153 protein-coding genes, 1 tRNA gene, 1 pseudogene, 1 riboswitch and 5 other annotated features are annotated in these 172,873 nt (G+C 41.1%); of the genes and pseudogenes, 51 read left to right on the top strand and 104 right to left on the bottom strand.

Annotated features, from left to right (window positions below; genetic code table 11):
• Both ACTU7M_RS08445 and brnQ read right to left on the bottom strand, forming a co-directional pair.
• Positions 1 to 795 (bottom strand): transposase (locus ACTU7M_RS08445; protein WP_443473949.1); only part of this gene is annotated, 795 nt, incomplete at its 3' end.
• A 475-nt stretch (positions 796 to 1,270) separates the two neighbouring features.
• Positions 1,271 to 2,611 carry a branched-chain amino acid transport system II carrier protein gene (gene brnQ, locus ACTU7M_RS08440; RefSeq protein ID WP_443473948.1) on the bottom strand — a complete coding sequence of 447 codons (1,341 nt, stop codon included), beginning with the start codon at positions 2,609 to 2,611 and terminating at the stop codon, positions 1,271 to 1,273.
• Between the two features lie 105 nt (positions 2,612 to 2,716).
• Between brnQ and ACTU7M_RS08435 the strand changes: the two genes are divergently transcribed.
• Positions 2,717 to 3,691 (top strand): hypothetical protein, encoded by a 975-nt coding sequence (locus ACTU7M_RS08435; RefSeq protein ID WP_443473947.1) that lies wholly within the window; start codon positions 2,717 to 2,719, stop codon positions 3,689 to 3,691.
• A gap of 83 nt (positions 3,692 to 3,774) precedes the next feature.
• Positions 3,775 to 5,400: an ABC-F family ATP-binding cassette domain-containing protein gene (locus ACTU7M_RS08430; RefSeq protein WP_443473946.1), complete on the top strand. Its 1,626-nt coding sequence runs from the start codon at positions 3,775 to 3,777 to the stop codon at positions 5,398 to 5,400.
• 46 nt (positions 5,401 to 5,446) lie between these two features.
• Here ACTU7M_RS08430 and ACTU7M_RS08425 read toward each other — a convergent pair whose 3' ends face one another.
• Together ACTU7M_RS08425 and ACTU7M_RS08420 are read right to left on the bottom strand one after the other, a co-directional pair.
• Positions 5,447 to 6,436 (bottom strand): acyl-[acyl-carrier-protein] thioesterase, encoded by a 990-nt coding sequence (locus ACTU7M_RS08425; protein WP_443473945.1) that lies wholly within the window; start codon positions 6,434 to 6,436, stop codon positions 5,447 to 5,449.
• Between the two features lie 23 nt (positions 6,437 to 6,459).
• Positions 6,460 to 7,248 (bottom strand): SDR family oxidoreductase, encoded by a 789-nt coding sequence (locus ACTU7M_RS08420; protein ID WP_443473944.1) that lies wholly within the window; start codon positions 7,246 to 7,248, stop codon positions 6,460 to 6,462.
• An 83-nt stretch (positions 7,249 to 7,331) separates the two neighbouring features.
• Between ACTU7M_RS08420 and ACTU7M_RS08415 the strand changes: the two genes are divergently transcribed.
• Positions 7,332 to 8,465 (top strand): exonuclease SbcCD subunit D, encoded by a 1,134-nt coding sequence (locus tag ACTU7M_RS08415; RefSeq protein ID WP_443473943.1) that lies wholly within the window; start codon positions 7,332 to 7,334, stop codon positions 8,463 to 8,465.
• Entirely contained in the window at positions 8,462 to 11,521 is a 3,060-nt protein-coding gene (locus ACTU7M_RS08410; protein WP_443473942.1) for an SbcC/MukB-like Walker B domain-containing protein, read from the top strand. Before ACTU7M_RS08415 ends, ACTU7M_RS08410 begins: the two co-directional genes overlap by 4 nt.
• Before the next feature lie 320 nt (positions 11,522 to 11,841).
• On the opposite strand, the gene ACTU7M_RS08405 is transcribed toward ACTU7M_RS08410, so the two are convergent.
• The 13 genes from ACTU7M_RS08405 to ACTU7M_RS08345 all read right to left on the bottom strand — a co-directional run bounded on the left by ACTU7M_RS08405 (position 11,842) and on the right by ACTU7M_RS08345 (position 25,306).
• Complete coding sequence (locus tag ACTU7M_RS08405; protein ID WP_443473941.1) at positions 11,842 to 12,252, bottom strand: universal stress protein; 411 nt, start codon at positions 12,250 to 12,252, stop codon at positions 11,842 to 11,844.
• A gap of 83 nt (positions 12,253 to 12,335) precedes the next feature.
• Positions 12,336 to 13,466, bottom strand: a complete 1,131-nt coding sequence (locus tag ACTU7M_RS08400) for a PfkB family carbohydrate kinase (protein WP_443473940.1) — start codon at positions 13,464 to 13,466, stop codon at positions 12,336 to 12,338.
• Positions 13,467 to 13,537: 71 nt separating this feature from the next.
• Positions 13,538 to 14,029 (bottom strand): hypothetical protein, encoded by a 492-nt coding sequence (locus ACTU7M_RS08395; protein ID WP_443473939.1) that lies wholly within the window; start codon positions 14,027 to 14,029, stop codon positions 13,538 to 13,540.
• Between the two features lie 487 nt (positions 14,030 to 14,516).
• Positions 14,517 to 15,710, bottom strand: coding sequence for a CapA family protein (locus ACTU7M_RS08390; protein WP_443473938.1), 1,194 nt, complete (start codon positions 15,708 to 15,710; stop codon positions 14,517 to 14,519).
• A gap of 108 nt (positions 15,711 to 15,818) precedes the next feature.
• A complete protein-coding gene (locus ACTU7M_RS08385; RefSeq protein WP_443473952.1) occupies positions 15,819 to 16,787 on the bottom strand; it encodes an ABC transporter substrate binding protein in 969 nt (322 codons plus the stop codon).
• A 361-nt stretch (positions 16,788 to 17,148) separates the two neighbouring features.
• Complete coding sequence (locus tag ACTU7M_RS08380) at positions 17,149 to 18,135, bottom strand: ABC transporter substrate binding protein (RefSeq protein ID WP_443473937.1); 987 nt, start codon at positions 18,133 to 18,135, stop codon at positions 17,149 to 17,151.
• 394 nt (positions 18,136 to 18,529) lie between these two features.
• Positions 18,530 to 19,114 carry an SOS response-associated peptidase gene (locus ACTU7M_RS08375; protein ID WP_443473936.1) on the bottom strand — a complete coding sequence of 195 codons (585 nt, stop codon included), beginning with the start codon at positions 19,112 to 19,114 and terminating at the stop codon, positions 18,530 to 18,532.
• A gap of 11 nt (positions 19,115 to 19,125) precedes the next feature.
• Positions 19,126 to 19,644, bottom strand: a complete 519-nt coding sequence (locus tag ACTU7M_RS08370) for a biotin transporter BioY (RefSeq protein WP_443473935.1) — start codon at positions 19,642 to 19,644, stop codon at positions 19,126 to 19,128.
• Positions 19,641 to 20,612 carry a biotin--[acetyl-CoA-carboxylase] ligase gene (locus ACTU7M_RS08365; protein ID WP_443473934.1) on the bottom strand — a complete coding sequence of 324 codons (972 nt, stop codon included), beginning with the start codon at positions 20,610 to 20,612 and terminating at the stop codon, positions 19,641 to 19,643. The genes ACTU7M_RS08370 and ACTU7M_RS08365 overlap by 4 nt, the downstream gene beginning before the upstream one ends.
• Positions 20,613 to 20,971: 359 nt before the next feature.
• Complete coding sequence (locus ACTU7M_RS08360) at positions 20,972 to 21,760, bottom strand: 3D domain-containing protein (protein ID WP_443473933.1); 789 nt, start codon at positions 21,758 to 21,760, stop codon at positions 20,972 to 20,974.
• 408 nt (positions 21,761 to 22,168) lie between these two features.
• Complete coding sequence (locus tag ACTU7M_RS08355) at positions 22,169 to 22,378, bottom strand: heavy-metal-associated domain-containing protein (protein WP_443473932.1); 210 nt, start codon at positions 22,376 to 22,378, stop codon at positions 22,169 to 22,171.
• 16 nt (positions 22,379 to 22,394) lie between these two features.
• On the bottom strand, positions 22,395 to 24,848 hold the full coding sequence (locus tag ACTU7M_RS08350; protein ID WP_443473931.1) for a heavy metal translocating P-type ATPase: 2,454 nt from the start codon (positions 24,846 to 24,848) through the stop codon (positions 22,395 to 22,397).
• Positions 24,845 to 25,306, bottom strand: a complete 462-nt coding sequence (locus ACTU7M_RS08345; RefSeq protein WP_443473930.1) for a CopY/TcrY family copper transport repressor — start codon at positions 25,304 to 25,306, stop codon at positions 24,845 to 24,847. The genes ACTU7M_RS08350 and ACTU7M_RS08345 overlap by 4 nt, the downstream gene beginning before the upstream one ends.
• 186 nt (positions 25,307 to 25,492) lie before the next feature.
• Between ACTU7M_RS08345 and ACTU7M_RS08340 the strand changes: the two genes are divergently transcribed.
• A complete protein-coding gene (locus ACTU7M_RS08340) occupies positions 25,493 to 26,068 on the top strand; it encodes an NADPH-dependent F420 reductase (RefSeq protein ID WP_443473929.1) in 576 nt (191 codons plus the stop codon).
• Positions 26,069 to 26,561: 493 nt separating this feature from the next.
• Here the strand turns inward: ACTU7M_RS08340 and ACTU7M_RS08335 are convergent, their stop codons facing one another.
• The 3 genes from ACTU7M_RS08335 to ACTU7M_RS08325 all read right to left on the bottom strand — a co-directional run bounded on the left by ACTU7M_RS08335 (position 26,562) and on the right by ACTU7M_RS08325 (position 28,483).
• A complete protein-coding gene (locus ACTU7M_RS08335; protein WP_443473928.1) occupies positions 26,562 to 27,359 on the bottom strand; it encodes a Cof-type HAD-IIB family hydrolase in 798 nt (265 codons plus the stop codon).
• A gap of 81 nt (positions 27,360 to 27,440) precedes the next feature.
• Complete coding sequence (locus ACTU7M_RS08330; RefSeq protein WP_443473927.1) at positions 27,441 to 27,698, bottom strand: YkvA family protein; 258 nt, start codon at positions 27,696 to 27,698, stop codon at positions 27,441 to 27,443.
• 125 nt (positions 27,699 to 27,823) lie between these two features.
• Positions 27,824 to 28,483, bottom strand: a complete 660-nt coding sequence (locus ACTU7M_RS08325) for a deoxynucleoside kinase (protein ID WP_443473926.1) — start codon at positions 28,481 to 28,483, stop codon at positions 27,824 to 27,826.
• Between the two features lie 157 nt (positions 28,484 to 28,640).
• On the opposite strand from ACTU7M_RS08325, the gene ACTU7M_RS08320 reads away from it, so the two are divergent.
• Positions 28,641 to 29,378, top strand: coding sequence for a nuclease-related domain-containing protein (locus ACTU7M_RS08320; protein WP_443473925.1), 738 nt, complete (start codon positions 28,641 to 28,643; stop codon positions 29,376 to 29,378).
• A 306-nt stretch (positions 29,379 to 29,684) separates the two neighbouring features.
• On the opposite strand, the gene ACTU7M_RS08315 is transcribed toward ACTU7M_RS08320, so the two are convergent.
• Genes ACTU7M_RS08315 through ACTU7M_RS08305 form a run of 3 tightly spaced genes read right to left on the bottom strand, consistent with a single transcriptional unit; the run spans position 29,685 to position 34,417 of the window.
• Positions 29,685 to 31,493, bottom strand: coding sequence for an ABC transporter substrate-binding protein (locus ACTU7M_RS08315; RefSeq protein WP_443473924.1), 1,809 nt, complete (start codon positions 31,491 to 31,493; stop codon positions 29,685 to 29,687).
• A 30-nt stretch (positions 31,494 to 31,523) separates the two neighbouring features.
• Positions 31,524 to 32,990, bottom strand: a complete 1,467-nt coding sequence (locus tag ACTU7M_RS08310; protein ID WP_443473923.1) for an ABC transporter permease — start codon at positions 32,988 to 32,990, stop codon at positions 31,524 to 31,526.
• A 5-nt stretch (positions 32,991 to 32,995) separates the two neighbouring features.
• Positions 32,996 to 34,417, bottom strand: coding sequence for an ABC transporter permease (locus ACTU7M_RS08305; protein ID WP_443473922.1), 1,422 nt, complete (start codon positions 34,415 to 34,417; stop codon positions 32,996 to 32,998).
• A gap of 68 nt (positions 34,418 to 34,485) precedes the next feature.
• Positions 34,486 to 34,731 (bottom strand) — a binding site (T-box leader).
• A 167-nt stretch (positions 34,732 to 34,898) separates the two neighbouring features.
• Here ACTU7M_RS08305 and ACTU7M_RS08300 point away from each other — a divergent pair.
• The 3 genes and pseudogenes from ACTU7M_RS08300 to ACTU7M_RS08290 all read left to right on the top strand — a co-directional run.
• Positions 34,899 to 35,708, top strand: a pseudogene (locus tag ACTU7M_RS08300) (ATP-binding cassette domain-containing protein); the annotation flags it as partial.
• 18 nt (positions 35,709 to 35,726) lie between these two features.
• A complete protein-coding gene (locus ACTU7M_RS08295; RefSeq protein WP_443473951.1) occupies positions 35,727 to 36,623 on the top strand; it encodes an ABC transporter ATP-binding protein in 897 nt (298 codons plus the stop codon).
• A gap of 14 nt (positions 36,624 to 36,637) precedes the next feature.
• Positions 36,638 to 37,600 (top strand): aromatic acid exporter family protein, encoded by a 963-nt coding sequence (locus ACTU7M_RS08290; RefSeq protein ID WP_443473921.1) that lies wholly within the window; start codon positions 36,638 to 36,640, stop codon positions 37,598 to 37,600.
• Positions 37,601 to 37,637: 37 nt separating this feature from the next.
• Here ACTU7M_RS08290 and ACTU7M_RS08285 read toward each other — a convergent pair whose 3' ends face one another.
• A complete protein-coding gene (locus ACTU7M_RS08285) occupies positions 37,638 to 38,552 on the bottom strand; it encodes an EamA family transporter (RefSeq protein WP_443473920.1) in 915 nt (304 codons plus the stop codon).
• 195 nt (positions 38,553 to 38,747) lie between these two features.
• Between ACTU7M_RS08285 and ACTU7M_RS08280 the strand changes: the two genes are divergently transcribed.
• From ACTU7M_RS08280 to ACTU7M_RS08265, 4 genes are all read left to right on the top strand, one after another.
• On the top strand, positions 38,748 to 39,353 hold the full coding sequence (locus tag ACTU7M_RS08280) for a 50S ribosomal protein L25 (RefSeq protein ID WP_443473919.1): 606 nt from the start codon (positions 38,748 to 38,750) through the stop codon (positions 39,351 to 39,353).
• Between the two features lie 119 nt (positions 39,354 to 39,472).
• A complete protein-coding gene (gene thrC, locus ACTU7M_RS08275; RefSeq protein ID WP_443473918.1) occupies positions 39,473 to 40,945 on the top strand; it encodes a threonine synthase in 1,473 nt (490 codons plus the stop codon).
• Between the two features lie 68 nt (positions 40,946 to 41,013).
• On the top strand, positions 41,014 to 42,408 hold the full coding sequence (locus ACTU7M_RS08270; RefSeq protein WP_443473917.1) for an L-cystine transporter: 1,395 nt from the start codon (positions 41,014 to 41,016) through the stop codon (positions 42,406 to 42,408).
• A 97-nt stretch (positions 42,409 to 42,505) separates the two neighbouring features.
• The gene (locus ACTU7M_RS08265) at positions 42,506 to 43,816 is read left to right on the top strand and encodes a hydroxymethylglutaryl-CoA reductase, degradative (protein WP_443473916.1); all 1,311 of its coding nucleotides are present in this window, start codon (positions 42,506 to 42,508) and stop codon (positions 43,814 to 43,816) included.
• A 124-nt stretch (positions 43,817 to 43,940) separates the two neighbouring features.
• On the opposite strand, the gene ACTU7M_RS08260 is transcribed toward ACTU7M_RS08265, so the two are convergent.
• Entirely contained in the window at positions 43,941 to 44,486 is a 546-nt protein-coding gene (locus ACTU7M_RS08260; RefSeq protein WP_443473915.1) for an NADPH-dependent FMN reductase, read from the bottom strand.
• A 90-nt stretch (positions 44,487 to 44,576) separates the two neighbouring features.
• Entirely contained in the window at positions 44,577 to 45,743 is a 1,167-nt protein-coding gene (locus tag ACTU7M_RS08255) for a hydroxymethylglutaryl-CoA synthase (RefSeq protein WP_443473914.1), read from the bottom strand.
• Positions 45,744 to 45,897: 154 nt separating this feature from the next.
• Between ACTU7M_RS08255 and ACTU7M_RS08250 the strand changes: the two genes are divergently transcribed.
• Positions 45,898 to 46,338: a YaiI/YqxD family protein gene (locus ACTU7M_RS08250; protein WP_443473950.1), complete on the top strand. Its 441-nt coding sequence runs from the start codon at positions 45,898 to 45,900 to the stop codon at positions 46,336 to 46,338.
• On the opposite strand, the gene ACTU7M_RS08245 is transcribed toward ACTU7M_RS08250, so the two are convergent.
• Together ACTU7M_RS08245 and ACTU7M_RS08240 are read right to left on the bottom strand one after the other, a co-directional pair.
• Positions 46,315 to 46,791 (bottom strand): hypothetical protein, encoded by a 477-nt coding sequence (locus tag ACTU7M_RS08245; protein ID WP_443473913.1) that lies wholly within the window; start codon positions 46,789 to 46,791, stop codon positions 46,315 to 46,317. The genes ACTU7M_RS08250 and ACTU7M_RS08245 overlap by 24 nt on opposite strands.
• 260 nt (positions 46,792 to 47,051) lie before the next feature.
• Positions 47,052 to 48,437, bottom strand: a complete 1,386-nt coding sequence (locus tag ACTU7M_RS08240; RefSeq protein ID WP_443473912.1) for a uracil-xanthine permease family protein — start codon at positions 48,435 to 48,437, stop codon at positions 47,052 to 47,054.
• A gap of 223 nt (positions 48,438 to 48,660) precedes the next feature.
• Between ACTU7M_RS08240 and ACTU7M_RS08235 the strand changes: the two genes are divergently transcribed.
• The gene (locus ACTU7M_RS08235) at positions 48,661 to 49,212 is read left to right on the top strand and encodes a TIGR01440 family protein (RefSeq protein WP_443473911.1); all 552 of its coding nucleotides are present in this window, start codon (positions 48,661 to 48,663) and stop codon (positions 49,210 to 49,212) included.
• Positions 49,213 to 49,271: 59 nt separating this feature from the next.
• Here the strand turns inward: ACTU7M_RS08235 and ACTU7M_RS08230 are convergent, their stop codons facing one another.
• From ACTU7M_RS08230 to ACTU7M_RS08185, 10 genes are all read right to left on the bottom strand, one after another.
• Positions 49,272 to 49,994, bottom strand: coding sequence for an amino acid ABC transporter ATP-binding protein (locus tag ACTU7M_RS08230; protein WP_443473910.1), 723 nt, complete (start codon positions 49,992 to 49,994; stop codon positions 49,272 to 49,274).
• Positions 49,987 to 50,637 carry an amino acid ABC transporter permease gene (locus tag ACTU7M_RS08225; RefSeq protein WP_443473909.1) on the bottom strand — a complete coding sequence of 217 codons (651 nt, stop codon included), beginning with the start codon at positions 50,635 to 50,637 and terminating at the stop codon, positions 49,987 to 49,989. Before ACTU7M_RS08225 ends, ACTU7M_RS08230 begins: the two co-directional genes overlap by 8 nt.
• Before the next feature lie 57 nt (positions 50,638 to 50,694).
• Positions 50,695 to 50,920, bottom strand: a binding site (T-box leader).
• A 40-nt stretch (positions 50,921 to 50,960) separates the two neighbouring features.
• On the bottom strand, positions 50,961 to 52,325 hold the full coding sequence (locus tag ACTU7M_RS08220; RefSeq protein ID WP_443473908.1) for a cyclic 2,3-diphosphoglycerate synthase: 1,365 nt from the start codon (positions 52,323 to 52,325) through the stop codon (positions 50,961 to 50,963).
• Between the two features lie 12 nt (positions 52,326 to 52,337).
• The gene (locus tag ACTU7M_RS08215; RefSeq protein ID WP_443473907.1) at positions 52,338 to 53,186 is read right to left on the bottom strand and encodes a transporter substrate-binding domain-containing protein; all 849 of its coding nucleotides are present in this window, start codon (positions 53,184 to 53,186) and stop codon (positions 52,338 to 52,340) included.
• 151 nt (positions 53,187 to 53,337) lie between these two features.
• Positions 53,338 to 53,566, bottom strand: a binding site (T-box leader).
• Positions 53,567 to 53,645: 79 nt separating this feature from the next.
• Positions 53,646 to 55,460 carry an oligoendopeptidase F gene (gene pepF, locus ACTU7M_RS08210; RefSeq protein WP_443473906.1) on the bottom strand — a complete coding sequence of 605 codons (1,815 nt, stop codon included), beginning with the start codon at positions 55,458 to 55,460 and terminating at the stop codon, positions 53,646 to 53,648.
• Between the two features lie 14 nt (positions 55,461 to 55,474).
• Complete coding sequence (locus ACTU7M_RS08205) at positions 55,475 to 56,386, bottom strand: ketopantoate reductase family protein (protein ID WP_443473905.1); 912 nt, start codon at positions 56,384 to 56,386, stop codon at positions 55,475 to 55,477.
• A 47-nt stretch (positions 56,387 to 56,433) separates the two neighbouring features.
• Entirely contained in the window at positions 56,434 to 57,357 is a 924-nt protein-coding gene (locus ACTU7M_RS08200; protein ID WP_443473904.1) for an AEC family transporter, read from the bottom strand.
• On the bottom strand, positions 57,358 to 58,215 hold the full coding sequence (locus ACTU7M_RS08195) for a pyridoxamine kinase (protein ID WP_443473903.1): 858 nt from the start codon (positions 58,213 to 58,215) through the stop codon (positions 57,358 to 57,360). It lies immediately after the preceding gene.
• Between the two features lie 429 nt (positions 58,216 to 58,644).
• Positions 58,645 to 59,181 (bottom strand): SOUL family heme-binding protein, encoded by a 537-nt coding sequence (locus tag ACTU7M_RS08190; protein WP_443473902.1) that lies wholly within the window; start codon positions 59,179 to 59,181, stop codon positions 58,645 to 58,647.
• A 28-nt stretch (positions 59,182 to 59,209) separates the two neighbouring features.
• The gene (locus ACTU7M_RS08185) at positions 59,210 to 59,959 is read right to left on the bottom strand and encodes a hypothetical protein (protein ID WP_443473901.1); all 750 of its coding nucleotides are present in this window, start codon (positions 59,957 to 59,959) and stop codon (positions 59,210 to 59,212) included.
• Positions 59,960 to 60,053: 94 nt separating this feature from the next.
• Here ACTU7M_RS08185 and ACTU7M_RS08180 point away from each other — a divergent pair, with 94 nt between their 5' ends.
• Positions 60,054 to 60,539: an ECF transporter S component gene (locus ACTU7M_RS08180; protein WP_443473900.1), complete on the top strand. Its 486-nt coding sequence runs from the start codon at positions 60,054 to 60,056 to the stop codon at positions 60,537 to 60,539.
• Positions 60,540 to 60,585: 46 nt separating this feature from the next.
• On the opposite strand, the gene ACTU7M_RS08175 is transcribed toward ACTU7M_RS08180, so the two are convergent.
• The 5 genes from ACTU7M_RS08175 to ACTU7M_RS08155 form a co-directional block, all read right to left on the bottom strand.
• Complete coding sequence (locus ACTU7M_RS08175; RefSeq protein WP_443473899.1) at positions 60,586 to 61,284, bottom strand: hypothetical protein; 699 nt, start codon at positions 61,282 to 61,284, stop codon at positions 60,586 to 60,588.
• Between the two features lie 19 nt (positions 61,285 to 61,303).
• Positions 61,304 to 61,894 carry a hypothetical protein gene (locus ACTU7M_RS08170; protein WP_443473898.1) on the bottom strand — a complete coding sequence of 197 codons (591 nt, stop codon included), beginning with the start codon at positions 61,892 to 61,894 and terminating at the stop codon, positions 61,304 to 61,306.
• Positions 61,895 to 62,124: 230 nt separating this feature from the next.
• Positions 62,125 to 63,471: a magnesium transporter gene (mgtE, locus tag ACTU7M_RS08165; RefSeq protein ID WP_443473897.1), complete on the bottom strand. Its 1,347-nt coding sequence runs from the start codon at positions 63,469 to 63,471 to the stop codon at positions 62,125 to 62,127.
• 33 nt (positions 63,472 to 63,504) lie between these two features.
• A complete protein-coding gene (locus ACTU7M_RS08160; protein WP_443473896.1) occupies positions 63,505 to 64,626 on the bottom strand; it encodes an RtcB family protein in 1,122 nt (373 codons plus the stop codon).
• 21 nt (positions 64,627 to 64,647) lie between these two features.
• Positions 64,648 to 65,466, bottom strand: coding sequence for a MurR/RpiR family transcriptional regulator (locus ACTU7M_RS08155; protein ID WP_443473895.1), 819 nt, complete (start codon positions 65,464 to 65,466; stop codon positions 64,648 to 64,650).
• A gap of 145 nt (positions 65,467 to 65,611) precedes the next feature.
• On the opposite strand from ACTU7M_RS08155, the gene ACTU7M_RS08150 reads away from it, so the two are divergent.
• Together ACTU7M_RS08150 and ACTU7M_RS08145 are read left to right on the top strand one after the other, a co-directional pair.
• Positions 65,612 to 66,301, top strand: coding sequence for an N-acetylmannosamine-6-phosphate 2-epimerase (locus tag ACTU7M_RS08150; protein ID WP_443473894.1), 690 nt, complete (start codon positions 65,612 to 65,614; stop codon positions 66,299 to 66,301).
• A 12-nt stretch (positions 66,302 to 66,313) separates the two neighbouring features.
• Positions 66,314 to 67,822, top strand: a complete 1,509-nt coding sequence (locus ACTU7M_RS08145) for a PTS transporter subunit EIIC (RefSeq protein WP_443473893.1) — start codon at positions 66,314 to 66,316, stop codon at positions 67,820 to 67,822.
• Between the two features lie 241 nt (positions 67,823 to 68,063).
• On the opposite strand, the gene ACTU7M_RS08140 is transcribed toward ACTU7M_RS08145, so the two are convergent.
• From ACTU7M_RS08140 to ACTU7M_RS08125, 4 genes are all read right to left on the bottom strand, one after another.
• Complete coding sequence (locus ACTU7M_RS08140) at positions 68,064 to 68,519, bottom strand: DUF305 domain-containing protein (protein WP_443473892.1); 456 nt, start codon at positions 68,517 to 68,519, stop codon at positions 68,064 to 68,066.
• 65 nt (positions 68,520 to 68,584) lie between these two features.
• A complete protein-coding gene (locus tag ACTU7M_RS08135) occupies positions 68,585 to 69,778 on the bottom strand; it encodes a MalY/PatB family protein (protein WP_443473891.1) in 1,194 nt (397 codons plus the stop codon).
• Between the two features lie 167 nt (positions 69,779 to 69,945).
• Positions 69,946 to 71,841: a beta-N-acetylhexosaminidase gene (locus ACTU7M_RS08130; protein ID WP_443473890.1), complete on the bottom strand. Its 1,896-nt coding sequence runs from the start codon at positions 71,839 to 71,841 to the stop codon at positions 69,946 to 69,948.
• Between the two features lie 179 nt (positions 71,842 to 72,020).
• A complete protein-coding gene (locus tag ACTU7M_RS08125; protein WP_443473889.1) occupies positions 72,021 to 72,653 on the bottom strand; it encodes a copper homeostasis protein CutC in 633 nt (210 codons plus the stop codon).
• A gap of 108 nt (positions 72,654 to 72,761) precedes the next feature.
• Positions 72,762 to 72,994, top strand: a binding site (T-box leader).
• Between the two features lie 100 nt (positions 72,995 to 73,094).
• On the opposite strand from ACTU7M_RS08125, the gene ACTU7M_RS08120 reads away from it, so the two are divergent.
• The 3 genes from ACTU7M_RS08120 to ACTU7M_RS08110 all read left to right on the top strand — a co-directional run bounded on the left by ACTU7M_RS08120 (position 73,095) and on the right by ACTU7M_RS08110 (position 76,379).
• Positions 73,095 to 73,928 (top strand): MetQ/NlpA family ABC transporter substrate-binding protein, encoded by an 834-nt coding sequence (locus ACTU7M_RS08120; RefSeq protein ID WP_443473888.1) that lies wholly within the window; start codon positions 73,095 to 73,097, stop codon positions 73,926 to 73,928.
• A 211-nt stretch (positions 73,929 to 74,139) separates the two neighbouring features.
• Positions 74,140 to 74,883, top strand: coding sequence for an SDR family NAD(P)-dependent oxidoreductase (locus ACTU7M_RS08115; protein ID WP_443473887.1), 744 nt, complete (start codon positions 74,140 to 74,142; stop codon positions 74,881 to 74,883).
• A 368-nt stretch (positions 74,884 to 75,251) separates the two neighbouring features.
• Positions 75,252 to 76,379, top strand: coding sequence for a cation diffusion facilitator family transporter (locus ACTU7M_RS08110; RefSeq protein WP_443473886.1), 1,128 nt, complete (start codon positions 75,252 to 75,254; stop codon positions 76,377 to 76,379).
• Positions 76,380 to 76,622: 243 nt separating this feature from the next.
• Here ACTU7M_RS08110 and ACTU7M_RS08105 read toward each other — a convergent pair whose 3' ends face one another.
• Positions 76,623 to 78,692 (bottom strand): heavy metal translocating P-type ATPase, encoded by a 2,070-nt coding sequence (locus ACTU7M_RS08105; protein ID WP_443473885.1) that lies wholly within the window; start codon positions 78,690 to 78,692, stop codon positions 76,623 to 76,625.
• A 154-nt stretch (positions 78,693 to 78,846) separates the two neighbouring features.
• A complete protein-coding gene (locus tag ACTU7M_RS08100) occupies positions 78,847 to 79,023 on the bottom strand; it encodes a tautomerase family protein (protein WP_443473884.1) in 177 nt (58 codons plus the stop codon).
• A 148-nt stretch (positions 79,024 to 79,171) separates the two neighbouring features.
• Between ACTU7M_RS08100 and ACTU7M_RS08095 the strand changes: the two genes are divergently transcribed.
• Positions 79,172 to 80,149 carry a tocopherol cyclase family protein gene (locus tag ACTU7M_RS08095; RefSeq protein WP_443473883.1) on the top strand — a complete coding sequence of 326 codons (978 nt, stop codon included), beginning with the start codon at positions 79,172 to 79,174 and terminating at the stop codon, positions 80,147 to 80,149.
• A 49-nt stretch (positions 80,150 to 80,198) separates the two neighbouring features.
• Here ACTU7M_RS08095 and nrdF read toward each other — a convergent pair whose 3' ends face one another.
• From nrdF to ACTU7M_RS08065, 6 genes are all read right to left on the bottom strand, one after another.
• Positions 80,199 to 81,149, bottom strand: a complete 951-nt coding sequence (gene nrdF / locus ACTU7M_RS08090) for a class 1b ribonucleoside-diphosphate reductase subunit beta (RefSeq protein ID WP_443473882.1) — start codon at positions 81,147 to 81,149, stop codon at positions 80,199 to 80,201.
• 11 nt (positions 81,150 to 81,160) lie between these two features.
• Positions 81,161 to 83,686, bottom strand: coding sequence for a class 1b ribonucleoside-diphosphate reductase subunit alpha (nrdE, locus tag ACTU7M_RS08085; RefSeq protein ID WP_443473881.1), 2,526 nt, complete (start codon positions 83,684 to 83,686; stop codon positions 81,161 to 81,163).
• 1 nt (position 83,687) lies between these two features.
• The gene (locus tag ACTU7M_RS08080; protein WP_443473880.1) at positions 83,688 to 83,921 is read right to left on the bottom strand and encodes a glutaredoxin domain-containing protein; all 234 of its coding nucleotides are present in this window, start codon (positions 83,919 to 83,921) and stop codon (positions 83,688 to 83,690) included.
• A 122-nt stretch (positions 83,922 to 84,043) separates the two neighbouring features.
• A riboswitch (cobalamin riboswitch) is annotated at positions 84,044 to 84,237 on the bottom strand.
• Positions 84,238 to 84,327: 90 nt separating this feature from the next.
• Complete coding sequence (locus tag ACTU7M_RS08075) at positions 84,328 to 85,629, bottom strand: DUF2254 domain-containing protein (RefSeq protein ID WP_443473879.1); 1,302 nt, start codon at positions 85,627 to 85,629, stop codon at positions 84,328 to 84,330.
• Positions 85,630 to 85,763: 134 nt separating this feature from the next.
• A complete protein-coding gene (locus tag ACTU7M_RS08070; RefSeq protein ID WP_443473878.1) occupies positions 85,764 to 86,699 on the bottom strand; it encodes a 2-keto-3-deoxygluconate permease in 936 nt (311 codons plus the stop codon).
• A gap of 295 nt (positions 86,700 to 86,994) precedes the next feature.
• Positions 86,995 to 88,968 carry a methyl-accepting chemotaxis protein gene (locus ACTU7M_RS08065; RefSeq protein ID WP_443473877.1) on the bottom strand — a complete coding sequence of 658 codons (1,974 nt, stop codon included), beginning with the start codon at positions 88,966 to 88,968 and terminating at the stop codon, positions 86,995 to 86,997.
• A 363-nt stretch (positions 88,969 to 89,331) separates the two neighbouring features.
• Positions 89,332 to 89,377: a sequence feature (sodium ion sensor (DUF1646 type); this cis-regulatory element may regulate processes involved in with the transportation of sodium ions), on the top strand.
• 40 nt (positions 89,378 to 89,417) lie between these two features.
• Between ACTU7M_RS08065 and ACTU7M_RS08060 the strand changes: the two genes are divergently transcribed.
• The 3 genes from ACTU7M_RS08060 (at position 89,418) to ACTU7M_RS08050 (ending at position 91,418) form a co-directional block, all read left to right on the top strand.
• Positions 89,418 to 90,419, top strand: a complete 1,002-nt coding sequence (locus ACTU7M_RS08060; RefSeq protein WP_443473876.1) for a sodium:calcium antiporter — start codon at positions 89,418 to 89,420, stop codon at positions 90,417 to 90,419.
• Between the two features lie 100 nt (positions 90,420 to 90,519).
• Complete coding sequence (locus ACTU7M_RS08055) at positions 90,520 to 90,969, top strand: LytTR family DNA-binding domain-containing protein (protein WP_443473875.1); 450 nt, start codon at positions 90,520 to 90,522, stop codon at positions 90,967 to 90,969.
• Between the two features lie 2 nt (positions 90,970 to 90,971).
• Positions 90,972 to 91,418: a hypothetical protein gene (locus tag ACTU7M_RS08050; RefSeq protein WP_443473874.1), complete on the top strand. Its 447-nt coding sequence runs from the start codon at positions 90,972 to 90,974 to the stop codon at positions 91,416 to 91,418.
• A 70-nt stretch (positions 91,419 to 91,488) separates the two neighbouring features.
• On the opposite strand, the gene ACTU7M_RS08045 is transcribed toward ACTU7M_RS08050, so the two are convergent.
• The 9 genes from ACTU7M_RS08045 to ACTU7M_RS08005 all read right to left on the bottom strand — a co-directional run bounded on the left by ACTU7M_RS08045 (position 91,489) and on the right by ACTU7M_RS08005 (position 101,778).
• Positions 91,489 to 92,361 (bottom strand): aldo/keto reductase, encoded by an 873-nt coding sequence (locus ACTU7M_RS08045; RefSeq protein ID WP_443473873.1) that lies wholly within the window; start codon positions 92,359 to 92,361, stop codon positions 91,489 to 91,491.
• A 283-nt stretch (positions 92,362 to 92,644) separates the two neighbouring features.
• A complete protein-coding gene (locus ACTU7M_RS08040; protein WP_443473872.1) occupies positions 92,645 to 93,070 on the bottom strand; it encodes a hypothetical protein in 426 nt (141 codons plus the stop codon).
• A gap of 316 nt (positions 93,071 to 93,386) precedes the next feature.
• On the bottom strand, positions 93,387 to 94,253 hold the full coding sequence (locus ACTU7M_RS08035; protein ID WP_443473871.1) for an AraC family transcriptional regulator: 867 nt from the start codon (positions 94,251 to 94,253) through the stop codon (positions 93,387 to 93,389).
• Positions 94,254 to 94,320: 67 nt separating this feature from the next.
• Positions 94,321 to 95,223 carry an amidohydrolase family protein gene (locus ACTU7M_RS08030; RefSeq protein ID WP_443473870.1) on the bottom strand — a complete coding sequence of 301 codons (903 nt, stop codon included), beginning with the start codon at positions 95,221 to 95,223 and terminating at the stop codon, positions 94,321 to 94,323.
• Positions 95,224 to 95,240: 17 nt separating this feature from the next.
• A complete protein-coding gene (locus tag ACTU7M_RS08025; protein WP_443473869.1) occupies positions 95,241 to 96,650 on the bottom strand; it encodes an MFS transporter in 1,410 nt (469 codons plus the stop codon).
• Positions 96,651 to 97,304: 654 nt separating this feature from the next.
• A complete protein-coding gene (locus ACTU7M_RS08020; protein WP_443473868.1) occupies positions 97,305 to 98,198 on the bottom strand; it encodes a hypothetical protein in 894 nt (297 codons plus the stop codon).
• 25 nt (positions 98,199 to 98,223) lie between these two features.
• The gene (locus ACTU7M_RS08015; RefSeq protein WP_443473867.1) at positions 98,224 to 100,386 is read right to left on the bottom strand and encodes an ATP-dependent helicase; all 2,163 of its coding nucleotides are present in this window, start codon (positions 100,384 to 100,386) and stop codon (positions 98,224 to 98,226) included.
• A gap of 172 nt (positions 100,387 to 100,558) precedes the next feature.
• Positions 100,559 to 100,876: a hypothetical protein gene (locus tag ACTU7M_RS08010; protein ID WP_443473866.1), complete on the bottom strand. Its 318-nt coding sequence runs from the start codon at positions 100,874 to 100,876 to the stop codon at positions 100,559 to 100,561.
• 173 nt (positions 100,877 to 101,049) lie between these two features.
• Complete coding sequence (locus tag ACTU7M_RS08005; protein ID WP_443473865.1) at positions 101,050 to 101,778, bottom strand: VIT1/CCC1 transporter family protein; 729 nt, start codon at positions 101,776 to 101,778, stop codon at positions 101,050 to 101,052.
• A 426-nt stretch (positions 101,779 to 102,204) separates the two neighbouring features.
• Between ACTU7M_RS08005 and ACTU7M_RS08000 the strand changes: the two genes are divergently transcribed.
• From ACTU7M_RS08000 to ACTU7M_RS07990, 3 genes are all read left to right on the top strand, one after another.
• Positions 102,205 to 102,687 carry an SRPBCC family protein gene (locus tag ACTU7M_RS08000; protein WP_443473864.1) on the top strand — a complete coding sequence of 161 codons (483 nt, stop codon included), beginning with the start codon at positions 102,205 to 102,207 and terminating at the stop codon, positions 102,685 to 102,687.
• A gap of 269 nt (positions 102,688 to 102,956) precedes the next feature.
• The gene (locus tag ACTU7M_RS07995; protein WP_443473863.1) at positions 102,957 to 103,154 is read left to right on the top strand and encodes a helix-turn-helix transcriptional regulator; all 198 of its coding nucleotides are present in this window, start codon (positions 102,957 to 102,959) and stop codon (positions 103,152 to 103,154) included.
• A gap of 2 nt (positions 103,155 to 103,156) precedes the next feature.
• On the top strand, positions 103,157 to 103,591 hold the full coding sequence (locus ACTU7M_RS07990) for a hypothetical protein (RefSeq protein ID WP_443473862.1): 435 nt from the start codon (positions 103,157 to 103,159) through the stop codon (positions 103,589 to 103,591).
• 49 nt (positions 103,592 to 103,640) lie between these two features.
• On the opposite strand, the gene ACTU7M_RS07985 is transcribed toward ACTU7M_RS07990, so the two are convergent.
• Positions 103,641 to 104,855 carry an L-lactate MFS transporter gene (locus tag ACTU7M_RS07985; RefSeq protein ID WP_443473861.1) on the bottom strand — a complete coding sequence of 405 codons (1,215 nt, stop codon included), beginning with the start codon at positions 104,853 to 104,855 and terminating at the stop codon, positions 103,641 to 103,643.
• A gap of 434 nt (positions 104,856 to 105,289) precedes the next feature.
• On the bottom strand, positions 105,290 to 107,083 hold the full coding sequence (locus tag ACTU7M_RS07980; RefSeq protein WP_443473860.1) for a SulP family inorganic anion transporter: 1,794 nt from the start codon (positions 107,081 to 107,083) through the stop codon (positions 105,290 to 105,292).
• Positions 107,084 to 107,286: 203 nt separating this feature from the next.
• Between ACTU7M_RS07980 and ACTU7M_RS07975 the strand changes: the two genes are divergently transcribed.
• The 4 genes from ACTU7M_RS07975 to ACTU7M_RS07960 are packed head-to-tail and all read left to right on the top strand — an operon-like array spanning position 107,287 to position 111,150.
• A complete protein-coding gene (locus ACTU7M_RS07975) occupies positions 107,287 to 108,942 on the top strand; it encodes a sulfatase family protein (RefSeq protein ID WP_443473859.1) in 1,656 nt (551 codons plus the stop codon).
• Between the two features lie 13 nt (positions 108,943 to 108,955).
• Entirely contained in the window at positions 108,956 to 109,840 is an 885-nt protein-coding gene (locus ACTU7M_RS07970) for a formylglycine-generating enzyme family protein (RefSeq protein WP_443473858.1), read from the top strand.
• Positions 109,833 to 110,252: a YidH family protein gene (locus tag ACTU7M_RS07965; RefSeq protein ID WP_443473857.1), complete on the top strand. Its 420-nt coding sequence runs from the start codon at positions 109,833 to 109,835 to the stop codon at positions 110,250 to 110,252. The genes ACTU7M_RS07970 and ACTU7M_RS07965 overlap by 8 nt, the downstream gene beginning before the upstream one ends.
• Positions 110,253 to 110,271: 19 nt before the next feature.
• On the top strand, positions 110,272 to 111,150 hold the full coding sequence (locus ACTU7M_RS07960) for a bile acid:sodium symporter family protein (RefSeq protein ID WP_443473856.1): 879 nt from the start codon (positions 110,272 to 110,274) through the stop codon (positions 111,148 to 111,150).
• A 45-nt stretch (positions 111,151 to 111,195) separates the two neighbouring features.
• Here the strand turns inward: ACTU7M_RS07960 and ACTU7M_RS07955 are convergent, their stop codons facing one another.
• From ACTU7M_RS07955 to garR, 9 genes are all read right to left on the bottom strand, one after another.
• The gene (locus ACTU7M_RS07955) at positions 111,196 to 112,755 is read right to left on the bottom strand and encodes a helix-turn-helix domain-containing protein (RefSeq protein ID WP_443473855.1); all 1,560 of its coding nucleotides are present in this window, start codon (positions 112,753 to 112,755) and stop codon (positions 111,196 to 111,198) included.
• 77 nt (positions 112,756 to 112,832) lie between these two features.
• Positions 112,833 to 113,621 carry a carbohydrate deacetylase gene (locus tag ACTU7M_RS07950; protein ID WP_443473854.1) on the bottom strand — a complete coding sequence of 263 codons (789 nt, stop codon included), beginning with the start codon at positions 113,619 to 113,621 and terminating at the stop codon, positions 112,833 to 112,835.
• 64 nt (positions 113,622 to 113,685) lie between these two features.
• Complete coding sequence (locus ACTU7M_RS07945) at positions 113,686 to 115,062, bottom strand: class-II fumarase/aspartase family protein (RefSeq protein ID WP_443473853.1); 1,377 nt, start codon at positions 115,060 to 115,062, stop codon at positions 113,686 to 113,688.
• Positions 115,063 to 115,092: 30 nt separating this feature from the next.
• Positions 115,093 to 116,661 (bottom strand): PTS transporter subunit EIIC, encoded by a 1,569-nt coding sequence (locus tag ACTU7M_RS07940; protein WP_443473852.1) that lies wholly within the window; start codon positions 116,659 to 116,661, stop codon positions 115,093 to 115,095.
• A gap of 318 nt (positions 116,662 to 116,979) precedes the next feature.
• Complete coding sequence (locus tag ACTU7M_RS07935; protein ID WP_443473851.1) at positions 116,980 to 118,404, bottom strand: GntP family permease; 1,425 nt, start codon at positions 118,402 to 118,404, stop codon at positions 116,980 to 116,982.
• A 297-nt stretch (positions 118,405 to 118,701) separates the two neighbouring features.
• Entirely contained in the window at positions 118,702 to 119,868 is a 1,167-nt protein-coding gene (locus ACTU7M_RS07930; RefSeq protein ID WP_443473850.1) for a glycerate kinase, read from the bottom strand.
• A gap of 36 nt (positions 119,869 to 119,904) precedes the next feature.
• Entirely contained in the window at positions 119,905 to 120,807 is a 903-nt protein-coding gene (locus ACTU7M_RS07925) for a dihydrodipicolinate synthase family protein (protein WP_443473849.1), read from the bottom strand.
• Between the two features lie 83 nt (positions 120,808 to 120,890).
• Complete coding sequence (locus ACTU7M_RS07920) at positions 120,891 to 122,243, bottom strand: enolase C-terminal domain-like protein (protein WP_443473848.1); 1,353 nt, start codon at positions 122,241 to 122,243, stop codon at positions 120,891 to 120,893.
• Between the two features lie 68 nt (positions 122,244 to 122,311).
• A complete protein-coding gene (gene garR, locus ACTU7M_RS07915; protein WP_443473847.1) occupies positions 122,312 to 123,220 on the bottom strand; it encodes a 2-hydroxy-3-oxopropionate reductase in 909 nt (302 codons plus the stop codon).
• A 162-nt stretch (positions 123,221 to 123,382) separates the two neighbouring features.
• Between garR and ACTU7M_RS07910 the strand changes: the two genes are divergently transcribed.
• On the top strand, positions 123,383 to 124,516 hold the full coding sequence (locus ACTU7M_RS07910; protein ID WP_443473846.1) for a CdaR family transcriptional regulator: 1,134 nt from the start codon (positions 123,383 to 123,385) through the stop codon (positions 124,514 to 124,516).
• Between the two features lie 209 nt (positions 124,517 to 124,725).
• Here ACTU7M_RS07910 and ACTU7M_RS07905 read toward each other — a convergent pair whose 3' ends face one another.
• A complete protein-coding gene (locus ACTU7M_RS07905) occupies positions 124,726 to 126,051 on the bottom strand; it encodes a GntP family permease (RefSeq protein WP_443473845.1) in 1,326 nt (441 codons plus the stop codon).
• A gap of 173 nt (positions 126,052 to 126,224) precedes the next feature.
• Here ACTU7M_RS07905 and ACTU7M_RS07900 point away from each other — a divergent pair, with 173 nt between their 5' ends.
• On the top strand, positions 126,225 to 126,878 hold the full coding sequence (locus ACTU7M_RS07900; RefSeq protein ID WP_443473844.1) for a YczE/YyaS/YitT family protein: 654 nt from the start codon (positions 126,225 to 126,227) through the stop codon (positions 126,876 to 126,878).
• Positions 126,879 to 126,941: 63 nt separating this feature from the next.
• On the opposite strand, the gene helD is transcribed toward ACTU7M_RS07900, so the two are convergent.
• The 11 genes from helD to ACTU7M_RS07845 form a co-directional block, all read right to left on the bottom strand.
• The gene (helD, locus tag ACTU7M_RS07895; protein ID WP_443473843.1) at positions 126,942 to 129,194 is read right to left on the bottom strand and encodes an RNA polymerase recycling motor HelD; all 2,253 of its coding nucleotides are present in this window, start codon (positions 129,192 to 129,194) and stop codon (positions 126,942 to 126,944) included.
• 161 nt (positions 129,195 to 129,355) lie between these two features.
• Positions 129,356 to 129,967: a sugar O-acetyltransferase gene (locus tag ACTU7M_RS07890; RefSeq protein WP_443473842.1), complete on the bottom strand. Its 612-nt coding sequence runs from the start codon at positions 129,965 to 129,967 to the stop codon at positions 129,356 to 129,358.
• Positions 129,967 to 130,734 (bottom strand): SDR family NAD(P)-dependent oxidoreductase, encoded by a 768-nt coding sequence (locus ACTU7M_RS07885; protein ID WP_443473841.1) that lies wholly within the window; start codon positions 130,732 to 130,734, stop codon positions 129,967 to 129,969. Before ACTU7M_RS07885 ends, ACTU7M_RS07890 begins: the two co-directional genes overlap by 1 nt.
• Before the next feature lie 124 nt (positions 130,735 to 130,858).
• On the bottom strand, positions 130,859 to 131,791 hold the full coding sequence (locus tag ACTU7M_RS07880) for a ring-cleaving dioxygenase (RefSeq protein ID WP_443473840.1): 933 nt from the start codon (positions 131,789 to 131,791) through the stop codon (positions 130,859 to 130,861).
• Positions 131,792 to 131,952: 161 nt separating this feature from the next.
• A complete protein-coding gene (locus tag ACTU7M_RS07875; RefSeq protein ID WP_443473839.1) occupies positions 131,953 to 132,591 on the bottom strand; it encodes a hypothetical protein in 639 nt (212 codons plus the stop codon).
• A gap of 81 nt (positions 132,592 to 132,672) precedes the next feature.
• Positions 132,673 to 133,338: a DUF6320 domain-containing protein gene (locus ACTU7M_RS07870; RefSeq protein ID WP_443473838.1), complete on the bottom strand. Its 666-nt coding sequence runs from the start codon at positions 133,336 to 133,338 to the stop codon at positions 132,673 to 132,675.
• Positions 133,335 to 134,711, bottom strand: coding sequence for an alcohol acetyltransferase (locus ACTU7M_RS07865; protein ID WP_443473837.1), 1,377 nt, complete (start codon positions 134,709 to 134,711; stop codon positions 133,335 to 133,337). Before ACTU7M_RS07865 ends, ACTU7M_RS07870 begins: the two co-directional genes overlap by 4 nt.
• Positions 134,683 to 135,651, bottom strand: a complete 969-nt coding sequence (locus ACTU7M_RS07860; protein WP_443473836.1) for an alpha/beta hydrolase — start codon at positions 135,649 to 135,651, stop codon at positions 134,683 to 134,685. Before ACTU7M_RS07860 ends, ACTU7M_RS07865 begins: the two co-directional genes overlap by 29 nt.
• Positions 135,652 to 135,785: 134 nt before the next feature.
• Complete coding sequence (locus ACTU7M_RS07855) at positions 135,786 to 137,309, bottom strand: pyruvate kinase (protein WP_443473835.1); 1,524 nt, start codon at positions 137,307 to 137,309, stop codon at positions 135,786 to 135,788.
• 137 nt (positions 137,310 to 137,446) lie between these two features.
• Positions 137,447 to 140,698 carry a DEAD/DEAH box helicase gene (locus tag ACTU7M_RS07850; RefSeq protein WP_443473834.1) on the bottom strand — a complete coding sequence of 1,084 codons (3,252 nt, stop codon included), beginning with the start codon at positions 140,696 to 140,698 and terminating at the stop codon, positions 137,447 to 137,449.
• Positions 140,699 to 141,197: 499 nt separating this feature from the next.
• On the bottom strand, positions 141,198 to 141,704 hold the full coding sequence (locus tag ACTU7M_RS07845; protein WP_443473833.1) for a GNAT family N-acetyltransferase: 507 nt from the start codon (positions 141,702 to 141,704) through the stop codon (positions 141,198 to 141,200).
• A 466-nt stretch (positions 141,705 to 142,170) separates the two neighbouring features.
• On the opposite strand from ACTU7M_RS07845, the gene ACTU7M_RS07840 reads away from it, so the two are divergent.
• The 3 genes from ACTU7M_RS07840 (at position 142,171) to ACTU7M_RS07830 (ending at position 145,194) form a co-directional block, all read left to right on the top strand.
• Positions 142,171 to 143,139 (top strand): bile acid:sodium symporter family protein, encoded by a 969-nt coding sequence (locus ACTU7M_RS07840; RefSeq protein ID WP_443473832.1) that lies wholly within the window; start codon positions 142,171 to 142,173, stop codon positions 143,137 to 143,139.
• Between the two features lie 31 nt (positions 143,140 to 143,170).
• On the top strand, positions 143,171 to 144,259 hold the full coding sequence (locus ACTU7M_RS07835) for an iron-containing alcohol dehydrogenase family protein (RefSeq protein ID WP_443473831.1): 1,089 nt from the start codon (positions 143,171 to 143,173) through the stop codon (positions 144,257 to 144,259).
• Positions 144,260 to 144,342: 83 nt separating this feature from the next.
• Complete coding sequence (locus ACTU7M_RS07830) at positions 144,343 to 145,194, top strand: aldo/keto reductase (RefSeq protein WP_443473830.1); 852 nt, start codon at positions 144,343 to 144,345, stop codon at positions 145,192 to 145,194.
• Positions 145,195 to 145,232: 38 nt separating this feature from the next.
• On the opposite strand, the gene ACTU7M_RS07825 is transcribed toward ACTU7M_RS07830, so the two are convergent.
• Both ACTU7M_RS07825 and ACTU7M_RS07820 read right to left on the bottom strand, forming a co-directional pair.
• Positions 145,233 to 145,664 carry a GatB/YqeY domain-containing protein gene (locus ACTU7M_RS07825; RefSeq protein ID WP_443473829.1) on the bottom strand — a complete coding sequence of 144 codons (432 nt, stop codon included), beginning with the start codon at positions 145,662 to 145,664 and terminating at the stop codon, positions 145,233 to 145,235.
• A 75-nt stretch (positions 145,665 to 145,739) separates the two neighbouring features.
• The gene (locus ACTU7M_RS07820) at positions 145,740 to 146,396 is read right to left on the bottom strand and encodes an NADPH-dependent FMN reductase (protein WP_443473828.1); all 657 of its coding nucleotides are present in this window, start codon (positions 146,394 to 146,396) and stop codon (positions 145,740 to 145,742) included.
• A 160-nt stretch (positions 146,397 to 146,556) separates the two neighbouring features.
• On the opposite strand from ACTU7M_RS07820, the gene ACTU7M_RS07815 reads away from it, so the two are divergent.
• Positions 146,557 to 147,510, top strand: a complete 954-nt coding sequence (locus tag ACTU7M_RS07815) for a lactate/malate family dehydrogenase (protein WP_443473827.1) — start codon at positions 146,557 to 146,559, stop codon at positions 147,508 to 147,510.
• A 70-nt stretch (positions 147,511 to 147,580) separates the two neighbouring features.
• Here the strand turns inward: ACTU7M_RS07815 and ACTU7M_RS07810 are convergent, their stop codons facing one another.
• Genes ACTU7M_RS07810 through ACTU7M_RS07800 form a run of 3 tightly spaced genes read right to left on the bottom strand, consistent with a single transcriptional unit; the run spans position 147,581 to position 150,636 of the window.
• Complete coding sequence (locus tag ACTU7M_RS07810) at positions 147,581 to 148,813, bottom strand: ABC transporter permease (protein ID WP_443473826.1); 1,233 nt, start codon at positions 148,811 to 148,813, stop codon at positions 147,581 to 147,583.
• On the bottom strand, positions 148,810 to 149,514 hold the full coding sequence (locus tag ACTU7M_RS07805; protein ID WP_443473825.1) for an ABC transporter ATP-binding protein: 705 nt from the start codon (positions 149,512 to 149,514) through the stop codon (positions 148,810 to 148,812). The genes ACTU7M_RS07810 and ACTU7M_RS07805 overlap by 4 nt, the downstream gene beginning before the upstream one ends.
• A 3-nt stretch (positions 149,515 to 149,517) precedes the next feature.
• On the bottom strand, positions 149,518 to 150,636 hold the full coding sequence (locus tag ACTU7M_RS07800; RefSeq protein ID WP_443473824.1) for an efflux RND transporter periplasmic adaptor subunit: 1,119 nt from the start codon (positions 150,634 to 150,636) through the stop codon (positions 149,518 to 149,520).
• A 118-nt stretch (positions 150,637 to 150,754) separates the two neighbouring features.
• On the opposite strand from ACTU7M_RS07800, the gene ACTU7M_RS07795 reads away from it, so the two are divergent.
• Positions 150,755 to 152,203, top strand: coding sequence for an amidase (locus ACTU7M_RS07795; RefSeq protein WP_443473823.1), 1,449 nt, complete (start codon positions 150,755 to 150,757; stop codon positions 152,201 to 152,203).
• A 36-nt stretch (positions 152,204 to 152,239) separates the two neighbouring features.
• On the opposite strand, the gene ACTU7M_RS07790 is transcribed toward ACTU7M_RS07795, so the two are convergent.
• From ACTU7M_RS07790 to ACTU7M_RS07775, 4 genes are all read right to left on the bottom strand, one after another.
• Entirely contained in the window at positions 152,240 to 152,665 is a 426-nt protein-coding gene (locus tag ACTU7M_RS07790) for a hypothetical protein (RefSeq protein ID WP_443473822.1), read from the bottom strand.
• 98 nt (positions 152,666 to 152,763) lie between these two features.
• Entirely contained in the window at positions 152,764 to 153,249 is a 486-nt protein-coding gene (locus ACTU7M_RS07785; protein WP_443473821.1) for an AI-2E family transporter, read from the bottom strand.
• Positions 153,250 to 153,492: 243 nt separating this feature from the next.
• Positions 153,493 to 154,848 (bottom strand): APC family permease, encoded by a 1,356-nt coding sequence (locus ACTU7M_RS07780; protein ID WP_443473820.1) that lies wholly within the window; start codon positions 154,846 to 154,848, stop codon positions 153,493 to 153,495.
• A 130-nt stretch (positions 154,849 to 154,978) separates the two neighbouring features.
• A complete protein-coding gene (locus tag ACTU7M_RS07775; protein ID WP_443473819.1) occupies positions 154,979 to 155,800 on the bottom strand; it encodes a carbohydrate deacetylase in 822 nt (273 codons plus the stop codon).
• A gap of 121 nt (positions 155,801 to 155,921) precedes the next feature.
• Between ACTU7M_RS07775 and ACTU7M_RS07770 the strand changes: the two genes are divergently transcribed.
• Together ACTU7M_RS07770 and ACTU7M_RS07765 are read left to right on the top strand one after the other, a co-directional pair.
• Positions 155,922 to 156,167, top strand: a complete 246-nt coding sequence (locus ACTU7M_RS07770) for a hypothetical protein (protein ID WP_443473818.1) — start codon at positions 155,922 to 155,924, stop codon at positions 156,165 to 156,167.
• Positions 156,168 to 156,185: 18 nt separating this feature from the next.
• The gene (locus ACTU7M_RS07765) at positions 156,186 to 156,878 is read left to right on the top strand and encodes a DUF554 domain-containing protein (protein WP_443473817.1); all 693 of its coding nucleotides are present in this window, start codon (positions 156,186 to 156,188) and stop codon (positions 156,876 to 156,878) included.
• Positions 156,879 to 157,057: 179 nt separating this feature from the next.
• On the opposite strand, the gene ACTU7M_RS07760 is transcribed toward ACTU7M_RS07765, so the two are convergent.
• Complete coding sequence (locus tag ACTU7M_RS07760) at positions 157,058 to 157,768, bottom strand: class I SAM-dependent methyltransferase (RefSeq protein ID WP_443473816.1); 711 nt, start codon at positions 157,766 to 157,768, stop codon at positions 157,058 to 157,060.
• 89 nt (positions 157,769 to 157,857) lie between these two features.
• Here ACTU7M_RS07760 and ACTU7M_RS07755 point away from each other — a divergent pair, with 89 nt between their 5' ends.
• Complete coding sequence (locus ACTU7M_RS07755) at positions 157,858 to 158,493, top strand: DsbA family oxidoreductase (protein WP_443473815.1); 636 nt, start codon at positions 157,858 to 157,860, stop codon at positions 158,491 to 158,493.
• A gap of 45 nt (positions 158,494 to 158,538) precedes the next feature.
• On the top strand, positions 158,539 to 159,024 hold the full coding sequence (locus ACTU7M_RS07750) for a hypothetical protein (RefSeq protein ID WP_443473814.1): 486 nt from the start codon (positions 158,539 to 158,541) through the stop codon (positions 159,022 to 159,024).
• Positions 159,025 to 159,067: 43 nt separating this feature from the next.
• Here ACTU7M_RS07750 and ald read toward each other — a convergent pair whose 3' ends face one another.
• The 3 genes from ald to ACTU7M_RS07735 all read right to left on the bottom strand — a co-directional run bounded on the left by ald (position 159,068) and on the right by ACTU7M_RS07735 (position 163,402).
• Entirely contained in the window at positions 159,068 to 160,180 is a 1,113-nt protein-coding gene (gene ald / locus ACTU7M_RS07745) for an alanine dehydrogenase (protein ID WP_443473813.1), read from the bottom strand.
• A 233-nt stretch (positions 160,181 to 160,413) separates the two neighbouring features.
• Positions 160,414 to 162,321 carry a hypothetical protein gene (locus ACTU7M_RS07740; protein WP_443473812.1) on the bottom strand — a complete coding sequence of 636 codons (1,908 nt, stop codon included), beginning with the start codon at positions 162,319 to 162,321 and terminating at the stop codon, positions 160,414 to 160,416.
• Positions 162,322 to 162,334: 13 nt separating this feature from the next.
• The gene (locus tag ACTU7M_RS07735; protein WP_443473811.1) at positions 162,335 to 163,402 is read right to left on the bottom strand and encodes an NAD/NADP octopine/nopaline dehydrogenase family protein; all 1,068 of its coding nucleotides are present in this window, start codon (positions 163,400 to 163,402) and stop codon (positions 162,335 to 162,337) included.
• A 125-nt stretch (positions 163,403 to 163,527) separates the two neighbouring features.
• Between ACTU7M_RS07735 and ACTU7M_RS07730 the strand changes: the two genes are divergently transcribed.
• The gene (locus ACTU7M_RS07730) at positions 163,528 to 164,070 is read left to right on the top strand and encodes a DUF924 family protein (RefSeq protein ID WP_443473810.1); all 543 of its coding nucleotides are present in this window, start codon (positions 163,528 to 163,530) and stop codon (positions 164,068 to 164,070) included.
• 210 nt (positions 164,071 to 164,280) lie between these two features.
• Here ACTU7M_RS07730 and ACTU7M_RS07725 read toward each other — a convergent pair whose 3' ends face one another.
• From ACTU7M_RS07725 to ACTU7M_RS07715, 3 genes are all read right to left on the bottom strand, one after another.
• A complete protein-coding gene (locus tag ACTU7M_RS07725; RefSeq protein ID WP_443473809.1) occupies positions 164,281 to 164,904 on the bottom strand; it encodes a PepSY domain-containing protein in 624 nt (207 codons plus the stop codon).
• Positions 164,905 to 164,935: 31 nt separating this feature from the next.
• Entirely contained in the window at positions 164,936 to 165,106 is a 171-nt protein-coding gene (locus tag ACTU7M_RS07720; protein WP_443473808.1) for a hypothetical protein, read from the bottom strand.
• 90 nt (positions 165,107 to 165,196) lie between these two features.
• Positions 165,197 to 166,153: a Gfo/Idh/MocA family protein gene (locus ACTU7M_RS07715; RefSeq protein ID WP_443473807.1), complete on the bottom strand. Its 957-nt coding sequence runs from the start codon at positions 166,151 to 166,153 to the stop codon at positions 165,197 to 165,199.
• A 108-nt stretch (positions 166,154 to 166,261) separates the two neighbouring features.
• Here ACTU7M_RS07715 and ACTU7M_RS07710 point away from each other — a divergent pair, with 108 nt between their 5' ends.
• The 7 genes from ACTU7M_RS07710 (at position 166,262) to ACTU7M_RS07680 (ending at position 170,954) form a co-directional block, all read left to right on the top strand.
• Positions 166,262 to 166,720 carry a flavodoxin gene (locus ACTU7M_RS07710; RefSeq protein WP_443473806.1) on the top strand — a complete coding sequence of 153 codons (459 nt, stop codon included), beginning with the start codon at positions 166,262 to 166,264 and terminating at the stop codon, positions 166,718 to 166,720.
• A gap of 33 nt (positions 166,721 to 166,753) precedes the next feature.
• Complete coding sequence (locus ACTU7M_RS07705; protein WP_443473805.1) at positions 166,754 to 167,641, top strand: hypothetical protein; 888 nt, start codon at positions 166,754 to 166,756, stop codon at positions 167,639 to 167,641.
• Between the two features lie 14 nt (positions 167,642 to 167,655).
• Complete coding sequence (locus tag ACTU7M_RS07700) at positions 167,656 to 168,195, top strand: GNAT family N-acetyltransferase (protein ID WP_443473804.1); 540 nt, start codon at positions 167,656 to 167,658, stop codon at positions 168,193 to 168,195.
• A gap of 178 nt (positions 168,196 to 168,373) precedes the next feature.
• Positions 168,374 to 169,618 carry an aminopeptidase gene (locus tag ACTU7M_RS07695; protein ID WP_443473803.1) on the top strand — a complete coding sequence of 415 codons (1,245 nt, stop codon included), beginning with the start codon at positions 168,374 to 168,376 and terminating at the stop codon, positions 169,616 to 169,618.
• A 125-nt stretch (positions 169,619 to 169,743) separates the two neighbouring features.
• A complete protein-coding gene (locus ACTU7M_RS07690; protein WP_443473802.1) occupies positions 169,744 to 170,001 on the top strand; it encodes a hypothetical protein in 258 nt (85 codons plus the stop codon).
• Between the two features lie 68 nt (positions 170,002 to 170,069).
• Positions 170,070 to 170,142: transfer RNA gene (locus ACTU7M_RS07685), tRNA-Arg, on the top strand.
• A gap of 110 nt (positions 170,143 to 170,252) precedes the next feature.
• On the top strand, positions 170,253 to 170,954 hold the full coding sequence (locus tag ACTU7M_RS07680; RefSeq protein ID WP_443473801.1) for an MBL fold metallo-hydrolase: 702 nt from the start codon (positions 170,253 to 170,255) through the stop codon (positions 170,952 to 170,954).
• Positions 170,955 to 171,490: 536 nt separating this feature from the next.
• Here ACTU7M_RS07680 and nagA read toward each other — a convergent pair.
• The gene (gene nagA, locus ACTU7M_RS07675; protein WP_443473800.1) at positions 171,491 to 172,636 is read right to left on the bottom strand and encodes an N-acetylglucosamine-6-phosphate deacetylase; all 1,146 of its coding nucleotides are present in this window, start codon (positions 172,634 to 172,636) and stop codon (positions 171,491 to 171,493) included.
• Positions 172,637 to 172,873: the final 237 nt, after the last annotated feature.

Here is a 172,873-nt window from a genome sequence, read left to right as displayed (position 1 = left end):
AAAGTTTTTGGTTGTCTTATGCAGGGCATCCTGCAGCTGGCGGGCGCTCTTGGTGCGGACGAAGTTTTTGGCTTTTTGGTATTTCTTCCACTGGCGCGAGCCTTTCTTGCACTTCGACTGCAGCCGTTGCAGTTGAGCCAGCTTCTTGTTGCGCAATTGGTGGATACTGCGTGCCTTGCGTCCGCTAATCAGGACGGAAGAACCGCCTTCCGCAAAGGAAGCAATACTGTGGATTTCGCCCAAGTCAACAGAAGCCGCCTGTTGTTGCCCCAAGGGCGGATTTTCTATCCCATCGTCGTAAGTAACGGACAAATAATAATGGATGTCGTGGCATAGCTCCACTTCCTTGATGGTTTCGACAGGAATGCCGTCTAATCCGGATACCCGCAATTTCAGTGGTGGTTGTCTTTTGCCGTTGCGGATGCCCAATGAGAGGGTGACGACATTACCTTCTATGGAAAAAGCCTGTCCGACCCATTTGGTGTTGAAGAAAAACTTTTCCTTGTAGGGGTAACGGACATCCTTGCGCCCTGCGGTTTTGGCTTCCTTCGCCGCCAGACGGGCGTTCAGGTATTTGTGGGCGACGGCTTGGATGCTTTGACTATGCAATGCGACCGTTTGCTTGGTTTCGCTTTGCAGTTGCGTCTTGCCTATCCACTTGCCGGTGGCAAGATGATGTGCCTTGGACTTCCGCAAGCACAGGTTCCACACTTCAGCGGAAGCTTTGTTGCAGGTATCCAATGCCGGTTTCAGCTTCGCTTGATTTCGAATCATCAATCGTTTTCCGTGGTACATAACCTTTCCTCCTTCCTTGATTATAAGGATATTATATAACATGCCTTCGTCTTAAGTCGATTTTTATTGACGTAAATAGGAACTATCGTTCCCCATTGGGGAACCGAAATTCATCTCCCGCTTTCACTGGTGCCATGCACCGAAACGTTTAGAAGCGGGAGACTTCTTTCGGAAGCCGTTAAAAAAAGAGGTTCTTGGTTATCTGGTGTTGGTGAAGGAAATGCCCTTCGGCCTGCGGGTTTGCTTGTGTACTGCCGTGGGACCGCCCTGAGCCTGTAGTCTCCGGGCTTGCAAGCCTCAAAGGGACCGTAGACGCTGAAGCATCAACGGTCCCTACTTTCGCATTGCATCCTTGACACGGCCACAAGCAACCCCACCGTCCTTCGGGATTTCCGAGAAGAATACCTACCCACACCATAAATAATAGAACCAAAAAAGAGACAAAAGCTGTTTATGATAGCTTTTGTCTCTTTTCTTATTTAGTTCTTCTAGAAAGTATTAACCCAATAACAAAACCAATAAATGATGGGATCAGCCAGCTCATTCCGTAATTAAATAACGGAACCGTAGCTTTCGCCCAAATAGATACTTGCTCCAGAATGAGCCCGCTTCTCCACTCTTCTGGCAAGGCTTGGATAAAATCAAGCAAGGCAAATGGGAGGGTAAAAATCGTGGTCATTCTGTAAACAATATCCTTATCCTTAAATAGCGGACTCAGTATCGCTGTAAAGATAAGCGTAATCGCTAATGGATACAGGAACATCAATACAGGAATAGACAAAGTGATGATTTGTTGCAATCCCAGGTTTGCTACTCCAAATGAAATACCTGTAAAAAGATATACAAATTGGTTGTAAGTTAACTTATTAGGGAACAAGGTCACGAACATCTCACTGATGGCAGTCAGTAACCCTACTGCTGTTTTGAAACAAGCAACGGTAATAATAACGGCAAGAACCACTGCTCCAAAAGCTCCGAAATAATGATCAGAAACGATTGCTAAAGCAGCTCCCCCGTTGGCACTAAGACCAAAAATACCTTGACTTGTTGCTCCGACATAAACCAGACTTGCATAAATGATGGCCATCAATGTTGTACTGAACAATCCAGCAATCACGGTGTCTCTTGCTATTGCGGATGGTTTTGTTACCCCTAAACTTTTGATGGTACTGATAACAATAATACCAAATGCTAAAGCTGCCAAAGCATCCATCGTGTTATACCCTTCTAGAAACCCACGAAAAAATGCTCCTGCTTGGTAAGTCTCCTGAACAGGAATCGTCCCTACCTCTCCCATAGGTTTTAAAACGGAAAAGATGACTAGTCCTGTTAATGAGACCAAGAATATCGGATTTAATACTTTACCTACCCACGTTAAAATTCCTGAAGGTCGTAATGTAAACCACAAGGAAAAACCGAAGAATAAAGCTGAAAAAATAAGAAGTGCCAGTTGCAAAATCCCTTTATCTAAATATGGTGCAAATGCTGCTTCGAATGATACAGTCGCAGTTCTGGGAATCGCAAAGAATGGCCCAATCGTCAAGTACAAAGCGATGGTATAGAATAATCCATAACCAGGTGAAATCTTGCTGGCTAATTCGTACAAACTGTCCTTGCGTGCTAGCCCCATTGCCACGATGCCAAGGAATGGTAGCCCCACAGCCGTGATGATGAATCCCAATGTTGCTTCCAGCATATTCGATCCGGCTAGTTGTCCCATTTGGACAGGGAATATTAAGTTCCCAGCTCCAAAGAATAATCCGAACAACATCGAACCGATAAACAGGTAATCTTTGAACGTTAATTTTTTGTCCATGAAATTCTCCATTCCTAATAATTTTTGTCTATTCTATCATGAATTGATGTGAACCTCCATATGGTATAATCATATTGCGAGATTTTTTCCGAAAGGAGGATGTTTATGGATAAAGCAGACATATTATTAACTAATTTAACGATAAAGGGAAACTTTTATGATATTTCGTTATATAGTGGTTTTTTATATTTATGGAAGGATAGATCAAATGTTTCTATTTATCATTGGCGAAAATGGATTGAACACTTAGGCCTTCAGGATTTGCCTATTTACCAAGAACCAATTGTAAATCAGTCACTTTTTCTGGACGAAGCGGATCTACAACCTTTTTTGTTCAAAGCACTACATTTTGATCGGCCTATTCGGGGGAATTATATTTATCGCCATCGTCTCTATTTTATAGATGAAACAGGATTTTATGTCCGGTACCCCGAAAAAGCAAATACATCTGAAACACTATTGATGAAAGGTGATTTCCATAGTCTAGATATTAGTTCATCCAACCGGATAATTTTGGTATCAGAAACGGATGGTATTTTCGAATGGCATATGGAAACAATCATTCCCTGGGATGATACACCAACTGCTTCAATCGTTTTGCGAGGTAATGATATCCTTCAGTTAGATGAAAATGATGAGCCTATCCAGCTAATGGTCTTTGGCATGAAAAAGAGAGAGCCCTATCTTATTGAAAAGATAGCGAAAAATAAGTTACAAATAAACACAACATATTATAAAACATCATTAAACTTCGATAGTGATGCAGAAGCCGTTCAGGCCATCAGTCTCTTCCACTTTTTACCTGATGTCGATAGAACCACAACCCAGATAATTGGTGATCCAATTAAGATAAGAATGATTCCTCATCCTAACTTAGCCAGTGAAACACTTGATGACCAGTATCTTTCGCTCTCTGAAAACAGTAAGGGTTTAACGATGCGATTGGGAAATGATACTTATTTTTCTTATGATGAGTACCTTTCATATCGCCTGTATCCCAAATCACTTGATTATCAGAATCATCTTCATCTCATTTCGGATGAGCAAATAAGTTTATTTATGTTTAATAAACTGCTTTAATCATGGTTCGAAATGCTTTCAATTTGAAAAGATTGTGTTAGAATGTGAAAGGACAATATTAAATGAATTGAGGAATGCCAAGAATGATTACTGTATCAAACGTCAGTTTACAATTTTCTGATCGTAAACTTTTTGACAATGTAAATATTAAATTCACTCCCGGCAACTGCTATGGTGTAATTGGAGCAAATGGTGCTGGAAAATCCACTTTCTTAAAGATTCTTTCTGGTGAAATTCAACCTTCAACCGGTGACGTTATTCTAGATCCAAATGAACGTTTATCTGTTTTGAATCAAGATCACTTTGGTTTTGAAGACAAACAAGTACTCGACACCGTTATCATGGGTAATAAACGCCTTTATGCAGTACGTCAAGAAAAAGACGCTATTTATATGAAGGAAGAATTTACTGATGAAGATGGCATTCGTGCTGGTGAACTTGAAGGTGAATTTGCGGAACTAAATGGTTGGGAAGCTGAAGCAGATGCTGCGAGCTTGTTGCAAGGTTTAGGAATTTCCGAAGATTTGCATTACAAAAATATGAGCGAACTGATTGAACCACAAAAAGTTAAGGTTCTTTTAGCACAAGCTTTGTTCGGTCAACCAGACGTTTTACTTCTGGATGAGCCTACTAACGGTTTGGATAAGCAATCAATTGATTGGTTATCTGAGTTTTTAATTAACTTCCCTAACACTGTTATTGTTGTATCCCATGACCGTCACTTCTTGAATACGGTTTGTACACATATGGCAGACGTTGACTTCGGTAAAATCCAACTTTATGTTGGTAACTACGACTTCTGGTTGCAGTCCAGTCAATTAGCTTCTAAACTGGCAGCAGACCAAAACTCTAAAAAAGAAGAAAAAATCAAGGAATTACAAGATTTTATCGCCCGCTTTAGTGCGAATGCTTCTAAATCGAAACAAGCAACGTCCCGTAAGAAAATGTTGGATAAAATTACCTTGGATGATATTCAACCATCTTCACGTAAATATCCATTCGTTGGTTTCTCACCGGAACGTGAAATTGGAAATGATTTATTGATTGTTGATGGTCTATCTAAGTCTATCGATGGTGTGAAAGTATTGGATAACATTAGTTTCACATTGAACCGTGAAGATAAAGTGGCTATTACAAGTCGTCGTGATATTGCAACAACTACCCTATTCCGTATTTTGATGGGTGAAATGGAACCAGATGCTGGTACTTTCAAATGGGGTGTTACAACTTCACGTAGCTACTTGCCTAAAGACCACTCAAGCGAGTTCCCAAATCCAGACATCAACATTCTGGAATGGTTACGTCAATTTGCTGGTCCAGAAGAAGACGATAATACTTTCTTGCGTAGTTTCTTGGGTCGTATGCTCTTTACTGGTGACGACGTTATGAAGAAAGTATCTGTATTATCCGGGGGCGAAAAAGTCCGGGTTATCCTTTCTAAAATGATGTTCTCCAAAGCAAACGTTCTAATTTTGGATGATCCAACAAACCATTTGGACTTGGAATCAATCACTGCTTTGAACGATGGTATGATTGCATTTAAAGGCGCTTTGTTGTTCTCATCTCATGACCACGAGTTTATCAATACAACTGCAAACCGCATTATTGAAGTAAGTGCCAATGGTGTTGTTGACCGCTTGGATACAACTTACGAAGAATTCTTGGAAGATAAAGACGTACAAGCACGTGTAGCAGCACTGTACGAATAAAATAAAAAACAGGAAACGGGATAATTTTATCCCGTTTCCTGTTTTTTTATTTCTCATCTTCAAAAAACATAAACCCCAGTCCATGATTAACTATCGAGAGCGAGTTTACTTCTTTTTTAGAAAATTCCTTCTCAGAGATATTGAAATGTGTGATGTCATCATCAATAAGTGTTGGAATGAGTTGTTTAAATTCATCGTTATCAACAGTATAGACTTCTATAAATGTATCTTCATAGCCCAGGTCAATTTCGATTTTTTCATCAGTTATTTTTTTCACCTGATCCATAATACGATGTTCCCAGGTAATGTTAGCGATACAAGCTCTGCCACCACCGTTTTCGATAATGTGGGCGGTCTTAAGTTGCCCATCTCCCATTTTTTCAACAGAAACATGACTTTCGATAATACTACCGAAACCTACTTCTTTTTCATACTTTATGGTTACTGCCTTGATTTTGTAGGCTTCCAATATCTTAACATCCACGGAATTGATGATCCAATCGAAATATTTCGCGTTATTAACGTGCATATTTCCGTCAATATCCAAATAGCGTACCCGATACGGCATACTCGTAGCTGTTTCAGGATTCACAGGTTGAATCTTGGGAGCACGTACCATGGTCCGGATTTCTTCTGCCTGATAAGGCGCCACCAACTTCTTGTCAACCTGTGTAAGTTTACGCGTCGCCATATCCATGACACTAAAAGTTGTAATAGCTTCCACCAGTAAATTATCCTCTTTATCAAAAGCCCTGAAAGCACGATAAGTAAAGAAACGATTGAAACTTAAAGCTTCTGTTTCCAATATGATTTCTTCCCTACGTTTGGGCATGCGATTCACATTAATATCGTATTGTATAATAATCCAGGCTAGTCCTTGCTCTGTCATTTGCTCTTCGGTATTTCCAAGCGCATGACTTTGCAAACCTGATGTTTCTACCATCGCATTAATTAAAGCGGGTAAAGTCATATCCCGCATATTGTCACACTCATAAGTAGCAACCACATGCTTATTCCGAAATTTTAATCCACTCATATTTTTTCCCTTCGCCTCTTCTGTTAACTGATTACTTTTGCCATTCCGCCATCAACGAGGATGGTTGAACCGGTTATATATGTATTGGCATCGGATAACAAAAATGCCACTGCTTTTCCAAATTCCTGTGGCCGACCCATTCTGCCCAAGGGAATTTTAGCAGCTGTTTCTTTTTCGATATCTTCTACGGATACGCCCTGTTTTTCAGCATTGTTTTTATTTAGCTGTGCAATTCGACCAGTACCAATTGTACCAGGTGCCGCAACATTGACTAATATATTATCGGGACCGAGTTCCTCAGCGAGGGATTTTGACAGCCCCACAATTCCATTCCGGAATGTATTGGAAAGAATTAAATTCTTCATCGGCGTTTTTACTGATATGGAAGCGACATTCACAATTCGCCCACCCTCTTTACGTAAATCAGGCAAAACTTCGCGAATAATTCGGATATAGCTTAACAAGTTTAATTCAAAAGCTCGTTGCCAGGCTTCATCCTCGAAGTCATCAAAAACGCCACTTGGTGGTCCACCGGCATTGTTTAATAAAATATTAATCGTACCCAAACGTTTTTGAGTTTCTGCGACTAGTGCTTTTATTTCTTCTGGCTTGGTAATATCACATGGAAAATAAGTTACCCGGCCTTCACCCAACAACTCTAATTCTTCTTGGACCTCACGTAACGCGTCCTCACTACGACTCGTCAACATAACATTTGCACCCTCTTTGACGAGTTCAGTAGCAACAGCCTTTCCTAATCCTTGGCTAGATGCAATAATAAGTGCATTTTTTCCTTTTAAACCTAAATCCATTAAAAACCCTCCTTTTACGAACAAACGTTTGTTATAATGAATGAAAAGTTCTAATCTTATTTTAGCATAAAGGAGTGATGATAGTGAGACTATTACACACGGCAGATTGGCATTTAGGGAAAATAGTCAATGAATTCTCAATGATTGAAGATCAACGCTATTTATTAAACCAGCTCATCGATCAAGTAAAGAAGCAAAATGTGGATGTTGTGATCATGGCTGGAGATCTTTATGATCGCTCACTTCCACCCAAGGAAGCAGTGTCTTTGGCAGACGAAGTATTAACCCGCATGGTAAATGAAATTGGCGTTCCTGTGCTGGCCATTTCAGGCAATCATGACAGCAGCGAACGCTTGGAGTACGGTTCGCGCTTATTCACCCAAAACAACCTGTTTATCGAAGGAACATTAAAAGATGTTACGCGTAAAGTGACGATTGATAACGTAAATTTCTACCTTGTGCCTTTTGCAGATCCAGCCTTCGTACGTGAGAAGATGCAACAACCCAATATTCGAACCATGGAAGATGTCGCAACATATCAGATTGAAGCTATTAAAGCTGGTTGGGACCCTTCTGAAATCAATGTTTTAGTGGCCCATGGATACGTTATAAATGGAACCGCTGAATCAGTTGAATCTTCCGATTCCGAACGTCCTCTTAGCATTGGAACCGCTGAATATGTTCCTGTAGGGATATTGGATGGATTCGATTACGTTGCCTTGGGGCATCTGCATAAACCCCAAAAAGTTAAAGATGATCATATCCGTTACAGTGGTTCATTGTTAAAATATTCTAAATCGGAAGCTAATCATAAAAAACAGGTCTCACTCGTTGAATTGGAAAAAGATAAAGTCTCGCTAACACCGATTTACTTAAAACCCTTACGTGATATGAAAATATTACGCGGTTCATTTGATGAACTACTCGCGCAACGCTCCGATGATTATATTTTCTTTGAACTTATGGATGATGACATCATTTTTGACCCCATGAATCAATTGCGGAAAAAATTTCCCAATGCGATGGGACTGGAATATATTAATCGGCAAACAATTACGGTTTCTGATATTGCTCTTACGCGTTCAGACTTGAAAACAAAAAAACTTCCGGATTTATTTACAGATTTCTATGAGAATTTTACGAATACCACTTTACCAATGGATTTACGGTCATTTATCGAACGAGAATTCCATGAAGCGGAAAGGAGCACCCCATGAGACCCATTAAATTAGAAATGAATGCTTTTGGCCCTTATAAAGACCATACCGTACTTGATTTCACGCAATTAAATAATCAAACTTTATTTTTGATCAGTGGACCTACAGGGGCTGGAAAAACAACCATTTTTGATGCGATTGCTTATGCCCTCTATGACGATGCCAGCGGTGAGAGCCGCAATAAAGACGCATTTAAGTCAGATTTCGCGACAGATGAAAATTTATGTTTTGTTGCCTTTACATTTGAAGTGAATGGGAAAGAATATTTCATCAAACGTAAGCCCGCTCAAAAAGGTCCGGGAAAACGAGAACCAATCGACCATAAGTCGTCGGTCGAATTTCATCACGATGGAAATGTTACAACCAAAATTACCGACGCAAACAAGGAAATTACGGATTTATTGTCATTGACCTATGAACAATTTAAGCAAATCGTGATGTTGCCACAGGGAGAATTCAAACATTTGCTGGAGTCGGACAGTAAAGATAAAGAAGCCATATTCAGAAACATTTTTGGTACCCAGGTAATATTGCGGTTTCAGGATAACTTAAAAGCCCAAGTATCCCAGTTGACTAAAGAGGTTAATAATAATCGGACTGAGTTAAAGGCCTCTTTCAGCTATTTGGCTACTTTAAATGATGAAATATTGCAAGCTCACCAAGACGAAGAAGATACCGAAGCTGTTCTCCAGCGATTGAATGAACTAAAGCATGAATATAACGTGATGGCTCAAGAGACCACAAACAACCAAAAAGAAAAAAACAAGACTATGAAGGAATTGGAGAATCAACAAGCGCAGTACCAAAAATTACACGAACTCATCGGTAAAAGAGACCTGTTGGCAAAAGACAAAGACTACTTTGATAAATTGGAACAAGACATTCAGAAATTTGAGAATGCCCAGATTTGTGTCGATGCCAAAAAAAGTCTTCAGAAAGAAGTCAAGGCGCAAGCTGATTTAGAATTGTCTCTTCAAAAAACAATGGATAACTTGGTACTTCAACAGACTGATGTTGACAAGCTAAAAGATGAGTTTTTGGAATTGGAGCTTTCTTACCATAATATTACAAAATGGCGCCAAGAATTGGATGCGTTGAATAAGCAGATTGAGATATTTGCGACGGTTGATAAATTAAAAAACGCTATTAAAAAACTTGATGATGCACAACGTAAAGCCACTGAAGAATTGGTGGTACTAGGCGAAGAATCGCAAAAATTGCTGGAAGAACATTCCAAGATAACCACTCAATTAGAAGAAAGCCGAGTCGCACAAGCTGAATGGGCAAACTTAAAAGACGATGCACACAAACTCAACCAAGAAGAAAGCGCCCTGAATGCCAAGCTAGTCAATGTGGAAACCATGCAGAAGCTTATCGATTCTCACCAAGCAGCATTGGATTTAATGATTCAAGCACAGGCTCGTTCAGAAGCCAAGAGCCATCAATTGATCCAATCTCGTCGATTGTTTAATCAAAATATGGCGGGTCTCCTCGCTACCAACTTATCAACGGGAGAAAGTTGTCCCGTTTGCGGTTCAATCGAACATCCTTCTCTCGCTGTTAAAATTGAGAATGCACCAACTGAAGAAGATTTAGAAGCTATTCAAAAGGAAAGCGCCCAAGCTGATAAAGACTTTACGCAAGCTTCTGAACAAGTGCGTCACTTCAACAATCAAATTGTTGGATATGAATCTCAGACTGGCATTAATCGTGATGAGTTAGCTTTTCAGTATGATGTATTAGCGAAAAAAGTGGCTGATACTTCAGCGGCTATGGTTGAACTTCAAAATCAGCTGGTTATTCTCCAAAAAGTAGCGAATGAACAGGATAGTAAAAATAAAGAATTAGTGACTATTCAAGAGTCACAAAAAACACTCTACTTGAACCAAAAGGAATTAGAAACACTTTCCTTAACCCGAACAGAACAAATTCAAGAGCACGAAAATGAATTAGGGGATTTAGCTCAAAGCGTTCAGGGATTGGATTCATCTCGAATAAAAGAAGAAGCGGAAAATTTATCTGGAAAAATAGCCAGTATTGAAAAACTATATCCTCTCAAGAAGCAGGAAATGACCGATGTGGAGAAAGATATCGCAATCCTTGGCAACACAAAAGATTCTATCCAGAAACAAATAGATGTGGCTTATTCACGCATTTCCGAAGCCAAGGCTCATTATGAAGCAAAACTACTGGCAACAAAACTAGAGGATGATTTTGAAAACACATTAATGCCGGATTCTGAAGTGGAACCTACTAAAATCAAGTTAGTAGCATATCAAGATGATGTCACGGTAACCAATCGTAACCTGGACGATCAAGAAAAAATAGTCGCAAAGTTCTCTGAAAAACATGATATTCCAACGATTCAGGCTTTACTTGATGGGCTGCATAATGAACTTGAACAAATGGAGGCAATAAGTAAACAGCTTTCTAACAACCTTCAGGTTATTGAACAAGGCACAAAAAATATTTCTCTTATATACGACAAGGGAAAAGAAGCCCTCGCAAAATATGGTTCCGTGAAACGTCTGTCAGATATTGCGAATGGCCAATCAAGCGAAACAGGTCGTCTCTCTTTTGAACGTTATGTTCTGGCAATTTATTACGAGGAAATAGTTCTTGCGGCAAATAAACGCTTAATCCAAATGACGGATAACCGCTATTTACTGCAACGATCACAAAGAGAAGTAAAAGGTACTGGTGCCAAGGGACTGGAACTGGATGTCTTTGATCATTTCACAGGTCAAATAAGAAGCGTCAAAACGCTGTCCGGTGGTGAAAGTTTTAAAGCATCGTTGGCTCTGGCCTTGGGATTGAGCGATGTCATGCAGCAACAAAGCGGTGGTATTCAAATCGATACGCTATTTATAGATGAAGGATTTGGAACTCTGGATTCGGAGTCCTTGGAACAAGCGATTCAGACGCTTTCCGAACTAAATGCCAACGGCCGTATGGTAGGAATTATTTCCCATGTCGAAGAATTAAAAACCAGGATACCTGCCCATATCAAGGTGACCCATTCCGCTTCCGGAAGCCATGCCGAGATTGTCGTTTAATTATCGGTTCTTGGTTATCAGATGTTGGTGAAGAAAATGCCCTTCGGCCTGCGGGTTTGCTTGTGTACTGCCGTGGGACCGCCCTGAGCCTGTAGTCTCCGGGCTTGCAAGCCTCAAAGGGACCGTAGATGCTGAAGCATCAACGGTCCCTACTTTCGCATTGCATCCTTGACACGGCCACAAGCAACCCCACCGTCCTTCGGGATTTCCGAGAAGAATACCTACCAACACCATTTATTATAGAGCCTAATTATATCGATAAAAAAAGCCAACCTAGAACCGAAAATAAACGTTCAGGGTTGGCTTTATTTTGTTTGGTATTAGCGAGCTATCAAAACATCACAACGAGCATGTTTGGTAACATAACTTGTAATTGATCCAAGTACCACTTTCGCGATATTTCCTTTTCCGGTTGCGCCCATTACGATTAGGTCGATATCCCAATCTTTTACGAGCTCCTCAGCAATTAACTTTTTAGCATTACCAAATTTCACAATTTTCTCAAGGTGTTGATCCTCACGTTTTGCATAAGTCTCCAACGCTTTGAAAAAGCCTTCACGATCACGGTCTATTTGCTCGGCTTCTTTTGCGTCATCTGCCTTATCAACAACGGTAACCAAGTGTAATTTCGCATTGTTACGCTTCGCAATATGAACAGCTTTCTTAAAAGCTTGAATAGATGATTCCGAACCATCAACAGGTACCATGATATTTTCATAAGTTTGTTTCATGACTTGACCATCTCCTTCCAAACACGGCTGAAACCGCTTCCTACAATTCTATTGTACAAGATTTATGTTAAAAGGGAAAGATATTATGATTCTAGTTTTTTGAATTCAATTTCACCGAACGCTTTGATATCTTTTTCCAACGTGGATTGCGTTAAATCTTCACGAACTTTCTTAAGGGAAGTAGCGGTCATGGCAGCATTCACTATTCCAGTCGTCAGAACATCCACCAAGTTTTTGGTGTGTAGATAACGATAGACAATTCCAGATATCAAAGCCTCATGTGTTCCCCAAACATAGCTTTGGGAATCCTTGTTTTGTAAATCAAAGCGGATTAACCCATGCTTTTCACTCCCATAATCAATACTGCGACTGCGATCTGAAATGATGACATGCTCCGCTCCCATATCCAAAAAGCGATGGATGGCATCCACTACTTGTGCATCTGTAGAGACTTTCATATCAAAAAATATTTCTGCATCTTCTCGACTTACCACCAGTAAATGAACACCTCTGAGGTCATCAGGAATGTTATATGTCTTTAGTACTGACGCTGTCACTAAAGATAACGGCGTTTTATTTTTCAAAGCAAAATCAATCACCGCTTCAGTGGTATTCTTGGGTAAGTTGGTATCTATAATAATTGCCTTCGCTTGTTTCAATAATGAAAGGCGCTTAACAAACCAATTTGGCGTCATTTTATCATAAATATCCATTTCGGAAAGAGCCAATGCCAATTCCCCATCTCCGTTGACAACTTCGGTGTATGCTCCCGTTGCCTGCCCAGGAATTGTATCTATCTCGTTTACTTTTACAAAAGTACGCATGGAGTCTTTAATAGCTTCTGCTTCGCGATCATCCCCGACCAAACTCAATAACACTACATCCTGTTGCAGTCGGCCCAAATTTTCGGCGATACTCAAAGCTACCCCACCACAAGTCGTTTCTGATGTCACATTCTTTGATGTTCGCTTGATTAATTCGTCTTTAATGAAAAACCTTCTATCAACGGCAGCTGCCCCAATACAGACTATGGGACGGGTTTCATTGACTACATACGCTTTTCCAAGTAGATAACCTCTTTTGACCAATCCTGAAATAATATTTGCAACAGCTGGACGTGATAAGCCAATCTTATCCGCAAGAGCCTGTTGGGAAATGAACGGATCTTCCTTAATATATGTAAAGACTTTGGATTCTTTCTCATTTAGTGCCATCTGACATACCCCTTCTCAACAAACGTAATGGACCTTGATAATTATCCATTTCCACTTCATACATCATTCAATTATTTGTTGTTTGCTTTTTCTGTATAATAACGAGCTTTTTCTATCATTTTCTCAAATTTGCTTTGTTTTTCCCACAATTTATAAATTTTTGCCGCTTCCAAATAAGCCACAGCAAGCCCTTCGAAATCGTCTGGCGCTTGTTCTTTCCGGTAACTAATTTCTTCCATGCTCAGTACCTCAGCTGCTTCATATTCCCCTGATTCACGCATAATAACTACCAATTGGTGATGCATTTCCAACTCATGAGGAATATTTTGCGCTTTTCGAGCGTTCATGCGTCCTTCTTCAAAGCAACCTCTTGCGCCATCATAGTTCCCTTGTTTCGCATAGTTAATCCCTAAACCATAAACAATCATTTGATAAAGGTTATTTTCTTTATCATCCAAGAGATACAAGGCTTCAAGAAATAATATCTCCGCAGATTGGAACTCTCCTGCTTCATGCTTGGATAGCGCCTGATATGCTAATGCTTGTATTTGGTCAGTTTTCATTTTCTCACCCGTTTCTGGTTCTCTTTACAATTATTTTACATGATTCCATTTTTTTAGTAAACAAAACCTGTAATCAATTGTTTAAGAAACAAGCATTTGTTTTTCAGTTTGCTATTTCCACCATATTTCCGAAGAAAGTTTATAACCCATGTAACAGACAAGTGGCATGGCATAACAAAAAAACCAAAGAAATCGGCATCAAAAGTTGGAAGCAATAATTGGAAGTTGTAGAGTTACATTTGGTAGGTTTGGTGAGAGAAAATTTTTTCGAGGAAGTGGAAAATAAAAAAACGTGGAAAAATCTCCTTACTTAACGCTATTATATCGGTAATGAGCGTTTATCGCAACAATAATGCAAACATTAGTTGACCATTATTCCATTTTCCAAATAAACACAAAAAGCGTGCATAAACCTCTTCATCGAAAAGGTGTCTGCACGCTTATCTATTATAAAACATTAGTTTTTATGAGATATAAATATTCAGTTTTACTGCAATAAATATTCATCCGGAATGACTGCATCCACTTGTGCCTTATAATTAGCTGGTGATACTAGAACACCATCTTCATTCAGGCCATGTTCAGAACCAAGTTCATCGGTATAGTCATCTAAATAGTAAATCTTAAATTTACGTTTCAAGCGTCCATTATCATTATAATGGTATGTAAAATGAGAAACGGTCGGGCGGAAAACGACATTTTCAATCTGGGTTTTTTCTTCCGTTACAACAAAATCGAAGGAAACCATGCCACCAAGTGTATTAATATCATCTAAGGCATGAGCTAATAAATTCCCTAATGACCATACGACCAAAGTCTCATTACCACCTTCCCCTTCTAACCATTCGATAGGTTGAATAACATGGGGATGCGTTCCGATAACAACATCTACGCCTAAGTCGGCAAATAACTGACCATAATAACGTTGGAACTCATTCACTTCATTTGTATTTTCGTCGCCCCAGTGTGCAGAAACGATGACAACATCGCTCAATTCCTGTGCCTTGGCAACATCATTGCGAATTTTTTCTTCATCGAAATAATTAACGCGCCAGTTTGTATCAGGCTCGATACCATTTGTTCCATACGTGTAGGCTAGAAATGAAAAAGTAACCCCATCACGTTCGATGGTTGGAATTTCATGGCTCTCTTCTTCGGTTTCAAAAACGCCTGTATACAATACCTCATCAAACTGATTCCAAAAATTAAGAGCATAAGTAGCACCATCCGCGCCAAAGTCCAATGTGTGGTTGGTAGCGCCATTGATTAAATCAAAGCCCAAATCGACCATATTATCACCTAATTGCTCAGGTGTATTAAATGAAGGATAGCCAGCGTAAGGATAATCAGGTCCCGCAAATATTGTTTCTTGATTTAGAAACGCCAAGTCAGCATTTGCTACATCGTCAGCAATGTTATCGTACATATGGGAGAAATCATAAGATCCATCCGGTGTTTCAGCAGCCCAGATGACATTGTCATGAATTAAATTGTCCCCAACGCCAATAAAAGAAATTCTTTTTTCTTCTGGCTCTGCCACACTTTCTTCTACAACGGGTTCTGTTTGCATACTTGATTCTTGAGAGCCTTCAACTGTTTCTGTTGAACCTTCGGAATCTGTCGATGCTGAAGTACATCCCCACAAAGCCAATACAGATACTAAGCTAAGCCACTTTTTCATTTTTTTCCTCCCATTTTTTTCATTACACTATTATCGTCCTATCTAGCAAAAATAACACGAAAAGAGAATACGCACAACCCCCTTTTAAAAGGGGATTGTGCGCAATCTCTATTTTGGAACGACGATTGTTGCAGGGTCAATACCGATTGCCTCTGCCATTTCTTCATTAATTATCAATTTCAGATTATCTGAAGATTCCACTGCCATTGTAGCAGGTTCTGCGTCATTTTCGATAATTTCAAGTGCCATTTCTCCTGTTTGACGCCCTAGTTCATAATAGTCAATTCCATAAGTAGCTAAACCACTGACTGTATCATTTTCAGAGAATGCTGTAACCACAGGAAGTTTATTGGCTTTTGCAACATCCGCTACAGTTGCCATCGTACTTGCCAATGTGTTATCGGTCGGCACATAGACCCCATCAACATCCCCTGCCAGTGATTCCATTGCTTGTTGCACTTCATTGGTTGAAGAAACAGTTTTCAAAACAACCTCGGAACCAGCTGCTTCAACAAACGCTGTTGCTTGGTCTCCTTGAATAACGGAGTTTGGTTCACTCGAGTTGTAGATGATGCCTACTTTTCCACCTTCAGGGATTAAAGAAAGCAACAACTCAATTTGTTCTTCTATTGGACCTGCATCTGTTGTTCCCGTTAAATTACCACCTGGTGCTTCCAAACTGGTGACTAAGTCCGCATCTACAGGATCCGTAATAGCTGTGAAAAGAATCGGTGTTTCTTGATCCATGTTTGCCAAAGAAACCGCTGCTGGCGTTGCAATCGCCAAAATTAAATCACTATCTCCGGATAAACGTTCTGACATCGTTTGTAGATTTGATTGATCCCCTTGCGCATTTTGATAGTCAACAGAAATATTTTCTCCATCCACATACCCTGCTTCTTCCAACGTATCCAAAAACCCTTCGCGAGAGGCATTCAGCGATTCATGATCCATCAATTGCAGAATACCGATATTGATTGTTTCCTCGCTCGCCGTCTCACCATTTCCACATGCAGCCATCAATAGTCCTGCTCCAATGGTTAAGCCTAGTTTAGTCATCCAATTTTTCATTTTTATTTCCTCCTATTTATTATGTGCGGTTCAAAAAAACATACAAAAAACCCATCCAGATAACGAATAATCTGAATGGGTCTACATACAAAATGTAAAAGAAATTAATTCCTTTTGCAATCACCACTCAGATTTTCATCTATGGGCAGTTGCTCATGCGAACTAACTTTAGCCTCATAGATACAAACAACGTTTGTGTGTTTGTATCCATCAGTGATGTCTACAAACACTATCTAAAGAAGCTAAAGAAAAAGTTAGTATGCAAAAGAATTGATTTCTGTAGTGTCATTTTGTATTCCCTCACGATTCATTTATTTAATAAGTGTATGTTACACGGTTTTAGATTAAAAGTCAATGAGATTTTTAATTATTCTGGAAGCGTGATGGTTTCTGGATCAATACCCAACGATTCCGCAACTTCTTCATTAACAACCAAATTCAATGCTTTGGATGATTGGACTGGCATTGTTGCTGGATCAGCCCCATCTTCGATAATTTCCAATGCCATCTCGCCCGTTTGACGACCTAATTCGTAGTAGTCAATCCCATAAGTTGCCAATCCACCTGCTTCTACTTGGTCAGCAGATGCTGCCACAACTGGTAATTGATTCGCTTCAGCAACTTGTTTTACAGTCCCCATTGTACTTGCCAAGGTATTGTCAGTTGGAATATAAATACCTTGAACATCACCTGCTAATGACTCCATAGCCTGTTGCACTTCATTTGTGGATGAAACTGTCTTCAAAACCACTTCCATCCCAGCCGCCTCTAACAACTCAGTGGCTTCATCTCCTTGAATGACCGAGTTTGGTTCACTCGAGTTGTAGATAATCCCGATGTGGGTCGCATCTTTGGCCACAGACAATAATAAATCAACTTGTTCTTTGATTGGACCAGCATCCGTGGTTCCCGATAAGTTTCCACCCGGAGCATCCAAACTCGCCACCAAATCCGCATCCACAGGATCAGTTATTGCAGTAAAAAGAATTGGCGTTTCCTGGTCGACGTTCGCTAACGACACTGCGGCTGGGGTTGCGATAGCTAAAATCAAATCGTTATTACCTGATAATCGCTCAGACATCGTTTGTAAATTAGACTGGTCCAATTGCGCATTCTGGTAATCAACGTTTAAATTTTCGCCTTCCACATACCCTGCTTCTTCCAACACATCCAAGAATCCTTCACGTGAGGCATTTAACGACTCGTGGTCCATCAGTTGCAAAATGCCTAAATTCACTTCCTCCTCGGAATTGTTATTTGAAGATCCCGTTCCAGTCTCACCTTCAGCACAACCCACCAATGTTAGAGCCGTTGCTACCGATAAACTTGCTTTGATTAACCAACTTTTATTCATTTTTACTTCCTCCTGTTGTCGTGTTATTTACACATTTGACAAAAATAAAACCCCATCCAGATAGTAATAATCTGAATGGGGTATAAAAATCATACTGTAAAAAAGAAATGCATCCTTTTTTGCAATCACCACTCAGATTTTCATCTATGTGGCAGTTGCTTACGCAAACTAACTTTAGCCTCCATAGATACAAACATTGTTTGTTATGTCTGTATCCACCGGTAATGGGTACAAACATTATCTAAAGTAGCTAAAGTAATAGTTAGATTGGTTTAGGCATGCATTTTTGTTTGTCATTGTGAAAACCTCACTGTTTTGTTTTTTGATGATGCCTGAATCATAGCTCACTTTTTATGAGAAGTCAATTACAAAGTTAAAATTAAATGAGATTCGTTTAATCGATAATAACTTCCAGTTTAAGCTGAGACTCTGTTGTCAAAAGTGATTTTACTTCTGATGATGGAACATCATGATTTAAATACAACGCTTCATTTTCCGGTTTTAGGATAACCGGCATACGATCATGAATCTTAGAAAAAGAAGGTGTTGCATCGGTTGTAAGGATGGAAAAAGTCTCAAGCACAGAACCATCAGATTGCGGATATGACTTGCGAATGCCTGCTAACGAAAAGATTGGTAATCCTTTGATCGAGATACGGCGTTTGATTTTTGTATCGTCCTTTTTTTCCCATTCAAAAAAAGCAGTAGCTGGAACTAGGCAACGGGCACTCGTAAAAGATTCACGAAAAGTAGGTTTTTGCAGTATAGTTTCCTGGCGAGCGTTAATGAGCGGTCTTTTGGCGAATGTTTCTGTAAAACCCCATTTCAACTGGACTATCCTTTGTCCTGGTATTACAACCGGACAAATATTTGTCGGAAATATTTCCTCGCGGGCTGTGAAATCATCTTTTGATTCTGTCACTTGGTATCTTTCCCATAAATCTTTTCTAGTGGCATCCAGTTCATATCTTCCACACATCATATACCCTCCTAAGGATAAGTAGCTAAGGTTTTTGAGACGCTTTTGACGACCACAACAGCAAGCAAGGCTTTTAGTGCATCACCCGGCAGAAACATAATGATACCGGAATAAAGCACTTCCGTTGTGCTGAGGTTTAATTCCATCACACCATTTAAAATAAAGGCCATGTACGGTGTGCCAATAAAGTAGCTGACAATTGTTCCAACAGTCACTAATAGTGTATCACTTTGTATCTTCTTGTTCACTTTTAACCACGCAATCAAGGTCGCAACAACAATAAAAGCAACTAAAAAACCGAAGCTCGGACCCAAAACGATTTGCGGACCTCGCACTAACAGGGTCAGAATAAGATTTAACAACTGAGTATAGAATGCCAGTTTCGGCGTGAACAATAATCCCGTAAGTAATACAAATAGTGTTTGTAAGGTAATCGCCACCGGACCTAGTGGAATAGAGATAAAACTGCTGACTAAAGTTAAAGCAGCCATGATACTGATTCTGGTCATTTCACGTGTGGTAAGCGTCATGATTCGTTCCTCCAGTTTATACTTATTTCCCCATATGATATTTTTGTGATGGTATTATCAGTCAGTTGGATTTCCAGAGCACCTGTATCGTCTATGCCTATGGCCAAGCCTGAGTATGTTTCATTATTTTTTACGAACGAAACATTTCTGCCTAAAACAAAACAGCGTTCGCGGTACTCATCCAAGTATTCACGCGTTCCCATCGTTTCATAGATGCGGAAAAAGTGATTAATAATACTGGCAGCTAAATGATTACGGCTGACCGGGCTCTCTTTTTTGAACAAGGACCCCACTATTTGTTGTAGTTCAGCCGGTAGGTTCTCATCTTCCAATACATTCAGACCGATACCCAAAATGATTGATTGGATGGTTTGGGTCTCCAGACTCAAAGTCCCTTCAGTCAGAATACCGCAAATCTTTTTGCCATCGATAAAGATGTCGTTGACCCATTTAATTCGTGGTTTTAAGTCTGTCAGTTCTTCAATTGCTTGGCAAACAGCCACTGCTGCCGCCGTAGTTACGAGGGTTGCGTCATTTTGCGGATTTAAATCGTGCAATGTCAGACTCATATAGATGCCATTCCGGGACGGTGAATAAAATGTCCGCCCAAGTCTTCCCCGCCCTTTTTCTTGGGACTCTGCCAAAATCAGGATATCTTCATGCGGATTGTCGTTTAAGCGACGTTTGGCTTCGGCATTGGTAGAATCAATTGTTTGGTACGTTTCAACAATCAGCTTTCGATCCAATAATGGTTTGATTGCTGCAGTGTTCAGTGAATCGGAAGGATTAATCAATTTATAGCCAGCATTTGTAGTTGAACTAATAAGATACCCATCTGCTTTAAGGGTATTAATGGCTTTCCAGACTGCTGTACGACTCACGCCTAATTCATCCGCAATCTTTTGACCGGATATTTTATCTACTCTTCTTTGTTCTAAAATAGCTAATACTTCATCTTTCGTAGACATCTCATCACCTGTTTCTTTACTTTGTGGTATTAACCATACAAAATTAACCGTTTCATGTCAACTTGTTTTTTTATGGGTTGACAATCGACTTTGTCGTTGTGCGTATATGTGACAAACTGATTTGTTGAAGCTATTAAACCATTTGGGACTTAATTTTTAACTAAAATGGTTTAATTATGGAGAATTAAACCATTTCGTTTTATTTTTTTGCTTCAAATGGTTTAATTAACCGTTATTAGACCATTTCAATCTGAATTTTTGGGCCAAATGGTTTAATAAAGCCAAATTGGCATTTTATTTAATATCTTCAACGCAAAACAAAAAAACCGGAAGCTCTCGCTTCCGGAATAAATGTGGGATTATGATGCTGGAATAACTGTAATTGTCATTCCTTGGCGACCAAATGCCAATGCTGCATTCAAGTCTGTGATATGTACGTCGATACGGTTTCCGATGATAGCTGAACCTGTATCTCCTGCTATAAATGTACCGTAACCAGGTACGATAATTGTAGATCCTAGAGGAATGACACTTGGGTCAACCGCGACAACGTTAGGGTTTTGACGTAGGTTAATTCCTGTATATGTAAAATCACTTAATGACGGTTGGTTTGTTGAGTAAGCTGTTGCTTCTACTGTAATTTGGTAGCCAGCAGTTGATGCTTCTTGAGCTGGAGCTACTTCTTCTACAGGAGCTACTTCTTCCACTGGAGCTGTTTCCACTACTGGAGCTGTTTCTTCTACAACTTCTTCGTAATGCTCAACTGGTGTTTCAACTTCTACAACTTCTTCTTCAGAACTTACATCGTAAGATTTTTGTTCTGTACCTTCACCAACTGTTACAACTTTATTGTCAGCTGATAAACGAATAGAATTTCCAACGATAATCATGTCTGCATTAGAAATATTGTTAACTTCTACTAATTTGTCTAATGAAATTTCTGTTGCTTGTGCGATCACTGATAATGTATCGCCCCATACAAAAGTATATTTACTTCCGTTTTCGTTTTCTTGGATATCTTCTTTAATTTCGCTTGCTGTACGCGCGCTCCATTCTGCTGCACTTGCTTCCGTTGGGCTAGCAAAAGCCAAGATTCCTGAAAATGCGATTGATGCACCTGCTACAAATAATTTGTTTTTAAAGTTCATATTATATTTTCTTTCCTTTCTTTTCTTGCTTGTATCTTCCGCAAGAGTCCAGTAGATTCTGACCGAGTGACTTTAGTGGGTCTTTTCTTCTAAGCCTCGTAATACTAACATGAAAAAAAAGGGTTGTGCGGAATAACATCGTTTTGTTAATACCCCTTAACACTTCTGTATTAAAAGTAAGCATTAATTACAAACAAAAGGCAATTGTGACGAATGTTACAACAAACAATTGTTTTTTGTAATATTATGATAAGGCTTTTTTAAGTGTAAAAGGACGAAAATAGTGCAATATACACCTTCACCAAATAAACATTTGTTAATAACCCGTCAATTGTATAGCTAATACGATACCCTTCTAATGTTTCAGGCACAAAAAAACTGCTGACACATGGTCAGCAGCAAGCAATATTATTGAATTTCGGCGACTGTGAATTTAGTTTCGGACAAAGCTTTTGTGTACTCTTCCTTTGAAATTTCACGTTCTGTTTCCACATTGGCCATTTTAGCTTCGAGGTCCACGATAACCCGGTCCACTCCTTCTAATGCTGTAAAGAGGCGACTAACCGTTTTGGAGCAACCTTCACATTTCATTCCTTCTATTAACACTGTTTGTTTCATATATTTTCCTCCCCTTTTATCTATTTGATGGTTTAAATCTCTTTAATCTTAACGCATTTAACAAAACGGATACAGAACTAAAGCTCATCGCTGCACCTGCAATCATCGGATTCAATAACGGACCACCAAATAAATGGAGAATTCCCATTGCTACTGGAATACCCAAGATATTATAGGCAAAAGCCCAAAACAGGTTTTCTCTTATATTGGTAATGGTTGCTTTACTCAGCTCAATGGCCGTTGGCACATCCATTAAATCGCTATGCATCAATACGATATCCGCCGATTCAATTGCCACGTCAGTCCCTGTTCCAATTGCGATTCCAATATCTGCTTGTGCCAGTGCCGGCGCGTCATTAATACCGTCCCCAACCATCGCTACCTTTTTGCCTTCTTTTTGTAACAATTCAACTTGACTCGCTTTGTCTTCCGGCAGCACATCACTTAGTACGCGATCGATGCCGACTTGACGAGCAATCGCTTCAGCAGTCCGTTTGTTGTCGCCAGTCATCATGACAACACCGATACCCATTTTCTGGAGTTTGCGAATGGCTGCTTCACTGCTCGCTTTTAGCGTATCTGCAACTGCAACAATCCCTACCAAACGGTTATCCATCGCAATATACATCGGTGTTTTACCTTCTTCAGCCAAACGATTTGAATTTTCTTCAAGTTCAGAAAGATTAATATGATGAGTCATCATAAGTTTTTTATTTCCAAGCAGTAAAGCTTTCTCTTCAATTGCCACACTTATACCGTGTCCCGGTAAAGCTTCAAAATTGGTGGCCTTCAATAAAACCATCCCTTTTTCTTCAGCCGCTGTTACTATTGCTTCACCCAAAGGATGTTCAGACCCTTTTTCAGCAGATGCCGCCAAAAGAAGCAATTCGTTTTCTTCTATCCCATTTACAAGAATATCTGTTACTTTCGGTTTCCCTTCAGTTATCGTCCCAGTTTTATCAAATACGACCGTTTGGATGCTATGGGTCGTTTCAAGTGCAGCACCACTCTTTATCAAAACGCCATTTTCAGCACCTTTACCTGTTCCTACCATAATAGCAGTTGGTGTGGCCAACCCCAAAGCACAAGGACAGGCAATAACAAGCACTGATATAGTAATCGTTAAGGCGAACACCCATGACTCTTGTCCCAGGAAATACCAGGCCAATCCGGAAAGAACCGCTAAAACAATAACAATCGGAACAAAGATTCCAGAAATTTTATCCGCTAATTTGGCAATTGGGGCTTTCGAACCTTGCGCGTCTTCGACTAACTTAATGATTTGCGCCAAGGCGGTATCTTTCCCGACTCTTGTAGCGCGATATTGGATTGTCCCATTCTTGTTAATACTCGCTCCAATGACAGAATCCCCTGGTTTCTTCTCAACAGGCATACTTTCTCCCGTCAACATTGCTTCATCTATGGCAGTTAAGCCTTCGATCACAACCCCGTCAACAGGTAATTTTTCACCAGGTCGTACGACGATTACATCATCAACTTGAACGGCCTCAACTGGAATTTCGATTTCTTTATCATTACGAAGGACGTGCGCTGTCTTGGGTGCAAGCCCCATCAACTTTTTAATCGCTTCTGACGTTTTACCTTTCGATACTGCTTCAAAATATTTTCCCAATGTAATTAAAGTTAAAATGACTGCAGCTGATTCGTAATAGAGTTCCATGGCAAAACTTGTTTCGCCCATAAATATTTTAAATGTTCCATAAAGGCTATAAATAAAAGCCGCACTCGTTCCTAACGCAACCAAGGAATCCATGTTGGGATGTCCTTTAGCAAGGGCTCGGAAACCACCCGTAAAGAATTTTTCCCCCAGCACCATTACCGGGATGGTTAGAACCAATTGTGTGATAGCAAAATTTGAAGCGTTATGCATGGGATCAATTAGAGACGGAAGGGGCATCCCTACCATATGTCCCATCGAAACATATAACAAAGGAATTGTGAATACCGCCGAAATCCAAAATCTCCGCCACATTTCTTTAATATGCGCTTCTTTCTTTTCGCGGTCCAGATCTACTGATTCATTGGATGTCACTTGTTCGGTCGCTTCGTAACCAGACTCCGCAACTGCTTTCGTGATATCGGATATACTGATTGATGCAGGATCATAATTAACGACCATTTTTTCGGTAGCTAAGTTCACCGAAGCATTGCCTTCACCTACTAATTTTAAAGTCGCATTTTCCACCGTTTGTGCGCAACTAGCGCAAGACATCCCTTCAATAGCAAAGGTCATTGTTTGCAGGGGTTTTAACACTTTATATCCCGCATCCGCAATAGCTTGTTCTATTTTAGAAATTTCAAAATTGCTATCTGTGTCGAAATCAAGCTTTTCCGTGGCTAGATTGACGGAAGCATTTTTGACACCAGCCACTTTACTTGCGGCTTTTTCTACAGTTTGGGCGCAGCTCGCACAAGACATCCCTTCTACTGATAATGATTCATGTTTCATATAACATGCCCCTCCTCGTGGTTATGGTGACAGTTACACTGCCCTTTTAAGCACTGACAATGAATGACATCGACTGCGTCATTTACTTTAGCTGCAAGTGCTTCTTCTAATAATTTTATGTCATTTTTACTTAATAAAGAATTTGTGATTAATTCAGCGATGGTGCTTCCGACCTTTGTTGCACAGACATGGTCAAGCACTGTATTCGTTAGTTCACGCACGCTGTCTTCTTCGGAAATCACTGCAGAGTACAAAAATCTTTTGCCATCAGCTACTGTCGAAACAAATCCTTTATCTACCAAACGCCCGATTAAAGTTTTAATCGTCGCTGCTTTCCAATCCATCTTTTCACTTAAAACTTGCGTTATTTCCCGACTGGTCACTGGTTGATTGGTCCAAACGACGCGCATGATTTCCCATTCAGCATCGGATATTTTAGGTGTTGGTGCTGTTTGCATATTAAGCATCCTTTCCTTTTTATGTTTACATGTGTAAACTTGTTTATACCCAATAGTTTACACTTGTAATCGAACGGTGTCAAGCAAAGGAATATAAAGTTTGTAATTTTTGACTTTTTTATCGACTAATCCTATACTTCAATTGTATTGGTTGCGTTTACAATAAAGAGAAAGGAATGGTTGAAGATGTCCAAAATCAGTATATTTGGTAGTGGAAATATGGGTTCCGCTTTGAAAGCTCGGTTTGAAGACGCTGGTAATTCGGTAGAATTTATTGGGCGTGAGGATGAAGTGAAACCGCTTGGAGATATTGTTGTTTTTGCAGTACCTTACCCTTCTGTAAAAGATATCATCAAAAAATACAAAGCAGAGTTAACAGGAAAAATCATTGTAGACATCACTAACCCTTTGGACTTTAATACGTTTGATGATTTAGTTGTGCCTGCAGATAGTTCAGCCACAGCTGAAATCGCAAAAGAACTGCCTGATTCTCATCTATTGAAAGCTTTTAATACCACGTTTGCGGCTGTATTAGCAAATAAGACCGTGGGCGATAACGTTAAACCGAGAGTACTGGTAGCAGGCGATAGTGAATCCGCCAAAGAAAAATTAATCGATGCAGTAGAGGGTTCAGGCTTAGATATCCTGGATGCCGGCAAATTAAAACGTGCTCGTGAACTGGAGGCAGTCGGCTTACTTAACATCTCGCTAGCGGCTGCAGAAAAAATCAGCTGGTCACAAGGATTCCACTTATACAAATAAAATAAACTGAGCAAGGCACCTAGCCTTACTCAGTTTATTTTTTATGAATTGGTTCAGAAGTTAATAAACACTTATTAGATTCTTCCTTATAATTGCCCCATATTTCTACTTGCCATAGCCCAGTGTTCACTTGAACAGGACAGACTAACCTACCTTTTGTTAAAGGAAGGTCTAAATAAATACTCCCATTATGGTATATCTTGACCCTTGCCGGTTCAGCATGGGCTTCAGTCAAAGCACGCGTAGCAGCGCCAATATAGGATGCTGCTGAATCATAGATTGGATCATTGGCATTTTTTATTTTTGCTATAATAAGATTTCTTTCCTTTCTTTAATATCAATTTCAATATATAACTTGCAATTTACTGCCTCCATTTTAAACGTTTGATTCAATTGGAGGTCTTTAACGATAATCAATTAACTTATACACGTTATCATCAAAAATTAAATTTGTCAACCAAACAAAAACCAGCCATAATGGGCTGGTTTTTGTTTATTCTGCCAACAAGGCTTCAATAGTGTCCAACAAACTTGTTGAGTCATTGTCCCCTATCTCATATGTAGCCACCGCTTTAACAGAGGGCTCCGCATTTCCCACAGCATAACTGTGAGTGACTTGTTTAAGCATCTCAATATCGTTGGGGCTGTCTCCGAAGGCGGCACACTCATCCACAGTAATGCCCCATTTTTCTTGCAACATTTTCATGCCCAGGCCTTTATTGATATCAGGTAAAAGAATATCCACAAATCCAAAACCACTACCCACAACAGATAGGTGACCGCCTATTTTTTCTTCTAAATATTCCAGGACGTCCGGCACTTCGGTAACCTGGAATACGGTGGTAAAACTCAAGATTTCATCTTCAATTTCATGTAAGTCCTTCACTTCTTCTATGTTTAAATAATACTCCTTGAAGATATCAGCGTATTTTTGATCTGCTCCTTTAGGCAAATAACTCCCTTTTACCCCACACAAAAGAAATGGGACATTACTATATGATTGGAGCGCACTAATTCCTTTTTGGACCATTTCTTCTTCCATTACTGCCGAAAGCAGAACCTCATCACCATGAACGACATAGGCACCGTTTTCTGCTACAAAAGTTATCCGGTCTTCTAGATTTTTAAAATAGTATTTGAGCTTAGGTAATTGATTTCCACTTGCACATACAAATCGAATCCCTTTTTCATCCATGCGATCCAATAATTTTTCAAAACGCGGACGGTCATACGTTTTCTCTGAATTCAAGAATGTTCCATCCATATCCACTGCGATCAGTTTAATTGCCATACATGCACCTCTCAATTATGATGCTTCTATTTTAACAATTAACTGCCCAAATAACCATTTTTACAAAAAAAGAACATGCAGTTATTTTGCATGTTCTTTGTTATCTTCGCTAGACATTAATTTTTCTGCAATCATCAATAGAATAGGGATGAGCACATCATCCGCGTATCCCGCCATTGGAATGACATCCGGAATAAAGTCAACAGGACTCACTATATAGAGGATAATCCCCAGAACCATCAATTTCCTGCGTCGTTTTACTTTCGTGTCGAACAAGGAAGTGACGAGTGATTTCACTTTGGTAACAGGGGTACGTGTCTTTTTCGCTCTCATTTGCATCAGGCATCTTCCTTTCCGTTCAATTCTTTGATGCATAGTCATTATAGTAGAAATTGTTTTTCGATAAATCAGTCTTAAGGATGAAAAATGCCTGATTCGATTTGGCAATCGAATCAGGCATTAAACTAAATTTTAACCGCGTACTCAGAACGTGCTTCTATCAGGGCGTTTTGGATTACTTCCATCACGCGCTCTGCGTCCTCTTGGGAGTTCAGAATATCGTAATCAGCAATGCTTATTTTAATTTTCGCACTGTGATTATAATTTTCAAACCACGCCTCATAATTATCAAACAACAAACGATAATAGGCTAATAAATCTGGATTGTCCTTGATTTGTTCGAAATCGCGTCCACGCTCTTGGATACGTTCCAAAATCATTTCAAAGGGTCCATCTAAATAAATTAATAAGTCCGGAGCTTTTTTCGGAATTCCTTGTAGTTCTTCCATCATATTTTCTAGCAAATCGTTATAGATATCCATTTCTTCTATAGAAATGTTACCTTGCAGGTGGTTTACATGGGTGAATAATGCATCTTCATAAATGGAGCGATCCAACACGTTGTTATCGTCCACCAATGCATCTTTAATACTTCTAAAACGTGCATTTAAGAAGTAAATTTGTAGGCTGAATGCCCATTTTTTTGGATCATCATAAAATTTATCAAGGATGGGATTGTAGTCAACACTTTCGTAGAAAGCTTGCGTTCCCAACTTGTTAGAAATCATTTTTGTATAGGTAGATTTTCCTGCACCAATCATCCCCGCTAAAACTAACACACTCATCATATCCCTTCCTTTTTGTCTTAATTCATCAAGGAATTACAACATGTTGCATCATACCATAAAACCTACCACAATATGTAGCCACAATAATATTTTATTTTAAAAAAAGCTTTTAAGCATTTTTTGCTTATATATGTAGGAGGTGTTAGTAAATATGATGAAGAAATCAGAAACATTGTTGCTGTTGGAATCATTGGCGGCGAGGATGGCAACAAATACTGAACTACAAAAACAGCTTTCCATCAATATGAAAGGATATTTAGGAGAAATTAATTATCGAACCTTATTGTCAGGTTTTTTTACCCTTTCAGATTTATATCTTGAACCAAAAAACGGTCAAAGGTTCCAAGTCGACCATTTAGTATGTGTTGCTGGATTCATCTTCATTTACGAAGTTAAGAATTATAGCTTTGAATGGGAATACAATGAAGAATATTTTTCCAGAAGTGAAAAACTTGAAATCCCAAATCCCCTGATTCAATTAACCAGAACTAAGCATAATTTTAAACAGCTATTGAAAGAAATGGGCTTTGGCCACATACCTGTTAAAGCAGCTGTTGTTTTTGTTCATTCAGAATTCACCCTGTTCAACGCTCCACGAGGGAAAGCTCTTATATTACCTACACAGATTCCTGAGCACATTGAATATATAAAACAATTCCCCAAGCCAACAACAGAAATTATTGATGCCGCTGAGGTTATCCAAAAGTTGGCTTTGAAACCTGAAGTATTCAGGAAAAACATTCCTGATTATGAATATCATGATTTAAAGAAAGGTCTTCGTTGTGTCCAATGTGGGTCTCTTGATTTAATTGTCAATTCTAAAAAATACAGTTGTTCCGATTGCTTGGCTTCAGAAAAAGTCTCACTCACCATCCAAATCGCAGCCGAATAGCTTTGTAGATTGTTTCCCGATATAAAATTAACAAGTAAGATTTTACAGGGTTTTTGTGGGGCATCGGTCAGCCAACAACACTGTTCCAGGGTCTTGAAGGAAAATTTTAAGGTTATCAATAAAAAAAGAGGAGCCTATTACATATAATCAAGGATTTAAAATGACTAACATCGCAATTTTCTTCAGTAAGTCACTTTAAAATTATTTAAAGTGAATTGCTCCATCATTTTTGGTAGTAAGTCACTTTGTTTAAATTAAAAATGACTTAGTCAGCTTAAAAACCGACTAAGTCATTTTAAATTCAGGTTATTCTGCTAGATAAGCTTCGTAGAATTCTTCTACTTTAGCTGGATCAGCCACTAACTCATTTCCAGTATCCACTAATGGAGAAACTGTTGAGTATGCTGGTAGTTTTTTACCGTCGTAAGCAGAGTTGATTTCTTCTTGGTTAATTGAGAACAATACTGCTTTACGCAAGTTTTCGCTTTCGGAAACTTCTCGTCCAGATGTGTTGAACAGCATGTAAGCTACACCGTTACTTGGCATGCTTTGCAATGCTAGAGACTCATCTTCTTCAACGATTTCATATTTAGTTTCGTTCAATCCATATAGCAAGTGGATTTCGCCTGCACGTAGAGCGGACAAAGCACTGTCAGCATCTGCTATGAAACGAACGGTAACGTTTTTGATTTGAGCAGTTTCTTCTGTTTCTGGGCGGTAGCCAGGGTTTGCTTGGAAAGTTGCTTCGTAATCGTCTTTTGAAGTCATGATGTAAGGGCCGCTTGTATACAAGTGATTATCGCCATTGATAACTGCACGTTGGTCACCATATGCAATATCAGTTGCCGGGTCGAACGACGCAATATCGTAAGTGTTGACACTTTCAACTTGTTGTTTTGAAACAATACCAGCTGATTGGTGGGCCAAGTAGTTCAGTACTTGCGGGAAAGCCTCAGTTGTCGTTAATTTAACAACTTGATATGAACCTTCATCATTGTTAACTTCTTCTGCCGCTTCAACTGTATCAGAGATCGGCGCATCCAATCCTTCTTCCAATGCATCCAAAACATTTCCTGAACCATCAGATAACTGAACGTCTTCCAATTCAGTAACATCAGATACTAATTCTACCGTATCGATATGTTCGTGCAGAGAATAAGTACGGTGATCTGGAACAGAGTTTGCATCTTTAGCGCGTTCCAATGAGAAAATAACATCTTCACCACTTACCATCAAACCAGTATCAACCGCTTCTCCATTTTCAACAGCCGCAAAGTTGATATCATCACGTAATACGAAATAAAATTCAGAATTACCTTCAGCGATAACGTGATTATATGAAAGTGAACCATCAGAAACGACTTTGTCGTCGTCAGTCAAGTTAACCAAACGCACATACATGTTTGTATTTAATTGGTTGATGGAACCGTCATTTCCTTTGATTGGATCTAGGGAAGTAAGATCGCCCATTGTTTGTGTCAGCATCAATGTGTCTGTTTCATTTTTCGCTTCATCCACGAAAGAAACAGGTTCCCAAGCGAATGCACGTGATTTCGAAAGACGGATAGAGTCACCGTTTAATACTTCTTTGTTATAAGCCTGTGCTTTTAAGGATGTGTAAAGTGGTGCAATATATGCTTTTTCAGTAACCAAAACATCTTCCAACTCTTTATAGGTTGCTTGGTATTCTTCCGGTGTTTCTACAGCAGCTTGATTGATTAAAGCATCCACTTCTGGATCAGACATGATACTGTAATCACCATCAGTGATGAACAATGAACGCACTGCGTAGTCTGGGTTACCTGTAACAGTCGTCCAGCTTGAAATGGCTAGGTCATAGTTACCAGCTTCTTTTTGAGCCGAGAAGCTTGCGTAGTCCGGTTGTGTGTTTAATTTTACGTCAAAACCATTTTTCATTAATTGGTCACGAACGATATTCATGTCCGTTTCGTTTGCACTCGAACCCAAAATTTCAATGGTTGTTTTCTCTGTGGTTTGCGAAACATTCGATTCAGCATTTGACCCTGTATTGGCATCATTTTCTGTTTGCACGGAGCAAGCAGCCAATACCAGTGCAGCGGATGTAGCCAAGAACGGTAATAATTTTTTCTTCATTATATGTAAACCTCCAATTATATTTTTTCTTTAATTTAATTTCGGATCGGTCGCATCACGCAATCCGTCACCCAAAAAGTTGAATGATAAAACTAATAAAATAATCGCCAACCCTGGATAAATAGCCAGGTATGGGTTGGTTTCTAAATATTGACTACCGATTCTGAGGATATTTCCCCATTCCGGTACGTGGGCTTCAACACCCAAGCCCAGGTAGCTCAAACTACTTGTTGAAATAACCGCCGTACCGATTGTCAATGTGGAACGGACAATCATCGGCGCCATTGCATTAGGGATGATATGTTTCAAAATCAACGTTTTATTATCTTGTCCCAATGCCCGCGCTGCCTCTACGTATTCATAGTTGGCCACTTGCATCACGTTGGCGCGCATCGTCCGTGCGTATGATGGAATTGATCCTAGACTTAAAGCGATAATCAAGTTCGTTGTGGAAGCACCAAAAGATGCCACAATCGTAATTGCCAATAGCATACCTGGAATTGCGTATAAAACATCCAGCAAGCGCATAATCACATTATCGGTCGTATTTCCATAAAATCCAGAAATAGCACCTAACGTCCCACCAACGAAAAACGGTAAGAGCGTTGATAACAAGCCAACCGATAAAGATATTTGTGAACCAAAGATGATTCGTGAGAAAACATCGCGACCGTAATTGTCTGTTCCAAATGGATAAGCCAATGACGGGGGTTGCAAAATATTACCGTAGTTATTTTGAACGGCAAACGATTCGCTGAAGGAATAGTTACTGGTCAGAGCAATCGAAATCAAGAAAGTGATGAATGATAATCCCAGTAATGCAGCCTGGTTACGGGTCAGTTTCTCCCGGACGCTCGTTTGCCTTCTCTCACCTGCTAAATCTTGATTGGTTTTATACATCGAAACAGCCACTAAAATGGCCATTACATTTCCAACCAAAGCGGTGAGCCCTAGCAAACCCAACACAGCAATTTTCACATTCCTATTCCAACCATACCACTTTTGCCCCATCACCACGATTAAAATGTGGAATAGCAATATTGCAAGCAATAGGTATAAAGTCGGTAAAAAAGTATTGGAAACAAAGGGTTTGAATAAATTCAGGGCCGTGAGGGCAATGAGCATCACATCAACCAAAACCATATATATGGAATAAAGAAAACCGACATTCGGATTTTTCTTCAAAGCGACCATGCCTGATAAATAAGTGAAGATATTTCCAGCGAATAGCCCTACCACCAAAACGATAGTCATTATTTTGAAAGCCAGAGGTTGGTTGTCCGCATCAATACGCGTCTGTTTGATTCTACCTAACATCAGGGAATGAATTACACTTAAGGCAGCATGGACCATCCCTAAAATAAACAGCGGCACCTTTAAGGTAAAAGGATTTAAATCAACACTCAATATCAGAAATAAAACCGTCATTCCCCAACTCAAACCGCTGTTAAATTGAAAATAACGTAACATCTGTCTGCCGCGATAACTTTTCATCATGGTTATCACCCCCTACCTTTCTGGATTCGGGAACGAATACGTGGATCCAGGAAACTATACAAAACATCGATGAACATATTTACGACTGACAAGATGATGGCGATATAAATGACGCCACCCATCACACTCGGAATATCCGGAATAAATTGCTTATCAACAATGTAACTTCCGATTCCGTTAATGTTAAACACTTTTTCCGTTACAGAGGATCCACCCAACATGCCCCCGAATTGCAGACCTACAACCGTTACGATCGGAATCAAGGCATTTGGAACAGCGTGGCGCAGAATGACACGCGTATGCGATAATCCTTTGGCACGCGCGGTTAATATATAGTCTTCATTGATGACTTCCAGCGTGGATGAACGTGTCATCCGTGCTACCGATGCCATCAAGCCGGTCCCCAGAACAACGGCCGGCATCAAAAGCGACCAAGTGTTGCTTGTACTATATGTAGCGGGTAACCAACCGAGGTTAATCGAAAAGTTCAAAATAAAAATCAAGCCTTGCCAGAAACTCGGGATTGAAATACCGATCAAAGCAACCAACATGAACAAATTATCGAAGGTTGAGTTTGCTTTGACTGCCGCATAAATGCCGGCTGGTAAAGCAATGGATAATGACAATGTCAAAGCCATGAGTGTTAATTGCAAGGTAACCGGGAAGCGTCGCATAATGGTGGATACCACTTGCTCGTTTCCTTGGTAGGCATTGCCTAAGTCAAAAGTGAAAATACCTTTGATGGTCCTGCCTAACTGAACCAAGTAGGGATCATTCAAACCATGAAGTTGGCGGAAAGCTTCGTACTGCTCTTGGGTCGCCTGATCACCCAGAATATTTACTGCCGGGTCTGATGGCGAAAAATACAACAGTGTGAAGACAATCACCGTTACGCCAACGATAACAAATAACATCATCACCAAACGATTCACGATATAGTTTAAGGTTGGCAAGGAAACCACCAACAGATAGAAATACATCGGCCATCCCAAAATAAAGGATAAAATAAACCCTGGCCACGAATCAAGTATATCAAGCGTTGTCTTCAGATAACTTTGTGGGTTTATAATTTTTTCAGTGTAATAAGTCTCTTTCATCCGGGTAATTTCTTTGCCGGATTCCAGTTGGAAAATCTTTTCCACATCAGCCTTCACCTGTGCAGCTGATTTTTGGATATTTAAATAGCTATTTTTATTTTTTTCTTGCTTTTCAAGCTTGTTTCTTAGTGCCTCTGCTTGACCACTTTTTAAGAATTCCGCTTGCCAATCGGGTTCATTAACGTGTTTGCCCCCTAAAAAATGCTTAGCCGCGACAACAATATGAAATAAAATCCCAAAAAATATTAATCCAAAACGCCAACTTTTTTTACGGTAGGCCCGCTCATAATAATAGTGAATGGATTTTAATAAACGAGCATCTTCTGCCACAATCGTTTCCTCCCTTTTCCATAAAAATAAAAAATGCCCTCAAATAACCGGCTAAACAAGCCTGGCTATTTAAGGGCAAAAATAAATTTGCGGTTCCACCTTAACGAGACACCCTGCAGATGGGGTATCATTCTCAATCAGTACACTAAAAAAGGATACTGCTTTGCTATAACGGGCAAACCCGTTATGGGCTGATAAACACTCACCCATACGACTCCAAGATGCACTTCCAAATATTGTCCTAGTTCCCCTCACACCAAACGGGACTCGCTTTGCTATTACGCCACTTGTACTTTTCTTTTCATAGTCATTCAATATTAAAATATTCAAATCTGTAATGAATAATATATCAGAGGGGTTTTTTTTCGTCAAGCATTTTAACTTACTTTTTTTCAGTCCAATAATAATAAAGACTTTCATTTTTTTCAAAGTCGTGCTATTTTTTGATAAGCTAAACAGATAACCAAGAAAGGACAAAATCATGACCAATATATTATCCGTAAATAATTTATCCGTTTCCTTCACAACGGGTTCCACAGTCCAGAAAGTCGTCTCTAATGTCTCTTTTGACGTTGCAGCCGGTGAAACAATTGGACTTGTGGGCGAATCCGGCAGTGGGAAAAGTGTGACAGCCCGCTCAATCATGCAACTTCTGGCACCAAATGCCCATTTACACCCTGAATCCAGCATCGTGTACATGGGGAAAGAATTAATGAATTATTCAGAGAAAGAAATGCAACGTATCCGAGGCAATGACATCGGGATGATTTTTCAGGACCCGATGACTTCCTTGAACCCAACCATGACCATGGGTAAACAAATCACGGAATCTTTACGTTTTCATGAGAAATTGAGTGCTAAAGACGCAGAAAAACGGGCTAAAGAAATCATGGCAGATGTCGGTATCAATAACGTTGACTATCGTTATACACAATACGCTCATGAATTTTCAGGTGGCATGCGTCAGCGGATGATGATTGCCATGGCTTTAGCATGTAATCCATCCCTGATTATCGCTGACGAACCGACTACTGCTCTGGATGTAACAATCCAAGCCCAAATATTACAATTATTAAAAGATTTACAAAAAAGATATGGAATGGCCATCATTTTAATTACGCACGATTTTGGCGTAGTAGCGAATATGTGTGATAATGTCGTCGTGATGAAGGATGGTAAAGTAGTCGAAAAAGGCTCAACTCTTTCCGTTTTTCGAAACCCGCAAAACACGTACACAAAAAAATTATTGGCTGCTATTCCAAACCTGCATAAAGAAAAATCAGTACAGCAACGTAAAAAATTGGCAGAAATCCACGCTGGCAAACGCGAACCAATTTTGGAAATCAGCCAACTAACGAAAGCTTTCCCTTACGGACGCAATCAGCAAGTCACTGCCGTCGACCATTTGGATTTCACTATTTTTCGCGGTGAGACACTCGGTTTAGTGGGTGAATCTGGTTCTGGAAAATCAACAACGGGCCGAACTATCTTGCGTTTACATGAACCTGATTCTGGCGAGACTATCTTTGAAGGGTTTAACATTAACCACCTTAAATCTAACGAACTAAAAGCCATGCGCAAACACATGCAAATGATTTTCCAGGATCCTTATGCTTCCCTGAATCCCCGGATGAAAATCCAGGACATCATTGGTGAGGCACTTGATATTCATGGTCTGGTAAAAACAAAAGAGGAGCGTAAAAATCGTATCCTTGCATTGTTGGAGTTAGTTGGATTAAATGCCTCTTTTGCGGAACGTTATCCGCATGAGTTTTCCGGTGGCCAACGTCAACGGATTGGAATTGCGCGGGCTTTAGCTGTTGATCCAACTTTTATTGTTTTGGATGAACCTCTATCTGCCCTGGATGCTTCCATTCAAGCGCAAATTGTGGAATTATTGGAAGAACTACAAGAAAAACTTGGTTTGACCTATCTATTCATTGCCCATGATTTGGCAATGGTTAAACAAATTTCCGATCGCGTGGCAGTGATGTACAACGGTAAAATTGTAGAGCTTGCTGACGCTGAAGAATTATTCGCTAATCCGGTTCACCCCTATACCAAAAAGTTATTATCAGCAATCCCCATTCCTGACCCAACTTATGAAGCGAACCGCGAAGCTGTGGTTAAGGTTGAAAGCGAACTGAAAGAATATCAAGGGGAGTCTTTCAAGGAAGTTTCCCCACATCACTGGGTATATTGCTAAAAAGGAGCGGTTAAATGTCTCTGACGTTACGAACTATTAAAATTAGCCTCGCGGCTTTTATTGCCATTTTGGTGGCAAATTTTGTGGGATTATCTTATTCTGTCTCCGCTGGAATCATTGCGATTCTGAGTGTCCTGGATACAAATAAATCTTCTTGGCTAACAGCTATACAGCGTGTTATTTCAACTGTTTTAGCACTGGGAACGGCAGGAGTTTTATTTCATTTCCTGGGATTCGAAACACATGTATTTGCTATTTACCTTTTAGTTTACGTTCCACTTGCGTATAAATTGGGCGTCGAGTCTGGTGTTGCCCCCTGTTCAGTTTTAGTTACCCATCTCTTGCTGGAAGAAAGTGTCGCTTGGAGTTGGATCAGCAACGAATTATTTTTGATGTTGATTGGGGCAGGTATCGCCATTTTAGTAAACTTGTACATGCCGTCGAATGAGGGAAACATTTTAGCATTGATGAATGCTTCTGATAAAAAAATGAAAGATATTTTAGTCGACATGTCGGATGCTTTACTGCGTAACAGTACAATGACCCCCACAGAACTAGATGATTTGGAAACTATGTTGGATCAAGCTTCAGATTTGGTGTTAGCAGAGTCTGAAAATCGTCCGTGGAAAGAATCCCATTACTATCTGAATTATTTCGAGATGCGCAAAAATCAAAATCGTGTATTACGTTATATCCAGCAAAATATCTCCCTCTGTACAATACCGGTTAAAGAAGGAAAAATATTGTCCGGTCTCTTGTATTTGACCGCTGACCAGTTACACGAATTTAATACCGGTGAATACTTACTGGAAGATATCAGATTATTACTAGAAGAATTTCGCAATAGTGAATTGCCACAATCACGGTCAGAGTTTGAGAATCGTGCTTTGCTATTTCAAATCTTAAATGACTTTACCCGCTTTATTCAGATAAAAAAATCATTTTATGATGAATACGGATTGAATACAAAAAAATAGAGAGCAGCGTCTGAAATGGCGCTACTCTCTATTTTTATTATTCAATACTTAAAAAGATAATTCCAATGATAATTGCCGTAATAGCCAGGTATTGCTTGGTTGTTAATTTTTCTTTCAAGAAAATGCGGGACAATATTACTGAGACCACAGAATACGCAGAAATCATGGGTGCTACAACCACTGCATTTGAGCTAATGGCATACACATAGAAGAATTGACCGAGTGTTTCGAAAACAGCCGCCAAACCACGATCTTTTTGATCCTTGAATTTAAATGACTGTTTCTTGATCATCACGACATATACAAAAGCAATAACAGCAACCAATAGCCATGTAAATTCATATGACAAGTTGGCTTGCATTTCCAATGTACCGTCATCCACTGGTGCATAAAAATCAAAGAACCAAGCGTCGGCGAAAGTTCCTAGTGAATCCAAAAGTGCATATAATAGCGGGAATATTAATGCCAAAGCACCATATTTATATTTACGATCGACCACTTCTTTATTTTCCAATCGCTCTTTTTCAGCTAATTGATGTTCGAAAACACCCAACAAAATAACGCCTACCGTGATCAAGGCTACTGCCCAGAATTGAATCGACGTCATTGTTTGTCCAAGGAAAATAAACGTCAACAATCCGGCAATGGCACCAGACGAATTTTGCACAGGTGATGAAATGGATAATTCCAAAAAGCGCAATCCGGCATAACCAACTGCCATGGAAACAATATAAAAGAATGAGACCGGTAAGTATTTAATTAAATAACTTGGATCGTATTGAATACCCTCAACCAGGAGTACATAGACGGCATGCAGTCCCATAACTAGACCGACCATGATAACCGTTTTTAGGTAACTGTATTTATCAGCTGGATCGGCACCTTTCTTATAAAATAAATCAGCTGTCCCCCATGCAACAGTGGCAACTATAGCGGGAATGAACCACCACATTCCTATCAACTCCTTTGAATTTTATTTTTAATACTGTATGAGTATACTAAAGGTAGGCCCTAAAGGACAACCATAAATTTCATTTTATGTATGCAAGCGTTTTAAGCATATCATTGGCTATTTTTTAAAATAGGTGTTACACTATTTGTATATTATGCGCATTAAATTAATAGCGCGTTATGGAGGGAAATATTTATGAAACTAAAAGCTCAAAAAAGAGAAAGACTAGGTACGTCTGCTTCTAAACAAGCTAGAAACGACAATAAAGTACCTGCTATCATTTATGGAACAGACGTGGAAACTACTCCTGTCTTGATTGACCGCAAGGAATTCGATGATGTGTTGCGCCAACTTGGACGTAACGCTGTTTTCAACATTGAATTAGATGGAAAGGAAAGACAAGTATTGATCAAACACGTTGATCACTCTGCTCTAAAACCAGAAATTTATAACGTGGAATTAAATGCACTTAAAAAAGGTCAAAAAGTTACTGTCCCAGTTACCATCATTCTGGAAGGTCTTGATGATGTTAAGGAAGGTGTCGTAACCCAAACCTTGAACGAGGTTGAAGTGGAAACTGACCCAGCCAACATTCCATCAGAAATCACGGTGGACGTAAGTGAATTGGTTATTGGAGATACAGTTCATGCATCTGAACTATCGGTTCCAAAAAACGTTACTGTATTGGCTGAACCAGAGGAAACAGTAGTGGTTGTTTCAGCACCGCGTGTTGAAGAAGAGACAGCTGAAGGAGACGCTGAAGCAGCAGAACCAGAAGTAATTGGTGAAAAAGAAGAATAATGTCAAAAAGCCTCGAGATTTTTCGAGGCTTTTTATTATGTCCAAAATTCATTGAGTTTTAGACATGATTGTGTCATACTTTTATTAGAAAATCCTCATTTGAAAAAGGAGTATCAATTATGGCATTAACTTATCACAGTACACGCGACAAACGCCTAACAGCTACCGCTTCACAAGCTATATTAACTGGAATTGCACCAGATGGCGGATTGTATGTTCCAGCTTACATCCCTAAACTGTCTTCAAATCTAAACGAGTTAGCTGAAAAGTCTTATGAAGAAATCGCCTTAGTAGTTTTAAAAGCTTTCCTCAGTGATTTTACCGAATCTGAGCTAAAAGAATGCATCACCGTTTATCGTGAAAAATTTGCATCGGATGTTATCACGCCGCTTGTCGAAGTAGGCAATAAACAGTATTTGGAACTTTTCCACGGGCCGACGATTGCTTTTAAAGATGTTGCACTGTCTATTCTACCTAAATTCATGACAATAGCTGCCAAAAAAAATAACAACGACAAAGAAATAGTCATATTGACCGCCACGAGTGGTGATACGGGAAAAGCAGCTTTGGTCGGATTCGAGGATGTTCCCGGGACAAGAATTATCGTTTTTTATCCTAAAAACGGTGTCAGCGAGTTCCAGGAACGCCAAATGCTGACTCAAACAGGGGAAAACGTTTCTGTTATAGCCATCGAGGGGAACTTTGACGATGCTCAAAGCCAGGTTAAGGCCTTGTTCGCTGACCAAGGGCTTCGCTCTAAGTTGGCAGATCATAACCTGCAATTTTCTTCGGCGAATTCCATCAACATTGGCCGCCTAGTCCCACAAATCGTGTACTATGTGCATGCTTATGCTCAGTTGCTGAAATCCGGTAAACTTAAAGTTGGGGAAGAAATGAATGTTTGTGTCCCGACTGGTAACTTTGGGAATATTTTAGCGGGTTACTATGCGAAACAGATGGGATTACCTATTGCGAATTTGATTGTGGCGTCAAATGAGAATAATGTCTTAACCGATTTCTTCAAATCTGGCTCATATGATCGCAACCGTGATTTTATTCTTACCACTTCCCCTTCCATGGATATATTGGTTTCCAGTAATTTGGAACGGTTGTTATACCACCTTACAAATGAGGACGCAGGTTTGATAAAGGAATACATGACTTCTTTATCTACAGAAGGACAGTATCAAGTGACTGCTGAGATGATGAGTAAAGCAACTGATTTTAAAGCGGGCTTTGCCACTGAAGAAAATGTACAAACACAAATTAAGGCTGTTTATGATGAATCAGGTTATACGATTGATCCACATACTGCAGTTGCCGCTTATGTAGCTGATCAGTTTCAGGATGACAAACCAATGGTGATTGCATCCACTGCCAGTCCTTATAAATTCCCAGAAGCGGTTCTAAAAGCTTTGGATCCAGAATTTAACATCACCAACTTGGAATCCGCATTAAACAAATTGCATGAATGTGCCAAGCAGCCATTCCCCCCTGCAATCCAAGAAGCGCTTCATGGGGAAATTCTGCATCATACCGTTGTGCCAGTGCAAGCCATGAAGCAAGCGGTAATTAATGAACTCGGGCTCTAAAGTCTGAATATTCGAATATCCATATTTATTCCTCTATAATGGGCTTAGAAACCCAAGGAGGAATTGATATGGATATTTTTATTTTGTTGGCCTTGTTGCTTATTTTTTCTGTTCTACTATTCATTCTTTATCGCATGGCTGCTAAGCATGTAAAATTCACGACCCGTGTTTTTACTGCCTTGATTATAGGTCTTGTTTTTGGAACGATCGTGCAGCTTAGTTTCGGTTCCGACAGCCAAACGACAACCACTTTCATTGATTGGATCAATATCGTTGGTTCAGGCTACGTAAGTTTATTACGGATGTTAATAATGCCGTTGATTTTTGTATCAATTGTCGGTGCCTTTACTAAAATTGAACAAACAAAAAATCTCGGTAAAATCAGTGGCTCGGTATTGTTTACTTTACTGGCTACGACAGCTGTTGCCGCATTCATCGGTTGGGCTTTTGTCCTGATTTTTAATCTGGACGGTGCGCAATTTACTCAAGGGGCGGCAGAAGCTGCTAGGATCGAGGCTTTGGCTGAACGCCAAACACAAGTGGAAGGATTAACCATTCCAGGACAAATTCTATCGTTTATTCCAACCAATATTTTTGAAGATTTCGCTGGCTTACGAGACACATCCACGATAGCCGTGGTGATTATTTCCTCGTTTACAGGTTTAGCGTATATGGGGATTAAACGTAAAGAACCTGAACATGCCGCTACTTTTAGAAAAGGTTTGGACGCTTTACACGCTATCGTTATGCGTATTGTAACATTGGTGTTGCGACTAACTCCCTTTGGTATCCTGGCGTTAACTACACGGATGATGGCGACCTCGAGTTTCCAGGCGATTATCAATTTGGGTATTTTTGTCCTTGCTTCTTATGCCGCCCTCATTGTGGTTCTGCTTGTTCATTCCGCTATTTTGATAAGTCAAAAAGTGAGTCCGATAGCTTATTTCAAAAAGGCCTTTCCAGTTTTGAGTTTTGCTTTTACGGCACGATCCAGCGCGGGGGCATTACCCCTTAATATTAAAACGCAAACGGAAGCCATGGGCGTCGATGATGCTTCAGCAAACTTCTCGGCTAGTTTTGGCGTTTCAATTGGTCAAAATGGCTGTGCGGGTGTTTACCCCGCTATGTTAGCAACCATCGTAGCTCCGACAGTAGGCATTGATGTGACAAGTATCGGTTTTATTCTAATTTTAATGCTTGTAGTCACAATCAGTTCTTTCGGTGTAGCGGGTGTCGGTGGTGGTGCAACGTTCGCTGCCCTTATTGTCTTGAGTACACTAAACTTACCGATTGCGATTGTAGGTTTGGTTATTTCGGTTGAACCTATTATCGATATGATGCGGACAATGATAAATGTGAACGATTCTATGGTTGCGGGTATTGTATCGTCCAATGTAATCGGAGATTACGATAGCTCTATCTTAATGAATCCCGAAGCGACAGTGGAAAGAGAAAGTCTATAATAGATTTAAGCCAGTCCTTGCGGCTGGCTTTTTGTTTGTTTATTGCATATATAAATTCTGGTATGATGATAGTGACTTATAACTGAGGAGAATGATGATGAGAGAAAAAGATATCCGTTACCTAGAAAAATTTTATCAAAAAAATAAAACGGGACGCTTGGAAGCTTTAATTCAATCAGGGTTCCTGGACGAAGAAAAAGCGGCTGCTTTCAATGATGATTTGGCTTTAGCTCCGGAAATCGCCGACAGCATGATCGAAAACCAACTTGCAACATACCAACTACCTTTTGGACTTGCATTAAATTTTTTAGTTGATGATGTTGCATACGTTGTTCCCATGGCCGTCGAAGAGCCTTCTGTTTTAGCAGCGGCAAGCTCTGCGGCGAAGCTATTTGCTGCTCATGGGGGCTTTCAAACAGCAGTTACTCCCCGAACGATGATCGGGCAAGTTATCTTAACGGAAATTCCTGATTGTCGAAAAGCGATTGCGGTGTTGGAAGACGAGGAAATCGAAATTATTCAGACCGCTAACCAAGCCCACCCTTCCATTGTCAAACGTGGGGGCGGCGCGGATGCGATTGGCGTGAGACATATTGAAGCGGACGTAGCATCAGGCTCCCCTGAATTCTTAATCCTACATCTTTATATTGAAACATTGGAGGCGATGGGTGCCAATATTATTAACACGATGATGGAAGCCAGCATTCCTTTGGTTGAAGAATTATCGGGTGGGAAGGCCTTAATGGGAATCCTTTCCAATTATGCGACTGAATGCTTGGCAACCGCGACTTGCCGCATTCCTGCTGATGCATTGGCAAAGGGAAACTGGAGTGGCGAAGAAGTTCGAGATCGCATCATATTGGCTTCTCAAGCGGCAACAGTCGACCCTTATCGGGCAGTGACACACAATAAAGGGATTATGAACGGAATCGACGCTGTGGTGTTGGCGACGGGGAATGATTGGCGTGCCATTGAAGCGGGTGCGCATGCTTATGCTGCTCGAAGTGGCCAGTATCGTAGTTTATCCAAGTGGACAAAAGGTGATAATGGCGATTTAGTGGGTGAGCTTACCCTACCTCTGCCAATAGGAACGGTCGGAGGATCCATTTCATTCCACCCAGGAGCAAAAATGGCGCACGAATTAATGGGACATCCGGATGCAGAAACACTGGAATCGATCATTGTCTCAGCTGGTTTGGCACAAAACTTTTCTGCCATGCGGGCACTAGTCACTGAAGGCATTCAACGCGGACATATGGGGCTCCATTCCCGTTCGCTTGCAATCAGCGCTGGGGCGATCGGCGAAGAAATCGCCATTGTCTCTGAACAATTGAAACAAGTAAAAAATATGAATTTGGCAACCGCACAAGAGATTCTGGAAAAACACCGGAACAGTCGAACCCTTTAACAAAAGAAAGGGAGTGTGACAAAAAGTGGTTCGGGGCTGCCTTTTGTCGCACGTTTAGAATACAGATATTCGTATACAGGAAGGAGGGTGAGACTTTTGTCTCACCCTCCTTCTTTTAATTAGTTTATTGGAATTTTTTTGCAAATTCAGCGAACGTTTCTGCAACTTCTTTCAAGAATGCAGCTGTGTCTTCGTTAGCAACTTCACCGCTTTCCCCTAACAATTCGCCAGCATTACCTATATAAACTTCTGGTTGTTGAAGTGTTGGCATATCCAGGAAAGTCAATGCTTGGCGTAACGCATGGTTTGCCAAAGATGCTGCTAGACCGGATATTGATTGCGAAGCAACCAAAGCTGGTTTGCCAGCCCATACATTTTGTCCCCACGGACGAGATGCAACATCCAGGGCGTTTTTCAAGGCTGCGGGAATACTACGATTATGTTCTGGAGTTGCAAAAATGATTGCATCTTGTGCAGCCACTGATTCACGGAATTTCGTATAGACTTCTGGAGAATCAGCATCATAATCTTGATTATAAAGTGGTAAATTATCAATTTCGAGATACGTTACCTCTGCATCCTCAGGTAGTCCTGCCACAATACCATTTGCTAATGTTTTTGAGAAAGAATTTTCACGAATTGATCCAACTACTACACCATATTTAGTCATCAAAAAACTCCCTTTCTAATGTCGTAATATTGCCTTACATCTATAACATTAACATTTCGAATTAGAAATAACAAGCATGATGATTTGCGATTAGCCAATACCGTAAAAACGTTTATGCTCTTTCACAGCTACTAAACGAACTGGTGAAGCATCTTCTTCAGCTGGTATTGTTAATTCACTGCCGTCTTGCGGTAGCACTTTAGAAAAAATATCCTCGTATTGGGATACTGATATTTGTTTGCGGTTTGCAAATAATTCTTTGATTTTAGTTGTTGGTAAATTTTTTAGATAACCATCTACTAAAGTACCACTAAAAAATTCCCCAACCGCACCTGAACCATAACTAAACAAACCAATCCGATCCCCAGCTTCTAATGCTTCACTTGCTGTCAAAAGCGAAAGTAAGCTTAGGTACAAGGAACCTGTATAAATATTTCCGACGTTGCGGTTTAGCACTGTACTTGCTTGATAGTGATTCATTAACGCTTGTTGCTTTTCATAATCAGTTTCTGTTAATACCTGGCTCAATGCTTTTTTACCCATCTTTGTATAAGGCAAGTGAAAACACAGTGCTTCAAATTCCGATAGCGTACGACCGGTTTTCTCTTTATAAGCTTTCCAGACTTCAGCGAAGAAGGCAACGTATTGTTCATTTGAATACTGTCCATCCACCATTGCATATTCTGAATAACTCGGACGCCAGAAATCCATAATATCGCGGGAATAGAAAGTAGCATCAGCTTCCAATGTTAAAATACGTGGGTTTGCAGTGATAAACATTGCAATAGCCCCACCACCTTGGGTAACTTCTCCACCAGTCGCCAAACCATAGCGCGCAACATCAGAGCCAATGACCAGGGCTGCACGATCTGGGTGAAGTGTTACATAATCTTTTGCCATCTGTAGTCCAGCAGTTGCGCCGTAGCAGGCTTGCTTGATTTCAAAAGAACGGGCATGTGGTTGAATTCCCAATAATTCGTGCACATAAACAGCCGCTGATTTAGACGCATCAAAGCCACTCTCTGTTCCAACAATAACCAAATCAATTTTATTCCGATCCGTATCATCGATAACTTGTAATGCTGCATTCACTGCCATCGATACGATATCTTGGCTCAGAGGTGTAACAGCCATCTGTTCCTGACCGATTCCAACTGTGTATTTGCCTGGATCATCACCACGCTCATTTGCTAATTCAACCATGTCTACATAATAAGGGGGTGCATAAAATCCTATTTTATCTATACCTATATTCATACATTTTCCTCTTTCTATAAGTATTTATTATCATGTTAAAGTGTTTTGGAGTATAAAACAAGCAACTTTACCGATATTTATACAATTTTCAATGTTTGCTATTTTAGATTTTGTTATCCATGTTAAAATAATGGATACGAAAGGAATGATTATTATTAAAATTGTTATCGATAGTGACGCAAGTCCAGTGAAAGATATCGTTATAGAAGAAGCTGGAAAACGCGATTTGATTGTTGTTCTGGTAGCGAGTTATGCCCACTTTTCCAATAAAGTGAATCCTTCACACGTTGAAACAGTTTACGTCGATTCTGCAAAAGAAGCTGCAGATTATCGAATCATGCAGCTTCTTAATAAAGATGATATCTTAATTACCCAGGATTACGGACTGGCTTCCTTAGCATTAGGTAAAAAAGCTATCGTCCTTCATCATAAAGGGTTCCAATTCGATAAAAATAATATTGTTGGTTTACTGGAATCTCGCTATTTAAGTGCACAAATACGAAAAAGCGGGAAGCGTACAAAAGGCCCAAAACCTTTTACTCAGGAAGACGCACAAAAATTCAGGTCACTATTAATTCATACGCTTGCTCAATAATGCCTCAAATTCTTTTTTGCGTTCTGCGAACAATTCCTGATTAAAATCATAGGTTTCAGCTTCTGAGACAGCCTTTAAGCGTTCCATTTTCATGGTCCATCCGGCCAAATCTTGCGCCAAGTTTTCAAAATTATAAGGAAGAAATTCTTGGAAATGAACGATTGTTTTGTCCGGGTCTACTTCCTTGAGATTAAAACTTACCCGTCCTGTAGCCCATTCATAACTGAGAATGGCTTCTTCTACATACTCCAGAAGCGGCATTTCTTCGTAAAAATCGCCTTGTACAAAGGATAGTTTCCCATCCTCTGGTAAATTTTCCGCCTGCATTTCTGGAAACCACTGGATAAGACCTTCTGTAGTAGCCAGTAATTGCCAAACGTTGGATTTTGCTACGTTAATTTCAGTATCAATTATTAATTGTGCTTCTTTACCATTTTCAAATCTATATAACATGACTATTCCTTCTTTCAGCTTTCGTAGGAAAAGAATACCATATATGGAAGGAAACTTCCTTTTAAAAGTATGCGACAAAAAGAGGGTGAGACTTTTGTCTCACCCTCCTTCCTGTATACGAATATCTGTATTCTAAACGTGCGACAAAAGGCAGCCCCGACGCCACTTCACGAATAATGCTCAGATGGCCTGCGACCATCTTGCGCTTATTCGCTCCAGTGATTCGGGGCTAAACGCCTTTTGTCCCACTCCTCTTTAGATTAAGCTGCAGTTTCTGCAACTTCTACTTCTTTTTCTTTCAGGATAATATTCAATAGCAAAGCTACGATTGTCCCAGCAGAAATCCCCGATGAGAATAAACCACTCAAGAAACCTGGTAACCCGGCCGTTACTTCTGGTCGGAAGGAGACACCTAGTCCAACAGCAATTGCCCCTGCACAAATCAGCATATTACGATTATCAAATTTGACACGAGATAGTGATTGAATCCCAGCTGCTGCAACGTTACCAAACATCAGTAATCCAGCTCCACCTAAAACAGGCATCGGCATGATTGAAACCAACGTTGCAAATTTAGGGAATAAACTCATTAAAATCATGATAAAGCCAGCTGCAATCGCAACTTTACGAGAAGCATTTTTTGTCATTGGAATCAAACCAGCATTTTGGCTGAAAGTTGCTGTTGGGCCTGAACCAAAGACAGGTCCGATCCATGAACCCACTGCATCGGCACGAACACCTGCAGCGATATCTTCATCTTTTAATTCTGTCTTAGTTACTTGACCAAGCGTTTGCATAACGCCAACTGTTTCAATAATTGTTACAAGATAGCCTGTCAAGAAAGGCAATGCGTATTCTAATTTGAATGAAATACCATATTTGAAAATCTGTGGCAATGCGAACCAACTTGCATCACTGACTTGTTGGAAATCAACCATCCCTAGCGGAATACAAATGATGTAACCAATAGCTGCCCCTAACAATACAGCTAGCGGTGCGAATTTTTTACCTGCATAGTGATTGATCAAAACGATAATCAAGAAAACAATAGCTGTAATTGCAAGGTTCATTGGTGCACCGTATGTTGCAGAGCCAACACCGCCTGCTGCCCACTCCATCGCTACTGACATCAACGTCATCCCCATCAAAGTGATAACGGATCCTGTTACAACAGGTGGAAAGAATTTCATTAATGGTTTAATGAAGTAACTCATGCCTAGTTCAAGTAGAGATGCCAACATTGTTCCGCCAAAGTAAGCAGCGATACCGCCTGTTGCAATAACAGAAGCAGCAGGACCAACAAATGCAAAGTCGGTACCCATGATTGTGGGCAGTCCAGCACCTACCCGGAACGCTTTAGGTCCAAATCCTTTTGATTGGATAATCGATACAATCCCTGAAACCAATAAAGCGGCACTTACAAGGTAAGCTGTATCGGTAATACCAAATCCGGCCATTCCAGCAATAATTAAAGGTACCGCTACTAATCCACCAAATGATGTAATGACATTTTGAAAACCAAGAACGGTTGTCGTCAAGAAATCGGGAGTGTCGTCCACCCCATAAATTAAATCTGTATTTTCTGTATTTTCAACTGTCGCTTTCTTATTAAGCATTACAGCTGGCTTCGTCAATTTCGTTTCCATAATTTCCTCCTAAATACGAACATTATTAATTATCAAGCCATCTTTATTTGTTATTATTAAGAATATCGTTATTATAGACACTAATAAAGGAATTGTAAATAGTATAAAACCGAACATTGCGGTTTTTTTATTAGATTTTACTCATAAAGGGGTTCCAAAATCTGAACAATGACAAATAGGTAATTTTGTAAGATAATGGTTACGAGGAATGGAGGAATGAAAGATGTTAGAAGAAATTAGACTTCAAGTTGAAACAGCTTTGCGTGAATTAATTGCGGTGGCTAAACTTGAAGATGGTGATATCGTCGTGATTGGATGTTCTTCCAGCGAAGTGAACAGTGCTAAAATTGGCACTGCATCCAGTGAAGAAACCGGTAAAGTTATTTTTGAAACCGCACAAAAAGTTTTACGTGAGAATCAGTTGCATCTTGCAGCCCAATGTTGTGAGCATTTGAACCGTTCATTAGTCATTGAAAAATCCCTGGCGAAAGAAAATCGTTATCCAATTGTGAATGCAGTTCCACATCTACATGCTGGTGGTAGCTTTGCTACAGCAGCGTATTACGGTATGGAAAATGCCGTTTTAGTTGAGGAAATTGAAGCCAAAGCAGGCCTCGACATCGGTCAAACTTTTATTGGTATGCACATGGTACCCGTAGTCGTACCCGTTCGCCTATCTATAAAAAACATCGGTGGCGCTATTCTTGCCGCTGCCCGCACCCGTCCGAAATCAATCGGCGGTGAGCGCGCACACTATGATGAAAAATTAAGCTAAAAAGAACCCCCAAATGAATCACGGAGTGATCATTCGGGGGTTCTTTTATTTGAAGTATTCTATAATACTTTCGACAAGAAGTTTTGTGTCCGTTCGTTTTGCGGATGATCAAAAATTTCTTCGGGTGTTCCTTTTTCAACAACCATACCGTCATCCATAAAAATAACCCGGTCCCCTACTTCACGGGCAAAGCCCATTTCGTGCGTAACTACAATCATGGTCATGCCGTTGTTTGCTAATTTCTTCATTACCTGCAATACTTCGCCAACCATTTCCGGGTCCAAAGCTGAAGTCGGTTCATCAAACAACATCATGCTTGGTTGCATTGCCAAAGCACGCGCAATTGCAATCCGTTGTTGTTGCCCACCTGAAAGAGACTTAGGATAAACAGCTGCTTTCTCAGCCAAGCCCATACTTTCCAACAATTCCATTGCAATTTCTTTCGCTTCAGTGACACTCTTTTTGTTGATTTCTCTTGGTCCGATCGTAATGTTCTCTAAAACCGTTAGATGAGGAAACAAATTAAAACTTTGGAATACCATCCCCATTTTGGTGCGAATGGCATCAATGTTTACTTTTGGTTGATTGATAATGGTTTCCTCAAAAACGATGTCTCCCGAAGTAGGTGTTTCAAGCAAGTTTAAACATCTTAATAAAGTACTCTTACCGGATCCTGAAGGTCCAATAATAACGACTACTTCGCCCTCTTTGACCTCTTCGTTTATACCTTTTAATACTTCTTTATCACCAAACGATTTAGTTAAGTTAACAGTCTTAATCACTTTGTTTTAACCTTCTTTCATAGATTTCAAGTAGTTTTGTAAAGATACTTGTCAATACAAAATAGAATACAGCTGCAATCAAGTATGGGGTAAATGGCATGAAAGTTGCACCTGCCACCACTTTCGATTTGAACATCAAGTCCTGCATGCCGATAACGGAAACGATGGAAGATTCTTTCATCAATGTAATAAATTCATTACCCAAGGCAGGTAATATATTTTTTAGTGCTTGCGGGTAGATAATTTTACTCATGGCCAAGTTTTGATTCATTCCTATGGAACGCGCAGCTTCCATTTGTCCTTTGTCAACGGCTTGAATACCGGCACGGATAATTTCAGCAATATAAGCCGCTGAGTTTAATGAAATCGTAATGACGCCGGACGCGAAGTCAGGTAAATCAATATTTAAAGTGTAGAGTCCGTAGTAAATAATGAATAATTGCACCATTAAGGGTGTACCACGTATCACTTGAATATAGGCATTTGCTGGTTTGCTCAATAACTTTTTAGGAGACATTTTTGCTAAAGCCAAGCCGGTTCCAAGTAACACCCCTAAAATAACCGAGAAAAATGATAGCGCAATTGTGTAACCAGCACCCTGGAAATATAAGGGCAAATATGTTTGTAGAAATTCGATAGACATAATCCGTTCATAGCTCCTTTTCTAAAAAAATAAATAAAAAAACCGTCCCTTGCATTTGCAAGAGACGGGTCAAAGTTCTTTAATCCGCGGTACCACTCTAGTTAATATACACTTGGTATACCCACCTCATTGACATAACGCTTGTTCTGCGGAAGAAGCTACTCAAGGTTCACCTCTTCATCGATAAAGTGCGCTTCAACCAGATCTTTCTATGAGGCTTACACCTTCTCCTCACTCGCTTTTAGAAAAAATTCTAATTTACTCTCTTTATCATTGATTTTTTGATATTTAATTTTGTATTACTTGAGTATTCTATTTATGTTTTAATTATTTGTCAATGCTTTATTTCCACTTAACTTATGAGCCACAATGAAATCTTCCAAAACAGCATCCAAATCTGGTGTTGTTACTTCTTCCAAATCATAATGAACACGTGTGCATGGTTTATTTATCGAGATGATACGAGACAAATCGATTGGGGTACCGATAATAACAGCATCACAATCAGTATTGTTGATGGTAGTTTCCAAGTCTTTTAACTGCTCATCACCATATCCCATTGCTGGCAGGATATTCTTAACATGTGGATACTTTTCAAAAGTCTCAACAATTTTACCAACGGCAAACGGATGTGGATCAACGATTTCAGCTGCACCATAACGTTCTGCTGCGACTGATCCTGCACCGATTAACATTTCACCGTGCGTTAAGGTTGGACCATCTTCCACTACCAGTACTTTTTTACCTTTGATTAAATCTGGATTTTCAACTGTTATAGTCGAATCAGCTTTAATGATTGTTGCCGTCGGATTAACGGCTTGAACGTTGTGCTCTACGGTTGCGATGGCATCTTGGGTGGCACTATCCACTTTGTTGATGATGGCAACATCAGCAGTACGTAAAGCAATCTCACCCGGATAATATTTTAATTCATGTCCAGGACGATGTGGGTCTAAAACTGTAATGCTTAAATCAGGCTCATAGAATGAAAAGTCATTATTTCCACCATCCCACAAAATAACATCACAGCCATTTGGATCCTTTTCCGCAGCAGCCAGAATATCAGCATAATCTACTCCTGCGTAAATAACATTTCCACGTGCTACGTGTGGCTCATACTCTTCCATTTCTTCAATGGTACAATGATGTTTTTGTAAATCATCAACCGATGCAAAACGTTGCACACGTTGTGCGTTAAGGTCTCCATAAGGCATCGGATGACGAATCGCAATCACGTTCAAGCCTTTGTTCATCAGTGTTTCGATTACTTTACGGGAAGTTTGACTCTTTCCTGCTCCAGTACGTACCGCAGTTACAGAGATAACCGGTTTATTACTTTTTAGTTGTGTTTTAGTCGGTCCAAGCAAGGAGAAATCTGCACCAGCAGCATTTACTATAGCCCCAACGCCCATTACGGTTTCATAATGGACATCGCTATAAGAGAAAACACACTCTTCAACTTGCAACGCTTTAATCAACTGTGGTAATTGTTCTTGTGAATAAATTGGAATTCCGGCTGGATATAATTCACCCGCAAGTTCAGCTGGGTATTGACGCCCGTCGATATCCGGGATTTGCGTTGCTGTAAAAGCTACCACGTTGTAGTTTTCATTACCGCGATAGTAAGTATTGAAGTTATGGAAATCACGGCCAGCTGCACCGATTATAATGATATTTTTTTTAGTCATGCTATTTTCCCCCTATTCAGCAGATACTTTCTCTTCCATCAATTTTGTATTTTTGTTGTAAAATTCTTCTTTTTTACCGGACTCTTCAAGTTCTGTAAGGATTTCATTGATTTTTTCGACTAACTCTTCATTTCCTTTTTGAACGGCAATTGCAGAAGCATTAGGTGTACTTTCGATTGGTGCTGTTGCGATTGCCAAGTCTGGATTTTGTTTCACATATTGTTCAGCAACTGCATCGACCATCAAAATGCCATCTACTTTTCCAGTTTTCAAAGATAGAATCGCTGTTCCCCATTGACCAACTGATTGTAAGTAATTATCAGGATATGTTTCTTTGATGAAATCTTCTTGGACTGTTGCTTTTTGAGTCGCCCATTTCATATCTTCAATACCTTCAAGCGTTGAATATTTTTCAGCGTCTTCTGCCTTGATTAAAACGACATCCGTTTCTTCGATGTAGATATCTGAGAAATCAACACTTTCTGATCTTTCAGGTGTAGGGTTCATACCCGCCATAATGATATCAGCTTTTCCGGTTGATACCGCTGGAATCAGGCCATCAAAGTCCATGTCCGTAATCTTTAATTCTACGCCAAGTTCATCAGCAATATATTCTGCGATATCAACATCGAAACCAACGATTGTATCTGTTCCGCCTTCAATCAAGTGCCACTCGTATGGCGGCCAGTCAGCTGAAGTTACCATGTGAAGAACGCCAGCTTCTTGAATTTGGGCAATTTTATCGCCTGTAGCACTTGATGCTTGCGAACTCTCGCTCGTTTCTGCTGTATCTGCTCCACATGCCGCTAAAATTGCTACACTCATAATTCCTACAAAACCTTTAATTAAATTCTTTTTCATTTTTATTTCCTCCTGGGGTATGTTTGTGTGTTTTTTATTTTCTCGATAAAATTATTAATTACTTCAATAAGCTACTTCGTCGCTTCATCATCATGGTTCATTTCCCCTTTGTCAGAAATTATATGCACAAAAAAACCGTCCCCTGCTATTTGCAAGAGACGGGTTCATATATTGGTTGAATCCGCGGTACCACTCTAGTTGACATGCTCATGGCATATCCACCTCATTGTAATAACGCATGATCTGCGGAAGAAGCTACTTAGGTTCACCTCTTCATCGATAAAGTGCGTTTCAATTGGTTTTTTATTGACAGGCTTCCACTCTACCCTGACTCGCTGAAATAAAACAATCCAATTTACTCTCTTTATCATTGATTTTTTCTTTATTAAGTTTTTGGTGTTGAATGTATATTATTAGATTCAAATGAGATTGTCAACATTATTTTTTTATTTTTTTAAATTATTTTATTTCTTTGGTCAATTCAATCATACGATTCACCGAACGGTCCAGGTAAGCTATTGTATCTTTCAATGGTTTATCTGTTGTGATATCTACTCCAGCAATTGCTGCAGCATCAACGGGAATATAGGTGTCCCCTGTTTTCAAAAATTCCAACCAACGGTCAACTGCTGGTTGGCCTTCTTCTTTAACCTTCAAGAATGCCTGTGTTGCAATTGTTAGACCCGCTGAGTAAGTGTATGGATATAATCCCATATAATAATGCGGTTGGCGCATCCAAGTTAGTTCTGCTCCAGCATTTATCTCAACAGCATCTCCCCAGAATTGTTCCAGTACACTGCGTTTCAACTCACTTAATTTTTGTGCATCGAAGCCCATACCGGCGTCAATTAATTTATATACTTCACGTTGATAGGCTGCTTCCAACAAGTGCGTCACAAAGTTATGGAAGTATGTATCAGACATCATTTTTGTCAAAGCAAAACGTTCCATCCGCGCATCATCGGTATTACGGGTCAAGGAATCTGTCAGTAATAATTCGTTGAAAGTGGATGGACCTTCAATCAAGTATAGAGAGGGACTATCCCCTACTACCGCGTTATTTTCAGATGCCATGATACCTTGGCCAGCATGACCAAATTCATGAATCAGGGTGTAGACATTACTTAAATGATTCGTCCACGACATCAAAATGTATGGATGTGCTTTATTCGCAGAAACGGTTGTACAAAATCCACCTGTTGATTTACCGGTGTTTTGAGCAAAATCAACCCAACGTTCTGGATATGCCTTCATAATCATCTCTGTATACTCTTTACCTAAAATGGAAATGGATTCTTCAACCATTTTTTTAGAATCTTCAATTGTCACTTTTGGTGAGTATTCAGGGTCCAAATCAATTTTCAAATCAGCATAAGTTACTTTATCCAGACCTTGGACTTCTTTCAAATGCGTAATATACTTGCGCATAACCGGTGCTAAATCGGACATAATAACGTCGATTTGGCGGTTATACAAAGATTGATCCACTTCTTGATCATATAAAAGATAATCAAAAATCGAATCGAATCCACGCATCGTGGCCAACGTTTTTTCCGTTTGTAGTTTTGTATAATACGTTTGGGCGATAACATTTTCATATTTTTTCAAAACTTTTGAGAAAGCATCGAATGCGGCACGACGAATCTTTGTATCAGTATGATACATGTAAAAATCTTCATACAAAACAAAACTCAATGGGTATTCTTCTCCATCAACAGTAAATGTACCGAAGTCCATATCTGCCAGTTTCGCTTGGTCGTAGATGCCTTCCGGTGCGGATAAGGTCGCAGAAAGTTGTGCCAACGCTTTTTCAACTTCTGGGTTTAATTGGATATGTTTATTTGCTTTTGTATGACGAACGAAAGAGGCATAACGTGGTTCTTTCATTGCAACGGCATCCAAAGTCACCTCTTCAACTTGTGTCAATTCAGAATCGTAGAACGACAGGGCTGCCGAAACATCTGCCATCACATTGTCAAATTGGCGTGAAATCTGCGTGTTGTCCGCATTGGTTAAATCAGTTGCTGCCGGTAGTGAAGCGTAGTGATATAAAACAGAAATTTGCGTCATGATGGCTTCATAAGCTTGAATCGATTCAATGATTGTGGATTCATCAGCCAATTTACCTGCATATGTTTCCGCAAAGGTAGCGACATCTGCTTGCATTGTTTTCAAAGCTGTATCGTATTCTTCGCGGGATGCAAATAAGACATCCAAATCCCAAGTTAATTCTACAGGTACTTCTGAGCGGTGCTTAAGTTCTTGTTTCTCCATGTGATAATCTCCTTCTAGTAAGTGGCTTCTATTTCTTTAACTTTATCGTATAGATAACGGTTTGTCGGTGTTTCAATATGATGGCGTGCACCTTTTTCCAATACAGTTCCGGCAAAAAGATCGACCTCCGAATAACGTCTAGCCAATCCGTCCTGACGCATGGATGGCATGTTGTTAGAGGATAAAGGATCAATCAGTGCCAAGTTATCTTTTAAATCCTGTTCGGTAAGTTGAACACCTTCTGCTTGGGCAACAGGAAGGACTTCCTTCATAGCCGCAATCATTAAGTCACGTTCTGGTCCGTCTTTTTTTACAGTCCCGTAAGTTCCTTCAGTGACCATCAAAACCTGGTTCACTCCCACATTCAGCATAAATTTTTTCCAGATGCGGTATTCAATATCTGCTTCAACAGTGTAGGGAAAGGCTGTTTGATCAAAAAATGCTGTCAAAGCATCCAAGCGGGCTTGTTTTTCTGGACTATCAGCCCCAATGCGTAATTCACCCATAAGTTTATAACGAAGTTCATTCCCTTCACGGACAGCATCCATACTTTGCGCCACACAGTGAATAATCTTGTCGTTACCAAAAGCCTTCGCTAATTCTTCTTCACTGGCAATCCCATTCAAGACAGAAATCAAAATGGTGTTGGAACCTACTTGGTTGCGTGCGGTTTCAATTCCACTTTCCAGACTGGTACCTTTGACTGCAAAAATGACCAGGTCAGCGGGTTCTCCTTCTAACGCTTCGTCAACGTAATTGAAGTCACAACGCTTACCATTCGAAAAAATGCCAGCTTTTTCATAGCGTTCTTTTCTTTCCTTGTTTACAACAACCCGAACATTCTCCATTCCAATTTTCTCAGTGAAATGATCGGCATACATAATACCCAGTGCTCCCAAACCTATAATAGCGACATTCTTTATCATAAGATTCCTCCTTCTGTTGTAAGATATCTGTCCATTTTATCATAGTGCTAGCCAAATAAAAGACTCAATAAAGGAATTGTCAGTACAGATAAAACCGTTGATATAAAAACATAACGCGTCGCCAAAGACGTGTTACCACCGTACAAAGTCGATAACGTAACAGCCATAGCGGGTCCCGGCATGCCGGCGATAATGATTAACACGCCCAGTATAAAAGTATTTGATATTACATTACGTAATACAAACCACATCAGAGCAGGAATGAGTAACATTCTTAAAATTGAAAAAAGATACAGACGTAGGTCCTTCATTGCAGACCAGATATCAATGCGTACCATTGACATCCCGATGATAAACATGGCCAGCGGCGATGTAATATTGCCCAGACTCGCGGCCGTTTTCATAATCAAGGAGGGCACGGGAATTTCAAATAAAAATATTAAAAGTGCAAAGATGGCTGATAAAATAGCTGGATTTAACAATAATTTCCTCAAATCAATCGCATGCGTTCTTTTTCCCTTGGAGATAAAATAAACACCCAAGGAATACACCAAAATGTTATTGGGAATATTAAAAATCGCTGCATAAAATAACCCACCCGATCCAAAAATTGCTTGAACGACAGGCAGACCCATAAAGCCGTTATTCGCAAAAACGGTAACGAATTGCAGCACCCCTACTTCATCCGGTTTTGCTCGGAAAAGTTTCGGTAAGCCCAGAGCCAAGAAAGCAAAGAACGCATATGAAGCACTAGAAACCACCAAGACCCAGATACTATCCATTTTGGACCCCGTAATTCCGGCTCCATCTGCGGATGAGAGTATCAAAGCTGGAACCGATACATAATTGATGAACGTTGCAAAATTCATTTCTGCGTGCTCATCCAGCAGTTTCATTCTCGCAACGATGTAACCCAGTAACATGATGAGCATCAATAAAAGCAATTGTTCAATAACAATAAGAGGATTCACTTAATTGCTCCCTTCGTGAACGTGGTGCATCAGAAATGGTAGATCCGTTTCAAATTGAACCCCAAATTTAGGGTCCACTCCACTGGTGATGGTACGCTCGATGACACGATTCACATATTTAACTGCCAGTTCAATTGCCTCTTCCAATGGTTTTTGCTGGAATAATAATCCTGCTACTGTACTGGAAAACAAATCCCCCGTTCCATCAAAATGACCTGGGTGCCACGTATCAAAACTATAAGCATATTTTTTGGAAATCGCATGATAGCTAGCCGCTCCCAAAACTTCCTCATCGTAACGAACCCCGGTTAAGATGGCTGTTTGATTGTTTAATCCGGTCAATTCAGCCAACGTTTCTTCGATGAAAGTTTGCGTGAAGGGGCCTTTTTTATAGGGCTTATCCAACAATAAACTTGCTTCCGTCATATTAGGGATAATCACAGATACTTCCTGACATAACTCACGCATTTCTGCAACATAAGCACTGTCAAATCCGGTATACAAAAAACCGTGATCCCCCATCACCGGATCTAAAATCGCAATACCTTGCGGTTTCATAAAATCATGAATAATGCGTTTCACCAAATCGATTTGTTCTTTTGAACCGAGGTAACCTATCAAAACACCATCGTATTTGATTCCCAACGATTGCCAATGATTTAGAATTTTCTTTATTTCCTGGGTTAAATCCAAATAAGTAAAACCTGAAAAACCGACACCCGTGTGAGTACTTAATAAGGCAGTCGGCAGTATATTTACAGCGTTATTCAAACAGCTTAAAACGGGCACAGCAACATTGGCTGAAATCCGGCAGCTGGCGGATATATCCTGAATTACTAAAATGCGTGGTTGGTGCATAGCCGCATCCGCCTCCTTTTTTTAAATTTCTTAATTATTGTACCAAAAGAAAGTCACCCATGGGCGAATATTATCTGTACCATCTCAAATAAAAAAATCGTAATGAAATAATCAAAATTCTGATTGTTTCATTGCGATTTTTATTTTGGACTGAATTTTGGTAAAAATATTCCGCTTTTCTTCTAGCCTCAAAGGCTATTTTTGTAAGATTCATGCTCAGGAGTATCAATATGAACGGCTTGCTTGGCTCTGATATGGGCGCTAACCGAAATAGGTTTCTACGTCATTTTTTCGTTGTACCTAGATTTCTTTACCCCAATCGCTTTCGAGGTTTTCTTTTACATGCTGATTGAAATCCATGTACTTGGGCACACCGTCTCGGCGCAGGAGGCCGCTAAAATTCTCGTTCTGCCATTTTTCTAAATCCGTTTATCTTAACGAGGTGGCGTCTTCTGATGAGGCATTGGCTATGCGGACCATGATTTCATTGTGGCGCAACAGCGGCAATGTGAACGGGGCATTGAAAGTGGCCACCATATAGTTGGATACTGGCTTGTAGTGTTTGGCATCCAGCCATTGGGAAAGTTTCTTGTTCATTTCTTGCTCCTTGCTATCATTCGAAGTCCCGCCGTACTGGATGACGGCGAAGAGTCCGCTGTCGAATTTCTTGACGGACAGCCATGGACTGGTGGGCTCGGGTATATTTTCCCAATGCTCTTTCGGGACCACGAATGCCATCTTCATCTGCTCGCCCGCCAGTTCTTGAATCACCGGGACGGTCATGCTGATTTTCTTTTGCTGCTTGTTTCCTTTTGATATATAGCGAAACAAGGTACCGAAGCCGCTATTGATGTCCGGATCATCCTGGTTGTCGTATTCCACGATATAAAAATCCTTATACTTCCTCAGTTCAAACGGTTCTTCCGACACTACTACCTCGTACTCCGGACGTTCATATTTGGACATTTTTCCCATCCCCTAGATAATCCATTTTCTATTCTTCGGATTCGCTTCCGAAATCTTCCATACCTATTTCCTTATAGCCTTCCGGCAATTCAAACATTTCCGCTGGTGGATTATTCGAAATTTCAGTAACCTCCATGGTTGTCACGGAAATACCGTCATCAAAAACCATTTTCTTCAATTCCGACCCGGAAAAATAGTAGGTAAATAGTTGGTCGTCCCTGCGATAAGTTTCAAAGTCGAGATTCCCTTCTCGACCGGATTCCAAAAATTCAGTATCTTCCAAGTCGATAGGATTCCAATTTTCTTCTTCCTCTACCACGATGCCAAGTTTCGAGACCATGATTTGTTTGGCCACTTCATCTATCATATATAAATTGCCGTCTTTCATTATGGTATGGGAGGTCACATTATCGGTAACTGTAATAAATGCCGCCTTATCATTGTCCACTGCTACTTTAGTTTGATAATCTGACGGGTCCGGTTCAACGCTATCTTCTACATGAACATCATAGGCGATAAAATATTTATCTCCTCTAATACTTTCAGAAAATTGTGTCAACAGTGGCCCGAATTCTCCAGCTCCGACAGGTTGTGAGGAAGATGCCATTTCACTGCTTTCTGAGCCACTTTCACTTTCAACAATACTGGATACTTCGGATTCCATTTGGCTACTTTCGCTCACACTGGACTCCCCATTAGTACCAGTGTCATTACCACCACACGCCACCAAGGTCAGAAAAGTACTCGCCAACAACAACGATTTGAATGTTTTATCCATCGTTATCCCTCCTAATTCACTCATCTTAATTATAAAAGTATTACTAGCCATTATCCATCGATAAGGTATAATGTGTTAAAAAAGGAGGGTTCGGATGAAAAGAAACAATACGCATCAAATGGTCATGTTTGCAATGTTTGCTTCTTTAACAACCGTCATGACACTTTTATTTCGGATACCAATCCCAAATGCACAAGGATATTTAAATATAGGGGATGCGGTTTTATTATTAGCGGCACTTATAATGGGTCCAGCAGCCGGATTTTGGGTTGGAGCGATTGGATCGGCTTTAGCTGACATGATTGCTGGCTATGCCATGTATATGCCTTTTACCTTTCTCGTAAAGGGATTGGAAGGCTTTTTCGCTGGTGTTATTTATAAAAAAACAGGTAATACCATTTTAGCAGTCTTCATTCCTGCCCTTTGGATGGCGACAGGCTACTTCTTTACTGACTGGCTCCTCTATGGAACAGCGGCGGCAGTGGCAGCTGTTTTAATGAATATCCTCCAAGGGATCGTGGGGGCTGTAATCGCCCTTATTCTCTTCAAGATTCTCAACCCTATTTTTTCTAAAAGATAAAAAACGTTTCCCCTCTACACGAGCGGGAAACGTTTTTTTAACTTATTTAAGTCAGATTGCTCTTGCTCTTACTCTTACGTTTCAAGTAAAAATACCCAAGCAAAACGATGAACAAGGACCCAAGCGAATCCACAATCAAATCTTGCATTGTATCCTTTAAAGCGACACGGCCCAACAATACGGTACCCTCATAGGTTTTATATTTTTGCATATTACCGTCCATAATACCATCACCCAGAAATTCAATAATTTCCCAAATCGCACCAACCATCACCGCAAAACAAAAAGCAAAAAACGAAACAAAACTGGGACTCAAACGTAAATTTAATTTCTCAATCCCGGTCAATAGATTGACTAATAAAAACCCAGTAGCGCCTAGCATACCGGCACTGAGAAAATGCAGAAGTGTATCCCAAAATGGGAAAATATAATAGAAATTCTGGATTTCCCCTAAGTAAATGGCCGCAAACAAAAAGATGATATAAATAATTTCAATAATATTAGGGATGTAAATATCAAATTTGTCCTGAAGTTTGATGGGCAGAAATATCATCACCCCTCCGATTATACTCTGGAGAGCCATCACCACGTAATCGCTCTTCATGCGAACGCCTTCATGTTCAGAAGAACCACTTGGCGCCTGAAAAAACATGTAAATGGCATAAAAAGTTGAGGCGATTAGGAAGAAAAGAACAATCGTGAGGAGGACATTTTTTCCTTTATCCGATTTTCTATCAGTTTTCATGGTCTATCTTCCTTTCCGGTTAGATGTTATTGCTATTTTGAGTTTTAAGGTTGCGGTGTAAGTAGAAATAGCCAATCAAAACGGCCACCAAGGCCCCCATCGTATTCACCAAGAGGTCACCCATTGTGTCAAATAATACGTTCCTTCCGGCCAACACTTCATGTTCATACGAAATATATTTTTGCATATTGGTTTTGAGGATACCATCTGAGGTATATTCATATATTTCCCATATTGTACTAGCAGTCATGGCGAAGCAAAAAGAAAAAAACGAAACGATTCCAGGACTTATCTGAACGTGTTTCTTATCCATGCCAGTCCAAATATCAACCAAAAAAAATCCAATAGTGCCGAGCATTCCCGCACTGAAAAAATGGAGAATCCTGTCCCAAATCGGTACACGATAATAAAAATTACTGACCTCACCTAAAAAAATAGATAAAAACAAGAAGATTAGATACATGATTTGAATGATATTTGGAATTTGCACTTGGAATCTATTTTCAATCTTTCTTGGCAAAAACACCAATATAGAAGCGACCCCGCACTGCAAACTCAACAGAAAATAGTCACTCTTCACACGTTCACCGTCATTTTCTACCCCAACCACGGTCGGGGCTTGAATAAACATATAAACGGTATAAAATATCGAAACAAGCAAGGTGACGAGAACAATAATAAGAATAATTTTTTTCCTTTTTCCCCACTTCCGTTCACTTTTCATGGCTTTCCCCTCGCATGAAATCTCTTATCTCTATGTTAATAATAACCCATTTTGAGCAATACAACCAAATAAAAGAATTCATTCGTGTACGTATTCCAACGAATAGAAAAGTCTTTTTATAAAACAGTCAAAAACTGCGTTGCAATGGAAAAATAAATTAACAAGCCTATTGCATCATTGATGGTCGTTATGAACGGGCCTGATGCAATGGCTGGATCAATTCTGAATTTATCGATTAACACCGGAATAAGAACACCGACAACGTTTGATATACCCAGTGCCAACAATAGTGAGATTCCAATAATGATAGCTAGTGCAATATTTCCATAGAAAATCGCCACAATCAACCCAAGGACTGATCCTGCCCCCAAACCAAGTATCAGACCGACCAATAATTCTTGTCCAACTGTTTTCCAAAATGCTCCTTTGAGCAGATTCCTGCCCGAGGATAGTTTACGGATTGAAACTGCTAAAGATTGGGTTCCGACATTCCCGGCTGAGTTCATGATAATCGGGATAAAAGCTGCCAACAATACAACTTCATTGAGCGTTTCTTCAAAGGAATTGATCAAGGTCGCACTAAACATTCCCATAAATATCAGAATGATGATCCACGGCATCCTTACTCGGGCGATTTCCCATGCCTTTCCTTCGTTAAAATCTTTCTTTGATGATCTCGTGATGGCCGCAAATGTTTCAAAATCTTCAATGACCTCTTCCGTCATGACATCCATCACATCGTCGACCGTAATTATCCCCACCATTTTACCTGTGGCATCCAAGACAGGAACGGCAACTAAATCATATTCCTGCAGTAATTTACCAGCTGCCTCTTGTGCGGTGTCCGTGTGGACGGCCGCGACATTTTTCACCATAATTTCTGCCAATTGCCTCTCCTCAGGTTCAATGATCAAGTCGCGCAAAGAGACTACCCCACGCAAAATCCCATTCCCGTCCAAAACATAGACATAGTAAACCATCTCCACTTTTTGGGCAGATGACCGGAAGCGCTCTGCCACTTGCTTTACCGTTTCGTTCGGTGAAGCAACCACGTAACTCTTGTTCATGATGGAACCAGCCGTTTTTGGTCCGAACTCCAACATTTCTTCTATATGTTTACGTTCGGTTGCATCGACCAGGGAAAGTAGTTCATCGATTTGTCCCGGTTCTAAATAAGACAAAAATTTGATGATATTGTCACTTTCCATCTGCATAAGTAGGCCCGCAATTGCGCGCGTAGAAAAAGCCGCATACACTTCCTTTTGGTTGCGTGGAGTCATCCATTCAAGTATATCTGCAAATTCATCCGGATTCAGGAACGCCGCAATTTCTTGCTTGTTTGTGGGGAAAAGAAGATGGAAGAGTTCCTCTTGGTCTCGAATATGAAGCTTCAAAAAGTATTTCCGGAATGTTTTACGGTCTTTATTTTTAACAGCTTGAAAAATAATTTCGTGCGTTCTCATTATGCTCACTCTTCCCTTCGTACCTGTGTCCCATTAAGCCTTGAAGTTGTAGACAGGTTTCAAGATAGCCTTGACCATGACGGTGGCTGCCGTTTTCGCCAAAATTTCCGCCATCGGTTTGTAAGCATCAGGCATCTCGTCCAAAGTAGCTTTACGAACAGAAGTCGTATAGATACCCTTCATTGCTTGTTGAAAAGCGTTCAGATGTAGCGTTTTACGGGCTTGTGTGCGCGACAGTAAACGTCCTGCACCGTGAGGAGCAGAATAGTTCCAGTCCGGGTTCCCTCTTCCAACAGCCAGAACACTGCCATCGCGCATGTTGATCGGGATAATCACTTCTTCACCTTTTTGGGCGGAAATAGCACCTTTGCGGATAATGCGATTGGCGATATCGACGTAATTATGCACCACATCAAACGTCCGGACGGGCTCCCAATCCATGGCGGTGGTGATTTCCTGCATCATCGCTTTTCGGTTTAGGTGAGCATAATGGTGAGCAATGCCCATATCATTTAAATAAGCCTGCATCTCTTCATTTTCAAGATAAGCAAAATCCATGTCAAAATCTGCATTTTTCTGATTCCAATACGAAACGGCACGCTGCTGGTGGTAGTTGGCAACTTCTTGTCCCAGTGAACGTGATCCCGAATGGATGACCAAATAATAGGAACCCTTTTCATCTTGGTTGACTTCTATAAAGTGATTCCCACCGCCCAATGTCCCAATCGAGCGTTGGACCCGGTCTATGTCAGAGAGCTTAACTGTCAAGGCTTCTAGATTTGCTTCATTCAGAAAAAAATGGGACTTCTGACGGATACCCGTTCCACTGGGAATAACCTTTCTAATGGCATTATCCAAGGCTTTGAAATCATTCTTTCCCAGGCCGATGTCGCCTAATTCCGCAACAAGCATCCCACATCCGATATCCACACCTACTACATTGGGCACAATTTTGTCCGTGAACGTCATGGTGGTCCCAACGACTGCCCCTTTTCCAATATGGGTATCAGGCATAATCCGGATTTGACTGCCTTCGGAATAAGGGTGATCCACCAGTCGTTGAATTTGTCCAATCGTCTCGTCGTCAATGTTCTTGGTGAACACTTTCGCCTGTGAGTACTTCCCGCTTACAAGCATTTCTTCTGGTTGGTTCATGATTCGCCCTCCATTCAAAACTTAATCCAGTATTTTGTCGATGATGGAACGCAAGACCTTTTCTCGCAATTCCACGGTTTTGATTTGATTCTTGATTTCATAACCACGAACCAGCGTCTCGGAAATATACATTTGTGATATTTTTCCTGCCAATGCCCCACCGTCAAAAAATTCCTCATTTGCCGTTTGAAGGACAATGTCGCCAAGTTCTGCAATTGGGGATGATTTAAAGTTGGTGATGGCAATAATCGGTGTTTGGTTTTCTTTGGCAATCAGTAGTGAATCATGGATATCTTTGGTCCTGCCACTCAACGAGAAACAAATAACCAAATCTTTTGGTCCCAATAGTGATAACGCTTGAGCCTGGAAATGAGGATCAGAAGTCTGATTTGCATGTACACCCACTCGCAGAAGCATTTGTTCCAAAGCTGCAGCCGCCAGCCCACTCGAACCTACGCCGATGATGTAGATATAGTTCGCTTTGGAAATAGCTTCTACCGCCTTAAGAAGTGTAACGGAATCAAGCAATTTCCGCGTTGATTCCAGGACTTTAACCTGGTTCTCCAAAATGCGGTCATAGTATTTATAGTCAATGTCTTCGTCGTACTGGCTAGTGAATTCTTTTTTGGCGATGGCAATTTTCAAGTCAGAAAAACCGCTGTAGCCTAATTTTTGGCAAAATCTTATCAAGGTAGCGTCCCCGACTTTTACTTCTTCTGTTATATCTTTCATTGTTCGATAGACAGCCTGCCCCTTGATTGCAAGTAAATAATCCGCAATCCTTTTTTCGGATTTCGTCAATGTATGGTATTTTTCTTGGATTTGATGCGCGAGTCCCATAATGTCATTCCTTTTCATGTTTATGAATGTATTATACATGAACATTTGCGGTTTCAAATTAACTATTTACTTACTTGGAAGCGTGTGCTATATTGCATTCACGGAGATATACTCCGGAATAAATTAATTAACGGAGGAATAATCCATGGATAAACAAGCCTTCATTGACCAAGTTCGCGGTGGTATCATCGTATCTTGTCAAGCACAACCAGGAGAACCTTTATATACCGAAGAAGGAGGAATCATGCCTTACTTGGCGCTAGCGGCGGAGCAAGCGGGAGCTGTGGGAATTCGCGCAGAATCAGTGAGAGACATCAAACAAATCAAGGAAAAAGTAAATCTACCTATCATCGGAATCATTAAACGGGACTACCCTCCTCAAGCCCCATTCATCACAGCAACCATGAAAGAAGTGGATGAGCTTGTAGAAACAGGCGTCGAAGTGATTGCCTTGGATTGCACGCTAAGAGAACGTTTTGACGGTAAAACAATCAATGCATTTATTAAAGAAATAAAAGAAAAATATCCGAACCAATTATTCATGGCCGATATTTCTACCTTTGAAGAAGGAATGAATGCCTTTAATGAAGGAATCGACTTTATAGGAACGACTCTTAGTGGCTACACCGAAGAAAGTGTCAAACAAGACGGTCCAGACACTGCGTTGATGAAAAAATTAGTCGCAGCCGGAGCTGATGTAATTGCTGAAGGTAAAATCCATACACCCGAACAAGCCAAACAAATACAGGAAATTGGAGTTGTCGGAATCGTTGTGGGTGGAGCTATCACCAGGCCAAAAGAAATAGCCAAACGTTTTGTTGACAGCTTGAAATAAGGAGTGAAAAATATGTTCAAAAAATTCTCACAAATCGGGAGAGCTATGATGCTCCCCATCGCCATATTACCGGCTGCCGGACTCTTGCTTGGTCTCGGCGGTGCCTTGACCAACCCAAGCACCTTGGCTGCCTATCCATTCCTTGATATTGCTTGGCTACAAACCATTTTAAGTATCATGAGTTTTGCTGGGAATGCTGTCTTTGCGAACTTACCGCTCATCTTTACTATTGGTATCGCTGTTGGCCTTGCCAATGGGGATAAAGGGACTGCCGGTCTAGCTGGTGGTGTTGGTTATGTCGTATTTGCTGCAACCATCAGTGGCTTTTTACAATTATTCTCAGCTGAAGGTGCAACGATTGACACTGGGGTCGTTGGTTCAATAGCAGTCGGTAGTACAGTTGCCATTTTACATAACCGTTATCGGAAAATTCAATTACCGCAATTTTTGGGCTTCTTCGGTGGTTCACGTTTCATTCCAATCGTTGGTTCATTCGCAGCCATTATCCTTGCAACTATTTTTTATTTAATCTGGCCCCCTATCCAGGGAGCATTGACATCCGCTGGTGAAGCCATCGCACAAATGGGAAGTATCGGGACATTCTTGTACGGGTTCTTGTTGCGTTTGACCGGAGCTGTTGGACTACACCATACGATTTATCCATTGTTTTGGTATACATCTTTAGGTGGGACTGAAGTAGTAGCGGGTCAATCTATTGCCGGGGCACAAAATATTTTCTTTGCGCAGTTAGCTGATCCCAACCACACCGGACTATTTACTTACGGAACACGCTTCTTTGCAGGACGTTTCGCAACCATGATGTTTGGTTTGCCAGCTGCCACTATGGCAATGTATCACTCGATTCCAAAACAGAATCGTAAAGAAAATGGTGGTTTGTACTTCAGTAGTGCCCTTACATCATTCTTGACGGGTATTACAGAACCAATTGAATACATGTTCTTGTTTGTGGCACCTTGGTTATATGTCGTTCATGCTTTTCTTGACGGTGTTTCCTTCTTCGTGGCCGACCTACTCAGCATCCGGATCGGAAATACGTTCTCAGGTGGTTTCATCGACTTCTTCCTGTTCGGTCCACTGCAAGGTAACAACAAAACGAATTGGCTTTGGGTTATCCCGGTCGGCATTGTTTGGGCATTGATTTACTACTTCGTGTTCCGTTTCTTAATTACGAAATTCAAAGTGATGGTACCAGGTATGGAAGAAACTGACGTTGATCCAAGCGTCCCAGTTGCTACTACCGGAAAGGCCTCAACCTTGAATGACGAAGCACATATCATCATTGATGCTTTGGGAGACGAAGCTAACATCGAATCAGTTACGGCTTGCGCAACAAGGTTGCGGATTTCCGTTAAGGATGGTTCGATTGTGGACCAAGCTGCTATCAAAAATCTCGGGGCAACCGCTGTCTTCGAGGTACAAGGCGGTATCCAAGCCGTATTCGGCGGTAAAGCGGATTTATTATCACAAGAAATCAATCAGATTATGGGAAATGAAGACTAAAAAAATGACCAAAGGAACGGTAATCGTTCTTTTGGTCATTTTTATTTTGTGGGCTTTTGTGGATATTATTGCCACAAATCCGATAATATGTCTTGGAAGGTTCTAATTACAACGATTATAAGCGGTGCTCAATGTCTGGATCTTATGGGCCGTCTTTCAATGTCGAAGCGTTAAAACTGATTTTCATTAGGGTTACTGATGATTACCAACCTTACAAAAATCCACTCATATCTGTTTTTTACTATTGCTTCTCATTCTCCAGCTCTTCAATTAAACGTTCCATTTCCGCGATTTCTTCTTCTTGTGCCTTGATGATTTCTTCTGCCAATTGCTTGACTCTTTTGTCTTCAATCGTTGCTCTTTCACTGGTCAATATGGCAGTGGAATGGTGAGGTATCATTGCCTGCATCCAATCAATCTGATCGACTGTTTTTTGACTGCGTACCAACCACAAGGAGACACCGAAAACCAGGACACTGACAGTGAGGATCGCCATATTCATTTTCTTATTGTCATACATTTTCCACATGAATCCCAGCATCACAATTGCCATGACAGACCCCATAATCAAGGCCATAAAAAGACGGGTTTCGCTGATCAAAACATGAGCCCATTCATAAACATTCAAATACATGAGGAAGTACATGATGATGGTGGATGTCAGGATCATTATTCCAAAACGAACATATTTTTTCATGAAAATTCCTCCTTCTGTTAACTTCATTTTAAGAAGAAAGGATACGAAGGTCAAAAATTTAGTCCTTATTTCAAAGAATCAAGGTTCTTCAATGCTACTAATAATCGTTCCAGATTTTCTGCCAGAGCCGTTGTCGGCAAAGCCAAGTTGATGCGTTCGAAACCATTGCCTTCTGCTCCAAAAATATAACCTTCATCCGTGAAGAACTGGGCCTCCTGGTGCAGGAATGTTTCCAACTCTTCAGTTGTCATCCCCAATCCACGAAAATCCAGCCACTGGACGTAGGTACCTTCCAATTTGGTCACGGTAACTTTAGGATAATGTTCAGCAAAAAATTGCTCAACAAGCTGGGCATTGTGGTGAATAACCTGAATCAATTCATCCAGCCACTCCCGAGATTTTGTATAAGCCAACTCGCAAGCTTTGTAACCCAGAATCCCCACCATGTCAATGCGCACTTCAGCCATCGCCTGGCGAAATTGTTCCCGTAACGCGGGGTCCGCGATAATGATATTGGAGAGCATCATCCCCGCTAGGTTGAATGTTTTTGATGGTGCGGTACAAGTGATCAACCGCTCTTTCAATCTGTCATCAACGGTTGCCAAAACGGTGTGTGTGTAACCAGGCATTACAAAATCGTACCAGATTTCATCACTGATGACATAAAGATTGTGTTCGATGGCAATTTCCGCTATCTTTTCGAGTTCTTCACGGCGCCATACGCGCCCCACTGGATTGTGCGGACTGCAAAAAAGCAGAATTTTATTTTTGGGGTCTGCGGCAGCTTCCTCAAAAGCTTCAAAATCGATCTCATAGGTACCATTTTTGTGAATGAGCGGGACATTGACCTCTGTCCGGTGGTTATCCGCAATTGCTTGGCCAAACGGGTGATAGACCGGTCTAAAGATTATGACGCCGTCATCTTCTTCACTAAAAGTCCGGATTGCCCCATAAAACGCCGTCACGACACCGGGCGTATTCACAAGCCATTCAGGTTGGATTTCCCAATCGTGGCGATCCTTTTGCCATTGTATAACCGCATCCAGGAAAGATGGATATGGAATTGTATACCCCAAAACCGCTTCATCCAGGTACCTCTTTAAGCCCTCCGTAATTTCTGGAGCAGTTTGAAATTCCATGTCCGCAACAGACATCGGTAAAACGCCCGTTTCTACGTTCGGATTCCACTTATACATTTCTTCCCATTTGGCCGAACCTGTACTTTTCCTGTCAACGCGTTTCGTAAAATCATATTTCATCACCTTCGCCTCCTTATTTTCTATTATAGTATATCAATGCCAATGACTAAAAACAGACTTTATGAATTTACTCATAGATTAAAGTGAAGCGAATAAACGAGATTGGGAATAATTCCCAATCTCGTTTACGGTTATGTCTTTGAACCAGACATAACATTTTTCTCTTTTTAAACGCCGGAAAGTTTTCCCGCAGTCACCATATCTTTGTATAACCCACGTCCCAATGTTCCTTCCCCTAAATCATAAGGGCTCGAGAATGGCAGTTTTTCTTCCATTAATTCCGGAATCTCTTCGAGGGTCCCATCCAAATAGGCAGACAAGCGGTCAATTGTTGTCGCAAAGCGCATGAAAATACCGCCATAACGGATATCCAACACTTCCCAGCCAAATGGTTTATTGTAGCGCATCCAGATTCTTTGATGTGTTAAACGCAAATCGTTTATGCTTTTTTTCAATTCTTTGGCTTTATCCAATTCTTTTTCCAAAGCCATTTTATCATCGGCATCGTAGGCCTGTTTCACCAACACACCAAAATCGGCTTTTGTACTCATCACTATCGCCAGTCGGTGATAGAAAGCAAAGATATCCGTAAACTCGCGGGAAACATCCGTAGCTAACGGTGCCAATTTTTCAGCCACTGTTTTATAGTGGGCGCTCAATCCCAATCCTTCCGTGTCCTTGTCGAACAAACCCAGTAAAGGATCGTTCCATAAAAGTACCTTCGAAGTTGCGGAAGTGTTCAAGTTATTTTTCATAACCCCCGGCGTTTCGTCCAGAGCGTTCAATGTGTAAAATTCTGTCATTGTATAGCCCGTGTTATGTAAAAATTCTTCCTCCAGGCGTGCTTCGTCGTAATGATCATGATAAGACATTTCCGCGTATAATTGCATTCCCGGCAAAGCAGAAAGAATAGGTGTTTCGCCACCGTCGTCCCCCCACATCGTGGCAAAGACTTCCTTTATGCCATTGCGTTTACAACTCGCCAAGCCGGATTTAGTTGTTTCAAACGTCTTGCCGTAATTCGGAGCAATCCCGTTCCAGGTCCAAATCCCACCAGCAAAGATGACTTTTTGTTTCATGGCGATATGTTTTTCTAGCAAGATGTCATACGTATTTTGATCTTCATGGTAATAATCCCATAAAACCATGTCCACTTGTGGGATTTCGTCAATCACTTCATTCGGTATTTCGCTATTCAAGTCATAGTAATCCCCTGTTTTAGACCCGAAACGATAATACATGTCGCTCCACATCATCGGTTCCAAGTCATGTTTTTCCGTAATAGCCACGACCTCCTTCAAATGATCGTTCATGATCGAGAAATTGTCGCGAATACCATGACGTGCTTTATACGCGCCTGAACCCAATCCAAACGCCTCGTCCATCCCGATATGAATGCGGTTGGAACGGAAAGGGGCCGAAGCGGTGCGAATCAAATTTTCTAAGAATTCGTATGTTTTTGGTTCCCCCACCAATACGACATCGGACGTATCCCGAATCGCGTTGGCATATTCATATTTCAAGGCCAAGTACAAATGCCCAAGAGTCTGGATACACGGCACCATTTCAATCCCCAAAGCGAACGCATAGTCATCCAATTCCTTCAATTCTTTCTGCGTATAACGACCACGTAGGTAACCGAAATAAGGGTATTCTTTCACTTCATATGTATCTTCCGTGTAAAGCATGGCCAAATTTAGACCCATTTTCGCCATGTGCAACAAGAATTCCTTCATCGTGGATACATTCATGACTGCATTCCGTGAAGCATCAATCATGACACCTGTTTTTTCGAATTGAACTTTTTCTTCTTTTTCAAAGGGTTTGGATTTTTTATATTCCATTATCCATAAATTCAGCAAGCGGAAAAAACTATTTGTACTGGTGTAAGTGATAGTACCTTTCTCACCGTCATAACCATATGTTTGATTTTGACAGGCTATATTTTTTTCTATCATAACTGGAATTCCTTCACTGCTAACCTCAATATCCAAAATAGAAGACACCAAATTTAAACCGCTTTCAATTTCGCTCTTATCGCCTAATATCCTAATTTTTAACATGTAGTTCCTCCTAAGTCTATTTATTGTTTCTAGCATAAAACACTTTGCAAGCATTTACAATCGTGCGTACTCCTATCTTTAAGAATATTGTAGAACATATTAACTTATTTCATTTGTAGAAAAATCGTCCGTTATATGCGCAATAAAAAGAACCCATTATGGGTTCTCCTAAACTTGAGTTAGACAATTCGCGTCCCATGCACCTCGTTAAATTCAAGTACTTTTTCAAGATCCGTCAGGTTGTCTTTCGTAATGCCACCGCCCGGCATAATAGTCATTTCCGGACTGATTTCCGTGAGTTCAGCGATGTGTGCGGCATTCTTGAAAATCGTGTTCTCAGTCGGGCCACCGTGAGTCAAGATTCGTGTAAAACCAATCTCTTGTAGCCAAAGCAGCGCCTCTCTTTGTTTTTCTTCCGGAATTACATCAAAGGCCATATGGAAAACCAGTTCCACATCATTTTTTCTTGCCGTTTCTGCAATTTCTTCCAAAAATGGTTTGTCCAATTCATTTTCCGCAGTTAGTGCACCTACAGCAATTCCATGACAACGCAAAGTACAGATTTCTTCCAAGTCACGCATCATCATCGTTTTTTCCATGAGGGAATAAACAAAGTCACCACCCCGGGGCCTAAGCATTACGATAACGGATACATTTTTTTCGTAGCAGTATTCTGTCGTGATTTTAATAACACCAACACTCGGTGTCGTCCCACCCACAGCCAAGTTATCACACAATTCTATGCGTTTGGCACCACGTTCGATAACTGCAGGAACATTGGTAAAATTTTCTACACAAGCTTCTTTTAACATAATCATCACCTCGCTTTAACTATACCCTTTTACATAATCCAGGTCCATTCTCTCATTGACTTTTAATTTTATTTTTGTTAGATTTTAATTAACTTGAAAAAACAACCTATAAAGACAATGAAAAGAAAAGTACAAATAATCGGAAATCACAGAAAGTCCCCATTGTTGAGAAGGGATATTAGCCATTGTTTGGAAGTGCATCTTGGAGTTGCGCAATTGAGCCGATGAGGTTAGGTTGCGTCGGCCGTCCCCGTTATACAGACACAGTATAGACCGTTTTTCCGGTGTACTGGATAAGAAAAAATTAAGGTGGAACCGTGAAAAGATATTTCGCCCTTAAATCTGTGGCAGTGTGCCCAGATTTAAGGGCTTTTTATTTAGGAGGTGATAACTAAGGTTGTTTAGGTTGGTAAATAAAATTATTAGGAGGTTACTTTAAAAATGAAAAAACGGATTTTAAGTTTGATGGTCTTACTGGCTGCAGGGATTTCTTTGACGGCATGTGGTAATAGCGATGCAGCTGGAAATGCTGAGGAAAAAACAACCATCAAAGTTGGAACCTCACCTGGCCCCTACAGTGAATTATTTTTAGAAGGGATCGCTCCTATACTTGAAGAAGAAGGCTATACAATTGAAGTCACCGATTTTACAGATTTACGATCTGCAGATATGGCTTTACATGAAGGAGCGGTTGATATCAATGTTGATCAACATTTAGCATATATGAACAATTTCAATGCCGAATCTGATGCCCACTTGACCCCTATTACGCCAATTCCGACTGTGCCGACAGGCATGTATTCAGAGAATAAAGATTCCGTTGACGAGGTTGCCAATGGTGACAAAATAGCCATCCCGGATGATGCTTCCAACGCTGCACGTGCCCTCTTGCTTTTGGAAAAAGCGGGTTGGATTAAGTTGGATGAAGAGGTTGAACCGATGCAATCAACACCAACTGATATTATTGATAATCCTCATAAACTAGAAATCATTGAGATGGGCTCTGCCCAAATTCCACGTTCATTAGCCGATGTTGCCTATGGAGTCATACCGGGTAGTATGTTGTATGCTGCAGGGATGAGTTCAAATGATAGCTTATTAAATGAGGATATTCTACCAGATTTAATTCTCCACGCTGTAGTTAATGAAGGACAAGAAGATACCGCTTGGACACAGGCCGTCGTGGATGCATACAAATCAGAGGATTTTAAAGATTATATGGCAGATGTAAATTTTGACAACTATTGGTTCATCCCGGAGGAATTGAAACAATAGGTAAGCCACTACGAAATTCAGAGTTTTTTTATAATATCCCCCAGTACTACCCGGATGAGGCGGAGAACTCAGCGAAATAGTTAAAATTACTTCATAAATGTGAGGAGTGATTTGATGAGTTCACCCCGTTGACAAAAAGTAAGCCAGGTGCTAAACTAAGTACAATATAAACATTTCGAATTAGAGATATTATAAATAGGAGGAATTTGAAATGGGTAAATTAGAAGGTAAAGTAGCAATCATCACTGGAGCAGCACAAGGTATGGGAGCGATGCATGCTCGAAAATTCGTTGAGGAAGGCGCAAAAGTTGCAATTACCGATTTGAACATCGAGGGTGCGCAACAATTAGCCAATGAACTGGGCGAAAATGCTATTGCTTTAAAATTGGATGTTTCCAGTGAAGAAAACTGGATTGAAGTGGTTGCAAAAACGGAGGAAGCTTTCGGAAATATCAATGTTCTGGTCAACAATGCCGGAATCGGAATTTTCAAAACGTTGGAAGAATTGACTGTCAAGGACTTTGAATTGACGTTTAAAGTTGACGAACTGGGTGTTTTCCTAGGCATGCAAAAAACAGTACCTTCCATGAAGAAAGCCGGCGTTGGATCCATCGTCAATATCTCCTCTGTTGACGGTTTGGTGAGTGCCCCTACTGCGATTGCGTACAGTGCTTCCAAACATGCTGTAACCGGCATGACTAAAGGAGCAGCAGCCGAACTGGGCCAATTCAACATTCGCGTCAACTCGGTTCATCCTGGCATTATCAAGACACCGATGGCTGCCCAATCAGATGTGGATGAATATCTAAAACAATTGGAAAAAGATATTCCTTTACGTAGAAGAGCCGAAGTTGAAGAAGTATCAAACTTGGTTATTTATCTGGCTTCCGATGATTCCAGCTATTCAACCGGTTCGCAATTCGTGGTCGATGGCGGGATGATTTCTGACCTATAATAGTGGCGTTTTAAAAAACTCATAAACGAGAAAGCAATCAGGGATGGTAATTTTCCCCTGATTGCTTTTTGTGTTACCGATAATTCATGTCCTCTAACGCTAAACAGACTCTAATAACACTTTCGTGGATGCCTACAAATGATGTAAATTTTGACAACTACTGGTTCGTCCCGGTGGAATTAAAATAATAGATAAGGCAGTGCGGGTTTTGAAGGGTTGTTTTCCTCCGGAACTCGCGCTCTTACTTTTTATGCCTTCATATATTAATATGTGGCTTGCGTTCATTTAGTTTACAGTAATACCAGTTTATGCTAGAATACGTATGAATATAAAATCATATGTATGAAGGAAGGAAGGTGCCTGATCTCATGAACGAATACCATGTACGTGGCTTCCATTGCCAGGAGTGTGCAGAAGATTTAGAAACACGGCTGAATAAAAAACCTGAATTCAGTGGCATAGTTATTGATTATAAACATCGGAATATAAGCATCCCCGAGAAAATCGATATGTCCAAAATGAAACGCGTACTAGCATTTGAAAAAATCGTACTTGAACCCGCAGAGCATGAACATGAACGTCATGAAAACCATCATCATCACGGTCATGATCATAACCATGCACACGAAATCGACTTTTCATCCGGCGAGGTCGCTGCTCGAAATATGAAACTTGTTTTCATCATCAATATCATTTTCTCGTTGTTGGAATTTATTTTTGGCGCCCTCTTTAATAGTGCAGCGATTTTATCAGACGCTGTCCATGATTTGGGAGATGCTGTTTCTGTCGGTTTGGCTTGGCTTTTCCAAAAAATTTCCACCCGGGAAGCAAATACAAAATACAGTTTTGGCCATCAACGTTTTTCCTTGTTGGGCGCCCTGATTACGGGTGGTATCCTTTTATTCGGAGCAGCGATTTTAATTATTAATACGCTCCCGCGTCTGCTTAATCCCCAACCCATCAACTACAATGGCATGTTCTGGCTGGCTATTTTCGCGATTGCCGCAAATGGTTACTCAGCGTGGTTAATGAGTCGAGGCTCTTCCGCAAATGAATCCATGTTGAATTTACATCTCCTGGAAGATGTATTAGGCTGGGTAGCGGTATTGATTGTCAGTCTTATCGTAAGATTCACAGATTGGTATATCCTGGATCCAATTTTATCCCTCGCAATCGCTGGTTTTATTTTTTATAATGCATGGCCGATGTTCAAAAAAACAGTGGAAATCTTCCTGGAAGCTGTCCCTACTGGAGTGGAATTGAAAAAAATCGAAAATGAAATTCTAAATCTAGCGGGTGTCTACAGTATTTCCCACCTGCACATCTGGTCCATCGATGGAGAAGAACATGCAATGGCGGTTACTTTAAGCACGGAAATATTGAACCACGAAGAACAAGAAGAACTGAAAGAAGAAATTCGCCAAATTGTTGCACCGCAAAATATTACTCATTCAACGATTGAACTGATGGCAGACCCAGATAGTTTACTCAGATAAACAGTAAGGAAATGAAAATTCCAGTCCCACTAAAAAAGCCGACTCACTTTGCGCGAGTCGGCTTTATAACAACTAATAGCTCACTCAGCGAGATTTTTTCCCGTGAGTGAGCTATTTTTTTGAAAAAGGCTCACTCACTGGGAAATTTTAATCTGAGTGAGCTAAATCCTGGAAAAAAGCTCACTCGCAAAGCTGAGTGTGTATATTTCTTACTGCCTGGGCTAATTATTTCCCAAGTCTTTTTCATCTTTTGTCATCCAAACGCAAGAACATGGCATTAACCGCCACAATTACGGTAGACAACGACATCAAAATCGCCCCTACTGCTGGGGAAAGCGTGAATCCAATGGGTGCCAATAGCCCCGCCGCCAAGGGAATGGCGATAAAGTTGTATCCTGCTCCCCATAGCAAGTTCTCGTTCATTTTACGCGTTGTCTTTTTAGCTAGTTCGATAAATGACGCAATATCTCCTGGGTCAGATTGGGTCAAAACGACATCTGCTGAATCCAGGGCAACCTGTGTGCCAGCACCAACAGCAATGCCGACATCTGCCAGAGCTAACGATGGTGCATCATTGACACCATCCCCAACCATGATGACTGTCTTGCCCTCTTTTTTTAATTTTTCCACCAAATTGTACTTGTCTTGAGGCGATTGATTTGCCAGATAATCGATTCCCAATGCCTCTGCGGTACCTTGCGCTGCTTGTTCATTATCACCTGTTGCCATAATGGGTTGGATACCCTGCGATTTCAAAGTCATGATTAAGTCCTTGCTTGATTCCTTCAATGCATCGCCTAAAGCAACCAATCCAATAGCTTCACCATCCTCAATCAACACACTTATGGTAGCTCCTTTTGTAAACTCAATTGTGATATTTTTTCCATAGGATTTTTGACTGAACAACTGGTAATGATGACCGTTCACATGGCCTTCTACTCCAGCACCGGAAACGACTTCAATATGATCAAATTTGACAGCTTCAACCCCATTTTCATCAGCATACCTTACAATCGATTGGGCAATCGGATGACTAGAGCCACCTTCGATTCCTGCCATCAAAGCAATCACTTGATTTTTGTTATGACCATTTTCTAAAAGTTGGACATCCATTACCTTGAATTCTCCAGTCGTTAACGTCCCCGTCTTATCCAATACCATCACGTCCGCTTTGTTCGCCAGTTCCAGAGCTTCACGGTCCTTAACCAACAAACCGCGACTTGCGCCCAAACTCGTACTGCGAGCCACAACAAGAGGAATCGCTAACCCTAAAGCATGCGGACACGCAATAACCAAGGTCGTAACCGTAAATAAAACCGCGGCTTCAACATCAGCAACAAAAAGCCAAATTAAGAAAGCAATAGCTGCCACAACGACCGCAATATAAAATAACCAACCTGCAACTTTGTTAGCCATATTTTCCGCACGTGAAGGTTGATTCTGCGCTTGAGAGATTAATGTTTGAACTTGAGAAATGAAAGATTGGTCCCCTGTTTCAGTAACTTCGAGGAACAAAATTCCTTCTCCATTCGTCGAACCACCAATAACTTCATCACCAACATGCTTCGTTATCGGTTTCGATTCACCCGTCAGTAATGCTTCATTAACCCGTGACTCTCCACGAATTATTTTGCCATCAGCAGGAATATTTTCACCGGCTTGCACACGAACCAAATCACCTATTTTTATTTCCGCTACTGGCCGTGTTTCAATCGTATCGTCACCCTTTACAATATGCGCGTCTTTGGGTAAGAGTTCAGCTAATGCTTTTTGAGCATCCCCGGCCTCTCCGACTGCCTTCATTTCAATCCAATGCCCCAAAAGCATGATGAGAATTAGGGAGGCAAATTCGAAGAAGAAATCCATGATATGTTCTCCTGTCATGTAACTTGCAACGACCGCATACACACTATACAAATATGAGACTGTTATACCTAGAGTAATCAAAGCCATCATTCCTGGAGATTTCTGCCGAAATTCATGTTTGGCTCCCTGATAAAATGGTTTTCCCCCATAAATAAACAATATTGTCGAGAGGATTGTTACCAAGATATCCGAATAAGGGAAGGTAAATTGAAATGGCAATCTAACCCCCATCATCGGTGAAAGAATCAAAATGATAACTCCCAAAGGTAAAGACCTAAAGAATATCTCCTTAAAGTTCCCATGATGGTGATGACTATGGTCATCATGATTCATGGAATGGTGGTCGTGACTTTCGGTATGATCGTGACCGTGGTCTTCATGATGGTGTTCATGGTTGTGGTTTTGCTCGTCGTGATCGTGATGTTGGTGGTGGTTATGATTATCCATGTCTTTTCTCCTTCCGTTTACAGTTGTAAACAATCATTGGATTTATTTTAACACAAGGTTCTTCCTGATGGATATGAATTCTCCACACCTCCATTATATAAAAAAGAAATACCAACCGTGAGCGATTCACTCCGGCTGGTATCTTTTCTTGTTGTTAATCTTTCTTTTCTCCACTATAAAAATCTTCTGGGGCCATATCCTCATAAATGACACGCACTGATTCAGGTACTGCAAAATTTAATTCATCCATTTTTTCAATGATTGCTTTTGCAAGTTCTGCTTTTTGCTCAGGCGTGCGTCCTTCTTTTAGTTGGATCCGTACAAATGGCATATCGTTTGCCTCCATTCAAATTTAAGATACTCTTGACGTGATTATATCATAGAACCAAATTTCCAATCCATACAAATAGCAACCGTTTGACATCATTATAGTGCTCAGGCATAGTTAAGTAAATAACGTTGGTAGGAGAGTGATTATTGTGGGAAAAGCGTGGACAAATCCAAATCTCTTTCAAGGAAAGCGTAGAAAAAAGAATTACTTTGAGGGTTGGTATTATAAACAAGTTAGTACAGATGGCAAAACGGCCATTAGTTTCATCCCTGGTATTAGTTTGAATGAAAAAGACCCCCATTGTTTCGTGCAATACATTTTAGTCCAGGAAGGTGTAGAGAGTACTGCTACAGGTTACGTTCGCTTCCCTACGGCTTCTTTTATTTGGAATGACGATCCTTTCGCCGTTAAAATTGAAGATAATTTTTTCTCCGAGAGTTTACTTTCAGTGCATCTTGAAACGGAGTCAGACCATATAGAAGGAAATTTGAAAATCGGACCTTTCAGCCCGATTCATTCATCCATTTCGCAGCCTAGTATTATGGGGCCTTATGCTTATGTTCCAAAGATGGAATGCTACCACGGTATCACAAGTATGAATCACGTCTTGGAAGGTTCCCTCCTTATTAATGGTAAATCGGTGGATTTTACGGGTGGTAAAGGTTACATCGAAAAAGACTGGGGAACGAAATTCCCTAAAAATTACGTTTGGCTACAAAGCAATCATTTTGATGAAGATGAAACCAGTCTTTTCTTTTCTATGGCACATGTTCCTTTCTATTTCCGGGACTTGTTGGGTTTCATTTCAAATATCCAGGTAAATGGTAAAGAATACCGTTTTGCCACCTACAATAATAGTAAAATCAAACTATCTTTACCTTCATCTAAAGAGGTGTTGGTAACAATGGAAAACAATCAAGCGAAAGTAAAGATTTACGGAAAAACTGAACATCAAGGCGTTTTGTTAGCCCCTGTTTTAACGGGAATGGATAAAAGCATTAAAGAAGGTGTCTCAGGAACCATTGAGATGGAGCTTTGGGACAAAACGGATGGTTTTCATTATCAGGGAACGGGAACCATGGCGGGAATTGAGATGGTGGATGCTCATGAGTTGGAGACCAAGTGAAAAACGCCATAGCGGGACTTAACCTCCGCTATGGCGTTTTTATTCTTACCTAAAAATCATAATCATCATCTTCCATGGCTTCAACATTCCCCATCAAATAACCAGATCCGACTTGCGAGAAAAAATCATGGTTCGCCGTATCAGTCGAGAGGCCATTCATGACAATCGGATTGACATCTTCTGCATTTGCATCCGTGAAAAATGGTTCAAATCCCAGGTTTTGTAACGCTTTGTTCGCATTATACTTAACGAATGTCTTCACCTCGTTCGTCCAACCGATTTGATCATAAACTTCCTGCGTATAAGCCAATTCATTTTCCATTAAATCGTAAAGCAGTTCATACATCCAATCACGAATTTCAGCTTGTTCACTTTCATTTAACTGGTTGTATCCCAGTTGGAATTTGTAACCAAGATAAGTGCCATGAACAGATTCATCGCGGATAATCAGCTTGATTATTTCCGCTACGTTTGGAAGTAGGTTATTTCCCAGGTACCACAACGGTGTATAAAAACCACTGTAAAACAAGAATGATTCCAAAAACACACTCGCAATTTTTTTCTGCAAGGCTGAACCTGTTTGGTAAATCTCATTAATACGCTTCGCTTTGTATTGCAGAGTCTGATTTGAATTGGTCCATTCGAAAATTTCTTCGATTTTGCGGTTATTATTCAAAGAGATAAAAATTGTACTGTAACTTTTCGCATGGACGGACTCCATAAACAAGATATTATTCAAGACAGCTTCCTCATGCTGGGTTCGGACATCTTCCCGCATGACATTAGCTCCTTCTTCCGATTGCAAGGTATCCAGTAACGTTAGACCGCCAAAGGCTTTATTGACAACTTCGCGCTCTTCTTCCGTCAAACTTCTCCAATCATCCAAATCATTTGAGACCGGAATGCGGGTATCCAGCCAAAACTGGGAAGTCAGTTTTTCCCATGTATGTTTATCCAGTTCGTCTTCTAGTTTATTCCAGTCAATTGCTAAATAATTCATGCCTATTCCCCCTATACCATGCAGCTTTCACAAGAATTTGCACCAATAATATCTCCATCATCCGTATATGTTCGAACGTAGTATAACGATTTAATTCCCTTGCTAAACGCATAATTGCGAAGGCGATTTAAGTCTCGGGTGGTCATGGCAGTCGTTTTACCAACTTTCCATTCGTATAAGCCTTCCGGAATTTGCGAGCGCATGAATAATGTTAAACTCATACCTTGATCAATATGTGGCTGTGCAGCGGCATATACATCAATTATTTTACGTTGATCCATGTCAAAAGCTGATGTGTAATAAGGCATCGTTTCATTGGATAAATAAGGAGCTGGATAGAAAATGGCACCCACTGTTTTTTCTTGACGATGCTCGATTCGTTGCGTAATAGGATGTAAAGAAGCACTTGTTTCATTGATATATGAGATAGATCCATTCGGTGCGATTGCCAGGCGATTACGATGGTAAAGGCCATATTTCTGGACATTTTCTTTCAGCTTTTCCCAATCCGAAACAGTTGGAATTGCGACATTTTTGAAGATAGCCGCCACCTTATCTGATAGAAACTGGAATTCTCCTTTCAAATAAGGCTCAAAATAGCTACCATCTGCATATTTTGATTTTTCAAAATTATGAAAAGCCCTCTTTTTTTCCATGGCTATTTTGTTACTTGCTACCAATGAATAATAATTCAATGACCGGAAATAGGCATCTGTAAACTCAAGGGACTCCGGTGAACCATATGTCATTTGGTTGAGTGCAAATGCAGTATGCAATCCCATCGCGCCTAAGCCGATAGTGTGATATAGCGCATTTCCTTTTTTAATTGTGGGTACTTCATTGATATCCGTTTGCTCAGTAACAGTTGTTAACGCACGTACGGCTACTTCGATAGATTTGCCAAAATCCGGTGATTCAAGGATATTCGGGATATTTGTCGAACCCAGATTACAGCTGATATCCGTCCCTGTGATTTGATAGGATAAGTCATCATTTAAGATTGAGGGTTCTTGCGGTTGGAAAATTTCACTGCACAAGTTACTCATTATTATTTTTCCATCAACGGGATTTGCCTTGTTGACAGTATCAATATTGATAATATATGGATAGCCCGATTCCTGTTGGAGACGGGAAATTTCTTGTTCCAAATCCCGTGCATTAATTTTGTACTTACGGATTTCATCATTAGCAATCATTTCATCGTATTTTTCAGTTATGTTGATATAAGAAAACGGCACACCATATTCTCTCTCCACATCATAAGGACTGAATAAATACATGGGACGATTTGTTTTTAATAATTCATAATATTTATCAGGAACCACTAAGCCTAGTGACAATGTTTTTACCCGAATTTTTTCGTCTGCGTTTTCTTTTTTGGTAGATAAGAAGGCATAGATATCGGGGTGGAAAACATTCAAATAAACGGCCCCAGCCCCATTCCTTTGCCCGAGCTGATTACTATAGCTGAAGCTGTCTTCCAATAATTTCATCACTGGGACAACACCAGAGGAGGCATTTTCTATTTTTTTGATCGGTGCCCCTGCTTCACGTAAATTTGATAAATTGACGCCCACACCGCCACCTTTTCTGGATAGCTGCAATGCTGAGTTTATGCCGCGACCAATCGAAAGCATCGAATCATCCAAATCAACCAAAAAACATGATACTAGTTCTCCACGACGTTTTTTCCCCGCATTCAAGAACGTCGGTGTTGCGGGTTGGTAACGTTGCGTGATCATTTCTTCTGCTAAACCCCAAGCCAACCTCTCATCACCGTTGGCCAAGAATAAAGCATTAAATGCAATACGGTCTTCATATCGTTCCAAGTATTTAGTACCATCATTCGTTTTCAGGGCATATTGGGTATAGAACTTATAGGCTCCCATGAAGCTCTTGAAACGGAATTTATGGGCATACAGTTTTTGAAAAAGCTCTTTTATGTAGGACATTTCATACTTGTTCAGGATTGTCTCGTCTATATAGTCTTCACGAACCAAATAGGCGAGCTTTTCTTCTAAAGTGTGAAAAAATACCGTATTCATATTTATTTCTTCCAGGAAATAAACGCGTGCGGCCTCTTTGTCTTTCTGTAATGGAATCATCCCATCAACCGGGATATTTACTTCATTATTTAAATTAAAATAACTAACACGTTTCGTTTGTTTACCCAACTCATCCAACTCTCTTTCCAATTTCTGAATGTCTAAATCGTTACCCTGAAATTCAAATTCATGTAACACGGGAATGCCGTATTCCGCTTCAATCTCATGGACAGTGAAGCAAAACAAGGATCCGAAATTCCGGTTTCCACCACCGAAAGTACCTATACACAAGCGTTTATTTTGTCCCGTTTCCAAAAAATCTTTTACTGGTTCAGTGACTTCAGAAACGTATGTGGGAACAATTAAAATAAACGGTTCATCCATTTCAACAAACGGATTCGTTACGGTTATCTCAAGCCCATTGAAATTTGGAATTTTTTCGACGAATCGCCGAGTTTGACCCGTAACGGTGAAATAAGCTATTTTTGCCATCTTAATTTACCAAGGCATCCAGTAGTTGCGGTTGGAAACCATTAAAAGGCGGCTCACCTTCTATTTGAATAACAGGGAGGCTTTGGAAGCCAAGCGCTTTTACCTCTTCCACCCATACAGGATTTTCAGATATATTTTTTTCGAAATAGGATACGTTGCGTTTATCTAAATATTTCTTGGTGAACATACATTGGCCACACCCGACCTTACTGTATATGGTTATTTTTTTTGACATGTCGCTCTCTCCTTTTTTGTTTTTTGGGTACAAAAAAACCGCCCATTTAGAATGAACGGTAAAAAACGATAGAAACCCCTATTGAGAGAGCCCACCGTTTCATCTTTTTCATCCCCGAAAAATAGAAACAACAATCATTGGCAGGTCTCCTGGCTCATGTTTCATCCTACTTTAGCCCTTCCCATATTTCTTATTCAAAAGAAGATACAGTGGTTTGCTATTTCGTCCACATTAACAGTTGCGGGGGCAGCTCCAGTTTTTAACTGGATTCCCTATTATGGCATCAGCTGATGCCACCAAAAATTGCGGTACTATATTTTGTGCTATTTATTTGTTTTGTAGTTCTAACATACTACATATTGAATAATACCATAGAGCCCACAACTAGGCTAGACAAAAGTGCGCATTATTCCTTCATTGCCATTATCTCTTCATAGCGTTCGGTTAGTCTACGCTGATCCATTTCTTCCGGGAAATTCGGGGTCGTTAATTGGTAAACGTGGGTGCTATAGGATTTAATAAACGATAATTTTTCTGGGTGAGCCGCATACGCCACCGTTAATAACGAATCAAATAAAGCGCTGGCTCCCGAGATATCCTGCTTCATGTAATGAATCAATTGCCAATAACTTTCATAAAGATCCTTGGCAAAATTATTGAAGTCATAAAAGACAACACCGGTATAGTCTTCATTATCTTCGTGCTCACCCAAAAGTACGAACCTTCCTGGCAATGCAGCCATCTTCCCGTCCAATAATGCTTTATACTGCAGTATATGAATGGCGCTGTTAGGATCGTTTATACCCGGAGATACTGCTCGCAGTGCAACTTCCACCAGCTTAGTCCGGGCAAATATAGGATCATACATCGTAGATGGGGCTATTTCAAATACAAGAGCGCGATTGAAAGGCTCTGCGATTTTCTCAATCGCGTCTATTTTCTTATTCGTATATAAAATCCCTAAAGGTTTATTGCGTGCTACGAAATCACCTATTCTAACGTATAAAACCAAGCTACCTTCCCATTCCTGGGCTAGCGTGACCATCCGATCGAAGTTGATGTATTCCACATAACCATCTTGAGTAGCTTGAATCGTGTAAACATGAAGACGGTCGAATTCCGGTAGATGTTGAACTGTTGGTTTTTCAGAAAAAAATGCCACTGCCTTGTCAAACGATTCATCTGCTTCGTGATACAAGCGATCCACTAGCTGTTCCATGCGAACGAACATAGCGACTGAATAGACAAAACGCACAAAAAATAGAACGCTGAAAAGCGCATAAATCAAGGCTACCGTGGCTGATAACACCAAATACTCATGTTCTGAATTACGCATAAAGAATAAGGAAGACAAACAGTAAATAAACCCACCCAGGAACACCCCTAGCGCTTGCATAGGTGCCTTATGCAGCAAAAAATTCTCCACTGTTCTCGGACTGAAATTGGATGAATAAAACGATATCACTGCCAACATTGTCCCAAAAGTGAATGTGGCAACTGAAAAGAGTGACCCTGCCAAGAGCGAAAGAATATCCTTTGCCAAGTTGACACTCGTCAAGAAAACAGGAGATATTAGTTCAACTGTCGGGATCAACCGTGTATCCAGCGCTATGATGACTAGTGCCAGCATGAACGCTATCAGGACATTACCGCCTAAGGTTACCCAAATACGCTTTTCTTCATATACTAATTTTAAAGCATCCAGCATATGTGTTTCCCCCTTTTTAAACCTGTTTTCTATATTGTAGCATTTAAATAATGGGACTCCTTTGAAACAAACAAATCCATATATAAAACCGTTCATTGGATTATGAACGGTTTTATATATCATCAGTAATGACTCTACTTCACGTAGGCATTTTTATATAAACTTTTTACAAAAAAGGAAGTCGTTACACTTGTTAAAACTGTCGCTGTTAAAAGTTGGCCAGTCGCACTTGAAACGTACTGTTGAAGCTCAGGATGTGCTACTGCCAATATCCCCAATGTTGATACAGAAATCCCTGCAATTGAAAGCATTGAAACTGCGCCAATGCCATCTTGTTTTAATACTTTTTTGTCAATCAAAAATATAGGACTCATCGCGATATAATAGATGATTACAAGTAGCAAACCCTGCAAGCCTGATTTTGCCACTTCAACAAGATCAATACCTTGTCCGATATTCCAACCGAGAATCGGTAACAAGACACCTGAACCCGGAGCAAATAGTTGTGCAAATTTTACATCTAAATTTCCGATTAACATACCAAGGCCTATTGGGACCAATGTGGAAATAATAGGCATCCAGTCCATTTCAGCTCCAGCCGCCGATGTAATACTGTAAACAATTACTGGTATGATAGGCAGACTGAACACACCAATCAAGCCAAAAGCTGCCGTATCATCATCTGTCCCGTACTCTTTAATTAGTGAGAGATAAATAGCTGGATTCAAACTGCTTATTCCTACTACAAGTGCCATGGTACTAATACCAAAAATTCCTTCTTGCCCAAATAATTGAATAGCTGCCAAGCCAAAACCGACACTCAAAATGAATTTTACTACTAATAAAATACCTTGTCTTTTTAAAACGCGCACGAGTCTTTTTAAGTCAATGGTTGTTCCAGAAAAGAAACATAACACGCCCAAAATAAAGTTCATGCTATCACCAGAAAAAGTCGCTTCAGTTAAACCACCGATCCGAACCAAATCCGGCCATATCGTATAAAATAAAGCACTTAGAAATAATGGCACTAAAAACAAGCCCGCAGGCACTTTCGTAATCTTATCGTACATCGTATGTCTCCTTTTTTTAAACTAATCATCTAAAAAAGTCTATCATATTAGGAGAGTTTTTTAAAGGATTACTTGGAAATGCTAATTCTATATTGCACTTATTGCGCGACTTTTAAATGAAATAATCTTTCCAGAAAAAGGTTAATTAGTCAGTGATACCATCATTTTTTTACTTTATGTATTATAAAGAACAGTGACGGTTCCTTGCAATAAGCATTCACGAAAAGTATGTATATTTAAAAAAACTCTCCCTTTTTAATCGGGAGAGTTACAAAGGATAGTCAAATTTACCCTTTTAATATTTAAATTTTTGCATGCCAAGGGTTAGTTCCTCAGCAAGATGAGCCAAACTGTCACTCGCTTCTGAAATCTGACTCATAGCATTGACTTGTTCATCTACTGTAGCAGATGCTTCTTCTGTACTGGCGGCGTTTTCTTCTGAAATAGCAGCCAGTTGCTCCATAGTATGAATAATTAAATTTTTCTTCTCATCCATAATCGAGCTTGTCACATCCAATTGTTCCATTGCCTTGCCAACCTCATCTAAGGTATGTGCTATTCCGTAAAAATTATTATGCGTTTCGGATAAACTATATAGCTGCAGGTCATTCATGTCCTTCATAACAGCTAATGAATCCTTTGCCGCTTGCGTTTTATAATTTAGTGCATCAATCGTCCCTTTTATTTGATCGGCAAATTCATTTGACTGACTCGCTAATTTTTTAATTTCATCTGCTACTACTGCGAATCCTCTACCCGCTTCACCTGATCGAGCAGCTTCAATCGATGCATTAAGAGCGAGTAAGTTGGTTTGATCCGCAATGGACTTAATCATCGTACTCACTGAACCTATTTGCTCGACACTAGCATTTGTTTCCCCAATAACTTCTCCAACTTCTAACTGGGCTTTACTAGCATCTTTTGTTTTTTCTTGCAAATCTCTAAGCTTCTCCAAGCCTTCCTCTTTGAGCCTGTTAACTTGCACAGAGTAAGTGCTCAATTTTTCAATTATCAGTTTTTCTTGATTAATTAGATTTCCTAATTCCTCTACTTTTAGTGTTCCTGAAGAGGTTTCGGTTGCTTGCTCTGTAGCGCCATGCGCGATTTCAGTAATCACAGCATTCACTTCTATAGCCGATACTGTTGCTTCTTTACTCGTGGCTGTCAATTCTTCAGATGAAGCAGAAACTGTTTCTGCATGTTCCGAAATTTGACGGATAAGTTGAACAAGTTGTTTTTTCATTTGTAGTGTTGCATTCGCCAATTGTCCAATTTCGGAATTGTTTTGTAAGAGTTTTTCATCGTTCTCAAGCTTCTTACTGGTCAAATCATAATTTGCTATCTCGGTAATTTCATTGGACATCATCTTAATCGGTTTTACAAGGTTTCGCAAGAAATACCCAACGATCGTCACTATGGTTGCAACAAAAAGTAATGCAATTAAGCTATTTACCAAGATGAGTTGCTGAATTTGCGCATTCACATCTTTTAGGTCATAGCTAACTTTAAAGGCACCTATAATTGTTGCACCCGTTGGATCTTTAATTGGCAACAATTCATAATATTCATTCTTCGTCTTTTCTTTTAAATTTTTGCCAGTCAAAGTCTGACTTATATTTTCCTGCAAGTTTGAATCTGATTTCAGACTGCTTTCGTCCGTTGTATAAAGCAGTCCTTCTGCTGTATAAATATCAACATTTGTATCGGTTAAATTGGTATAATTTTCAAAAAATGCATCAGTGTAACCTGTTTGGATTGTACCAATCACTTCTTGACCTACGTCAATGGGAGCAAAAGCGCGTATTGCTATTCCTGACTTTCCGGTCTCTGTTCCCATTAAGTGGTTACCTTGCAAGGCAGATGCTATTGATGGATTACCTGACTTAGAGTCACCAAATTCTTCCGGATTGTGCGCACGATATAATACAGTTCCGTCAGCATCGCCAATTTCCAATACCGAAAGACCCGTTTTTTCATTAAAAGTTTCATAATAAGGCTGAATAATGGCTGACATTTCCGTATAATTCTTTTTTTCTAATGCTTGCTTTAATCGTTCATTCCCGGACAATCCTGTTGCCAATGCGCCTGCAAATTCTTCTTGTCTACTCATTAATGCCTCTAGTGTTGCAACTGATGTTTCCAACTCTTCTTCGGCCATTCTTTTATCCGTCCGGATTGTATCAATCGTGATAAAACCCAAACCACAAACCACAACTAGCAGTAAAATGCTAAATGCAGCTAATAATTTTGATGTAATTCCTTTAAACATGAACTTCCCCCTAATGCTGACTGTATTGATATATCATTCCAATCGATGACTTTCTTTATATCGGCACTATTCGTCTTTTTTAAAGGGAGATCATGTTGAATTAAATAAATTTTCAAAAAAATGCCTGCCATAAAGGCAGACATCACCATGCTATTTCAAATTATCTATTGCCGCTTGTTCAATACTTAAAGCTTCGCGGTAAATTTACAAAACTTCTTCCATATTAGGAACTTAAATTTACATCAAGTTCCGGCGGTGGAAGGATAAAAGAATTTACTACCCAAAACAACCGCCTCGATAGCTATTGAGGTGGGTTTACATCTTTTTTTGGTATAATAATTTCAAAGAGAATAGTATTAATGCGGTTGAGCGTATGCTTTCAAGGATTTTTCTTCCGGGGTGGGAAGAATTTCTTGAGCATATGCTTTTTATTTATGAGGAGGATTCTTATGGAAACTTTTATATCAAACCAAAGCTGGCCGATTCTGGCCCTCGTGTTCCTCATGTCACTCATCATCTTATCCAAGGCCACAGATACACTGATCGACCACGCTGTTTCCCTTTCCCGGGAATTCGGTATATCCGAATTGATAATTGGAGCGACCATTGTTTCAGTGGGGACGACATTGCCGGAGCTATCCACCGCTATCGCGGCCATTATGCAGGATGCCACTGATTTTGTCTTGGGGAACGCCATCGGTTCGGTTATCACAAACATGACTCTTGTTTTGGGTGTTGGTTCAATTGCTGGTGCCATTCCCGTGATGCGGACAACAGCAAGTAGACTGCCTTTTTTGATTGGTTCGCTGTTGCTCATGGTTTTTGGCAGTGTACGGACATTTGGAGCGGAAATATTTTCTTCCACTGGTAGGATCCATCCGGTTGTGGGTATACTCCTCCTTCTTTCCTTGCCTGTCTATCTACTCACGGCATTCCGGGAACCATCCAAAGAAATACATCCGGAAGCGGACGAAGAACCTCATAAAAAGGGAAATTTGATTAAAGAAACAGGCATCATCTTTTTGAGCGCTGTGGCCGTGGCCTTAAGTGCCAGTGCCTTAGTCACCACCGTTGAGGCCGCAGCTGTGCGCCTGGGAGTTTCAGATGCCATTATTGCCGGGACCATTGTTGCCTTGGGTACAAGTTTGCCCGAGTTGACTACCACTTACGCATCCGCCCGAAAAGGCTTTGGCGGCTTGGCTATCGGGAATATTTTAGGGGCAAGCATCCTCAACATCCTTTTGGTGCTGGGTGTCTCCATCTCTTTGGTTCCCGGAGGCTTGGGAGTTGCTCCGATTTTTTACCAGATTCATTTTCCAATAGTTTTGCTTGTAGTTGGCATGGTCAGCTATTTCATTTTCAACACCAAAAAACTTGAAATCAGCAAAATGGAAGGCGCAGTCCTCTTGGCGATATATGCCGTTTATCTACTCTTGAATATTTTTTTGTAACTAACCCACCAGTATCTGCAACATAGTCAAAATCGATTGAACGGGAAGATAATTTAAATTACACTCTACGTGTGAGGTGTTACCAGGAAGGGAGGTTGTCATGAGAATCAGGATTGAAAAGATGGATGCGGGGGAGAACGAGGTGATTCTGCACATTCGCGAGTTGGATGCCGAAATGCAGGCCACACTCGATTTCCTTCAAGCATCCTCCAGCCAGATTTTTGCCCGAAAGGAAAAAGAAACGGTCCTTATTTCGCCCCACGCTATATATTTCGTGGAGGCCGTCGACAACCGCGTCTTCCTTTACACAAAAGCGGATGTCCTGGAAGTGACAGAGTCCTTGATGAAGCTTGAGGAAAATTATCAGCATGCAGGTTTCGTCCGGATTGGCAAGTCACAGCTGGTCAATTTGCACCATATTCAAAAGCTGCGCAGCCTATTGAACAGTCGTATCGAAATCACTCTGGAAAACGGAGAAAAAATGATTGTTTCCCGGCACTATGCTCCGGCATTCAAACAACGATTGGGTATGGAACTTAAGGAGGGTTAACAATGGAACAAACTAATTGGCAAAAATTTTATTTATTCATGTACGAGGCCAAGTCTGCCGCCGGTATTTATTTTGTGGCATTTGTCTTTTTTTATCTGTTTTATGGCATTCTTGAACCAAATCAAGCGAGCTCCCTCGATTTTTGGACTGCTATCCAAATTTTCGCGGCGTGTTTGTTGATTGGACTTGGTCAAAGCTTCCTCTTGACCAACAACGTGACCAATTCCCGAATTACCATTTGGGGGTGCTGGTCACTGTCCGTTACCATTCTCTTTTCGGAACTGTTCCAGTGGTTCCAAAGCTATCCTTATTGGTACCGCTATGTATTCTATGCCGCCATCGCCCTTTCCTTGTTTTTCTATTGGCTGGCCCTGGTTTGGGATCTGCAACGGGAAACGAAAACACTGAACCGGGCATTAGAGGATTACCAACAAAAAAATAAAAAATAACAAACACCACCCTCAAAGCACCTGTTCAGTCGCTTTGAGGTGGTGTTTTAGTTGAAATTCTTATAACTTATCAGTCTTTGTAGAAAGTCTTGAATACAGGCATCTCATGATCCTTCCCATAGTGTTCAATCAGGGGAAGGCCGTTCAAGATTTCCATGTCTTCCGCAGAAATCGTGAAATCGATCGCGGCATTGGCTTTCATATGGTCCTTCTTGGTGGATTTCGGTAAGGCAACCGTACCCAGTTGCAAGACATAACGGATGCTCAGTTGCGCAGGAGAAACCGCGTATTTCTCAGCCATTTCCTTCACCTTCGGATGGTCAAGGATAGCACCATGCGCAATCGGGGAATAGGCTTCCACCACGATACCTTGTTCCTCACAGTACTTCATGACGTCGTTGGGGACGTTCGTGATATGAACGAGAATCTGATTCACCATTGGTTTGATTTCACCATTTTCGATAAGGTTCTCCAGATCGATTTGTTCAAAGTTCGAAACGCCAATGGCCCGTATTTTCTTTGCTTTATAAGCTTCTTCCAGAGCACGCCAAGCTTCGAGATTCCCTTCGAAATAATGGTTGCTCTCATCACGAAATTCAGCCCAGGGTTGCGGGCTATGAATAATCATCAAATCAATATAGTCCATGTCCAATCGGGCCAGCGATTTATCAATCGCTTTGACCGCTTCCCCGTAATCTTTGATGTTGCCACTGAGCTTGGTCGTCACGAAAATATCTTTGCGGTCTACCCCAGAAGCTTTGATACCGCGGCCGACCCCTTCTTCATTGCGATAAGATTGGGCGGTGTCGATATGGCGGTACCCCACATCCAGAGCATCTTTCACCACTTGATCAACAACTTCGTCATCAATCATCCATACGCCCGCACCCAGCTTGGGGATTTTTACCCCATTTGATAAGATATACGTTTCATCTAAAATCATGTCTATTTTTCCTTCTTTCTGTTTTTATTTTTCCAAAATTTAAAGCGCCTCCATTTTCTTGCTAACTTCATTTTCCACTTCCAGGTAATGCCGAGTCAAGTTATATCCCTCGATGGGTAGGACAGCAATCAGTGCTCGATGAAGGTCTGGAAAGTGATTTGAGGTAAGGTTTCGACAACCCAAGAAACAGAATCAATTTTGTTTACATTACTTATTACATACACTTACTGAAATTCAAAAAAGTCCATCCCGTCGACTTCTTATCAACGGGATGGGTTTTGGATTATGCTTCAATCGGGTTCAGTTCGCAGTATTTTTTGATACCCACATTGGCTGCGCGCGACAACAGGACGGTAACACCCCAAGCAATGGCCGCAGCAAATCCTGGTCCAATCACTGGAGACAAGGCTGCAGCAATCGCAGCCATCACGATATCTTTGGCTCCACCTTTTTTGTTGATGAAATCATCGATATCCTTGCGGGCATCTTCGTAGTCTGGATGACCGCACAGGAACAAGTCGAATTCCTTTTTTATCTTATCCATTACGTTCCACTCGGTTTGGACCATCATCCTCGGTTCCAGTGCTCGGAACAGGTCCTCTTCGGATTTCTCGAATGCATGGCGAACAGTTTGTTGATCTTCCTCAGGTAGCATCGATAGCCAGTCTTCAGCGGTCGTCTCATCTATAAACGTTTGCAACGATCTCATACTCATCTATCTCCTTCCGGAATGTATTTGGAACTCTTTTCATAGTCATTTTACCATGGTGCTTGAATGTTACCAAAGGTTAACCAAGTATGGTCAGAAATCAGAGAACAATAAATCCTTTTTGGTACATTCTAGACAAATGATGGGGGCATTCTCATATCGCAATACTAAAGAAGGCATCGTCTGTGTCCGTAAGTGACTGGGTGGTAAAGCCCATTTTGTCCAACATTTCTCGCCCGCCTCGATTACCTTATTACAGTTATTGCAATGGAATTTTTTATCCTGTTCACTATACATGGTATTATTTCCTTTCACTTCAATTTGATTGTCTTATTTCTTTATAATACTTAGTGGGAGCTACCCCATAGCGTTTCTTAAAGGCTTTATAAAAGTTACTGTAGTCTTTGAAGCCATTTTCCCGATAAACTTTACTGGCAGGCTTATGAGCAAGGATATCATTTTTGGCTGCCTCCAACCGCAGCTGGATTACATATTGGTAGAAGGATACTCCTATCTGTTCCTTGAATAAATGAGAAAGTGTAGAAGAACCAATGAAAAACTTCTGCGCTGTATCCTCTAGTGTCAACTCATTAAAATAATTGGCATCAAGATAGTTTTTGATGTTCAGCATTAAAACTTCATTTGGTTTACTATCTACTTCCTTATTGGTCAAATAATACACTGTTCGGGAAAGAAGGATTATCAAATTAACGGTTGATGTGTATGCAGCAAATTGATGGCAATACTTGTCGTTGTGGAACTCCTTGTCAATCATTTGAAAAGCACTCAATATGCCATGCCATGTTGGTAAGGGAGTGTGAAAAATATATTGTTTATTATCTAAAGCATACCGGAATGGATAGGCAATCTTTTCTTCCATTTCAGCTAGATTTTGAAGGAACGGCAGCGTGATAAAAATTGCATACCCTGTGTAGGGTGTTGGGCTGGCATCAAGAATGGACTGATGCGGCACATTCGGTGGGATGATAACAAAATCACCTTTTTTAAACTCATATTCTTTTCCATCTATGTAGTACAAAGTCTTACCTGAAACAAAAAAGTAAAGTTCATAATAATCATGGGTATGAAGACGATTAATCAGTGGCGTATTATTGTTTATATAAACCATCTCGAAAAGGTCTTTATAGTTAAACTTATTGAAAATAGAATAGTTTCCAGCCATTTTTTCCTTCCTCCAAAAAATAACGATACAGAAGACAAACTGTCTTTTGTACCGTTATCTTATCATATTATGCAAAAGTTACTTTCTCTTTAATTGGTAGTTTCAACAAATTAATTGCATTGTAGCGCACTATTTTAGCGTAAGCTGTTTGAGATAGTTTCCCAGTATTTACAGCATTGTCCAACCAATCTCCTAGCGGGAAATACATATCGACACTAACCATATCCGTTGCGAACATCAAACGATCCTGAAATTCCTCCAAGAATCGATAGCCGAACTCGGGATCACGCATAATTGCATTTCCTGCGCTATTAGCGGAGAGGTCGGCATATAAGTTAGGGTAGTTACGGAACAATTCAACTAAACGTCCACCCTCTTTCACCAAGCCTTCTGGATAATTATTTCTTGATTCGATGTCATACGCCATATCCCCACCAATTTCATACCAGAATGGTTGAGAATGTCCAATTACTTTCAAATTTGGGAACTTTGCCAAAACGCCTTCGAGTAACGGTAACCCGCCATGATCAGCGACACCATAATTGTACCCTTGTTCAGGTGAAATATGGAAAAGAATTGGCATATCCAGTTCTGAACAAGCTTCAAATAAGGGTTCAAACTTTGAATCATCTAGCCAATAATTTTCTGAATACTCTCCTACCCCTACCGCACCTAATTCCTGATAATGACGCAGGCGTTGCTTTAATGTTTCTGGCTGGTGGACATCCACATAACAAAGGAACGAGAAGGTTTCAGGGTATTTTTTTGCTAAAGCAATATTATCGATATTCGCCCCAAATCCCATACCAGTGGTCGAATACTGTTCAGAACCGGACATCAAAACCCCATGCTCTATCCCATTGTCTTCCATATACTTCTTCATGGCTGCGCCATCCGCAATTTTCATGCCCTGGAATTCAAGTTCCTGACCGTCATAAGCAACGTGTAAATGTATATCTATCTTTTTCAAAAAAATCCATCTCCTTATTATTCAGCAACAGGAACATTAACCATTTCAATTTCAACAGCCATATCTTCATCGTCGCGTCTTTCTTTCAATGTAGCCGCAATATGCTTCACATCTTTATCTTTCAGATTGTAGATTACTCCTACTCCAATCAATTCCATGATTCCACCAATTGCCATAATCAATCCTAAAATCATGTAGATGTTTTTACCAACACCCATTGCTTGTGTTGATAGAGAAGAATCATAACCAGCAAAAACGAGTGCGTAAGAACCGATAGTACCACCTAAAGCACTACCTAGCTTACGTGAGAAGGCATAAACGGAAAATAAGGAAGCATCATTTCTTTCACCAAACTTGTATTCATGGTAGTCGATACAGTCATTGACCATTGCCCATACGAGCATGAAGAATCCAACTGTCCCAACGCATGAAAGATAATACAATCCAATGTAAATATAAGGATTTTGTATGTTACCTATTAACATTGCTGCATAGGCAACGAGAGAAACAATGATAGCGCCTGATAATGTAATACGTTTTCCAAATCGAGCAACTAATTTTGGAACAAAAGGATACATAACCAACACCAAAATCAAACTACTGAATCCTAATGTAGCGGTTAATTTCGGAGCTTTGAAATACTCGATGAATAAATATGCATTTAACTGTGCGAAGCCCATACCCAAGAAAAGGTTTCCAATTGTTGCGAACATCACACCTAATAGAGGGCGATTTTGTGAAACTTGTTTAATGAGGCGTTTGTATTCAAATTTTGGTTTTTCTTCTTGTGTTCTTGTATCTTTGATTCGTTCGGTGGTGAAGCTTACTAAAATAAAGTAAGATATTGCAATAGCTGCAATAGAAAGCGTTGCTAATTTCATAAATGCAGAAGGAATATATTCACCGTTATCATTGAAAAGGATAAGTGGTGCGATCGTCATCAGGATTGGACCACTTATTTGTGCCCCTAATGAACGAGCTTGAGAAAGTTTTGATCTTTCAAGTGGATCCGAAGTAATAACCGACGACATAGCCCCGTAAGGAACGGAAGTTAATGTATAAGCCATCTCATGCAATACGTAGAAAACGGTCACCCAAATATATTTAAACATCATGGACTGACTGCTGATATCTAAAAACATGAATGCTAAAGATAAAGATAATGGGATTAATCCAAGCATTACATAAGGTTTGAATTTATTGCCACTTTTACCTATTTTCCAACGGTCAGGAAAAGAACCAATAATTGGATCATTAATGGCATCCCAGAACTTTGTGAATAAGAACATGGAACCCATAAATGCTGGACTGATTCCTAAAACATACGTACAGAAAACCATTACATAACCAATCATAACTGTATCGACTGTGCCCGCAACATCCCCGAATGCATAGCCGATTTGGTCTTTAACACCAAATTTTCTCATTTCTCTTTCTCCTCTGCTTCTTCGTGCATTTTTTTGATTACACAAATCGCGTTTTTGTGTAATCTTTCACATCAATGATAGCGGTTAACCTCTTATGCTACTCATTTTATTGAATCCGCTATCAAAATAGAATTGCAAAAAATCTGAGGGACTATGCAAAACCTGTTGGTAATTTCTGGTGATTCTCCCAGAATTTGCCTGTTTCTGGAATAACGTGAAAACTGAATGGATTCTTGAGCTGGTTCCAACCCAAGATTCCGAGTAGTAATTTCAATTAATTATTCCCACTCGTGATAATTTTTTATTTGAGCTAGATTTTTTTCGAAAAACTCTTACTCATTATTTCCGAGTTGGTATTGTTAAATTTTAAAGTGTTAGTGTATTTCTATATACGACAAAAAAGCCCACGAAAATTAATCTTCTGACAATTTTCACAGACTTCTAGATAATTAAAAATTATTGATTCGTGCGGTAAACGCAGAAGATCATGAATCGCCTTCGGGACGTTCAATTATTCCCAAATATTCAATCGTGACCTATTTTTTTCCTTCAAAACGTCAAGCTGTCTTTCACTCAACCCTACCCGTTTACCGCTCTCTTCACCAAGGAAGAGAATGTTGCCACCTACTTTAATACATTCAAAAATCCCTTTATTCATGATCCATTGACATTCTGCTTTTCAATCAGTTTAGCCACATCCTGGTCATTTCCGGTGCTAATTGAAACGCGAACGGGATTTTTGGCGATATCCGTCGTGTATTCCAACATAGTTTGCCCTGCTGGCACAACACCTTGTTGCCAGTGAGAAGGCACTTGATAAAGGTTGATGCTTCCGTCACCGTTGCTACTGTAGATGACGCTGCCATCAGCCATTATTTTTCCCGTTAACACCACCACATTTTCGGGATAGGTCGCACTATCTGCCGGCTCATACGCGTTGATGGGTTCACCTTTCGAAATATAGGTCACATTCAGTTCTTCCACATCGACATTCCCGATCACTTCCAGCCAGACCCGGGCATATTCAATTTCCTGAACTGAGTAACTGGAAAGCAAATCTTCATCCGCAGCCGAATTTTCATTTTCTACCGGCTTTAGATCTTCTTTACTGACCGTCACCATATCGGTATTACGGATCGTGCGTTTCGAAATAGGTTTTTCCGGATACGGGGTGTCGACCTCGTAAAACGTGATGGTCGTAAATTCCTCCTCTTTTATAAACGCCACCGGGTTTCTTCCCCCATAACCAATATTTTTGAAAGAAAGAACAATCGTATTGCCCGTATTCTCGATCAACTCCCAAGATTCACGTTCGTAAAACTCGCCGTCCAACTCGATGCTCGCCAAGTCTTCACCCAGGTCCTGGATAATGGCTTCCTCGTAGAAGACGACTGCTTCTTCCATCGATGTCCAGATAGGGGCTGCTTCGGACGTAACTTCGCTAGATAGCGTAGTTTCAGAACTGGTTGGCGGTTCTGTGACTTCGGAGTTGTTACACGCTACGAGAAACATTCCGGCTACAACTGCTAGTAATGCTTTGTTTTTCATAGTTACTCCTTTCTGAAAAAAACAATCAACCACTATATTTTACCAATCGCTTAAAATCAAAACTAATCGGTTTCAACATCTCTACCCCTTCAAACTGAATCGCATACGTCCGGTTATAGGGATCTACTTCTTTAACGATTCCTTTACCAAATACGGGGTGTTCGACGGCTTCATCCACTTGAAAACCATCTGCGGGTGCTTCCCCTAGAACGGTGGAATTAGTTAAAGTGATATACTCCTTACTCTCCTGAATAAACTCTTCCTCAATTACACCGATTCGGTCGAATAAACTTTCCTTTATCTCAAAAATGAACCGCGATGGAATCTTGTTTTTTCCATTCTGGCCAATGCCTTCCGATTCAGTCATATAGAATTCTTTCATCGCACGCGTGATTGCCACGTACATCAACCGACGCTCCTCCTCCAAGGCTCGCTTCTTCCCTTGTTCTAGGGACCGAGCGTTCGGTAAAATTCCATCATTGAAACTAATCAAGAAAACATAGGAAAACTCCAAACCTTTAGCTGTATGAATGGTCATCATTTTGACACTTTGGTGGTTTGGTTCTTTCTCATAATCGGTATAGAGCGCAATACTTTGCAGGTAATCATGTAAGCTTGCTTCCTCTTCGTTGGCTCGCTCGTAAGCAACAACTGAATTCATGAGCTCGGTCAGGTTATCTAAGCGCTCCTGATCCCCGTCCTGGCGTAACGCCGCCATGTATCCCGATTTCTCCAATACTTCCGTCAACAAATCAGAAACGGTATAGTTTATGTAGTGGTCTTGATAATCCAAAATCAATTCGATAAATTTCCGGGCACGATCCGAAAGAAATTCCTGTCCCTGATATTGTTCCACCACTTCCAGATAGGATAGTCCCGATTCACTCGCTACCTTGCGTACCACTTCCAATTTGCGAGGTCCCATTCCTCTTCTGGGGTTATTTATGACACGAAGAAAGGATAAATCGTCCCCAACCGCAATCAAACGCAAATACGCCAGGGCATCCTTTACTTCTCTACGTTGAAAAAACTTGAAACCTCCGTAAATAGTGTAGTCAATTCCTTCGTTAATCAATCCTTGTTCAATATAGCGAGATAAAAAATTAGCCCGATATAAAATGGCGATTTCATTAAGATTGACGCCCTCTTTTTCTAAATAACGTATACGCTCAATAATCCACTTCACTTCTTCGGATTCGTTTTTTCCGTGGAAATGCACGACTTTTACCCCGGAAGGATTACGGGTAAACATGTCCTTGTCCACGCGCAACTTATTTTGCTTGATTAATGCATTCCCCAAGTTGAGTATTTCCGGTGTTGATCGGTAATTTTCGTTCAGGATTATCGTTTTACAGGTTGGGTAATGCAAATTGAAATCAACAAAGTATTCCGGTCTTGCCCCACGCCACTCGTAAATTGTTTGGTCGGGATCCCCTACCACAAAGAGATTCTTGTTTCGTTTCGATACCAAATCAACAATCGCGATTTGTTTGGCGCTGCTATCCTGGAATTCATCGACCTGAATATAGTGCAGTTTCTTCTGCCACTTTTCCAGCACTTCCTCATAGTCCTGGAATAAAACCAAGGTAAAATTAATCAAATCATCGAAATCCAGCCCGAAAATTTTCTTTTGCTTCAACAAATACTTCTTGATGACTTGTTGTTCCACTGTATCAGTTTCCTCAAAGACAATCTTATTTTCTACATCAGCCAACATATAGACATAATCGAGCTCTTCTTTGAATTTCGCGATTTTCAACAATAAACTCCGGAAGGTCCTGTTCTCTAACCGCATTCCTAGTTCTTCATATATTTCACGCAATATAGCTTTTTGATCCTCTTCATCCAGAATAATAAATTGGCGGGGAAACTGGAAGCGGTGGATATCCTCTCGTAACACCCGCACACAAAAACCGTGATAAGTTACAATCAACCCATTGTCATATCCTGAACCAAGCAAGGCAGTCACGCGCCGCTTCATTTCTCCTGCAGCTTTATTGGTGAAGGTCACGCATAATATATGGTCCGGATCAATTCCGAGATACTCCACTATGTAGGCATAACGATGTGCGAGCGCCCTGGTCTTTCCTGACCCGGCCCCCGCTACCACGCGTACATATCCTTCAGTTGTTTTCACTGCTTCAAGTTGTTTGTCGTTTAAACCTGTTAGAATATTATCCTCTGCCATTATCTTCACTCTTTCCGTAAAAGATGAAATAAATACAGTACGAACTTATATTCTTATTTTAACAGAAAGATCACTATTTATACTATGAATCCTCGTATAAAATCCAATTTCGTTTTCAAAAAAATTAGCCAAAGCACTCCTTCGTGACGAAAGATTGTTTTGGCTGTACTTGTTATGCATTAAATACATCAGTTATAAGTGCGAATCCTTTTCCTATTAACCCAGTCAAATTCACTATAAAGTGGTTTATCATCAGTTTGAAATCTTCCGGATTTTGAATGAAATAATAAACCAACCCAACTACAAAGACATAGCGGAGTGATTTTTTGATTAATTTTTCCGTCTTTCTACGAGTCTTTCGCACTGGCTTGCTTGTCCAAACTTTTTTACCTGTTTGGTATTGCACTGGCGTGATTCCCACCCAGCCTAATACAAAAGGAAGTGCAACATTCCAGTATTTTCTATATAAACGCCTTAATTTTCTTTTCACAACAACGGCCCTTCCTACTTCACATCAATGATTTCGTAAAATTTTTGTTTTATATACTTCTCACTCTTTAAGTGATATTTTCATTATACCTCTTTACGAACGTGCGTTCAACACAGCATGAAAATACTACATAAATGAGTACTTTTTACCCCATCACAAGGACCGTTATGTTTTTAAATTCCTCCCAATATAAAACCAATCAAGTAAGCAGCAACTGCTGCTAGACCACCTATGCCCAACATCTCCAGTCCGGATTTTATCCAGTTTGAATGCGTGATACGGGACTTCAACGCTCCTAGAAGAAACAGCGTCATCCCTGTTAAAACCGAAGCAATTGTAAAAGCATTATCATGTATAAATGGCAGGAACATGGAGAAAACATAGGTTAAAAGTGGGATCATTCCAAAAATAAAGAAGGAAGAGAAAGTGACAATAGCATTTTTCAGTGGACCTTCCAGGACCTCGCTATTGCCCTGTTCCCATATAATTTTTTGATCAATAAAAGGCGTTTCATATTTAGCCAGCGTATAGGCAATGGTCTGAGCATCTTCCTTCGAGAGTCCTTTATTTTCATAAGACACTATGAGACTCTCTACTTCATTATCAAAGTTATCGACCAGTTCGCGCCTCTTTTGTTGTTTAAGTCCCATATTATACTCATTCTCTGACTTGCTGGAAAGATAGTCGCCTACAGCCATTGAGAATCCATCGGCTAGCAAGTTAGAAAAACCGAGAATGATCACCACTCGAACAGCCAGAGATGCGCCTGCTACACCAGACACCACCGCAAATGTCGTAACAATCCCGTCCAAACCACCATAAACGATACTCTTGATGTATTTTCCACCTTTAAATTTTTCTTGTCCGTCCTTGGCCTTGGCTTTAATCAATGGATTTTTCATAGCTCATTCATTCTCCTTTATATATCGAGTCTCTATCTCTTTAACTTCTCATTCTCACCTTAACTCTATTATGGATTTTCCTAACCGTAATCTCTACTGATAGCCCTCAGGAAATTTACCTTTTAGGTAGCATAATCACCTCATATCACAAGGTGGAAAAGAATAAATCAGCCGATCAGACACTCAATCAATTTCTTTGACACAGTTCCAGGTTTGCAAAAAGTTATGTCCAATATCCGTCAGAATCGGACATAACTTTCACGCTGCACATTAGTTATGTCCCATTCAAACTAAAAACGGACATAACTTGGGTGGCATTCGAAAGGTACGACCGTTTTTTAAGTTGCCACAACGGCACGTTATCGCAAGTTATTATATAATGAAATCAGAAGGAAACGTCATCTCAAATAGAAAAGAGGAAACATGATGGCTGATTATGGAACTCTACACGAATCAAAGGGTCGGTATTTGTTAAGGTTCGAGCGTTTTTTTCCCTATTGCCCCGAGGAAGTTTTTATGGTCTTGACGAATCCTGATGATTTTAAGGAATGGTATCCCTGTGCTACGGGTGAGATGGAACTCAAGGTGGGTGGCGTTATCCGTTTTGATGACGAGGAAGGAACAGTATCTGAAGCAATTATAACGGAACTGGATGCTCCCCATACTTTTTCATTTCAAGAAGGCGATGAGCTCATCCACATCACGTTGAAAAATCATGACAAAGGCTGTCACATGATTTTTACGCATACCTTTGATGATTTATCTTGGGCTGTAAATACTGCTACCGGATGGCATGGCTGTCTGGAGGTGCTGGAACAAATCGTGAATGGTGAACCAATCAGTTGGCAAAATGACGTAGACAGATTGATGGGAATCTATAGTGAGTCATTTGATAAGACATTTAGATAGCTATTATAAAAACGATTACTCAAACAAAAAAAGAAGTTTGAGTAATCGGTTTTTTTGATAAGTGATTACTCAGACATCAAAATGGCTGTTGAGTAATCATTTTTTTTGAAAAGCGATTACTCAGACGAAAAATATGGTTTGAGTGATCACTTCAGAGTTTCGTCTTATTCCAATCGGGCCAGTTGTTTCAGTTATTATTTACTGTACGTAGCGATGTCTGGTATACTTTACATAAAGTAAGATATATTTTACAAAAAGAGGTTGCAATGATGACTAAAAATATACGTCTAAAGATGGCACGAATGGAAAAAGATATGTCTCAACAAGCACTTGCAGATGCAACGGATGTAACGCGTCAAACAATCAGTGCGATTGAACGCGGTGATTATAATCCGACAATCAATCTCTGCATCAAAATTTGCAAGGCTCTTGGAGTGACACTGAACGATTTATTTTGGGAGGGTTAAAAATGAACAGTTATGATGAATACCAACGCTTTATCCGGTACCGTACTGGCTATCACAGTTTTTTCTTAGTGGTACTCCTTTTACTGGTGAATCACTTTGTAACGGGTGTCAAGGATTTCCAATGGGCTGAAGACGGTTCAGTAGAACTTCTCTTTATCATATTGATTCCTGGAACATTCATGAATATCGTCAGTACTTGGCAAGGGGCTTATTTCAATCGCAGAGAAAAACCGTTGCGTAGCAACCTAGTCGTCCTAGCTATGGGTGTGATGTATGTTTGGCTTGCTCTATACTCAGGTTCAATACGTGACAGAGGTTTGGTGATTGACGGAAAACTCACTTTAGCGGCATCTCAGCTCATGTTGGGTCTGACATGGGTTTCAATCCCCATCACCTATATTGTTCGAAAATTATGGGACAAACGCATAGCTGATTGAATCCCTTTAAATAGCAAAAAAGCACTCAACCGAGTGCTTTTTTATAACGCTATTTTGCTTCGCTTACGACATCCGTTTTGATAGCTGCTTTGTTATTAACACGTTTCATATACCACAACGTCAATACCATCCCTACAACTGCCATCACAATTGAAATAATAAAAGCTAGCGAGTAAGAACCTGTTGCTTCACGCATCGTTGAAGCAATTGATGGTCCGAATACGGCCGCGATACCATAAGCGGTAAACATCCAACCGTAGTTTGAAGCGGATTTTGAAGCACCCCAGTTTTCTGCGGTAATTCCTGGGAATGATCCTAGGAAACCACCAAAGGAAAGTGCAATCCCAACCAAGCCGATGATGCCGGCTACAGCGCCTAATGTTTGGGTTAGATTCAAGAGGAGTAATCCTGCAGCAGACACGATAAACATTAATGCGACTGTTTTATAGCGTCCGACTTTATCCGATACGGATCCCCATAAGATGCGACCCATTGTATTCGCCAGGCCTACAATCATCACGATAGCAGCTCCGGCTCCTAGATTATAAGTCGCTGCAATATTGGCTGCGTGACCAATGATCATCATACCGCTTGTTGCCGCAAATGTGTAAATGACCCATAAGATCCAGAAATTTGGCTCGCGCAGCATTTGTTTGTAGTCTTTATCCGTATTTACCGTCGTCACTGCTTTTTCTTGGACAGGTGGATTTTCCATGATAAATGATGAAGCACAGATGACCACCAACAAAATCGCACCTAATACACGGAAAGTTTGGTTGATACCAATGCTACCAATCATGCTTGTAGCGATTGGTGCCAAGATGATTGCACCTGATCCAAAACCAGCTGCCGTAAGTCCTCCTGCCAATCCTTTTTTATCCGGGAACCATTTAACAGTAAGTGCCGTAGCTGTTCCGTACCCCGCTCCAATTCCTAAACCTAAAATAATTCCGTAAGTCAGGTACAGCATGATAATACTGTTGGCATAACTAGTCAAGAACATACCAAGACCGAATAAGATACCCGATACAAGAACGACTTTCTTCCCACCATATTTATCCACGATTGGACCGCAGATAATCATCGCAACGGGAACCATGGCAAAAGAAATACTGAAGGCCAGGGACGTTTCACTCAGTGACCAATCGGTATTTTGTTCTAATAATGCTGTTTGGAACACGGACCACGCATATCCAGCCCCCAAAGCCAAATTTGTTATAATTGCTGCAATCAATATAAGCCAGCGATTTTTCTGTTGTTTCATTTTACTCCTCCTTATTGTAATTCCGAACCTTCTCCTATTAAGCGGTTTCAGTAACAGTTTAGATGGTTTTGAGCAAAGTTACTACCAACAGAATATTATGACGACTATAATATGAAGTTATGGATTTGGTTTATTTGGTTATAAATTGGTTGACAAAAAGCTCACTCAAACGGGAAATTCGTTCTGAGTGAGCTTTTTTTCGAAATAGTGATTACTCAAAGGCAAAATACAACGGTGAGTAATCGGTTTTGGTTGAAGAATGATTACTCAGATAAAATATCCCCTTTGAGTAATCACCCCTATTTAAAATATTTTAACCATGAACAGAATAATCGTCTCCCAAACTACATTCTCCGGAGTTCTTGAAGAAGTAATTACAAAAAAACAGCACCCTGACAGTTTTACCTCTGCTCTGGGTGCTGTTCTCATTGCGTTTATCCTTCAATCCGCGGGGACTGTTTGTCCTTAATCCATTGATTGGCATGAAGGACAGCGTTGCTGGTCGCTTCTCCCAGCACGTTTGTTTCAGGGAAAAATTCTGCTTCTTCGTGTTCTAGCAACTTCCCACTTCTTCGTAGATATTTCAACTGATCCTGATCTAATCCGGATATATAAAGTTTTCCCCCGGCTCGTTTCAAATCTTCCGCATAGTTATCCAGGATGTCAATAAGCGTTGCCCCCATCTGAGACTGACTGCGCATCCGAATCAAGACAACTGGATTTTGAGCTGCATCAATGCGGGGTAATAACTCTTTGAATGTCTGGGCACCAGCGAAAAATAGATTCCCTTCAACCGCCAGAGTAGTTATCTTATTACTCGGTAATGTTTCCGGCACTTCCTTCACAACAATTTTGTCCCCTTCTCTCTCGTGAAGGGTGACACTGATATCTTGGGCAGAACTTACAAAATAGAACAAGATTGTCAGAACGATACCGACGGAGACAGCTATAGGAATTGAAAAAATCAAAACACATAATAGCGTGACCGTAAAACCTAGAACAGCTGACCAACCACTTTTCAAAATAGAGACAGAATCTTTCACATTAACGGCACCAAAACCAGCTACCATAATAAGCGAAGTCAAAGCCGGCATGGGAACTTTTTCGACCACAACAGGAAAGACAAGAACAATGGCCAACATCCACAATCCTGCCAAAATTCCAGCTAATCGGGACTGTGCACCTAAAGTCATGTTTAAGGCTGTTGAACCAATGGATCCCCCCACTGGGATACCTGAAAACAAGCCAGCTCCGATATTGGCTGCGCCTTGAGCGATCATATCCCGGGATGGATCCACGGGACTGCCATCCGGATTCTCGGCCATTTGGCTTACCCCCATCCCTTGAACAGCAGTCACTGCCGCCAACCCAATAGCTGAAAAAATAAGTTGGGGTGAAAGAACAGTCAGGCTAGGGAGCGAAAATTCTGGCAGCCCTCTTGGTATGGCACTGATGTCCTGAACGGTTTGAACCGAATCCAACCCCGCCACTAAAACAACGATTGTCCCAACAGCGAGAGCCAAGGCCGATGCAAATAACTTCGCAGGGGTACGGCGTAAATATAGCATAGTAATCAATGTCACTATGGAAATCAATACTGCCCACCAGTCCCATTTCCCCATATTCATAAATGTTTCAACAAAGCCCATCACACTATTGTTTGCCTCAGGAGCGTATCCAACCAAGCCCGAAAATTGGCCTAAAATAAGTAACAGACCAACCCCGTACATGAATCCCCTCATCACAGGATAAGAAATATATTTCATCAGTCTACCAAATCGCAACAATCCAAAAATCAATAGCGCGATTCCGGAAATAAAAACAAAGGTGAAAAGGCCAGGCAAGCGCTGTTCTTCAGGTAACGCCATGATGGCTTGGCCTGCAAAAACAGAAGCCGCAACCGTGGTGGATACCAACATGACTTGCGAACTAGATAGAAGACTCCCAATTGTGGGGCCTAAAATAGAGGCATATAACCCATGAATGGGATTAACCCCGACCATCATCGCCGTCGCTAGGCCATCTGGAACATTAGACACCCCATTAACCAGGCTGGACATGATATCAGCACCTAATCCCTTTCTCTTCCCTTCTTTGTCCTTGCTGGCGGATTCGTGGACATCGCGCATGCCCGTTCCCTTTAAGTAAGCATCGGCCACGTTAATGCCATCTGGGTTATCCGCATGCTGGAAAACACGTTCTTCTGTTGGTGTTTCGTTTCTCTTCATGAATTCCCCTCACTTTTTATTTATTTCTCCTTAAACATTATCACAGAAGGTATATTGAATGCTTGTTTGATGGTTCTTTCACATACATCAATTTTTTTTAAGTAACCCTTCTGACGGGACATGAAAATGCAATTATGCTAACCTAAAATTATAACAGCACCACTACTTATGAATAAACACATTATTTACAGGAGGTATTTTACATGGTGAAAAGAAAACCCAATATCGTATTAATGTTCGCAGACGACTTAGGCTATGGGGACGTATCGAGTTTTAACCCTAATTCAAAAATCCAGACTAAAAATATAGACGCCTTAGCGGCTGCCGGCATGCGTTTCAAGGATTCACACGCCACCAGTGCGCTCTGTACCCCTTCACGTTATGGCTTATTAACTGGTCGCTACAATTGGCGGTCGCGTTTGAAGAGTTTCGTTGTCCGGGGCGATTCCGAAACGTTAATCGAAAAAAACCGGCAAACACTCGCTCATATGCTGAAAGACAATGGTTATCGTACCGCCGCGGTCGGGAAATGGCATTTGGGGATGGACTGGGAACTAAAAAAAGAAAATGATTTGGACCGCTTTTCTCTGGATCAAGAAGAGTTCCAGAAACTTGATGACCAATTCGGACGAAATGGTAACTTTGACCAGAGCTTGCAGACAGCAAAAATTGAAGGCTTGGATATTGATTACACTAAACCAATTAAGTATGGACCGAATGATTTTGGTTTCGATTACTTCTTTGGAACTTCTGCTTCACTAGACCAACCGCCATATGTTTATATCGAAAATAACCGCTTCATGGCTGAACCGACTATTCTCTATGGTTTACCGAACGTGGCACGCCACAATGATTCCCAACAAGAAGCGTGGCAAATGGGGCCGGCTGATCCGAAATTTAATGTGGAGCAGGTTCCAGTGGATATGCAGAATAAAGTATTGGGGCTATTGGATGACATGGGTGACCGGGAACAGCCTTTCTTCTTGTACTATCCCACTCATCTAGTGCACGGTCCACTTATTCCTACTGAGGAATTTAGAGGGAAATCCGGTTTGGGTCTTTACGGGGATTTTGTCTTGCAATTAGATGCTTATGTAGGGCAAATTACAGCTAAATTAAAAGAAAAAGGCATTTTTGAGGATACTATTTTCATCTTTACGAGCGACAATGGCGCCTCTGCCGTGGCCGGGTTCGATGATTTATTAGAACAAGGCCATAACCCCAGCCATATTTTCAGAGGGAAAAAGGCAGACGTATGGGAAGGCGGTCACCGTGAACCAACCATCATTTCTTATCCACGCATCATCGATCCTGGAACAAGTACTTCCCAAATGGTGAGTCACTCGGATTGGTACCGTACGATTGCAGATATTTTAGATGTCACTGTTCCCGACGATGCTGCGGAAGATTCCGTTTCTGCTATACGATTATGGCAAGGAATCGACAAGCCTCTGCGTGAAGATATTGTTCATTCAACCGGTAACGGTGGCTTCTCTATCCGTCGTGGCTTCTGGAAGCTGAACTTGGTAAGTAATGGGGGTGGTTTTGCTGCCTTGAACGACAAAAACTTCCAACCGCAGGAATTATTCGACTTACGAGATGATATCAGTGAAACCACGAACGTTATTGATAAACATCCAGATATCGTAAAAGAGCTAACTGAAATACTGGCTGAACATGTTAAAAATGGTCGTTCCACTGAAGGAAAACCACAAAAAAACGAACCAAACAATCCAACTGGTGAATGGCCACAATTGGAATGGATGGAAGATTACGAAACGTATATCCAAACGTTTAAAAAAACACCTTCACCTAAAGAAGAGCACGGAGGAAAAGATAAAAAAATTGACAAGAAATGAAGATGGAAACACCATGATATTTATTGAAGGAAACACATTTTTGATGGGAACTGATTCTGACGTTGGATTTGTTGATGATTTGGAAGGCCCGGCAACAAAAGTAAAAGTGCAGAGCTTTTACATCGATCGTTACACCGTTACAAATCAAGCGTTCCTACAGTTTTTTTTGGAAACAGGTTATGTCACCGATGCCGAAAGATACGGTTCCTCTCACGTTTTTAAATTGTTATTGAACGAAGCTGAACGTGAGATTTACCCTACTTTATCCCAAACAACGTGGTGGCATGAAGTACCTGGTGCAAGCTGGCGGAAACCCGAAGGCAAAGACTCTTCCATTAAGGTCCGGATGGATCACCCTGTCGTTCATGTTTCCCGTAATGATGCTTTGGCCTATTGTCTCTGGGCGGGTAAAAGATTGCCAACCGAAGCAGAGTGGGAATATGCTGCAAGAGGTGGATTGATCGGTAAGCAATTTCCTTGGGGAGATGACTTACACCAAGACAGTAAACATCACGCAAATGTCTGGCAAGGTTCCTTCCCTACTATGAATACACTGGAAGATGGGTACCTAGGCACTGCTCCCGTAGACAGTTATGAACCAAACGGCTACGGTCTTTACCAAACCTCCGGAAATGTTTGGGAGTGGTGCTTAAACCCGGGGATAATCCCCTTGGCAACTTTCCAGCAAAAAAATGCGGATCAATTCCTCGTGGAAAATAGTCATTACAGCGATGAGATTTACGCGTTGCGAGGTGGTTCATTCCTATGCCACTGTTCCTACTGCCAAAGATACCGTGTAGCTGGTCGCAATTCCAATACAGCTCTTTCTTCATCAAGTAACGTCGGATTTCGTTGTGTAAAAGATGTCGAAACGAAGAAGGTGAAAATGAGTGAGTGACAATGTCCAAAAAAGTAGTGATGAATTAGCTCAACATCGTACCGAATTAGCCAAACTTCGGAGTGAATTGGCTCAAAATCGGACTCTGCAAGCAGCGGAACGAACCTATGCAGCTTGGATCCGGACCGGTTTCACGATTGCCGGAGCGGGATGGACACTGGGACAAGCCTTGCATAATACCGAAAACCGTAATACTGCTTTGCTTATTGGCGGTGCCATGATTCTGTTGGGGTTATTGTGTTTTGTCTATGCATGGATAAGTTATAAAGCCGTTTTTGATTACGTCAAACACACATTCTTGGATAGTGATAAGGAAATTTATCCAACCAAAATGAACCTCATCACTGTCTCGGTTCTGTCGGGGATGTTGCTTGTTATATTTGTCCTAGCTTTTAGTATGCTTTTATTCTAAATAATGAAAGAGGGATTGGATGACTGAAGCCTTGAATTTTATTGGATCGGTTGGAAACTTCTTCCTTCCTATCTTTGTTTTTTTAACCATGTTCAACGTTGGCTTGACACGGACCTTGGATGATTTTAAGGAGCACCTATCGGAGTGGCGTTTTTACTTGCGTATGTTATTCGTGAATTTCTTGCTTGCACCCCTTATGATGTTGTTGCTGCTTCAAGTGTTCACTATTTCTGAGCCACTGGAGGCAGGCTTAATCATCTTCAGCATGGCCGCTGGTGCACCCTTCGTGATTAAGTTGACTCAGTTTTCGGAGCATGATATCGCCTTAGGTGCTACACTATTGGTTGTCTTGGTGCTCGCCACCAGTTTATTTGTTCCGTTTGCCCTTCCGCTTGCGCTACCAGGGGTTTCAATTAATGCATTGGAAATATTCTTTTCCCTAGTTCGGCAGCTCATTTTACCCATTATACTAGGGCTCTTGGCAAATCGTTTCGTTCCCGGTATCACCAAAAAAATTCAACCTTGGGTCGGCAAGCTTGGAACAATCACGCTTTGGATAGTCGTCTTTGGCATTCTAATCGGTGAATTAGAAGGTATTTTCAATATTTTCGGCGAAGGAGCAATCTTGCTAAGTGTCATTTTTATCTTGAGTGTCGCAGTTCTTGGCTATTATATTGCAGGTAAAAATGGGCATGACCACCTACAAGATTTAGGTGCTCTAGGAACAGGACAACGAAACACCGCTGCCTGCATGATTATTGCTGCCAATAACTTTAGTGATACCCCAGAAGTCTTGTTGATTATTACAATCGCAAACACACTAGGAATCATCATGTTGGTTGCGATTGCGAAATATCTGAGTAGAGATAACGAGCCCCAAACAAAGAGCGTTACCTAATACAAAAAGGAGAGCTGGTAGAAACCAGTCCTCCTTTTTGTGATTCTATATAAAATGACTTGAATAATTTTGAAGTAAATAACGTGTTTTTTCCTCCAAGGTAATAAAAGCATCCAATTCCCTGGCTAAGTCCAACGCTTTAATTTTACTGTTATGGCTACTCACGTATCCTGCATTCTTTAATTCCCACAATGTTTCATCCTTCAGATAGAACGGTAATTTACGGCTGGCATGCCCAAGCTCTTGGAGCAGCAAACTAACGCGGTAAGAGAAAGTTATTATCTCATCGAATTTCAACTCGTTAAGTTGATGGAGTTCATTGATGGTGAAGTATCCGACCAATTCAACATCAAAATGACCTTTAAGAGACTCGATGAAATATTCTATTTTTTCACTCGCATAATTTGAAATAATAACGATTCGTTTTGTTTTTGTGCCATGAACATGGTTCCTTAACAAGTAACGCTGGAGGATTAAACAAATATCGGTGTATTGATAATCTTGTAAATGAATCATCAACTCATCCTTAATCAGTGGCGCCATTTTCCTCACTATTTGATAAAGATTATGAAATTGCTTTTGAGTATCATGTAGATGTTCATCATAGAAACCATAACCAAGCCTATTTTTGATAAAGCTCTTATAAAGGTACGCATAAAGCATGCGATACGGTCCATAGCGGGAATAAAATGCTGTCTTCGTGCTAAACTCGACTGAATCGATAAACGCAAGAGTAAGTTTATCAATACGAGCATCAAATGGAAAATTCAGTGGTGTTTTATAATTTAGTGACATAACCAGATAATCAAAGTGGGCATTCTCTTCATCACTTGAGAACAATTGGTGGGTAGTCGCTTCAGGAAGTCCCGCTCGATCAAATGTAATCGTCTTCCCCTGAGTAACACGCAACCTACTAATGGCATAATAAAGATAAATTAATTTTTTGGATGGGTAATCCACTGAACGATGCTCATCATGGAAGACATGCGAGCGAATTTTTTCTTTCGTCTCCTCAAAATAGGAGCGAGTGGAAGTAACAAACAGGTCAGCCAATAACCTTTGAATGGGCGTATTGGCTTGCCTATTCTTAAAACGATCATTTTCGTCTAATCCTACAATTGATAATAATTGCATAGCGATTCTAATCCGCAAGAGGCGTTCTTCGCCTTGAATCGTGTTCCCTTTCCGCGGAAGGTAGATGATTTCCATGCCTTCTTGTTTAAGTTTTTGTTGCAACGTTTTCCGGTCATTTTTTCTAGTGGTTTCACTAAGCCCCAGTTTTACATAGAGCTTGGAAAGATTGGTAAATCCATTAAAAAATGCTTCCATAATAATTAGTTGATGACGTTCTTCAGGCGTTGTACTGTATTCATTCAACGAAATCGCACATAATGCGAGATAATCATGGTAATGAATCCGGCTTATTATGAGATTATCATCCAATAAAAACCACTTACCTTGAGGTAAATAATCATTCAAATGATAGAGGGCTCTTTTTATGGTTGATTCACTTTTCCCAAAGAAAGAAGCGCATTTCTGCAAAGAAACACGCTCATTATTATGAATATAGTTAGTTAGCTGTAATTCAAATTGATTAATCGCCATTTGCCTTACCTCCTCTTTACCGCATGGAATCGTTTTACAAAAAATAACATGACGGCACAACAGGTGTCAAATACGCTTTAAATCTGATTGTAATTTATGCGTTCATAGCCATATTCATGTAAAAGTTGACGAAAATCTTCGTCTCTCAATACCATCATCTCTTTCATCCGGGCGAGATTGAAAGAAGAGCCGTACCACACTACTTCATCCAGGTATCCAGGGTGACAACTCGCCTCTACAAGGTCGTATTGCTGATGGTGTTTCGCATCCTCATGAAAGCGGGAAAATAGTATTGTTTTTTCTATAGGATATTCATCAGCCATACTCTTCATTTCTGGAAAGTTAAATATATTCCAAAAGGCATCGGTTGGATATAACTGTGGATTTTCAGATAAACTCTTTGCGTCCAGACAGTTTCGTAAAGGTAGACTATATTTTTTACTTAATCGCTCTGCTACTTCGCGATGATTTGAAAATGCATGGGTATAGTGATGGGAATCAATATGGGTTAAATCTATACCCAAGGATAGAAGGCGTTCGATTTGCGCTTGCCATTCTTGGTAAAGTTGTTCCAAATCGATTTTATTTTCAGTGCCATTATAAAAAGACAAGCGATGAAATATCCCTGTTTGATCGACTAATGTATCGACATCTTCCCTAATTGGCTTACCTGCTGTTAAGGAAAGATGAATACCAATACCCAATTCGGGATTATCTTTGCTTAATTTTGCCGCATGCACCAATCCCGGCATATTTGCCATCATGGTTGTGGATGTCACAACGCCTTCACGATGGGCGTCTACTATCCCATAATTTATCGCATTTGAATAACCATAGTCATCGGCGTTGATGATTAGTTTTGTCATATGTTTACTCCTCCCCTATTTGTAAAAAGCGAGTCGGATTTGAATCCCGAACTCGCTTTTATTTTTAGTTTGAATATTTCAATTTTAATGCTTCAGCTTTTTCGATTGCTTTGTGCGCCATCTGGGAAGCAAGTTCTGGTGCTAACCCAATATAATTACTCGGGTTAATCATCTCTTTTAACTCATCGGAAGTAAAGTTATCGGATAAAACATCATTTTTTGAAAGGTTTGTATAGAAATCTTCCCCATAAGCAGCGGTACGAATCGCCACATCATAAACTAAACTATGGGCTTGATCTTTACCAAGCTTTTCAGCAATTTTCATCATCACATATTCACTGTTATCAAGACCTTTATTAATATTTACATTCTCAAGCATACGCTCTTTGCGGACAGTTAAGGTACGCGTTAATTCTTCAGCTCGCAACAAGAGTTCAGTTGTGAGTTCCAACGCTTCTTCCATAATGCCATCAAACAGCATGTATTGTGAGCTATCCCCTTCGTAAGGACGAACGGCAGAATAAAGACCTACACTTGATAGTGAATAAAGTTTTTGTGAATTTGCGATTATCCCTTTAGCCAGCTTTGGATTTATCTTATGTGGCATCGTGCTACTGCCTATTGTTCCTTCTTTAAATCCTTCTGCAACTTCCGCAATTTCTTCTAAAGAGGTTTGATAAACTTCCTCGGCCATCTTATGGCAAACACTCGCCAACAGCTGTAAAGCCATGATATATTCCAATTTATGACTGTTGATATTGCGACTTGGGACAGCCATTGAAGTCATACCCAGTTGCTCTGCTACGTGATTTTGGACACGGGGTCCAACTTCCGGCATCGAACTGAATGTTCCAACCGCACCGCCCATCATAACTTGGAAGACACGTTTCTCTAACTCTTGCAAACGTTCAACCGAATCAAGCAGCTCACTAATCCAAACAGAAACTTTATAACCATATGTGATAGGTGTCGCATGGCGCCCATGCGTCCGCCCTGCCATTACCGTATTTTTGTTATCTTCTGCTAACTTGGCCAAGTTTTCTAAAATCTCACTGGCTAGACCTAAAAATTTTTCGTGTACTTGCTTCATTATATAGAGTTGTGATGTTTGTTGGACATTCTGAGTGGTAATCCCATAATGCACATACTTCCCACTTTCAGGGGGGCATGCTTTTACGAGTACTTTTAGAAAAGGTACGAAACCATGTCCAACTTTCTCATAAATTCTACCCATTTCTTCAAAATCCAGATTTTCAATTTTTGCGCTTGCAGCTATTTCATCCGCTGCTGATTGAGGTATAAATTTTTCTTTCGCTTGAGCTTTTGCCAACGCAGTTTCGACTGCTAACCACGCATTGTACTTCGCTTCTTCTGTAAAGAGCGCTTTGATCCCACGATCTGGGATTGACCTACTTTTTGAATCATAAAATGCACGCATCATTTCCATCCTCTCATACTGGACACTTCAGTTTTATGCCAGTCCGCCTTTTTGTATATACTCATCCACTTCATTTCGAACAAATTCCACGTGCGGTCCAAATACAACATGGATATGGTTTTTCTTAGGGAAGAAAATGCCGCTCGAACCTGATTTTTTCAAGGCTTCTGCATCAACCTTGCTTTGGTCTTTCAAATCAATACGCAAACGTGACACACAGTTATCCACATTCAAGATATTTTGGCTACCGCCTAATGCTGTAACGACGACACCCGCAATTTCATCATATTTTTTCTCATTTAATAGGGTCGCATCACGGTTTTCATCTTCCCGACCAGGTGTTTTAATATTGAACTTCTGGATTACAAAGCGGAATAAGAAGTAAAAAGTAATAAAGTTTACTGCTCCCCAAAGTACCAAGTTAATCCAGTTGGTGTTCTCATAGAGTAAACCGAAAATACCAAAGTCGAAAATCGTTCCACGAATGTAGCCGATAGACACATTCAGGAATGCTAACGGAATCGTCATAAGTCCACAAACCACAATGTACATGATATAGAGGACCGGTGAAATAAACATGAACGAAAACTCAATCGGTTCAGTGATATTACCAAGGAATGCTGTTAGTACGATTGTCAGGATAATTCCCTTGGCGATTGTTTTATTATCTTTATAAGCAGTATGATACATCGCTAAACCAATAGCCGGGATACGGAATAATGTATTCAACATTTGCCCTGCTGCAAGATACGGTGTCAACGCCGGCATTAAACGATTCCAGCTTTCATGAGACGGTCCTAAATCAAAGAGGATATGGTTAACGGTGTTTAGTATCCCCGTAAATGTTTCACCATCAATCATGTATACCCCGCCAGCTTCGGTAAAGCGGACCATGGATGCCAAAACATGGTGCAAACCTAACGGAATTAAAGCCCGGTTCAAGAACCAATAAAGGCCAGGTCCAAACACACGGTTCATGAGTAGCGGAGAAATAGCCATCAAAATACTGCTGAATCCACCCCAAACAATCGGAATAAGTAGCGCAATAGGAATCATGAACAAGAATGTTAAAATCAATACTGATTTTTTTCCACCAAAGAACGCAAAAGCTAGCGGTAGCTGTAATTTGTAAAAACGATCGGCTACTTTTGCCGCTAACAAACCAGAGATAATCCCACCCGCTACATCAATATTCAATGTTTGTATCCCCAGTACAGTAGCCTGGCCGGCTGGTCCCATTACTTCTGGATCCGCTAGGTTCCCACTGACATTCAGGTAAACGTTCATAACCATCAACATCGTTAAATAACCGATAATTGCAGAAAAAACGGCGATTCCTTTTTCTTTTTTGGACATCCCGTATGCAACACCCATCGCGAAAAGAACGGGAATATTAGTAAAAATCACACCAGAAATCTGCTGCACACTTTTCAGAGCGATTTGTAGCGTTTCGTTACCTAAAAATGGAAACTGGTTAATCATGTACGTTTGCGTAAAAGCCCCCATCAAACCCATTAACATCCCTACCGGTGCCATAATCCCGATTGGCAAGAGCAGAGAACGACCAAAAACTTGAATCTCATCTTTCGCTTTCTCCCACATATTTTTTACACTCCTTTTGTTTTCAATTCATATACATCTTAAGGGGAACCACCAAGGTGCACAAGGTCATTATGATAGCGTATTCAAGTTTAAAATGTGCCCCTTTTAGAATGTAGTCAAAAAATAAGAACAAAAAACGGGTCTGGGAAATAACTCCCAGACCCTTATCTATTTACGAATACTTTATCGCAAACGTGCTCAAAAAGGCAGCCCCGACGCCACTTCACGAATAATGCTCAGATGGTCTGCGACCATCCTGTGCTTATTCGTTCCAGTGGTTCGGGGCTAAACGCCTTTTTGAGCACTCTCGTTTTTTTATTATGCGTTTACTGTAACCTCTTTTTTGCTACCTAGGAACAGGCTAGCAATGATTAGAACACCGACAACTGTCATACCAATAAGCATCGAAGTTTGGAAACCATCGCTCAAGGTACCGATTGTTGCAATAACCAAAGATGCAATAAATGGTGTGATTGCACTAATCCAGAAGACATGTTTATAAGCTTGTTTATGTGTTAAGTGTGCTGTGTTTAATTGGTTTACGATTGAACCGCCATGTGGCATTGAATCAAGTCCATAACAGGAAACAGCTGCAACACGGTGGATAACGGATGGATCGATTCCCATTGCCAAGTATTGTGGAGCCAATGTTTCCAAAGCAATTCCCAAACCACCGGAAGCAGAACCTGCAATACCAGCTACAATGTTTGTTGCGATTGCCATTTGTAACAGTGGTGGTCCTGGAATACTGTTCAATCCTGAAATGAGATATTCAAATCCAGGAACTGTTGTTACGACCCCACCAAAACCTACGATTGCAGATACTGCTACCAAGGTCTTCGTTCCGTTTGTGGCACCTGTTCCAATTGAAGCGCCAACATCTTTGAACTTGTTGAAGTATAGAACGACAGTTGCCAAACAACCAATGAACAAGGAAGCTACAGGATCCATATCAAAAACATTCATTGTCACTAACAAGAGGATGATTGGCATGAAAGCCTTAAGCAAGGAACCATGTTTTTTGACTTCAATCGTTTCTGCTTCGATTGTTTTATTAATGGATTCTCCTGTTTCCATAAATCCTTCATTTGCTTTTTCAGAACGATTCAACATCCATTTAATGTAAACCAAGGCTGTTGTGACTGAGAATACAAGAGCGATTAATGCCAATTTCGAAGCTGCCATTGGCGTTGTCCCCAAGTATTCGATTGGAATCAGGTTTTGGATTGCTGGTGAACCAGGAATCATTACTGAAGTAAAGAGGTTCCCACCCAAGGATAGCATCGCCATGAACAAGTGCCATGGAATATTATTCTTTTTAAACAAAACTTTACTGAAGGGCATCATAGTGAAGACTACAACGTAACCCCCTACCCCACCAAAGGTCAGGACTGCAGTAATTGCGGACAGTAAAATGATAATAACAAACTTTTTGTTTTTACCTGTTTTATCAGATAATTTGATGATTGAGTTAGCAATATCATCGGCAGCACCAGAGTCACTGACTACAGATCCAAATACACTCGCCAAAGCAAAAATCAAGAAGTTCTTGCCAACAAAACTACCAAGCGCCTCTGCGTAAGGTCCCACCATACCTTCGACCAAGTTCATACCAGAAAATGACAGAACAATCATACTCAGAATTGGACCGATAATCAGCAGTGACAACCCTTTAAAGGCTAGATACATTAAGACAAACAAGCCAACTATAATACCAACCAAACTAAGAATTCCAAAATCCATTTATTTTGCACCCTTTCGACTTTCAATATTGTAAATATAATCACTTTATTAAATTAGTGTTGTTAACCCTTACAATCAATAGTTTGCTCATACTTTCACTTTGACTATACGACTCATTCTCAAATCCATACATAGGTAAGCGCTTAACTTGTTTATAGTATAGATGATTTTAATTTTCTTTTATATATCTTATAAACCAATTTTAGGTTTTTTTGTTTGCTGTTTCATGGTTCGAAAGACATACTTCCTTCACCGATTGGCGGAGTGGGCAAGTTACCACTGCGCCATCAGTTTAGATTAATCTTGCAAAATAGAAACAGTTTGTTCACGTAATATAAAAGCCCGATAAGCTGTTTCCCCTGCATTTGTTAATAATGTTTCAACTTCTCTAATCGCCTCTGATAACGACATCGGCCGATTGACAATGTCCGTAACCAAATCGATGCCGGTCTCATAAATCGGTCCTAAATTGTCATCACTACTTCCAACAATTGCAATCACGGGTAAATCGTATTTCTTTGCCATCCGCGCAATGCCCACGGGTGCTTTACCATTCAATGATTGTGAATCTAACCGACCTTCACCGGTTATAACCAGATCAGCATCTTTCAATTCTTCTTCAATATTCAATATTTCCAATATTTTTTCGATGCCACTGAATAACTGTGCCTCACAAAAGACCATCAAACCTGCCCCGAGTCCGCCAGCTGCTCCAGAACCCGCTTTTTCCAAAATATTGACACCAAGTAATTCTTCTATTTTTTTCCCGTAATGATGTAGGATTTCATCAAGTCTGATAACATCCTCTTCACTCGCACCTTTTTGTGGACCATATACATAGGATGCACCATTTTTACCACATAGAGGATTTGTTACATCGGATAAAACAGAAATCTTAACACCGTGAATACGCCAGTCGATATTGGAGACATCTATGGAAGTGATAGCTGCCAACCCTTCAGCACCTGGAACGATTTCCTTATCTGATTGATCTTTGAATGATACACCGAGAGCTTGTGCCATTCCGACTCCACCATCGTTAGTTGCACTTCCGCCAATGCCAATATAAATTTCATCGACTCCCAAATCCAGGGCCGCTTTAATCAATTCACCTGTTCCATAAGTCGTGGCTTTAAATACATTACGCTTTTCTTCATCAACAAGCATTATTCCCGATGCTTCCGCCATCTCGATAACCGCAATATGGTTTTTAATAACTCCAAACTTTGCTTGAACTTTTTCTCCGAGCGGTCCTGTTACTTCAACGTATTGATACTCGCCTTGGCAGCCTACGACGAGTGCGTCTACTGTTCCTTCACCGCCATCCGCAACTGGAATTTTGATAATCTCCACGTCTGCATCCACACGGCGAATCCCACGTTCGATAAAATCCTCAACCTCTATCGTTGACGCACTTCCTTTAAAGGAATCCGCTGCTATGATAACTTTTTTTGCCGGGTTCATTCTTTCCCCCCTCACATTTCGTATTTCAATCTTATTTCAGTCTTTCAAGAAACCTTTCTCACGCATGATTGTTTTCATGTTTTCTAAATTGTTACCTTTGGTTGGTGCTGTCGGTAAGATTGGTTGACCAACGTCCAAGCCCAATAAATTAGCCATATCCTTTGTGGCTGCTGGAAAACTACATGGATCTTGTGACAAACGAATCGGATTCAAAGTGAATTGATCTTCCAAGGCTTCTTCAAATTGTCCAGCTACGTACTTGTCGTAGATGCCACTAACCAAACGTGGATACATATTAGCGGTCGAACAGACACTTCCTACAGCCCCGACAGCCATACCTGCATAGATAATGGTGTCTTTACCAGAAAGAACTTTGAAATCAACGTCACGATTACGGCGAATGAATTCGCTCAGTTGTGTTACATCTCCGCTAGAATCTTTCATTCCAACGATGTTATCTACCTCGTGAGCTAATTTTTCTACTAAATCGGCTGACATAGTATACCCTGCCCGGCCGGGGTTGTTGTAAAGTAAAACGGGCATCTCCGGTACTGAATCCGCAATCGCTTTGAAGTGGTTATATAACGCTTCTTCCGTTGGTTTAATGAACATCGGTTGCAGAATGGATATGCCATCGATCGAGAATTCTGCCGCTCTTTTTGCAAGTCGAATGCAGTTTCGCGTACGGATTTCACCTATTCCAAAGAATACGGGAACACGACCATTGACTTCTTCTACAATAATACGCAGGCCATCAATCATCTCATCATCGTCGAACATATAGAATTCACTGTTACTTCCAAAAGCCAAGATTCCATGGACACCGTTATCAATGATGTGATTGACCATGAAGCGTAATTTGACTTCATCGATGTTTTCTTCTTTGTCGACTGGAATCAGAATGGGGACAATTATCCCTTTAATTTTATCTGTGTTCACTATTTCACCCTATTCTATTTAGATATTTATAAAATAAGAGGCCCGATGCTTATACACCCGACCTCTCAAAGGAGAATCACATGTTAATTTAATACTGTTTCTACTTCTTCAATACGAACCATGCATGGAGATTTTGGATCGAATTTCCAGTTTGGAATCAAATATTGCATGGAAATTGCATCATCACGGGCACCTAGTCCTTTTTCAAGGTACAATTGATGCGCTGCTTCCACTTTTTCCATATCAATTTCGATACCAAGTCCTGGCGCGTCAACAGGAACAGCAATTTCACCGTCCACAATTTGTGGGGATTGTTTTGTCAAGCCTTGACCATCTTGCCAGATCCAATGTGTATCGGCTGCATTGATTTCCCCTGGCGCAGCTGCTGCTGTATGGGCAACCATTGCTAAAGAAATGTCAAAGTGGTTATTAGAGTGAACACCCCAAGTTAAGCCTAAGTCATCACATAATTGTGCTACGCGGACAGAACCTTGCATCGTCCAGAAATGAGGATCAGCCAATGGAATTGTAACGCTGTTTAGAGCAAGGGAGTGTTTCATCTGTCTCCAGTCAGTCGCAACCATATTTGTAGCTGTAGGAAGACCCGTTCTTCTAACAAATTCAGCCATTACTTCACGTGATGAGAACTCACCTTCTGCACCACATGGATCTTCCACATATGTTAAAATGCCATGCATGTCTTTACATAATTCGACGGCCTCATCCAATTTCCAACCACCGTTTGGATCCAGCGTAATACGCGCATTCGGGAATTCTTGTTTCAACGCTCTAATTGCTTTGATTTCTTCTTTTCCTTCCAAAACGCCGCCTTTAAGTTTGAAGTCCTGGAAACCATAACGCTCGTGTGCTGCTTTAGCCAACTCGACAATTGCTTCCGGTGTCATAGCTTCTTTACGACGTAATTTACACCAATTATCGGAACTATCATCATTTTCAAGGTATGGTAAATCGGTTACATTTTTGTCTGCAATATAGAATAAATATCCCAGGAATTTTACGGAATCTCTAACTTGTCCATCACCCAACAATGCTGCTACCGGAAGGTTAAAATGTTTACCTAATAAGTCCAATAACGGTGCTTCCACAGCAGTCATAACGTGGACTGTCGTACGCAAGTCAAATGTTTGATTGCCGCGTCCGCCTGCATCCAAGCCGATGAATTTATCTTTAATGTCGCGGAGAATATTTTTGTATTCGCCAATATTACGACCAATTACTAACTCTTTCGCAGCTTCCAGTGTTTCGCGAATTTTTTCACCACCGGGAACTTCTCCAAGCCCTTGTTCGCCGTTGTCGGCTGTTAAAATAACGATGTTACGAGTAAAGTAAGGACCGTGTGCCCCACTCAAGTTCAAAAGCATACTATCATAACCTGCTACTGGAATTACTTGCATATCAACGATTTTTGGTGACATTTTTATATTCTCCTTTTTTATGTAGATAGAGCCTGCCTTCAACAGGCTCTACGTTTGTATTTTTAGTTTTAGTTAGCTGTTTCTGCTGATTTTTGACTTTCAATCGTCAAATTATTGATTGCTTGGTAATAACGTGCTACTGCTGAATGATCGTCTTTTTCATGTCCATGAACTTTCAATGATTGCATAATTTCCATTAATTGCGAAGTTAATGGCACAGACACATGTGATTCATGAGCCGCATCAAGGGCATTTTGCAAATCTTTGATATGTAGTTCGATTCGGAAGCCGGGTGAAAAATCTTGTCCCAAAATTTTTGGTCCTTTTTGATTCAATACGTTACTTCCTGCTAAACCACCCTTGATTGCTTCATAGACCAACTCTGGATCTACACCAGCTTTCGTAGCTAAAGATAATGCTTCGCTGACTGCGGCAATGTTAATGGCCACAATCATTTGGTTCGCTAATTTTGTAACGTTACCAGCCCCTACCTCACCAACATATGTTGCGGAAGATGACATGGACATCAATAAATCGTAGTATTTATCAAATACTTCCTTTTGACCCCCAACCATCACAGCTATGGTTCCAGCGATAGCTCCGGGCTCGCCACCTGATACAGGGGCATCTAGGAAACTGACACCATTTTTTTCAAGTTCGCTTGCAAATTCACGACTTGCCACCGGAGAAATAGAGCTCATGTCAATGACTGTTTTCCCTAACGATAAGCCTTCCGCAATTCCATTTTCAGCAAACAAAGCTGACTTAACATGTGGTGAATTGGGAAGCATCGTAATGACTACGTCTGCAAACTCTGCAACTTCCTTACCGGATAATGCTGGCTGTCCGCCTTCTGCAACGACTTCCTGTACAGAAGCTTCATTAAAGTCATATACTTTCAACTCATAACCAGCTTTTAAGACGTTTTTCGCCATTGGTTTCCCCATGATTCCTAATCCTACAAATCCAACTTTCATTATATATGTTCCCCTCTCTATTCTTTCAGTGTTTGCGAAGTAAGCGTTTCAATACATTTAGTATACGTTGTTCTTTTTTTAAATTATATAGTTCACAAAACAAGTTTATTAGGTATAATGGGCTTGATTCATGTTCCATAAAACATCTTTGGAGGAAATTAGATGAAAATTGAACAAAGTTTGGCTCAAAATATTGTTGTCAGCATGAAGGAAATAATCAATCAAGAATTAAACTTTATCGATATGGATAGCATCATCATCGCCAGTACTGACGAGAGCCGTATAGGAAAATCTCACGGTGGAGCCCAAGAAGTGATGAGAAGCAAAGAAGACCTCATCATTGATTATGAAGGACAGTATGCCGGGACAAAAAAAGGAATTAACGTTCCTGTTTACAGTGATTTAGATATGGTTGGCGTTATAGGGATTACGGGCGATATAAAAGAAGTTGAGAAATATGGCAAAATCATAAAAAACATGACGGAAATTTTGATTAAAGATGCTTGGTTGAAAGATGTTTCTTTTAAAAAGCGGGAAAACTATCGTTTCCTTATAGAGCAGCTGATTTCAGAAACTGGAGAAGTCCAAAATATTCTTCATTTGGCAGGTTTACTTAATGTGGATTTATCTTTGGAACGCATCGCTGCATTTGGGGAGATAACTAATTTTGCAGCATTGAATGATGAAAAAAGCGAAAAACTATCCTTACTGTTAAGAAGAGCGTTGGTTTATGATCCGCAGAACCTCTTTAATGTGAATGGTTCAAAAATAAGGCTTGCATTAAATGCAAACGTTACCATTGAAAGGTATGAATTTATTTTACAGAAAATCGGCAATGATGCTGAGTCCCAATTGGGCTTGCATCTAAAATTTGGTATTGGTACGAAGTGTAACACTATTAAAGATTTTCATAGCAGCTTTGAGCGGGCGCAAATAGCATTGGATTGGGCTTTAATAAATTCTGATGCCGCCATTGAAAATTATAATGACTTGGATTTAGGGATCATTTTAACAACTCTGGATTTAGACGTTGAAACACAATTCGTAAACAAAATCCTAGGAAAGTTATCTGAAGAAGAGAAAGAGGAATTTTCCGAAATCCTTACAATATACGGCAATAATAATGGAAGTAACTACAAGACTGCAGACCAATTGTTCATTCATAAAAATACACTTCAATATAAATTGATAAAGTTGGAAAAACTAACGGGCTATGATCCACGCCAAATTGACGATTACGTGATCCTGTCCTTGGCTTTTAAGTTATACAATGTCATGCGCAAGCAAATCCATTGAAGGTATTTCGGCATAATTACCCAAAAAACCAGGGTCTGGGAAATAACGCCCAGACCCTTATCTATTTACGAATACTTCAACACAAACGTGCTCAAAAAAGGCAGCCCCGACGCCACTTCACGAATAATGCTCAGATGGTCTGCGACCATCCTGTGCTTATTCGTTCCAGTGGTTCGGGGCTAAACGCCTTTTTGAGCACTCTTTGGTTTTTAAACAATACCGATTTCGGCAAGAAATACTGCCAAAACAGAAACAAGAAACGGGATAATCCCACCTACGATAAATTCATGCATAAAACCTTGCTTATGAGTAAGCTTGGTAAATTCCAAGCGATTGATTAAAGATCCATTGTGCGGCATGGCATCCATACCGCAACCTGAAAGATTGATGAGGCGATGGATGATGTTTGGATCATACCCTGCCTGAATAAATTGACTGGAAAAAGTTTCTAGAGATAACCCTTCTGCCGCAGTTGCGGAACCGGTTATGGCTGCCATAATATTGGTTGCTAATACCAGTTGTAACAAAGGTGGCCCTGGAATAGCTGCAAGACCATTGATTAAATAAGCGAAACCAGGAACAACCTTGATAACACCTGCAAAACCAACGATTGCACAAACATTGATAATGGAATTGGATGCAGATACGGCACCACGAGAAATTGTTTCCGGAAGGTTACTATAGTTCCCCCAGTACAAAACCGCACAGACAAGGATTGCAATGAACAATGTCAATACAGGCGGCAGCTTAAATACATTCAAGGCGACCAAGAGTACAATCGAAGGTGTCAAGGCCTTTAGTATCGAGCCGACCTTCTCGATCTCGATTTCTTTTGACTTCATTGTCTTATCAAACATATACCCTGTTTCCAAAAAAGTTTCTTGTTTACGTTCCGCCCGCATAAGTTCAAATTTGATATAGGCAGCTCCACCTGCAATTGCAGCAATCGAAGTAATTAATCCCATCCACGGAGCAGCAGTGGCTGTGGTTCCTAAATATTCGATTGGAATAAGGTTCATGATTGCTGGTGATCCGGGTGTTGCTTGGGTAAATTGCGATCCGCCCAAAACCAGTACTGCCATCACAAGATGCCAAGGAATATTCATTTTTTTGAATAGTTGTTTACAAATTGGAGCAACAGTAAAGACGATTACAAAACTACTGACCCCACCCATTGTAAGGAGCGCGGTAATGAAAGATAGCCCCATCAAAGTTAAAAATTTGGCATTTTTTCCAGAACGGGAAGTCATTTTGATAATCCCATACGCGATATCATTGGCAGCCCCAGATTCCCCCAACATCGCACCAAGAATACTGGCTGCTAAAAAAATAAGGAAATTATTTTGAATAAATGCGGCAAAAGTTTCGGCATAGGCGCCGTTCATCCCAGCCGTAACTGATTCGCGCGAAAGAAATAACACTGCTGCACTAATTAATGGTCCTAATACTAAAATTGAAACTCCTTTAAAAGAAAGGATAACTAAAATAATTAGTCCTAATATAATACTGATAAGGCTGATTAAACCTAAACTCATTTGACTTTCCCCCAACTATAAATTAGAGAAAACGCTCACTTCATTTAACAATGTACTATACCTTTGCAAAAATAACCACCAAAATAATGGAATCGCAATCGGTTTCTTGACACTCGTGATAAAACCTTCTAGAATCAAGTAGTCAACAAATATTTGAAAATGAGGTATCAATATTGAACAAAAATCAATGGAATCGGATTATGTTTTCTTTGCTGGGTGTCTTTTTAATCGGAATTGCAATCGGGATAGCACGTTTGGCTGATTTAGGAACTGATCCTTTTTCAACTTTCAATCTAGGTATGAGCGCTACTTTTGGACTTTCTTTTGGAACGTATTTACTTTTGGTAAATGCCATCGGTTTGGTGCTGGTATTTATCTTTGGGCGTCACCTGCTGGGAATTGGCACAATTTTCAACATTGCCATTGTTGGTTATGTTTCTGATTTTACCGTCTCAACCATACTGGGCCAGTTTGGTGATTCTTATAGCTTGGCGATGCGCATCCTTTTTGCCGTAATCGGAAGTTTGGTCTTGGCGATTGGTGCAGGTATGTACATCGCAGCTGACCGTGGTGTTGCGCCTTATGATGCGATGCCAATCATTATTGAAGAACGTTCCAACGGCAAAATTTCTTTTCAGGTTGCGCGGATTATATCAGACATTATTTGTATCATCATCGGTTTCTTACTAGGTGCTACAGTTGGTGTTGTGACAGTAGTATCCGGCTTCTTGATGGGGCCTCTGGTTCAGCATTTCCGCAAATATTTTTCTGATATGCTTTTAGAATCGGAACAATTAAACTTAAAGAAAGACGCTGAGTCGGTTTAGGAAAAGTTCTATGCAAAAATGGCTCACGCCATCCCCTATGGATGATGTGAACCATTTTTTGTTTTATATTGTTTCGTAAATTTCAGCTTCAACGTCTTTTAATAAATGTGATTGTTCGTTTGAAGTCACCACGTATAACTGGTGCATTGCCCGGCTGAAGATGGTGTACCAAACTTGTTGGCTACTTGTATCAGTAATTGTATCCAGTATATCATCTGTACCACAAGCCACAACGACATCGAATTCCAGACCTTTTGCCAGTCCAATTGGCATGGCAACGACTTGCTTGTTCATGATGGAGTCATCGTTCATAATGATTTGATGATCCACACCCCAAGATTCAAGGAATGGTTTTATTTTTTCAATAGCTTGGCCAGTTGGAGTCAAGAAAGCAATGCGCTCGCCTTTACCAACATGCTCAGCCAAACGACTTTTCAATGTTTCATCGAAGCTGGATGCTTCCCTATATAACACTTCAGGTTTTCTCCGGCTACGGATTGGTTGGGCTGGATGATCATTCAATAAGGCAAACTGATCCGCGAAAGCCATGATTTCCCGTGTGGAACGATAGCTCGTCAACAACAGGTGGCGACTGATTTCTTCCTCTTCAAAAATAACCTTCAACTCTTTATAGCTCAGGCGATTTTGCCAGATGTTTTGGTTCAAGTCTCCTGCCATGATGTAGCGTGCGCGTGGATACAACTTCTTCAACAAACGCAATTGAAATGGCGTGAAGTCCTGGATTTCATCAATACAAATGTATTGATACGCTTTTTGTGTCAGCATCCCCTTCATTTGCAGAAGAAGCGCATAATAACCCGTCATATCGTACAATGAAAGTTTATTTTCCTTCATTTTTTCCATCACGGCTCCTACATGGGTTGCCCATTCTTCAGCTGTAAGGCCGAATGGTTCCAAATCGATCAATTGCGGAACCGAACGTAGAAAATGCAAGTATTGCGCAGTGTAACGGATATAGCCTTGGCTGTTGACACGGCGTTCGATACTTCTAAAAGCATCTGCCACGATTTGTTTACGAAGGTAGCCTTCCATTTTCACGATATTATGTGTTTGACTTTCGAATTGGTGAATTCTGTCTGTGCCATAATGCTGCAAGGCGTCATCCACCCAGTCAGCTGAAAGATGTTCCAGTTTTAATTCTTCCAAACGTTGCATTAAGCTAACGCGTAAAATATCGAGCTTGGATGCTAAAGAGCCTTTGCTCTCGATACCTTTATATATGTTCTGAATTTCTTCTTTTGAAATAAGGACTTCATCTTCACGCATGATATCCCGGAAAAGAAGGTATTTCTTTTTCAAAAGACGACTGTAGCGCTCCAACGCTTCATAGAAAGCGGAGCTTCCTTTTACAATCTGGAATTTCGAACTTTCACCGACATCAGAAGGAATCGGATCAAAGTTTGAAACCCGGTGTTGGATAAATTGCGGGAATGTGTTCCCTTCCACATCCCATTCCCCTAGTGATGGTAAAACTTGGGAAATATAGGCCTGAAAAATACGGTTAGGTGAAAACAGCAGGATTTCGTCTGCTTTCAAATGCGTACGAAATGCGTAAAGCAAATAAGCAATTTTTTGCATCATAACGACGGTTTTACCGGATCCAGCAACCCCTTGAATCAAGACATTGCGTGGTAAGTTATCCCGGACAATCCGGTTTTGTTCTTTTTGTAAAGTTGCGACCACAGGACCCATTTGATTGGTTGAACTGCCTTCCAGCACTTCCATCAAATAAGGATCCCCCATAACGTTATCCGTATCAATCATGCCGGTAATTTCACCGTCTTTAACTCGGAATTGACGTTTAAGATCAACTTCGAAAGCCTGGAATTTGTCGCCGATTTTTATTTTTACTTGATCACCGACATTTCCTTCATAGTACAAGGCTGAGATAGGCGCACGCCAGTCCACAACCAGATTATCTTCGTCATCAAATAAAGATCCGATACCGACATAAATTTGCTCATCTTCAGGATCAGCTACATTGTGGTAATCGATGCGACCAAAGTATGGGTCTTCTTGCATTTTTTCAAGGATTGTTCTTCTATTTTGAACCTGAGTCAATTCATTACTTTTTATGGTAAGATTTTGTTCGAATTCACGTAATTCTCCGGAGGATTCCCACATCGCCTCATTGGAACTATTATTGATTCGAATTTCTGAAGATTGTTTCAATAGTTGCTTTTGAATATCCAATTTAGTGGTATATTCCGACTTTAAGCGTTCCGCTTCTTCGGTAATGACAGATATAACATAATCCATCCGTTCCTGTTCTTGTTGCATGGATTCATTGGTCACTTAGGTATCTCCTTTCAAAACCTTAACGTCATTACGTGTAAGGGTAAAAATAACATTACAAATTATATCACGTTCCCCCTTTAAATGCTATTAGTTGCCCAAAACAAATAGAAATATATTGTGCAAAATAAAACATCCCTGCAAAAACAGGGATGTTTCTTTTACTTCATTTCTGTTTCATATTGGTCTTTTTTTCCTTGCCAATAGGCCGTGTCTGCTTCGGTTATCTCTCTTAAGACCCGGCATGGATTACCTACTGCGATGGTGTTACTTGGAATATTTTTGGTAACGACTGAGCCTGAGCCAATCACAACGTTGTCGCCGATGTTAACACCAGGATTAATGGTTACATTCCCGCCTACCCAGACATTATTGCCAATATTGACCGGCAAACCGAATTCCAGGTTTGTGTTACGAATTTCTGCATCAATCGGATGACCAGCCGTAAAAATGTTAACACGCGGTCCGAACATGACGTTGTCGCCAATATGGACCTCTGCTACATCAAGAATCAAACAGTCAAAATTAGCATAGAATTTCTCGCCAATATAAATATTATTGCCATAATCACAGTAGAACGGCGTCTGAATTGTAAACTTCTCTCCCGTTTTACCCAATAAGTCTTTCAATAATTCCTGGCGACGGTCTATTTGAAGATGGTTCGTTTGGTTCAATTCATGTAAAATTGTTCTATTTTTATGACGGTCTTGAAGAAGGACTTCTCCCTCAGCCATGTATAATTCTCCTGACAACATCCGTTCTTTTTGAATCATTAAGCATCCCTCTTTTTCTTTTGTTGATGACCAGCAACCTTAACGACGATGTTGCGTGGTACTATTTTTGCTAAAGTTGTGGCAGCTTTCATGGTGAATCCGGGTACGATGATGGCTTGGCCTCTAAATAAATGACGGATACCGTAACGGGCACAAGCTTCAGCTGTTATGCTTGGAAGCCCAAAGGATACTCCGGCAACTGCGTTAAACTCGGTATCAACCGGTCCTGGGCAAAGTGCGCTGACAATGACCTTACTGTTTTGATCCTTTAATTCCTGGTTGATGGCGTGGGTAAGGCTGGTTACATACGCTTTGGTTGCGTAGTACGTTGCCATATACGGACCCGCTGGCATCAGGCCGGCTGATGAAGAAACGTTCAGGATGTGGCCTTTGTTTTTTTTCATAAAATCACGTAAGAACAGCTTCGTCAAAAGGTGAAGTGCCGTGATGTTCAGGTTGATCATGTTCAGTTCGCGGTCAATGTCGGTGGTGGCCATATCGCCCAAAAGCCCGTATCCCGCTGAGTTAATAAGTACAGTTATATTTTGATCCTTGGTTTTATCGTATAGGGCGCGGGTTTCGTCAAGATTACTTAGGTCCGCGGTAATGATTTGGCAGTTTGTTGTAATTGCTTGTGCAATTTCTTCGAGACGCTCTTTGCGACGCGCCACCAAAATTAGATCGTAACCCCGTTTGCTGAGTTGGATGGCGATTTCACGCCCAATACCGGAACTGGCGCCGGTTACTAAAGCTGTTTCTTTTTGCATAATGTGAGTTCCTTTCCGGATTATTCTTTAATAAGTATACCGAATTGGAATGGTGGTTGCTAGTATAGACGAGTTTAACTATAAAAGCCGCATTTCTTAATGAAATGCGGCCTTGGATATGTCTTTAGTCTAGGTTACGAACTTCAATCGGTTGAAGGCCAGCAGTCAATTCTTCACGGCGTGTTTCATATTGTTCCGGTAATTTGATTGCGGAACCTAATTCTGCAATTGCTTCATCAGCGGTAAAGCCTGGGGTATCGGTTGCGATTTCAAATAGAATTTCACCTTTTTCCCGGTAATAGATGGCATTAAAGTAATTGCGATCCTTCACTTCGGTTACGTGGTGATTATTTTTCCGAACGTGTTCTTGCCACTCGAGCAGATTCTCTCTGTCGTTTGCCCGCCAAGCGATGTGGTGAACCGTTCCGACACCCATTTCCCCTCTTGGTACGGTGGTTTGTTTGATATCTACGATGTTTCCGATATCTGCGCTTGAACGCAGGCGGATGATATCGCCTTCTTCGCCGACTTTTTCCAGACCCATTACATTTTCCACAGTACGAATGGTATCAGCCGGATTGGTGGAGAATAAAATGGCACCACCAAAACCTTTGATGCCGACCTCTGGTGTGACTTCACCATGGGTCCACTCTGTTGGTGCTCCCTCTTCGCGTTCGACGATTTCCAAAATCAGTCCGTGGTAATCTGTGAATTGAAGGTACGTTTCACCAAATCGTGTTGATTTGTGGAAGGTAATATCAAATTTTCTGAGGCGTCTTTCCCAAAAAGGCAAAGCACCAGTTGGGACTGCATATGTTGTTACGCCGACTTGTCCGCCCCCAATTTTGCCTTTGTGTGCCTTGTTCCAAGGGAAGAAAGTAATCACTGTACCCGGTTTTCCGCCTTGATCACCGAAGTAAAGGTGATACGTTCCTGGATCGTCAAAATTGACTGTTTTTTTGATTAAGCGCAATCCCAAAATACCTGCATAGAAGTCTACGTTTTCTTGCGCATTGCCTACGATAGCTGTGATGTGGTGGATTCCTTGAGTTTTCATATATGTTTGCTCCTTTTTCGGACTATTTATCTTGAATTCGAATTAATTATATCTCGAATTCGAAATATTGTCAAATAAAAACAGGAAATGGTTTGACTATCGAGGTTTAGTGCGCACTTATACCCCAACGCTGCACAAAAAAAATAAGCGGTAGGCATCGCCTACTCGCTTACGGAAAGTCCTTCTTGAATATCAGTGATGGAAATTTGAATATTGCCTGGTTCAGCTGACATCAGTGTTTCTTCCGTTCCTGGTGTTGCTTGTAAGAAGAATGGGAAAGCTGATTCATTTGGAAATTGTCCAAATTCTGATTCCTCCAGGTAAACAAGTTGATTGTCCCAAACTTTGGTTTCATTAACGGTAAAGTCTAATACGAATTGCAAATCTGTTAATGGCTTACCTGTCCGGTTCATTCCGATGAAATAACCTTGCAAGGTGCCATCAGCATTTTCTAAATAATAACCTGTATAAAAAATCGTGAATAGACCTTCTTCGGCCCCTTCTGTGCTTGAAGCGTACTCCTCAGCAATTGCGATGACCTGGTCATAATCTTCGGTACCTTCATCTTGCTTCAACACATCTGGGATATATAGGTCCAAACTCTCGGTTTCTTCACCTTCACTTGCTGTTGTCCCGCCTGTTCCGCGCGATTCTTCTGTTGCAATACTGGATTCATTCGAATCTAAACCCGTATCTTCACTGATCGTTTCTGAAGATATAGATTCCTCACTATCAGTATTCGTACTGCAACCCGCAAGAACGAAAAACGCTGAAAGCCATACCAAATGTTTCAATCTCATTTCTCCAACCCCCAATCACATTTGTACACTTATCGTACCATAGTGTTAAATGGTTCTGAAATGTTACGAAATTGAAACATTTTAGATAAATGTCCGCTTTTGGAATTCCCGTAAAATCTCTGAGCCTTGGTAAATAAAGATGAGAATGAGCATCAAGGCACTCAAGCCGATTGAAATTAAACTCGGAATGGGTGTATCGACCCAGTCAAAAATCAAAAAGATTATCGGGATTAAGCCCATTATTTCCGCAGCCACCAAATACAAAATATAATCAGACGTTCGCATTTTCATGAACCGCGAGGCAATAAACATTCCGATAATGGATGCACTACAGATAATTGGAACCGCAAAAGTCGTCGACCACCCCGTCCAACCGATCAAATAGTCTAGATAGGTGCACAATAAAGACAAGGCAATCAACAAATACAAGATACTTTTCGCTATATTACGACGTTTACGCAAAATAATGACCACCACTAGCCAAGTCGTCATGATCCCAAATAAAGCCGCCTGCAGCCACTGGATACGTCCGCGCCAAATCATTCCCAGTCCCAAAATAATAAATATCAGAAGCACGGAAAGCACCAATAGCCATTTGGTGATGCGCTGTTTGTTGTATTTTAAAGGCACATCGGGATAGGAACTCGGTGTTATTTTTTCGTTTAAATCAAGCGGCAACTCACAAAGCGGGCAATGCTCCCAATCACCCTTTATTTCTACTTCGCAATTGACACATTTACGCATCATGCATCCCCTCCCAACTCTTCTTCCGTCACTTTATTAACGGTTACGGTTACTGGAACACCTTCGTTCGTCAAGTACTTGGCGAACTGTTGGAAAATATCCGTTTCTATGTACGGTGAGGTGAAAGATATCGTAAAGCTATCATTATGGCTGATGGCGCAGAATTGTGGTCGAACGGCAATGGTATGAAAGTACACCTGCTTAATCAATGAGTCCACCAGTTCCGGGAAACTCACGCGCCCGAGATTTGAAATCGCCAAGGTCAGTTGACGATTATTATTAAAGTTAACCATTTTTAAAGCAAAGTCTTTTATTGGCCTTGGCACCAGTCGCCCGATTGGGTGATATTCATAATAAATCAGACGCGTCAGCCAGTTTTCAAGGTACTCCTTCTTCAACTGCGGGTCAAATTGTTCTTTTAACTCCTCACAAATTTCGGAAATGGTATTCTCTTTTTCTTTTTTATAGGTATATTCCAAACGCGTCACGGCAAAAAAATTACGGGCTGATTCCGAAGGGAAATATTGCCGTAGGTTGACCGGGACGGAAACTGCCATTGTTTCGTTCCCTCTAAAATCTGGTTCACTTTTGCGAACCGACTCCATAAATAAAGCCGTTAAAAACAATGTTAAAGAGACTTGTTCCTGCTTGGCCAAACGGATAATTTCCTTGACTGGCATTTCCATTTCAACGACTCGGGGACGGTTATCCGGTGTATAGGTTCCCTTGTAGTGATAAACTTTTTTCTGGTCTGATTTATTTTTTGGAAATAAAAGTTCTTGGGTCTTAACCCTGGCTTCTTCGAATTTCTGCAATGCCGACTGGGTCGCTTTCGAGAAACTACGCTGTTCTTTACTGCGGAAATGGCGTGCGAAGCTGTCCTCGCTTGATTTATCGTGGATATATCTGGCAATTTGGAGCGCCTCGGACTCGATTTCAGGATGACGCAAACGTAGATATTCCGTCAATAAATCTTGCAGAAACCACATCGCACCGGTGCCGTCAGACAGTACATGAAAAACTTCGATACTGATCCTTTTCTTCCAATAGACAACGCGGAATAATAATTCTTTGCGATCAAAATGATAAAGAGGCTGACAAGTCGGATTTGTATCCAATTCAACAGTTGGTTTTAAGTCGCTCTCTTCCAAATAATACCAAAAGATACCACGGCGCAAGACACTGTGGTAAAGCTTGTACTGATTATAAACCTTGTTCAACGCTTGTTGTAATAAGTCGGAATCCACGACCTCTGTTACTTCGACACTGAGCCGAAACACTTTGCTGTCCCGATTTGACATGGCAGCCAGAAAGATGTTGGAGGCATTATCCAGCCGTACCCATTTTTTACGATTCGTCATCTTCCTTTTTTCCAAATGTGTCACTTCCTCTCAGTCGGTTGTCCAAAAATTCTTCCATTAAGTGGTAGGATTTAATTTCAATTTCAGGTGTGAGTGGTCCAAATATATAGTTATGGACCGTGTCATTCGCCCGGAAAATCCGGACATCATTTCCGGCATCTTTCAAGAGATGGCCATAAGCTTCCCCTTCATCACGCAATGGATCAAACTCTGAAGTGATTATCAGGGTTTCAGGTTGATTGGAAAAGTCTCCGGCCATGAGTGGAGCGATATAGGGAGACTGCCGTTTAGTTTCGTCGGGTTCATACATTTCCATATATTCTTGCATCTTTTTGGCAGTCAAGCCGTAATCGTAGCCATTTTCTTCAACACTCGCAAACGGCGAGCGCTCATCGTGATTCCAGTGTGTCACCGGATTGATTAATATTTGTTTATTCGGTAACTGTTTACCTTCATCCCGCAATCGCAAAGAAACCGCCGCCGCCAAATTTCCCCCTGCTGAATTTCCGATGATTGTAAGATCATCTGCACCGGTTATCCCGGTAAGTTCCGGGTGATTGATCAGTAAATCTGCCACCCGATAGCAGTCGTCGAATCCTGCTGGAAATGGATTTTCTGGTGCTTTTAAGTAATCAACAGCCAAGATTGTCCTTCCCAGTTCATCTGCCATTTGAATACAATCACGCGTGTAGGAATCAATGCTCCCGATCACCCAACCACCACCGTGAAAAAACAAAAGGAGTTCGTTGCTACGTTTTTCCTTGGGATGGAAAATCCTTACGGGAATCTCATGGGATAAATCTTCAGAATATATTTTCCGGTCCAGAATACGGTAGCGTTCTCTTGCGGGTGTCACAGCTAATTCCTGGAATTTACGGACCCGCATGTAGCTTTCCTGCATGTCAATTTTCGGAGATGAAAATACTTTTAATATAAATTTCGTTAAGGCATTCATAGGGTTCCCTCGTTAATAATCAGATTGGTTTTGTTTCAGTTTGCGTGATGAATGATGGCCTGTCAAGTCGAAAGGAATATTGTGTCGTTTGTTCAAATGAAACGAAGGCCAGGATATTATCCACGGCCTTCGTTTTACTTGTTTTTCCGCCAGGCTTTTTCAGCAATACCCAACGCCCGTAAACGAGCTGATTTTTTGTATTGATGCTCCTGGGAGCGAATCAGTAAATCATCCAGCATTTGCAGACCTTCTTCGATGTAGTCACCTTTATTCAACATGACACATTCAGAACGCCCGCCCATTGTGGCATCTGTTATTTCTGCCCGCGTTGGAATTCCTTCTTTGACGAGCGTCTCCAACACTTGCGTTGCCCAAATTACCGGTACATGTGCCGCTTCACAAACCCAGAGGATTTCTTCCTGCAATTCAGACAAGCGCAGGAACCCTGCCTCCACGGCCAAGTCACCTCTGGCAATCATCACACCGAATTTGTTTTTACCTGCCGAATGGATAATGATATCCACCAAGTGATCAATACTTTGGAGCGTTTCAATTTTGACGATGATAGGGATCTCACGTGCCCGTTCTTTACCCAGGCTATTTTCCAGCTCTTGCTGGAGCGCATCCACATCCGTCACGTCTTTGACAAATGAAAAACCAAGAATATCTGCATATTCCTGAATCCCTTCTAAATCCTGCCGGTCTTTATCCGTTATCAACGGAATTTTGGTCGTGGTATCCGGAAAATTGATTCCTTTTTGTGCCTTCAAGCGGACCCCTTTAGCCTTGCTTGCCCGGTCGACCTGAACGATTGCGCCTTCAGGTTTGACACTCACAACCCGCCCTTCCACAACGCCATCATCCAGGGCAATCGTGTCACCTTCCACCAGCTGTTCCAAAATGTCTTTATTCTGACAGCCAACTACGATACTTTGCTCATAGAAAGCACGTACCGATTCTTCTGCCGTTATAAAAAATTGGTCACCTGTTTTTAAGCGGGCGTCCGGTTGCGTTGTAAAAATGCTATCGATGCGAATTTTTGGCCCTGCGATATCAAAATAAATGCGACATTTTTTCTCGGTTTTCTTTTCTGCTGCCTTGATATTCTTGACCATTTTTTGCCACGTTTTAACATCATCATGCCCACAATTGATGCGGGCGATTTCCATTCCTTCTTCCAGTAATTTAACAATAAAAGCTTCGTCTTTACTGGCTTCTGTTGGCATGGTGACCATGATGCGCGTATACCTTTTTTTCGGTTTAGGACCGAAAACTTCGTCGGTATGCTTCTCCAGGTAATCAACACGAAGTTTTGCCATTTCCGAAGAATCGATTTCATGGAGTAGTTTCAAATCCTTATCCAGCAATTTGGATAAAACAACCAGTAACGCATCCAGTTGTGGCAATACTTTAGCTTCCAACCGTCCTAATGAAGAAAGCCCCCACTTCGATAACTTAACCTGCAAAGAACGAATATCACGGCGGCGCAATGCTACATAATAAGCGAGGTTCAGAGCACTCTCGCGGTAATCTTCTCGCTCAATTAACGGTAGCCACTCTTCATACAACTTTTGCCCTTCTTTAAAAACGGCTTCCCGTAGCTCGGTCACTTCCGTATAAATGTTTTCTAACTTTCCAACAGCATTTTTAGTTGCCACAAGGATTCACCTACACTTTCATTAAATTCCCAGCAACCTTTCATTTAATATTATTATAGCATGACCGCCGCCACGATGAGAACGTTACCAATTGTGGCAAATTAAAAATCCCCACCTTAATCAGTGGGGAGGTTACTTCATTCTGCTAAAATCGTCATGATTTCGTCCTTCGTCAAGCTACTGAAAGATTGCTTTCCTTCCGTAATGACTTGGTCAATCAATTCCCTTTTCTTGCCTTGTAATTCGTTTATACGTTCCTCAATGGTTCCCGCACAAATCATGCGGATAACCTGGACTTTTTTGGTTTGACCGAAGCGATGAACGCGGTCGGTAGCCTGGCTTTCAACGGCAGGGTTCCACCAGCTATCATATAAGATAACCGTATCGCCACCGGTCAAATTCAGACCCGTTCCACCTGCCCGTAACGAAATCAAGAATAGATCTTTCTCACCTTCGTTGAAACGGGTCGTCAGTTTCAAACGATCAATATTGGCAGTGCGGCCATCCAAATAAAAATAATCACGGTTTTGTTCGGCTAATCGTTTTTGAATCAGTTGCAGCATTTGGGTGAATTGTGAGAACAGCACAACGCGTTTACCATTTTCGCGGGCATTATCCAAGTATTCCATCAAACGAGTTAGCTTCGCTGACTCGCCTTCATAATCCGGATTAACCAGACGCGGATCGCAACAGATTTGGCGTAATCGGGTTAGCCCTGCCAAAATCTTGATGCGGTTCTCGTCGACCGTCCCTGCATCCAGCAACTCGCTGGTTTCGTTACGCACCAAACGTAATTGGGAGAGATATAACGATTTTTGGCTTTCAGCCAAATCGATATACTCGATTGATTCCACTTTGTCCGGCAACTCTGTTAACACGTCTTTCTTCAAGCGACGTAATACGAATGGACGGATTTTACGATTAATTTGGGCGATGTCCAAATCCTTGAACCCTTTTTGAGTGGGAAACAGACCCGGTACCACAATCGAGAAGATTGAATACAGTTCTCCCAGTTGATTTTCCAAAGGCGTTCCGCTCAGGGCAAATTTGGTGTTCGCCTTGATTTGACGGACGGCTTTGGTCGTTTTGGCAATATTATTTTTTACGATTTGTGCCTCATCCAGAATGACACTACGGAAATGGATGTCTTGATAATATTCCGCATCGCGCAACAATACTGGATAGGAGGTAATCCAAAGTTTTGTCTGGTCTTGTTTCGCTTTTTTAATCAAAGCTTCGCGTTCTTCTTTGGTGCCGGTAATCAAGACGGGCTCGATGCCCGGAATGAACTGTTTCGCCTCTTTTTGCCAGTTGAAAAGAACACTGGAAGGACAGATCACTAAAATAGGTTCATTCTCTTTTTCAATTGTCGATGCAATGTAAGTGAGAGCTTGAATGGTTTTTCCTAATCCCATGTCATCGGCCAATACACCACCAAAGCCATATTCATCTAATGTTTTTAGCCATTGATAGCCCTCTTCTTGGTAAGGACGTAATTTGGCAGAGAGTGCCTCGGGAAATGGATAGTTTTTTTCTTCCAATGAATCAAGTCGTTTCAAAAATTCTTTAACTGGTTTTTTCAAATCGGCTAGCTTCAGCATTTCATCATCTAATGCGAAAATACGATGCAACGGCATTTCCATCTCACTCTTGACTTTACTTGGACTTATATCCAACTTATCCAAGGTATCTTGGTACTGCTGGAAAACTTTATCCTGCAAATTGACCAACTTCCCATTCGACAAACGTCGATAGCGTTTGTTGGCAGCCAAATCCTTCATGATTTTACGCAACTCAGTTTCATTGATGCCTTCAATATCGAAAGTTACTTGCAGGAGATTGCTTTTTTCATTCATGTCAATCACCAAACGCGGTGACGTTGGCGCTGTATAAATCAGGTGTTCCACACTCGAGGTCGTATAAACTTCCATCAAGGGACCTAACTCCGGCAATGCATCATAAATGAAACGGAAAATATCATCAGGATCACTTAATGTCAGTTGGTCTTCCTCATAAGTAAATTCAAATTCGAAATCGTAGATAACGTTCAAGATTTTACCCTCCGCCTGCAAATCGTTTAAGACTGTTTCAGGCAAGGCGTTGTGGTCATTGTAAATCATGGGACGGTAGCTTTCTTCTCCGTAGAAAAACTTCAAATCAATCCAAAGTTTACCTTCAAGCATATCCAGGTAAAGTTTGGCTTTCAATGGTTTTCTCTGGAATTCTTCCTGGACTTTTTGAGAAATTTTCAAAGGGAAGCGTTTTTGAACGGTTGGCAAAGAACTTGTCATGAATTCGCGCATCATTGTTTTGGGTATTTTGACGGTTTGAGTTCTGTCATTCCCGGTCGCATTGGCTAAAATCCGAAAAAGGCGATTATCTTCTTCAGATAAAAAGAAAATATCATTTTCGTAAATCATCATTTTTTGATACGGGAAAACTTGTAAATCCTGATCAAATAGGGCATCTGACTGGAACTGGTAGACGCCATCCTGTTCCGGATCTTCCGATATTTCAAACTGCAAAGGCAACAACGTTTCGCCCTCGTCGAATACGACCGGATCTTTTATGACTAAATACTCAGGATCACGGTGGTGGATTTTGACAACGTGATACTTCATTTCCAGAATTTTCTTGAGCACTTCTTTAATCATGACATTGGGAATAATGATTTCGCTCTTGTTCCCGGCTGAAAAATTGTAATAGTTTCGCGATTGATAGCGGTAATCTTTTAAGTTCATCAACAGATGCAGCATGTTTCGGTCGCGGGAATCGATATAATGTTCCGCTGGATCGTATTCAAAATGTTTACCAAAAGCTTGCGGATAATCACCCAACAAATTTTGAGCCGTCTGTTCGATATCCTTCATTTGATAAAGTTTATCCGTTCCGACTTTGATACGTACCGAACACTCTTCATCATCATCCAGTGATTGGATCGCGAATTGATATTCAAACTTCAATTTCTCGCGCCCCCTGAACCCTGTATCGGCATCAAGGAAATCTGCCATGTAAGTCATCATGTATTCTGCTGCTTGATAGGGGTTTTTAGGTGGCTCAACTTTTTTCTGTTTCTGTCCAGTATTATGTTCAGTTGCTAATTCGTTATATTTATATATGACCGCTATAATATGTTCGCAAGGTGTTATATGCGTATCATAGTACTCACACGAGCACTCAGCAGTCAGCTGATGTTTGGAATAATCGAAGACAACCAAAGTAGTATCGCCTTCTTCAAAATCTGCTTTTAAAGTAACTTTATTTTTCTTTTCGGTCGCTTTAACCGAGACAAATTCATTACTTTCATAAATAAGCAAACCCTTCTCAGCAATTTTCACAGGCACGTCATTGGCTAAAAAAGAATCCATGGGTATATGGTCCCATTCCATCTGCAATCCCTCCCAGAAACATTTCATCTTTTCATTATAACATATGCACGATTTAGAATAGCGTCAACTTATCTGGATAGATTACTCAGGAAGTTGTTCGCGTGAATCGGGTTGAGTGCGACGATTAAACTTTTACCGTACTTGGAACGCCGCGTTTGGGCTCTAAATGCGGCGTTCGGGGATTATTATTTTTCTAATCGCCGCACTTTACGCCTAAATGCGGCGTTCGGAGCTTACCATTTTTCTAATCGCCGCACTTTGGGCCTAAATGCGGCGTTCGGGGATTATTATTTTTCTAATCGCCGCACTTTACGCCTAAATGCGGCGTTCCCAAAATAATTTTCTGCTTAAAGCCGCACTAAGGATAAAAAAAGATAATTGTCCCAAGAACAAAAAGCGGACGCGTGTGCGTCCGTTTACTGCAGGAAATAATACTAGCCATCCGAAGAAATGAAAGCAGATACCCGTATTTTTCAGTCTTTACTGAATCCGATCATACTCAAGTCAAAGGTTTTTCATAGGCAAAACGCAAATCGCCATTCCCCATGAAAACATGTCCACAATATTGATATCCTGCTTTCGTTAATGCCCTCTGCATACTTTGATTATCGGGATGCGTGTCAATTCGCAAGGATTTGAGTCCTTTCTCACGAGTCATCTGTTCAGATACCTCGAAAATACGGCCCATAACGCCACGGCCCAGCTTGTCTTTTTTGACTGCTACACGGTGAATAGCGCTGTAAGGAAAGTCCGTTAACCAGTTGCCTTTTTCAATCACTTTATAATTAGGATCTTCGCCGAAAATCAGGGCAAAAACCGCTACAATTTCATCTTCTTCTTGAACAAGATATAAATCATCGTTCGCAATATCATCGCCTAAGACTTGTTCATTAGGGTATCCTTTTTGCCATTGATCAATACCATTTGCTTTCAATAGTGCCTTTGCGTCATCTATAATTTCCATGATTGCAGGTAAGTCTTTTGGTGTCGCTTTAATAAACTGCATCATTTATCACCTGTCCATCTATCTAGTTTTCCATGCCTTCTAACTATAACTTAAATGCCCTGTAGTAGTCCAAGAATTCTTTATATTTTCCAGCAAAAAAGACAATATAATACTTTTTTAATGAAAAATAAAACCCCATCATTAAATTAAAGTTAAAAAATAAGTTGACTTTTTTAGGTTACGGCCATTATACTTGATGAAATCAAGAAACGAGAGGAATATGTCCCATGAACCGCACATTCACCCAAGCAATCATTATTATTATTAATAACAGGATTTAGACTCGTAGAAAATTTCTAACGATGTTTAAGTCCTATTCGCGATTGTTTGGTGAATGGGACTTAGGCCACCCATTCAGTTGTATGAATGGGTGGCCTTTTTTTGTTTCTTAGCGAAAGGATGTGACGAGATGGAAAGTGATATTGGCCCTATTAAAAATAATAATTGTAAAAATGGAGGATTTATTATGAAATTATTCAAACAGTTCAATGTTTTCTTTAACAAATATCTTGCCTTTGTTGTCGTGCTTGTTGCGGCAGCAGCACTATTCGTACCACAAACCTTCTTATGGGCAAGTGGCCATACGACATTCTTTCTTCAGATCGTCATGTTCACAATGGGAATGACAATGAAACCTAGCGATTTTAGTGAAGTATTCCGTAAACCATGGCAAGTGCTCTTGGTGGCAACAATGCAATTTGGCGTCATGCCCTTATCAGCATTCTTATTAGCTAAATTATTCCAATTGCCTTCCGATATCGCTTTAGGCTTAATCTTGGTAGGTAGCGTTCCGGGTGGAACTTCCTCAAATGTTTTGACCTATTTAGCAAATGGCGATGTGCCTCTTTCAGTATCAGCGACTTCTGTTTCAACTTTGCTATCTCCCGTAATGACGCCCTTATTACTCTCTTTCTACGGAGGCGCTTATATAGATATTCCTTTTATGCCAATGTTCCTCTCTATCGTTAAAGTTGTTTTGGTGCCGATTTTGGGTGGGCTGGCCGTTAATCGTTTCTTAGGCAAGTATGTGGAACCTTTCCATACCTTACTGCCTTCCTTATCAGCTATAGCTGTATTACTCGTTTTGGGCGGAACAGTGTCATTGAATTCAGAAACATTATTAGGGACTGGATTGGTGATGTTCTTGATTGTTTGGATGCATAACGTTTTTGGCTTCGTAGCGGGTTACGCTGTTTGTAAATTATTCAAAATCGATCTTCCCGCTACCCGTGCAATGGCAATTGAAATCGGTGTTCAAAATACCGGTTTGGCAGGTAGTCTTGGTTTGACCCATTTCAACCCTGCGGCCGCTTTAGCCGGTGCAGCTGGTACGATTGTTCATACATTGTTTGGGACTTTATATGCTAGCTTCTGTAGCAACAAAGATGCTGCAGAGACAGTTAAAACAGAAAAAGTTGCTGTTGTTGAAGCATAGGAAATAGACATTCAGAAAGAAGGAAACGATTATGCGTTTGAGTCAAGTTGTTCGTCCAGGTCCTGGTCAATTTTTAAGTGGCCAAGGTGTATTGAAATATCTCGATGAAAAATTAGCGACATTCAAAAATCCTGTTGTGGTAACGGGTGAAAAATCTTATGAAGCATTTAAAAAACATTATTCAGGATCCTTGAATTTACCCGTTTATCGCTATGATGGTACTGCTTCTAATGAAGACATGGATCGTTTAGCTGACTTAATCCGGGGAACAGATTGCGTGGTTGGAATCGGTGGTGGCCGTGTTTTGGACACAGCTAAAGGGACTGCGGAAGTGTTGCACGTTGAGTATGTAACCATTCCGACCGTACTGGGAACCTGTGCGGCTTATACCCCTCTTTCCGCTGTTTATCATCCGGATCATACGTTTAAGAATGTGCAATACTATGAGAAAGCGGCTCTGTTGTGCTTGATGGATCTGGACTTACTAGTAGAATCACCCAAGAAATATTTTATGGGCGGCATTGGCGATACGTTGGCCAAATGGTACGAAGCAGAAGGAATCACCCGAAATGTGGTCGGGCCCCTTCCGGCAATGGTCCAGGTGGGTTTGAACACAGCAAAGGTAACCCAGGAGTTACTACTAGCTGAAAGTAAAGAAGCTTTGGCAAGCATGGAGCGCCACGAAGTTACAACTGCTTTTCAAAATGTGGCGGAAGCGGTAGTAGCAATCGCTGGGACTGTTGGGGGGTTTGCTGGTGAATATGGTCGGATGGCTGGTGCGCATGCCATCCATAATGGTATGTCACTTGTGCCGGAAACGCACCTTTACGAGCACGGTGTGAAAGTTGCTTACGGCGTGTTGGTTCAACTGTGGGCTGGCGGGGATGAAGATGAAGTCCGTAAGTTGTTGCCCTTCTTTGCTGAGAACCATTTCCCACATCGTTTTGCTGATTTCGGAGTGTCAGAGGATTTTTATGCCAAAGCTGAAAAAGTTGCCGCCTTTGCTGCTTCAAAAGAAGAGACATTTAACTTGGCAGTACCGCATGTAACAAAAGAAATTGTGTTGAATGCGATGAAAGCTGTGGAATACTTAGAAGATAAAGTGGCCGTTCAAAAATAACAAAGCCAAGCGAGGTTCAAAAACGGTAATAAAGGGAATAATTTGATAGACTGGAATTAACATAATTCTAGGAGGAATGACAAATGTCACAGCAAGATGTACCAGCGATTACATTACGGGATGGTCTTATTGTTCCAGCTATTGGTTTCGGTACGGTTCGCTTGAAAGGTGCCGAAGGAGTGCGCGCCATCGATTCGGCTTTGCAAAATGGTTACCGGTTGCTTGATACGGCTTATAATTACGAAAACGAGGCGACAGTTGGTCGAGCCATTGAACGCAGCAGTGTTCCCCGCGAGGAAATCGTGGTAACCTCCAAGCTTCCCGGCCGCTATCAGGAGTATGATAAGGCGATATACACCATCCAGGAATCGTTATACCGGGCAAATCTGGACTATTATGATTTGTATTTGATTCACTGGCCCAATCCCAAACAAGGTAAATTTGTGGATGCTTGGCGGGCTTTGATCGATGCCCAAAAATGGGGGCTGATTCGCTCCATCGGGGTTTCCAACTTCCTTCCGGAACACATTGAGACCCTGGAGAAAGAAACAGGTGTCCTACCAAGCATGAACCAAATCGAATTACACCCTTATTTTAATAATAAGGAATTATTGGAATATTCACTGGAGCGTGACATTCAAGTTGAGTCCTGGAGTCCAATGGGCCGTAAACTGGCTGGGGATTTATTGGAAAATCCCGTGATTGCCGGAATTGGTGAAAAATACAATAAGTCATTGACCCAAGTCATTTTGCGTTGGCATGTTCAATTGGGAACTATTCCGATACCAAGTTCGCGGAATTTCGCTCACCAGCATGAGAATATTTCCATTTTTGATTTTGCATTAACCGCAGATGAAATGGCTACTATCTCGTCTTTAACGAAACCAGACGGCCGCATCGCCAATCAAGACCCCAATGTTTACGAAGAGTTTTGACAAAAATACCCCGAGACCAATTTGGCTCGGGGTATTTATTATTTGCCTAGTAATTCTTTGACGATTTGGGAAACCATTTTCTTTTCAGCCTTGCCGTCAAGTTCTCCCATAGCTAACTTCATCGCATCTTTCATAGCCATATCCGGGACACCTTTTTCCGTCAAAAATGTTCTGACTTCCTCTTCCGTCATCATTTGGGGGAGATAGCTGGAAATAATCGCCAATTTTGCTTGGTTTTCTTCCACTAAGTCATCGCGGTTTGCTTCTTTGGCAAATGTGATGGCTTCTTCGGTTTGTTTTTGTTCTTTCAAAAGGTAATTGATTTGTTCTTTTTCATCCATGTCGCGGCCTTCATCGATTTTGAAGGCATCGAAATGAGATTTGATGATACGTAAAACGTTTGTCTTCAATGTGTCGCGGTCTTTACGCGCTTGAATGAAATCTTTACTTACTTGTTCTTTGATGGTCATCGTTACCACTCCTTTGTAGTTTATTTTAGCATAAAAATAGAGTGCCAGGAAACCCGGCACTCTTGAAAAATCAGATTAACGAATTGTTTCGAAAGCTTTTGACCATAGCAATAGATCATCCAACATACCGTTAGCATTTACTTCGTTGTATGGGTTTGGTTTGAAGACTGACATGTTTTCGAAGTCTGTCATCAATGAGAAGTTAGTTGTAGTGTGTACAGTCGCAACACTCAACTCACCCAAGATGATACGTAGGTTTTCGTGAGCACGTGCGCCACCCAAGCTACCGTATCCAACCATTGCAGCTGCTTTGTTAGCAACTTCTGGTTTCAAGTAATCGAGAGCATTCTTCAATGCGCCACCTAGAGCATGGTTGTATTCTGGTGTGATGAAGATGTAGCCATCAAATGAAGCCATTTTTTCTGACCAAGCTTTGATTGCTGCGCCAGCTTTTTCTTGGTATTCTACTGGAACTTTAGCGCCCATCAATGGTAGATCGAAATCTGCAAGATGAACTAATTCGTACTCCACGCCTTCGTCGCCACGTTTTGTTGCGAAATCCAATACCCATTCTGATACTGCTGTTGCGTTGTTTCCTTCACGTACACTACCTGAGATAATTCCGATTTTCATAATTTTGTTCTCCTTTTCTACTGTGGGATTATTTACTGCTGCTGATTCGCTACCTTTCAAGAAAGAAGCCAATCGCGAAAAAATACTTTTGTTAGACATTATTGTTCTCCTTATCTTTGAATTCTTTATATCCGAATTCATTTATCTTGATTTCGAAATAAGTATATAACGATACTTATTTTTTGTCAACAGTTTTAATAAAATATTTTAAATTCGAGATTATTACGCTATAATACATTAAAAAGAAATGAGGAAAATTATGAAAACAAACAAACTTGTGGTCATTGGATCAGGCCATGTGGGTTCTCAAGTCGTGACGTCAGCTGCTCACTTGAATCTCTTTTCTACTATCACTATCATCGATAAAAAAGAAAAGGTAGCTGAAGCAGAAGGCTTGGACAATACCCACGCCCTATCTGCCTTCTATCGGGGAAATACGACCATTCAACATGGTGATTATCGTGCTTGCCAAGATGCAGATATTATTGTTATTGCAGTAGCCGTACCTGAACTTCCAGAAAATGAAAACAGCATTCTTCGTACGGCGTGGGGGAAAGAAAATATCCGTGAAGTACGCGAAGTTATGGCTGGCATTACGCGTTACACGCGCGATGCCATCATCGTCATCATCACCAACCCGGTTGATTCCGTGACGTACATTGCTGAAAATGAATTTGATTATCCAAAGGGCAAGATTTTTGGTACGGGTACGACTCTGGACACGTTCCGCTTACGCCAAATCATTGCACGCATGTTCCAAGTAGACGGGAAAGCGGTCAGTGGACTGGTCATCGGCGAACATGGTACAACGGCACTCCCTTTGTTCGACAGTATCACCATTTCCGGCATTCCTTTTAAAGAAGCACAACAGTTATTGCCGATCCATGAACCTCTTACCCCAGACGCTATTACCCAAGAAGTAGTCCAAACAGCAAATGATGTTTTTATTTGGAAAGGCTGGACAAACACAGCCATAGCCGAGGTAGCTGCAGCCATCTTGCGTGCCATTGCTTTGGATGAAAAAGCCATCTTCCCTGTTTGTGCGACGATTGATGGTTTGTATGGTATGACCGGCGAGGTTGCTTTCAGTACTCCATGCATCATTGGAAAAGACGGCTTGGAACTGCAAATCGCCTTACCCCTTAGTGAAGAAGAAGAGCAAAAGCTCGGCCTTTCCATCGCTGACATAAAAAAAGCCATTGCGAGTTATTAAAAGAACGGACTGGGATTTTTCCCAGTCCGTTCTTTTGATATATGAATAATTGTCACACAAAAATCATTGCCTATTGATAAATCGCCTTAATCGGATCCATGCGTGAAGCACTCAAAGCAGGAATAATGCCAAATACAAGTCCAGTCACGATTGAAACGGACGTAGAAATAATCATGATGGATGGTGTCAAGAAAACAGGGATATTGATGAAGTAACCCACTAAAAGAGCAGCGCCATATCCCAATAACAATCCAATCACACCACCAATAAAAGTGATAAAGGCTGCTTCCAACAAAAACTGCCATAAAATCATCCGAGGTTTGGCACCAATTGCGCGTCGGATGCCGATTTCGCGTTTTCTCTCGGTAACCGAAACGTACATGATATTCATGACACCAATTCCTCCAACAAATAATGAAATCGCCGTAATCGCCACCAAGAACATGACAATGCCATTGATATAAGTATTGATTTCTTCCATCATCTGTTCATTGGAGCGGTCTTCTTCAAAATAGCCTTCATCGTTTGGATAGGCAGTCATTAAGTCATCGATTACCGCCATCGTGACGATTTCACGGTCGCTTGCATCTGCTATTTTGACTTTCAGTTGACGAATTTCCCGTGCCCCAGTCAATTGGTTGTAAGCTGCATGTGGCACAACACTCGTGTAAGCATCTTCCCAAGTATAAGCTGTGTCCGGCACCATGCTTTCATAATCATAGGGCTCTTTAATTCCAATTACCTCATACATAAAGCCGTTCATACTAACAGCTTGTCCAATCAACGTTTCGGGATCATCTACCGCAATGCCGTATTGCAAAACATCACCTGACAATACAATCACATCCCGATCGACATCATGCGGTGTGATATCGCGACCATATTGAATCCGGGTTTCTTGCTTAAACGGTGTGACGGCCGTATACGCCTGCGCCCCAAAGTAATCCAAATTCACATCAAACATATCCGTATTTGAACCCGACCAGGATCCGTAACCCGGCAATACCGAGGCAACCCCTTCGATTCGAGAAATACGCCGCATATCCGCTTTCGAGAAAGTAAACGTATCTTCAATATACATCATGCCTGAATCATCGGTTTGGGCAATTCCATGCTGTACAGTCATAACATTGGCTTGAGTCGTATCCGCCAAATTCAAGCTTTCCCGGCGCACACCTTCCCCTAGTGCCGCAATCGTGACGACCGAGGCAATCCCGATGATAATTCCGACCATCGTCAAGAAAACACGCAGTTTATGGGCACGTAAACTGAGTAACGTACTCATCAAAATATTTCGAATCACCCTGCCGCCTCCTCTTCCACGAAACTACCATCATGCATCCGAATAACCCGGGTGGCATATTGCAATAAATCCTCATCATGCGTTACCATGACGATAGTCTTACCCTCGCGATTTAATCCTTTTAACAACTCCATAATAGCTGTTCCTGTTTCAGAATCCAGCGCCCCAGTCGGCTCATCCGCCATAATCAACAACGGTTCGTTTATTAGCGCCCGCGCAATCGCCACCCGTTGTTGCTGACCACCTGACAATTCCGTCGTCCTTGCTTTCATCTTTTCCGGAATCCCGACCGAATCCAAATATTTTCCCGCCGCATCCCAGCGTTCTTTTTTGCTGGCTTTTCCATTATATACAAGTGGCAATTCGACATTTTGATGAACATTCAAGGATTCAATCAAATGAAACTGTTGAAAAATAAAACCAAAATTCTCATTGCGAATTTCTGATTTGCGGTTCTCAGTCAGATTCGCGACCTCCTCACCCAGGAAATAATAATTACCTTCCGTTAAGCGATCCAAAAAGCCGATAATATTCATTAAAGTCGTTTTACCACTTCCCGATTTACCCAAAATCATTAAAAAATCACCTTCGTAAATCGTTAAATCAACATCTTTTAAAACGGTATTTGCTATTTTTCCCGAAGTAAAAACTTTACGGGCTTCTTTAATTTCCACCAGTTTACGACGTTTCGCTATTTCCATGTGCTACTCCCCCTCTGGCACGTCCATCATACCGGGATCCAGGATATCACCTTCTTGAACGGGAACTTCTGATGAGATGATGATTTCATCCTCCGCTTCCAGACCACTTGTGACGATGGTGTTTCCTCCTGTCTCTTTTCCAAGTTGGATGCTACGTTTCGCTACTGTTCCAAAATCGTTTACCAAAACATAATGGCTATTGCCCTCTGTATGAATCGCTTCGGTGGGAATAACGACTTGATTGTCTTCCAATTGGATTGTTGCCTGCACGTGATACCCATTTACAATTCCTTCCAACGAATCAAAACTTAATTTCACCGGGTAGGAAGACATAGTCGATGCGCCGCCGTAAGGATCACTGTTGGCTTCGGTGGGTGTCGTATCAACGAAAGAAACTTTTCCCTGTGTCGTAAAGTTGTTGGAAACGACGGTAATGTCTGCGGCTTGGTTTATCTTTACATTTTCCAAATCCTTCTCATTCAAGGTACCGGAAACGTAGAAGTTCTCGGAAATGAGCTTCAAGAGTGGTGTATCAGCGGTTTTTTCTTCAGGTATGACCACTTTTCCCTTGAAGGGTGCAAGGACTTCGGTATAAATGTCCTCTTCCATCATCGCGATGTTGGTGTATTGCTCCTGGATTTGAGAATCGAGTTCGGATAGGTTGAACTCCATATAAATTTCCTCCAGGGTTTGTGTCCGCTCTTCTTCAGGCATTTCATACCAGCGATCGATGGCGAGCTGCTGTTTATAGGCAGTATTGGCGCGCTGTGTTTCCAGACGGGCCACTTCATTGGTCAATTGGTTGATTTCTTTTTGAACGTCTTCATTCGTATAGCTGTAAAGCAGCGTATCGGTTTCAACAATTTCACCGTTCGCAACAGCCAAATCACTCATTTCACCAAGCGTTTGGTCCTGATGGAAATCTTGGGATTGTTCCGGCTTTACGACACCATTTACAAAAACTTGTTCCATGGGCGGAACCATATAATATTCAATGCCATATGGGTCTTCATCAACAATCGATTCCACCGGCTGTTCTTTTTGGGTGAATTGTAGAGTAATAAATCCCAGTGTTGCCAGGATAGCTAACGCTAAAATAAAAAACCATTTTTTCTTCTTCATCCGTGCTCCTCCAATGCTTCAATTTTCATGCATAGGTATATTATACCCTTAATACAAATTTTGATAATCGCTTTCTATGCTATAATCAAAATATGACTTTAAAGGAGCTGATTTCGTTTTGCAGATAAATCGTGAAGAAGATTCGTTGCATTTTGCGGCGTTAGTTCGGGATAAAAAAGTTTCACCAACAGAATTGGTGCGACAAACAATAGATAAGATTGAAAAAGAAAATCCTTCCTTAAATGCGGTCATCCATCCCCGTTTTGAGGCGGCTTTGCGTGAAGCAGAGACGCGTGACTTCAGTGGGAAACCATTCGGCGGCGTCCCTATTTTATTGAAAGATATGGGGCAGACCTTGGCGGGTGAGCCGAGTACTTCCGGTTCCGTTTTGTTGAAGGATTATGTGAGTGCGCAGACAAGCCACTATACACAAAAGTTATTGGATGCGGGATTCGTGGTGGTTGGGCAAACGAATGTACCAGAATTTGGCTTCAAGAATATTACGGATGCGCGCATTTATGGTTCTACGCGTAATCCCTGGAATACGGACTATTCACCAGGTGGTTCCAGTGGCGGTGCCGGCGCAGCGGTTGCGGCGGGCATGGTACCAGTAGCCGGTGCGAGTGATGGTGGTGGTTCCATTCGGATTCCTGCCTCGTTTACAGGATTGGTCGGACTAAAACCCACACGCGGACGCATGCCAGTCGGACCTGGTTCGGGGCGGAATTGGCAAGGAGCCTCGATTGATTTTGCATTAACGAAATCGATTCGTGATACGGTGGCCATGGTTGAGGCGATGCAGACGGTTCAATTAGCTGCGGCATTTCAGGCACCTTTATTACCAAATGGCTTCATTGCAAATGGACGCCGGAAGTTTAAGGTAGCTTATTCATTGAAATCCCCTATTTTGTCTGTTGTGAGTCAGGAAGCAAAAGATGCGGTCATGAAAATGGTGGACTGGTTGGAAGCGAATGGCCATGAAGTGGTGGAAAAGGATCCCGATTATGACGGTGTGGCCTTGATGAAGAGTTATTACATCATGAACTGCGGGGAAACGACTTCCATGCTGCAAGGCATGGAACAGAGCTTGGGCCGAGCATTTACGCTGGATGATATGGAACTGGTGAGTTGGGTATTGTATCAAGCTGGTAAAAAGGTAACGGCTGCGGAATATTCGAACACTTTGAAACGTTGGGACGCCGCAGCTGAAGCGATGGCCATTTTCCATGAAGATTTTGATTTGTTGTTGACGCCAACGACAGCGGATGCGGCACCGCGGATTGATACCGCGTGGCAGTCGGCGGAATTGATGGAAAAGATGGCGAATGTTCAGGAGTTTGGTGCTTCAGAGCAGCAACAAATTGTCTGGGACATGTTTGATTTGAGTTTGCCGATTACACCATTCGGGATGCAAGCGAATTTGACGGGTGCGCCGGCTTTGAGTCTACCGGTTCATTTAACCGAGAACGGTTTGCCGTTGGGAGTACAGTTCACGGCTCCAAAAGGCCGGGAAGATTGGTTGCTTGCGCTGGGCGAAGCAATCGAGGCTGATGGGTTGTTTATATAAAAAGAAAAAGCGTGGAGTCGCCCTCCACGCTTTTTGTTATCTGTATAATTCTTCTGCTTCTTGGCGAGCTGCTACAGCTTCCTCAAGTGTATCGAATGTTCCAAGATGCTTGTTCTTACCGTCGACACTGATGTTCGCTTTGTAGCGTGTGCCACTTTTTAGTTCCACTTTCGAAACGCCAACGTATCCGGTGCCGTTTGAAGTTTTTTGAGCGGGAGCTTTAGCTTTTTTAGGAGCTGCTGCTTTTTTCGGTGCCGCTGGTTTAGCTTGTTTTGTTGCTTCTGTTACTTCGTGACCACAGCTTGTGATAACTTGGTTTTTCAAATCAGATTGCTTAACAACTAATTCATTACCACAGACACATTTTACTTTCCAGAAACGGCCTTTTTGGTTAGATTCTGCTTTACCTAGAACCGTCAAATCGCCAAATTGTCTGCCTGTTAAGTCAATTCTCTTCTTCATTATTAATTACCTCTTTCTATCCATAGCATAGAGTCCATTCAGGGACCAACGTTTTACATTATACTGAAAACCGCGCTATTTGGCAAATTCGATAGGATTTAGAGGTGATCACGTTCTTGATAACGCCACACTTCGAAGACAGATTTAAAAACAACCGCGACGATTGCGCCAAGTACAGCTCCGAGTGGTCCGAAAATCATGACACAAACAATGGAGGCCAGAAAGGTATAAATAGGATGTACACCGATTGCGCGACCCGTCAATACTGGCTCAGCAATCTGCCTCACCACTGCTAAAATGATATATAAAATCCCAATTTGCCAGGCGAGGGTTGTGTTCCCCATGAAAAAATGGATGAGCGCCCAGGGAATCATGACAATCCCACTCCCTACAACGGGGATGATGTCAACAACTGCAATTAACAATGCCTTGATGAACCAGAAATCAACCCGGAAGAACCATAATCCAATACTCAATATCAAAAATCCCAAAAGAGCTAGTTTCAATGTTGCTTTCAAATAACCAACGATACCAGTGGAAACAGATTTAGAGATTTCTTGTAAATAATAAGTGAATTTATTCATGGCTGAACCACCTTTCTTGTATTATATTATACTACTACATGGCAATAGCTGGGGCATCAGTCTTGAGAATGAAAAAACGCCGATTAGCTTTTTAAAAATTGCTAATCGGCGTGAATGAGTGATTTCGCGCCTATCAGCTACTCGCTTATTTTATCATCGTCGCGTTTATGGAAAATCACGACGATTAGCTCAAATAACGAATCTTAATAGTCACCTTTTCCAGATAGAAAAAAAGAGGCTGCATCAGCCTCTTTCTAATTTATTCTTTTTGGAAACAACAGGTACCGGGATACTTTTCCTTGCGTACAGATATACCGGTACACCCATGAGGGTTAACCCTATTCCCAGTAAAGCATTCAAGGGCTGCGTGAGGAGCGTGCTCACCAATATAAACAAACCGCCTGCAATTGCCAATAACGGAATAAAAGGATACAGCGGAACCTTGTAGGCACGTTCGATTTCTGGCGCACGCTTACGCATAATCATGACGGCCAGGAATGTCAGTGTTGTAAAGATCCAAATTACAAAAACGATTAAATCCGTTAATTGGTTAAACGAGCCCGTCAACATCATCAAAATTGAAATGACCAGCATGACTACCCCACCGTTTACCGGAACATTGGATTTTTTCTGCAGGGTTTTGAACCAATTGGAAAAAGGCAACATGCCTTTTTGGGCCAATACGTAAGGGATACGAATCCCGGACATATAATAGCCGTTCATGGCTCCAAAAACAGATATCAAAATTCCCATTGTTATTAAGTCACCGCCGATACCTGGAAACAGCCTTGATGCTACAATTGCGGCTGGTGTTTCGGTCGCTGCCAAAGTTGCACTGTCGGCCACAAATAGATAAGCCACGTTAATAGCCAAGTAAATCGCCATGACGATGGACAAGCCACCAACAATAACCCGTGGCAGGGTTTTACCAGGATTTTTCATTTCTCCGGCTAATGTGCTAACGTTCATCCACCCATCATAGGCGAATAAAACCGAAACCAAAGCAGAACTAAAAGCTGTGAAAAAAGGACGGTCACTCGCCGCGAACGGTAACAGCTGCGCGGTTCCTTCTCCTTGGTAAAGGAAACCGGCGATGATGATGGCAACCAGCGGCACTAATTTCAAAAAGGTGGCAATATTCTGGATAGCCCCCCCGTACTTTGTACCCAGTGAGTTCATGGCCGCAATAAAGAGTGAAACACCGATTGCAATCGGAACCGTCAAGACGGCATCCAATCCCGTTAAACTAATGGCTTGCGTTGCAAAAATGATGGCCAAGGCAGCGAAATTAGCTGGGAAATACACAACCATCTGCGCCCAACCGGCCAAAAATCCCCAGAATTCACCGTATACTTTTTCCATGTAAACCATTAAACCGCCTGTTTGGGGAAAAATCGTCCCAATTTCGGCGACGGTCAGGCCACCGGTAATCGTGATAAATCCAGCCACCAACCATGCCAGGAGTCCTACTCCCGGAGCACCACTTGCAGAATAAACAGCAGTGGGTTTGAAAAAGACCCCTGCACCAATAACCGTACCAACGAGAACAGTCAGCGCAGTGAGACTACTTATATTTTTATTTAAGTGTGGTTCGTTCATATTTTACGACCTTTGCTTATGTATTTTTAAAATTGCTTCCCTCGATTTTAATGGCCTGCCTAGTCAATGTCAAGCATTGCTTTTCGCATAAAAAAAAGAGTATGCCATAGCATACTCTCATGCACGTCAATTATTTAGATTCGAACGCTTCAGACCACGTGACCAACTGAATATCTTCTTCGGTGATGACTCTTAAAAAATCATCGTCCATCAAAAATTCATACTCCCATACACGTTTCTGCCATTCAGGTTTTTGTTCGAAAAAGATACTATCGGAGGTTGAGGGATGTAAATAGACTTCGGTGATTCCTTCAGGAAGGTTGCGCAACGCATCCAGGTAAAATTTTTTCAAATCTTCGTACGACTGTATATCCTCAATCGGAAGTAAGTTGGAAAATACTTGATCCGGTAAAGGAACACCCTTTTTCTCGGCAAACTCTGCGACTTCACACTGTGCGTCCTCCACTCGCTTGGTTAGAGGATGTGGTGTAACGTCGACCAGGGCATTTTCATTTTTGGGATAGCGGAAAGGTAATTTATGGGTTGCACAAAAATGAAGACAAACCGGTAAACATTCCACCTGGCTTTCTTGATGAAGACTTCCACCATGGCTGTCCAGATGATCGAACGCAATACCATAGGCTCGACCCTTTTCAAATTGCGCGGCGATCTCTTTCATGGCCGTAATACTTTTGGTTTCTTCGTACATGTTTTGGGGTTCATCGCTTAACCAACGAGTGGTTTCTTCATCTGGCCTCAACGTTACGTGTAGGCCGATACCGATTAGGTGTTTAAATTTAGCAATACGGCGGACGGCATCTTGCACACTATCACCAAGGATCATCAAAGATGCGGCTGTAATTCTTCCAGCTAAAGCCAGTTCCTCAATTGCGGCATTGGTCGCGTTGCAGATTCCCATGTCATCTGCGTTAACAATTAGATACTTCGCCATATTGACACCTCCCTCTTATACACCTATTGTAAGCAATTTTGCGTTGAAATCCAAAAGTTATTGTTTATCTTTAAAATCATTGATAAAATGAGCTATCAAAATGAGAAAGAGGTTAACAAAAATGGACTTAGAAGAACTGTTAAAACAATTTGAGACCTTTAAATCAGAAAATAGTGAGAGTAAGTTGGATATCGTCGTTGAACAAATCAAGGATTTGGATGATGTCTTTGGGGATATGTATATTATGGCTTATGACGAAGAGGACAACGTGGTCAATGATACGTTATTGATGACCATTGAAGAGCCAACTAAAGAAGACATGCAGCATTTGCGCGGCATCGCGGATGCTTTGCGGGCAAAATTATAATAATTATGAGGTGAAAAGATGATTTTAACGGGTGCTCTGGTTAATGGCGTTGCCATTATTATAGGCGGCATCATTGGACTAGCTTTGAAGAGTGGTTTGCCTGAGCGACTCGGTAATGCTTTGATGAGTGCGCTAGGATTATGTGTTTTATATATCGGCATCAGCGGTTTGTTGAGTGGCGATGATATGATGGTCATCATTCTCTCCATGGTTTTCGGAACCTTAATTGGTGAAGGCTTTGATTTGAATCAAAAGATAAATGCTTTTGGCAATCGACTCGAACTGAAATTTGCGGCAAATTCGAAGGATAAGACGATTCCGATCGCGCAGGGATTTGTGACCGCCAGTTTGATTGTTTGTGTAGGGGCAATGGGAATAGTTGGTTCCATGCAGAGTGGTTTAGCCAACGATCACAGTACCCTATTTGCCAAAGCTTTGATTGATGGAATTGTTTGTATTGTCTTGGCTTCAACTCTGGGAATTGGCGTTGCCCTGTCCGGTTTTGTCATTATAGCTTATGAAGGCAGCTTAGCAGTTTTCGCTTCATTCTTGGCTCCACTCTTGACAGAGGGCGTGATTAATAATTTGACCAGCGTTGGTTCGCTATTGATTATTGCCTTAAGTTTGAATATGTTGAAAATCACTGATTTAAAAGTGATGAACTTTGCACCGGCCGTTTTCATGCCGATTCTTTTAAGTTTATTCATGTAGAAAACCGCTCAATCCATTGTGATTGGGCGGTTTTCTTGTTGGGGTGATTACTCAAGCACGAGTTTTTTTTTGAGTAATCACTTTTGTGTTTAAACTGATTACTCAAGTGGGATTTTGCGTTTGAGTAATCAGTTTTACCCATTAAGTGATTACTCAAAGTCATTTTTCCATATGAGTAATCACTTTTTGCGAAAAATAATAATCATATCGTCAGAATCATTGGTCAACGCTTCGCCGGTCCAATCCCCCCACTTATAGGCGACTTCCAAGCCTGCCAAACGGCCCATTAATTCCAGTTCTGATGGCCACACGTAACGATGTTCAGTTTGGTGGGATGCAACCTGGTCTTCTGACAAATCAAATTGCTTTGAAATCAATTTTTGGTTAACACGATCATACTCATCATAGCCAATAAAATCTTCTTCCAAAGCAAATGGTGCACGGTTATCCCCCACAATTTCATGAACCCGTGGGACGAACGTTTCGATGACCAGCACCCCACCCGATCGCAGATGACGCGCGGCATTCTGGATAGTCGCCACTTGGTCGTCCAACGTCAATGCGTACGTGATGCCATTAAAAATTAAATACACCAAGTCAAACTGCGCATCCACAGCTACATTGCGCATGTCTCCAACCAGTGTTTTAACCCGGTCACTTTTCTTGTGGAGTTCCTGAAGCATCCCCTCCGAAATATCCATACCGGTCACCTGGAACCCACGTTCCGCTAATGGAATGGCAATCCGTCCGGTCCCTACCGCCAGTTCCAGAACATCATTTCCGGGCGCCAACTCTGCCAGTTTTTCAACCGTTGGCGTCACAAATTCCTTTTCATTTAAAGGGTAAATATCTTCATCATACTCTCCGGCAATTTCATCAAATCTGTTCATCCTGCACCTCTTATCTCAAAATCCAAAAATTTGAATCCGAATCTTCTCTTTGCTATATTCATTATACAAACCATTTAGGAGGAAGTCATTTGAAAATAGAAATTTGGTCCGACTTCGTATGTCCCTTTTGCTATATCGGCAATAAGCGCCTCGAAGACGCATTGGCAAAATTCGACCATGCAGAAGACGTTGAAATTGAATACAAAAGCTACCAATTAGATCCAACCGCCAAACACATTCCAGGTAAAACCATGAATGAAACGTTGGCAGAACTCAAAGGCATGCCTTTGCCGCAAGTCGAACAAATGAATAAACAAGTTGCGGAAATGGCAGACACTGTCGGGTTAACCTTCAATAACGATACTGCCCAATATGCGAACACGTTTGATGCTCACCGTTTATTCCATTACGCGAAGGAAGTTGGAAAAGGGAACGAATATGACGAACGTTTGAAAAAAGCCTATTTCACTGATTCATTATTAATTAGTGATTTTAATACATTGGTGGATTTGGCGGCTGAAATAGGTCTGGACCGCGAAGAAGCACGGGTAGTTTTGGAATCGGAGCGCTATGCTTCAAACGTGCGCGCGGAAATTAACGAAGCGAAGCAAATCGGAGTCCAAGGCGTTCCTTTCTTTGTTTTCGACAGAAAATATGCAGTGTCGGGTGCACAGCCAGAAGAAGTATTTGCGAAGACTTTGGCGACAGTTTGGTCTGATAAGTAAGCGGTTTTGTGGTACGATAGTCTCAAATGAAGTCGAGGTGACAGAATGGGATTATTTGATTTTTTCAAGGGAAATAAAAAACCGGTCGCTCCAACAGCTACCAAAGCGCCTGAACAGTCATTGGGTTCGGATGTGAAGTTTGAAACCCGGATGACGGACCGTCAGATGGTTGCAGATAAAGCGGTTGTTCAGGAAATCGCGAAAAAGATTATTGCCGAGGATCCGTTCGTTAAGCCATATCAAGGACGAGTGGACGCTGATTTCCGCGATGGCGAACGCCGAATTTTCGAGTTTGAGGAAGTAACCACGATGAATGTGGCGATTGAACCGGATTTCACCTTGGTTATTGAAGGAATCGCGCTCGGAAAAATTCCGGCTGATAAGGTGGAGGCAATCAAGCCTTACTTCGGGTCAACGATGCTGACTGCTTTTGTGTACGTGATTGGCGGTCGAAGCAAACAGATTGTTGAAGGTGAACTCGTTATGAGCGAAATTCCCTACGGATTGGATATTTATCTTCAATTTAATTAAAAACAGGAGGTCCGGCATAGCGCCGAACCTCCTGTTTTCTATTTTATAGCAACGTTGTAATTTCTGCGTACTCTTTACCAAGTGAGTCAGCAACGTCAGCGTTGGTAACTTTACCTTTAAATACGTTGAAGCCAGTTAAGATAGTACCGTCTTCTTTAGCTGCATCAATGTGTCCAAGTTTTGCAATTTTAGCTGCAAATGGCAAAGTTGCATTCGTTAAAGCAATTGTTGATGTACGTGCAACCGCACCTGGCATATTTGGAACAGCGTAATGAAGAACACCGTGTTTAACGTAAACGGGATCATCATGTGTTGTGGTGCGATCTTCAGTTTCGAAGATACCACCTTGGTCAACAGCGATATCCACAATCACTGAACCTGGTTGCATTTGAGAAACCATTTTCTCAGTAACCAAGGTTGGTGCTTTACGTCCTGGAATCAAGACCGCCCCAATCACGATATCTGCATCTTTAAGTGCTTCTTCAATATTTACAGCGTTGGACATAAGTGTCACAACTTCTGTTCCGTATAAAGCTTCGATTTCAGTTAATACTTCCGGTCTCACATCTAAAACAGTACAATGAGCACCCATACCCAAAGCGATTTGCAAGGCATTACGTCCGGTAACCCCGCCACCGATGATGACAACTTTACCGTTTTGAACACCCGGTACGCCACCGATCAATACTCCTTTTCCACCGTTATGGCTTTCCAGGAAGTGTGATCCGATTTGAACAGCCAAACGTCCTGCAATAACTGACATCGGGTTCAGTAGTGGTAGTGTACCTGTCTCGCTAAGCATTGTTTCATAACCAATTGCAGTCACACCAGATTCTTCTAAAGCAGTTGTTAATTCAGGTTCATTTGCAAGATGTAGGTAAGTGAATAGAATTAGGTCTTTACGGAAATATTTATATTCTGTTTGTTGTGGCTCTTTAACTTTGATGACCATTTCAGCTGACCATACTTTATCAGCAGACGGCTCAAGTGTTGCCCCAGCTTCAGTATACTGCTCATCAGTAAATCCTGATCCAACTCCCGCCCCCGCTTGCACCATGACTTTGTGTCCTTGTTTAACAAGTAGCTCAGTACCACCTGGCGTAAGTCCTACGCGGTTTTCGTTGTTTTTGATTTCTGTCGGTATCCCGATTAGCATATGATTATTTCCTCCATGTTTCTAGATTTAATATTTACTGTTACCATCATACCATGAAATCAAGAGGTTATAAAAAATTATGCGTTTTACCTAAGGATATTGACTCAATTAATGATTGAAAAAGTTAATTAATAATGTTCACCAACCGCCATGTGAAGCTAAAATCAGTGGTTTTAAAAACTTGTGATTTTTTTGGTTAATTGTCAACTTAAAAACAATCCCCACAATAATTCTCATATTATCAGTCCGGCGTTACGCTGTTTCAAGCGATATTGAATCTCTGGAATGTGCCGGATGGCTTCCGAAGCGACGCGCTCGGCTGACACTGGTTTCCCTTCTTCGTCCACCACCCAGACGCCACCATGATAAGGTTTTGTACGCCACTTTGTGACGTATTCAAATTCATCTTTTTCTGCCCAAATATACGGTGTTGGCATAAAGCCAGCAGCGAAAATAGTATAGAATCCTTCAGGAGAATAGGGATCTGTGACATGTTCTTCGATGGCATCCACCATCGTCCCCACCCGCTTCAGCAATGTTTCGGTGCGCGCTAACACATCCTCGTTCTTGCTCATATCCGGTACCAAGCCAGCACGACGTTGACGCCGGTATTCCTGGATTGCGGTTTGCGTGATCTGAACACTCTCGTTTATAACAGCAGGTGTTGCCAAATGATCCGCTTCTGAATAGCTTACGACATGAAGGACAGGTGGACTTTGTTCGTTTTGTGGTTCGATATCATCAATTAAAGCCGAAACCGCGGCCAATTGAATGCGAGCCTGGTCTAAATCCGGTGAGAAATAGTCCAAACCAGCCCGGGGTTGTAAAATAACCCGGAAATTTTCATCTTCCAAATTACGAACCAGGCTCAAAGCCGCACGCGCTTTGGCCAAATCCTGCACACCCCAAGTGTATCGGGGCGTGTTCAACATGATTTGTAGAACAAACGTCTTAATGCCAACTTTTTTAGCCAGTTTGGCTGCCAAGTAAGCGGACAGTACATATGTCGTATCATCCGCCCCGCGGAAAGCGAAATGGTGCGGTGTATTAGGTTCGAACGGTTTATCGGTTGTCGCAATGTATTTCATGGTCTTAACATGTTCGACCAAGTTCTTATAAACATCATACGGTCCGCGCCCATCCATCTTATTGAACCACCATAACGACAAAGCATGCCAGGCTGTATTCAAATGGTCTTCATAAACCTTGGCCATTTCCGGAATGCGTTGGGTTCCGGAATAAGTCCGGACCAACATCGGGCTCGCTGCTGCGGCGATTTGCTCAAATTCTTCCGGTTTATTAACCGGTACACCTCCGCCATTGGGTCGGTCGCCCCAGTCTTCCCCGAAATTGGATTGCGAAAGTTGCGAACTACCGATCGAAACGATATCCAAATAGCCCGTGTCCGAGAGATGCTTACACCAATTCAAGAACTCTTCGACATTCTCTTCGCGTGTCGCGGTCGAAGAAAATGGTCCAACGTGTGCTCGCAACAAAGGGGCGTAGTTGTCGGTCATGGTGGCGTTCAACCTTTTTACCAGCGTATCTTTCATTGTCCCTTTATCTTGGTAGCTCGCACGTGCGATCGGTTTCATATCCAGGTAGGCTTTTTTACGAATGATGGCCTCCCCGAATTTCAGGAGTGTTTCATCGTATTTACTGCCTTCCTTCATTTCAGCGGGAATGCGTTCTTCGGGCACACCGTATTTCCCTAACGTTTCCTGTGGCGATTCACTCCCTTGAAAAGTCAGAATGACATCGTTGAATTGCTCCTTGATCATTTTGCAAGCTTTCGGCAAGCCGGCAAAAGAAATACCATTAATCGGCCCACCTTGCGTTGCCAACATGTTATTGGCCCGTAAAGCATACAGGACATACCCCACCATATTAACGGCTACTCCCTCATCCAACCGATAACTCAGGCCCACATGGGTAATTTTATTTTCCCGTAACCAAGCCACCAATTTCTCTTGATTGGATTGATAACGAATGTCATTCAAGATACTGGAAATCTGCGTATCTCCCGTGATGACCTCGTAACCACAGCTCCGTAGTAGTTCAGCCGCCGCATTCACACCTAATGTATGGGCATCAAGTGACGGTTTTAAATAAGCAAAAACTTCATTATCTTTAACTGGCATGCAGCAACCTCCTCTAATTAAGAATCATTCGTGCCGATATTCCATTTTCTTCTATTAATTCATGCAAATTACGTCCTTCTTTGCGGAAATCAATTCCCAGGAGAGTAGAGGCCAAATCAATAACCAGACCGATCGTCTTCATTTCCAGTCCGAGTTCTTTCCCGACCGCTTCCAGTGGTACCAGTCCGGTTGGAATATCCTCCATGACATAACGATGTTCCAAAGAACGCGGTGCTTGGATGGTGGCATACGCTTCATTGCTTTGAATTACACTGTATAAATCATCACCTTCCAATTCATACGTGCGTTTCATCCATTCAACCGCCGTTTCAATCGGATGACCCAGTTTCTTAGCCACTTCTACCCGCTCTTTGTCCATTTTTTCGATAAACCCAGCGATTGTTCGGCTGATTCCGGTGCGATAGTAATTGAAATCATCATGCTCACTTTCCACCCAGCCTGTGTTCAATAAAATGGGAGCACAGTGCATAATCATCCCAACGTTTCCGATGGACGTTTCAATCATCGAGTTGGCTGGAATGAATTTGTCCCGCAAACCCGTCGGCAAATTGTTAACCAAAGTCTGGTTGTCATCCCCAGCAATCGTCGAAACCAAAACGTCGTGTTTCAACGCATAAATTTCCACCTGATTCTGAGTTACTTTACGACAGGTATAAAGAATCGTTTGTGTTTCCGCAATAATCGGTTCTACAAAGGGATTTACTTTATGGAAATTGTATTGGAATTCCAAAGCCCCAAAAGTACGGCCTGGATTTAAGATAATCGTCGTTGGTTTCGTGATGAAGGATGCAAATTGTGTCGCCAATCCTGCGTGAGAAAATGCCGGTGTGGTCACAAAAATCATTTCCGGATCCAGAAGCGCATCTTTCAGATTATTGGTAACATGTGCAATACGTGCATCCCCATTAATGACACCCGAGCAATGAATAATTGGGTTCTCCAAAAGGTCCTGGATATTCTTCTCAGTTCGGTTCCACAAGGTCACCTCATGCCCTTCGATTGTGAGATGTGCCGCCATCGCCAAACCTGAATTTCCTGCCCCGATAACCGTAACCTTCATTTCCTCACCCTACTTTCTACATTTATGTCAGCGCTATCATTGTTTGTATAACTAAGTTATATCACAGTAATGGCCTAGCGTCCAACATGAATGTGATACAATTAAAAATGAAGGAGAGGATTTTTATGAAAGATTTTCAAACAGTGTTAGACTTCTGGTTTGACCCGGAAAATGTTCCTTTTTGGTTTGAAAAAAATGAAGATTTTGATAAGAAAATTTACAACCAATTCTATGTAACTTGGCAGTCCGCCATCAAGGGTGAATACTGGCATTGGCGTGAAACCATTAAAGGACGGTTGGCAGAAATCATTGTCCTCGATCAATTCTCAAGAAACCTATGTCGTGACGATGCCAAAGCTTACGCGCAAGACACCATGGCCCTGGTTCTTTCTCAAGAAGCCATTAAGCTCCCTGATTTCAATGAACTAACCATCGATGAAAAAAGATTTCTCTTGATGCCGTTCATGCACTCAGAATCCAGTGCCATCCATAAATTGGCTGTGCCCTTATTCAAGGAACATACCGATGACCTTTCCTATGAAATCGAATTGCAACACCAAGCGATTATCGAGCGCTTTGGCTATTACCCACACCGGAATGAAGCACGCAACCAGACTTCCACCCCGGAAGAGATTGCGTTTATGGAAAAACCCGGGAATACTTTTTAACCGGTAAAAAATCACGACGATTAGCTGTTTCGAATATTGCTAATCGTCGTGATTTGGCGATTTTGCGCCTATTAGCTAGTCGCCCACTTCTTAATCGTCGCCATTTTGGAAAATCACGACGATTAACCCGAACAACAAAACTTAATCGTCGTCCTTACCAAACAAAAAATCGGCAAAGGTTCTCTCACCCTTGCCGATTCACTATTCAACTTAGTCTATTTCCAAAACTTCGCCTGTTTCAGCGTCAACCCTTACATCGCGGTCATGACCTTGGAACTCAATATCGTATTTCGCACGATTATTATGGTCATCGTCCGCATCCAATTCCCAACCTTCTAACTCTGAATCGTCAGCCAAAGCAGTTTTAGCAATCTCTACTGCTTCTGTTGGGGTGATCAGATTGTCAAAATTCAAGTATTCATCGTCATTATGTTCATTATCGTCATGGTCATCTTCATCAACTTTAATGATGTCTCCGGAAACGGCATCGATTTCTGCATCGTATTCACGGTTCTCGAATACACCCTCAATTTCATATGACCATTTACCAGAGTCTTCATCGAAATCAACCTTATGTATCTGTGCATCCGGATATTCACGCATGTAAATATCAACGGCGTCTTGTAAACTTAGCGTTTCACCTGTTTCGGAATTGGAATCATCCATAACACCTGTATCATCCGGTACAGAACTTGTCTCAGTTGTTGTATCGGTTGTTGTATCGGTTGTCGTATCATCTGTCGGCGGCGTCTCTGTTGTCTCGGTATTGTCACCACAAGCGGCCAATACCAATCCAGATAAACCAACTAAACTAAGCATTTTCCATTTCTTCATGACAAATTTTCTCCCCTCAAATCAGATTGCCTTAATATCCTCCGTCATCATCTTCCATGCCATCCGTTTCCATTCCCGATTCATCAATCGAATTTTCAACGTCTGGATCATCTACGGGATCCTCCGTGCCAGTATCAGTCGAACATGCAACCAAAGCAAGTGACGCAACTGCGGCTAACATGAGTTTCTTCCACTTTTCCATCGAATTTCCCACCTTTCCTATGTGACGTCTTTCTTTACACATATGCTAAAGGAAATAAAATCCAAACTCAAACGATATGGTTTATTTGGCTCAAGTTTTGGATAAAAGTCGCTCAAACCAACGCGTCACCAAAGCCGCACTTTCCAAATCCGCCGGGCTATTGCCCTTGCCATTCAATTCATCCACGACACTTTGAATAAACGCCAACCCAACATGCTCCGGTTCCTCCAAATCAATCGCTTCCCCATTCACTACCAAATCCGTTACACCCGTTCCCGAGAACACCATTTTTCCGGCAGTACCCGTAATCGTTACCTCATCCAACTCATAACCAGCCACATAGCACCACGCGGCCGTCCCAATAATTTCTTGGGAAAAAATGAAGTTCGCAACCGTCGTATCCTCAACCGTATACAAGCCACCTTTGTTCATGGCGCAACCATCCATCCAGGTCAAATGACCAAAAAAGTAGCTCAAGTAATCCATGACATGCACTTGTGTATCCAATGCCTTGCCGCCACCTGCTTCCGGGCGCAAACGCCAAGGTAACGGATTTTCATAATCTGAAGGATGTGGCTTTTGGAAATGACGAATTTCCACTGTTAAAGGCTTGCCGATTTCACCCTGGTCCAATTTTTCTTTAATCATTTGTATTTTTGGCAATCCGCGGCGATAAAAGTTGACGAAAACCGATACCCCGGCCTTCTCTGCTGCGGTGATAATTTCCTGGCATTCATACTTATGAATGGCCATTGGTTTTTCCATCAATACTGCTTTACCAGCCGCTATGGCTTGCATGGCATATGCGTAATGGCTATCTGGTGGGGTTGCAATATAAACGGCCGTAATTTCTGCGTCTGCCAACATTTCTTCTACAGTCAAATAGGCAGTCCCATGCCCATGACGGTTCACCCAGTCTTCCGCTCTGGCTTGCGTCCGGCTGAAGACACCTTTCAAGCGGCTTCCCTTTGCTTTATACAAACCCGGTCCGGTTTTCTTTTCCGTAACATCGCCACACCCGATCATTCCCCATACAACTTCATTCATTACTTATTACCTCCTTATTTTCCTTTTATTATAACGTTCTTGGAGGGTGTATCCTATTCAAAAATTTGTTATACTTTGGTAAAGTGAAATGAAAGAAGGATGATTGTCATGACGCAAGCATTAATCGTTTATGCGAGCCTAACAGGAAACACGGAAGAAATTGCGGATATCACCGCCGAAATATTTGAAGAACACGGGGTCGATGTTGACGTTGTTGAATGCGTACAGGCTGATCCTGCTGATTATGAAGACTACGATTACTGTATCGTTGCCAGCTATACTTACGGCGTGGACGGCGATTTGCCAGATGAAATTATTGATTTCTATGAAGAACTGGAAGAGATTGATTTAACCGGAAAAATATATGGTGTGGTAGGTTCTGGCGATACCTTTTATGAACAGTTCTGTACAGCCGTTGATGATTTCGAACAACAATTTGCCAAAACGGGGGCAACCAAAGGAGCAACCGGCGTTAAAGTGGATTTGAATGCCGAAGAGGAAGATGTGGCAAACTTACAAGCGTTTGTTAAAGGGATGGTTGAGACTTACGAGTCAACTGTCGGATAGGTTGGTGGATATGTGGAACTGAGGGGATTACCTATGGATGTGGGTATGGAATATGAAATTCTACTGTTGCAGCTCGGCTCGTTGTCACGCAAACATTATGTCGCAGAGGAATCACTTCGGGAACAGGAAGAGAGATTACAAGCTGTCGTAAAACAGATGTCGAAAAAAAATGCAAATCTGGAAAAATTGCAACAGGAGTCTCTATCCAACGCCATTTTGAAGATTATTGGTTCCTATAAACGCCAAATCGATCAAGAAACAAGCGATATCATCAGCGCTAAAATTGAATTCGACAAGGCGTATTCGCTGAAGATAGCTGCTCACCGGCGTCTGATGGCGTTGCAAAACGAAATACTCGAGAAAAAAAACCGGATTCGTGAAGTGAGAGAAAATCTGATCCGCCATAATGGCGTCGTCGAAAATACGATTACTGATAAAGACCAACAAATCATCCGTCTCCGTTATGAATATGTGCAGACATTGGAGGCTGAAGAAGCCTGTTATCAACTATTGGAAATTATCACGGATATCATGACCAATCTGGATAGTTCCGAAACGATTTCCAACTGGGATTTGATTACTGAAATTGATTTCCTCTTGAACCATGTGAAACCAGAACAACTGGACGTGGCCGAAGCGATGTTATTGGATCTAGAACGTAAAACCCAAAATTTGGAACGTGAGCTGCATGACTTAAATTATATTTATGCCAGTGAATACCAGACTTTGACTGAAGCAGGACCTGCCATTGATAAATTTTTTGATGACCTTTTTTCCGACTGGTCAACGAAAGATGCGGTGGAAAAAAGCCTTGTTCAATTGAAACAATTGGAAGACAACGTTACCCATCTATTGACGAAAATCGCGACCGAAAAAGGCCGCCTGGAACAGGAATACATAAAATTATTGGACAAAAACTGAAAGGCTTTGATTATATGCAAGTCGTCCCTGTCACGACAACGGAACAATTTCAACAAATAGAAATGTTATACCTTACCGCTTTCCCTGAAAATGAACGTAAATCATTTTCGATGATGAAAGACTTAATGGCGGAAGGTTCAGTGGAAATGGTTATTTTTTCAACGAACGAATTCCCTTTCGTGGGTTTCGCCATTTCCGCTATCCACGACCAAACAGTGCTTGTTGATTACTTGGCTATTCACCCGGACTATCGTGGTATGGGCTTTGGGAGCATGGCTTTAAAATGGTTACTAAACCACTATCAGGCATTTAAAGTGTGCCTCGAGATTGAATCAACGAAAGTCGATGCTGAAAATAAGCGCGAACGGCAACTACGTAAAGGTTTTTATTTAAAAAATGCTTTAGAGCTGTTGGCGTACGAGGCCGAAGTGTTTGGCGTGCGTTTTGAGATACTGGCGAATGATAAGTCGTTGGTTGCCGATGAATATGTAGCGGTGTACCATAACGTTTATGGCGAACGTTCTTCACGGAATGTGGCGATTTTGACTTCTTAAAAAAATGTTCCTTTTTTGGGGAACCGTGGTATAATGATAACGATTACTTTTCAAAGTGATCTTTAATTAAATCCCCCCAAGATTTAATTATTTGGGTCCTCCGGCTCCGGCTGGAGGATTTTTTTCGCTTACTTATGGTATGATAGTGAATATTAATTCTAAAGGAGTGTTTGATTTTATGGTTTTACCAAATTTTGAAGAAAACTTGCAAAAATATGCGCGTTTATTGATTTCAAAAGGGATTAACGTCCAAGAAGGTCATACAGTCATCATTAATATCGACGTAGACCAAGCACCGTTAGCTCGCCTTTTGACGAAGGAAGCTTACGCATTGGGTGCGGAAGAAGTTATCGTGAAATGGGCGGATGATATCGTCACGCGTGAAAAATATCTGCATACACCAGAAGAACGCTTAACAAACATTCCGCAATACCAAATCGACGAATCAGAAGCCTTGATCGAACGCAAAGCAAGTCGCTTGTCTGTTCGTTCGGCTGATCCGGATGCTTTGAACGGCGTTGACAGTGCGAAATTAGCTGCTGTTATGAAAGCTACTTCTAAAGCTTTGATGGCACAACGTATTGCAACACAAGCAAACAAAGTTTCTTGGACAGTTGCGGCTGCTTCAGGTGCTGCTTGGGCTGCTAAAGTTTTCCCACATTTGGAAACTCAAGAAGAACAAGTGGATGCGTTATGGGATGAAATTTTCAAAACATGTCGCGTTTACGAAGCTGATCCAGTTAAAGCATGGGATGAGCACGAAGTACGTCTACGCTCAAAAGCGGATGTATTGAACGCTGAACAATTCGATGCGTTGCATTATACAACACCAGAAGGTACTGATTTCACAATCGGTATGCCGGAAGAACATATCTGGGATTCGGCTGGTGCTGTTAACGCACAAGGTGAAGTATTTGTGGCTAACATGCCAACAGAAGAAGTTTTCTCTGCTCCAGATGGTCGCCGTATCGACGGTGTGGTTAAGTCCACAAAACCATTGAGCTACAGCGGAAACATCATCGAAGGGATGACATTCACTTTCAAAGATGGCGCAGTGGTAGAAGTTACGGCTGAAAAAGGCGAAGATGTCTTGAAGCACCTTGTGGAAGATAACGAAGGCGCTCGTTCATTGGGCGAGGTTGCTCTAGTTCCACATAAATCCCCGATTTCTCAATCAGGATTGGTATTCTTCAACACATTGTTCGACGAAAATGCTTCTAATCACTTGGCATTGGGTTCTGCTTACGCGTTCTCAGTTAAGGGTGGAACAGAAATGTCTCAAGAAGAATTAGCTGAACGCGGTTTGAACCGTTCAAACGTTCACGTTGACTTCATGATTGGTTCAGAAACAATGAACATTGACGGTATCCGTAAAGACGGTACCCGCATGCCGATCTTCCGTAACGGTGACTGGGCATTCTAATTTAATTTATTTGATGGAGGTGGGATTTTCCCACCTCTTTTTGTGTAGATTTTGATTCATATTTTTACTTTGGTAATATGTTGGGCTATAATTAATGCAAGGAAAAAGAAAGCTGGGTGATTTTTTTGGAGAAGAAAAGTGCAAAAGAAACACTTGAACATATGAAACCAAAACCTGAAAATGATTCTCCACCTCGGAGTTGGTTTTATATTTTAGTCGGTGTTATTTTGATTTTTGGACTTACTTTCATCTTTCAAGAACTTAACAATCAATCGGAAGAGATGATCGACCCTTCAAGCTTTGAACAATTAAAAGAACAAGTTCAGGAACTGAACCATAAAGTAACCGAACTTGAGCACCGCATCGAGGATTTAGAATCTTAAAAACCAGCAGTTTCCTGCTGGTTTTTCTGGACTTATTGTTGTTTTAATGAAATAATAAAGAGTATTTTGGTCCCGTAGCTCAGTGGAGAGAGCACTCGTTTCCTAAACGAGGTGTCGGAGGTTCGATCCCTCTCGGGACCGTTTTTTTTGTTAAATAGACGTCATGTATAATATGTTATTTTTGAAGTGCTTTTGTTTGACTCAAACAGTTCGTAAATCGTATGATTGGCTTCTGAAAGTGAGGTCATGGAATGTTAACTGTTGAATCATTTGCGAACGCAAAACAAATTACCGTTGAAAATGAAAATAACCTATTTATTATAGAAGAAGACGATGGCTTAATACTGGTGGATACCGCCGTTGAGTCAGATCAGATTGCTGAAATTATTTCTTTTATCAAGGAAGATGGTCGTCCTTTAAAGGCGATTGCCATTACGCATAGTCACGATGACCATTTAGGGGGATTAGTTGCTTTTAAAGAAGCTTTTCCAGAGACACCCCTTTTATTTCCGGAACGTGAATATCAATTAATACTGAAAAAAGAATTGTTACCATCTGACAAACAAACCCCTTTGAAAGAAGGGATTCCTGATAGTCTACCCTTTGTTCCAGATAAATTATTAGTAGCTGGGGATAAAGTTGGTGAACTTGAAGTTTTGTTCACTCCCGGTCACACACCCGGACATATTTGTTTTTATAATCCAGATAAAAATTATCTGCTCGTTGGCGATGTCCTTCAAACTTTGGGTGGAGCCGCCATTTGTGGTGTGCACCGTGATGCCTTTCCTAAACCGGCACGGTTGAACTGGGACTTACCCTTAAGCATTGAGATGGTGAAAGGATTCCTTGATCTTGATATAGATTATATCGGTACAGGCCATGGTGTGGTCATGGCTAATCCTTTAGAAGTTCTTCCTCTAACTATTGAAGAAGCGCAAGGCCTTATAAAATAAGAGAGAACCGTTCCTAAAAGGAACGGTTCTCTTTTTTCAAAACCCTTGACGACACCATATCTTTTCACGATGCTGGTAATGAAGTCTGATAAATAGCAGAAAAACTAGATAAAGCGGGGATTGAAATATTTAATTGGTAAATGGGGGCCAGCAAAATGAAATATATGGTCGTCCGTCTTAACAACATATGACTGATGTGACACTTAAAGATTGGCCTCCTTAGACTGTTGAAGGATAAACTAAAGTTTGACAAACGATAGCGCTACCTTTGTCATAACTATTATAATTCAACGAACAGTTAAAATCAAATTAATTTTTAAAAAATGAGCAAATAAATCTAAATAAGTATATTTATTTTAACCCAAAAAAGTAACATAATGTTCATTACATAGATTTATGTTAATTTTTTATTGAAGTATTCAAAAAAAATCCATCATAATATTGACTTACACTTACAAAGCGAAAGTATATATTATGATGGATACATCCTCTGATTTTTTTAATCATTTGCTTATAAACAAACTATTGTTTTGCAATTAAGATTTAAAAACTGATTTACCGTCCAAATATGTCTCTTCCAGGTTCAGGTTTTGATCCAAAACTAAAAAGTCGGCAGCATAACCTAATTTGATTTGGCCACAACGGTCAGCAATACCAACGCTTTTAGCTGGAACGATACTGGCCATTTGAATGGCTTCTTCAGGTGTCGCAATGCCCCAAGCTACCACATTTTGTACAGCCGTTATCATCTCCAGGACACTACCAGCCAAGTTACCGTCCGCTTTCAAACGCGCTGCGCCATCTTTGATGGTAACTTCGAATTCACCTAACATGGAATCTCCATCGCCCATGCCACCACCACGCATACAGTCCGTCACAAACATCGTTTTATCGCGACCATGAGCATCCATAACAATACCAGCTGAAACTGGATGAACATGATGTCCGTCACAAATCAGTTCAGAAAAAGCTTCCTTCAAACTCATCGCTGCTCCCACCACTCCTGGTTCACGGTGATGCAAGCCACGCATGCCGTTATAGGTATGGACGAAGATGTTCGCACCATGCTCAACTGCTGCCTTACATTGTTCATACGTTGCATCGGTATGTGCAATGGCCACATTAATATCATTATCCGTTGCATAGTCGATGAATGCCAATGCCCCTTCGCGTTCTGGTGCGATCGCAATTTTACGGACATAACCATTCGCCAGTTCTTGCCATTTTGTCAACGTATCGATCGATGGGTCGCTCATATATTTTGGATTTTGTGCCCCTTTGTATTTTTCGTTAAAAAAAGGTCCCTCCAAGAATATACCTTGAATCTTTGCACCCTTTATTTTGTCGGCATTTTCACCGATTGTTTGGCACACCGCGTCCAATTCTTCTGTAGACGCTGTCAATGTTGTCGGCAAATAGGAAGTTACCCCACAAGATAAAATGCCTTCTGAAATAACTTTCAATCCTTCAACATCATTGTCCATCACGTCATAACCCTTGAAGCCATGAATATGCGTGTCTACAAAGCCCGGAGCAATGTGTTTCCCACTGTAGTCCAGGATTTCGCCTTCTGGTTTTTCGGTTTGGAACGCACCGAATTTGCCGTCTGCAATTGCCAAATAACCTGGTCCCTTAACGCCGTCTGCTAAATAAAAAAGATCTGCTTGCACATACTGTTTCACGTATTTCGCCTCTTTTTCGTTTGATATAAGACTATTCTATACCAAAAAACGGGATTAAAAAAGATGAAGGGGCATATTCCCTTCATCGCTTTCATCCTCGATGTTTTTGTTTGGCTCTATAATATTTGGTGTTGGTGAATCATTTTGATTCACTGGCACCATTTTTGTTTTTAAATGCAAAAAGGCCAGTGAACCCCTATAATTTAGTTACCACACAAAACAACAGGAGGACTCACA

This window comes from Jeotgalibaca sp. A122, from assembly GCF_052266715.1.
In the GTDB taxonomy this organism is placed as follows: Bacteria; Bacillota; Bacilli; order Lactobacillales; family Aerococcaceae; genus Jeotgalibaca.
Note: the sequence above shows the minus strand (reverse complement) of the source record. Positions and strands in the feature narration are given on the sequence as shown.

What these genes read in the sequence shown, in the direction of transcription:
- brnQ (WP_443473948.1), bottom strand. Translation starts at nt 2,611, where the DNA reads ATGGACAAAAAATTAACGTTCAAAGATTACCTGTTTATCGGTTCGATG.
- ACTU7M_RS08435 (WP_443473947.1), top strand. Translation starts at nt 2,717, where the DNA reads ATGGATAAAGCAGACATATTATTAACTAATTTAACGATAAAGGGAAAC.
- ACTU7M_RS08430 (WP_443473946.1), top strand. Translation starts at nt 3,775, where the DNA reads ATGATTACTGTATCAAACGTCAGTTTACAATTTTCTGATCGTAAACTT.
- ACTU7M_RS08425 (WP_443473945.1), bottom strand. Translation starts at nt 6,436, where the DNA reads ATGAGTGGATTAAAATTTCGGAATAAGCATGTGGTTGCTACTTATGAG.
- ACTU7M_RS08420 (WP_443473944.1), bottom strand. Translation starts at nt 7,248, where the DNA reads ATGGATTTAGGTTTAAAAGGAAAAAATGCACTTATTATTGCATCTAGC.
- ACTU7M_RS08410 (WP_443473942.1), top strand. Translation starts at nt 8,462, where the DNA reads ATGAGACCCATTAAATTAGAAATGAATGCTTTTGGCCCTTATAAAGAC.
- ACTU7M_RS08405 (WP_443473941.1), bottom strand. Translation starts at nt 12,252, where the DNA reads ATGAAACAAACTTATGAAAATATCATGGTACCTGTTGATGGTTCGGAA.
- ACTU7M_RS08400 (WP_443473940.1), bottom strand. Translation starts at nt 13,466, where the DNA reads ATGGCACTAAATGAGAAAGAATCCAAAGTCTTTACATATATTAAGGAA.
- ACTU7M_RS08395 (WP_443473939.1), bottom strand. Translation starts at nt 14,029, where the DNA reads ATGAAAACTGACCAAATACAAGCATTAGCATATCAGGCGCTATCCAAG.
- ACTU7M_RS08390 (WP_443473938.1), bottom strand. Translation starts at nt 15,710, where the DNA reads ATGAAAAAGTGGCTTAGCTTAGTATCTGTATTGGCTTTGTGGGGATGT.
- ACTU7M_RS08380 (WP_443473937.1), bottom strand. Translation starts at nt 18,135, where the DNA reads ATGAATAAAAGTTGGTTAATCAAAGCAAGTTTATCGGTAGCAACGGCT.
- ACTU7M_RS08375 (WP_443473936.1), bottom strand. Translation starts at nt 19,114, where the DNA reads ATGTGTGGAAGATATGAACTGGATGCCACTAGAAAAGATTTATGGGAA.
- ACTU7M_RS08370 (WP_443473935.1), bottom strand. Translation starts at nt 19,644, where the DNA reads ATGACGCTTACCACACGTGAAATGACCAGAATCAGTATCATGGCTGCT.
- ACTU7M_RS08365 (WP_443473934.1), bottom strand. Translation starts at nt 20,612, where the DNA reads ATGTCTACGAAAGATGAAGTATTAGCTATTTTAGAACAAAGAAGAGTA.
- ACTU7M_RS08360 (WP_443473933.1), bottom strand. Translation starts at nt 21,760, where the DNA reads ATGAACTTTAAAAACAAATTATTTGTAGCAGGTGCATCAATCGCATTT.
- ACTU7M_RS08355 (WP_443473932.1), bottom strand. Translation starts at nt 22,378, where the DNA reads ATGAAACAAACAGTGTTAATAGAAGGAATGAAATGTGAAGGTTGCTCC.
- ACTU7M_RS08350 (WP_443473931.1), bottom strand. Translation starts at nt 24,848, where the DNA reads ATGAAACATGAATCATTATCAGTAGAAGGGATGTCTTGTGCGAGCTGC.
- ACTU7M_RS08345 (WP_443473930.1), bottom strand. Translation starts at nt 25,306, where the DNA reads ATGCAAACAGCACCAACACCTAAAATATCCGATGCTGAATGGGAAATC.
- ACTU7M_RS08340 (WP_443473929.1), top strand. Translation starts at nt 25,493, where the DNA reads ATGTCCAAAATCAGTATATTTGGTAGTGGAAATATGGGTTCCGCTTTG.
- ACTU7M_RS08335 (WP_443473928.1), bottom strand. Translation starts at nt 27,359, where the DNA reads ATGGCAATTAAACTGATCGCAGTGGATATGGATGGAACATTCTTGAAT.
- ACTU7M_RS08330 (WP_443473927.1), bottom strand. Translation starts at nt 27,698, where the DNA reads ATGCAAATGAGAGCGAAAAAGACACGTACCCCTGTTACCAAAGTGAAA.
- ACTU7M_RS08325 (WP_443473926.1), bottom strand. Translation starts at nt 28,483, where the DNA reads ATGAGTGTGTTAGTTTTAGCGGGGATGATTGGTGCAGGAAAATCTACC.
- ACTU7M_RS08320 (WP_443473925.1), top strand. Translation starts at nt 28,641, where the DNA reads ATGAAGAAATCAGAAACATTGTTGCTGTTGGAATCATTGGCGGCGAGG.
- ACTU7M_RS08315 (WP_443473924.1), bottom strand. Translation starts at nt 31,493, where the DNA reads ATGAAGAAAAAATTATTACCGTTCTTGGCTACATCCGCTGCACTGGTA.
- ACTU7M_RS08310 (WP_443473923.1), bottom strand. Translation starts at nt 32,990, where the DNA reads ATGATGAAAAGTTATCGCGGCAGACAGATGTTACGTTATTTTCAATTT.
- ACTU7M_RS08290 (WP_443473921.1), top strand. Translation starts at nt 36,638, where the DNA reads ATGTCTCTGACGTTACGAACTATTAAAATTAGCCTCGCGGCTTTTATT.
- ACTU7M_RS08285 (WP_443473920.1), bottom strand. Translation starts at nt 38,552, where the DNA reads ATGTGGTGGTTCATTCCCGCTATAGTTGCCACTGTTGCATGGGGGACA.
- ACTU7M_RS08280 (WP_443473919.1), top strand. Translation starts at nt 38,748, where the DNA reads ATGAAACTAAAAGCTCAAAAAAGAGAAAGACTAGGTACGTCTGCTTCT.
- thrC (WP_443473918.1), top strand. Translation starts at nt 39,473, where the DNA reads ATGGCATTAACTTATCACAGTACACGCGACAAACGCCTAACAGCTACC.
- ACTU7M_RS08270 (WP_443473917.1), top strand. Translation starts at nt 41,014, where the DNA reads ATGGATATTTTTATTTTGTTGGCCTTGTTGCTTATTTTTTCTGTTCTA.
- ACTU7M_RS08265 (WP_443473916.1), top strand. Translation starts at nt 42,506, where the DNA reads ATGAGAGAAAAAGATATCCGTTACCTAGAAAAATTTTATCAAAAAAAT.
- ACTU7M_RS08260 (WP_443473915.1), bottom strand. Translation starts at nt 44,486, where the DNA reads ATGACTAAATATGGTGTAGTAGTTGGATCAATTCGTGAAAATTCTTTC.
- ACTU7M_RS08255 (WP_443473914.1), bottom strand. Translation starts at nt 45,743, where the DNA reads ATGAATATAGGTATAGATAAAATAGGATTTTATGCACCCCCTTATTAT.
- ACTU7M_RS08245 (WP_443473913.1), bottom strand. Translation starts at nt 46,791, where the DNA reads ATGTTATATAGATTTGAAAATGGTAAAGAAGCACAATTAATAATTGAT.
- ACTU7M_RS08240 (WP_443473912.1), bottom strand. Translation starts at nt 48,437, where the DNA reads ATGGAAACGAAATTGACGAAGCCAGCTGTAATGCTTAATAAGAAAGCG.
- ACTU7M_RS08235 (WP_443473911.1), top strand. Translation starts at nt 48,661, where the DNA reads ATGTTAGAAGAAATTAGACTTCAAGTTGAAACAGCTTTGCGTGAATTA.
- ACTU7M_RS08225 (WP_443473909.1), bottom strand. Translation starts at nt 50,637, where the DNA reads ATGTCTATCGAATTTCTACAAACATATTTGCCCTTATATTTCCAGGGT.
- ACTU7M_RS08220 (WP_443473908.1), bottom strand. Translation starts at nt 52,325, where the DNA reads ATGACTAAAAAAAATATCATTATAATCGGTGCAGCTGGCCGTGATTTC.
- ACTU7M_RS08215 (WP_443473907.1), bottom strand. Translation starts at nt 53,186, where the DNA reads ATGAAAAAGAATTTAATTAAAGGTTTTGTAGGAATTATGAGTGTAGCA.
- pepF (WP_443473906.1), bottom strand. Translation starts at nt 55,460, where the DNA reads ATGGAGAAACAAGAACTTAAGCACCGCTCAGAAGTACCTGTAGAATTA.
- ACTU7M_RS08205 (WP_443473905.1), bottom strand. Translation starts at nt 56,386, where the DNA reads ATGATAAAGAATGTCGCTATTATAGGTTTGGGAGCACTGGGTATTATG.
- ACTU7M_RS08195 (WP_443473903.1), bottom strand. Translation starts at nt 58,215, where the DNA reads ATGCACCAACCACGCATTTTAGTAATTCAGGATATATCCGCCAGCTGC.
- ACTU7M_RS08190 (WP_443473902.1), bottom strand. Translation starts at nt 59,181, where the DNA reads ATGTCCAAATATGAACGTCCGGAGTACGAGGTAGTAGTGTCGGAAGAA.
- ACTU7M_RS08185 (WP_443473901.1), bottom strand. Translation starts at nt 59,959, where the DNA reads ATGGATAAAACATTCAAATCGTTGTTGTTGGCGAGTACTTTTCTGACC.
- ACTU7M_RS08180 (WP_443473900.1), top strand. Translation starts at nt 60,054, where the DNA reads ATGAAAAGAAACAATACGCATCAAATGGTCATGTTTGCAATGTTTGCT.
- ACTU7M_RS08175 (WP_443473899.1), bottom strand. Translation starts at nt 61,284, where the DNA reads ATGAAAACTGATAGAAAATCGGATAAAGGAAAAAATGTCCTCCTCACG.
- mgtE (WP_443473897.1), bottom strand. Translation starts at nt 63,471, where the DNA reads ATGAGAACGCACGAAATTATTTTTCAAGCTGTTAAAAATAAAGACCGT.
- ACTU7M_RS08160 (WP_443473896.1), bottom strand. Translation starts at nt 64,626, where the DNA reads ATGAACCAACCAGAAGAAATGCTTGTAAGCGGGAAGTACTCACAGGCG.
- ACTU7M_RS08155 (WP_443473895.1), bottom strand. Translation starts at nt 65,466, where the DNA reads ATGGGACTCGCGCATCAAATCCAAGAAAAATACCATACATTGACGAAA.
- ACTU7M_RS08150 (WP_443473894.1), top strand. Translation starts at nt 65,612, where the DNA reads ATGGATAAACAAGCCTTCATTGACCAAGTTCGCGGTGGTATCATCGTA.
- ACTU7M_RS08145 (WP_443473893.1), top strand. Translation starts at nt 66,314, where the DNA reads ATGTTCAAAAAATTCTCACAAATCGGGAGAGCTATGATGCTCCCCATC.
- ACTU7M_RS08140 (WP_443473892.1), bottom strand. Translation starts at nt 68,519, where the DNA reads ATGAAAAAATATGTTCGTTTTGGAATAATGATCCTGACATCCACCATC.
- ACTU7M_RS08135 (WP_443473891.1), bottom strand. Translation starts at nt 69,778, where the DNA reads ATGAAATATGATTTTACGAAACGCGTTGACAGGAAAAGTACAGGTTCG.
- ACTU7M_RS08130 (WP_443473890.1), bottom strand. Translation starts at nt 71,841, where the DNA reads ATGTTAAAAATTAGGATATTAGGCGATAAGAGCGAAATTGAAAGCGGT.
- ACTU7M_RS08125 (WP_443473889.1), bottom strand. Translation starts at nt 72,653, where the DNA reads ATGTTAAAAGAAGCTTGTGTAGAAAATTTTACCAATGTTCCTGCAGTT.
- ACTU7M_RS08120 (WP_443473888.1), top strand. Translation starts at nt 73,095, where the DNA reads ATGAAAAAACGGATTTTAAGTTTGATGGTCTTACTGGCTGCAGGGATT.
- ACTU7M_RS08115 (WP_443473887.1), top strand. Translation starts at nt 74,140, where the DNA reads ATGGGTAAATTAGAAGGTAAAGTAGCAATCATCACTGGAGCAGCACAA.
- ACTU7M_RS08110 (WP_443473886.1), top strand. Translation starts at nt 75,252, where the DNA reads ATGAACGAATACCATGTACGTGGCTTCCATTGCCAGGAGTGTGCAGAA.
- ACTU7M_RS08105 (WP_443473885.1), bottom strand. Translation starts at nt 78,692, where the DNA reads ATGGATAATCATAACCACCACCAACATCACGATCACGACGAGCAAAAC.
- ACTU7M_RS08100 (WP_443473884.1), bottom strand. Translation starts at nt 79,023, where the DNA reads ATGCCATTTGTACGGATCCAACTAAAAGAAGGACGCACGCCTGAGCAA.
- nrdF (WP_443473882.1), bottom strand. Translation starts at nt 81,149, where the DNA reads ATGAATTATTTAGCAATTGACTGGAATAAACTAGAAGACGAACTGGAT.
- nrdE (WP_443473881.1), bottom strand. Translation starts at nt 83,686, where the DNA reads ATGGCAAAAATAGCTTATTTCACCGTTACGGGTCAAACTCGGCGATTC.
- ACTU7M_RS08080 (WP_443473880.1), bottom strand. Translation starts at nt 83,921, where the DNA reads ATGTCAAAAAAAATAACCATATACAGTAAGGTCGGGTGTGGCCAATGT.
- ACTU7M_RS08075 (WP_443473879.1), bottom strand. Translation starts at nt 85,629, where the DNA reads ATGCTGGATGCTTTAAAATTAGTATATGAAGAAAAGCGTATTTGGGTA.
- ACTU7M_RS08070 (WP_443473878.1), bottom strand. Translation starts at nt 86,699, where the DNA reads ATGTACGATAAGATTACGAAAGTGCCTGCGGGCTTGTTTTTAGTGCCA.
- ACTU7M_RS08065 (WP_443473877.1), bottom strand. Translation starts at nt 88,968, where the DNA reads ATGTTTAAAGGAATTACATCAAAATTATTAGCTGCATTTAGCATTTTA.
- ACTU7M_RS08060 (WP_443473876.1), top strand. Translation starts at nt 89,418, where the DNA reads ATGGAAACTTTTATATCAAACCAAAGCTGGCCGATTCTGGCCCTCGTG.
- ACTU7M_RS08055 (WP_443473875.1), top strand. Translation starts at nt 90,520, where the DNA reads ATGAGAATCAGGATTGAAAAGATGGATGCGGGGGAGAACGAGGTGATT.
- ACTU7M_RS08050 (WP_443473874.1), top strand. Translation starts at nt 90,972, where the DNA reads ATGGAACAAACTAATTGGCAAAAATTTTATTTATTCATGTACGAGGCC.
- ACTU7M_RS08045 (WP_443473873.1), bottom strand. Translation starts at nt 92,361, where the DNA reads ATGATTTTAGATGAAACGTATATCTTATCAAATGGGGTAAAAATCCCC.
- ACTU7M_RS08040 (WP_443473872.1), bottom strand. Translation starts at nt 93,070, where the DNA reads ATGAGATCGTTGCAAACGTTTATAGATGAGACGACCGCTGAAGACTGG.
- ACTU7M_RS08035 (WP_443473871.1), bottom strand. Translation starts at nt 94,253, where the DNA reads ATGGCTGGAAACTATTCTATTTTCAATAAGTTTAACTATAAAGACCTT.
- ACTU7M_RS08025 (WP_443473869.1), bottom strand. Translation starts at nt 96,650, where the DNA reads ATGAGAAAATTTGGTGTTAAAGACCAAATCGGCTATGCATTCGGGGAT.
- ACTU7M_RS08020 (WP_443473868.1), bottom strand. Translation starts at nt 98,198, where the DNA reads ATGAAAAACAAAGCATTACTAGCAGTTGTAGCCGGAATGTTTCTCGTA.
- ACTU7M_RS08015 (WP_443473867.1), bottom strand. Translation starts at nt 100,386, where the DNA reads ATGGCAGAGGATAATATTCTAACAGGTTTAAACGACAAACAACTTGAA.
- ACTU7M_RS08005 (WP_443473865.1), bottom strand. Translation starts at nt 101,778, where the DNA reads ATGAAAAATCCATTGATTAAAGCCAAGGCCAAGGACGGACAAGAAAAA.
- ACTU7M_RS08000 (WP_443473864.1), top strand. Translation starts at nt 102,205, where the DNA reads ATGGCTGATTATGGAACTCTACACGAATCAAAGGGTCGGTATTTGTTA.
- ACTU7M_RS07995 (WP_443473863.1), top strand. Translation starts at nt 102,957, where the DNA reads ATGACTAAAAATATACGTCTAAAGATGGCACGAATGGAAAAAGATATG.
- ACTU7M_RS07990 (WP_443473862.1), top strand. Translation starts at nt 103,157, where the DNA reads ATGAACAGTTATGATGAATACCAACGCTTTATCCGGTACCGTACTGGC.
- ACTU7M_RS07985 (WP_443473861.1), bottom strand. Translation starts at nt 104,855, where the DNA reads ATGAAACAACAGAAAAATCGCTGGCTTATATTGATTGCAGCAATTATA.
- ACTU7M_RS07980 (WP_443473860.1), bottom strand. Translation starts at nt 107,083, where the DNA reads ATGAAGAGAAACGAAACACCAACAGAAGAACGTGTTTTCCAGCATGCG.
- ACTU7M_RS07975 (WP_443473859.1), top strand. Translation starts at nt 107,287, where the DNA reads ATGGTGAAAAGAAAACCCAATATCGTATTAATGTTCGCAGACGACTTA.
- ACTU7M_RS07970 (WP_443473858.1), top strand. Translation starts at nt 108,956, where the DNA reads ATGATATTTATTGAAGGAAACACATTTTTGATGGGAACTGATTCTGAC.
- ACTU7M_RS07960 (WP_443473856.1), top strand. Translation starts at nt 110,272, where the DNA reads ATGACTGAAGCCTTGAATTTTATTGGATCGGTTGGAAACTTCTTCCTT.
- ACTU7M_RS07955 (WP_443473855.1), bottom strand. Translation starts at nt 112,755, where the DNA reads ATGGCGATTAATCAATTTGAATTACAGCTAACTAACTATATTCATAAT.
- ACTU7M_RS07950 (WP_443473854.1), bottom strand. Translation starts at nt 113,621, where the DNA reads ATGACAAAACTAATCATCAACGCCGATGACTATGGTTATTCAAATGCG.
- ACTU7M_RS07945 (WP_443473853.1), bottom strand. Translation starts at nt 115,062, where the DNA reads ATGATGCGTGCATTTTATGATTCAAAAAGTAGGTCAATCCCAGATCGT.
- ACTU7M_RS07940 (WP_443473852.1), bottom strand. Translation starts at nt 116,661, where the DNA reads ATGTGGGAGAAAGCGAAAGATGAGATTCAAGTTTTTGGTCGTTCTCTG.
- ACTU7M_RS07935 (WP_443473851.1), bottom strand. Translation starts at nt 118,404, where the DNA reads ATGGATTTTGGAATTCTTAGTTTGGTTGGTATTATAGTTGGCTTGTTT.
- ACTU7M_RS07930 (WP_443473850.1), bottom strand. Translation starts at nt 119,868, where the DNA reads ATGAACCCGGCAAAAAAAGTTATCATAGCAGCGGATTCCTTTAAAGGA.
- ACTU7M_RS07920 (WP_443473848.1), bottom strand. Translation starts at nt 122,243, where the DNA reads ATGTCACCAAAAATCGTTGATATGCAAGTAATTCCAGTAGCAGGTTAT.
- garR (WP_443473847.1), bottom strand. Translation starts at nt 123,220, where the DNA reads ATGAAAGTTGGATTTGTAGGATTAGGAATCATGGGGAAACCAATGGCG.
- ACTU7M_RS07910 (WP_443473846.1), top strand. Translation starts at nt 123,383, where the DNA reads ATGAAAATTGAACAAAGTTTGGCTCAAAATATTGTTGTCAGCATGAAG.
- ACTU7M_RS07905 (WP_443473845.1), bottom strand. Translation starts at nt 126,051, where the DNA reads ATGAGTTTAGGTTTAATCAGCCTTATCAGTATTATATTAGGACTAATT.
- ACTU7M_RS07890 (WP_443473842.1), bottom strand. Translation starts at nt 129,967, where the DNA reads ATGATTCAAAAAGAACGGATGTTGTCAGGAGAATTATACATGGCTGAG.
- ACTU7M_RS07885 (WP_443473841.1), bottom strand. Translation starts at nt 130,734, where the DNA reads ATGCAAAAAGAAACAGCTTTAGTAACCGGCGCCAGTTCCGGTATTGGG.
- ACTU7M_RS07880 (WP_443473840.1), bottom strand. Translation starts at nt 131,791, where the DNA reads ATGAAAACTCAAGGAATCCACCACATCACAGCTATCGTAGGCAATGCG.
- ACTU7M_RS07875 (WP_443473839.1), bottom strand. Translation starts at nt 132,591, where the DNA reads ATGAGATTGAAACATTTGGTATGGCTTTCAGCGTTTTTCGTTCTTGCG.
- ACTU7M_RS07870 (WP_443473838.1), bottom strand. Translation starts at nt 133,338, where the DNA reads ATGATGCGTAAATGTGTCAATTGCGAAGTAGAAATAAAGGGTGATTGG.
- ACTU7M_RS07860 (WP_443473836.1), bottom strand. Translation starts at nt 135,651, where the DNA reads ATGAATGCCTTAACGAAATTTATATTAAAAGTATTTTCATCTCCGAAA.
- ACTU7M_RS07850 (WP_443473834.1), bottom strand. Translation starts at nt 140,698, where the DNA reads ATGGAATGGGACCATATACCCATGGATTCTTTTTTAGCCAATGACGTG.
- ACTU7M_RS07845 (WP_443473833.1), bottom strand. Translation starts at nt 141,704, where the DNA reads ATGCAGTTTATTAAAGCGACACCAAAAGACTTACCTGCAATCATGGAA.
- ACTU7M_RS07840 (WP_443473832.1), top strand. Translation starts at nt 142,171, where the DNA reads ATGAAATTATTCAAACAGTTCAATGTTTTCTTTAACAAATATCTTGCC.
- ACTU7M_RS07835 (WP_443473831.1), top strand. Translation starts at nt 143,171, where the DNA reads ATGCGTTTGAGTCAAGTTGTTCGTCCAGGTCCTGGTCAATTTTTAAGT.
- ACTU7M_RS07830 (WP_443473830.1), top strand. Translation starts at nt 144,343, where the DNA reads ATGTCACAGCAAGATGTACCAGCGATTACATTACGGGATGGTCTTATT.
- ACTU7M_RS07825 (WP_443473829.1), bottom strand. Translation starts at nt 145,664, where the DNA reads ATGACCATCAAAGAACAAGTAAGTAAAGATTTCATTCAAGCGCGTAAA.
- ACTU7M_RS07820 (WP_443473828.1), bottom strand. Translation starts at nt 146,396, where the DNA reads ATGTCTAACAAAAGTATTTTTTCGCGATTGGCTTCTTTCTTGAAAGGT.
- ACTU7M_RS07815 (WP_443473827.1), top strand. Translation starts at nt 146,557, where the DNA reads ATGAAAACAAACAAACTTGTGGTCATTGGATCAGGCCATGTGGGTTCT.
- ACTU7M_RS07805 (WP_443473825.1), bottom strand. Translation starts at nt 149,514, where the DNA reads ATGGAAATAGCGAAACGTCGTAAACTGGTGGAAATTAAAGAAGCCCGT.
- ACTU7M_RS07800 (WP_443473824.1), bottom strand. Translation starts at nt 150,636, where the DNA reads ATGAAGAAGAAAAAATGGTTTTTTATTTTAGCGTTAGCTATCCTGGCA.
- ACTU7M_RS07790 (WP_443473822.1), bottom strand. Translation starts at nt 152,665, where the DNA reads ATGAAGAAGAGAATTGACTTAACAGGCAGACAATTTGGCGATTTGACG.
- ACTU7M_RS07785 (WP_443473821.1), bottom strand. Translation starts at nt 153,249, where the DNA reads ATGAATAAATTCACTTATTATTTACAAGAAATCTCTAAATCTGTTTCC.
- ACTU7M_RS07780 (WP_443473820.1), bottom strand. Translation starts at nt 154,848, where the DNA reads ATGAACGAACCACACTTAAATAAAAATATAAGTAGTCTCACTGCGCTG.
- ACTU7M_RS07775 (WP_443473819.1), bottom strand. Translation starts at nt 155,800, where the DNA reads ATGGCGAAGTATCTAATTGTTAACGCAGATGACATGGGAATCTGCAAC.
- ACTU7M_RS07770 (WP_443473818.1), top strand. Translation starts at nt 155,922, where the DNA reads ATGGACTTAGAAGAACTGTTAAAACAATTTGAGACCTTTAAATCAGAA.
- ACTU7M_RS07765 (WP_443473817.1), top strand. Translation starts at nt 156,186, where the DNA reads ATGATTTTAACGGGTGCTCTGGTTAATGGCGTTGCCATTATTATAGGC.
- ACTU7M_RS07760 (WP_443473816.1), bottom strand. Translation starts at nt 157,768, where the DNA reads ATGAACAGATTTGATGAAATTGCCGGAGAGTATGATGAAGATATTTAC.
- ACTU7M_RS07750 (WP_443473814.1), top strand. Translation starts at nt 158,539, where the DNA reads ATGGGATTATTTGATTTTTTCAAGGGAAATAAAAAACCGGTCGCTCCA.
- ald (WP_443473813.1), bottom strand. Translation starts at nt 160,180, where the DNA reads ATGCTAATCGGGATACCGACAGAAATCAAAAACAACGAAAACCGCGTA.
- ACTU7M_RS07740 (WP_443473812.1), bottom strand. Translation starts at nt 162,321, where the DNA reads ATGCCAGTTAAAGATAATGAAGTTTTTGCTTATTTAAAACCGTCACTT.
- ACTU7M_RS07735 (WP_443473811.1), bottom strand. Translation starts at nt 163,402, where the DNA reads ATGAAGGTTACGGTTATCGGGGCAGGAAATTCAGGTTTGGCGATGGCG.
- ACTU7M_RS07730 (WP_443473810.1), top strand. Translation starts at nt 163,528, where the DNA reads ATGAAAGATTTTCAAACAGTGTTAGACTTCTGGTTTGACCCGGAAAAT.
- ACTU7M_RS07725 (WP_443473809.1), bottom strand. Translation starts at nt 164,904, where the DNA reads ATGAAGAAATGGAAAATGCTTAGTTTAGTTGGTTTATCTGGATTGGTA.
- ACTU7M_RS07720 (WP_443473808.1), bottom strand. Translation starts at nt 165,106, where the DNA reads ATGGAAAAGTGGAAGAAACTCATGTTAGCCGCAGTTGCGTCACTTGCT.
- ACTU7M_RS07715 (WP_443473807.1), bottom strand. Translation starts at nt 166,153, where the DNA reads ATGAATGAAGTTGTATGGGGAATGATCGGGTGTGGCGATGTTACGGAA.
- ACTU7M_RS07710 (WP_443473806.1), top strand. Translation starts at nt 166,262, where the DNA reads ATGACGCAAGCATTAATCGTTTATGCGAGCCTAACAGGAAACACGGAA.
- ACTU7M_RS07705 (WP_443473805.1), top strand. Translation starts at nt 166,754, where the DNA reads ATGGATGTGGGTATGGAATATGAAATTCTACTGTTGCAGCTCGGCTCG.
- ACTU7M_RS07700 (WP_443473804.1), top strand. Translation starts at nt 167,656, where the DNA reads ATGCAAGTCGTCCCTGTCACGACAACGGAACAATTTCAACAAATAGAA.
- ACTU7M_RS07695 (WP_443473803.1), top strand. Translation starts at nt 168,374, where the DNA reads ATGGTTTTACCAAATTTTGAAGAAAACTTGCAAAAATATGCGCGTTTA.
- ACTU7M_RS07680 (WP_443473801.1), top strand. Translation starts at nt 170,253, where the DNA reads ATGTTAACTGTTGAATCATTTGCGAACGCAAAACAAATTACCGTTGAA.